General features: G+C 69.3%; 212 protein-coding genes, 1 tRNA gene and 2 pseudogenes (1 of these 215 cut by a window edge). 135 read left to right on the top strand and 80 right to left on the bottom strand.

Translation table 11 applies throughout. From position 1 onward, the window contains the following. Positions 1–40: 40 nt before the first annotated feature. Genes folP through HPO96_RS20540 form a run of 8 tightly spaced genes read left to right on the top strand, consistent with a single transcriptional unit; the run spans position 41 to position 4,824 of the window. The gene (gene folP / locus HPO96_RS20575) at positions 41–838 is read left to right on the top strand and encodes a dihydropteroate synthase (protein WP_171675175.1); all 798 of its coding nucleotides are present in this window, start codon (positions 41–43) and stop codon (positions 836–838) included. Further along, the gene (locus HPO96_RS20570; protein ID WP_171675110.1) at positions 835–1,308 is read left to right on the top strand and encodes a nuclear transport factor 2 family protein; all 474 of its coding nucleotides are present in this window, start codon (positions 835–837) and stop codon (positions 1,306–1,308) included. Before folP ends, HPO96_RS20570 begins: the two co-directional genes overlap by 4 nt. Then, positions 1,305–1,694, top strand: a complete 390-nt coding sequence (folB, locus tag HPO96_RS20565) for a dihydroneopterin aldolase (protein WP_171675109.1) — start codon at positions 1,305–1,307, stop codon at positions 1,692–1,694. The genes HPO96_RS20570 and folB overlap by 4 nt, the downstream gene beginning before the upstream one ends. Next, positions 1,691–2,248: a 2-amino-4-hydroxy-6-hydroxymethyldihydropteridine diphosphokinase gene (gene folK, locus HPO96_RS20560; protein WP_171675108.1), complete on the top strand. Its 558-nt coding sequence runs from the start codon at positions 1,691–1,693 to the stop codon at positions 2,246–2,248. The genes folB and folK overlap by 4 nt, the downstream gene beginning before the upstream one ends. Further along, the gene (locus HPO96_RS20555; RefSeq protein WP_171675107.1) at positions 2,248–2,769 is read left to right on the top strand and encodes a DUF3180 family protein; all 522 of its coding nucleotides are present in this window, start codon (positions 2,248–2,250) and stop codon (positions 2,767–2,769) included. The genes folK and HPO96_RS20555 overlap by 1 nt, the downstream gene beginning before the upstream one ends. An 11-nt stretch (positions 2,770–2,780) precedes the next feature. Further along, positions 2,781–3,221: a hypothetical protein gene (locus tag HPO96_RS20550; RefSeq protein ID WP_171675106.1), complete on the top strand. Its 441-nt coding sequence runs from the start codon at positions 2,781–2,783 to the stop codon at positions 3,219–3,221. A gap of 43 nt (positions 3,222–3,264) precedes the next feature. Further along, complete coding sequence (locus HPO96_RS20545; RefSeq protein WP_171675105.1) at positions 3,265–4,056, top strand: inositol monophosphatase family protein; 792 nt, start codon at positions 3,265–3,267, stop codon at positions 4,054–4,056. 48 nt (positions 4,057–4,104) lie between these two features. Continuing rightward, positions 4,105–4,824, top strand: a complete 720-nt coding sequence (locus tag HPO96_RS20540; RefSeq protein ID WP_171675104.1) for an NADPH-dependent F420 reductase — start codon at positions 4,105–4,107, stop codon at positions 4,822–4,824. A 137-nt stretch (positions 4,825–4,961) separates the two neighbouring features. Here HPO96_RS20540 and HPO96_RS20535 read toward each other — a convergent pair whose 3' ends face one another. Then, on the bottom strand, positions 4,962–6,161 hold the full coding sequence (locus tag HPO96_RS20535) for an NADH-quinone oxidoreductase subunit D (RefSeq protein ID WP_171675103.1): 1,200 nt from the start codon (positions 6,159–6,161) through the stop codon (positions 4,962–4,964). A 130-nt stretch (positions 6,162–6,291) separates the two neighbouring features. Here HPO96_RS20535 and HPO96_RS20530 point away from each other — a divergent pair, with 130 nt between their 5' ends. Together HPO96_RS20530 and HPO96_RS20525 are read left to right on the top strand one after the other, a co-directional pair. Beyond that, the gene (locus tag HPO96_RS20530) at positions 6,292–6,780 is read left to right on the top strand and encodes a PH domain-containing protein (protein ID WP_171675102.1); all 489 of its coding nucleotides are present in this window, start codon (positions 6,292–6,294) and stop codon (positions 6,778–6,780) included. Next, complete coding sequence (locus HPO96_RS20525; RefSeq protein ID WP_171675101.1) at positions 6,777–8,084, top strand: PH domain-containing protein; 1,308 nt, start codon at positions 6,777–6,779, stop codon at positions 8,082–8,084. The genes HPO96_RS20530 and HPO96_RS20525 overlap by 4 nt, the downstream gene beginning before the upstream one ends. Here the strand turns inward: HPO96_RS20525 and HPO96_RS20520 are convergent. Beyond that, a complete protein-coding gene (locus tag HPO96_RS20520; protein WP_238355313.1) occupies positions 8,081–8,977 on the bottom strand; it encodes an SAM-dependent methyltransferase in 897 nt (298 codons plus the stop codon). The genes HPO96_RS20525 and HPO96_RS20520 overlap by 4 nt on opposite strands. A gap of 1 nt (position 8,978) precedes the next feature. Between HPO96_RS20520 and HPO96_RS20515 the strand changes: the two genes are divergently transcribed. From HPO96_RS20515 to HPO96_RS20485, 7 genes are all read left to right on the top strand, one after another. Continuing rightward, positions 8,979–11,771: an AAA family ATPase gene (locus tag HPO96_RS20515; RefSeq protein WP_171675100.1), complete on the top strand. Its 2,793-nt coding sequence runs from the start codon at positions 8,979–8,981 to the stop codon at positions 11,769–11,771. A gap of 97 nt (positions 11,772–11,868) precedes the next feature. Next, positions 11,869–12,726: a Rossmann-like and DUF2520 domain-containing protein gene (locus tag HPO96_RS20510; protein ID WP_171675099.1), complete on the top strand. Its 858-nt coding sequence runs from the start codon at positions 11,869–11,871 to the stop codon at positions 12,724–12,726. After that, positions 12,723–13,550, top strand: coding sequence for a pantoate--beta-alanine ligase (panC, locus tag HPO96_RS20505; protein WP_171675098.1), 828 nt, complete (start codon positions 12,723–12,725; stop codon positions 13,548–13,550). Before HPO96_RS20510 ends, panC begins: the two co-directional genes overlap by 4 nt. 22 nt (positions 13,551–13,572) lie before the next feature. Continuing rightward, positions 13,573–15,237, top strand: a complete 1,665-nt coding sequence (locus HPO96_RS20500) for an L-aspartate oxidase (RefSeq protein WP_171675097.1) — start codon at positions 13,573–13,575, stop codon at positions 15,235–15,237. After that, positions 15,230–16,084 carry a carboxylating nicotinate-nucleotide diphosphorylase gene (gene nadC, locus HPO96_RS20495; protein WP_171675096.1) on the top strand — a complete coding sequence of 285 codons (855 nt, stop codon included), beginning with the start codon at positions 15,230–15,232 and terminating at the stop codon, positions 16,082–16,084. The genes HPO96_RS20500 and nadC overlap by 8 nt, the downstream gene beginning before the upstream one ends. Then, positions 16,084–16,848: a type III pantothenate kinase gene (locus tag HPO96_RS20490; RefSeq protein WP_171675095.1), complete on the top strand. Its 765-nt coding sequence runs from the start codon at positions 16,084–16,086 to the stop codon at positions 16,846–16,848. Before nadC ends, HPO96_RS20490 begins: the two co-directional genes overlap by 1 nt. Before the next feature lie 166 nt (positions 16,849–17,014). Beyond that, on the top strand, positions 17,015–18,235 hold the full coding sequence (locus tag HPO96_RS20485; RefSeq protein WP_171675094.1) for a hypothetical protein: 1,221 nt from the start codon (positions 17,015–17,017) through the stop codon (positions 18,233–18,235). Here HPO96_RS20485 and HPO96_RS20480 read toward each other — a convergent pair. Continuing rightward, positions 18,232–18,864, bottom strand: coding sequence for a DedA family protein (locus HPO96_RS20480; protein ID WP_171675093.1), 633 nt, complete (start codon positions 18,862–18,864; stop codon positions 18,232–18,234). The genes HPO96_RS20485 and HPO96_RS20480 overlap by 4 nt on opposite strands. Before the next feature lie 62 nt (positions 18,865–18,926). Further along, positions 18,927–19,490 (bottom strand): helix-turn-helix domain-containing protein, encoded by a 564-nt coding sequence (locus tag HPO96_RS20475; protein WP_202886178.1) that lies wholly within the window; start codon positions 19,488–19,490, stop codon positions 18,927–18,929. Between the two features lie 58 nt (positions 19,491–19,548). Here HPO96_RS20475 and HPO96_RS20470 point away from each other — a divergent pair, with 58 nt between their 5' ends. The 7 genes from HPO96_RS20470 (at position 19,549) to HPO96_RS20440 (ending at position 31,935) form a co-directional block, all read left to right on the top strand. After that, positions 19,549–20,739: an MFS transporter gene (locus HPO96_RS20470; RefSeq protein ID WP_171675091.1), complete on the top strand. Its 1,191-nt coding sequence runs from the start codon at positions 19,549–19,551 to the stop codon at positions 20,737–20,739. A gap of 10 nt (positions 20,740–20,749) precedes the next feature. Continuing rightward, positions 20,750–22,270 (top strand): lysine--tRNA ligase, encoded by a 1,521-nt coding sequence (gene lysS, locus HPO96_RS20465; RefSeq protein WP_171675090.1) that lies wholly within the window; start codon positions 20,750–20,752, stop codon positions 22,268–22,270. 226 nt (positions 22,271–22,496) lie between these two features. Then, positions 22,497–22,826, top strand: coding sequence for a histone-like nucleoid-structuring protein Lsr2 (locus HPO96_RS20460; RefSeq protein WP_171675089.1), 330 nt, complete (start codon positions 22,497–22,499; stop codon positions 22,824–22,826). A 336-nt stretch (positions 22,827–23,162) separates the two neighbouring features. Beyond that, positions 23,163–25,697: an ATP-dependent Clp protease ATP-binding subunit gene (locus tag HPO96_RS20455; RefSeq protein WP_171675088.1), complete on the top strand. Its 2,535-nt coding sequence runs from the start codon at positions 23,163–23,165 to the stop codon at positions 25,695–25,697. A 157-nt stretch (positions 25,698–25,854) separates the two neighbouring features. Further along, a complete protein-coding gene (locus HPO96_RS20450; RefSeq protein WP_171675087.1) occupies positions 25,855–28,710 on the top strand; it encodes an AfsR/SARP family transcriptional regulator in 2,856 nt (951 codons plus the stop codon). A 303-nt stretch (positions 28,711–29,013) separates the two neighbouring features. Beyond that, complete coding sequence (locus HPO96_RS20445; RefSeq protein ID WP_337796731.1) at positions 29,014–30,918, top strand: kinetoplast-associated-like protein; 1,905 nt, start codon at positions 29,014–29,016, stop codon at positions 30,916–30,918. A gap of 72 nt (positions 30,919–30,990) precedes the next feature. Continuing rightward, positions 30,991–31,935 carry a DivIVA domain-containing protein gene (locus HPO96_RS20440; protein WP_171675085.1) on the top strand — a complete coding sequence of 315 codons (945 nt, stop codon included), beginning with the start codon at positions 30,991–30,993 and terminating at the stop codon, positions 31,933–31,935. A 302-nt stretch (positions 31,936–32,237) separates the two neighbouring features. On the opposite strand, the gene HPO96_RS20435 is transcribed toward HPO96_RS20440, so the two are convergent. Continuing rightward, positions 32,238–33,164 carry an A/G-specific adenine glycosylase gene (locus tag HPO96_RS20435; protein WP_171675084.1) on the bottom strand — a complete coding sequence of 309 codons (927 nt, stop codon included), beginning with the start codon at positions 33,162–33,164 and terminating at the stop codon, positions 32,238–32,240. Between HPO96_RS20435 and HPO96_RS20430 the strand changes: the two genes are divergently transcribed. Next, positions 33,147–33,800: a hypothetical protein gene (locus HPO96_RS20430; protein ID WP_171675083.1), complete on the top strand. Its 654-nt coding sequence runs from the start codon at positions 33,147–33,149 to the stop codon at positions 33,798–33,800. The two genes, HPO96_RS20435 and HPO96_RS20430, sit on opposite strands and share 18 nt — an antisense overlap. Here the strand turns inward: HPO96_RS20430 and HPO96_RS20425 are convergent. The 6 genes from HPO96_RS20425 to HPO96_RS20400 form a co-directional block, all read right to left on the bottom strand. Further along, complete coding sequence (locus HPO96_RS20425; RefSeq protein ID WP_171675082.1) at positions 33,771–35,276, bottom strand: DHA2 family efflux MFS transporter permease subunit; 1,506 nt, start codon at positions 35,274–35,276, stop codon at positions 33,771–33,773. The two genes, HPO96_RS20430 and HPO96_RS20425, sit on opposite strands and share 30 nt — an antisense overlap. Before the next feature lie 81 nt (positions 35,277–35,357). Next, the gene (disA, locus tag HPO96_RS20420; RefSeq protein WP_337796728.1) at positions 35,358–36,449 is read right to left on the bottom strand and encodes a DNA integrity scanning diadenylate cyclase DisA; all 1,092 of its coding nucleotides are present in this window, start codon (positions 36,447–36,449) and stop codon (positions 35,358–35,360) included. A gap of 190 nt (positions 36,450–36,639) precedes the next feature. Then, positions 36,640–37,578, bottom strand: coding sequence for a beta-ketoacyl-ACP synthase III (locus HPO96_RS20415; protein WP_171675081.1), 939 nt, complete (start codon positions 37,576–37,578; stop codon positions 36,640–36,642). Positions 37,579–37,806: 228 nt separating this feature from the next. After that, entirely contained in the window at positions 37,807–39,195 is a 1,389-nt protein-coding gene (radA, locus tag HPO96_RS20410) for a DNA repair protein RadA (RefSeq protein ID WP_420371472.1), read from the bottom strand. Positions 39,196–39,237: 42 nt separating this feature from the next. Further along, entirely contained in the window at positions 39,238–39,933 is a 696-nt protein-coding gene (locus HPO96_RS20405) for a methyltransferase domain-containing protein (RefSeq protein ID WP_171675079.1), read from the bottom strand. Continuing rightward, positions 39,930–41,138 carry an MFS transporter gene (locus tag HPO96_RS20400; protein WP_337796727.1) on the bottom strand — a complete coding sequence of 403 codons (1,209 nt, stop codon included), beginning with the start codon at positions 41,136–41,138 and terminating at the stop codon, positions 39,930–39,932. The genes HPO96_RS20405 and HPO96_RS20400 overlap by 4 nt, the downstream gene beginning before the upstream one ends. Before the next feature lie 90 nt (positions 41,139–41,228). Between HPO96_RS20400 and HPO96_RS20395 the strand changes: the two genes are divergently transcribed. Then, complete coding sequence (locus tag HPO96_RS20395; RefSeq protein ID WP_171675078.1) at positions 41,229–42,653, top strand: beta-N-acetylhexosaminidase; 1,425 nt, start codon at positions 41,229–41,231, stop codon at positions 42,651–42,653. An 86-nt stretch (positions 42,654–42,739) separates the two neighbouring features. Continuing rightward, positions 42,740–44,269: a WS/DGAT/MGAT family O-acyltransferase gene (locus HPO96_RS20390; protein WP_171675077.1), complete on the top strand. Its 1,530-nt coding sequence runs from the start codon at positions 42,740–42,742 to the stop codon at positions 44,267–44,269. Between the two features lie 66 nt (positions 44,270–44,335). Here HPO96_RS20390 and HPO96_RS20385 read toward each other — a convergent pair whose 3' ends face one another. Continuing rightward, entirely contained in the window at positions 44,336–44,968 is a 633-nt protein-coding gene (locus HPO96_RS20385) for a VOC family protein (RefSeq protein WP_171675076.1), read from the bottom strand. A 62-nt stretch (positions 44,969–45,030) separates the two neighbouring features. Beyond that, on the bottom strand, positions 45,031–45,774 hold the full coding sequence (locus tag HPO96_RS20380; RefSeq protein ID WP_171675075.1) for a DUF3109 family protein: 744 nt from the start codon (positions 45,772–45,774) through the stop codon (positions 45,031–45,033). A gap of 87 nt (positions 45,775–45,861) precedes the next feature. Here HPO96_RS20380 and HPO96_RS20375 point away from each other — a divergent pair, with 87 nt between their 5' ends. Genes HPO96_RS20375 through HPO96_RS20350 form a run of 6 tightly spaced genes read left to right on the top strand, consistent with a single transcriptional unit; the run spans position 45,862 to position 50,304 of the window. Beyond that, positions 45,862–46,794 (top strand): Ppx/GppA family phosphatase, encoded by a 933-nt coding sequence (locus HPO96_RS20375; protein WP_171675074.1) that lies wholly within the window; start codon positions 45,862–45,864, stop codon positions 46,792–46,794. Next, complete coding sequence (locus HPO96_RS20370) at positions 46,794–47,645, top strand: sugar phosphate isomerase/epimerase family protein (RefSeq protein WP_171675073.1); 852 nt, start codon at positions 46,794–46,796, stop codon at positions 47,643–47,645. Before HPO96_RS20375 ends, HPO96_RS20370 begins: the two co-directional genes overlap by 1 nt. Beyond that, the gene (locus tag HPO96_RS20365; RefSeq protein ID WP_171675072.1) at positions 47,642–48,256 is read left to right on the top strand and encodes a TetR/AcrR family transcriptional regulator; all 615 of its coding nucleotides are present in this window, start codon (positions 47,642–47,644) and stop codon (positions 48,254–48,256) included. The genes HPO96_RS20370 and HPO96_RS20365 overlap by 4 nt, the downstream gene beginning before the upstream one ends. Then, complete coding sequence (locus tag HPO96_RS20360; protein ID WP_171675071.1) at positions 48,253–48,819, top strand: HDIG domain-containing metalloprotein; 567 nt, start codon at positions 48,253–48,255, stop codon at positions 48,817–48,819. Before HPO96_RS20365 ends, HPO96_RS20360 begins: the two co-directional genes overlap by 4 nt. Positions 48,820–48,859: 40 nt before the next feature. Beyond that, the gene (locus HPO96_RS20355) at positions 48,860–49,582 is read left to right on the top strand and encodes an ABC transporter ATP-binding protein (RefSeq protein WP_171675070.1); all 723 of its coding nucleotides are present in this window, start codon (positions 48,860–48,862) and stop codon (positions 49,580–49,582) included. Further along, positions 49,579–50,304: an ABC transporter permease gene (locus HPO96_RS20350; protein ID WP_171675069.1), complete on the top strand. Its 726-nt coding sequence runs from the start codon at positions 49,579–49,581 to the stop codon at positions 50,302–50,304. Before HPO96_RS20355 ends, HPO96_RS20350 begins: the two co-directional genes overlap by 4 nt. Positions 50,305–50,338: 34 nt before the next feature. Here HPO96_RS20350 and HPO96_RS20345 read toward each other — a convergent pair whose 3' ends face one another. The 3 genes from HPO96_RS20345 to HPO96_RS20335 all read right to left on the bottom strand — a co-directional run bounded on the left by HPO96_RS20345 (position 50,339) and on the right by HPO96_RS20335 (position 52,987). Further along, entirely contained in the window at positions 50,339–51,373 is a 1,035-nt protein-coding gene (locus tag HPO96_RS20345) for a hypothetical protein (RefSeq protein ID WP_171675068.1), read from the bottom strand. A gap of 11 nt (positions 51,374–51,384) precedes the next feature. Then, positions 51,385–51,888 (bottom strand): SigE family RNA polymerase sigma factor, encoded by a 504-nt coding sequence (locus tag HPO96_RS20340; protein WP_171675067.1) that lies wholly within the window; start codon positions 51,886–51,888, stop codon positions 51,385–51,387. Between the two features lie 64 nt (positions 51,889–51,952). Continuing rightward, positions 51,953–52,987: a DUF695 domain-containing protein gene (locus HPO96_RS20335; RefSeq protein WP_171675066.1), complete on the bottom strand. Its 1,035-nt coding sequence runs from the start codon at positions 52,985–52,987 to the stop codon at positions 51,953–51,955. A gap of 167 nt (positions 52,988–53,154) precedes the next feature. Between HPO96_RS20335 and HPO96_RS20330 the strand changes: the two genes are divergently transcribed. Continuing rightward, complete coding sequence (locus HPO96_RS20330; protein WP_171675065.1) at positions 53,155–54,084, top strand: proline dehydrogenase family protein; 930 nt, start codon at positions 53,155–53,157, stop codon at positions 54,082–54,084. Here the strand turns inward: HPO96_RS20330 and HPO96_RS20325 are convergent, their stop codons facing one another. After that, on the bottom strand, positions 54,085–54,570 hold the full coding sequence (locus tag HPO96_RS20325) for a hypothetical protein (protein ID WP_171675064.1): 486 nt from the start codon (positions 54,568–54,570) through the stop codon (positions 54,085–54,087). A 98-nt stretch (positions 54,571–54,668) separates the two neighbouring features. On the opposite strand from HPO96_RS20325, the gene proC reads away from it, so the two are divergent. From proC to HPO96_RS20300, 5 genes are all read left to right on the top strand, one after another. Further along, entirely contained in the window at positions 54,669–55,472 is an 804-nt protein-coding gene (gene proC, locus HPO96_RS20320) for a pyrroline-5-carboxylate reductase (protein WP_171675063.1), read from the top strand. A 99-nt stretch (positions 55,473–55,571) separates the two neighbouring features. Next, positions 55,572–56,150, top strand: coding sequence for a hypothetical protein (locus tag HPO96_RS20315; protein WP_184999592.1), 579 nt, complete (start codon positions 55,572–55,574; stop codon positions 56,148–56,150). A gap of 18 nt (positions 56,151–56,168) precedes the next feature. Continuing rightward, the gene (locus HPO96_RS20310) at positions 56,169–57,071 is read left to right on the top strand and encodes a TIGR03560 family F420-dependent LLM class oxidoreductase (RefSeq protein ID WP_171675062.1); all 903 of its coding nucleotides are present in this window, start codon (positions 56,169–56,171) and stop codon (positions 57,069–57,071) included. Between the two features lie 140 nt (positions 57,072–57,211). Beyond that, complete coding sequence (locus HPO96_RS39670; RefSeq protein ID WP_171675061.1) at positions 57,212–61,864, top strand: LamG-like jellyroll fold domain-containing protein; 4,653 nt, start codon at positions 57,212–57,214, stop codon at positions 61,862–61,864. Positions 61,865–61,883: 19 nt separating this feature from the next. Beyond that, positions 61,884–67,538, top strand: coding sequence for an RHS repeat-associated core domain-containing protein (locus HPO96_RS20300; protein ID WP_171675060.1), 5,655 nt, complete (start codon positions 61,884–61,886; stop codon positions 67,536–67,538). 41 nt (positions 67,539–67,579) lie between these two features. Here HPO96_RS20300 and HPO96_RS20295 read toward each other — a convergent pair whose 3' ends face one another. The 3 genes from HPO96_RS20295 to trpS all read right to left on the bottom strand — a co-directional run bounded on the left by HPO96_RS20295 (position 67,580) and on the right by trpS (position 72,087). Beyond that, the gene (locus tag HPO96_RS20295; protein WP_171675059.1) at positions 67,580–70,300 is read right to left on the bottom strand and encodes an AfsR/SARP family transcriptional regulator; all 2,721 of its coding nucleotides are present in this window, start codon (positions 70,298–70,300) and stop codon (positions 67,580–67,582) included. A gap of 64 nt (positions 70,301–70,364) precedes the next feature. After that, entirely contained in the window at positions 70,365–71,108 is a 744-nt protein-coding gene (locus HPO96_RS20290) for an endonuclease/exonuclease/phosphatase family protein (RefSeq protein WP_171675058.1), read from the bottom strand. Positions 71,109–71,121: 13 nt separating this feature from the next. Continuing rightward, complete coding sequence (trpS, locus tag HPO96_RS20285) at positions 71,122–72,087, bottom strand: tryptophan--tRNA ligase (RefSeq protein ID WP_171675057.1); 966 nt, start codon at positions 72,085–72,087, stop codon at positions 71,122–71,124. Positions 72,088–72,418: 331 nt separating this feature from the next. Here trpS and HPO96_RS20280 point away from each other — a divergent pair, with 331 nt between their 5' ends. Beyond that, positions 72,419–72,916 (top strand): GNAT family N-acetyltransferase, encoded by a 498-nt coding sequence (locus tag HPO96_RS20280; RefSeq protein WP_171675056.1) that lies wholly within the window; start codon positions 72,419–72,421, stop codon positions 72,914–72,916. Between the two features lie 313 nt (positions 72,917–73,229). Here HPO96_RS20280 and HPO96_RS20275 read toward each other — a convergent pair whose 3' ends face one another. Next, positions 73,230–74,357, bottom strand: coding sequence for a GDSL-type esterase/lipase family protein (locus HPO96_RS20275; RefSeq protein ID WP_171675055.1), 1,128 nt, complete (start codon positions 74,355–74,357; stop codon positions 73,230–73,232). 112 nt (positions 74,358–74,469) lie between these two features. Here HPO96_RS20275 and HPO96_RS20270 point away from each other — a divergent pair, with 112 nt between their 5' ends. Both HPO96_RS20270 and HPO96_RS20265 read left to right on the top strand, forming a co-directional pair. Next, positions 74,470–75,645: an acetoin utilization protein AcuC gene (locus tag HPO96_RS20270; RefSeq protein ID WP_171675054.1), complete on the top strand. Its 1,176-nt coding sequence runs from the start codon at positions 74,470–74,472 to the stop codon at positions 75,643–75,645. Between the two features lie 136 nt (positions 75,646–75,781). Further along, complete coding sequence (locus HPO96_RS20265) at positions 75,782–75,997, top strand: helix-turn-helix domain-containing protein (protein WP_171675053.1); 216 nt, start codon at positions 75,782–75,784, stop codon at positions 75,995–75,997. Between the two features lie 45 nt (positions 75,998–76,042). Here the strand turns inward: HPO96_RS20265 and HPO96_RS20260 are convergent, their stop codons facing one another. Beyond that, entirely contained in the window at positions 76,043–76,909 is an 867-nt protein-coding gene (locus tag HPO96_RS20260) for an alpha/beta fold hydrolase (RefSeq protein ID WP_171675052.1), read from the bottom strand. Between the two features lie 55 nt (positions 76,910–76,964). Here HPO96_RS20260 and HPO96_RS20255 point away from each other — a divergent pair, with 55 nt between their 5' ends. Continuing rightward, a complete protein-coding gene (locus tag HPO96_RS20255; protein WP_171675051.1) occupies positions 76,965–78,770 on the top strand; it encodes a BTAD domain-containing putative transcriptional regulator in 1,806 nt (601 codons plus the stop codon). Here HPO96_RS20255 and HPO96_RS20250 read toward each other — a convergent pair. Next, positions 78,767–79,444, bottom strand: a complete 678-nt coding sequence (locus tag HPO96_RS20250) for a class I SAM-dependent methyltransferase (RefSeq protein WP_171675050.1) — start codon at positions 79,442–79,444, stop codon at positions 78,767–78,769. The genes HPO96_RS20255 and HPO96_RS20250 overlap by 4 nt on opposite strands. A gap of 110 nt (positions 79,445–79,554) precedes the next feature. On the opposite strand from HPO96_RS20250, the gene HPO96_RS20245 reads away from it, so the two are divergent. The 4 genes from HPO96_RS20245 to HPO96_RS20230 all read left to right on the top strand — a co-directional run bounded on the left by HPO96_RS20245 (position 79,555) and on the right by HPO96_RS20230 (position 82,909). Further along, positions 79,555–79,656, top strand: a complete 102-nt coding sequence (locus tag HPO96_RS20245; RefSeq protein ID WP_008356322.1) for a 30S ribosomal protein bS22 — start codon at positions 79,555–79,557, stop codon at positions 79,654–79,656. Positions 79,657–79,722: 66 nt separating this feature from the next. Continuing rightward, positions 79,723–80,730: an NAD-dependent epimerase/dehydratase family protein gene (locus HPO96_RS20240; RefSeq protein ID WP_337796726.1), complete on the top strand. Its 1,008-nt coding sequence runs from the start codon at positions 79,723–79,725 to the stop codon at positions 80,728–80,730. Then, positions 80,723–81,889, top strand: a complete 1,167-nt coding sequence (locus HPO96_RS20235; RefSeq protein ID WP_171675049.1) for a 1-acyl-sn-glycerol-3-phosphate acyltransferase — start codon at positions 80,723–80,725, stop codon at positions 81,887–81,889. Before HPO96_RS20240 ends, HPO96_RS20235 begins: the two co-directional genes overlap by 8 nt. Positions 81,890–81,916: 27 nt before the next feature. After that, entirely contained in the window at positions 81,917–82,909 is a 993-nt protein-coding gene (locus tag HPO96_RS20230; RefSeq protein ID WP_171675048.1) for a hypothetical protein, read from the top strand. 53 nt (positions 82,910–82,962) lie between these two features. Here the strand turns inward: HPO96_RS20230 and HPO96_RS39175 are convergent, their stop codons facing one another. Further along, the gene (locus HPO96_RS39175) at positions 82,963–84,006 is read right to left on the bottom strand and encodes a DUF5667 domain-containing protein (RefSeq protein WP_337796725.1); all 1,044 of its coding nucleotides are present in this window, start codon (positions 84,004–84,006) and stop codon (positions 82,963–82,965) included. Between the two features lie 253 nt (positions 84,007–84,259). After that, a complete protein-coding gene (locus HPO96_RS20220; RefSeq protein ID WP_238355311.1) occupies positions 84,260–84,832 on the bottom strand; it encodes a sigma-70 family RNA polymerase sigma factor in 573 nt (190 codons plus the stop codon). Positions 84,833–85,207: 375 nt separating this feature from the next. Here HPO96_RS20220 and HPO96_RS20215 point away from each other — a divergent pair, with 375 nt between their 5' ends. The 11 genes from HPO96_RS20215 (at position 85,208) to HPO96_RS20165 (ending at position 96,367) form a co-directional block, all read left to right on the top strand. Next, positions 85,208–86,653 carry an AMP-binding protein gene (locus HPO96_RS20215; protein WP_171675046.1) on the top strand — a complete coding sequence of 482 codons (1,446 nt, stop codon included), beginning with the start codon at positions 85,208–85,210 and terminating at the stop codon, positions 86,651–86,653. Beyond that, positions 86,650–86,931, top strand: coding sequence for a glutaredoxin family protein (locus HPO96_RS20210; protein WP_171675045.1), 282 nt, complete (start codon positions 86,650–86,652; stop codon positions 86,929–86,931). The genes HPO96_RS20215 and HPO96_RS20210 overlap by 4 nt, the downstream gene beginning before the upstream one ends. A gap of 139 nt (positions 86,932–87,070) precedes the next feature. Then, on the top strand, positions 87,071–87,829 hold the full coding sequence (locus HPO96_RS20205) for a redox-sensing transcriptional repressor Rex (protein ID WP_171675044.1): 759 nt from the start codon (positions 87,071–87,073) through the stop codon (positions 87,827–87,829). Beyond that, positions 87,826–89,109 (top strand): glutamyl-tRNA reductase, encoded by a 1,284-nt coding sequence (locus HPO96_RS20200; protein WP_171675043.1) that lies wholly within the window; start codon positions 87,826–87,828, stop codon positions 89,107–89,109. The genes HPO96_RS20205 and HPO96_RS20200 overlap by 4 nt, the downstream gene beginning before the upstream one ends. Beyond that, positions 89,106–89,987, top strand: a complete 882-nt coding sequence (gene hemC / locus HPO96_RS20195; protein WP_171675042.1) for a hydroxymethylbilane synthase — start codon at positions 89,106–89,108, stop codon at positions 89,985–89,987. Before HPO96_RS20200 ends, hemC begins: the two co-directional genes overlap by 4 nt. A gap of 65 nt (positions 89,988–90,052) precedes the next feature. Further along, positions 90,053–91,708: a bifunctional uroporphyrinogen-III C-methyltransferase/uroporphyrinogen-III synthase gene (locus HPO96_RS20190; protein WP_420371470.1), complete on the top strand. Its 1,656-nt coding sequence runs from the start codon at positions 90,053–90,055 to the stop codon at positions 91,706–91,708. Positions 91,709–91,712: 4 nt separating this feature from the next. Then, positions 91,713–92,696 carry a porphobilinogen synthase gene (hemB, locus tag HPO96_RS20185; RefSeq protein ID WP_171675040.1) on the top strand — a complete coding sequence of 328 codons (984 nt, stop codon included), beginning with the start codon at positions 91,713–91,715 and terminating at the stop codon, positions 92,694–92,696. A 54-nt stretch (positions 92,697–92,750) separates the two neighbouring features. After that, positions 92,751–92,888 carry a hypothetical protein gene (locus HPO96_RS20180; RefSeq protein WP_171675039.1) on the top strand — a complete coding sequence of 46 codons (138 nt, stop codon included), beginning with the start codon at positions 92,751–92,753 and terminating at the stop codon, positions 92,886–92,888. After that, the gene (locus HPO96_RS20175; RefSeq protein ID WP_171675038.1) at positions 92,885–93,667 is read left to right on the top strand and encodes a hypothetical protein; all 783 of its coding nucleotides are present in this window, start codon (positions 92,885–92,887) and stop codon (positions 93,665–93,667) included. Before HPO96_RS20180 ends, HPO96_RS20175 begins: the two co-directional genes overlap by 4 nt. A gap of 21 nt (positions 93,668–93,688) precedes the next feature. Then, positions 93,689–94,759, top strand: coding sequence for a Gfo/Idh/MocA family oxidoreductase (locus HPO96_RS20170; protein WP_171675037.1), 1,071 nt, complete (start codon positions 93,689–93,691; stop codon positions 94,757–94,759). 216 nt (positions 94,760–94,975) lie between these two features. Further along, entirely contained in the window at positions 94,976–96,367 is a 1,392-nt protein-coding gene (locus HPO96_RS20165; RefSeq protein WP_171675036.1) for a hypothetical protein, read from the top strand. A gap of 27 nt (positions 96,368–96,394) precedes the next feature. Here the strand turns inward: HPO96_RS20165 and HPO96_RS37630 are convergent, their stop codons facing one another. Further along, positions 96,395–96,595, bottom strand: coding sequence for a hypothetical protein (locus HPO96_RS37630; protein ID WP_202886177.1), 201 nt, complete (start codon positions 96,593–96,595; stop codon positions 96,395–96,397). Between the two features lie 70 nt (positions 96,596–96,665). On the opposite strand from HPO96_RS37630, the gene HPO96_RS20155 reads away from it, so the two are divergent. Further along, complete coding sequence (locus HPO96_RS20155) at positions 96,666–97,253, top strand: DJ-1/PfpI family protein (protein ID WP_171675035.1); 588 nt, start codon at positions 96,666–96,668, stop codon at positions 97,251–97,253. On the opposite strand, the gene HPO96_RS20150 is transcribed toward HPO96_RS20155, so the two are convergent. Continuing rightward, complete coding sequence (locus HPO96_RS20150; protein WP_171675034.1) at positions 97,250–97,825, bottom strand: TetR/AcrR family transcriptional regulator; 576 nt, start codon at positions 97,823–97,825, stop codon at positions 97,250–97,252. The genes HPO96_RS20155 and HPO96_RS20150 overlap by 4 nt on opposite strands. Positions 97,826–97,921: 96 nt before the next feature. Here HPO96_RS20150 and HPO96_RS20145 point away from each other — a divergent pair, with 96 nt between their 5' ends. Beyond that, positions 97,922–98,704 carry an SDR family NAD(P)-dependent oxidoreductase gene (locus HPO96_RS20145; protein WP_171675033.1) on the top strand — a complete coding sequence of 261 codons (783 nt, stop codon included), beginning with the start codon at positions 97,922–97,924 and terminating at the stop codon, positions 98,702–98,704. A 3-nt stretch (positions 98,705–98,707) separates the two neighbouring features. Here HPO96_RS20145 and HPO96_RS20140 read toward each other — a convergent pair whose 3' ends face one another. After that, a complete protein-coding gene (locus HPO96_RS20140; protein ID WP_238355310.1) occupies positions 98,708–99,988 on the bottom strand; it encodes an aldose epimerase family protein in 1,281 nt (426 codons plus the stop codon). Between the two features lie 153 nt (positions 99,989–100,141). On the opposite strand from HPO96_RS20140, the gene HPO96_RS20135 reads away from it, so the two are divergent. The 4 genes from HPO96_RS20135 to HPO96_RS20120 all read left to right on the top strand — a co-directional run bounded on the left by HPO96_RS20135 (position 100,142) and on the right by HPO96_RS20120 (position 103,756). Next, positions 100,142–100,729 carry a cysteine hydrolase family protein gene (locus tag HPO96_RS20135; RefSeq protein WP_171675032.1) on the top strand — a complete coding sequence of 196 codons (588 nt, stop codon included), beginning with the start codon at positions 100,142–100,144 and terminating at the stop codon, positions 100,727–100,729. A 100-nt stretch (positions 100,730–100,829) separates the two neighbouring features. After that, entirely contained in the window at positions 100,830–101,747 is a 918-nt protein-coding gene (locus tag HPO96_RS20130) for a GlxA family transcriptional regulator (protein ID WP_171675031.1), read from the top strand. Between the two features lie 19 nt (positions 101,748–101,766). Continuing rightward, positions 101,767–102,411 (top strand): hypothetical protein, encoded by a 645-nt coding sequence (locus HPO96_RS20125; RefSeq protein WP_171675030.1) that lies wholly within the window; start codon positions 101,767–101,769, stop codon positions 102,409–102,411. Next, positions 102,401–103,756, top strand: a complete 1,356-nt coding sequence (locus HPO96_RS20120; RefSeq protein WP_171675029.1) for a glycosyltransferase family 4 protein — start codon at positions 102,401–102,403, stop codon at positions 103,754–103,756. The genes HPO96_RS20125 and HPO96_RS20120 overlap by 11 nt, the downstream gene beginning before the upstream one ends. Positions 103,757–103,798: 42 nt before the next feature. On the opposite strand, the gene HPO96_RS20115 is transcribed toward HPO96_RS20120, so the two are convergent. After that, positions 103,799–106,963, bottom strand: a complete 3,165-nt coding sequence (locus HPO96_RS20115) for a glycoside hydrolase family 3 protein (RefSeq protein ID WP_171675028.1) — start codon at positions 106,961–106,963, stop codon at positions 103,799–103,801. Between the two features lie 284 nt (positions 106,964–107,247). On the opposite strand from HPO96_RS20115, the gene HPO96_RS20110 reads away from it, so the two are divergent. Next, on the top strand, positions 107,248–109,998 hold the full coding sequence (locus HPO96_RS20110) for a DUF4082 domain-containing protein (protein WP_171675027.1): 2,751 nt from the start codon (positions 107,248–107,250) through the stop codon (positions 109,996–109,998). Then, on the top strand, positions 109,995–111,143 hold the full coding sequence (locus tag HPO96_RS20105) for an enolase C-terminal domain-like protein (RefSeq protein WP_171675026.1): 1,149 nt from the start codon (positions 109,995–109,997) through the stop codon (positions 111,141–111,143). The genes HPO96_RS20110 and HPO96_RS20105 overlap by 4 nt, the downstream gene beginning before the upstream one ends. Before the next feature lie 3 nt (positions 111,144–111,146). Here HPO96_RS20105 and HPO96_RS39170 read toward each other — a convergent pair whose 3' ends face one another. The 3 genes from HPO96_RS39170 to HPO96_RS20090 are packed head-to-tail and all read right to left on the bottom strand — an operon-like array spanning position 111,147 to position 113,270. Further along, complete coding sequence (locus HPO96_RS39170; protein WP_171675025.1) at positions 111,147–111,869, bottom strand: PIG-L deacetylase family protein; 723 nt, start codon at positions 111,867–111,869, stop codon at positions 111,147–111,149. Between the two features lie 2 nt (positions 111,870–111,871). Continuing rightward, positions 111,872–112,594 (bottom strand): SDR family NAD(P)-dependent oxidoreductase, encoded by a 723-nt coding sequence (locus HPO96_RS20095; protein ID WP_171675024.1) that lies wholly within the window; start codon positions 112,592–112,594, stop codon positions 111,872–111,874. Between the two features lie 16 nt (positions 112,595–112,610). After that, the gene (locus HPO96_RS20090) at positions 112,611–113,270 is read right to left on the bottom strand and encodes a hypothetical protein (protein WP_171675023.1); all 660 of its coding nucleotides are present in this window, start codon (positions 113,268–113,270) and stop codon (positions 112,611–112,613) included. A gap of 171 nt (positions 113,271–113,441) precedes the next feature. On the opposite strand from HPO96_RS20090, the gene HPO96_RS20085 reads away from it, so the two are divergent. Next, complete coding sequence (locus tag HPO96_RS20085; protein ID WP_171675022.1) at positions 113,442–114,404, top strand: LLM class F420-dependent oxidoreductase; 963 nt, start codon at positions 113,442–113,444, stop codon at positions 114,402–114,404. 120 nt (positions 114,405–114,524) lie between these two features. After that, positions 114,525–118,013 carry a S8 family serine peptidase gene (locus tag HPO96_RS20080; RefSeq protein ID WP_171675021.1) on the top strand — a complete coding sequence of 1,163 codons (3,489 nt, stop codon included), beginning with the start codon at positions 114,525–114,527 and terminating at the stop codon, positions 118,011–118,013. Between the two features lie 95 nt (positions 118,014–118,108). Here HPO96_RS20080 and HPO96_RS20075 read toward each other — a convergent pair whose 3' ends face one another. Continuing rightward, positions 118,109–119,479: a lytic transglycosylase domain-containing protein gene (locus HPO96_RS20075; RefSeq protein WP_171675020.1), complete on the bottom strand. Its 1,371-nt coding sequence runs from the start codon at positions 119,477–119,479 to the stop codon at positions 118,109–118,111. A 196-nt stretch (positions 119,480–119,675) separates the two neighbouring features. On the opposite strand from HPO96_RS20075, the gene hemL reads away from it, so the two are divergent. From hemL to HPO96_RS20030, 9 genes are all read left to right on the top strand, one after another. Further along, on the top strand, positions 119,676–120,998 hold the full coding sequence (gene hemL / locus HPO96_RS20070; protein WP_171675019.1) for a glutamate-1-semialdehyde 2,1-aminomutase: 1,323 nt from the start codon (positions 119,676–119,678) through the stop codon (positions 120,996–120,998). Positions 120,999–121,038: 40 nt separating this feature from the next. Next, positions 121,039–121,662 (top strand): histidine phosphatase family protein, encoded by a 624-nt coding sequence (locus tag HPO96_RS20065; protein ID WP_202886234.1) that lies wholly within the window; start codon positions 121,039–121,041, stop codon positions 121,660–121,662. Beyond that, positions 121,659–122,228: a TlpA family protein disulfide reductase gene (locus tag HPO96_RS20060; protein WP_238355309.1), complete on the top strand. Its 570-nt coding sequence runs from the start codon at positions 121,659–121,661 to the stop codon at positions 122,226–122,228. The genes HPO96_RS20065 and HPO96_RS20060 overlap by 4 nt, the downstream gene beginning before the upstream one ends. Positions 122,229–122,231: 3 nt before the next feature. After that, positions 122,232–122,975: a cytochrome c biogenesis CcdA family protein gene (locus tag HPO96_RS20055; protein WP_171675017.1), complete on the top strand. Its 744-nt coding sequence runs from the start codon at positions 122,232–122,234 to the stop codon at positions 122,973–122,975. A gap of 1 nt (position 122,976) precedes the next feature. Then, entirely contained in the window at positions 122,977–124,545 is a 1,569-nt protein-coding gene (gene resB / locus HPO96_RS20050) for a cytochrome c biogenesis protein ResB (protein WP_171675016.1), read from the top strand. Further along, complete coding sequence (gene ccsB / locus HPO96_RS20045; RefSeq protein WP_171675015.1) at positions 124,542–125,537, top strand: c-type cytochrome biogenesis protein CcsB; 996 nt, start codon at positions 124,542–124,544, stop codon at positions 125,535–125,537. The genes resB and ccsB overlap by 4 nt, the downstream gene beginning before the upstream one ends. 1 nt (position 125,538) lies before the next feature. Then, positions 125,539–125,790: a DUF4229 domain-containing protein gene (locus HPO96_RS20040; RefSeq protein ID WP_171675014.1), complete on the top strand. Its 252-nt coding sequence runs from the start codon at positions 125,539–125,541 to the stop codon at positions 125,788–125,790. Positions 125,791–125,955: 165 nt separating this feature from the next. Next, a complete protein-coding gene (locus HPO96_RS20035) occupies positions 125,956–126,561 on the top strand; it encodes a TetR/AcrR family transcriptional regulator (protein WP_171675013.1) in 606 nt (201 codons plus the stop codon). Between the two features lie 52 nt (positions 126,562–126,613). Continuing rightward, entirely contained in the window at positions 126,614–128,164 is a 1,551-nt protein-coding gene (locus tag HPO96_RS20030) for an MFS transporter (RefSeq protein ID WP_171675012.1), read from the top strand. 70 nt (positions 128,165–128,234) lie between these two features. On the opposite strand, the gene HPO96_RS20025 is transcribed toward HPO96_RS20030, so the two are convergent. Continuing rightward, positions 128,235–129,254, bottom strand: a complete 1,020-nt coding sequence (locus HPO96_RS20025; RefSeq protein ID WP_171675011.1) for a M48 family metallopeptidase — start codon at positions 129,252–129,254, stop codon at positions 128,235–128,237. 140 nt (positions 129,255–129,394) lie between these two features. On the opposite strand from HPO96_RS20025, the gene HPO96_RS20020 reads away from it, so the two are divergent. Next, positions 129,395–129,979 carry a M23 family metallopeptidase gene (locus HPO96_RS20020; RefSeq protein WP_171675010.1) on the top strand — a complete coding sequence of 195 codons (585 nt, stop codon included), beginning with the start codon at positions 129,395–129,397 and terminating at the stop codon, positions 129,977–129,979. Positions 129,980–130,043: 64 nt separating this feature from the next. After that, complete coding sequence (gene cds1 / locus HPO96_RS20015) at positions 130,044–131,156, top strand: L-cysteine desulfhydrase Cds1 (protein ID WP_171675009.1); 1,113 nt, start codon at positions 130,044–130,046, stop codon at positions 131,154–131,156. On the opposite strand, the gene HPO96_RS20010 is transcribed toward cds1, so the two are convergent. Beyond that, a complete protein-coding gene (locus tag HPO96_RS20010; protein ID WP_171675008.1) occupies positions 131,153–132,025 on the bottom strand; it encodes a 1,4-dihydroxy-2-naphthoate polyprenyltransferase in 873 nt (290 codons plus the stop codon). The genes cds1 and HPO96_RS20010 overlap by 4 nt on opposite strands. Before the next feature lie 63 nt (positions 132,026–132,088). Between HPO96_RS20010 and menE the strand changes: the two genes are divergently transcribed. Genes menE through menD form a run of 3 tightly spaced genes read left to right on the top strand, consistent with a single transcriptional unit; the run spans position 132,089 to position 135,713 of the window. Further along, a complete protein-coding gene (menE, locus tag HPO96_RS20005; protein ID WP_171675007.1) occupies positions 132,089–133,153 on the top strand; it encodes an o-succinylbenzoate--CoA ligase in 1,065 nt (354 codons plus the stop codon). Further along, complete coding sequence (locus tag HPO96_RS20000) at positions 133,150–134,076, top strand: o-succinylbenzoate synthase (protein WP_171675006.1); 927 nt, start codon at positions 133,150–133,152, stop codon at positions 134,074–134,076. The genes menE and HPO96_RS20000 overlap by 4 nt, the downstream gene beginning before the upstream one ends. Further along, on the top strand, positions 134,073–135,713 hold the full coding sequence (menD, locus tag HPO96_RS19995) for a 2-succinyl-5-enolpyruvyl-6-hydroxy-3-cyclohexene-1-carboxylic-acid synthase (protein ID WP_171675005.1): 1,641 nt from the start codon (positions 134,073–134,075) through the stop codon (positions 135,711–135,713). The genes HPO96_RS20000 and menD overlap by 4 nt, the downstream gene beginning before the upstream one ends. On the opposite strand, the gene mptB is transcribed toward menD, so the two are convergent. The 4 genes and pseudogenes from mptB to HPO96_RS38390 all read right to left on the bottom strand — a co-directional run. Continuing rightward, the gene (gene mptB / locus HPO96_RS19990; protein ID WP_171675004.1) at positions 135,661–137,073 is read right to left on the bottom strand and encodes a polyprenol phosphomannose-dependent alpha 1,6 mannosyltransferase MptB; all 1,413 of its coding nucleotides are present in this window, start codon (positions 137,071–137,073) and stop codon (positions 135,661–135,663) included. The two genes, menD and mptB, sit on opposite strands and share 53 nt — an antisense overlap. Positions 137,074–137,112: 39 nt before the next feature. Beyond that, the gene (locus tag HPO96_RS19985; RefSeq protein WP_171675003.1) at positions 137,113–137,877 is read right to left on the bottom strand and encodes an ABC transporter permease; all 765 of its coding nucleotides are present in this window, start codon (positions 137,875–137,877) and stop codon (positions 137,113–137,115) included. After that, positions 137,874–138,209, bottom strand: coding sequence for a DUF4162 domain-containing protein (locus HPO96_RS38395; protein WP_337796739.1), 336 nt, complete (start codon positions 138,207–138,209; stop codon positions 137,874–137,876). Before HPO96_RS38395 ends, HPO96_RS19985 begins: the two co-directional genes overlap by 4 nt. Positions 138,210–138,610: 401 nt before the next feature. Further along, a pseudogene (locus HPO96_RS38390) lies at positions 138,611–138,835 on the bottom strand (PadR family transcriptional regulator); the annotation flags it as partial. 56 nt (positions 138,836–138,891) lie between these two features. On the opposite strand from HPO96_RS38390, the gene HPO96_RS19970 reads away from it, so the two are divergent. Beyond that, the gene (locus HPO96_RS19970; protein ID WP_171675002.1) at positions 138,892–139,716 is read left to right on the top strand and encodes a GNAT family N-acetyltransferase; all 825 of its coding nucleotides are present in this window, start codon (positions 138,892–138,894) and stop codon (positions 139,714–139,716) included. Then, positions 139,713–140,552, top strand: a complete 840-nt coding sequence (locus HPO96_RS19965; RefSeq protein WP_171675001.1) for a GNAT family N-acetyltransferase — start codon at positions 139,713–139,715, stop codon at positions 140,550–140,552. The genes HPO96_RS19970 and HPO96_RS19965 overlap by 4 nt, the downstream gene beginning before the upstream one ends. Here the strand turns inward: HPO96_RS19965 and HPO96_RS19960 are convergent. Beyond that, a complete protein-coding gene (locus tag HPO96_RS19960; RefSeq protein ID WP_171675000.1) occupies positions 140,545–141,162 on the bottom strand; it encodes an MBL fold metallo-hydrolase in 618 nt (205 codons plus the stop codon). The two genes, HPO96_RS19965 and HPO96_RS19960, sit on opposite strands and share 8 nt — an antisense overlap. A gap of 2 nt (positions 141,163–141,164) precedes the next feature. Further along, complete coding sequence (locus tag HPO96_RS19955) at positions 141,165–142,436, bottom strand: isochorismate synthase (protein WP_171674999.1); 1,272 nt, start codon at positions 142,434–142,436, stop codon at positions 141,165–141,167. Positions 142,437–142,673: 237 nt separating this feature from the next. Here HPO96_RS19955 and HPO96_RS19950 point away from each other — a divergent pair, with 237 nt between their 5' ends. From HPO96_RS19950 to HPO96_RS19870, 17 genes are all read left to right on the top strand, one after another. Continuing rightward, complete coding sequence (locus HPO96_RS19950) at positions 142,674–143,372, top strand: demethylmenaquinone methyltransferase (RefSeq protein WP_171674998.1); 699 nt, start codon at positions 142,674–142,676, stop codon at positions 143,370–143,372. Positions 143,373–143,691: 319 nt separating this feature from the next. Then, complete coding sequence (locus HPO96_RS19945; RefSeq protein ID WP_171674997.1) at positions 143,692–145,005, top strand: geranylgeranyl reductase family protein; 1,314 nt, start codon at positions 143,692–143,694, stop codon at positions 145,003–145,005. 95 nt (positions 145,006–145,100) lie between these two features. After that, entirely contained in the window at positions 145,101–145,460 is a 360-nt protein-coding gene (locus HPO96_RS19940) for an NADH-quinone oxidoreductase subunit A (RefSeq protein ID WP_171674996.1), read from the top strand. A 1-nt stretch (position 145,461) separates the two neighbouring features. Then, positions 145,462–146,016: a NuoB/complex I 20 kDa subunit family protein gene (locus HPO96_RS19935; RefSeq protein ID WP_171674995.1), complete on the top strand. Its 555-nt coding sequence runs from the start codon at positions 145,462–145,464 to the stop codon at positions 146,014–146,016. Further along, positions 146,013–146,720: an NADH-quinone oxidoreductase subunit C gene (locus HPO96_RS19930; protein WP_171674994.1), complete on the top strand. Its 708-nt coding sequence runs from the start codon at positions 146,013–146,015 to the stop codon at positions 146,718–146,720. Before HPO96_RS19935 ends, HPO96_RS19930 begins: the two co-directional genes overlap by 4 nt. Next, a complete protein-coding gene (locus HPO96_RS19925; protein WP_171674993.1) occupies positions 146,720–148,057 on the top strand; it encodes an NADH-quinone oxidoreductase subunit D in 1,338 nt (445 codons plus the stop codon). Before HPO96_RS19930 ends, HPO96_RS19925 begins: the two co-directional genes overlap by 1 nt. After that, positions 148,058–148,885, top strand: a complete 828-nt coding sequence (gene nuoE / locus HPO96_RS19920) for an NADH-quinone oxidoreductase subunit NuoE (protein ID WP_171674992.1) — start codon at positions 148,058–148,060, stop codon at positions 148,883–148,885. A gap of 2 nt (positions 148,886–148,887) precedes the next feature. Then, the gene (gene nuoF / locus HPO96_RS19915) at positions 148,888–150,189 is read left to right on the top strand and encodes an NADH-quinone oxidoreductase subunit NuoF (protein ID WP_171674991.1); all 1,302 of its coding nucleotides are present in this window, start codon (positions 148,888–148,890) and stop codon (positions 150,187–150,189) included. Continuing rightward, positions 150,186–152,615: an NADH-quinone oxidoreductase subunit G gene (locus HPO96_RS19910; protein ID WP_171674990.1), complete on the top strand. Its 2,430-nt coding sequence runs from the start codon at positions 150,186–150,188 to the stop codon at positions 152,613–152,615. Before nuoF ends, HPO96_RS19910 begins: the two co-directional genes overlap by 4 nt. After that, on the top strand, positions 152,612–153,934 hold the full coding sequence (gene nuoH, locus HPO96_RS19905; protein ID WP_171674989.1) for an NADH-quinone oxidoreductase subunit NuoH: 1,323 nt from the start codon (positions 152,612–152,614) through the stop codon (positions 153,932–153,934). The genes HPO96_RS19910 and nuoH overlap by 4 nt, the downstream gene beginning before the upstream one ends. Beyond that, complete coding sequence (nuoI, locus tag HPO96_RS19900) at positions 153,927–154,481, top strand: NADH-quinone oxidoreductase subunit NuoI (RefSeq protein ID WP_171674988.1); 555 nt, start codon at positions 153,927–153,929, stop codon at positions 154,479–154,481. The genes nuoH and nuoI overlap by 8 nt, the downstream gene beginning before the upstream one ends. Then, positions 154,478–155,290 carry an NADH-quinone oxidoreductase subunit J gene (locus HPO96_RS19895; RefSeq protein WP_171674987.1) on the top strand — a complete coding sequence of 271 codons (813 nt, stop codon included), beginning with the start codon at positions 154,478–154,480 and terminating at the stop codon, positions 155,288–155,290. Before nuoI ends, HPO96_RS19895 begins: the two co-directional genes overlap by 4 nt. Next, entirely contained in the window at positions 155,280–155,579 is a 300-nt protein-coding gene (nuoK, locus tag HPO96_RS19890; protein ID WP_171674986.1) for an NADH-quinone oxidoreductase subunit NuoK, read from the top strand. Before HPO96_RS19895 ends, nuoK (HPO96_RS19890) begins: the two co-directional genes overlap by 11 nt. A gap of 12 nt (positions 155,580–155,591) precedes the next feature. Then, on the top strand, positions 155,592–157,460 hold the full coding sequence (gene nuoL / locus HPO96_RS19885) for an NADH-quinone oxidoreductase subunit L (protein WP_171674985.1): 1,869 nt from the start codon (positions 155,592–155,594) through the stop codon (positions 157,458–157,460). Then, a complete protein-coding gene (locus HPO96_RS19880) occupies positions 157,457–158,980 on the top strand; it encodes an NADH-quinone oxidoreductase subunit M (RefSeq protein ID WP_171674984.1) in 1,524 nt (507 codons plus the stop codon). The genes nuoL and HPO96_RS19880 overlap by 4 nt, the downstream gene beginning before the upstream one ends. Before the next feature lie 59 nt (positions 158,981–159,039). Beyond that, complete coding sequence (gene nuoN / locus HPO96_RS19875; RefSeq protein WP_238355348.1) at positions 159,040–160,566, top strand: NADH-quinone oxidoreductase subunit NuoN; 1,527 nt, start codon at positions 159,040–159,042, stop codon at positions 160,564–160,566. An 11-nt stretch (positions 160,567–160,577) separates the two neighbouring features. Further along, complete coding sequence (locus HPO96_RS19870) at positions 160,578–161,585, top strand: polyprenyl synthetase family protein (RefSeq protein WP_420371471.1); 1,008 nt, start codon at positions 160,578–160,580, stop codon at positions 161,583–161,585. A gap of 54 nt (positions 161,586–161,639) precedes the next feature. Here the strand turns inward: HPO96_RS19870 and HPO96_RS19865 are convergent, their stop codons facing one another. From HPO96_RS19865 to rarD, 5 genes are all read right to left on the bottom strand, one after another. Continuing rightward, complete coding sequence (locus tag HPO96_RS19865; RefSeq protein ID WP_171674982.1) at positions 161,640–162,095, bottom strand: cupin domain-containing protein; 456 nt, start codon at positions 162,093–162,095, stop codon at positions 161,640–161,642. 10 nt (positions 162,096–162,105) lie between these two features. Continuing rightward, a complete protein-coding gene (locus HPO96_RS19860) occupies positions 162,106–163,452 on the bottom strand; it encodes an MFS transporter (protein ID WP_202886175.1) in 1,347 nt (448 codons plus the stop codon). A 62-nt stretch (positions 163,453–163,514) separates the two neighbouring features. Continuing rightward, the gene (locus HPO96_RS19855) at positions 163,515–163,997 is read right to left on the bottom strand and encodes an RrF2 family transcriptional regulator (protein ID WP_171674980.1); all 483 of its coding nucleotides are present in this window, start codon (positions 163,995–163,997) and stop codon (positions 163,515–163,517) included. A 76-nt stretch (positions 163,998–164,073) separates the two neighbouring features. Further along, positions 164,074–166,140, bottom strand: coding sequence for an alkaline phosphatase PhoX (locus HPO96_RS19850; protein ID WP_171674979.1), 2,067 nt, complete (start codon positions 166,138–166,140; stop codon positions 164,074–164,076). Positions 166,141–166,181: 41 nt separating this feature from the next. Further along, entirely contained in the window at positions 166,182–167,111 is a 930-nt protein-coding gene (gene rarD / locus HPO96_RS19845; RefSeq protein WP_171674978.1) for an EamA family transporter RarD, read from the bottom strand. Between the two features lie 137 nt (positions 167,112–167,248). On the opposite strand from rarD, the gene HPO96_RS19840 reads away from it, so the two are divergent. Further along, positions 167,249–168,016: a TIM barrel protein gene (locus tag HPO96_RS19840; RefSeq protein ID WP_171674977.1), complete on the top strand. Its 768-nt coding sequence runs from the start codon at positions 167,249–167,251 to the stop codon at positions 168,014–168,016. Here HPO96_RS19840 and HPO96_RS19835 read toward each other — a convergent pair. Beyond that, a complete protein-coding gene (locus HPO96_RS19835) occupies positions 168,001–169,416 on the bottom strand; it encodes a hypothetical protein (RefSeq protein ID WP_171674976.1) in 1,416 nt (471 codons plus the stop codon). The two genes, HPO96_RS19840 and HPO96_RS19835, sit on opposite strands and share 16 nt — an antisense overlap. Next, positions 169,413–169,901, bottom strand: a complete 489-nt coding sequence (locus HPO96_RS19830; protein ID WP_171674975.1) for a SigE family RNA polymerase sigma factor — start codon at positions 169,899–169,901, stop codon at positions 169,413–169,415. Before HPO96_RS19830 ends, HPO96_RS19835 begins: the two co-directional genes overlap by 4 nt. Before the next feature lie 188 nt (positions 169,902–170,089). On the opposite strand from HPO96_RS19830, the gene HPO96_RS19825 reads away from it, so the two are divergent. Beyond that, positions 170,090–170,851, top strand: a complete 762-nt coding sequence (locus HPO96_RS19825; protein ID WP_238355308.1) for a D-Ala-D-Ala carboxypeptidase family metallohydrolase — start codon at positions 170,090–170,092, stop codon at positions 170,849–170,851. Positions 170,852–170,995: 144 nt separating this feature from the next. On the opposite strand, the gene HPO96_RS19820 is transcribed toward HPO96_RS19825, so the two are convergent. Next, positions 170,996–172,234 (bottom strand): DUF445 domain-containing protein, encoded by a 1,239-nt coding sequence (locus HPO96_RS19820; protein WP_238355307.1) that lies wholly within the window; start codon positions 172,232–172,234, stop codon positions 170,996–170,998. Between the two features lie 91 nt (positions 172,235–172,325). Between HPO96_RS19820 and HPO96_RS19815 the strand changes: the two genes are divergently transcribed. Then, positions 172,326–172,718 carry a nuclear transport factor 2 family protein gene (locus HPO96_RS19815; RefSeq protein WP_202886173.1) on the top strand — a complete coding sequence of 131 codons (393 nt, stop codon included), beginning with the start codon at positions 172,326–172,328 and terminating at the stop codon, positions 172,716–172,718. Here HPO96_RS19815 and HPO96_RS19810 read toward each other — a convergent pair. Continuing rightward, a complete protein-coding gene (locus HPO96_RS19810) occupies positions 172,700–173,869 on the bottom strand; it encodes an MFS transporter (RefSeq protein ID WP_337796723.1) in 1,170 nt (389 codons plus the stop codon). The genes HPO96_RS19815 and HPO96_RS19810 overlap by 19 nt on opposite strands. A gap of 140 nt (positions 173,870–174,009) precedes the next feature. Here HPO96_RS19810 and HPO96_RS19805 point away from each other — a divergent pair, with 140 nt between their 5' ends. From HPO96_RS19805 to HPO96_RS19790, 4 genes are read left to right on the top strand one after another with little or no spacing between them, the layout of a single operon-like run. Further along, complete coding sequence (locus tag HPO96_RS19805) at positions 174,010–175,161, top strand: alpha-hydroxy-acid oxidizing protein (RefSeq protein WP_171674972.1); 1,152 nt, start codon at positions 174,010–174,012, stop codon at positions 175,159–175,161. Next, entirely contained in the window at positions 175,158–175,799 is a 642-nt protein-coding gene (locus HPO96_RS19800; protein WP_171674971.1) for an HAD family hydrolase, read from the top strand. Before HPO96_RS19805 ends, HPO96_RS19800 begins: the two co-directional genes overlap by 4 nt. 21 nt (positions 175,800–175,820) lie before the next feature. Continuing rightward, positions 175,821–176,072 carry a type II toxin-antitoxin system Phd/YefM family antitoxin gene (locus HPO96_RS19795; protein ID WP_171674970.1) on the top strand — a complete coding sequence of 84 codons (252 nt, stop codon included), beginning with the start codon at positions 175,821–175,823 and terminating at the stop codon, positions 176,070–176,072. Continuing rightward, on the top strand, positions 176,069–176,449 hold the full coding sequence (locus HPO96_RS19790; protein ID WP_171674969.1) for a PIN domain-containing protein: 381 nt from the start codon (positions 176,069–176,071) through the stop codon (positions 176,447–176,449). Before HPO96_RS19795 ends, HPO96_RS19790 begins: the two co-directional genes overlap by 4 nt. A 29-nt stretch (positions 176,450–176,478) precedes the next feature. Here HPO96_RS19790 and HPO96_RS19785 read toward each other — a convergent pair whose 3' ends face one another. Further along, positions 176,479–177,552, bottom strand: coding sequence for a 2-oxoacid:ferredoxin oxidoreductase subunit beta (locus HPO96_RS19785; RefSeq protein ID WP_171674968.1), 1,074 nt, complete (start codon positions 177,550–177,552; stop codon positions 176,479–176,481). Further along, positions 177,549–179,513, bottom strand: coding sequence for a 2-oxoacid:acceptor oxidoreductase subunit alpha (locus HPO96_RS19780; RefSeq protein WP_202886171.1), 1,965 nt, complete (start codon positions 179,511–179,513; stop codon positions 177,549–177,551). The genes HPO96_RS19785 and HPO96_RS19780 overlap by 4 nt, the downstream gene beginning before the upstream one ends. A 214-nt stretch (positions 179,514–179,727) precedes the next feature. On the opposite strand from HPO96_RS19780, the gene HPO96_RS19775 reads away from it, so the two are divergent. From HPO96_RS19775 to HPO96_RS19765, 3 genes are all read left to right on the top strand, one after another. Beyond that, positions 179,728–180,558, top strand: a complete 831-nt coding sequence (locus tag HPO96_RS19775) for a hypothetical protein (protein WP_171674967.1) — start codon at positions 179,728–179,730, stop codon at positions 180,556–180,558. A 10-nt stretch (positions 180,559–180,568) separates the two neighbouring features. Continuing rightward, positions 180,569–180,925, top strand: a complete 357-nt coding sequence (locus HPO96_RS19770; RefSeq protein ID WP_171674966.1) for an NADH-quinone oxidoreductase subunit A — start codon at positions 180,569–180,571, stop codon at positions 180,923–180,925. 232 nt (positions 180,926–181,157) lie between these two features. After that, complete coding sequence (locus HPO96_RS19765; RefSeq protein ID WP_171674965.1) at positions 181,158–181,358, top strand: hypothetical protein; 201 nt, start codon at positions 181,158–181,160, stop codon at positions 181,356–181,358. A 197-nt stretch (positions 181,359–181,555) separates the two neighbouring features. On the opposite strand, the gene HPO96_RS39165 is transcribed toward HPO96_RS19765, so the two are convergent. The 6 genes from HPO96_RS39165 to HPO96_RS19740 form a co-directional block, all read right to left on the bottom strand. Beyond that, complete coding sequence (locus HPO96_RS39165; RefSeq protein ID WP_171674964.1) at positions 181,556–184,471, bottom strand: helix-turn-helix transcriptional regulator; 2,916 nt, start codon at positions 184,469–184,471, stop codon at positions 181,556–181,558. A gap of 143 nt (positions 184,472–184,614) precedes the next feature. Further along, entirely contained in the window at positions 184,615–184,779 is a 165-nt protein-coding gene (locus tag HPO96_RS19755) for a hypothetical protein (protein WP_171674963.1), read from the bottom strand. A 15-nt stretch (positions 184,780–184,794) separates the two neighbouring features. Beyond that, a complete protein-coding gene (locus HPO96_RS39160; protein ID WP_272954638.1) occupies positions 184,795–184,926 on the bottom strand; it encodes a hypothetical protein in 132 nt (43 codons plus the stop codon). Positions 184,927–185,135: 209 nt separating this feature from the next. Further along, positions 185,136–185,294 (bottom strand): hypothetical protein, encoded by a 159-nt coding sequence (locus tag HPO96_RS19750; protein WP_171674962.1) that lies wholly within the window; start codon positions 185,292–185,294, stop codon positions 185,136–185,138. Between the two features lie 96 nt (positions 185,295–185,390). Beyond that, the gene (locus HPO96_RS19745) at positions 185,391–186,083 is read right to left on the bottom strand and encodes a GntR family transcriptional regulator (RefSeq protein WP_337796722.1); all 693 of its coding nucleotides are present in this window, start codon (positions 186,081–186,083) and stop codon (positions 185,391–185,393) included. Between the two features lie 2 nt (positions 186,084–186,085). After that, complete coding sequence (locus HPO96_RS19740) at positions 186,086–187,525, bottom strand: purine-cytosine permease family protein (protein ID WP_171674961.1); 1,440 nt, start codon at positions 187,523–187,525, stop codon at positions 186,086–186,088. A gap of 67 nt (positions 187,526–187,592) precedes the next feature. Between HPO96_RS19740 and HPO96_RS19735 the strand changes: the two genes are divergently transcribed. The 3 genes from HPO96_RS19735 to HPO96_RS19725 are packed head-to-tail and all read left to right on the top strand — an operon-like array spanning position 187,593 to position 189,791. Continuing rightward, the gene (locus HPO96_RS19735) at positions 187,593–188,477 is read left to right on the top strand and encodes an alpha/beta fold hydrolase (protein WP_171674960.1); all 885 of its coding nucleotides are present in this window, start codon (positions 187,593–187,595) and stop codon (positions 188,475–188,477) included. A gap of 4 nt (positions 188,478–188,481) precedes the next feature. Continuing rightward, positions 188,482–189,057 (top strand): NADH-quinone oxidoreductase subunit B, encoded by a 576-nt coding sequence (locus tag HPO96_RS19730; RefSeq protein WP_238355306.1) that lies wholly within the window; start codon positions 188,482–188,484, stop codon positions 189,055–189,057. Then, positions 189,054–189,791 carry an NADH-quinone oxidoreductase subunit C gene (locus HPO96_RS19725; RefSeq protein ID WP_171674959.1) on the top strand — a complete coding sequence of 246 codons (738 nt, stop codon included), beginning with the start codon at positions 189,054–189,056 and terminating at the stop codon, positions 189,789–189,791. The genes HPO96_RS19730 and HPO96_RS19725 overlap by 4 nt, the downstream gene beginning before the upstream one ends. Position 189,792: 1 nt before the next feature. On the opposite strand, the gene HPO96_RS38375 is transcribed toward HPO96_RS19725, so the two are convergent. Then, positions 189,793–190,683, bottom strand: coding sequence for a nuclear transport factor 2 family protein (locus HPO96_RS38375; protein ID WP_238355305.1), 891 nt, complete (start codon positions 190,681–190,683; stop codon positions 189,793–189,795). 62 nt (positions 190,684–190,745) lie between these two features. On the opposite strand from HPO96_RS38375, the gene HPO96_RS19715 reads away from it, so the two are divergent. The 8 genes and pseudogenes from HPO96_RS19715 to HPO96_RS19680 all read left to right on the top strand — a co-directional run bounded on the left by HPO96_RS19715 (position 190,746) and on the right by HPO96_RS19680 (position 198,121). Then, positions 190,746–191,693 (top strand): complex I subunit 1/NuoH family protein, encoded by a 948-nt coding sequence (locus HPO96_RS19715; RefSeq protein ID WP_202886170.1) that lies wholly within the window; start codon positions 190,746–190,748, stop codon positions 191,691–191,693. Positions 191,694–191,915: 222 nt separating this feature from the next. Continuing rightward, a pseudogene (locus HPO96_RS38370) lies at positions 191,916–192,143 on the top strand (4Fe-4S binding protein); the annotation flags it as partial. 137 nt (positions 192,144–192,280) lie between these two features. Continuing rightward, complete coding sequence (locus HPO96_RS19705) at positions 192,281–192,778, top strand: NADH-quinone oxidoreductase subunit J (RefSeq protein ID WP_171674956.1); 498 nt, start codon at positions 192,281–192,283, stop codon at positions 192,776–192,778. A gap of 1 nt (position 192,779) precedes the next feature. Continuing rightward, entirely contained in the window at positions 192,780–193,112 is a 333-nt protein-coding gene (gene nuoK, locus HPO96_RS19700; protein ID WP_171674955.1) for an NADH-quinone oxidoreductase subunit NuoK, read from the top strand. Further along, positions 193,109–194,872: a proton-conducting transporter transmembrane domain-containing protein gene (locus tag HPO96_RS19695; protein WP_171674954.1), complete on the top strand. Its 1,764-nt coding sequence runs from the start codon at positions 193,109–193,111 to the stop codon at positions 194,870–194,872. Before nuoK (HPO96_RS19700) ends, HPO96_RS19695 begins: the two co-directional genes overlap by 4 nt. After that, positions 194,872–196,431 (top strand): complex I subunit 4 family protein, encoded by a 1,560-nt coding sequence (locus HPO96_RS19690; protein ID WP_171675161.1) that lies wholly within the window; start codon positions 194,872–194,874, stop codon positions 196,429–196,431. The genes HPO96_RS19695 and HPO96_RS19690 overlap by 1 nt, the downstream gene beginning before the upstream one ends. After that, a complete protein-coding gene (locus HPO96_RS19685) occupies positions 196,428–197,879 on the top strand; it encodes an NADH-quinone oxidoreductase subunit N (RefSeq protein ID WP_171674953.1) in 1,452 nt (483 codons plus the stop codon). Before HPO96_RS19690 ends, HPO96_RS19685 begins: the two co-directional genes overlap by 4 nt. Continuing rightward, entirely contained in the window at positions 197,876–198,121 is a 246-nt protein-coding gene (locus HPO96_RS19680) for a hypothetical protein (protein WP_171674952.1), read from the top strand. Before HPO96_RS19685 ends, HPO96_RS19680 begins: the two co-directional genes overlap by 4 nt. Here HPO96_RS19680 and HPO96_RS19675 read toward each other — a convergent pair. Then, entirely contained in the window at positions 198,102–198,950 is an 849-nt protein-coding gene (locus tag HPO96_RS19675) for an arylamine N-acetyltransferase family protein (protein ID WP_171674951.1), read from the bottom strand. The genes HPO96_RS19680 and HPO96_RS19675 overlap by 20 nt on opposite strands. 29 nt (positions 198,951–198,979) lie before the next feature. On the opposite strand from HPO96_RS19675, the gene HPO96_RS19670 reads away from it, so the two are divergent. Beyond that, positions 198,980–199,510: a GNAT family N-acetyltransferase gene (locus HPO96_RS19670; protein WP_171674950.1), complete on the top strand. Its 531-nt coding sequence runs from the start codon at positions 198,980–198,982 to the stop codon at positions 199,508–199,510. Between the two features lie 18 nt (positions 199,511–199,528). Then, complete coding sequence (locus tag HPO96_RS19665; protein ID WP_171674949.1) at positions 199,529–200,551, top strand: lactonase family protein; 1,023 nt, start codon at positions 199,529–199,531, stop codon at positions 200,549–200,551. Between the two features lie 519 nt (positions 200,552–201,070). Here the strand turns inward: HPO96_RS19665 and HPO96_RS19660 are convergent. Genes HPO96_RS19660 through HPO96_RS19650 form a run of 3 tightly spaced genes read right to left on the bottom strand, consistent with a single transcriptional unit; the run spans position 201,071 to position 202,792 of the window. Continuing rightward, complete coding sequence (locus HPO96_RS19660) at positions 201,071–201,613, bottom strand: SecDF P1 head subdomain-containing protein (RefSeq protein ID WP_171674948.1); 543 nt, start codon at positions 201,611–201,613, stop codon at positions 201,071–201,073. Positions 201,614–201,653: 40 nt separating this feature from the next. Continuing rightward, positions 201,654–201,935 carry a hypothetical protein gene (locus HPO96_RS19655; protein WP_171674947.1) on the bottom strand — a complete coding sequence of 94 codons (282 nt, stop codon included), beginning with the start codon at positions 201,933–201,935 and terminating at the stop codon, positions 201,654–201,656. After that, entirely contained in the window at positions 201,932–202,792 is an 861-nt protein-coding gene (locus tag HPO96_RS19650) for a phytanoyl-CoA dioxygenase family protein (RefSeq protein WP_171674946.1), read from the bottom strand. Before HPO96_RS19650 ends, HPO96_RS19655 begins: the two co-directional genes overlap by 4 nt. A gap of 100 nt (positions 202,793–202,892) precedes the next feature. On the opposite strand from HPO96_RS19650, the gene HPO96_RS39155 reads away from it, so the two are divergent. Continuing rightward, a complete protein-coding gene (locus HPO96_RS39155; RefSeq protein ID WP_171674945.1) occupies positions 202,893–203,669 on the top strand; it encodes an AraC family transcriptional regulator in 777 nt (258 codons plus the stop codon). Here the strand turns inward: HPO96_RS39155 and HPO96_RS19640 are convergent. Together HPO96_RS19640 and HPO96_RS19635 are read right to left on the bottom strand one after the other, a co-directional pair. Continuing rightward, entirely contained in the window at positions 203,655–204,590 is a 936-nt protein-coding gene (locus tag HPO96_RS19640; RefSeq protein WP_171674944.1) for a phosphotransferase, read from the bottom strand. The two genes, HPO96_RS39155 and HPO96_RS19640, sit on opposite strands and share 15 nt — an antisense overlap. Before the next feature lie 88 nt (positions 204,591–204,678). Then, positions 204,679–205,170, bottom strand: a complete 492-nt coding sequence (locus HPO96_RS19635) for a YajQ family cyclic di-GMP-binding protein (protein ID WP_171674943.1) — start codon at positions 205,168–205,170, stop codon at positions 204,679–204,681. A gap of 83 nt (positions 205,171–205,253) precedes the next feature. Here HPO96_RS19635 and HPO96_RS19630 point away from each other — a divergent pair. Then, positions 205,254–205,336, top strand: a tRNA-Tyr gene (locus tag HPO96_RS19630). 241 nt (positions 205,337–205,577) lie between these two features. Here the strand turns inward: HPO96_RS19630 and HPO96_RS19625 are convergent. The 4 genes from HPO96_RS19625 to HPO96_RS38360 form a co-directional block, all read right to left on the bottom strand. Then, on the bottom strand, positions 205,578–206,642 hold the full coding sequence (locus HPO96_RS19625; protein ID WP_171674942.1) for a hypothetical protein: 1,065 nt from the start codon (positions 206,640–206,642) through the stop codon (positions 205,578–205,580). 297 nt (positions 206,643–206,939) lie between these two features. Next, positions 206,940–207,326 carry a site-specific integrase gene (locus HPO96_RS19620; RefSeq protein WP_202886169.1) on the bottom strand — a complete coding sequence of 129 codons (387 nt, stop codon included), beginning with the start codon at positions 207,324–207,326 and terminating at the stop codon, positions 206,940–206,942. A 14-nt stretch (positions 207,327–207,340) separates the two neighbouring features. Beyond that, the gene (locus tag HPO96_RS37625) at positions 207,341–208,393 is read right to left on the bottom strand and encodes a hypothetical protein (protein WP_202886168.1); all 1,053 of its coding nucleotides are present in this window, start codon (positions 208,391–208,393) and stop codon (positions 207,341–207,343) included. Beyond that, positions 208,390–208,590, bottom strand: coding sequence for a helix-turn-helix transcriptional regulator (locus HPO96_RS38360; RefSeq protein ID WP_337796721.1), 201 nt, complete (start codon positions 208,588–208,590; stop codon positions 208,390–208,392). Before HPO96_RS38360 ends, HPO96_RS37625 begins: the two co-directional genes overlap by 4 nt. 455 nt (positions 208,591–209,045) lie before the next feature. Here HPO96_RS38360 and HPO96_RS19610 point away from each other — a divergent pair, with 455 nt between their 5' ends. Further along, the gene (locus HPO96_RS19610) at positions 209,046–209,621 is read left to right on the top strand and encodes an NUDIX domain-containing protein (protein WP_171674939.1); all 576 of its coding nucleotides are present in this window, start codon (positions 209,046–209,048) and stop codon (positions 209,619–209,621) included. Continuing rightward, a complete protein-coding gene (locus HPO96_RS19605; RefSeq protein WP_171674938.1) occupies positions 209,614–210,087 on the top strand; it encodes a pyrophosphohydrolase domain-containing protein in 474 nt (157 codons plus the stop codon). The genes HPO96_RS19610 and HPO96_RS19605 overlap by 8 nt, the downstream gene beginning before the upstream one ends. Here the strand turns inward: HPO96_RS19605 and HPO96_RS19600 are convergent. From HPO96_RS19600 to HPO96_RS19590, 3 genes are all read right to left on the bottom strand, one after another. Next, positions 209,998–211,185 (bottom strand): hypothetical protein, encoded by a 1,188-nt coding sequence (locus HPO96_RS19600; RefSeq protein ID WP_171674937.1) that lies wholly within the window; start codon positions 211,183–211,185, stop codon positions 209,998–210,000. The two genes, HPO96_RS19605 and HPO96_RS19600, sit on opposite strands and share 90 nt — an antisense overlap. Positions 211,186–211,619: 434 nt before the next feature. Then, entirely contained in the window at positions 211,620–212,009 is a 390-nt protein-coding gene (locus tag HPO96_RS19595; protein ID WP_171674936.1) for a hypothetical protein, read from the bottom strand. After that, positions 212,006–214,006, bottom strand: coding sequence for a hypothetical protein (locus HPO96_RS19590; protein ID WP_171674935.1), 2,001 nt, complete (start codon positions 214,004–214,006; stop codon positions 212,006–212,008). The genes HPO96_RS19595 and HPO96_RS19590 overlap by 4 nt, the downstream gene beginning before the upstream one ends. 524 nt (positions 214,007–214,530) lie before the next feature. On the opposite strand from HPO96_RS19590, the gene HPO96_RS19585 reads away from it, so the two are divergent. From HPO96_RS19585 to HPO96_RS19570, 4 genes are all read left to right on the top strand, one after another. Further along, a complete protein-coding gene (locus HPO96_RS19585; protein ID WP_171674934.1) occupies positions 214,531–216,750 on the top strand; it encodes a glycoside hydrolase domain-containing protein in 2,220 nt (739 codons plus the stop codon). Next, complete coding sequence (locus tag HPO96_RS19580) at positions 216,747–218,039, top strand: glycosyltransferase family 4 protein (RefSeq protein WP_171674933.1); 1,293 nt, start codon at positions 216,747–216,749, stop codon at positions 218,037–218,039. The genes HPO96_RS19585 and HPO96_RS19580 overlap by 4 nt, the downstream gene beginning before the upstream one ends. A 46-nt stretch (positions 218,040–218,085) precedes the next feature. Then, positions 218,086–218,787 carry a phytanoyl-CoA dioxygenase family protein gene (locus tag HPO96_RS19575; protein WP_171674932.1) on the top strand — a complete coding sequence of 234 codons (702 nt, stop codon included), beginning with the start codon at positions 218,086–218,088 and terminating at the stop codon, positions 218,785–218,787. Positions 218,788–218,849: 62 nt separating this feature from the next. After that, entirely contained in the window at positions 218,850–219,638 is a 789-nt protein-coding gene (locus HPO96_RS19570) for an LLM class flavin-dependent oxidoreductase (protein WP_171674931.1), read from the top strand. Here the strand turns inward: HPO96_RS19570 and HPO96_RS19565 are convergent. Continuing rightward, the gene (locus tag HPO96_RS19565; RefSeq protein WP_171674930.1) at positions 219,625–220,068 is read right to left on the bottom strand and encodes a GNAT family N-acetyltransferase; all 444 of its coding nucleotides are present in this window, start codon (positions 220,066–220,068) and stop codon (positions 219,625–219,627) included. The genes HPO96_RS19570 and HPO96_RS19565 overlap by 14 nt on opposite strands. A gap of 85 nt (positions 220,069–220,153) precedes the next feature. On the opposite strand from HPO96_RS19565, the gene HPO96_RS19560 reads away from it, so the two are divergent. Both HPO96_RS19560 and HPO96_RS19555 read left to right on the top strand, forming a co-directional pair. Continuing rightward, positions 220,154–221,278: a hypothetical protein gene (locus HPO96_RS19560; RefSeq protein WP_171674929.1), complete on the top strand. Its 1,125-nt coding sequence runs from the start codon at positions 220,154–220,156 to the stop codon at positions 221,276–221,278. Beyond that, positions 221,275–221,799: a YciI family protein gene (locus HPO96_RS19555; RefSeq protein ID WP_171674928.1), complete on the top strand. Its 525-nt coding sequence runs from the start codon at positions 221,275–221,277 to the stop codon at positions 221,797–221,799. The genes HPO96_RS19560 and HPO96_RS19555 overlap by 4 nt, the downstream gene beginning before the upstream one ends. Position 221,800: 1 nt before the next feature. On the opposite strand, the gene HPO96_RS19550 is transcribed toward HPO96_RS19555, so the two are convergent. The 4 genes from HPO96_RS19550 to HPO96_RS19535 form a co-directional block, all read right to left on the bottom strand. Continuing rightward, on the bottom strand, positions 221,801–222,577 hold the full coding sequence (locus tag HPO96_RS19550; protein ID WP_337796720.1) for an aldo/keto reductase: 777 nt from the start codon (positions 222,575–222,577) through the stop codon (positions 221,801–221,803). Beyond that, positions 222,574–223,257 carry an RraA family protein gene (locus tag HPO96_RS19545; RefSeq protein ID WP_171674927.1) on the bottom strand — a complete coding sequence of 228 codons (684 nt, stop codon included), beginning with the start codon at positions 223,255–223,257 and terminating at the stop codon, positions 222,574–222,576. The genes HPO96_RS19550 and HPO96_RS19545 overlap by 4 nt, the downstream gene beginning before the upstream one ends. 43 nt (positions 223,258–223,300) lie before the next feature. Next, positions 223,301–223,846 (bottom strand): P-loop nucleotide/nucleoside kinase family protein, encoded by a 546-nt coding sequence (locus HPO96_RS19540; protein ID WP_337796719.1) that lies wholly within the window; start codon positions 223,844–223,846, stop codon positions 223,301–223,303. A gap of 122 nt (positions 223,847–223,968) precedes the next feature. Next, positions 223,969–224,793 (bottom strand): alpha/beta hydrolase family protein, encoded by an 825-nt coding sequence (locus HPO96_RS19535; RefSeq protein WP_171674926.1) that lies wholly within the window; start codon positions 224,791–224,793, stop codon positions 223,969–223,971. 148 nt (positions 224,794–224,941) lie between these two features. Here HPO96_RS19535 and HPO96_RS19530 point away from each other — a divergent pair, with 148 nt between their 5' ends. Beyond that, positions 224,942–225,736, top strand: coding sequence for a class I SAM-dependent methyltransferase (locus HPO96_RS19530; RefSeq protein WP_171674925.1), 795 nt, complete (start codon positions 224,942–224,944; stop codon positions 225,734–225,736). On the opposite strand, the gene HPO96_RS19525 is transcribed toward HPO96_RS19530, so the two are convergent. The 3 genes in view from HPO96_RS19525 to HPO96_RS19515 are tightly spaced (at most 57 nt apart) and all read right to left on the bottom strand, a layout consistent with a single transcriptional unit that may run on beyond the window. After that, entirely contained in the window at positions 225,656–226,099 is a 444-nt protein-coding gene (locus HPO96_RS19525) for a VOC family protein (protein ID WP_171674924.1), read from the bottom strand. The two genes, HPO96_RS19530 and HPO96_RS19525, sit on opposite strands and share 81 nt — an antisense overlap. A gap of 10 nt (positions 226,100–226,109) precedes the next feature. Further along, complete coding sequence (locus HPO96_RS39150) at positions 226,110–226,937, bottom strand: TrmH family RNA methyltransferase (RefSeq protein ID WP_171674923.1); 828 nt, start codon at positions 226,935–226,937, stop codon at positions 226,110–226,112. A gap of 57 nt (positions 226,938–226,994) precedes the next feature. Continuing rightward, positions 226,995–227,693: the 3' portion of a TerC family protein gene (locus tag HPO96_RS19515; protein WP_171674922.1), read on the bottom strand. 504 nt of this gene lie beyond the right edge of the window; only the last 699 of its 1,203 coding nucleotides appear in the window; its start codon lies off the right edge, out of view; the stop codon is at positions 226,995–226,997.

The following is a 227,693-nucleotide window of genomic DNA, read 5'->3' as shown; positions in this document are numbered from 1 at the left end:
TCACGTCGGCGGGTTACCGGTGCTCGACCGGTGCCTCGTCATGGGCGTCGTGAACGTCACGCCGGATTCGTTCTCCGACGGCGGCGAGTGGTTCGAGCCGGCCGCCGCGATCAAACACGGCCGGGAGCTGCTGGCCGCGGGCGCCGATCTGCTGGATGTCGGCGGTGAGTCGACCCGGCCCGGCGCCGCGCGCCCGGCGCCGGCCGAGGAGATCCGCCGGGTGCTGCCGGTGATCGAGACGCTGGCCGCCGAGGGCGCGCTGATCTCGGTCGACACGATGCGCTCCGAGGTCGCGGCGCTCGCGCTGGATGCCGGTGCCGCGGTGATCAACGACGTGTCCGGCGGCCAGGCCGATCCCGACATGCTCGCGCTGGTGGCCGAACGGCGTACTCCCTATGTCTGCATGCATTGGCGCGGCCACTCGATCGACATGCAGAACAAGGCCGAGTACGGCGATGTCGTCGCCGAGGTGATCGAGGAGCTGGCCGACCGGATCGCCGCGATGCGGGCGGCCGGGGTCGACCTGAGCCGGGTCGCGCTGGATCCGGGGCTCGGTTTCGCGAAGAACGCCGACCACAACTGGGAGATCCTGCGCCGGCTGCGCGAATTCGCCGTCCTGGAGCGGCCGTTGCTGATCGGTGCGAGCCGGAAGGCGTTCCTGGGTAGGCTGCTGGCCGACGAGCAGACCGGCGAGCCGAGGCCCGCCGTCCGACGAGACGATGCGAGCGCGGCTGTTTCCGCCCTGGCCGCCGCGGCAGGAGCCTGGTGCGTCCGGGCCCACGCCGTGGCGCCGAGTGTGGACGCGGTCCGGGTGGCGAAGAGATGGGGAACCGTATGACGGAAGGGTCCGCCAACCCGCGGCCGGGTGACGGCGCGCGCGGTGCGACCGTCGAGGACGTCGTGCTGAACGCGAACACCGCGTTCTACAACGCCTTCGAGGCCGGCGACCTGGATCTGATGGCGGCCGTCTGGCTGCCGGAGCCCGACCCGGTCTGCATCCACCCCGGGAACGCGGCCATCTCCGGCTACTCGGAGATGATGCGCGCGTGGGCGATGATCTTCGCGAACACGCCGTACATCCAGTTCTTCCTCACCGATATCTCGGTACGCGTGGATGAAGACGTGGCATACGTCACGTGTACGGAGAATGTCCTGTCGTCGGGTGAAGGCGCTCCGGAGGAAGGATTCGCGGGCGGTAAGGCGCTCGCGACGAACGTCTTCCGCCGAACTTCCTCCGGCTGGCGGTTGTGGATCCACCACGCCTCCCCGGTACTGTCGTCTGGGGGTCAACAGGAGGAGGCGGAATGAGTGGGCCCTTGGCCTCCCCTGACGTGATCGAGATCCGGGGCATCCGCGGGTTCGGGCGCCATGGGGTTTTCGAGCACGAGCGGGCCGATGGGCAGGAGTTCGTCGTGGACGTCCGGCTGGAGCTGGACACCCGGCCCGCGGCCGCCTCCGACGACCTGGCCGACACCGTGAACTACGGCGTGGTCGCCGAGCAGGTGCACCAAGCGATCGAGAACGACCCGGTGGACCTGATCGAGACCCTCGCCCAGCGCATCGCCGACCTGTGTCTCGCCGACCGGCGGGTGACAGCGACCGCGGTGACCATCCACAAACCCTCGGCGCCGATCTCGGTGCCGTTCGACGACGTTGTCCTGACCGTGCAGCGCAGAGCCGGAGAATCCTCGTGACTGAGACCCCAAGTCCTTACGTCATCGACGCGGACACCCTGAGCGGTGGCCTCAAGCCGATCCGCCAGGTGATCCTGTCGCTCGGCAGTAATCTCGGCGACCGTGAGGCGAACCTGCAGGGCGCGATCGACGCGCTGCGGGACACCCCGGACGTCGTCGTCGTCGACGTCTCGCCGGTCTACGAGACGCAGCCGATCGGCGGCCCGGAGGAGTCCGGCCCGTACCTGAACATCGTCCTGCTGGCCGACACCACCCTCTCGGTGGACCTGCTGCTGGACCGTGCGCACGCGGTCGAGCAGGCCTTCGGCCGGGAGCGCAGTGTGAAGGGCGCCCCGCGGACCCTCGACGTCGACCTGATCACCTACGGCAAGAAGACGATCGAGTCCGACGAGCTGACCATCCCGCACCCGCGGGCCCATGAGCGGGCCTTCGTGCTGGCGCCGTGGCTCGACATCGAGCCGGACGCCGAGCTGCCCGGGCACGGCCCGGTCGCGGAGCTGCTGGGCAAGGTCGGCACCGACGGGGTGTCCAAGCTCGACCTCGAGCTCCAGTAGTGGCCACCGGCGGTCCCGAGTCCGGCCGGGCGCCTGGTTCCGGTCAGGAGCCGCCCCGCCCGGGCTCGGTACGGCCGACGTCACGCCGGCTGCTGGTCGCGATCGCCGTCCTGTGCACGGCGATCGGCTTCACGATGGTGAGGGCGATCGAGGCCGGCGGCGGCGTCGCGCCGGCGGTCTCCTGGCTGACGCTGATCGCATGGGCCTTCCTGGCCGCGCTGCTGCTGGCCGCGGCGCGGAACACCCATCAGCGGGTGCAGGTGCGGCGGGAGCGGATCGAGGCCTCGCGCGCGGTGTTCCTGTTGCTGATCGGAAAGGCGAGCGCTTTCGTCGGCGCGTTGTGCACCGGTGTGTACGCAGGGTTCGCGTTAAGCTTCCTGCGAGGCGTGAGCGCCTCCGGACCTCGTAACAGAGTGATCATGGCCGGTCTCGCCGCCGTGATCTCGGTGCTGGTCGTCACGGCCGGATTATTGCTGGAACGTGCGTGTCGTATTCCCGAGGACCCGGACCAGACCGCCTAACATGACGGTCCATGGGGTCAAGGGGTAGCCGCCGTCGAACCAGGACCACCGTTCTCACCGTCGCCAACGCATCGCTGATCGTTGTCTGCCTCTGTGTCAGCGTCGCGCTGTTCACGCAGAACACCTGGATTCTCCGCGGGGCAGCGATCGCTGCCGTCGCGGTGGCTGTCGCCGCCTCGATGCTGTTGCGCCACCAGTTGCTGGTCGAGCGGCTGGCCCACGCCGACGAGCGTGTCCAGGTCGCGCAGGAGTACTCCCGGATCACCAGCGCCCGCGTCGTCGAGAACGCCGAGTTCGTCGACCTGATGCAGCGCCGCCTGGACAAGATCGACGCCCGGCTGGACAAGATCGACGAAGAGGTCGCCACGGTCGTTGCCGCCGGCGACAAACACTCCCAGGCCGACGCGCCCACCGTGGTCGATCTCAAACTGCGTGGTCTCGCCGCCTCCTGAGTACTGCTGGTAAGCGCTTCCCGGCATCCGGTAGGTTCTAGGCGTGGACCTTTCTCAGCTGCTGACCGTCGCCCAGGCCGCCGTCGACGAAGGACGGACGGTGACGGACTCCCGGGGCCCGGGTGAGCTCACCTTCAAGGGCGACCGGGACATGGCCTCCGAGGTCGATTTCGCGGTCGAGCGGAAGATCCGCGAGTTCCTGGAGCGGGAGACGCCGCAGATCGGCATCCAGGGCGAGGAGGAGGGCGGCCCGACCGAGGGCACCCGCTGGGTCCTGGACCCGATCGACGGCACGGTGAACTTCGTCCACGGGACGCCGCTGTGGGCGATCTCGCTCGGCCTGATCGTCGACGACCGCGCGGTGGCCGGCGTGATCGACCACCCGCCGCTCGGCACCCGGTACGCCGCGGCCGAGGGCGCCGGCGCGACCTGTAACGGCAAACCGATCCAGGGCGGCCAGGCGACCACGCTGAACGAGTCGCTGATCGCGATGGGCGACTACGCGATCGGCCCGCACGCCGGCGAGCACAACCCGGCCCGGACCGAGTTGCACAACCTGCTCGTCCCGCGGGTCCAGCGGCTCCGGATGATCGGGACGGCGGCGACCGCGCTGACCTGGACGGCGAACGGCTTCTTCGACGCCACGATCATGTACTCCAACAAGCCGTGGGACACCATGGCCGGCGTAGCGATCTGCCGGGCGGCGGGTCTGCAGGTCCTCGACCTCGACGGCACGCAGCACTCCCCGGCGTCCCGCGGGACCTTCGCGGTGGCCCCGGCGCTGGCCGCCGAGCTGACCGAGCTGATCGCGCAGTCCGGCGTCCGCGGAATCTGATCGGCCGATCGCGAAATACCGGAGGCACCCCGCCGGTTGTCATCCGGTATGACAACACTGGGAATCATCGGCAGTGGCAACATCGGCACCGTCGTGGCGAAGCAGGCGGTCGCGGCCGGATATGACGTCGTACTGGCGAACTCGCGCGGCCCGGAGAGCCTGCGCGAGAAGGCGGCCGAGCTGGGCGTCCGGGCCGGTACGGCGGTCGAGGCGGCCACGGCGGGGGACATCGTCGTGGTGACGATCCCCTTCGGCCGGTACGCCGAACTCCCGGCCGAGCAGTTGGCCGGCAAGGTCGTGATCGACACGCTGAACTACTACCCGAGCCGGGACGGCCGGATCGAGGAGCTCGACGAGGAGCAGGTGACGACGGCGGAGGTCGTCCAGCGGCACCTGAAGGATTCCCGGACGGTCAAGACCTTCAACAACATCACCGCCGCCGTCCACCTGGACTCGCTGCCGCGCCCGTCCGGCGCCGCGGACCGCAGCGCGCTGCCGTTGTCCGGTAACGATGCCGAGGCGCGGGCCACTGTGGTCGAGTTGCTCGACAAGCTCGGCTGGGACGCCGTCGACGTCGGCCCGCTCACCGAGAGTTGGCGGCATGAGCCCGAGACCGCCGTGTACGTCGACCCGTACCTCGGCGCGGGCATCACGTTCGAGGATCTGGTCGGCGGCGCCCAGGACGCCGGCTCCCCGGCCCCGGCCGCCGAGATCGAGAAGCTGATCGCCACCGCGCACCGCCCGCCGGTCCGCGACCGCCAGTTCTAGCCTGCCCCTCGCTCCCCATTTGCTGGGCTGACCCAGCAGGAGGCGGGCTGGCCATGCGTGTGCGGCTGGCCACCCCGCCTTCTCGTGGGCGGACCCACCAAGGGCGGGGGTGGGGGTTGGGTGGGGGTGGGGTGGGGTTACTTGTCGATGTCTCCGACGACGAAGAACATGCTGCCGAGGATGGCGATCATGTCCGGGATCATGGTGCCGGGGAGCAGCGCAGGTAGGGCAGAGATGTTGTTGAAGCTCGCCGAGCGCAGCTTCAGCCGCCACGGGGTCTTGTCGCCACGTGAGACCAGGTAGTAGCCGTTGAGGCCGAGGGGGCTCTCGGTCCAGGCGTAGGTCTGGCCTTCGGGGACCTTGAGGATCTTCGGCAGCCGGGTGCTCACCGGGCCGGCCGGCATTGCGGCCAGCTTGTCCAGACACGCGTCGACCAGGTCGAGGGAGACCTTGACCTGGTCGAGCAGGACGGCGAACCGGGCGTAGCAGTCGCCGTCCGGCCGGGTGACGACGCGCAGTACGTCCTGGAGCTCGCCGTACGCCAGGTAGGGCTCGTCGCGGCGCAGATCGGCGTCCACACCCGAGGCGCGGGCGATCGGGCCGGAGACGCCGTACTGGGCGACCAGCTCGGGGGAGAGCTTGCCGACGCCGACCGTGCGGGCGCGGAAGATCTCGTTGCCGAGGACGAGCTCCTCGATATCGGGCAGCCGCTTGCGGACCGCGGCGGAGGCCTGCGCGGTGCGGCCCAGCCAGCCGGTGGGCAGGTCCTCCTTCAGCCCGCCGACGCGGTTGAACATGTAGTGCATCCGGCCGCCGGACAGCTCCTCCAGCACGGCCTGCACGGTCTCGCGCTCGCGGAACGCATAGAACACCGGTGTGATCGCACCCAGCTCCAGGGGGTAGGAGCCGAGGAACATCAGGTGGTTGAGAATCCGGTTCAGCTCGGCCAGGAGCGTCCGCAGCCAGACCGCGCGGACCGGTACCTCGAGCCCCATCATCCGCTCGACGGCCAGCACCACGCCGAGCTCGTTCGCGAACGCCGACAACCAGTCGTGCCGGTTCGCCAGCACGATGATCTGCCGGTAGTCGCGGACCTCGAACAGCTTCTCCGCGCCCCGGTGCATGTAGCCGACGATCGGCTCGCACCCCGCGATCCGCTCGCCGTCCAGCGTCAGCCGCAACCGCAGTACGCCATGCGTCGCCGGGTGCTGCGGACCGATGTTGAGCACCATGTCCGTGGTCGCCAGTTCCGAGCCGCTCCCGGTCCCACCCCGCTCGTACGCCGGGTCGAACCCCGCCGCCCCCGCGCCGACTCCCACCACTCGTTCAACGCTCATGACCACTAGTGTGCCGTGAGCGCTACAGCTTGGCGCTGCCGACGCCCAGGCAAGCACCGCGATGCACGCACCTGGACGCCACCAGCGCTCAACCTGCAGCACACACGGCACACTGTGACAGGCTGGGGGCGTGGACAACCTCTTCGCACCCTCGGATGTCAGCTGGACGCCGGTCTCGCCGCAGTTGGCGAGTGTCCGCCGCGTGAGTTCTGCGATCACGTACGGCGTTGTCGCGGTTGCGTTGCTGCTGGGGCTCGGGCTGACCGTGGGGTGGGTTTGGGGCGTGCTGGCGCTGGTGGTGGTCGCGGCGGCGTTCGTGTGGTCGTGGGTGCTGATCGGGCGCAACCAGCGTTCCTGGAAGTACGCCGAGCGGGACGACGAGCTGATGGTCAGCCATGGGGTCCTGTTCCGGGAGCTGATCGTGGTGCCGTACGGGCGGATGCAGTTCGTCGACGTCACGGCTGGGCCGCTGGAGCGCGCGTACGGGATCGCCACCGTCGAGTTGCACACTGCGACGCCGGCTACCGACGCGAAGATCCCTGGTCTGCACCCGGACGAGGCGAGTCGCCTGCGTGACCGGTTGTCCGCCCTCGGCCAGGCGCAGGCGTGGGGCCTGTGACCGAGCCGGTCGGTGCGCGGCTGCATCCGCTGACCCCGTTCGTGAAGGGCTGGGGGTACTTCGTCGGCGGCGGCCTCATCCTGGTGAACAACGAGAGCCTGCGCAGCAATCTGGAGATCGCGGGGATCGGTCTGCTCGGCGTGCTGATCGGCGGCATCCTGCTCGGCGCGCTGTCCTGGTGGTTCACCAAGTGGCAGCTGACCGACGACGCGATCCGGGTCGACAGCGGCTTCCTGTTCCGCCGGACGCGGATCATCCGCTTCGACCGGATCCAGGCGATCGACGTCGCACAACCCTTCGTGGCCCGCATCTTCGGCATGGCCGAGCTGCGGATGGACGTCGCCGGTGGCGGCAAGAGCGACGGCAAGCTGAGCTACTTCCGGTATGCCGAAGCAGGTGAGCTCCGCACGCTGCTGCTCGTCCGGGCCAAGGGTGAGCAGGTCGCTGAGCAACAGCTCGCGCAGCCGGAGCCTGAGGCGCTTCTGGTCGTGCCGACCAGTCGTCTGCTCGGTGCGACCCTGCTGTCCTCCACCGTCATCGGTAGCGCGGGCGCTCTGATCTGGCTGATCGTCGCAACGATGGTGCTCGACTTCCATATCGGTCTGTTCGCCGGTCTGCCGCTGCTGCTCGGTGTCGTGCAGCCGATCTGGAAGCAGGTCGTCGGCAACCACGGCTTCACGCTCTCCCAGACGGACCACGGGCTGCGCACCAAGCGCGGTCTGATCGACGTCCAGCGGCAGACCATCCCGCCGGGCCGGGTTCAAGGCCTGCTGATCACCGAGCCGCTCATCTGGCGGCTGCTGGGCTGGTCTCGCGTTGAACTCGATATTGCCGGCGTTGCGGGTAAGGACGAAGGCGACGACGAGCTCCAGGGCGCACAGCTGCTTCCGGTCGGCGAACGCGCCGAGGTGGCCGGAGTCCTCGCCCGGGTCCTCCCCGGGTTCAATCTGGACGCCATCCAGCTGCAGCGCGCTCCTGAGCGGGCCAAATGGCTGCGTCCGATCGGCTGGCGCTACCTGAGCTACGGCGCCGACGACCAGGTCTTCGTCACCACCTCAGGTTGGGTGAGCCGCCGTACGTCGATCGTCCTGCACCACAAGACGCAGTCCGTCCGCCTCGCCCAAGGGCCCTTGCAGCGCAAGCTCAACCTGGCTGACGTGCACATCGACACTCCGCTGGGCCCGACGAATGCGGTCGCGCTGCACCGCGATGCGAACGAGGCGGCGTGGCTCACCGGCGCCCAGGCGAACCAAGCACGCGTGGCTCGGCAAGCGATCGAGACCACGCGCCCGCACGAGTCCTAGTAGCCCGTCACTACCCAGCCGAAGCTGCCGAGGCCGGCCCGGTCGAGCAGCTCGGCCGCTTCGCCAGCGGTGGACAAGGCCCTCAGATAGCCGTGCGGGTCGGTGGTGGCCTGGTCCAGCGGCGGTCGGCGGGCGGAGACCCCGAGCTGAGTCAGCGCGTCGTGCTGGGTGAGCAGTCGACCGTTGACGGCCTCGGTCAGCGAATCGAGCGCCACGTGGGCCGTGAGGTCGCAGGAGCCATCAGGAGTGGGCGGACACTCGCGCCCGGCCCGGAAGCTGGTCAGAGTGCCGTACGGCGGCCGGTCGGCGGCTGTGTGTCCGTAGTCGATGGCTACAGCGACGCCGTCGAGCCTCGCGACCACCTCTGCCCAGGCCTGGTCGCGGGTCCGGCCGATCTCGGCGCGGTCGCCCGGCTCACCAGGCCACCACTTGCGCAACCACTCCAGATCGTTGCCTTCGACAACCTCGCCGAGAGTGAGATCCGCGCTGAGGTAGCGCGGTACGCCGTCCTCGTCCCACTCGGCCAGTTCACACGGGACGTTGTCGAGCCATTCGTTGGCGATCACCAGACCGGTGAGCTGGTCGGGCAGCTCGTCGTCCAGCTCGATCTCGCGTACCTGCAGGCCTTCGGCGCGCAATACGGCGGCCAGCTCGCCGGAGCCGGAGGCGATATCGGTGACCTGATCGGCGCCTACCTGGCGGGCCAGCCGCGCGATGGCTTGCCCGAACAGCGGAGAAGCGTGCACCGACGTACGGAAATGGCCTGCGGGGCGTTCGCGCCGGTAGAAGCCGTCCGGACCGTAGAGGGCGTGCTGCCACGCGGTACGAAAGGTGTTGGTCATCGGCTGCCGTTCGACGAGGTTTTGGACCAGGTCGATCCTAGGATCGACCATTATGTCGCCACTGCCTGCCGAGCTGAACGTTCTTTTCACCGGTGCGCCGGTGTTGCACATCTTCGGTGTCGGCGATCCGTGGCAGTACCCGGAGGGCTGGCTGGAGGAGACGCAGGCCAAGGCGCACGAGCTGATCCGGACGCCGGCTTTCGCCGAGATGGTGACCACCCGCAAGGGGTCGTTCGTCACTCCGCTGCCGATGCTCGCGAGCGCTTTCTACGACCTGATCTGGACGCTGTACCCACCGATGGCCCTGATGGTCGGGCCGGGCCGCGATCTGTTCAGCCACTGCACCAGCCCGTATCTGACGAAGCAGCCGACGCTGGTCAAGCCGTACCGCAGCTGGGGCAGCAACAGCGTCGGCACGTCGATTCCGTCGAAAGAGTTCAGCACTGTCGAAGGCAACGCGCTGCAGCGTGAGCGGCTGGTCGAGTTCTACGTAGCGGCTCTGAAGCTCTTCGAGGGCGTCGCGCCGCTGGAGCCGCGGCGGAAGGTGCTGAGTGACCTGTGGGGTCGCGTCCAGCAGGACGAGCGGCTGTGGCAAGCGCATCGGATGGCCACCCGCGATGACCTGCTCACGCTCTGGAAGTCCGAGCTGTTCGCGGACGACGCGGCGTTCGCGGTGTTCCCCGAGCAGACGACCAGCCCGCTGAACCTGCTGCGGGTCGCGGTTGCACGCCTCGAAGCGGCACACACTGCGATCGCCGGCGTGACGCCGGAGAACGACCGTAGCTTTGCCGAGACGCTGGCTTCGCTGGTCCATCAGGTCAAGCTGACCGAGGTTCCGGCCGGGCTGTCGTACACCGTGCTCGGAAGCGAGGGCGCTGCGGAAGTGCAGCGGCTGTTCGAGCAGCAGGCCGCTGCTGTTGATCGGAACGCGTGGCGCAAACGCCACCAGGGCTGGTTGGCGCGTGCTGTCGAGTCAGGCGCCGCTCGGCTGGGGGAGGAGTGGCTGGCCGCGGTCTACCTGCTCGGTGGCGTGCTGGAAGGCCTGCCGGACCGAGCGGTCGAGCCGACCGAGCTGAACATGGTCTCCGGCTTCATGGACTCCCTGCGTGCCGTGCACGACCTGCGGCCACACGTCAGCACACCCCGCCCGATCCCCACGACCCCAGCCGTCGAGGTACTGGAGCCGGAGGCCGATCCGGAGCACGAGCTGGCCCAGCTCATCGGTCTGGAGGCGGTCAAGGCGCAGGTCGCGGAGTTGGTGGCCGAGGCCAAGGTCGCCGGACTTCGCTCAGCGGCCGGAGTGCGCCCACCGGCGCCCAGTCGGCACCTCGTCTTCACCGGCAACCCGGGGACGGGTAAGACGACCGTCGCGCGGCTGCTCGGCGACATCTACCGCAAGTACGGCGCGCTGACCTCGGGACACGTGGTCGAGGTCGGCCGGGCGGACCTCGTCGGTGAGTACATCGGAAAGACGGCTCCCCTAGTGGAGGCGGCCGTGGAGCGCGCGCTCGGCGGCGTGCTCTTCATCGACGAGGCCTACTCGCTCGGGTCGGCCAGCGGCCGCGACTACGGTCACGAGGCCCTGGCCGCACTGGTCAAGGCGATGGAGGACCACCGGGAGAACCTGGTCGTGCTGATGGCCGGGTACCCCGGCGAGATGGCGACGATGATCGAGCAGAATCCCGGACTGCGCTCCCGGATCGGCCGAACGCTGCATTTCGCGGACTACTCCGATGGCGAGCTGATCGAGATCTTCCGGCTGCTGGCGAGTCGCACCGGCTTCGACGTACCGGCAGAGACGGCTGAGCAGGTCACGTCGACGCTGCGGCGGTTGCCGCGCGCACCTGGGTTCGGAAACGGGCGTGCGGTGCGGTCACTGCTGGAGCAGATGTCAGCGCGCCAGGCGGTCCGTATCGCCGGTCTGACCGACCCGGAGCCCGAGGTGGTCAGAGCGTTGCTGACCGCCGACCTGCCACCGCTGTCCGGTTCTGAGCTGGCGAGTGGCGGCGCCGTCCATGGAGTGGCACCCGAAGCGCAGCTGGAGCGGCTGGTCGGCCTGGCCGAGGTGAAGAAGGTCGCCCGTGAGTTGGCGGCGGAGGCGAAAGCCGAAGTACTCCGAATGCGCGCAGGTATGCCGCCGACCGACCGCACCCGGCATCTGGTCTTTCTGGGCAACCCGGGGACCGGCAAGACCACAGTCGCCCGCATCCTGGCCGGCATCTACCGTGACCTCGGTCTGCTCGGCGCCGGGCAGCTGATCGAGGTCAGCCGGACCGACCTGGTCGCGCAGTACCTCGGTCAGACGGCGCCCCGGGTCCGCAAGGTGGTGCAGCGAGCGCTCGGCGGCGTCCTGTTCATCGACGAGGCCTACACGCTGAACGACCGCCAGGGGTACGGCGCCGAGGCGATCTCGACCCTGGTCCAGGAGATCGAGGAGCATCGTGACGAGCTGGTCGTGGTGATGGCCGGCTACGAGCTCGAGATGCAGGGCCTGCTCGACGCCAACAGCGGACTCCGCTCCCGCTTCCCCATCACGATCACCTTCCCCGACTACAGCCGCGGCGAGCTCGAGACCATCTACAGCGGCCTCGCCGGCACCTCCGGGTACACGCTGGAGCCCGGCATGCTCTCCGCGGTCAGCAGCCTCATCGAGCCCTTCCGGGGCACCCGCGGCTTCGGCAACGGCCGGCTGGCCCGCACCGCCTTCGAGAAGACCATCCTTCGCCAGGCCACGCGCATCACCGCCATTCCCAACCCCACTCCCGACCAGATCCGCGCTCTCACCCGGGCCGACCTGCCCAGAAACCTGCCCGGCCAGACCGACGACGCCTCGCCCTACCTGTGACTGTGAGCAGGATCGCCACCATGGGGTGAGTTCATCGCCTAGGCTGGCCGGGAGATCGTCTGGTACCCCGTGCGGGACTGGAACGAAGAGAGTGGGTATGGAACGGATCGGCGTGGTTGGAGCCGGCCGGGCCGGGACCGCCTTGGGAGCAGCCTTGGCGGGTGTCGGGTATTCCCTGGTCGGGGTGTCGGCACGGTCGAGTGCGTCGAAGGAGCGCGCCGGTCGGTGGTTGCCGCATGTGCCGGTGTTGTCGCCGTCGGAGGTGGCTGCGCGGGCTGAGGTGGTTGTGGTCGCCGTACCGGATGACGTGATCGCGTCCGTCGTCCAGGAGCTGCCGCTGACCGAGGCGCAGTACGTCGTGCATCTGTCGGGTGCGCACGGGCTGGCGCCGTTGCGGGGTGTGCCGGCTGTTCCGGTGGCGCTGCATCCGCCGATGACGTTCACCGGCGACATGCCGGAGCTGCGCGGGCTGGTGTTCACAGCGACCGCTCCGGAGTCCGCCAGGGCTTTGGTCGAGCGGCTGGTGAAGGCGCTTGGCGCAGAGGTGCAGTGGGTGGCTGACGAGGAGCGGGCGCGCTATCACGCGGGTGTTGTGCACGCCGCGAACCACCTGACCACACTGCTCGCGCAGGCGTTCGCAGTACTGCGGGAGGCCGGGGTTGCGAACCCTTCGGCAACACTCCGGCCACTCCTGACGGCAACCCTCGACAACACGCTGCGATCCGGTCATCATGCGCTGACCGGGCCCATCGCCCGGGGCGATGTCGACACGGTGGCAGCACATCTCTCGGTACTGCGTGACCGCACCGCGAGCACGTACGCCGAGCTGGCGCACGCGACCGTGGAGTTGGCGGCGGCGGACGGACGGCTTGATCCGGACACGGCGGCCCGCTTCGGCGGCCTGCTGGACGGGCACCTGGTGGAGCGGTATCGGACAGGGGAGGCACCGCGATGAGACTCACGCAGACGAAGGCCGAGCTGCGAGCGGCCACGGCGGTGCGACCCAGAGCGGTCGTGATGACCATGGGCGCGCTGCACGAGGGCCATGCGGCCCTGCTGGCCGAGGCGCGCGAGCGGGTCGGTCCGGAGGGCAGCGTCGTGCTGACCATCTTCGTGAACCCGCTGCAGTTCGGCCCCACCGAGGACTTCGACCGCTACCCGCGCACGCTGGCCAGCGACCTCGCCATCGCCAAGAACGAGGGGGTCGACCTGGTCTTCAACCCCTCCCGCGACGAGCTCTACCCGAACGAGCCGTCCATCACAGTGCACCCCGGGCCACTGGCCGATGAGCTGGAGGGGATGGTCCGGCCCGGACACTTCACCGGCGTGCTGACCGTGGTGTCGAAGATGCTGCACCTCACGGCGCCCGATCTGGCGTTGTTCGGCGAGAAGGACTACCAGCAGCTGACGCTGATCCGGGAGATGGTCTGCGACCTGGACTGGAACGTCGACATCGTTCCGGTGCCCACAGTGCGTGAGGCCGACGGCCTGGCGCTGTCATCACGTAACCGGTACCTGGACGAGACCGAGCGTGACGAGGCCCTGGTCCTGTACCGGGCGCTGACCGCCGGCGCCAAGGCCGGGATGAACGGCCCGGACGCCGTGATGGCCGCGGCCCAGGCCGAGCTGGAGGCCGTGCCGTCGGTCAAACTCGACTACCTCGCGCTGCGCGCCCCCGACCTCGGCCCGGTCATCGGCCCCGGCGAGGCTCGGATGCTGATCGCCGCCCGCGTCGGCCAGACCCGTCTCATCGACAACATTTCCATCACCTTGCGATGAACCTGGTTGATACGGTCAACAAATGACCGCACCTGCAGTCCCACAACGGTTGTCCGCGCCTGAGCCGGGCTGGACCGACACTGTCGACGTAGTGGTGATCGGCTCCGGTATTGCCGGGCTGACTGCTGCTCTGAAAGCGCGTGAGCTCGGCACTGTGCTGGTGGTGACGAAAGACGTCGTCGCGTCCGGATCGACCCAATGGGCCCAGGGTGGCATCGCCGCGGCCCTCAGCCCGGAGGACTCGCCGGAGGACCATCTGCACGACACTTTGGTCGCCGGGGCCGGGCTTTGTGACCCGGACGCCGTCCGGGCGCTGGTGACCGAGGGGCCGGACGCCGTCCGCGATCTGATCGAGCTGGGTGCGCGGTTCGACACTCTGGCCGACGGAGAGATCTCACTGACCCGTGAGGGCGGCCACCACCGCAACCGGATCGCTCACGCCGGTGGTGACGCGACTGGCGCCGAGATCGAGCGCGCGCTGGTCGCCGCGGTGAAGCGGGCGCCGGACATCCGGTTGATCGAGCATGCGCTGGTCATCGACCTGCTGACCGCAGCTGACGGTGCGATCGCCGGCGTCACGCTGCACGTCATGGGTGAGGGCCAGCTGGACGGTATCGGCGCGATCCGCAGCCGGGTCGTCATCCTCGCCTCCGGCGGGCTCGGTCAGCTGTACGCCGCGACCACCAACCCGAGTGTCTCCACCGGCGACGGGATGGCGCTGGCGTTGCGAGCCGGCGCGAAGGTGCGCGACCTGGAGTTCGTGCAGTTCCACCCGACCGTGTTGTGGCTGGGCAAGAGCGCGAAAGGCCAGCAGCCGTTGGTCTCCGAGGCCGTCCGCGGCGAGGGCGCGTTCCTGGTCGACCACGAGGGCAACCGGTTCATGCAGGGCCAGCACGAGCTGGCCGACCTGGCGCCGCGCGACATCGTGGCCAAGGCGATCATGCGCCAGATGCTTGCCTCTGGCAAGGATCACGTCTACCTGGACGCGCGGCATTTCGGTGACGAGAAATGGCGGGTGCGGTTCCCGACCATTCTGGCGTCCTGCCGGTCGCACGGTATCGATCCGGTCCGGGAGCTGATTCCAGTCGCACCGGCTTGTCACTACTCCTCCGGCGGGGTCTGGACCGACCTGAACGGGCAGACGTCGGTGCCCGGTCTGTACGCCTGTGGCGAGGTCGCCTGCACCGGCGTGCACGGTGCGAACCGCCTCGCGTCGAACTCGCTGCTCGAAGGGCTGGTCTTCGCCCGCCGGATCGCCGCCCAGCTGGCCGAAGGACTGCCGGAGTGGCGGGAGCCGGTTGCCGACACCCGTGTACCCGGCCTGGTCGACCCGGATGTCGTGCCGGAGCTGCAGCGGATCATGACAGTCGGCGCCGGGGTCATTCGTAGTGCCAGCGGGCTCGACGAGGCAGGCGCCGCGCTGGACAAGCTGATCGAGCTTCCGGCCGGCGAGCCGGGGACTCCGGGCTGGGAGGCGACCAACCTGGTGACAGTCGCCTCCGCACTCATTGCTGCCGCTACAGTCCGTCAAGAGAGCCGCGGCTCGCACTGGCGAGAGGACTACCCCGATCGCGACGACGAGCAGTGGTCGGGCAATCTGGACCTGACACTGCCCGCAGACAGCGACCGCGCCCGCCCGGGGACGACGTTCGTACCGCAAGCCGAGGAGAGCCACCGGAATGGATGACACCGTCGACCGCAAACAGGTCGAGGAGCTCGTGCGGGCAACCATCGCGGAGGATCTGGCCGGTGGGGTCGATGTGACCACCACTGCGACCATCCGCGCCGATCAGGTGTCGGTGGCCGAGCTGGTCGCCCGAGCTGACGGAGTGGTCGCCGGGCTCGAGATTGCCGAGCTGGTGGCCCGGCAGGTCGCAGAGCCGGATTCGGTCGACATCGAGCATTTGGTCCGCGACGGCGCCGCCGTACGGCGTGGTGACGTACTGATGACCGTGCGGGGTAAGACGCGGCAGTTGCTGACCGCGGAGCGGACCATGCTGAACCTGCTCTGTCATCTGTCCGGTGTGGCCACGCTGACCCGGCGCTGGGTGGATGCGGTCGACGGCACCGGCGCTGTCATCCGGGATACCCGCAAGACGATGCCGTTGCTGCGCTCGCTGGAGAAGTACGCCGTCCGCGCCGGTGGCGGCCGCAATCACCGCATGGGTCTGTCGGATGCCGCGCTGATCAAGGACAACCATGTGCTGGCGGCCGGCGGCGTCGCACCGGCGTTCCGGCTGGTCCGGGAGGCTTTCCCGAACATCGGGGTCGAAGTCGAGGTGGACTCGGTCGAGGATGCGCTGATCGCGGTCGAGGTCGGCGCCGAGCTGATCCTGCTCGACAACATGGATGTGCCGCTGCTGCGAGAGGCGGTCGCCAAGGTGGCCGGCCGGGCCAAGCTGGAGGCCTCGGGCGGTCTGACGCTGGAGCGGGCTCGTGAGGTCGCCGAGACCGGCGTGGACTATCTGGCGGTCGGTGCGCTCACGCACTCCGCTCCGGTGCTCGACATCGCCCTGGACCTGCGGGACGCCTGATGCTGCTAGCCGTCGCCGTCGAGAACACCAGGACCCTTGCGGGCCTGGTGTTCGAGGGCGCGGTCAAACGGCACTGGTGGGTCAGCACCGACTCCCGCCGGACGGCGGACGAGTGGGCGGTGCTGCTGCAGGGCCTGTTGGCCGGTGAGACCCCGGTGTCCGGCATCGCGGTCTGCTCCGCCGTCCCGCAGGTGCTGCACGAGCTGCGGGACGTCGTCGCCCGGTACTACGGCGACGTGCCCAGCGTGGTCGTCGAACCCGGTGTGAAGACCGGTCTGCCCGTTCTGGTCGACAACCCGCGTGAGGTCGGCACGGACCGGATCGCCAACGCACTGGCCGCCGTCCACCTGCACGGCGCCCCCTGCCTCGTCGTCGACGTCGGGACGGCGATCACGATCGACGTGGTGAACGCGGCCGGCGCCTTCGCCGGGGGAGTCATTGCCCCCGGCATCGAGACCTCCACCGACGCCCTCGGCGACGCCGCCGCCCAGCTCCGCCGCTTCGAGCTGGTCCGCCCACGCGCCGTCGTCGCGAAGAACACCGTCGAAGCCCTTCAGTCCGGCGCAGTCCACGGCTTCGCCGCCATGGTCGACGGCCTGGTCACCCGAATCCTCGCCGACCAGTCCTTCCCCCCGAACACCCCAGTCGTCCTGACCGGTGCTCTCGCCCCCCTACTCCAGCGCGACCTCACGACATCGGTCCAGCACGAGCCCTTACTACCCCTCCGCGGCCTGCACCAGGCCTTCGCCCGCAACCACCCCTAGCCCCCGATCGGCCGTGCCACCTGGCCGGGCGACCCTGACGGTATAGGGTTTTCGGCGTCGGTTGTGAGGCAGCTGAGACGAGGTGGTCCGAGTGCGGCGGATGGTCGCCGTGGCGCTGGCTTTGGTGGGCTGTGCGTCTTTGTTGACTGCTTGTTCCAGTGAGCCGGTGCCGAAGGATGTAGGGGTCGCGTGGGCGCCTGGGCGGACGGCTGTTCGGGTGACTTGGCAGGACGACAACGCGCCTAACCGGCTCACGATCGAGGGTGTGCTGAGCGAAGGTCCGTCGTACGTGCACTATCTGCCGGCCGCGCAGGGGAACAGTTGGGACATTCCGACGTCGGCTTTTCCGCCGGACGGCAATTACCGGGTCGCGGTCGGAATCGGGACGACGGAAACCGGTGTGACCAGCAAACTGGCGCGGTCGCCGGTTTTCGACACCGACGGTCCGGTACGGCCGAGTTCGGCCAATGTGGCCGCGCAGGGGCGCGGGGTGCTGATCCGCTGGGCAGTTCCGCCCGCACCGCAGGACTTCACTCCCAACGACCCGCTGGACCTGGATGGGCCGAAGTCGCAGAAATACGTCCCGATGGTCGGTCGGCCGGGTGAGCTGCTGCAGCAGATCGCTCCGGCGACCACCTCTACCCGGCACGTGATCAACAGCATCAAACCGCCGTTCCTGTTCCAGCTCCGGACGGAGAACGAGTGGGGCAGCAACCTCGGCGGTCAGGTCAGCGGGCTGACCAGCGCGGTGACGGCGTTCGCACCGCCGAACGGGCAGTTCAGCCTGGCCATGCGGTTGCGCGGCCGGGTGATTCAGGAGGAGACGCACTGCGCGGCGGAGGCGGTGTGCGAGCAGCGGCGGCTCACGTCCGCCGGCGTACCGCTGACAGTGCTCACTCAGGTCACACCAAAGGCGCGCTGGACGCCGCTGGCCCGCGGGAAGACCACTGCGGGTGGGCACTACGACATTCCGGTCATTGTTGGTGGCAGCCGCCCGTACAAGGTCGTTGTCGAGCAGTACGCCCGGCCGGGGCTGCTGACCGGTACGTCGGTCAGTCAGCCGGTCTTCACCCGTGGCGTGGTGCGAGTGCTGGCCGCCGGCTACCTCGGCGGGAACAGCAAGAAGAGCGGTGAGACGGTGACTGCGTTCGCGCGCGTCGCACCGGCGTACACCTCGGTCGCGCGGCTACAGATGTGGAACCGGCAGACCCGGCAGTGGGCGCTGGTGAAGTTCGTCGCGCTGAACCGCGGGCAGGCCGTGTTCGCCTTCAAGGCCGGTGCGGTCGGCACCTACCAGTACCGATGGGTCTTCCCGCCGGCCGCGCAGGGCGGCCGGAACATGAGCGGTCTGACGACGCCGGCGATCAACCTGCGCGTGCGCCCCTAGGCCTCCGCCGACTCCAGCTCGCCGGGGCGGTGCCGGCGGCGGATCCGGAAGTAGGCGTACGCCGCAATCGCGCCGAGCGCGACGACGACCAGCGCCCAGATCGACAGCTGGCCGAAGATCTTGTCCGCGTTGTCGCCGATGTGGAAGGCGACGATGCCGATCGTGGTCGACCAGGCGATGCCGCCGGTCGCGTTGGCGATCAGGAACTTCGGGTACGGCATCCGCAGCGTGCCGGCCATCGGGCCCGCGAAGATCCGCAGCAGCGCGACGAAGCGGCCGAAGAACACCGTCCAGACGCCGTACCGGTGGAAGTACTTCTCGGCCCGCTCGATCCGGTCGGCGGAGAAGTGCTTGAAGCGGCGGCCGAGCCGGTCGAACAGACTGCGGCCGGCGCGGCGGCCGATGTAGTAGCCGACCGAGTCGCCGATGATGGCGCCGGCCGCGGCGGCCCCGATCACGAACTCCAGCCGCAGGTCGCCCTGGGACGCCAGCAAGGCGGCTGCGATCAGCGTGGTCTCACCCGGCAGCGGTACGCCCATACTCTCGACGCCGATGACGAGCCCCACCACCAGGTACGCCAGAACTGCCAGACCGCCGGTCGGAATCCCAATCGCGAGCACTTCCCCCATGTACCCATAGTTACATTGCCCGGCAACTGATTAGCTGATCCGGGAGGTACATCGGGGGAAGATCAGGGTGTCGGGGACTCCGCGGCCGGTACGACGGCGATCAGCGTGTAGACCGATCTGGTCGCCTCCGGGTGCGCTGCTGCGGTGCGATCCTGGCGAAAGCGGTCGATCACCGCGGACAGCTCGCGGTCCAGCTCCGCGGTCTCCTCACGGGTCAGCCACAGCCGGCTGCGGTTCATCACACTGAGTGAGTACCAGTCGTCATCGGCGGGCAGCTCCTCGAAGCGCTCGAGCACCTGATCGACATTCGACCGCATCATCGCCTGGCTGGCCAGCCGGCCCGCGGTCGTCGACTGGGAGGCGATCTGCAACCCGCTGCCCAGCGCGCGCCACGGCCGCTCGCGGCCGTCGCCGGAGGCCTCGGCGCGCTCGACGATGCCCCAGCGCTCCAGCGCCCGCAAGTGGTAGCTGGTCGCGGACGGCGTCAGCCCGGCCAGCTCGGCGCATTCGGTCGCGGTCAGCACCCGGCCGCTGTAGAGCTCGTCGATGATCACCTGTCGCGCCGGGTGGGCCAGAGCGCGGATCGCCCGCGGGTCCGTCAGCACGACGCGTTCCTTGCTGGCCACGGCGTCAGCGTACCGAAGCTCTTGACCGGCGGGAATCTGAAGCATTAACTTCATAGTTGTGAAGCAAACACTTCAGGTCTCGCTCTGGTCGCATCGCGACATCCGGCTCGTGCTCCCCGGCCGGGCGCTGTCGTACGCCGGGGACGCGGTCGCGCTGGTCGCGCTGATGCTGCGGGTTGCCGAGTACGGCGGGACGCGGGCGGTCATGTTCCTGCTGCTGGCGTTCGCCGTCCCGACCGTCGTGATGATCCCGGTGGCCGGACGGATCGTGGACAGCTACGACTCGCGGCATGTGTTGATCTGCGCGAGCCTGCTGCAGGCGGCGGCCGGAGTCGGGCTCGCATTCAGCAGTGACCTGGCCAGCACGCTGGCGCTGGTCTGTCTGCTGCAGCTGGGGCAGGCGGTCGCCGGACCGTGCTGGGGTGCGTTGGTCCCACGGATCGTTGGCGACGGGTTGGTTGGTCGCGCCACTGGCACCAGCCAGGCATTGATCGGGATTGCCCTGATGGCCGGCTCGGGTGTCGGCGGAGTTCTGGTTGCCTGGGTCGGCGGGCGCGGGGCGCTGCTGGTGAACGCGGCCACCTTCGGTCTGCTCGCAGTGGTGGCGGCTCTGGTCCGCACCAGGCGACGGCCTGAGGTCGGCGTCGTACGAGAGCGTGGTGGTTTCTCGGCGGGGATGCGTTGTCTGTGGGGCGATCCGTTGCTGCGGCTGTTGCTGATCTGCCTGTGGATCTTCGTGCTGGTCGGTGAGGCGGTGAACGTCGCCGAGGTCTTCCTGATCAAGGAGGAGATCGGGCTGGGTCCTGCGGGCTACGGCTGGGTGCTGGCGGTCCAGGGCGGCGGGGCGATCGCCGGTGCGTGGGGGAGCGGCCGGCTGAAGACGTCCGGTGCCCGGGTGCGCGCCGTACTGGCCGGGATGGCGGCGATCGGTGCGGGGATGACGGTGATGGGCCTGGCGAACGGCGTCGTCCTGCTGGTGCTCGGAGCCGCGCTGATGGGCGCGGGCAGCGGTCTGCTGAACGCAGCTACCAGCACGCTGATCGTCACGCGGGTCGCCGAAGCCGTGCGCGGTCGCGCGGTCGCTGCGCTGTCCGGAACGGTCCGGGCCGGCAGCGTGGTCGCGCTGCCCCTCGGTGCGCTGCTGAACGACGTACTCGGGCCGCGGGGCGCGTTCGTGGCGTGCGGGATCGCCTGTCTGTTGCTGGTCCTAGGAACAAAGGATTCGGCTGTCAAGGTGTTGAGTCACTAGCCTTTGCCTCATGACTGACGCACACGTGAACCCGACGAACCCCGACGACGGGCAGGACGACCTGCCCGAGCAGCTGCGGGTCCGCCGGGAGAAGCGTGACCGCCTGCTGGCGGAGGGAGTGCAGCCCTACCCGATCTCCGTGCCCCGGACGCACCTGCTCAAGGAGCTGCGGGCGACGTACGACGCCCAAGAGCTGGAGCCGGACACCAAGACCGGCCTGCAGGTCTCCGTGGTCGGCCGGGTGATCTTCCTGCGCAACACCGGCAAGCTCTGCTTCGTCCGGCTCCGGGAGGGCGACGGGACCGAGCTGCAGGTGATGCTGTCGCTGGCCGACGTCGGCGAGGAGGAGCTGGCCCGCTTCAAGCAGCTGGTCGACATCGGCGACCTGCTGGCGGTGCAGGGCGAGGTCGTGACGAGCCGGCGCGGCGAGCTGTCCGTGCAGGCGACCGGCTGGCAGATGGCGGCCAAGACGCTGCGCCCGCTGCCGAACGAGCACAAGCCGCTCAACGAGGAGGCGCGCGTCCGGCTGCGGTACGTCGACCTGATCGTCCGGCCCGAGGCCCGGGACATGGTCCGGATCAAGGCCGCCGTGCTGAAGTCGCTGCGCGCCACGTACGACGCCCACGACTTCATCGAGGTCGAGACGCCGGTGCTGCAGCTGACCAACGGCGGCGCCGCGGCCCGGCCGTTCAACACGCACCTGAACGCCTTCGACCAGGAGATGAAGCTGCGGATCGCGCTCGAGCTCGATCTCAAGCGCGCGATGATCGGCGGCGTCGACCGGGTCTTCGAGATCGGCCGGACGTTCCGCAACGAGGGGCTGGACTCCACCCATGCCGCGGAATTCTCGATGATCGAGGCGTACCAGGCGTACGGCGATTACGACACGATGGCCGAGCTGATCCAGGAGCTGATCGGTAACGCGGCCCGCGCGATCGGCCGGACGGTCGTCACCGCACGCGACGGTTCGGAGATCGATCTGACCGCGCCGTTCCGGCACGCGACGCTTTTCGGGTTGCTCTCGGAAGCGGTCGGCGAGGCCGTCGATCAGACCACCGACCTGCCCGCGCTGCTGAAGTTGGCCGAGCAGCACGACGTCGAGCTGCAGCCCGGCCGGAATGCCGGCGAGATCGCCGTCGACTTGTTCGAGAAGCTGTGCGAGCACACGCTCATCCAGCCCACCTTTGTGCGTGACTATCCGGAGTCGGCGCGGCCGCTGGCCAAGCCGCACCGGGAAATCCCCGGCCTGGTCGAGGCCTGGGACCTGTTCGTCAACGGCGTCGAACTCGGCGTCGCGTACTCGGAGCTGAACGACCCGGTGATCCAGCGCGATCGCCTGGTGGAGCAGTCGTTGCTGGCCGCGGCCGGCGATCCCGAGGCGATGGAGCTGGACGAGGACTTCCTGCGCGCGATGGAGTTCGGGATGCCGCCGGCCGGCGGTATGGGAATGGGCCTGGACCGGCTGATCATGCTGTACACCGGCGCCGGTATCCGGGAGACGATTCTCTTCCCGTTGCTGCGCCCGGAGTGATCCCGGCGTGTTTTCTTGAACGGGTCGCGACTGCTGCATAGCACAGTCGCGACCCGCTTCATTTCCCGGGGCCTTTCGAATACGTAAGGTCACGAGTCGTCCGCCACATCTATCGGCTCATTCCCCGAGATGAATGACAAGCAGGGTGTTTGTACGGTACAAATCAGGTGCAAACAATTCAGCAGGGGATTGTGCCCGGTGCCGGGCGCGGAAAGGAACGTCATCCATGGCGCAAAGGGTGCAGGTGGTCCTGGAGGACGATCTCGACGGCGGTAAGGCCGACGAGACCGTGACCTTCGGGCTGGACGGGACGACGTACGAGATCGACCTGTCCAAGAAGAACGCCGCCAAACTGCGCGACGCCCTCGCCGGGTACGTCGGCTCGGCCCGCCGGGTCGCCGGTCGCCGCGGCGCCGCCGGACGCGCTCGCGGCCGCGGCCGCTCCGCGTCGGACTCCGCCGACATCCGGGCCTGGGCCAAGGACAACGGCTACGAGGTCAGCGAGCGGGGCCGGATCTCGGCCGAGGTGCGCGCGGCGTACAACGAGGCCAAGTAATTTCACCAGGCTCTTGCGGTCCCGGTACCCTTGGGGTATCGGGACCGTCCGCATTCCGGTTGTTTCAGGATGCGGACATCACGACCGGGCGGTGCCTGACAAGGCAGCCACCAGGAGAAATTCGCTGGTGGCGAACACGCTGTCCGATCGTGGTCAGGCGGGAACACCCTGGAGATCGGTGAGGTTGTTCCCTTGTGATGCCGCCCGGGTGTCCGATCGAACAGTGATTGTTTGTTCGCCCACAGCGAGCTTGTCGGCGCCGGGGACTAGCATGCATGTACGGGGGTCGGCCCACACGGCACGTCCGACTCCTCTGAGGCAAGGAGCGCTTTGGCGATGTTTGAACGATTTACGGACCGCGCCCGTCGGGTAGTCGTCCTGGCTCAGGAAGAGGCCAGGATGCTCAGCCACAACTACATCGGGACCGAGCACATCCTGCTCGGCCTGATCCACGAGGGTGAAGGTGTCGCCGCCAAGGCTCTCGAGAGCCTGGGAATTTCGCTCGAGGCCGTCCGCTCGCAGGTCGAGGAGATCATCGGCCAGGGGCAGCAGGCACCGAGCGGGCACATCCCGTTCACCCCCCGCGCCAAGAAGGTGCTGGAGCTCTCCCTGCGCGAGGCCCTGCAACTGGGCCACAACTACATCGGCACCGAGCACATCCTGCTCGGCCTCATCCGCGAGGGTGAGGGTGTCGCAGCGCAGGTCCTGGTCAAACTCGGCGCGGATCTGAACAAGGTCCGGCAGCAGGTCATCCAGCTGCTGAGCGGGTACCAGGGCAAGGAGCCGACCACCGCCGGCGGCGCCACCACCGAGGGGGCGCCGAGCAGCTCCCTGGTGCTCGACCAGTTCGGCCGGAACTACACCCAGTCCGCCCGCGAGGCGAAACTCGACCCGGTGATCGGCCGGGAGACCGAGATCGAGCGGGTCATGCAGGTGCTGTCCCGGCGGACCAAGAACAACCCCGTCCTGATCGGCGAGCCGGGGGTCGGCAAGACCGCGATCGTGGAGGGTCTGGCTCAGCAGATCGTCCGCGGTGACGTCCCGGAGACGCTCAAGGACAAGCAGATCTACTCCCTCGACCTCGGCGCCCTGGTGGCCGGTTCCCGCTACCGCGGTGACTTCGAGGAGCGCCTGAAGAAGGTGCTGAAGGAGATCCGCACCCGCGGTGACATCGTGTTGTTCATCGACGAGATCCACACCCTCGTCGGGGCCGGCGCGGCCGAGGGCGCGATCGACGCGGCGAGTATCCTGAAGCCGATGCTGGCCCGCGGCGAGCTGCAGACCATCGGCGCCACCACCCTCGACGAGTACCGCAAGTACGTCGAGAAGGACGCCGCGCTGGAGCGCCGCTTCCAGCCGATCCAGGTGGCCGAGCCCTCGATCGCGCACACGATCGAGATCCTCAAGGGGCTGCGCGACCGCTACGAGGCGCACCACCGGGTGACGATCACCGACGCCGCCCTGGTGAACGCCGCCCAGATGGCCGACCGGTACATCTCCGACCGCTTCCTGCCGGACAAGGCGATCGACCTGATCGACGAGGCCGGCGCCCGGTTGCGGATCCGCCGGATGACCGCCCCGCCGGACCTGCGCGAGTTCGACGAGAAGATCGCGAACGTGCGCCGGGAGAAGGAGTCGGCGATCGACGCGCAGGACTTCGAGCGCGCCGCGGGGCTCCGCGACGACGAGAAGAAACTGATCAACGCGAAGGCCGAGCGCGAGAAGCAGTGGAAGGCCGGCGACATGGATGTCGTCGCCGAGGTCGACGAGGAGCTGATCGCCGAGGTGCTCAGCACCGCGACCGGTATCCCCGTCTTCAAGCTGACCGAGGAGGAGTCCTCGCGGCTGCTCGACATGGAGAAGGTGCTGCACAAGCAGTACATCGGCCAGGAGGACGCGGTGAAGGCGCTGTCGCGCTCGATCCGGCGGACGCGCGCCGGTCTGAAGGACCCGCGCCGCCCGAGCGGCTCGTTCATCTTCGCCGGCCCGTCCGGTGTCGGTAAGACCGAGCTGTCGAAGGTGCTGACCGAGTTCCTGTTCGGCGACCAGAACGCGCTGATCAGCCTCGACATGTCGGAGTACTCGGAGAAGCACACGGCCTCCCGGCTGTTCGGCTCGCCTCCTGGGTACGTCGGCTACGAAGAGGGCGGCCAGCTGACCGAGAAGGTCCGCCGCAAGCCGTTCTCGGTGGTGCTGTTCGACGAGGTCGAGAAGGCGCACCCGGATATCTTCAACTCGCTGCTGCAGATCCTGGACGAAGGTCGCCTGACCGACGCCCAGGGCCGGGTGGTCGACTTCAAGAACACGGTCATCATCATGACCACGAACCTCGGCACCAAGGACATCTCGCGGGGCAGCCTCGGCTTCTCCCAGGGTGGCGACGGCCAGGGCTCGTACGACCGGATGAAGTCGAAGGTGACGGAGGAGCTCAAGCAGCACTTCCGCCCGGAGTTCCTGAACCGCGTCGACGAGATCGTGGTCTTCCGCCAGCACAGCAAGGACGACATCGTGAAGATCGTCGACCTGATGCTGACCCAGGTGGAGGAGCGGCTCAAGGACAAGGACATGGGGATCGAGCTCACGCCGGCGGCGAAGGCACTGGTCGCCGACCGCGGGTTCGACCCGGTGATGGGCGCTCGCCCGCTGCGTCGCGCGCTGCAGCGCGACGTGGAGGACGTGCTGGCCGAGAAGATCCTGTTCGGGGAGCTGCGTCCCGGCCAGATCGTTCTGGTCGACGTCGCCCCCGAGGGCACCGTGAACGAAGACGGTCTGCGCGAGTACTTCACCTTCACCGGAACGCCGAAGGCCGGCGCGTCCGACCTGGAGCTGACGGATCTGGCCGCCGGTGGCACCGGCGTCCAGGACTCGTAAGACCCGGTAAGTAGTAAAAGGCCCCACACTCCGGTGTGGGGCCTTTTGCGTGTCCCGATTCGCGGGTTTTCCCGCACACGATCGGCAAGGTATTCGATCCTGATCGAAAGGTGTCCGGATTCGCGCGGCGCGACTCGGTCGCTCCTACACTGCGAATATGCCGTCGGGGCTCCGGATCGATCTGCTCGGACCGCTTGCGGTCCGCAGCGGTCCGGCTGACGTGTCCGTGGGCCCGTTACGGCAGCAGGCGATGTTCGCGGTGCTCGCGCTGAATGCCGATCGGGTGCTGACCCCGGAGCAGTTGCTCGACCTGGTCTGGGACGACGACCCGCCGCCGAGCGGGATCAAGGTCGTCCCGACCTACGTCTACCGGATCCGCAAGGCGCTACCGGACGACGTCCGCCTGGAACGGACAACAGCCGGGTACATCCTCCGACTCGATCCGGGCGTGCTGGATCTGGAGCGCTTCGAGACCGCCATCGCCGCGGCCGGTCGGGTCGACGAGCCGGAGCAGGCGCTCGCGATACACGACGAGGCGCTCGCGCTGTTCCGCGGGCAGCCCCTGAGCGGGCTGCCCGGGCAGTACCTGGCCGGCCAGCGCCGCCGGATCGCGGAGCGCCGGGAGAAGGCGCTCGGCGCCCGCATCGAGTTGCAGCTCGCTGCTGGGCGGCACGTCGAGGCCATCCCGGAGCTGATCGGTCTGGTCGCCGACCATCCGTTCGACGAGCGCTTCGCTGTTCTGCTGATGAACGCGCTCGCCGGGAGCGGCCGACAGGCCGAGGCACTCGACACCTACCAGCGCGTCCGCCGGACCCTCGTCGAGCAGCTCGGTATCGAGCCCGGCCCGGAGCTGCGCGCCGCCCAAGAGGCTTTGTTGCGCGTTGATCCGGCTCCGCCGCTCGTTCGCAACGAGCTGCCGTACGGCGGTGCCGCGTTCGCCGGGCGGTCGACCGAGCTTGCCCAGGTGGTGACCGCGCTGCGACCCGGTCAAGGTTCCGCGCCGCCGGTCCTGGCGATCGACGGGATGGCTGGGATCGGCAAGACCACGCTCGCGGTCCAGGCCGGGCATCAGCTGGCGACGCACTATCCGGATGGTCAGCTGTTCGTCGATCTGCACGGCCACACACCCGGCCGGGAGCCGCTGGGGAGCGAGGCGGCGATCGACCATTTGTTGCGCGGCATCGGCGTACCGGCGGAGAAGATTCCGCACTGCCTCGAAGATCGGTACGCGTTGTGGCGATCGCGATCCGCGCGGTTGCGGCTGCTCGTCATCCTGGACAACGCGCCGGACGCCGAGACCGTGCGGAAATTGTTGCCGGGGGCACCTGAATGCGCGGTGCTGGTGACCAGCCGGCGGCTGCTCGTCGAGCTGGATGCCAAGCGGCGTTTGGGGCTTGGGCTGCTGCCGATGGAAGACGCGGTCGAGCTGCTCACTGAGCTGGCCGGTCCGGGGCGTGGTGACCAGACTGCCGTCCAGGAGCTGGCTGAGCTGTGTGGCCGGTTGCCGTTGGCGCTGCGGATCGCGGGTGCCCGGTTGCGGCACCGGCCCGCCTGGACAGTCGAGCATCTCAATCAGCGGCTGCAGGGTTCGCGCCGGCTGCGTGAGCTGGACGGCGACGCGAACGGCGTCCGGACGGCGTTCGCCGTGTCGTACGAGCATCTGCTCGCGGAGCAGGCTCAGCTGTTCAGTTGCCTGGGGCTCGTTCCTGGTAAAGATTTCGACGCCGCAGCCGCCGCTGCGCTCGCTGGGCTCGCGCCGGTCGATGCTGAGCAGCTGCTGGACCAGCTCGTCGATGCCTCCCTGCTGCTTGAGCTGCGGCCGGGGCGGTTCGAGTTCCACGACCTGTTGCGTGGGTACGCCGCTGAGGTCGCGGAGCCGGGCGACGGCGTACTGCGGCTCATCGAGCACTACCTGGCCGTCGGCGGCGCCGAGCTGGGTCCGGCCTGGGCTGACCTGGAGCGAGCGAATCTCCTGGCCTGCTTGGATGTTGCGGCCACCCAGGAGTGGGACGACGCCGTCGTCCGGCTGGCGTTGGTGCTTGCGCCGTACCTGCACACGCGTGGCCGGCTGGATGAGATCGACCATGTGCTGACAGCTGGACTGGCGGCGGCCGCGCGTGCGGAGGACGCTGAGCGTGAGGCTCGGCTGCTCTACCTGCAAGGGCACATCTGGCAGTTCCGGTGCGGCGGGGACAAAGGCGTGACAGACCTCCGTCGAGCGGCCGAGCTGGCGCCGGACAGCGCTCCGGAGCTGCAGGCCCGCATCTTCGGGTCGCTCGGCTACACGCTGGGCACGCAGGAGCCGGCGTCCGACCACAGTGAGCTGCTGCGGACGTCGTTGCGCCTCGGTCAGCTCGCCGGGGACATGCGCGTGGTGATCGAGACGCTCGGTCGGCTTGCTGCGCTGGCAGTGCGGCAGCAGGAGTTCACCCGTGCACTCGAGTACTACGAACGTGCGCTCGACCTGGCCCGTGAGCTGGGTGATGAGCGCCTCGAACCCGAACTGTTGAACGGCATCGCTGTGTGCCGGTTGGCCGAAGACGAGCCGCTTCCGGCGCTGGATGCGACTCGGGCTGCGCAGCGGCTCGCAGCGGAGCATTCACTCGACTTCTCACTGAGCTACGCGCTTTGTCACCAGGGCGAGGCCTACCGGCGGATGGGGCGGACCAAGCTCGCTGTCGAGATCCACGAGCAGGCGCTGACGCTGGCGATCGAGAACTGCACGCATCTGGATGAGATCGACGCACGCCTCCACCTGGCCCGCAGTCTGCGTACGGCACGGCAGGCCGAGGCGGCAACGGCGCAGTACGACTTGGCGCTCCGGCTCTCCCAGGACGGGCAGCACACTCCGGGCATGGTCGAAGCGCTGACCGGCCTCGCCGACTGCACGCCGGACCGGGTCCGCGCCGGCCGGCTGCTGCGCCAGGCGCACGCCCAGGCCGCCGGGTCGGGGCACGCGGCGCTGGCCGCTCGGGTCGAGCGACGGCTGACGCCGACCGCGCTGCCGAGCTGAGCGCCACCAGTTGGACGCGGTTTGCCCGTAATGCGGACGCTGTGGTCATTACCGTCCGTGAGCTGATGCGGGGATTCGGCGGTCTTTCCAGGCCGGATGTCACAGCCTGTGCGTACTGGGAAAAGGCAGTTACCTCGCGGCCTGGTATCGCGTTGTAACGCTGTGACCACGTTGATCGGACCCGGACTGTCGGAAAGGGGGCCGGGGATGGAATCATCTCGTCGCATGGACGCGCCGCGTCTGCCGCTGACCCAGGAACCGGTCGCTGACACCGGTTCCTTTGGCGTGCGGCAAGCAGGCGGAGTGCTCGAGCGCGCGCAGCGGATCGCGGACACCCTGCGCGAACAAGCGGAGTACGAGAACGACCTCGCCCGCGACGAAGCAGAGCGCGTCCGCACCGAGAACGAGCAGCTCCGGGCCACGGCCGAGGCGGCCGCGCAGAAGCTGCGCGCCGACGCGACGTCGTCCGCGCAACGCCTGCTGAACGACGCCGAGCGCGCGGCCGAGCAGCTGCGCGCCGAGTCCGAAGCCGAGGCCGAGCGCGTTCGCGCCGCCGCGGAGGAGGCGGCCGAGCAGCTGCAGACCGAGTCCACGGCCGAGGCTGAGCGGGTCCGCCGGGAGGCGGCCGAAGCCGCAGCGAAGCTGCAGGCGGAGTCGACCACCGAGGCCGAGCGGGTACGGCATGAGGCGACCACGACCGCCGAGCGGCTGAAGGCGAGTTCGGAGAGCGCGGCCGAGCAGCTGCGGGCGACCGTGGCCGACGAGATCGCGAAGCGGCGGGCCGAGACCGAGACCGCCGTCGAGCAGTTGCGCACCGAGAGCCAGGCGACCGCCGACCGGCTGCGTGCCGACTCCCAGGCCGCGGCCGACCGCCGGATCGCGGCGGCCGAGGCCGAAGCCGGCCGATTGAAAGAAGAGGCCGACGACCTGCTGGCGGAGGCGCGCCGGGTCCGCGAGGCCGCCGAGCAGATGGTCGATCGGGCCGGCCGCGAAGCGCAGCAGCTGGTCGCGGACGCCGGGGAGCAGGCGGCGCTGGTGTCGCAGGCCGCCGTCCGCAACGAGGCCGAGCTGATCCAGCGCGCCGAGTCCGAAGCGGGTGATCTGCGGGCCGCCGTCGAGCTCGAGGTCGAGGCCGCGCGGGAGAAGTCGCGGGCCCAGATCGCCGAGGCACATGCCGAGATCGAGCGGCTCCGCGGCGAGAACCGGACGGAGCTGGAGCGCCGGACGGCGGAGCTGGAGGAGACCGAGCGGGCCAAGCTGGCCGCGATCTCCCTCGAGGTGGACAAGCTGCGCGCCGAGGCGGTCGCCGAGCTGGCCGAGCGCAAGGCCGAGGCCGAGCTGGCCAACGAGCAGCTGATGGCCGACGCCCGCGCCCAGGCCAAGCTGGTCGTCGACTCGATCGAGGCCGACCGGCGAGCGGCCACCGGCGAGGCGCAGCGGATCGTCGACGACGCGAACAAGGCGGCCGAGACGGCGCTCGCCGAGGCCGAGAAGCAGACGCTGTGGAGCAAGAAGACCGTCGACGACCTGATCGGCGCCGCCGAGTCCGAGGCGCAGTCGATCCGGGAGCGGGCCGCCGCCGAGGCGACCGAGCTGCTCCGGCAGAAGCGCGCGCATCTGCGCCGTGTGGTCGGTCGCTCGACCAGCCGGCTCAAGCAAACCCAGGAAGCGATCGCCAAGGAGAACGCCGAGCTCACCGAGCTCGCCGAGACCACGCTGACGACGGCGTCCGAGCAGGCGGAGGCGATGCTGACCGCCGCGCGGGCCGAGGCGGCCAAGGTGACCGTCCAGGCGCAGACCAAGGTCGATCGGCAGAAGCTCGCGGCGGAGACCGAGGCCAAGGAGATCGTCGAGCGGGCCAAGCGCCGCGAGACCGAGGCGCAGGCCGGCGTCCAGGTGCTGCGCGAGCGCGCGGCCAACGATCTGGCCGACGCGCAACGCCAGTCGCACGAGCTGATTCGCAAGTCCCGCGCCGAGGCGCAGCAGCTGGAGGCCCAGGCCCGCGAACACGCGGACGAGCTGCGCGCCCAAGCCCGTAAACTTCTCGCCGATGCCGAGGCGAGAGTCGCGGCTCTGAACCAGCGTCGCGACGAGATCACCAAGGAGCTCACCCAGCTTTCGGGGGTGATCGAGGCACTCGCTGTACCGGGGTTCCGCCCAGGTGGTGGAATGTCCTCCAGTGAAGGTTCCACGGGGGAATCAGGATGAGGACGTGACAGTCAGATCCTTGTCAGTGACAATGTGTGATCCACCCACCCATCGAAGTGAGTATCGGAAAACATGAGCAGTGAAAGCCCAACCCCGTTCCGTACCGTTCTGCGTGGCTACGAGCCCGCTCAGGTGGACCAGCACATCCGTGAGCTGACCACCTCGCTGACCGCGCTGCAGCAGCAGTCCGAGCAGCTCCAGCGGCACGTCCAGGAGCTGCAGCAGCGCACGGACGCCGCGGAATCGGCCGTCATCTCCGCCCAGGAGGACAACAAGGACCGTGCCCCGACGTTCACCGAGTTCGGTGAGCGGGTGGCGAAGATCCTGTCGCTGGCCGACGACGAGGCCCGTGACCTGGTGACCCGTGCGCGCACGGACGCCGAGGCGATCGTGGCCGACGCCGAGGTGCACTCGAAGAAGGTGCGCAAGGAGGCCGAGCAGTACTCCCTCGACTGGAAGAGCGAGGTCGACGCGGAGGCGGCTCGCATCCTCGAGGAGGCCCGCACGCAGGCCGACGACATGCGCGACGAGGCCGAGCGCGACGCGACCGCGCGCCGTAGCGAGGCCCAGGCCCTCTACGAGCAGGAGCGCGCCAAGTCCGCGCAGGCCGCGGCCGCCTTCGAGACCACCCTGGCCGAGCGCCGCGGCAAGGTCGAGCAGGAGTTCGCCGCGCGGACGGCGCTGGCCGAGCAGCAGCTGGCCGCCGTCACCGACCGCGCCGCCCAGGTGCAGCGCGAGGCCGACCGGGCCCGCTCCGAGGCCGAGCGCCTGGCCCAGCAGCAGCTGGCCGACGCGAACCGTCAGGCCCAGGAGATCGTTGCCGCCGCCAAGGACAAGAGCGAGCGCATCCGCGCCGAGTCCGAGCGTGAGCTCGCGGCCGCGACCCAGCGTCGCGACAGCATCAACGCGCAGCTGACCAACGTCCGCCAGATGCTGGCGACGCTGTCCGGCTCCCCCGCGATGCCGCTCGACCTGCTCGCCGACGACGAAGAAGTGGACGCCGGCAAGAAGAACTGAAGCACTCCGTAAAAGGCCGGCCCGAACCCCTCGGGCCGGCCTTTCGCTTGCCCCCACTCCGCCGTTTGCCTAGCTGACCCAGGGGGTCGCGGGAGGGCCCATCGCCTGCGGCTGGCCCACCCCTCGTTTGCCTGGCCGGCCCAGGCCGGCGGGGAGGCGGATCGCCGGTAGCTGGTCCGCCTCTCGTTTGCCTAGCTGGCCCGGGGCTTGAGGGGAGGGCCCATCGCCTGCGGCTGGCCCACCCCTCGTTTGCCTGGCCGGCCCAGCAAAGGCCTGGGCTGACCCAGCAAATGGGGGAGGGGTCAGGCGGGGAGGCGGTAGTGGTTGTGGGGGAGGGGTTCGACGAGGCCGTCGGCTACCAGGCCGTCGAGGGCTCGTTCGCGTTGCGGGGCGTCGGGCCAGGTGGCGTCGAGCTGGGGTTTGGGGACTGGGGTGGTGGAGGCGCGGAGGACGGCTAGGAGGCGGCCGCGGGCTTGGCGGTCGGTGCCTTCGTAGGTTTGACCGCGGCGGGGCGGGCCGTCGTACGGCGGTGAGCCGGCCAGGACCCAGGCGCACTGGCGGCGGATCGGGCAGTCGGCGCAGCGCGGGGTGCGGGCGGTGCAGATCAGGGCGCCGAGCTCCATGGAGGCGACGGCCCAGCGGGCAGCGGTCGGCTCGTCGGCGGGGAGAGCCGCGACGGCCAGGCGCTGGTCGGCCGCGGTGGGGGAGATGGTGGGCTGGGCGACGCCGGTGAGGGCGCGGGCGAGCACCCGGCGAACGTTGGTGTCGACGACGGCGTGCCGCTGGCCGAAGGCGAACGAGGCGATGGCCGCGGCGGTGTACGTGCCGACGCCGGGCAGCGCGAGCAGGTCGGCGTGATCGGACGGCACCTCGCCGCCGTGCCGCTCCACGATCGCCTGTGCGGCCGCGTGCAGCCGCAGCGCGCGCCGAGGGTAGCCGAGCCGGTCCCAGGCTCGTACGGCCTCTCCTGGCGGCTCTGCGGCCAGGTCAGCCGGCGTCGGCCACCGCTCCAGCCAGCGCTCGTACGCCGGGAGCACGCGCGCGACCGGCGTCTGCTGCAACATGAACTCGCTGACCATGACCGCCCAGGGGCTCGCGGCGGGGTCGCGCCAGGGCAGCACGCGCGCATTGGCGTCGTACCACTGCAGAACGGGGGCATGGAGCGGCGAGCCTGACTGGTGGAGCACAGCCCCGATCTTAAGATGCCAAGCATGAGCAGCCTGCTCCATCCGGTCGGGCACCTGCCCGCCAGCGTGTACTGGTTCCGTCGCGGACTGGTCCTCGCGGTCTTGGCGCTGCTCTTCTTCCTGGTCCTCCGGCTGGTGCCCGGTGGTGACGACCCGAAGAACTCCGCGGCGGCCGGCCCGCAGCCGAGCGAGACGCCGTCGGCCAAGTCGAGTGACAAACCGACGCCGAAGCCGACCGAGAAGACCACGACGAAACCGACGGCGAAGGCGTCCAGCACACCCCCGCCGAAGGACGTCGAGTGCTCCAGCTCGAACGTCCGCGTCGACGTCCAGCCCGCCGTCCGCCGGATCGCCTCGGGCGCCACGCTCAACTTCCTGGTCAAACTCGACGCGGTTTCCGGCGAGTGCAAGGCCGCCGTCGACGCCGACTCGCTCACCGTCACGGTCACCTCGGGGACCGACCAGATCTGGACGTCGGCCCATTGCGGTAAGGCGATCCAGCGCGCCACCCTGGTTGTTGCCAAGGGCAAGCAGGGTGTCAGTACCGTGGCCTGGAACGGGTTCCGGTCCGGCCCCGGCTGCCTTCCTGGTCAGCCGGTGGCCAAACCGGGCACCTACGTCGTCAAGGCCGAGTTCTCCGGCCGCGAGTCAGCCGCGCAGGCCTTCCAGATCTCCTGATTGCGGCTGTGCCGCCCGGCGTACCGGCTTGGTGAACAGCAGTGCCGCGACCAGGCCGATCAACAGGACGCCGGCCGGCAGCAGCAACGACTGCGCCATCGCATCGCTGAACCCCTGCTGCAGCGCCGGCGGTAGCTGACCGCCGATGGCCGCGCCTTCGCTCGCCCCGGCGCCGCCCGGCATCGCGGGCAGGTTGTGCGCCAACCGTGACTCCATCAGTACGGCGATGCCCGCACTGCCCAGCACGGCGCCGACCTGCCGGGTCGTGTTGTAGACGCCCGCGCCCGCACCGGCCTGATGCAACGGAAGGTTCCGCGTCGCGGTGCTCCCGAGTGGCGCCCACATGAACCCGTTCGCGACGCCCATCAATGCCATCGGCAACAACAGCTGCCAGATCGGCAGCTCCGGCGAGATGATCCGGCTCAGCCAGAACAGGGCGCCCACCTCGCACAGCAGACCGAACCCGGCGATGTACCGCGGTGGCGTCGTGTCGACCAGCCGGCCGACGAACGGCGCGAGTACGCCGGAGATGACCGCCATCGGCGCGAGCAGCAACGCGGCCTCGGTCGGGCTCAATCCACGCACCGCCTGTGCGTACAGCATCAACGGGAACGCCAGCGCGGTCACCGCGAACCCGACCGTGGTGATCGAAATGTTCGCGAGCGAGAAGTTCCGGTCCCGGAAAAGGGCCAAGGGCAACAATGGCTCCGTGCGGTTCCGCGCCTGCCAGAACACGAACAGCGCGAGCACCGCGACGCCGGCGATGATCAGCGACCAGACCGAGATCGGCCCGCGGATCGTGCCCCAGTCGTACTTCTGGCCCTCCTGGATGCCGAACACCAGCAGGAACAGGCCGATCGTGCTCAGCGCGACCCCGAGCAGGTCGAACTTGTGCCGCTGGGTCGGCAGATCCGGCACCAGCCGGAGCGCGAGGACGAAACCGATCAGACCGACCGGGATGTTGACGAAGAAGATCCACTGCCAGCCCAGCCCGTCGACCAGCACCCCGCCGAGGATCGGCCCGACCAGGATGGCGACCCCGGCCGTCGCGCCCCACAGGCTCATCGCCTTACCGCGCTGGTCCGGCGGGAAGACCCGGGTGATCACCGCCATCGTCTGCGGTGTCACCATCGACGCGCCGAGCCCCTGGATCACCCGCGCCACGATCAGCATCGCGATCGACGACGTCAGCCCGCACCACAACGACGCCAGCGTGAACACCGTCAGCCCGGTCAGGTACATCTTCTTCGGCCCGACCCGATCCCCCAACCGCCCGGTCACCAGCAACGGCACCGCATACGCGAGCAGATACGCGCTCGTCACCCAGATCACATTGCCGACATCGGTCCCGAAATCGGCCAGGATCGCCGGCGTCGCCACCGACACGATCGTCGAGTCGACCAGGATCATGAAGAACCCCACGACCAGCGCCCACAACGCCGGCCACGGCCTCACTTCTGCTTGCGCGGATGCCATGCCAGGAGCATTGAATACATCGAATACAAATGCAAGTGGCCCCCAGCCTCGGTCGAGGTGGGGGCCGCTTCGGGGTGTGGATCAGACGTAGCGTTCGAGGATGCTGGATTCGGCGAGGCGGGAGAGGCCTTCGCGGACGGTGCGGGCGCGGTTCTCGCCGACGCCTTCGACGGTCTGCAGGTCGTCGATGCTTGCTGCGAGCAACTTCTGGAGGTGGCCGAAGTGCTCGATCAGGCGGTCGATGACGGCGCCGGGGAGGCGCGGGACCTTGGCCAGCAGGCGGTAGCCGCGGGGAGTGACGGCGGCGTCGAGCTGCTCGGCGCCGCCGAGCTGGAGGGCCCGGGCGACCTGGGCGATGTCGAGCAGGTCGGTGGGGCTGACGGCGTCCAGCTCGAAGAGGACGTCGTCGGCGGTCTTGGGTTTGCGGCCGGCCGCGGGCGGCAGGTAGTCGCGGACGACGAGCTCGCGCTCACCGGCGACGCCGGCGACCAGCTCGTTCAGCTGAAGGGTGAGCAGCCGGCCGTCGGTGCCGAGCTCGACGACGTAACCGTCGATCTCGGTGGCGATCCGGCGGACCATCTCCAAGCGCTGGGCGACCGCGGCCACGTCGCGGACGGTGACCAGATCCTCGATCTCGAGTGCGGACAGCGTCCCGGAGACCTCGTCGAGGCGCAGTTTGTAGCGCTCGAGGGTCGCCAGCGCCTGGTTCGCCCGGGACAGGATCGCGCCCGAGTCCTCCAGGACGTAGCGCTGGTCGTCGACGTACAGCGCGATGATGTGCATCGACTGCGAGACCGAGATCACCGGGAATCCGGTTTGCCGGGCGACCCGGTCGGCGGTCCGGTGCCGGGTGCCGGTCTCGTCGGTGTGGATCGACGGATCCGGCATCAGGTGCACGGCCGCCCGCATCAGCCGGGTGGCGTCGCGGTCGAGGACGATCGCGCCGTCCATCTTGCTCAGCTCGCGCAGTCCGGTCGCGGAGAACTCGATGCCGATCTCGAAACCGCCGGTCGAGATCGAGTCGACGGTCTTGTCGTGGCCCAGGACCAGCAGAGCGCCGGTGCGCCCCCGCAGGATCCGTTCCAGGCCTTCGCGCAGTTCGGTGCCGGGCGCCACGGCGGCGAGCGTCGCGCGCATCCGGGCGTCGGTGCTGTTCTTGTCGTTCGGGGCCACGGAAGCTGAGTCTATGCGGTTGTCCGCGACTCGTGGGCGCGAAGTCCGCCCGGTACCCCTCCCCGGTAGCCCGCGGCCGATCGGACCTTGCAGCTGCGCGTGCACGCGCTCGTGCATCCGGACCGTGCAGTTCCGGATTCCCGCGTGAACGGACTCCGGGGACCCCGAAAGAACGCCGTCCGCTGCGGTGTCAGGGGGTGCGGACGACCTGCCCGGCGTACGACAGACCGCCGCCGAAACCGAACAACAGCACCGGCGCGCCGGACGGGATCTCGCGCTTCTCGACCAGTTTCGACCAGGCGATCGGGATACTCGCGGCCGAGGTGTTCCCGGACTCGACGACGTCCTTGGCGATCACCGCGTTCACCGCGCCGAGCCGCTTGGCCAGCGGCTCGATGATCCGCAGGTTGGCCTGGTGCAGGACGACGCCGCCGAGCTCCTCGGGGGTGACGCCGCCCTTCTCGCAGACCTGCCGGGCGATCACCGGGAGCTGGGTGGTGGTCCAGCGGAAGACGCTCTGCCCCTCCTGGGCGAACTTGTTCGCCGGGGACTCGATCCGGACGGCGTCCGACATCTCCGGCACCGAGCCCCAGACGACCGGGCCGATCTGCGGCTCGTCGCTGGCGACCACGATCGCCGCGCCGGCGCCGTCGCCGATCAGGACGCAGGTCGTCCGGTCGGTCCAGTCGGTGAAGTCGCTGAGCTTCTCGACGCCGATCACCAGCGCCTTGGACGCCGCGCCCGCGCGGATCGCGTGGTCGGCGGTGGCCAGCGCGTGCGCGAAACCGGAGCAGGCGGTGTTCACGTCGATCGCGGCCGGGCTGCCCAGGCCGAGCCGGGCCGCGACCCGGGCGGCGATGTTCGGCGACCGGTCCAGCGCGGTGCAGGTGGCGACGATCACGTAGTCGATCTCGGTCTTGTCCAGGCCGGCGTTCGCGATCGCCTTGTCGGCGGCCCGCCAGGCCATCTCGTCGACCTGCTCGTCCGGCGCGGCGATCCGGCGCTCGCGGATGCCGACCCGGCTCTGGATCCACTCGTCGTTGGTCTCGACCATCGTCGCCAGCTCGGCGTTGGTCAGCACCCGCTCGGGCTGGTAGTGGCCGAGCGCGACAACTTTGGATCCGGTCATCTGGTGCTCCTGCGGTCATCCGGCGTACGCCGGGGCGGGGTCACGGGGTTCGGCGCTGAACCCGAAGGGGGCTACCCCAGAGTACGTTCCCGCCGCACCGGCTGGGCATCCCGCGTCCAAGAGGCGGGCGGGGAACCCCGCGCCTACTGCGCTGCACTCGGCACGGCGCGGAGCTCCCCACCCGCCTCTCGCGCCCGGCGTAGGCGTGTGGTCAGGAACACAAACCGCTCAGGCGAGACCGGCGGCCAGTAGCGCGGACGGCAGATCGGGGGCCGCGAACGTACGCAGGCCGTACTTGGCCTGGATGTCCATCGGCTTCAGGTCTTTGCTCCGGTTCGGGATGTCGGCCGGGATGATCGCCTTGGTGAACCCGAGCCGGGCCGCCTCGGCCAGCCGTTTCTCCAGGCCGCCGACCCGGCGCACCTCGCCGGCCAGCCCGACCTCGCCGATCGCGACCAGCCCGGGGTGGATCGGTCGATCCATCACCGAGGAGGCGACCGCGATCGCGACCGACAGGTCGGCGACCGGCTCGGTGATCTTCACCCCGCCCACGGTCGCGACGTAGACCTCCTGGTCGTGCAGTTTCAGCCCGGCGCGGTTGCCGAGGACGGCGAGCACCATCGCCACCCGCTGGGACTCCAGACCGGACGTCGTCCGCCGGGGCTGCGGCGCCGCCGACGGGCCGACCAGCGCCTGGACCTCGGCGAGCAGCGGCCGGCGGCCCTCCATCATCACGGTCACACACGTGCCCGCGACCGGCTCGGCGTGCTCGGAGACGAACAGGCCGGTCGGGTCGGTGACCTCGACGATGCCGGTGTCGACCATGTCGAAACAGCCGACCTCGTCGGACGGGCCGAACCGGTTCTTGGTCGCGCGGACCATCCGGAAGCCGGAGTGCCGGTCGCCGTCGAAGGCGAGGACGACGTCGACCAGGTGCTCGAGCATCCGCGGACCGGCGATCGCGCCCTCCTTGGTCACATGCCCGACCAGGACGACCGCGATATGCCGCTCCTTCGCGAGGCGGACCAGCGCGCCCGTCACCTCGCGCACCTGCGTCACGCCGCCGGGAGCGCCATCCACCTCCGGGTGGGCCATCGTCTGCACGGAGTCGATCACCAGGAAGGCCGGCTCGACCGCGTCGACCTGGCCGACGACCGCGCCCAGATCGGTCTCGGCGGCCAGATAGAGCTCGTCGACCAGAGCATCCGTGCGGCCGGCGCGCAGCCGGACCTGGGCCGCCGACTCCTCACCGGACACGTACAGCGTGCGCTGGCCGCTGCGCGCGGACTGCGCCGCGACCTCCAGCAGCAGCGTCGACTTACCCACGCCGGGCTCACCGGCGAGCAGGATCACCGCGCCCGGGACGACGCCGCCGCCGAGCACCCGGTCGAGCTCGCCGAGCCCGGTCGGGCGCGATTCGGCCTCGATCGCCGACACCTTCGCGATCGGCATCGCCGGCGATGTCACCGGCCCGGCCGTGATCCGGGCGGCCTTGGCCTGCCCGACCTCGGCCACCGTGCCCCAGGCCTGGCACTCGCCGCAGCGCCCGATCCAGCGCGCCGAAGTCCACCCGCACTCCGAGCACGCGTACGCCGGTTTGCCCTTGGCCGTCGCCACCTTCGCCATGCCGATCAACCTATAACCCGGCACGGACAAAACTCAGAAGGTCCTGCTCCAGAGGTTGATCGCGTAGTCGACCTCGATGCCGGTGTGCCCCGCGAGGAACCGATCGGCATCCGCCGGGGTGAACTCGATCCGGACGACGGCCTCCAGATCGGCGCGGGTCTCGAACCGCCAGCCCATGTCGAGTGGCGTCCGCTGCCAGCCGTGCGCCGCCCAGAACCGCTCCACCTCGGGCGCCTTGATCATCGGGTACGCCGCGCTGAACCAGCCGCCGAACGTCGACCGGCTGCCGTCGTTGTCGATCACGAACGCCGTCCCGCCGCGCCGCATCACCCGGTCGAGCTCGGCCAGCCCGGGCTCACAGCCCGGCCCGAAGAAGTAGGCCCACCGGGCATGCATCACATCGACGGACGAGTCGGGCACCGGGAGGCGTTGCGCGGTCCCTTGCCGGACGTCGACGTTCGGCAGGTCCTTCGTCCGGCGGCGCGCGGCCTCGGCGAGCGTCCCGTGCGGCTCGACGCCGACCACCCGGCCCGCCGTTGCGGCGAACATCGGCAGGTGGAAGCCCGTCCCGCAGCCGATGTCGAGCACGTTCGCGCCGGTCCAGTCCCGGATGGCGCGCATGGCCGGGGCGATCACGCCGTTCGGGTCGACCGCGCGGTTCTCGAGCTCGTAGACCTGCGGGTGGTGCCAGATGTTCGGGCTGGGGATCCCGCCGTCCGCAATGCTCACGCAGCAGACCCTACGGACTGCTTGGTCATGGCTGCGAGCAGGGCGACCGGGACGAGCAGCAGGCCGCAGAGGACGGCGAGCCAGTGGAAGCCGAGCGCCGCGAGGATCGGCCCGGCCGCCGTCCCGGAGATCGACGCCAGCGCGCCCATGGTCAGATCGGACAGGCCCTGAACAGAGGTCCGGATGTCGTCCGGAACCGAGTGGGAGAGCAGGGTGGAGCCGGCAACCAGTACTGCGGACCATCCGAGACCCAGCAGGGCCAGGGCGAGCGCAGTGAGGCCGTGCGCGCTGTCTGGTGCGACGGCGGCGACTGTCATCGCCAGCGCGAGTACTGCGAGGCCGATGCCGACAGTGGGGATGCGGCCGAGCTTGTCGGACAGCCAGCCCATCACTGGGGACAGCGCGTACATACCGGCCACATGGCCGCTGATGACGAAGCCGACGATGGTCAGCGAGGCGCCGTGGTGCTGCAGGTGGACGGACGTCATCGACATCACCCCGACCATCACTGCATGCGCGGTAGCGATCGACAGCAGGCCCAGCCGGGCGTGCGGGATGGACATCACCCGTTGGAAGGTCTGCCGCAATGGCTGGCGGTCGACGGTGGTGTGAGTCGGCCGGGGGAGTCGGCGGAGGCCCAGCCAGACAGTGACCAGGCTGAGGAGCAGTGCGACCACGGAGAACACGTAGGGCCCGGCCAGCGGCACGATGCCGAGTGAGTCGCCGACTGTGGCGCCGGCACCGGTCAGGTTCGGCCCGACGACCACTCCGATCGTGGTGCCCCAGACGACGAAGGACAGAGCGCGGGCGACGTGCTCCGGGTCCGCTGCGTCCGTGGCGGCGTACCGGGACTGCAGGTTGGCCGCGGTGCCGCTGCCGAACAGGCAACCGGCCAACAGGAGCAGTGCGAGCGAGCTGACCTGCGCGGCGACGATGGTGAGGACGGCGCCCGCCGTACCGATCACGTAGCCGACAGCCAGGGACACCCGGCGGCCGTGGCTGCGGGCCAGCCGAGCCAGCGGTACGGCGAGGGCGGCAGCGCCGAGTGTGGTTGACGTGGCTACCAGACCGGCCATCGAGGTGGAGCCCGAGATGCGTTCGGCGAGCAGCCCGGCGACGGCGAACCCGCTGGCCATGGCGACACCGCCCAGCACGTTTCCGGCCACCAGGACGCGGACGGTGGTCTGCTGCAGGGAAGCGGTCACCAGGTCACTCTCTCATCTACCTGACAAAGCAGCCGCCGGAATTTTAGAATAGGGTTGCATAAATCCTCCCCTGTCTTCCTTGGAGTCCGGATGCCCGAGATCGCGATCGTCCCTGCACCGCGTGAGCTGACTGTCGGCGACGGCAGCTGGGTGAGCGCCGATCCGCTCGCCGAAGCGATCCGGGACGTGGTGGAGAACCTCGGCGAGACCGAGTACCGGATCGACGTGACGGCCGAGGGTGCTCGCCTGGCCGCCGGGTCCGAAGACGCGTTGCGGCACGCCGAGACGACGTACCGGCAGTTGCTGGACGCCGCTGAGCCGGCCGCGGACGGTCAGGTCGCCGTGCCGGTCGTGCAGATCGCGGATGCGCCGCGGTTCGCCTGGCGCGGGGTGATGCTCGACGTCGCGCGGCACTTCATGCCGAAGGACTTCGTGCTCAAGGTGATCGACGTCCTCGCCCTGCACCGGCTGAACACGCTGCACTTCCACCTGACCGACGACCAGGGCTGGCGGGTCGAGATCGAGGCCTACCCGCGGCTGACCGAGGTCGGCGCGTGGCGGACCGAGACCATGGTCGGCAAGATGTCGCACGGGCAGACCGAGTTCACCTACGACGGCACCCGGCACGGCGGTTTCTACACCAAGGCCGACCTGCGCGAGATCGTCGCGTACGCCGCCGAGCGCGGGATCACCGTCGTCCCGGAGATCGACCTGCCCGGGCACATGCAGGCCGCGATCGCGGCGTACCCGGAGCTGGGCAACTACCCCGACCAGCAGCTGACCGTCCGCCAGTACTGGGGGATCAGCGACGACGTGCTGAACGTGAACGACGAGACCGTGGAGTTCGTCCGGACCGTGCTGCGCGAGGTGCTGGAGATCTTCCCCAGCCAGTACGTGCACCTCGGCGGCGACGAGTGCCCGACCGTGCAGTGGCGGGCCGCGGAGGAGGCGCAGAAGCGCCAGGCCGACCTCGGGCTGGACGACGCCGGCCAGCTGCAGGGCTGGTTCACCGAGCAGGTCGCGACCGTGCTCACCGAGTTCGACCGGCGGCTGGTCGGCTGGGACGAGATGGTCGAGACCGACTGCCCGAAGGACGCCGTCATCATGGCGTGGCGGAGCGCCGAGCGCGGCGAGATCGCGGTCAAGGCGGGCCACCAGACCGTGATGACGCCGTGCGAGTCGGTGTACTTCGACTACTACCAGGGCGACCCGGCGACCGAGCCGCTGGCGATCGGTGGGTTCATCCCGCTGGAGAAGGTCTACGACTTCGAGGTGATCCCGGCCGGGCTGAGCGACGCCGAGGCGGCGCTGATCGTCGGCGCCCAGTGCAACGTCTGGACGGAGTACATGGAAGACCCCGAGCAGGTCGGCTACATGCTGCTCCCGCGGGTCAGCGCCCTGGCCGAGCGCGCCTGGGGCTCGCCGAAGGTCTCGTACGACGAGTTCCTCGGCCGCCTCCGCCCGCACCTGGCGCGCATCGAGGCCCTCGGTGTGAACTACCGTCCGTTGGACTGATCTTTCCTGAGCTTTCAGATGCTGAGGGGATAACAATTCTCCCCTCAGCACTGTTAGCTGGGATAGACGGGGAGCGGAGGCGCGCAATGACCGCAGTGGGTCCACTGGACGCGATGTTCCTGCTCGGCGAGAGCCGGGAGCAACCCATGCACGTCGGCGGGCTGATGCTGTTCGAGCTGCCCGAGGGCGCCGGGCGGGACCACGTCTTCCCCGAAGGCACCCGGGACTTCGTCTCCCGGCTCTACCACGAGGTGCTCGACGCGCCCACGGTGAACCCGGTCTTCGCCCGCCGCGTCCGCAACCGCGCGCTGGACCTGGGCTACTGGTCCTGGGAGCACGACGACGACATCGACCTCGAATACCACGTGCGGTTGTCCGGCCTGGCTCGCCCGGGCCGCTACCGCGAGCTCTTCGAGCTCACCAGCCGCCTGCACGGCACCCTCCTCGACCGGCACCGCCCGCTCTGGGAGATCCACCTCATCGAAGGCGTCCAGGGCCGCCGCTTCGCCGTCTACTCCAAGATCCACCACTCGATGATCGACGGCGTCACCGCGCTCAAGTGGATGCAGGACACGCTGACCACCGACCCCACCCGCGAAAACATGCCCGCCACCTACGCGCTTCCTGCGGGAGCGGGTGGAGCACGAGGTGGCGAGTGGGCGGAGAGTGGCGGCTCCGAGCCTGCCTCCGACGCTGTCGCGGGAGCGCCGTGGCGCCCGGGAGTGGGCGGCATGCCGACGGTGGGGGAGTTGCTGGCGGCCGTTGGCCGGGCCCCGGGGCGGGCGCTCGGGGGTGCTGCCAACACCGTGGGTGGGGTGGCTCGGGTGCTGGGGGATCTTGCCGGGTTGACGCCGGTCGGCGTGCGAGGGCTGGTGCGCACCCTGGGCCATGAGCATTCTTCGGTTGCGTTCCAGGCGCCGCGGACGATCTTCAACGCGCCGATCACCGGGGCGCGGCGGTTCGCGGCGCAGTCGTGGCCGATCGAGCGGCTGGAGAAGGTGCGGGCGATCACCGGCGCGACCTTGAACGACGTGTTGCTGGGGATGTGTTCAGGGGCCTTGCGCAACTATCTGCTGGAGCAGAACGCCTTACCGGACAAGGCGCTGACGGCGATGGTTCCGGTGTCGCTGCGCGGGAAGGACGACGCGCCGGGCCGGGGTAACGCGCTGTCGACGCTGATCGCGGATCTGGCGACGGACGAGCCGGATGCGGAGCAGCGGATCCGGCGGATCATGGCGTCGACGGCGTACAGCAAGGGAGTCTTGTCGGAGCTGAGCCCGGTCCAGAACCTGATGCTCGGCGCGCTCGGGTTCGCGGTGGCCGGCCCGGGAGCGGTGGTCCCGGGGGTTGCGGGGCACACGGCGCCGCCGTACAACCTGGTGATCTCGAACGTGCCCGGCCCGGCCCAGAGCCCGCTGTACTGGAACCGCTCCCGGATGCTCGGCATGTACCCCGCGAGCATCGTGATGAACGGTCAGGCGCTGAACATCAGCGTCACCAGCTACGACCATCAGCTGCATTTCGGGCTGGTCGGCTGCCGCCGTACCGTCCCGCATCTGCAGCGGCTACTCACCCACCTCGAGACGGCCCTGACCGAGCTCGAGAACACGCACTAGGGCGTGTCTCCTGATCCCCCGCCTACTGCGCTGCACTCGGCACGGCGCGGAATCAGGAGACACGCCCTAGATCCGGACGACGCCGTTCGGGGTCTCGAAGTGGGCCGCGACCAGGCCGGGCTGGCCGTTCGGGCCGACCCATTTCACGTCCAGGTCGTCGAGCAGGTGGTCGGCCGGGTGGCCGATCCAGTCGGTGACGCGGACCGGATCGCCGGCGATCTCCAGCGCGGTCAGCCGCAGGTCCTTGCCGCCGACGGACGGGTGTTCGGCGAGGTCGTCCCAGTGGATGAAGAACGGCAGCTGCGGGTCGGCGATCAGACCTTTGACGCCGATCTGCCGCCAGGTCAGGTTCAGCCCGTCGGGCCGGTGCCGGTTGCCCGGGACGGCCTCGCGGCCGAGCCGGCGCTCCATCCGCGGCATGTCCCGGATCGCGACCACCCAGCCCAGCCAGCCGCCGCCGAGCTCCTTGCGAGCGCGGACGGCCTGCCCGAACGGCGCCTTGTCGGACGCCGGGTGGTCGAGGACATCGACCACCTCGATGTACCGGTCGTTCTCCAGCGCGAGAATGTGGTTGATCGTGCCGAACCGCGGGTGCACCCCGCCGTCCACGAACTCTGCCCCCAACAGCGCGGACAGCCGCTCGACCGTCGCCAGGCACCCATCGGGGCCGGCCGCGTACGACAGATGATCCAGACGCATGCCAGCATTCTTGCCCCAAAATCCGCGGGTTGGCGTGGATCCGGGGTGTCGGTGCGTGTCGCTCAGCGGGAAGCCGGGTGCGGCAGCAGCGGGCGCGCCGCCTCCAGCCGCTGGCGGCACAGGTCGGCGAGGATGGCGTAGGCCTTGTGACCCATCAGCGTCTGCAACTCGACCTTGCTCGACTCGAAGACCGCCTCGACCCCGACATGCGCCTCGGTGTTCCCGGTGCAGTACCAGTCCAGATCGTGGCCGCCGGGGCCCCAGCCGCGCCGGTCGTACTCGCCGATCCCGACCTCGGTGTACGTCGTCCCGTCCGGCCGCTCCACCTCGCGGAACGTCCGCCGGATCGGCAGCTGCCAGCAGACATCCGGTTTGGTCTCGACGAAGTGCACGCCCTTGTCCAGCGCGAGGCCGTGCAACGCGCAGCCGCCCATCCCGCCGTTGAAACCCGGCCGGTTCAGGAAGATGCAGGCGCCGTCGAAGACCCGGGTCTTGCGGTCGCCGTCGTCATCGGTCTCGACCCAGCCGTTGCGCCGGCCCTCCTTGCGGAACTGCCAGTCGTCCTTGCCGAGCTCCTTCACGTACGCCTTGACGCGCTGCTCGTCCTCGTCGTCGGAGAAATGCGCGCCGAGCGTGCAACAGCCGTCGTTCGGGCGGCCCTTGTAGATCCCGTTGCAGCCGCCGCCGAAGATGCAGGTCCAGTTGGAGGCCAGCCAGGTCAGGTCGCAGCGGAACACCTGGTCGGGGTCGTCGGGGTCGGTGAACTCGACCCACGCACGCGGAAAATCAAGAGAAACCTCGGGCACCCGGAAAGCCTACGCGCCCGGCGTCGAGAACTGTGAACGACAACTCCGAAACAACTCTTCCACCCGTAGTCGAGTAACTTGTTGGTCATGCGGCTCGGCGTACTCGATGTGGGATCAAATACCGTCCACCTGCTGGTGGTGGACGCGCACCGCGGTGCCGCGCCGTTACCGGCGTACTCGCACAAGACGGAGCTGCGCCTGGCCGAGCACCTGGACAAGGACGGCCGGATCGCCGACTCCGGCGCCGACGAGCTGGTCGCGTTCATCAAGGAAGCGGCCGAGCTGGCCGAGGACAAGGGCTGCGAGTCGGTGCTCGCGTTCGCGACGTCCGCGCTGCGCGAGGCGCCGAACGGCGAGAAGGTGCTGGAGCGGGTCCGCAAGGAGACCGAGGTCGACCTGCGGACGCTGAGCGGTGTCGACGAGTCGCGGCTGACGTTCCTCGCCGTCCGGCGGTGGTTCGGCTGGTCGTCCGGGCGGCTCGCGGTGTTCGACATCGGCGGCGGCTCGCTGGAGATCGCGGCCGGCTCCGACGAGGAGCCGACGGTCGCGGTCTCGGTTCCGCTCGGCGCCGGGCGGCTGACCCGGGAGGGTCTCACCCAGGACCCGCCGGACAAGGACGAGGTCAAAGCGCTGCGTAAGCGGGTCCGGATCGAGATGGCCGCCGTGGCCGGCGACGTCCTGCGCGCGGGTAAGCCGCAGCGGACGGTCGCGACCAGCAAGACCTTCCGGTCGCTGGCCCGGATCTGCGGGGCGGCGCCGTCCGACGAGGGTCAGTACGTCGCGCGCTCGCTGAACCGCGACGACCTGAGCGACTGGGTGCCGAAGCTGATCAAGATGTCGTCGGCCGAGCGTGCCGAGCTGCCCGGAGTGTCCGCCGGCCGCTCCTCGCAGCTGGTCGCGGGCGCGCTCGTCGCGGACGCCGTGATGGACCTGTTCGACCTGCCCGCACTCGAGGTCTGCCCGTGGGCCCTGCGGGAGGGCGTCATTCTCTCCCAACTCGACCGGCTGCAGCCCCGCTGATGGCGGCCCGCGCGACCGCCACGATCGGTCTGTCCACCGCCTCGGTCTACCCCGAGTCCACCGCGAGCGCGTTCGAGCTTGCCTCCCGGCTCGGGTACGACGGCGTCGAGGTGATGGTCGGCATCGACCCGCTGAGCACCCAGATCGACGCCGTCCAGCGGCTCGTCGACTATCACCAGCTGCCGGTGCTCGCGATCCACGCGCCCTGCCTGCTGATCACCCAGCGGGTCTGGGGGACGGACCCGTGGGGCAAGCTCGAGCGCTCCGCCGAGGCCGCCAAGGACCTGGGCGCGGACGTCGTCGTCGTGCACCCGCCGTTCCGCTGGCAGCGCGACTACGCCCGCGGCTTCGTCGAGGGGATCGCCCGCCTCGAAGAAGAGACCGGCGTGATCTTCGCCGTCGAGAACATGTACCCGTGGCGGGCGCCGGGTAAGGGCCTGCAGGCGTATGCCCCGAGCTGGGACCCGACCGAGCAGACCTACGCGCATACCACGCTCGACCTGTCGCACTCGTCGACCGCCGAGCAGGACTGCGTCGAGCTGGCCGCCACCATGGGCAAAACGCTCAAGCACATCCATCTCACCGACGGCACCGGCTCGGCCAAGGACGAGCACCTCGTCCCCGGCCGCGGCACGCAGCGCGCCGCCGACCTGCTGAACACCCTGGCGAACCAGGATTTCCGCGGTCACATCGTGATCGAGATCAACACCCGGCGCTCGACCAGCCGCGCCGAGCGCGAGATCGACCTGGTCGAGTCGCTCGAGTTCACCCGTCAGCACTTCGTCCGCGGTAACCGCCGGTCGTCGTTCGCGGTCACGCCGGAGGGGGAGATCTCGGAGCTCACGTCATGAGCCCGCGTCGTACGCCGGCCGCACCGCGTACGACGAAGGCCGGTCGCCGCCCGGGTGGCCCGGACACCCGGGGCGAGATCCTCGGCGCGGCCCGGAAAACCTTTGCGGACAACGGATTCACCGCCACCTCGATCCGCGCGGTGGCGCGTGCGGCGGGGGTCGACGCGGCCCTGGTGCACCACTATTTCGACAGCAAGGACGAGCTGTTCATCGAGGCGATGGCGCTCCCCGTCGACCCGCGCGCCATCGCGGCCGCCATCCTCGACGGCCCGCCGGACGAGCTCGGCCGGCGGATCGCGACGGTCTTCCTCGGCGTCTGGGAGTCGACCGACGACGGTCGGCAACGGATGAAGGCGATCTTCCGCAGCGTCGTCGGCAACGACGAGGTCGCCCGGATGATGCGCGAAGGCATCACCTCACTCATCATTGAGCCGGTCTCCCGCTCCCTCGGCGTCCCCGACGCCCACCTCCGCACCAGCATGGTCGCCACCCAGCTGATCGGCCTCGCCATCGCCCGCTACCTGGTCGGCCTGGAGCCCGTCGCCTCGGCCGATCTACCGACGATCATCGACCGCCTCGCCCCCGTCCTCCAGCATCACCTGACCGGATGATCCCGACCGACGCCGAGATCCTGTCGATCCACCGCGACGCCGCCCCGACCCGCTCCGCCTTCGAGTCCGTCTACCGGCACTGTCAGCTGGTCTGCGCGATCGCCGAGCAGTTCTTCGCCGGGCTGGACATCGACACCGGCCTCGTCCGCGCGGGCGCGCTGCTGCACGACATCGGGGTCTATCGCGTCGACGGGCAGGCGTACGTCCGGCACGGCGTACTCGGTCACGAAACCCTTGCCGGGCTGGGGTTTCCGGAGCAGCTCTGCCGGTTCGCCTCCTGTCACACGGGTGTCGGGATCACGGCGGACGACGTCCGCCGGCAACAGCTCCCGATCCCGGTCGCGGACTACCTGCCGCGGAGTCGCGAGGAGGAGCTGGTGATGTACGCCGACAAGTTCCACAGCAAGCGGACACCGCCGGTCTTCGTCAGCGGGGACAGCTACGAGGTGATTGTCGGTCGGTTCGGGGCCGGCAAGGTCGAGCGGTTCGCGCAGCTGCGGGCGGCGTACGGCGATCCGGCGCTGGCCGGGCTGGTGGCGGCGACCGGGCAGGCGCTGGTCTGAGCTGTTGCCGGCGGGCTCTTGTGGTGGCTAAATTCATCATATGGTGAAAAATGCGGTGCGGTGCCGGGATGTGGTGGTGGTGCGCGGCGGGCGGGAGGTGCTGCACGGGGTGGGGTTCGAGCTGCGGGCCGGGTCGGTGACCGGGTTGCTCGGGCCGTCGGGGTGTGGGAAGACGACGCTGATCCGGGCGATCGTGGGGTTGCAGGCGAAGGTGACCGGGGAGGTCGCGGTGCTCGGGTCGCCGGCCGGGGCGGCCGAGCTGCGCGGGCGGATCGGGTACGTGACCCAGGAGCCCAGTGTGTACGGCGATCTGAGCGTTTCGGAGAACCTGCGGTTCTTCGCGTCGGTGCTCGGCGTCCGATCGGACGACGTCGCCCGGGTGATCGACGCGGTCGATCTGGGGACGCACGCCGACGTCCGCGTCGACCGGCTGTCAGGCGGCCAGCGATCGCGCGCGTCACTCGCCGCGGCGCTGCTCGGTGAGCCGGAACTGTTGGTGCTGGACGAGCCGACCGTCGGGCTCGACCCGGTCCTGCGGCGCGACCTGTGGGAGCTGTTCCACCGCCTGGCGGACGGCGGCGCGACGCTGCTCGTCTCCAGTCACGTGATGGACGAGGCGGTCCGCTGTGACCGCCTGCTGCTGATGCGCGACGGCGAGCTCCTCGCCGACGACACCCCGCAAGCCCTCCTCGAAGCCGTCGGCACCGACGACATCGAGCAAGCCTTCCTCACCCTCATCGACCGGAAGGCGGCGTCCCGATGACACCCCGCGTCACCCTCGCCATCGCCACCCGCGTCCTGGCCCAGCTCCGCCGCGACCACCGCACCGTCGCGATGCTCGTCGTCCTCCCTGCCCTCCTGGTCACGCTGATGTGGTGGATGTTCCAGGACAGCCCCACCACCTTCGATCGCGTCGGCGGCCCACTCCTCGCCGTCTTCCCCGCGATCATCATGTTCATCGTCACCTCGGTGGCCACCCTCCGCGAACGCTCCACCGGCACCCTCGCCCGCCTCTTCACCCTCCCCATGGGCAAACTCGACTTCCTCCTCGGCTACGCCCTCGCCTTCGCCGCCATCGCCGTCGTCCAAGCCGCATTCGTGGTCTCGATCGCCTTGTACGCCTTGGATCTCGACATCCAGGGCCCCGCCTGGCAACTGGCCGCCGTCGCCGTCCTCGACGGCATCCTCGGCACCGCCCTCGGCCTCTTCGCCAGCGCCTTCGCCGCCACCGAATTCCAGGCCGTCCAGCTGATGCCCGCCGTCATGATCCCGCAACTCCTCCTCTGCGGCCTCCTCGTCCCCCGAGACCACCTCCCCACCCTCCTGCACACCCTCTCCGACGCCCTCCCCCTCTCCTACGCCGTCGACGCCGTCCAAAAAGTAGCCCAAGGCAACAACCCCCTCCCCCAAACCCTCCTCGTCCTCACCTTCACCACCACCGCCCTGACCCTCGGCGCCACCACCCTCGAACGCCGCACACCCTGAGACCCCGGCGCGCTGAGCGCCGGGGTCTCAAGGGTTACTGGGCGGAGATGGTTTTGAGTTTTCGGCCGGACTTGTCGAGTGCCTCGATCTTGAAGTCGAGTTTCTGTGAGCCGGCGACCTGCCAGGTGATGGCCCACCAGCCGTCGGTCACGGGTTTCTCGTAGGTTTTGCCGCTCGAGGAGATCCGGACCTTGGCGGCATCCGCGACGGTGCGGCCCCAGCCCGAGTACTGCTTCTTGCAATCGGTGTCGGTGTTCTTCTTGCAGCCGCCGCCGCTGGAGGAGATGTACAGCTCGGCCCACTTGGAGCCTTTCGGCGGGACGAGGATCGGGGCGTCGTCCTTGACCAGGCTGGCCAGCCGCAGGAACCGGCCCTCACTGTCGCCGAGCGGGTTCGTCCTGGGCGGGAGCTCCAGTTCGCAGGCGACCGCCGACTTGCCGGACGGCGACGTGGCGACCACCGTGACCTTCTTCTGCGCCTTCGAGATCTCGGAGGCGACGACCCGCCAGCCGGTGACGTCGACCCAGGTTTCGACCGCGCAGTTGCGCAGCAGGCCGGCGTCCGAGGCCGGCATCGGGTCGGCCTTGGCTTCGGCGATCAACTTGGCCGACGGCCGATCGCCACCCGGAACCGAGCACGCTCGATGAGGAGACGCCTCTCCGACCTTGGCCTGGAAGCGCAGCCGGGCACCGGTCCGGGCGTCCGTCGGCTTTTCGAGGGGCTTGGTCTGTCCGGGATACCGCAAGGCGCACAGGCGGCTGACTTCGGATTTGGACAGGTTCTGGAAGAGGGCTGCTTCGCCGCGTTCGAGGCCGGGGACGGGGGTGAAGTCGGGAGTCGACGTGCCGGCGGGGCCGGGGTTCTGGTTGGCGGAGCTGATGCCGGGGATGACGGTGGCGGCGAGGGCTACGGCTGCGACGGTGGCCAGGAGGCCGCCGGCGCCGGCGAGTTTGCGGCGGCGGCGGCCGCGGTGGGCTCGGGTGAGGAGGGCGGTGGTGTCGAAGGGGGGGAGGGGTTCGGCGTCGGCCACGCGGTGGAGTTCGGCGCTGACTTCGGGGTCGTTGTACATCGGGTCCTCCTTCATCGCGCCGGGCTCGGTCGCAGGTTCATGGCTTTGCGGAGAGTTTCGAGGCCGCGGGCGGCCTGGCTCTTGACGGTGCCCTGGGAGCAGCCGAGGATCTCGGCGGTCTGCTCGACGGACAGGTCTTCGTAGTAGCGCAGGACGACGCAGGCGCGTTGCCGCGCGCCGAGGGTGCGCAGGGCTTCGAGGACTTCGTCCCGGGCCGCGTGCCCGGCGGCGAAGTCGGCGCTGCCGGGCCGGTCGGGCAGTTCGGCGATCGCCACCTCGCGCCGCCAGGGCCGCCGGCCGCCGTCGTACGCCGCGTTGACGACCATCCGGCGGGCGTAGGCGAACGGGTTCCCGACCCGCTGGATCCGTGGCCAGGACAGGTACAGCTTGTAGAGCGCGTCCTGGACGATGTCGTCGGCCTTGTGCCGGTCGCCGCTGATCAGGTACGCCGTTCTTCGCAGCGACGGGTTGGCCGTCTCCACGAACTCGACGAACGCTTGGTCCCGCTCGCTCATCCGTGCCTCCTTGTTCCTTGTCCGCCTCAAGACGGAAAGGGCGGCCGGCGAGGTTGCATGTGCATCAGCCGGAAAGATGCGCGACGTTCTCCCACGCGGGATCGGGGCTGACGGTGACCGCGACCTTGCCGTGCGTCCAGCCCGGCGTAGCGGCCCGCAGCTGAGCGGCGGCCGGGGTGGCGCCGTCGATGTAGTAGTGCAGCAGGCGGGTGCCGGCGGAGGTCTCGTGGGCGAGCAGGTTGCCGGAGCCGCCGAGCCGGTCGGTGAGGTGGTCCTCGAAGGCGCGCAGCTCGTCGAGCATCTCGGCCTCGGGCAGGCCGTCGTCGCGGACGACGGGGTAGCCGACGGCGATCTCGACGTGGGTGTCCAGGTGTGGACGGCGGATCGAGCGCAGCGGGTACTCCGCGGTCGCGATCAGCCGCTCGCCGCCCCGGGTGCCTTCGAGCATCTTCCAGGCGGGGCTGCCGTCCTCGAGTGTGTGCGCGGCGGCGAACTCGGCGACGGCGGGGAGCAGCGTGCTGATCGGCTCCGCCTCCGGCGGCTCGCTCTCCAGGGTCTCGATCGCGCCGATCCAGGTCTCCACCAGCTCCTCGCCGAGCGCCAGGTCGAGGATCAGGAACGTGACCCGCTGCCGGGCCGCGGGCGGCAGCTCCGGGAAGGCCGGGTGGTAGACGCCGACGTGGATGGACGACGCATCCGGCTCGGCGACCACAACCGACTTCTCGATCGGTACTTCGGGCAGCCCTTCGAAGCGGATCGTCTTGGTCGGGCGCGGTCGGCGCAGGTCGGCGTACTCCCAGACCTGGTCGGACTCCGGCGCCGTCCGCAGCCAGCGCCGGGCGACGGCGCGGCGGGCCGGGTTCCCGGCGGCGGTGACGATCAGCGCGTGCTGGGCGTGCAAACCCGGGCCGAACTCCCAGTCCAGCTCCGGGTGGATCCGGCTGATCCGGTCGCCGAACGTCGCGGTCAGCCCGGCCGGCCAGCCGTCGGTGACGGCGTCGGCGAGCTCGGCGGCGCCGGTCTCGGTCCACCAGGTCCAGAACGCGCCGATCGGGTCGGCCTCCACCGCTGCCGACTTGCGACGCTTGAAGATGGGCATGGGCCCATCCTCTCCGACGAGGGGATCGAGCACTGTCCGTGATCGGACCAGTACGCCTGCTGGTGTGGTTCCGGCCACACGATTAGGGTGCCTCTGGTTCAGCCGCGTAACCTGCTGACACCACTGGCAATCACGGGGCCGGGTGGCATTCGGAGGAGGAAACGTAAGTGCTTCGGCGAGTCCTGCTGGGCATGTCCCGCAGCCCCCAGATCAAGAAGGCCGTCTCGGCCATGCCGGTGTCCAGTGGCATCGTGGCCCGGTTCGTGGCCGGCGAGACCGCTCCGGAGGCCGTGCTGGCCACCGAGAAGCTGGTCAGCCAGGGCCTGAACGTCACCCTCGACCACCTCGGTGAGGATGTCACCGACCTGCCCGCCGCGACGGCCACCGCCGACGCGTACCTGGAGCTGCTGCGCAAGCTCTCCGAGGCCGGGCTGACCAAGAACGCCGAGGTCTCGGTGAAGCTGTCCGCGGTCGGCCAGGCGCTGCCCGGCGACGGCGAGAAGATCGCGCTGGAGAACGCGCGGACGATCTGCCACGCCGCCCGGAACGCCGGCACCACGGTCACCCTCGACATGGAGGACCACACCACCACCGACTCCACGCTGGGCATCCTGCGCGAGCTGCGCCAGGACTTCCCGGAGACGGGCGCCGTCCTGCAGGCCTACCTGCGCCGGACCGAGGGCGACTGCCGCGACCTGGCGCACGCCGGCTCCCGCGTCCGCCTCTGCAAGGGCGCCTACAAGGAGCCCGAGTCGGTCGCCTTCCAGGAGAAGCGCCAGGTCGACAAGGCGTACGTCCGGGCGCTCAAGATCCTGATGAACGGCACCGGCTACCCGATGATCGCCTCGCACGACCCGCGGCTGATCGCGATCGCCGGCTCCCTGGCCGACCGCGCCAACCGCCGGCCGGGCTCCTTCGAGTACCAAATGCTCTACGGCATCCGCCCCGAGGAGCAGCTCCGCCTCTCCGCCCTCGGTCACACCATGCGGATCTACATCCCCTACGGCGAGGACTGGTACGGCTACCTCGTCCGCCGCCTCGCCGAGCGCCCCGCCAACCTCCAGTTCTTCGCCCGCTCCCTGATCAGCAAGAAGTAGTCAGCACGGCGAGCCGTACTCGGTGCCGTACCAGGGGCTCCAGACGGTGTGGTTGCGCATCTCGCCGGCCTTCAGCTCGTACGAGCGGAACCGGACGCACTTGCCTTCCTTGTGGTCGAAGTTGCAGTAGGCCCAGCCCTGCGCCTTCGGCAGCGCCTGGCAGTACCGGTTCTTGTCGTAGTTGGTCTGCACGTGGAAGACCGTCGCCCAGCCGTTCTCCTGCAGGTCTCGTACCCACTGGAGGTCGCCGACCCACTGGAAGCAGGTCTCACCCCAGTAGGTGCCGAACAGTCGGCAGGTCTGGAAGTTGGGCTGCTCGGCCTGAAGCTTGGGGGTGACCGGCGCGGTGGTGGCGATCGTCGGGCTGGTCGGTGTGCCGGTGTCGAGATCGTCGGCGTCCTGGTCGGCGGCGTACGCCGTGCCGAAGCTTCCGGCGAGCAGGAGCAGCGTGGCGGCGGCAGTGGCGAGGGTGCGGCGGATGCGCATGGGCGGTCCTTCGGTGGGCGGCTGGAGGTAGGACATCCTATGTGTTGGTCGGTGGACAACTGCGGCGGGGCCGGAGCAGTCGTCAGTAATCTGTGGGCATGAGTGCACAGGTGGCGATTCTCGGTGCGGGTGTGATGGGCGAGACGTTGTTGTCGGGGCTGATTCGGGCCGGGCGGCGACCGGAGGAGTTGCTGATCACCGAGCGTCGTGAGGAGCGGGCTGCGGAGCTGCGCGAGCGGTACGGCGTGGATGTCGTGTCGAATGTGGACGCGGCGTCGAAGGCGGACACGCTGGTGCTGGTGGTGAAGCCGCAGGACATGCCTGATCTGCTCGGCGAGATCGCGCCGGTGGTGCGGGCGGAGCAGACGGTCGTTTCGCTGGCCGCGGGGATCTCGACGAAGTTCATCGAGTCGCGGCTGCCGGACGGGGTGGCGGTCGTCCGGGTGATGCCGAACACGCCTGCGCTGGTGGACGAGGGGATGGCGGCGATCTCCCGCGGCGCGCACTGCGACGAGCGCCATCTGGAGCTGGCCGAGGGGCTGCTCGCGGCGACCGGCCGGGTGCTCCGGGTGCCGGAGAAGCAGCAGGATGCGGTGACGGCCATCTCCGGCTCGGGCCCGGCGTACCTGTTCTTCGTCGTCGAGGCGATGATCGAGGCCGGCGTCCACATGGGTCTGCCGCGGGGCACGGCGACCGACCTCGTCGTCCAGACCGTCGTCGGCTCGGCGAAGCTGCTCCGCGAGACCGGCGAGCACCCGACCGTACTGCGCGAGCGCGTGACGTCTCCGGGCGGGACGACGGCCGCCGCCGTCCGCGAGCTGGAGGACCACAAGGTCCGGGCCGCGTTCCTGTCCGCGATCGAGGCGGCGCGCAATCGTTCGCGCGATCTGGCCGCCGAATAACACCTCGGCTTCCGGTGGCGTTATCCTGGCGCCGCAGGTACCTGCCAGGGTTCCAGCTGGGGCTGGACATCGCAGCGGTCAAAAGGATGATTCATCTCCATGGGTAATCGTTCGGAGCAGCAGAGCACCGAGCAGCTCGCCGCCGCGCCGCTGCCCGCTACCCAGCTGCCGGAGCTGCCTTGGCGAGTGCCGCTGGATCGGGCGCCGTGGTGGGCCTGGGCGCTGTTCGTGACCCCGTTCGTCGCGGTCCCGCTGCTGAACTCCTGGCTCTGGATGGGCGCCCGCGACATGCTCGCGGTCGCGTTGCTGGTGGTGATCGGCGCTTCCGTCGTCCGGATCGCCGGCGGGGTCGTGCTGTACCGGGTGATGCTGACGCCGTCCGGGCTGAAGGCGCGGACGAGCATGCTGATCCGCAGCCTGCCCTGGCAGGACGTCGACAAGATCGAGGTCGGCGACGACAACGTCGTCCTCACCCGCGGCAAGGACGAGAACGAGATCAACGGCATCCCCAGCGATCGCGTGGCCGAGGTCGCCGCCGTCATGGAGGCGCTCCGTCAGCAGGCCGCCGGCCGCCCGCGCCGCCGTGCCACCCCGCGCCCCGGTATCGGCGCGCTCTTCGTGCTCACCTACCTGGTGCTGTCCATCGGCGCCTTCCTGACGCGCTGGCACATCGTCTGACGACCTAGAGTCGAAGCCATGGACTTTTCTCTGTGGCCGAACGCCGGGCGGACGTGGACCGAAGTAGTCGAAGGCGCCGAGTACGCCGAGCGCACCGGCTGGTACGGCGTCTGGGTCGCCGACCACTTCATGAAGAACGGCGACGACCTGTCGGCGCCGGTGAACGAGTGCCTCGCGCTGATCGCGGCGCTCGCGGCCCGGACCGAGCGGGTCCGGATCGGCTCGATGGTGCTCGGCAACACCTATCGGCACCCGGCCGTGGTGGCGAACCAGGCCGCGACCATCGATCAGATCAGCAACGGCCGGTTCGTGCTCGGGATCGGCGCGGGCTGGCAGGTCAACGAGCACGAGGTCTACGGCATCGAGCTGCCGCCGACCAAGCAGCTGCTGGCCCGCTTCGAGGAGGCCTGCCAGGTGATCACCGGCCTGCTCGGCCAGGAGCGGACGACGTTCGACGGTCAGTACTACCAGCTGGCCGGCGCCCCGCTGGAGCCCAAGCCCGCCAAGCTTCCGGTGCTGATCGGCGCAGCCGGCGAAAAGGTTGCCCTCGGCATCGTTGCCCGGTACGCCGACGAGTGGAACCACTGGGGCCGCCCGGAGCTGGCCGCCCACAAGGGCCAGGTGTTCGCCGCGCACTGTGAGCGGATCGGCCGCGACCCGAAGTCGGTCCGCCGATCCGCGCAGACCTTCCTCGAAGTCGTGGCCCCGGGGGACACCGCGGCGATCGCCCGCAAGCAGGACTTCGAGGCCCGCGGGTTGCACGTGATCATGGGCTCGGCCCAGGAGGTTCTCGACACGGTCGCGCAGTACCCGGCGGCCGGCATCGACGAGGTCCTCGTCCCGGACCACTGGTTCGGCTCCGGCGCCGAGCGCTTCGAGAAGCTGGAGCGCCTCCGCGAAGAGGTCTTCGCCAAGCTCTGACCGCCCGCTGTCCACCCCCTTTCACGGGCCCGTCGCGCGGTGAGGATCGGTCAAGGTACCGGCCGCCATCCTGATCGCACGCGGGCCGGGGGAGTGCTCCCTCGGGTCGCGCATGTTTCCGCGACCTGGGGGTTGACTCCGTGCCATCACGTCTTTCTCGGCGCCTCGCCACTTTGCTGGCGCTAGCTCTGGCCACACCACTGATATCGGCGACCACGACCGCCGAAGCATCCCGGACGGCGCCCGCCGCCGCCGAAACCACGGTCGCGGAGGTGGCCGACCTGGCCGGCGCGACCCGCGCGGCCCGCAAACAGGGCAGCCGCGTCGAGGTCACCGGCCTCCGAACCGCCGACCGAACCGTCTATGCGCAGCCGGACGGCACGTCGATGGCCGAGTTGTCGCCCGGGCCGGTCCGCGTCCGCCGGGGCAACGGCTGGGCCCCGATCGACCCGACGCTCGCCCGTACCGTCGACGGCACGCTGGTGGCCAAGGCGACCGCAGCCGACGTCGTCTTCTCCGGTGGCGGTACCGGGCCGATGATCCGCTACGGCAAGCCCGGCAGCCGGATCACGCTGACCTGGCCCGGCGTGCTGCCGACACCCGAGCTCGATGGTGCGACCGCGACGTACCGCAACGTCCGGCCCGACGTCGACCTGGTGCTGAAGGCCGAGCCCGCGGGCTACACCCAGCACCTGGTCGTGAAGACCCGGGAGGCGGCTCGGCAGCTCGAGTCCGTCCGGCTGGGGATGCAGGCTGAGGGTCTGCGGGTGACCGCGACCAAGACGGGTGCGCTCGAGGCGCGCGACAAGGCCGGCGCGGTCGTCTTCCACGCGCCGCCGTCGGCGATGTGGGACTCCGGTACGCCGATCCGGCGCGCGGTCGCCGCCGTCGCCGTGGACCCGTCGTCGTTGACGATCACGCCGGACGTGAAGCTGATGCGCGATCCGGAGGCCAAGCTGCCGATCATCGTCGACCCGAACTGGGCGACGTACGGCAAGGCGTACTGGACGTCGGTCTCCCAGGGCAAGCCGGGGAGCGGCTGGGACAACTCCAGCCCGGGCGGCTCGAACGTGGCCCAGGTCGGCCGGTGTGACTTCGACGGCTGTAATGGCATCGGCGTGATGCGGTCGTACTTCCAGTTCGACACGCAGTTCCAGAACATCCTGGTCGGCAAGACGATCATGGGCGTCTGGCTGGACGCGCCGGTGTTCTCTACCGGCGACTGCAATCCGCGCAAGCAGATGGTGCTCGGCACCAGCGAGATCGGCCCCGGGCTGAAGTGGTCGAACGCGCCGAGTGGCTGGTGGATTGCCGACGGCATGGTTCCCAGCGCCTGCGACGGCCGCAAGGAGTTCTCGTTCGCGCTGCCGAAGGACCACATCAACCGGACCCGGCCGTCGACTTACATCATCCAGTCCGTCGATGAGGGCGACAAGGCGTACTGGCGGAAGTACGAGGCGCACAACGTCAAACTGCGCGTCCGGTTCAACGCCGCGCCGAACCCGCCGGGCAGCGTCCGGATGGACCCGCCGCTGCCGGCGCCGTGCAAGTGGTGCGCCGGTACGCCGTACTTCAGCGGCAGCACGACTCGGCTGATTGCCGGCCTGTCCGACCCGGACGGCAATGCTGTCCTGCCGCAGTGGGACATCACGACCGATGGCGTGACCGAAAGCCGCTTCGGCTCCTTGCAGGCGAACGGCTCGATGCACGACACCCAGATCGCGGTTGCCGACGGCAAGAAGGTGGGCTGGAACGTCCGGGGCTGGGACGTCGACGAGAACACCGGTGCGCGGTTCGAGGCCGGTCCGCCGACGAACGGGCCCGGACCGTTCGTGGTCGACCGGACGTCGCCGTCCGCGGGGCCGAAGGTGACCGGAACGCTGTACCAGGACAACAACCGCTGGCATGGTGCGGTCGGGGTGCCGGGGGAGTTCCGCTTCGAGCGGGAGCTCAAGAATGGTCAGCCCGACCCGGGGACCGCGGATATCGACCACTACCTGTGGGACACGCAGACGCCGCCGACCAAGAACCGGGTCGATGCGGACGCGCTCGGCGGCAAGGCCACTGCTTGGGTGACGCCGACTCAGGACGGCCCCCAGGAGCTGTTCGTCCGCAGCATCGACCGGGCCGGCAACCCGAGCCCGATCACGACGTACCGGTTCTACGTCCGGGAAGGCCGCGGTCCGCTCGCGCAGTGGTCGTTCGAAGGTGACACCAAGGACATGGCCAGTCTGGGCGACCGGGACGGCACTCTGAACGGTACGGCGAAGTACGCGCCCGGTGCGATCGGCCTGGGGCTGCAGTTGGACGGTGCGCAGCACACGACCAACATGACCGCTCCGAACACACTGCGAACCGATGAGAGCTTCTCGGTCTCGGCGTGGGTCAAACCGCAGCCGACGCGCGACGGCCAGGTGATGGCGATCGCCAGCCAGGACGGTGCGCAGAACAACGGCGGCTTCTACCTGCAGTTCCGCGACAACAAGTGGGCGATGCTGCTCTTGCACAACGGAACGGCAGTCAGCCCGCCGGGAACGCTGGCAAGTGCTAGTGCGCCCGCACAGCTGGATCGCTGGTCGCATGTCACCGGTGTGTACGACAAGCTGGCGAAGAAGATCCGGCTGTACGTGAACGGCGCCCGGGTCGCCGAGCAGGCCCTACCGGCGGACTTCGTCCCGTGGAACGCCTCCGGTCCGTTCGTGGTCGGACGACAGAAGTGCGGCGCGAGTCCGTGCGACCCGTGGTCCGGTGGTATCGACGAGGTGAAGGCCTACGACCGTGCGCTGATCGACGACGAGGTCCGCACGGCGGTTGCGCGGGACGACGTCCAGACCGCGCACTGGACCTTCGAAGAGGCCGAGGGCAACAAGACCGCCAACCAGGTCGACGGCGGCCCCATTGCCGCACTGCAGGGTGGTGCGGTGTTGGGCGATGGCGCTGTCGGGCGCGGCGTGCTTCTGGACGGCGTCGACGACCAGCTGGCGACGGACGGGCCAGTGGTCCGCACCGACCAGAGCTTCTCGGTCGCCGCCTGGGTCAATCTCGACAAGGCCCCACAGACCGGCTGGACCGTACCGGTCCTCGCACAGGACGGAGCCAACGTCAGTGGCTTCTTCCTCTGGTACCGCCAGCTGGCGGACCACGGGGTCTGGGAGCTCTTCACACCATCAGCTGACGCGGTCAACCGCCCAGCGGACGAGATGGTGGTCTCGACCGCGCCCGCGAAGGTCGGCCGGCTCACTCACCTTGCTGCGGTGTACGACGCCGCTGCCAAAACCATCCGGCTGTACGTCGACGGCGCACCGGCCGGTACGGCGCCGCGCGTCGCCGGCTTCGACGCCACCGGCCCGATGCGGATCGGCCGCGGCCGCTGGAACGGCAACCCGACCAACACCTGGGCGGGCATGATCGACGAGGTCCGGGCCTACAACCGGGTCATCTCGCTCGAAGAGGTCCGTGGGCTGAAGGCTGGCGTCGACGCGACCGCGGCGACCTGGAAGCTGGACAGCAACGCCACCGACGCCTCGGCGAACCACCGTGACGGCACAGTCCACGGTCCGGCGACCTGGACCGCCGGCCAGAGCTCGATGCCGAACCCGGCCGACAAGGCCATCCAGCTGAACGGCGACGCGTACGTCGAGGCGCCGCACGCGGTGGACGTACGGCAGAGCTTCTCGGTCAGCGCCTGGCTGAAGCCGGACCGCCTCGGCGGCTGGTGGGTTCCGCTGGCGCAGGACGGCTCTGTGGTCAGCTCGTTCCACCTGCAGCTGACAGACAAGGGCCACTGGACGTTCGCGATGTCCGGCGCCGATGTGAAGGACGCTGGGAACTCCGGCGCCAGAGCGATCGGCCCGCTGGCTCAGCCCGGTGTCTGGCAACACGTGGTCGGCAGCTACGACGCCGAACGCAAACAGCTCGCCATCCACGTCAACGGCGTCCTGGGTGCCACAGCGCCGTACACGCACACCTGGGACTACCCAGCCGGTCTGTTCACGATCGGTGGCAGCAAGTGGAACGGGAACCGGCACGCGTCCTTCCCGGGTGCGATCGACGACGTCCGCGTTCATGACCGAGTGCTCGCCGAGAGCGAGCTGGTGGCGATGGCCGGCCGGGACCTCAACCTGGCGCACAACTGGGCACTCGACGAGACCAGCGGCACCGGTATGGCCGACTCCGTCGGCAGCCGGAGCGGAACGCTCAACGGACCGACCCGCGTGTCCGGTCGGGTCGGGAACGCACTGAGCTTCGACGGGCAGGACGACACGGTCTCCACACCCGGAGTCGACATCGACACCTCGAAGAGCTTCACCGTCTCCAGCTGGGTCAAGCTGCGCAAGGTGTGCAACCCGGGCGCCGAATTCTCCTGCCGCCTCACCGCAGTCAGCCTGGACGGCGGTCAGACCAGCAAGTTCCGGCTCGGGCACTTCACCGACCAGGACAGTCATCCGCTCGGCGCCTGGATCTTCGAGATGCCCGAAGCCAACGGAACGGTGACGAAGGCATCGGTGTCCGCAGTGGAGTCCGACCTGGACGGCTGGGTCCACCTGGCCGGTGTGTACGACGCAACGGCCAAGCAGCTGTGGCTGTACGTCAACACCAACCGTCAGGGCACGGGTGTGCTCAACACACCCTGGACCGGGTCCGGTGGGCTCCAGTTGGGCCGTGGCCTGCGCGCCGGTACGCCGACCGAGTTTTGGCCGGGCGAGATCGACGACGTCCGCCTGTACGCCGGCCAGCTGGACAAGGCCCGTATCAAGAACCTGTACGACTCCTACCCGGCTCTGGCCGGCTGATCGCTGAGGAATCCTCCGAATGCGCAGACATGTCGTAGTAGCCGCCCTCGTGTCGTCGCTGGTACTCGCAGCGGGGCTCGCCGGCCCGGCACCGGGGATGGCGGCCGCCGCTGGCGGACCGTCCTCGCCGGACCTACCAACCACCAACCCCGTGGGCGTGACCGGTCAGTCGGTCACGCCGCGGGACACCGACGCGGCGACCAGCGCTGCCCTGCAAGGCAATCAAGATCCGAACCAGCCCGCGGCTCAGGACGGTTCCAGCAATCTGAGCGCCACTCCGCTCGCGCCGTCCGCCACCTGGGACGTCTCGGCCCACACCGGCGACTTCAACTGGAGCTACCCGCTTCGGGTACCGCCTGCTCCGGGCGGCCTGGAGCCGGACCTGTCCATCTCGTACTCCTCCGGTGAGATCGACGGCCGGACCAGCGCCACCAACAACCAGCCGTCCTGGATCGGCGACGGCTGGAACCTCGGCCTGGGCTTCATCGAACGCACGTACGGCGGCTGCTCCGACGACAAGGAGGGCAGCAACGTGGGTCAGAAGGTCGGCGACCTGTGCTGGCGCAGCGACAACGCCACCGCGTCGTACCCCGGTGGCGGCGGGATGCTGATCGCCGGCGCGAACGGCTGGCGGACCAAGCGGGACGACGGCGCGCGCATCGAGCGGGTGACCACGGCCGGCAACGGCGACGACAACGGCGAGTCCTGGAAGATCACCACCGTCGACGGAACGCAGTACTTCTTCGGCTCCCGGCCGGAGGCGAAGTCGACGTGGACCGTACCGGTGTTCGGCGACGACACCGGTGAGCCCTGTAACAAGGCGACGTTCGACGCGTCATGGTGCAAGCAGGCCTGGCGCTGGAACCTGGACAAGGTCATCGACCCGTTCGGCAACCAGATGCTGTTGCAGTACCAGGTCGAGACCAACTCGTACGGCCGCAACCTGAAAGAGGCCGCGGTCGGCTACGACCGGGCCGGCTGGCTGGAGCGGATCGACTACGGCCTGAACAGCGCTGTGAGCGGCCAGGCGGCTGGACGGGTCTTGTTCAGCACGGCTGAGCGTTGTGTGCCGGGCAGCGTCTGCACACTGGATCGGAAGGAGAACTTCCCGGACGTTCCACTGGATGCGCGCTGCGAAGCGGCCACCTGTAAGGACCAGTTCGCGCCGACGTTCTGGAGCACCAAGCGGCTCGCGTCGGTCACTACGCAGGTACTGCGCGGTTCGGCGTACGCCGACGTCGATCGGTGGGAGCTGAACCAGCAGTTCCCGCAGCCGGGTGACGGTGACAAGGCTGCGCTGTGGCTGAAGTCGATCACGCACACCGGTCTGGCTGGTGGCTCGATTGCACTGCCGCCGGTGGTCTTCGAGGGTGCGGTCTACGCCAACCGGGTGCCGCAGACGGAGCCGCTGTCGCCGATTCTGCGCTACCGGTTGACCGGCATCGTGTCGGAGGCCGGGGGAGTCACCTCGGTGACGTATGCGAAACCGGACTGCACGGTGCGGCCGACGAACCCGGAGACGAACACCAAACGCTGCTATCCGGCCCGCTGGAAGAAGAACAAGGACTACGCCGAGCGCACCGACTACTTCCACAAGTACGTGGTCGAAAGGGTCGTGCAGTCCGACCGGATCAGCGCCAACCCGCAGCAGGAGACCAGCTACGAGTACCTGGACGGCGCGGCCTGGCACTACGACCAGTCCGAGTTCACTCCGCCGGACAAGAAGTCCTGGAACGACTACCGCGGCTACGCCAAGGTGAAGATCCGCACCGGGGTGCCGAACGACCCGGCCGGTCCGGTGACGCTGACCGAGCGCCGCTTCTTCCGGGGCATGAACGGCGACCGCGCTACCCCGACCGGTGGCAGTAAGCCCTCCGCGGTGACCGACTCCGAAGGTGGCAGTCACACCGACCACGACTGGCTGAAGGGCACCGGCCTGGAGACCATCACCTACCTCGGTGAGTCCAGCACGGTGGTGAACAAGTCGATCACCGAGCCGGTCTGGCAAGGACCGACCGCGACGCGCGGCGAGCACAACGCCTACATCGTCGGCACCGGGACCGTGCGCGAGTTGGTCGCGCTCGACGGCGGCCGCGGCTGGCGGACCACGAAGTCCGTCACCTCGTACGACGACCGCGGGCTGCCCACGCAGGTCGACGACCAGGGCGACGTAGCCGACTCCGCAGATGACCGCTGCACGAAGACGACGTACCAGCGGAACACGGCGGACTGGATTCTCGACCTGCCGTCGCGAGTCCACACAGTGGCCGTGAAATGCGGTCTGATGCCGACCTTCCCGCAGCACGCGATCTCCGACGAGCGGACGTCGTACGACGGTCAGGCGGCCGGAAAGCCGCCGGTCCGTGGCGCTGTGACCAAGACCGAGGAGCTGTCTGGGTACTCGGCGTCGGAGCCGGTCTACACGACGACCGGGACCGCGAAGTACGACGTCCATGGGCGGGTGACCGAGAGCCGGGATGCGCTCGACAAACCGACCACTACGACATTCACTCCGGTGACCGGCGGTCCGGTGACCAAGGTGGCCCAGACGAACGCCTTGGGACACGCGAGTAGCACTGTGGTCGACCCGGCGTACGGGAACCCGATCAGCGCGACGGATGCGAACGGCAAACTGACGGAGACGGCGTACGACGCTCTCGGGCGGGTGACCGCTGTTTGGCTGCCGAACCGGCCTCGGGGCGGTAGCGAGCCGAAGACGCCGAACATCAAGCACACCTACCTGGTGCGCAACGACAAACCGAACGCCGTCATCACCGAGCGACTGAACCCGAACGGCAACTACGTCTCGACGAACACCCTCTACGACGGCCTGCTCCGCCCGCGGCAGGTGCAGGCCCCCGCGGGCGGCGGCGGCCGGCTGCTGACCGACACGCGCTACGACTCCCAGGGCCGGGTCTGGAAGTCGACCCAGCCGTTCTTCAACGACGCTGCGATGGACACCGACCTCTGGGTCGCCAACGACAACGAGGCCCCCGGCCTGACCGTAACGCAGTACGACGGCGCCGGCCGCGCGGTCGAGTCGATCTTCAACGGCGGCCCGACCGAGAAGTTCCGAACCAGCACCCGCTACGGCGGCGACCGAGTCCACGTCGACCCACCGGACGGCACCACCGCCACCACAACCCTCACCGACGCCCGCGGCCGCACCACCGAACTCTGGCAATACCGCGGCGCAACCCCATCCGGCCCACACGACACCACGAAGTACCAACACACCCCCGCCAACCAGTTGGCCGCAGTAACAGACGCAGCCGGCAACCGCTGGGAGTACACCTACGACCTGCGCGGCCGAAAGACCACTGCGAAGGACCCGGACCGCGGAGTCAGCACGGCGACGTACGACGACGCCAACCGGGTCATCAGCCGGACCGATGCCCGGGAGCAGACCATCGCGTTCGCGTACGACGACCTCGGTCGTCCGACGGCCGAGACGCTGGCCGGGCGCAAGCTGGCGGAGTGGACGTACGACACCGTGGCCAAGGGGAAGCTCGCGACGGCCACGCGATACGACCGCAAGGGCAATGCGTATGTGAGCGGGGTGAAGACGTACACGGCGCTCTACCTGCCGCACCGCACGACGGTGACCGTGCCGGAGAACGAGGGTGCGCTGAAGGGCACCTACACGTCCACCCGGACCTACAACAGCGACGGCAGCCTGGAGAGTGAGACCTACCCGAAGGCAGGCGACCTGCCGGAAGAGTCGGTCTTCTACAGCTACGACGACCACGGCCGACCGCTCAAGATGCACGGCGCTGCGGAGTATGTGCTGAACACGCAGTACACCAAGTACGGCGAGCAGCAGCGCGTACACCTCGGTGAAACCGGTAAGCGGGCTTGGCTGACGACGTACTACGACGACAGCACTCGCATGGTGAACCGAACGGTCGTTGACGCCGAGGTGCCTCGGCCGCTGCAGTCTGACACCAGGTACACCCGCAACCCGGTCGGTGCCATCACTGCGATCACCGAGAGCGCGCCGGACACGACGGACGACGTCCAGTGCTACCGCTTCGACCACGTACAGCGCCTCACCGAAGCGTGGACGCCGGGTGGCGGGTGTGACGCAAACCCAACCGCAGCAGGGCTTTCGGGGCCTGCGCCGTACTGGCACAGCTACAGCTACGACTTAGCCGGCAACCGCCGGACCGAGGTGCAGCACACGGCTGCTGGTGACAGCACTCGTACCTACGCCTACCCGGCGACGGGGCAGCCGCGGCCGCATGCGGTCACAGCCATCATCAGCAACGCTGGTACTACCAGCTACAGCTATGACGCCAACGGCAACACGGTGCAGCGGGGCGACCAGACCCTCACCTGGACCCATGACAACAAGGTCGAGACGGTCGACGACACCACCTCGGTGTACGCGGCCGACGGCATCCGGTTGATCCGACGCGATGCCAACGGCAGCACGCTGTACCTGGGCGGTCAGGAGCTCCACCTCGACAAAGCGGGCAAGCTGACGGCGACCCGGTACTACGACCATGCCGGTGCCGGCGTGGCAGTCCGCACGGCGGCAGGCCTTTCCTGGCTGGCCAACGACCACCACGGCACCCAGCGGCGCAGCATCAACTCGCAGACCCAGGCGGTCACCCGCCGCCGCGAACTCCCCTTCGGCGCCACCCGGGGCGAAACCCCCGACTTCGCCGGCACCAAGGGTTTCGTCGGCGGCATCCAGGACACCACCACCAACCTCACCCAACTAGGAGCCCGCACCTACGACCAGGACACCGGCCGCTTCCTCTCCGTGGACCCCCTCCTGGTCCTCGGCGACCCCCAGCAACTCGACGGCTACTCCTACGCCGGCAACGCCCCGATCAACACCGCCGACCCGACCGGCCTCGCCCGCTCCGCCGACGACCACATCGGCCACTACCGCGAAGACAAATGGCAAGGCCAGCCGAACGTCACCCCAGACGTCGACAAGAACGGCAAACGCATCAAACAACACCGCCCCTCCTGCGACCAGGACTGCCGAGTCGGCCGGCGCGGTGGCCAAGGCGCCGCCAAACAGTCGTCCTGCAACAAGTTCGGCGACTGCCGCCGCGGCCACCAGGGCCCGGTCGCCAAGTGGGAGCCCCCAAAGGCTCCGCTGATCATGAAGGAGCCGAAGGGCTCGATCTCACTCTGCTTCGGGGCGAGCATCCAGGCCTTTCTCGGTTACGGGGGAGAAGGCTGTCTCGCCATCGACAGCAACGGCTTCGGCTACTCCCGGGGGAACAAGACGTTCGCCGGCCCTGGGGCGGGGATCGGGGCCACGATCGGCCTGAAGTACACGACCACGGATGTCGATGGGCTCGGCGGCGGTGAGACGTCGGTCGGCGGTGGCGAGGTGAAGGTCGGCCCGGCGGCCATCGGCGCCGAAGTCGGCCGCAGCGACCTCGACGAGGATCTCGCGAAACGGGCCGAGGAGGATCCGGCGTGGAGCTACGGCCTCTCGGCCGGGCCGGCCGCCGGGATCGGCGGCCGAATCAAGGGCCTCGACAAGATTCCGGGGCTTGGCAAGTTGCTGGGGGACTCCAGCGCGACCGCCGGTCACGGCACCTCCACCTCCGGCTACTACTTCCAGTGGGGCAGCTACCTGCAACGCGTCGCCGAAGGAAACCGGGAAGCCGCCGCGAACGGGGAACTGATGGACCGCGTGCACGGCTGATGTGGTGAGCGCGGCTCCCGGGGTTTCGGGGGCCGCGCTTCTTATTGGGTGGTGGCGAGGAGGAATTGGACTTCGGGGGTTCGGGGGTCGGCGAAGTCGGTGAGGATGGTGAGGGCGGTTTGGAGGGTGGTGGCGGCGAGGGTGGGGTGGTGGGCGGCCAGGAGGGATTTGGCCAGGTCGATGAGGGCTCCGGCTTCCCAGCGGCGGTTGTCGATGCGGCGGAAGAGGTGGACGGAGCGGCAGGCGGCGCGGATGGCGGGGGTGGGGCGGTGGAGGGCGGCGTAGGCGCGGGAGAGGTTTTGCTGGTTGTAGGCGTCGGCTACCAGGTCGCCGGCGTTGAGGCGGTCGGCTTCGAGGTGGGCTTCGACGGCTTCGAGGTAGCGGCCGGTGGCGGCGAGGGCGACGCCGCGGTTGTCGAGGTTGACGGCGACGCCGCGGGTGTAGCCGTTCTGCTGGCAGAGGCGGATGGCGCGTTCGCTCAGGCCGACGGCGACTTCGGGGCGGCCGAGCTCGGCCAGCACGATGGCCAGGTTGCCGAGGACCATCGCCTCGCCGCGGCTGTGGCCCACGGTTTCGAAGCAGGCCAGCGCCTCGGTCAGGTAGCGCTCGGTGCGCGGCCAGTCGTCCTGGTCGAAGTGGAAGCAGCCGATCGCGTTCAGCGTGAAGCCGCGGGCGGTTTCGTCGGTGCCGGCCGCGGTGACGGCCAGCTCGAAGACGGCGAGCCCGTCGTCCCAGGTGATCCGGTTGTCCAGGAACGTCGCCATCGCGAGCACCGTCCGCCAGGCGTATCCGGTGCGTCCGTGCGCGGCCGACCAGGTGGTGATCGCGCGCAGGCAGTTGTACTCGCGCTCGAACCAAGCGATCGCCGCAGGCACCGTGCCGAACTCCGGCACGACGCTCATCGGCTCGTACGGCTCCGCGAAATCCCTCAATCGCAACGGCTGCAGGCGTTCGTCGGCGCTCAGCGCAGCATGCAGATACCAGTCGACGAGCCGGTCGAGCGCGGCATCGGCGTCCGGCTCGTCGGCGGCCAACCCGGTCGCGTACAGCCGGATCAGATCGTGCATCTCGTACCGGTCGGCCTGTCGTTGATCGACCAGATGGACGGCGACCAAGTGGTCGAGCGCCACCCGAGTCGCCGCTGGCGTGAGTCCGGCCAATGCGGCCGCGGCGGGCAGCCCGATGTCGTCACCCGGATGCAGACCGAGCAATCGGAACATCAAGGCGGACGCCGGTGGCAGCGCCCGGTACGACCACGACAAGGCAGCTGAGAGATCGGACTGCGGATCGCCGGCGTCCAGCTGGGCCAACCGGGCCTGGGCATCGCCGAGCGCGACGACGACCGCGGCCAGACTGTCGGCGCGCTGGGCCCGCTCGGCCACGATCGCCAGCGCCAGCGGCAGCCGATCGCAGAGCTGGATGAGCTCCCGGCTCGCCTCCGGCTCGGCAGCGACCCGCTCCGAGCCGATAGTTGCCGCAAGCAACTCCACCGCCTGCTCGGGCGCCATCGGCTCCAGCGTCAACCGGCGCGCGCCGTCCCGAATCGCCAAGCTCCGCAGCTGATTGCGGCTGGTGACGATCACCAGACTGCCCGACCCCGGGAGCAACGGCCGGATCTGATCGGCGTCCCGCGCGTTGTCCAGGAGCAGCAGCACGCGGCGGCCCGCGAGCGTGCTGCGCAGCAACGCCGACCGCTCCTCGATCTTGGCCGGGATCCGTTCGCCGGCGACGCCGAGCGCGCGCAGCAGCATCGCCGCCGCGTCGGCCGGCCCGATCGGCTCGCCGGGCCCGTAGCCGCGCAGGTTCAGATAGAGCTGCGCATCCTCGAAACCGGCCGCCTTCCGATGCGCCCAGTGGACGGCGAGAGTGGTCTTCCCGGTGCCGGGCGCGCCGTCGATCGTGATGATCCGGGTCGCGTCGTCCGCCTGCTCGCGATCCAGGACGTCGAGCGCTGTCAGCTCAGCGTCGCGGCCGACGAAGCTGCGGATGTCGTGCGGTAGCTGCCGGATCGGCTCCGGACGCCGGACGCCGCTGTCGAGCATCGAGCGATACAGCTCGTCGAGCTCCGCGCTCGGATCGATCCCGAACTCGTCGCGAAGCAGCGTGCGGACCTGGTGGTACCGGTCGAGGGCCTCGGCGCGGCGGCCCGCGCGCCGCAGCGCGTCGATCAGCCGGAACCAGAGGGCCTCCCGCGTCGGGTACTGCCGGGTCAGCTCGGTCAGCTCCGCGATCAGCGCGCCCGGTGGGCCGGCGGCGAACTCGAGGTCGATCCGCCGCTCGGTCGCGGCGAACCACTCCTCGGTCAGCTGGGGTACGACGTCCCGGTCCAGCCAGGTCGAGGTGAGGTCGCCGAACGGGCGGCCGCGCCAGAGCGCGAGCGCTGTGCGCAGCACTTGCAGCTCTGCGGCAGGCGACCCGGCGTCCGCCGCCTGGCCGACCAGATCGCGGAACTTGTACAGGTCGATCCGCGACTCGTCGGCGCGCAGCCGGTACCCGGCCAGATCGGTCTCGATCCGGTCGGCGCCGAGCACCCGGCGCAGGCGGGACACGTAGGTGTGCAGCGTGCCCTGCGGCCGCGCGGGCGGCTGCTCGGGCCAGAGCTGATCGGTGAGGACGTCGAGGCTCACCGGCTGGTTGACGGACAGCAGGAGCGCGGCGAGGACCACCCGGGGCTGACCGGCCGGGATCGACAGCTCGGTCGTGGCGGTCCCGACCTCCCACGCGCCGAGAATGCGCCAGCAAAGCTCCTCGTCAGCCGCCATGTCTCTATCAGACCTCATTCCGGGGTGCTGAGAGACCGATTTCCGGTCAATGACCAGACCGGAATCACAGACTGAGGGTCGCCATCACGGGCCAGTGGTCGCTGGGCAGCCGCCCGTTCGGCCGGAAATGCGAGACGGCGCCCTCGACGACCGTCCAGGCCGGGCCGACCAGAATGTGGTCGATCCGGTCGTCGTCCTCGGCGCCGGTGAAGTCGTGCCAGCTGCCGCCGGCCTCGATCGGGACGGCGTACCGCAGCCCGGCGTCGGTCAGCGCCTTGAGCGGCGGCGAGTCCGGCGTCGCGTTCAGATCGCCCATGACGATCCACGGCAGGTCGCCGGCCACCCATTTCGCGACCAGGCGGGACGACTGCAGCTGGGCGACCTCGCCGGCGTGGTCGTAGTGGGTGTTCAGGACGCCGACCGTCGTCCCGTTGCGGTGCCGCAGCCAGACCAGCGTGGCGACGCGGGTCAGGTCCGCGTCCCAGCCGACCGATCCCGGCGTACCGGGGTCGTCGGACAGCCAGCGGGTCTCGAACCGGTCGATCCGCCAGTCGCCGGTCCGGACCATGATCGACGCGTGCTCGCCGGCGCTCTGGCCGTCGTCCCGGCCGACGCCGACGATCTCGTACTTCGGGAACTGGAGCCGCAGGTAGCCGAGCTGGTCGGGCAGCACCTCCTGCAGCCCGACCACGTCGGCATCCAGCAACTCGATCGCCGCCACCGCCGCCTGTTTCCGGACCGGCCAGGCGTTGTCGCCGTCCGGGGCCGAAGAATTGCGGAGGTTGAAGGTGGCGGCGCGGAGCTTCATGGCATCCAGCCTTTCATGGGGCGCAGCCTGCCAAACCCATGGCTCGGGTCGCCGCCCGGAGTCGGGGAGTGCTCGCCGCCAGCGCCCGATCCCGGCCCTGCGCCAGCAGTTGGTCGATCGCGCCCGGGTCGGTCGCCAGCCGCGCGTATTCCTTCTGCAGCGGCTCGACCACGGCCAGGACGGCGTCCGCGACGTCGAGTTTCAGATCGCCGTACGACGTGTACGCCGTCGCCAGTTCGACCGGATCGCCGTCCGTGCACGCGGCCAGGATCTCCAGCAGGTTGGTCACGCCCGGCTGGTTCTCCTCGTCGTGGCGGATCTCGTTGCCGGAGTCGGTCCGGGCGCGCATGATCTGCCGGCGGATCACGTCCGTCGGGTCGAGCAGCCGGATCGTCCCGACCGCGTCGTCCGCGTCGGACTTGCTCATCTTGGCTGTCGGGTTGGCCAGGTCCTTGATCCGGGTGGCCAGCGCGGCCTTGTGCAACTGGGGGACGACGAACGTCTCGCCGTACTCGCGGTTGAACCGGAGCGCGATGTCGCGGGCCAGCTCGACGTGCTGGTCCTGGTCCCCGCCGACGGGCACGCGCTCGGCGCCGTACAGCAGGATGTCGGCGGCCATCAGGCACGGGTAGGTGAACAGCGAGGCCCGGGTCATCGGGCGCCCGCCCTTCTCCTTGTACTGGATCATCCGGGACAGCTCGCCGACGTACGACGTGCACTCCAGCAGGTACGCGAGCTGGGCGTGCGTCGGGACGTCGGACTGGACGAACACCGTCCCGGGCGGGATACCCGCGGCGAGCATCAGCGTCGCGCACTCCCGGGTGAGCGCCGCGAGCCGCCGCGGATCGTGTTTGGTGGTCATCGCGTGCAGGTTGGCGACGAAGTAGAACCCGTCCGGGTCGGTGAACCGGCGGAGCGCGCCGAGGTGGTTGCCGAGGGTCAGGCGGCCGGACGGGGTGATGCCGGACAGCGAGGTCATGTCAGTGCCTTTCGGTGAGTGGGAGCCCCACCGAGCGCACGAAAAAGGCCGTCTCGGCGGAGACGGCCTCTTGGGTGCGTGTGAACGCCGGGTGACCGCCCTAGACGGCCCACCACAGCTGCAGATTCGTGTTCACACCTTCAGGTTAGCTCACAGAATGCAATCGGTCTGCACCTGTTCTGCAAAATCTGTAACGCTTTGCAGTCCAGGACCGATGAACCGGGCGTTGGACCCGCTGCTGACCCAGCGCTCGGGCGGGCCGGCGCAGCCTGGGAGGGGTGTTGCGCCGCCCGCCGAATCGGGCCCGGATCGGCTTTGTCAGGATGAAGCCATGACGGTACGACGGCTCACCGAGGACGACTGGCAGACCCTGCGCGCGGTCCGGCTCCGGGCCCTGCTGGATGCGCCGGAGTCCTTCTACCAGACCTACGGCGAGTCGGTCGCGCTCACCGAGGCCGACTGGCGGGCCCGGTTACAGGCGGCCGGCAAGGTGACGCTGCTGGCCGAGTCCGCGGGCAATCCGGCCGGGATGGTGCTCGGCGTCCCCGCGGGCCCCGACGAACGCGATCCGGATGCCGCGCTGATGCTGTCCATGTGGGTGGATCCGAACTTCCGGGGCACCGGCGTCGCCGACGAGCTGACCGCCGAACTGCTGGTCTGGTCCCGTGAGCAGGGCTACAAACGGCTGCTGCTCTGGGTGTACGACGCCGCCCCGCGCGCCGCGGCCTTCTACCGCCGGGCCGGTTTCGAGTCCACCGGGCGCGTCGACACCTTCTACGACGCGACGCGCCCGCTGACCCTGATGTCGCAGACGCTGGAGCGTGTCTGATGGCTCCCCGCCTACTGCGGGGCACTCGGCACAGCATCTCGCCGCACTGGTGCACAGGTGACGATGCTCCGCATCGACCCCTCCGCCCCAGCACACCGAGCTACCGCACCGAGCACCTCCTCGCTACGGCGCGGAGCCACCAGACACGCTGGAGCGTGTCTGATGGCTCCCCGCCTACTGCGGGGCACTCGGCACAGCATCTCGCCGCACTGGTGCAAAGGTGACGATGCTCCGCATCGACCCCTCCGCCCCAGCACACCGAGCTACCGCACCGAGCACCTCCTCGCTACGGCGCGGAGCCACCAGACACGCTCTAGGCGGTCGGGACCAGGCTGATGTCGATGGCGTCCAGCTCGGTGTAGCACTCGCCCTTGGCGAACGTGACGGTGTTCTTCCCCGCGACCAGCGGCAGGTCGACCTTCGACGTCCCGAGCAGGTCCCAGCCGTACGACTTGTAGAGCATGGTCTGCTGCGGGCCGCCGTTCGCGCTCACCTTGTGCGTGCAGTCCGTGCCCATCCCGTTCGCGCCCCGGGCCCGGATCCGGTAGTTGCCAGCAGCACCTACTTCGAAGCTGAACTTGACGAAGCTTTCCGGGAGGTCGATGTAGCCGACCTTCGCGCCGCCCGACGCCGAGGTGATCTGCGTCCGCCGGGTCGGCGCGCCGCTGATCACGGCGTTCGCGGTCTGCTCGGCCTCGAAGCGGGTGACCTGCTGGCCGGTCAGCGCGGCGTACCAGCGGACGGCGGCCTTCGAGGCGGCGCCGTAGTGCGGGTGCCACATCTCCAGGAAGTCGTACGGGTGGAAGAGGCCGGAGTTCGCGTCGACGTAGCTGACCTTCTTGCCCGCGGCAACCTTTGCCGCGACCATCCCGGGGATCGTGTAGTTGAAGGCCGCGACCCGGGCGTGGTGGGCCGGGTCCTGCAGGACGGGGATCGAGGTCACGAAGACCCGGGTCTCCGGCAGCGTCGTGGTGATCGTGTCGACCAGCGTCGAAAGCTTGGCCGGCGCCGCGCCCGCCCCGGCGTCGTCGTACATGTCGTTGGTGCCGATCTGGAGCGTGATCACGTCCGGCCGGTAGGTGTTCAGCCAGCCGACGACGTTGTCCTGGATCTGGCCGATCGTCCAGCCGCCGTGTCCCTCGTGGTCGCGGTCGGTGAGGCCGGCCGGGCCGCTGGCCAGTGAGCCGACGAAGTCGACCGGCCGGTTGTCGGCTCGCAGCAGCTGGTAGAGATCCGCCCGGTAGGCCGCGCCGGGCGCGTCGGCGCCGCCGGTGTTCGAGTCGCCGAGCGGCATCAGCTTGGTCGGCGTCGCCCGGTTGATCGGGACGGCGGGCCCGTCGACGGCGGCAACGGATCGGGCGCCGGAGTCGGCCGTCACGGCGGTGCCGATCAGGGCGGCCACGCCGAGCAGCGCGGGCAGGGCGCGAACAAGCGCACGCATCAGATATCTCCTCACGATCGGGCGGGATTCCACCTGATCGTGAGCTCGCCGCCGGGGACCGGCAATCCTTTCGACCGACCCCGAAGGAAGTCGCCGGGTTAAGGTCGGGAGCATGAGCGGTGAGGCGAAACTGGTCTACGACGACGGTCTGACGGCGTACGACTTCGGGGGCGGGCATCCGATGAGCCCGATCCGGGTGCAGCTGACGATCCGGCTGGCGCGTGAGCTCGGCATCCTGGACCAGCTGACGGTCGTACCGGCTCCGATGGCCGATGACGAGCTGCTGCGGACGGTGCACACCGCGGAGTACGTCGACGCGGTCCGGCGGGCCGGTGCGAACCCCGACGTACCGGACGAGCAGCACGGGCTGGGGACCGACGACACCTACTGCTTCCCCGGGATGCACGAGGCGAGCGCGCGGATCGCGGGCGCCAGCGTCGAGGCCGCGCGGTCGGTCTGGCAGGGCGAGGTGCTGCACGCGGCGAACGTCGCGGGCGGTCTGCATCATGCGATGCCGAACCGGGCCTCCGGGTTCTGCGTGTACAACGACCCGGCGATCGCCATCCAGTGGCTGCTCGACAACGGCGCCGAGCGGGTCGCGTACGTCGATGTCGACGTCCACCACGGCGACGGCGTCCAGGAGGTCTTCTACAACGACCCGCGGGTGCTGACCGTGAGCCTGCACGAGTCGCCGACCACGCTCTTCCCGGGGACGGGCAGCGCCGGTGAGACCGGCGGGCCGGGGGCCGAGGGTTCCGCGGTGAACATCCCGCTCCCGCCCGGCACCGGGGACGCCGGCTGGCTGCGCGCCTTCCACGCGATCGTGCCCGACGTACTCCGGGCCTTCCGGCCGTCGATCCTGGTCACCCAGCACGGCTGCGACTCGCACGTCGAGGATCCGCTGGCCCATCTGACCAAGACGGTCGACGGCCAGCGGGCGGCGTACCTGGCCCTGCACGACCTGGCCCACGAGCTGACCGGCGGGAAGTGGGTCGCGACCGGCGGTGGCGGCTACGCGATCATCGACGTCGTCCCGCGCGCCTGGAGCCACCTGCTCGCGATTGTGGCCGGCAAGCCGGTCGACCCGCAGACGCCGGTGCCCGAGGCGTGGCGCGAGGAGGTGCAGATCCGGTTCGGCCGGGTCGCGCCGCTGCGGATGACGGACGGCCGCGATCCGGAGTACGTCGACTGGTCGAGCGGCTACAACCCGGGCGCCTGGCTGGACCGCTCGATCAAGGCCACCCGGGACGTCAGTTTTCCGCTCCTGGGGCTCGACCCAACGTACTGACTCCGTCACAGGATCGAGTCACACGAGTCCCCCTCTTTCCCATTCGCACCAACAGCCACTACCCTCGACCTATGCGCGGACGGAGGTGCCGGAGGGGAAGCCGGCGCACGATCCGTGCTGGAAGTGCGGTGCGCAAATGGCATCAAAGAAGTCCGGTGGTGAGCAGCCGCTCGCTGAGGTGAAGTTTTTGACCGTGGCCGAAGTGGCCACGGCCATGCGCGTGTCCAAGATGACCGTGTACCGGTTGGTGCACTCCGGTGAGCTGCCCGCAGTCCGGGTAGGTCGTTCGTTCCGGGTCGCCGAGGACGCCGTGCACGACTACCTCAAGGGCGCCTTCTTCCAGGCCGGATAACCACGAGAGAGGCGGCCGGATCCCGTTCAGGGGCCGGCCGCCTCGTCATGCCTGCCGGGTCAGGAGCTGCTCGATCGCGGCGGTGATCTCGCCCGGATCCTCCTCGGCCATGAAGTGACCGGCGGTGGTCAGCTGGTGGTGCAGGTCGGGCGCCCAGGCTTTCCAGAGCGCTCGCGCGTCGAAGCCCAGGGCGGCGCCCCAGTCCTGCTGGATGACGGTGACGGGCAGCTGGAGCTGGGCCCCGGCGGCGCGGTCGGCCTCGTCGTGGGTGACGTCGATCGTGGCGGAAGCCCGGTAGTCGGCGACGATCGAGGGGACGGCAGCACGGCAGGCGTCCAGGTACGCCGTCCGGACGTCGTGGGGGATTGCGTCCGGGCTCTTGGTCCAGATGTCCAGGAAGTGGCCGAAGAAGGCGTCGGGGGCGGCGGCGATCAGCTGCTCGGGGAGGCCTGGGGGCTGGGCCATCAGGTAGAGGTGGAAGCCGACAGCGGCTGACGTGCCCTGCAGGACCGACCACATGTCCAGGGTGGGGAGGACGTCCAGAATCAGCAGGTGGGTGACCGCTTGCGGGTGGTCGAGGGCGGCTCGGAACGCGACCAGCGCACCGCGGTCATGACCGGCCAGGGCGAAAGTGGAGTGGCCGAGCGACTGGACCGCTTCGATGATGTCGGCGGCCATAGCGCGTTTGGAATAGCCCTCGGTCGGCTTGGCGCTGCCGCCGTAGCCGCGGAGGTCGGGGCAGATGACGGTGTGGTGGGCAGCCAGGTCAGTTGCGACGTGGCGCCACATTAGGTGCGTCTGGGGGAAGCCGTGCAGCAGGACGATCGGGGTGCCGGAGCCGCCGACTGCGACGTTCAGAGTGACGCCGTCGGTGCCTGGGACCTGGTGGTAGTCGAATCCGTTGATCTTCACCGGACCAGCGTTTCCGAGCCGGATGAGCGCTGGATGAGCACGCTACGGTGACCGGGTGGAGTTCGGGGTGCTCGGGCCGGTGGTGGCCTGGGATGACGCTGGGCAGCCGGTGCAGCTCAAAGGGCCGCGGCATCGGGCGGTGCTGGCTCGGCTGATCGTTGCCGGCGGCAGAGTCGTACCGGCGACGCGGTTGGTGGATGACCTCTGGGAGGACCCGCCCGACGGCGCTCTGAGCGCGCTGCGGACGTTTGTCGCCGCGCTGCGTCGGGCTCTGGAGCCGGACCGCCCTCGGCGCACACCGGCTCGGGTTCTGGTGACTGAGGGGCCTGGATACGCGCTGCGGACAGACTCTGTCGATGCCGTGCGTTTCGAGCAGGCCATCGGCGCGGGGGAGTTCGAGTCCGCGCTCAGCTGCTGGCGCGGTCCGGCGTACGCCGATTTCGCGGATGAGCCATGGGCGCGGGCGGAGCGGGCGCGGCTGACCGAACTGCGCTTGCTGGCTGTGGAGCGGTACGCCGAACAGCGTCTGGCTGCCGGTCGGGCAGCGGAGGTGGCGGCGGAGCTGGATGCCCATGTGATCGAACATCCGTGGCGTGAGGAGGGGTGGCGGCTGCTGGCGCTCAGTCTCTACCGCAGTGGTCGCCAGGCGGACGCCCTCGCCGTACTGCGTCGCGCTCAGGACATGCTGGTTTCGCAACTGGGCATCGACCCTGGTGCGGCTCTACTGCAGCTTGAAACCGACATTCTCAACCAGGCCACGCATCTGGAGCCGAAGTCGGTTTGGTCGGCGTACGAGCGCACGGTCAGCCCGAAGGCGCGCCTGGAGTCGACGGTCGGGTTGTTGCGGAGTATCGCGGTCTCAGGTGGGCTGCATGAGGCTCGCCAGCATCGCCTGGCTGCAATCACGGCAGCTGAGCAGCTGGGCGATTCGGATCTGGTTGCGCGGGTGATCGGCGCGTACGACGTACCGGCGAACTGGACCCGGTCTGACGACGAGGCGGATGCTGCTGCCGTCGTACGGGCTGCGGAGCGGGTGCTGCCCACGCAGGATCATCCGGCGGTCCGGGCGCGGTTGTTGGCCACGATCGCCTTGGAATCAAGGGGTTCCAGGAGTGATCGGTCGTTGGAAGCCGCCGGCGAGGCTGAGCGGCTCGCTCGGGAGCTCGACGACCCGGCCGTCCTTGCGTTCGCGTTGAACGGCGTCTACATGCAGTCGTTTCGCCAAGCTGGGCAGGCGCCCGCGCGTGATGCGATCGGGGCCGAGCTCGTCGACCTCGCGTCGCGGCACGCGCTTCCGGCATACGAGGTGCTCGGTCGGCTGATCCGGCTCCAGTCAGCTTGTGCTGTTGCCGATTACAGCGCCGCGGACATGCATGCCGCGGCGGCCGACGAGCTGGCTGCGCGCCACGACGCGCCGCTCGTCGGCGTCTTCACCGGCTGGTACGCCGCCCTCCGCGCCGACACCCCGGAGGCCTATCAGCAGGCCGCCGTCCGCCGTCCGACCGCCGCGATGCCCGGCCTGCACCACGGCCTCCTCGAACTGGCGCTCGCCGCACACGCCCTCCGGCACGGCGCCCCGATCCCCACCGCCGACTACGGCCCACACATCCCGTGGATCCAGCCCTTAGTCATTGCCCAGAGCAACCAAACTGACGCGGAACGCCTACTCCAGCAGCTCACCGACCCGCCACCGGGCCTCCTGCTCGAAGCCCACTGGGCCCTCGTCGCCCACGCAGCCGCGCAGCTCGGCTTCGAACCCGCCCTCGCCCGAGCGCAAACAGTCCTCCGCCCAGCAGCTCAAGAGCAGGCCGGCGCCCAGACCGGCCTGCTCACCCTCGGCCCAGTCGCCAGCTATCTCTAGCTGTTGGGCTTGCGGGCGCGGACGGCGAGGGCGTGGGGGACGCCGGGGCCTTCGGGTTCGAGGAAGTGCTCGAGGGTCAGGCCGGTGGCGAGGAAGGCGTTCAGGTAGTGGGCGAGCGGGACGTGGCTCATGCCGATGTGGTGCCGGATGCCGTCCTCGCCCCACCAGGGGGCCGGGGGGTGCCAGCCGGGCTGTCGGTAGGTGGTGTGGATGGTGCGGCTGCCGTCTTCGTTGTAGATGACATGCGGGCCGTTGAAACAGGGGTGGACGCCGTAGCCGATCAGGATGCCGCCGGGGCGGAGGACGCGGGCGGCGTCGGTCAGGACGGCGGCGAAATCGTCGACGTCGGTCGAGATCCACATCACCATCGCGGTGTCGAAGGACTCGTCGGCGAACGGGAGGGCGGCCGCGTCGCCGACCATCAGCGGGCCGTCGGTGCGGGTGCGCGCGAGGCGCAGCTGGTCGGCGGAGTAGTCGAGGCCGACGACCTCGCGGCCGCTCGCGCGGATGGTCTCGAAGTTGCGGCCGGTGCCGCAGCCGATGTCCAGACAAGGGCCGGAGCCGGGCCCGAGGAGCTCGGGCAATCCGGGTTGGTGGGGGTCGGATCCGATCACGAAACGGTCGTCGTACCAGTCGGCAAGACCGTCGTACCTGGCCTTCGCGGCAGTGCTCAAAAGTGCCTCCCCAGACGTGATCTCCACCCTACCCAAGCCCTGCTTTAGGTTCACGCGGTGACCTACGGGTAAGCTGCACCGACGTTCTCTTTGAGTTTGGATGGTCCACTGTGGGTTCCGTAATCAAGAAGCGCCGCAAGCGTATGGCGAAGAAGAAGCACCGCAAGCTGCTGAAGAAGACGCGGGTTCAGCGCCGCAAGCTCGGCAAGTAGCAGTTCCCGCCGCCCCCTGGTTCGGTGCGGCGGCACGTGGGGTTGCTGTCTGGCTGGGGGTCTCCTGTGGCACAGGTAGTGATGGTGACCGGCGTCTCGCGAGACGCCGGTGCTCGTTGTGCCCGGAGACTGGCCGACGATCCGTCCATCGGCACGGTGCTCGGCGTCGACGTGGTTCCGCCACGGGCCGAGCTGGGCCGGGTCCGGTTCGTCCGGGCCGATATCCGCAACCCCGTGATCGCGAAGGTGATCGCCGCCGAGGGCGTCGACACCGTCGTGCACACCGGTGTGGTGGCCACCCCGGGCAGTGCCGGCGGCCGGTCGTCGATGAAGGAGATCAACGTCATCGGCACCATGCAGCTGCTGGCCGCCTGTCAGAAGGCGCCCGGTGTGGCGAAGCTGGTGGTGAAGTCGTCGACCACGGTGTACGGCGCGGGCCCGCGGGATCCGGCCATGTTCACCGAGGAGATGGCGCCGCGGGCGATCCATCAGACCGGCCTGAGCAAGGACGCGGTCGAGGTCGAGGGGTACGTGCGCGGGTTCGCCCGGCGCCGGCCCGATGTCTGCGTGACCACGCTGCGGATGGCGAACTGGATCGGCCCGAAGACCGACTCCCCGATCACCCGGTACTTCGGGATGCCCGTCGTCCCGACCGTCTTCGGGTACGACGCGCGGCTGCAGTTCCTGCACGAGGACGACGGGATCGACGCCATCCGGCATGCGACCGCCAACGAGCTGCCCGGCACCTTCAACCTGGCCGGTGACGGCGTCCTGGTGCTCTCCCAGGCGATCCGCCGGCTCGGCCGCCCGGTCGTCCGGCTCCCTTCGTTCACCGCCTCGAGTACCGCGGCCGTCGTCCGCCGGGCCCGCCTCGCGGACTTCTCGCCCGACCAGATCACCTTCCTCACCTACGGCCGCGCCGTCGACACCACCCGGATGCGCACCGTCTTCGGCTTCGAACCCGAATACACCACCGCCGCCGCCTTCGACGACTTCCGCGCCTCGCTCACCCCCGGCCTCACCGGCCGCGCCACCGGCCTGCTCTCCCTGGGCCTGGGAGCCCTCCGTGGCTGACGCCGACATCATCCCCATCGGCTCCGGTGGCCGCCCCGGCCGCGGCAACCGCCGCACCACCCCCTCAGCCGCCGCCCGAGCCCTCGCCGGCCCCGCCGCCAAACCCCCCAAGAAACCCAAGAAGAAGCCGACGGTTGCCGACGAGCCCGTCACTGAGCTGCCGGTGACCGAGCTGCCTGCGGAGAACTTCGCGGAGCCGGCCGCAGGTGAGGTGCGTGGCGAGCAGGAGTCGGACACCAGCGACGCGCGCACCACGGACCGGCCTGCTGATGTGGGTGGGTTTGATTTTGTGGGGCTGGAGCGGGCTGTTCGGGAGTTGTTCGGGGCGGAGGGGGAGCGGCGGGTTGCGGAGTGGCTGGCGTTCTTGCGGCGGCGGTTGAGTGGGGGCTACGAGGTCGACGAGTTCGGGTACGACTCGGATCTGACCGATCAGGTGCTGTTGCCGTTGTTGCGGCCGTTGGCGGAGAAATGGTTCCGGGTCGAGGTGCGCGGGGTGGAGAACATCCCCGACACCGGGAGCGCGCTGATCGTGGCCAACCACTCCGGCACGATGCCGCTGGACGGGCTGATCACCCAGCTGATCGTCGCCGACCACACCGGCCGTCCGCTGCGGACACTCGCCGCCGACCTCGTCTTCCGGACGCCGTTCGTCGGCGAGCTCGCCCGCAAAGGCGGCGCGACGCTGGCCGGTAACGACGACGCCGAGCGGCTGCTCCGCCAGGGCAACCTGGTCGGTGTCTGGCCCGAGGGTTTCAAGGGGCTCGGCAAGCCGTTCGCCGAACGCTACAAACTGCAGCGCTTCGGCCGCGGCGGCTTCGTCTCCGCCGCGATGCGCACCGGCGTCCCGATCGTGCCCTGCTCGATCGTCGGCGCCGAGGAGATCTACCCCCTGGTCGGCAACCTGGCGTCGCTGGCCCGCCTGGTCGGCGTCCCGTACATCCCGGTCACGCCGTTCTTCCCGCTGCTCGGCCCGCTCGGTATGGTCCCGCTGCCCTCGAAGTGGCTGATCGAGTTCGGCGAGCCGATCCGCACCGACGACTTCCCGGACGGCGCCGCCGACGACCCGATGCTGGTCTTCAACGTCACCGATCAGGTCCGCGAAACCATTCAGCAGACCCTCTACACGCTCCTCGTCCAGCGCCGCAGCGTCTTCTTCTGACCAGCAGGCGGCGTTAGCCTGCGAGGCATGTCTGTCCCATACCGCCCCGTGACGGCCGCCGCCCTGGCCGTCGTCCTGCTCCTGTCCGCCGCCCCGGCGGTGACCGCCGCCGAAGCGCCGCGGCGCGACTACGTCAGCGTCTACACGAACAACGTGGAGAACCTGAAGAAGACGACCGACACCTGCCCGGGAGACTGGCAGGACCTCATCTTCGCGATGAAACGCACCGACCCCGCCCCGGACCTCTTCCTCGTCCAGCAGATCAGCAACCGCGACGAGCTGACGCTGCTGATCAACACCATGGAAGCCAAGCTGGGTCGCGACTACGCCGGCCGGATCGCGAACCCGCAGCCGCCGGAACAAGCGGCGCGCTGCGGCGACGACAAGAAGCAGCAGACCACCGCGATCGTCTTCGACACCGCCCGGTTCAACGTGCTCCAGGAGGACACCTGGAAGGCCGACCGGGACGGGACGAACGGCTGTGAGAACACCGGCCAGAGCCGGGCGGAGGCGATCCGGCTGAAGCTCGACGACCTCCTGGCCGACAAGACCCTGACGGTCGCGTCCACGCACTGGCCGACCAACAACAGCGGCGGCCACCCGTGCGCGGCGGAGAACGCGCGCGAGGCCTCCGAGAAGGTCTCCGGATGGGGTGGCGACCTGATGATTTGGGGCGGCGACGCAAATATCACCGCCGGCAACCCGGGCGACTGGAAGTCCTGGTACCGGCAGACGAACGGCGAGCTCGGCGGCGATGCCGGGTTCCGCGACGTGATGTACGACCACTGCGGCAAGGTGACCGCTCCGCGCGGGGAGTGCCTCGGTAACAACTGGACGATCGGCGGCAGTAACCGCATCGACTACCTGTGGGCCAAGAAGCCCAACGGGCTGCCCGCGACCACCGCCGTCCACACCGTCACCTTCGAGGAGGCCGGCGCCGCCGACGCCCACTACACCGGCTCCGACCACGCCGCGAACTACTCCGACCACCGCGCCGTCCGCGCCCGCGTCCACTACTAGGCCCAGACATGGAAGAAGCCCGGCCTTGATCGGCCGGGCTTCTTCGGGAGCTGTTACTTCCAGGGCGGGAGCAGTGTCTGCAGGACGCCCGGGATGTTGATCAGCGGGGGCAGGCTCAGGCTCGGGAACGGCCAGGGCCAGGGGGTGGTCGAGGGCGTGCCGGTCGGCGGGCCCGAAGGGGTCGTGGTGGGTTTGGACGCCGATGGGTTCGGCGGCGTCTTCAGACTGCTCGGCGGCGGCGTCTGCTGCTCGCCGACGATCGTCGTGTTCGGCACCTTCGGCGGCGCCGTCGCGCTGGGCTTGGCACTCGGCGAACCCGTCGTCGGCTTGCTGGAGGGCAGCGCCGACGGTTTCGCGGAGGGCTTCTTCCCCGGCTCGTCGACCACGGTCGGCACGGCCGGCTCGTTCTTCGCCGGTTTCGGCTTGTCGCACTTCGGGCAGGCGGCCGTCGTGTGCCCGGCCAGCTGGTCGATCGTGGCCAGGGCCTCGACCGCCGACTTCAGCGACTCCGGCGGCAGTTTCGGCGCAAGCTCACCGAGCCCCTGGCGGGCGCTGGTGATGAACGTCGAGACCGCCGCGATCGAGCTCGCGTCGCCGTCCTGCTGGTACGACGCGACCAACCGGGACACGCCCTTGCGGGCCTGCGCGGAGAAGTCGTCCAGCGTGCTGTTGATGGTCGCCACGGACGCGCCGGCTTCGGCGAGTGCCTGGACTTCGGACAGCCGGGTCTTGGCGTGTTCGAGATCGCGCCGGCCGCGGGAGTCGTCGCCGATCCCCACGTTGGTCGCCACGTTCTCGATACTGCGCTTCATCCCGTACAAGGTGTCACCGGGCATCGCCTGCTGAGCGGCGGCGGCAGAACCGATGCCACCCCCGAGCAGGACGAGCGCGGCGGTACTGGCCACGAGCCGGATGCGCCGGCCGTAACGATGGCGGATATCTGTCACGGACGCGTCGACGTCCTCGCCACTGGGTGGGTCTTCGGGGCTCTCCGGGATGCTGCGCACCATCGTCGGAGTCGTCGTCGCCGCGCGGGCGGCCGCCTGTTCCAGCAGGCGGTGCCGTAGCTCGGCGCTGAACTCCGGGCGGGGCGCCACTGCGCCGGCGGTCCTCAGCCGTCCGACGAGTTCAACAGCCTCCACTAGCTCCGGGTCATCGCTCAGTCGCGAAGAGTGACGGGGCCCGTGATCAACGGCGTGCGCGAATGTCTCCGCGCGCGCTCGAGCCCTGTGTAGGTCACTCATGATGTTCGTTCTCCTCAATGGCCAGCCGGGATTACCGACGGGTCCTCATGAGACAGAACGAGGAAACTCGCTGACGGGTTACGGAAGACATTCGTTGTCATCCGCCTCACCTCAAGTCCTTGGGGATAACCTTCGCCAAGTGCCGTACGGCCCTCAGTTGCAGTTGCTTGACGGCGCCTTCGGACTTCTCCAGCGCCCTGGCCGTTTCCGCGATCGACAAACCGGCGAAGAACCGCATCGTCAGGCAGTCGCGTTGTTCGTCGGGCAGGTTCGCGACGGCGTCCCGCAGCACCTCGGCGGTGGCGGCGGCCAGCACATCGACCTCCGGCCCCTCGGTCTGCCGGTCGTGCGTCTCGATCTCGTCCGTGACCACCTCGAGCCGGACCCGGCCGGACTTGTAGTGGTCGGTGATCAGGTTCCGGGCGATCGTCACCAGCCAGGCGCCGAAATCCCGGCCCTGCCAGCGGAACGAGTCCAGCGCGCGCAGCGCCCGGACGAACGTCTCACTGGTCAGGTCCTCGGCGAGTGCCGATGAGGACACCCGGGCGTAAATGTAGCGATAGACGGTGAGCGAGTACTCGTCGTAGAGCTCACCGAAGGCACCGACGTCTCCAGCCTGAGCGCGATCGACGAGCTCGGCCCGTCGCATCCCGTCCGGACTTGGCTCCGGCGTCGTCAAGATCTCTCCCCGTTCGAAAGACACGTCGTCTGACACATCCGCGCATGGCCACAGCGGCTGATCGACAACACGAGCACTGAGCGTCATGCCTGCAGCACTCGCTGTCAACAGCTTGAGGCGTGCCGCCTTCCCGTCGGTCGTTCGTCACGAATGCGCCAGCGGACTGCTCCCGTCACCACCTGATGACGCAATGCAGCCTGCTGTGGGGTTGTCGCGCATGGTCTCCCCGCGCGGAACGGGTTTCTGCAGTGTGAGGTTCAGCAGAAGCACGATCCGCGAGATCACTTGTATATCTCCCGTCACGCTCTGCTGCAACCGTTCCGCGCGAGCCGACCGGTTCCCGGACGCCGGAGCCGGGCGTGGCAGACTCAGCGGGTGGATATCAATTTCGCGGACCTGCTTCGTGACACAGCGCGACGTCACGGTGATCGGGTCGCGCTGGTCGACGGTGACCGGCGACTGACCTGGGCCGAGCTCGACGAGGCCGTCGACCGGGCCGCGAAGGGGTTCGCCGCGGCCGGTCTGGTGCCCGGGTACCGGGTCCTGCTGTTACTTGCCAACAGCATCGAGTTCGTCACCTCCTACCTGGGCGTTCTCCGCGCCGGCCTGGTCGCCGTGCCGCTGAACACCGGTTTGACCAAACCCGAGGTGGCGACCGTCGTCGAGCATTCCGGGGCCCGGCTGGCGATTGCCGACGCGGACCTTTTCGAGCTCGTCGAGGGGGTCCGGACGGTGGCCGCCGGCGAGCTCGTCGGTGACGCTCCGTTACAGTCCTCGATCGACCCGGAGACTCTCGCGGTCCTGCTCTACACCTCCGGAACCAGTGGCGACCCGCGCGCCGCGATGCTCACGCACCGCGCACTGATTTCCAACGTGAAGAATCTCTCCGCCCTCGGCGCCGACCGGATGGGCCCCGAGGACGTCGTCCTCGGCGTCCTGCCGATGTTCCACGCCTTCGGCCTGAACGCCGTCCTCGGCTGGACGATCGCGACCGGCGCGGCCCTGGTCATCGACCGGCGTTTCGACGCCGCTCATACGCTCGACCTGGTCCGCGCCCACCAGGTCACCCGGCTGCCGCTCGCGCCGCCGGCGCTGCACGCCCTGCTGGCCCGCGAGGAGCTCGGCCCGGCGCTGGCCGGGGTCAAGGTCGTCCTGACCGGCGCCTCCGCGCTCGATCGCACCCTGGCCGACCGCTTCGAGCAGGTCACCGGCCTGTTCGTGCACCAGGGCTACGGCCTGACCGAGGCTTCCCCCGGCGTCACCACGACGCTCGGCGAGAGTGAGCCGAAACCCGGCTCGGTCGGCCGCCCGCTGCCGAACGTCGAGGTCCGGATCGCCGACGAGCAGGGCGAGGACGTCGAGGGCGACGACCCGGGCGAGATCCTGATCCGCGGCGCCAACCTGTTCTCCGGCTACTGGCCGGACGGCGTCGACGGCCCGGACGCCGAAGGCTGGTACCGCACCGGCGACGTCGGCTTCCTCGACGGCGACGGCGAGCTGTTCCTGGTCGACCGGCTTCGCGAGCTGATCATCGTGTCCGGGTTCAACGTCTTCCCGAGTGAGGTCGAGGACGTGCTGGTCGGTTTCGACGGCGTCCTGGAGGCGGCCGTGATCGGCGTCCCGTCCGAGGAGACCGGTGAGGCGATCAAGGCGTTCGTCGTCGCCGAGGCTGGTGTCACGCTCGACACCGGGGACGTCGCCGCGTATGCCGCCACCCGGCTGGCCCGGTTCAAGTGCCCGGGCGAGATCGAGGTCGTCGGCCAGCTCCCGCACTCGGTCACCGGCAAGGTGGCCAAGGGCCGCCTGCGGGCCGAGGGTTGAGCCGGGTCACGCTCTACACCAAGCCCGGGTGTCATCTCTGTGACGACGCCCGGGCGGTGGTGGTCGCGGTCTGCGCCGAGACCGGCGCCGACTGGTCCGAGGTCGACATCACCCAGGACGGCGAGCTGTACGCCGAGTACGGCGAGCAGATCCCGGTGACGTTCGTCGACGGCAAGCAGCACGATTTCTGGCGGGTGGACGCCGAACGGCTGCGCAAAGCCCTCGGTACGGCCCCGAAGCCCGGCCTGCTCGATCGGCTCCGCCGGCGCGGCGGTTAGGGCACATACCACACCGCGCTCACGTGACTGCTGTCACCTCGGGGTTCGCCGATTTTGTTCTCACGTTCACAAGCTCCTAGAGTAAGAGGAGCCGCAGGGTACTGAACGCGGCGGATGAGATCCACCCCCCAGGAGAATTGTGACGCGTGCCAGCAGCCGTCGCCCCGGCCCGCCGACGAGGACCGAACGCGGCATTCCCGAGGCGACTGTCGCGCGCTTGCCGGTCTATCTGCGGGCGCTGACCGCCTTGTCGGACAGTGGTATCGCGACCGCGTCGAGTGAGGACCTGGCCACCGCGGCCGGCGTCAACTCCGCGAAGCTGCGCAAGGACCTGTCCTACCTGGGCTCCTACGGCACCCGCGGCGTCGGCTACGACGTCGAGTACCTGCGCTACCAGATCGCCCGCGAGATCGGCGTCACCCAGGACTGGGCCGTCGTCATCGTCGGGATCGGAAACCTCGGCCACGCGCTGGCCAACTACTCCGGTTTCGGGACGCGCGGTTTCCGCATCGTCGCCCTGCTGGACGCCGATCCGGCGCTGGTCGGCGAGCGGATCGGCGACATGGAGGTCCGCGACTTCGCCGAGCTGGAGGACATCGTCGAGGCCGACCGGGTCTCGATCGGCGTCATCACCACCCCCGCCGGTCCGGCCCAGGAGGTGTGCGACCGGCTGGTCGCCGCCGGGGTGACCAGCATCCTGAACTTCGCGCCCGTGGTGCTGTCCGTGCCCGACGGCGTCGACATCCGCAAGGTGGACCTCTCGATCGAGTTGCAGATCCTGGCGTACCACGAACAACGCAAGTCCGGAGAGGTGGCGCTCCCCCAGGTGCCCGAGCTACCAGCGACGAACGGTCTCACCCCTGACCTGCCCGCAGTCGGCGGAGGTGTCGGCGCATGAGTTACCTCGTCGTCGGGATCAGTCATCGGTCGGCCGATATCACCGTGCTGGAGCGGGTCGCGCTGGATCCGGACGCCGCGACCAAACTCGCGCTCGCCGTCCAGCACACGCCGGCCGTCAGCGAGTCCGCCGTCCTGGCCACCTGTAACCGCACCGAGGTCTACGCGAACGTCGACCGGTTCCACGCCGGGATGGACGAGGTCACCGCGATCCTGTCCGACATCACCGGCGTCCCGCTGATCGATCTGGCCGAGCACCTGTACGTGCACTTCGAGGAGGGCGCGGTCGCGCACCTGTTCCAGGTCGCCGTCGGGCTGGACTCGATGGTCGTCGGCGAGAGCCAGATCCTCGGCCAGGTGAAGGAGTCGCTGCGCGTCGGCCAGGACCTGGAGACCATCGGCACCGAGCTGAACGCCCTGTTCCAGCACGCGTTGCGGGTCGGTAAGCGGGCCCGCGCCGAGACCGGGATCGACTCGGCCGGCCGCTCGGTGGTCTCCGCCGGGCTGGAGGCCGTCGGCGGGTTCGAGGGCCGCCGCGCGCTGATCGTCGGCGCCGGCTCGATGGCCTCGCTGGCCGCGCAGACGCTGATCAACGGCGGCGCCCGCAGCGTGACCATTGCCAACCGCAACTACGACCGCGCGGTCGCGCTGGCCGAGCGGATCGGCGGGACGGCGATCCAGCTCGCGCAGGTCCCCGACGCGCTCGCCGACGCCGACCTGGTCGTCTCCTGCACCGGCGCCCGCGGCGTCGTCCTGACCGCCGAGATGATCCGGAACGCCAGTGACGGCAGGGCTTTCGGCGTCCTGGACGTCGCTCTGCCGCGCGACGTGGCCCCCGAGGCCGCGCGGATCCCGGGCGTCACACTCGTCACCCTCGCGGACCTGGCCGGCACGGCCGGCGGCAGTGAGGACGACATCGAGGACGTCCGCCGGATCGTCCACGAGGAGACCGGCGCGTTCGAGGCGACCCGGCGCGCGGCGTCCGTCGCGCCGACCGTGGTGGCGCTGCGCGCGATGGCCAGCGAGCTGGTCGACGCCGAGCTGGCCCGGCTCGAGCGCCGGCTGCCCGGCCTGGACGACGCCCAGCGGCACGAGGTCGCCCGGACCATCCGGCGCGTGGTGGACAAGGTGCTGCACAACCCGACGGTCCGCGTGAAGGAGCTCGCCGCGGATCCCGGCGGGCCGACGTACGCGAACGCTCTGCGCGAGCTGTTCGCCCTGGACCAGGCGACCGTCGACGCGGTGACGACGCCGAAGGCGCGTGGAGGTGAGCACACATGATCCGCTTGGGGACCAGGCGATCCGCACTGGCGACGGCACAGGCGACGCTGGTGGCCGACGAGTTGCGCGGCCGCGGCCACGAGGTCGAGCTGGTGCTGATCACCACCACCGGCGACGTGAACAAGGCCCCGCTGGAGCAGATCGGCGGTACCGGCATCTTCGTCAGCGCGCTGCGCGACGCCTTGCTGGCCGACGAGATCGACATCGCGGTGCACTCGCTGAAGGATCTGCCGACCGCGCCGATCGAGGGCCTCACGCTGGGCGCGATCCCGGTCCGCGAGGACCCGCGGGACGTGCTGGTCGCGCGCGACGGCCTGACGCTGGGCGAGCTGCCCCCGGGCGCCGTCATCGGCACGGGCTCGCCGCGCCGCGTCGCGCAGCTCGACGCGCTCGGCCTGGGCGTCGAGTGCACCGGGATCCGCGGCAACGTGGACACCCGGATCAGATTCGTCACCGAAGGCAAATTGGACGCGGTGGTACTCGCCAGGGCAGGGTTGTCGCGGTTGGGACGGCTCGCCGAGGTGACCGAGACCCTGGATCCGATTCAGGTGCTGCCCGCTCCCGGACAAGGTGCCCTGGGCATCGAGTGCCGGGCCGATGACACCGAGGTACTGGCCGCCCTGGCCCCGCTGGAGGACCCGGCCACCCGGGCAGCGGTGACGGCGGAACGGCAAATGCTGGCCACACTCGAGGCAGGGTGCACGGCTCCGGTCGGGGCTCTTGCCGAGGTGGTCGAGGGTGAGGACGGCCCCGAGCTCTGGCTCCGGGGCGCGCTCGGCCAGGACGACGGCGTCCGGCGGCTCTCCGCGAACGGAGCGGTCGACGACCCGGAGTCCCTCGGCAAGGCGTTGGCGAACGAGTTGCTGGAGCGGATATGACACCACCTGCACCAGGTACGACCACAGCCAAGACAAGTAGGACGAGGACGAGGGCGAAGGCAGACGTGAGCACTGCGAAGACAGCGGCCACCGCGGCATCCGCGACACCTCAGCAAGTGAAGGCTGCCGCGGTCAAGCCGGCCAGACCACTCGGTCACGTCACGTTCGTCGGCGTCGGCCCGGGTGACCCCGCGCTGCTGACGCTGGCCGGGCGCGACGTGCTCGCCGGCGCCGACGCGGTCGTCGTCGAAGGCCCCGAGCACGACGCCTTCCTGACGTACTGCAAGGAGGGCGTCGAGGTGATCGACGGCTCCGGCGCCGAGGGCAGCCGGGCGCTGAAGGTCGCCGCCCGGGCCCGCCTGGTGGTGAAGACCGCCAAGGCCCAGGCGAACGTCGTCCGCCTGCTCAGCGGCGACCCGTTCACGTTCTCCAGCGGCGCCGAGGAGGCTGCCGCCTGCCGCAAGGCCGGGATCGGTTTCAACATCATCCCCGGCGTGAGCGAGGTGAGCGCCGTCCCGACGTACGCCGGGATCCCGCTGACCATGAAGAACGACCGCGAGGTCACCGTTCTCGACCTGGCCGAGGCCAAACTCGACCTGAGCCGGCTGCATGCCAAGCAGACGCTCGTCCTGCTGAACGCGACCGACGTCCTCAAGGAGACCGTCGCCGCGCTCGTCGAGGCCGGTTTCGACGCCGGTACGCCGGTCGCCGCCACCGTCGGCGGGACGACGACGGCCCAGACCAGCGTGGTCGGCACGCTGGAGACGATCGTCGCCGACCTGCGGGCCGCGAAGGTCGCCGGCGAGGCCGTGATCGTCGTCGGCGCCGTGGTCGAGCAGCGCGCGGCGCTGTCCTGGTTCGAGACCAAGCCGCTGTTCGGCTGGCGGATCCTGGTGCCCCGCACCAAGGACCAGGCCGGCCCGCTGATGGACCGGCTGCGCCGCTACGGCGCCATGCCGGAAGAGGTGCCCACGATCTCGGTGGAGCCGCCGCGGAACCCGCAGCAGATGGACAAGGCGATCCGTGGGCTCGTCGAGGGCCGCTACGAGTGGGTCGCGTTCACCTCGGTGAACGCGGTCAAGGCGGTCCGGGAGAAGTTCGACGAGTACGGCCTGGACGCGCGGGCCTTCTCCGGGCTGAAGATCGCCGCGGTCGGCGACAAGACCGCGGAGGCGATCGGCGCCTGGGGGATCCGGCCGGATCTGACCCCGACCGGCGAGCAGTCCGCCGCCGGTCTGGTCGAGGACTGGCCGCCGTACGACGAGCTGCTGGACCCGATCAACCGGGTCTTCCTGCCGCGTGCCGACATCGCGACCGAGACGCTGGTCGCGGGGCTGACCGATCTCGGCTGGGAGGTCGACGACGTCACGGCGTACCGGACCGTGCGGGCCGCCCCGCCGCCCGCGCCGACCCGCGAGGCGATCAAGTCGGGCAAGTTCGACGCGGTCGTGTTCACGTCGTCGTCCACCGTGCGGAACCTGGTCGGCATCGCCGGCAAGCCGCACGCGTCGACGGTGATCGCCGTCATCGGCCCGGCCACGCTGAAGACCGCCGAGGAGCACGGCCTGCGGGTCGACGCGATGGCCGACGCGCCGTCCGTCGAGGAGCTGGCCGACGCACTCGCCCGGTTCGGCGCGGAGCGGCGTGACACCATGGTGGAGGCGGGCGAGACCGTCACCCGTCCTTCCGAACGTCGTGCAGGTTCTCGTAGGAAGAGCTAGTGCTGTGAGTGGATTCCCGGAGGTGAGGCCCCGGCGGCTGCGGTCGTCGGCGGCGATGCGCAGGCTGGTCGCGGAGACCACGCTCGAGCCGCGGCAGCTGATCCTGCCGATGTTCGTCCGGGAGGGCGCCCGCGAGCCGATCGCGATCAGCTCGATGCCGGGCGTCTACCAGCACACCCGGGACACCGCGCGGAAGGCGATCGCGGAGGCGGCCCAGGCCGGGCTCGGCGGCGTCATGCTGTTCGGCATCCCGGAGCACAAGGACGAGACCGGCTCGGGTGGGCTCGATCCGGACGGCATCCTGAACGTCGCCATCCGGGACGCCGCGAGCGAGGCCGGGGACGCGCTGCTGGTGATGTCGGATCTGTGCCTGGACGAGTTCACCTCGCACGGGCACTGCGGCGTCCTCGACGCCCAGGGCCGGGTCGACAACGACGCGACGCTGAAGCTCTACGCCGAGATGGGGGTCGCGCAGGCGGCCGCCGGGGCGCACATCGTCGGCCCGTCCGGGATGATGGACGGGCAGGTCGGCGTCGTCCGCAAGGCGCTGGACGCGGCCGGCTACCTGGACACCGTGATTCTCGCGTACGCCGTGAAATACGCGTCGAGTTTCTACGGGCCGTTCCGGGAGGCTGTCGACTCCTCGCTACAGGGCGACCGGAAGACCTACCAGCAGGACGGCGGGAACGCGCGCGAGGCGCTCCGCGAGGCCGACCTGGACATCGCCGAGGGCGCGGACCTGGTGATGGTGAAGCCGGCGCTGGCCTACCTGGACATCATCCGGCAGGTCCGCGACCACGTGAACGTGCCGGTTGCGGCGTACAACATCTCCGGTGAGTACGCGATGGTCGAGGCCGCCGCGGCGAACGGCTGGATCGACCGGGAGCGGGCGATCCTGGAGACGCTGACGTCGATCCGGCGCGCCGGCGCCGACCAGATCCTCACCTACTGGGCGACCGAGGCCGCCGAACTGCTGGCCCGCCGCTGATCTAGGCTCAACCGGAGTAGCTTTTTCCGGTTGTCCTAGAGGAGTGTGGTTCAGGTGTCCACGGAGCCGACCGAGCCGAGCCACGGCCTGGAGGCCGCGCGCGCGGAGTTGCAAGCGGCACGCGCTGAGCTCGACACCGTCGAGGCGACCCTGCGCGAGGCCCTGGCCGCCGACGAGGAGCTCGACAAGTGAGCACCCCGTCGCTCGAGCCGCAGCGCCGCGCCGCCGAGCTCGCGGAGTTCGCCGCGAACGCGCTGCATGACGCCCGGCTGAAGCTGAGTCACGCCGCGGACGCCACCCAGGAGCTGAACACCGTCCTGCGGCGCGCCGAGGACGAGATCTACGAGCTGCCGCTCCAGGCGAGCAAGATGGAGGCCACCGGTCAGGCCCGGCCCTTCCTCCAGAACGCCCAGTACGTCGCCGACCAGATCGACCGCCGGCTGGAGAACGGCGGTCACCTCGTCGGCGAGATCCGCGATCGCCTGGACAGCGCCACCACCGGCCTGCAAGCCGGCCGCCAGGCCCTGGAAGAACTCAGCCGGCTCCCCGTCGAACACGACCGCGAGCTGATGGACCGGCTGTCCCACCGGATCAGCGACCTGAACACCGCCGTCAACTCCGCCCACGACGGCCTGGACCGCGCCAACACCCGCATCGGCCGCGCCCAGGAGTCCCTGGGCGGGCTCATCGAGCACCGCAGCGAGCCCAGCCCCACCTTCGTCCGCGACACGGCCGCGGACGTTGATCGGGACCTCATGCACACCCGCACCGGCGTCCGCGAACTCGCCGAAGACCTCGATGGCCACGACCCCAACGCCGCCGCCACCGCCCAGGACGCCGAACTCGCCCGCGCCTTTCACGCCGGCGCCTACACCACCGCCAAATCCGCCCAGCGTCACCAGCCGGCCGCCGCCGACGAAGCCCACAAACCCGCCGAAACCGAAATCACCTCCCGACTCCGCGGCCTCTAGCCGAAGGCGAGAGTTCGAGCAGTGTCGAAGGCTCGTATTGCCGTGGTCGGAGTGCACGGTCACGGCGCTACTCATGTCCGCAACGCGTTGCGGCGCGGCGAGTTGGTCGCCGTCGCCGACCCGCGGCCGCCGTCCGGGCTGGACGTCACGGCGTATCCGTCGCTCGACGAGTTGCTGGCCGCAACCACAGTCGACGTCGTCGTCATCAGTACGCCGATCCAGACGCACGTCCCGCTGGCAGAGACAGCCCTGCGCGCGGGCGCCGACGTACTGCTCGAGAAGCCGCCGGCCGCGACCCTGGCCGAGCACGAGCACCTCGTGCGGGTGATCGAGGAGACCGGGCGTGCGTGCCAGGTCGGCTTCCAGGCGCAGGCCTCGGCCGCGACGCTGGAGCTGGCCCGGATGATGCGCGCCGGCGAGCTCGGCGAGATCCGCGGGATCAGTGCCGTCGGCAAGTGGTTGCGCAAGCGGAGCTACTTCGACCGCGCGCCCTGGGCCGGTCGCCGCACGCTGGACGGCGTCCCGGTCGTGGACGGCGCCGTCACCAACCCGCTCGCGCACTCGACCGCGGCCGCCCTCCTCCTCGACGGCTCCACCGGAGTCGCCGACGTCGGCGCCATCGAGACCGAGCTGTACCGCGCCAACGACATCGAGTCCGACGACACATCGACCGTCCGCATCACCACCGCCCGCGGCACCCGCGTCCTGATCGCCGTCACCCTTTGCGCAACAGAACATCTGGAGCCCACGGTGACCGTCCACGGCTCGCGAGGCGAAGCAGTTCTGCACTATTCGTCCGACCTTCTCGACGGGACGCCGTACCCCCGAACAGACCTCCTGCAGAACCTGATCGACCATCGCGCCGACCCCGCCGTCCCCCTCTACTGCCCCTTCACCGCGACCGGCGGTTTCACCCGCGTCGTCGAGGCGATCCGCCTGGCCGCGGACCCGCGCCCGATCCCGGAGTCCTTACTCCATTGGGAAGGCGAGGGCCCCGACCGGCACCCGATCGTCGCCGACGTCGAGCACTGGATCGACCGCGCGGCCGGCGAGCTGAGCCTGTTCAGCGAGGTGGGTGCGCCGTGGACATGAGTACTGTGTAGCGTTCGTCCGTACACCGGCTTCGCGAGCGGGAGCGGGTTTTCCTGCGTGTGGGGGCGCGGGAGAGGGGCAGGGTTTGGGATGTTTCCGGGTTCGCCTCCCCGATCGGGGCCGGGAACCGGTAGCCTCGTGCCGCCGTACCACAGCACCGCACCGCCGTCACCGATGGATCTGCCGGAGTGCCCAAACCGGTCAGGAGACCACGTCTTGCAGGAGAACACCAGCACCAGCAGTACTGGCGAACTGGCGAACGTACCGCTCACGGGTGCGGACAAAGTCGCTTACGCCTTCTACGCCACGGCGGCCGCGGCCGCCCTTGTCGGTCAGGTGTGGGCCGGTGTGACCCACATCCCGTGGCCGGAAACCGGCTTCTCGACGTTCCTCAAGATCGTCCTCGTCACACCGGCGGTGGCGGTCCTCGAGCTCGGTGGCGTGGCCACCGCCGCGCTCGCCGACCTGCGCCGGCGCAAGGGTGAGACGGCCTACGCCTACCGGGCGATGTCGTTGTTCGCGGCCGTGATCGCGGTCGTCTTCAACGTCGTCGGCCACTGGCGGCCCGAGGAGCGCTTCCTCGCCTTCGGCTTCGGCGGTCTGTCCGCGTTCGCCTATGTGCTGTGGCTGATCCACAGCTCGGCCCGCCGCCGGGACGCGCTGCGCCGGGCCGGGCAGATGGCGACCACCGCGCCGGTGTACGGCGTCGTCCAGTGGGCCCGCGAGCCGAAGGTGACCTGGCAGGCGCGCTCGCTGGCGATCGAGCACGGCTACGGCCTCTACGAGAGCCTGCACGCCGCGCGGCACCAGATCCGCAACAAGACCCGGCGCGAGGCGATCGCGAGCACGGTCGCGGAGTACATCCGCTCCGAGCACCAGGACGAGCGGCTGGCGAAGATCGCCGAGACGACCTACGACCCGGACCGGTTGGCCGGCATGCTCGAGGACCGGATCAACTACGAGGTCATCACCAACAAGCTGACCAAGGCGATCTCCCCGCCGCCGGAGCCGGAGGCCGCGCCGGAGGGCGAGGTCCGGGCCGCGGTCTGGGTGGTCGAGGGCGAGACGCGAGCGCGGCAGTTGCGCGGCGCCGGCACCGGCGTGAACCTGCGCGACGAGGACGCCTGGGGCGAGGCGATGACCGGCGAGCTGATGGCCGTCGACTACCTGCCCTACGACCGCAACAGTGACGAGCCGGTCGCCGAGGCGGTCGTCGTCGAGGACGAGAGCGAGCACGTCGTCCGCGCGAACGGCAAGCTCAAGCCGACCGCGCCGAAGGCCAAGGTCGAGCCCGTCGTCCAGAAGCCGCAGGGCCCGTCGCCGTTCGCCGAGCCGAGCACCGACACCCAGCCCCCGGCGCTGATCACCACGCCGGAGCCGAAGGCCGCCGAGAAGAAGGTGGACGAGGCGAAGGCCGACGAGCCCGAGCCGACCGAGCTGGAGAAGAAGCGCGCCCGCGCTTGGGCCCTGCTCGCCGACTGGCCGGCCGGCCGCGAGCGGAACGCCAAGGAGCTGGCCGGCGCGATCAACTCCAGCGAGCCGATGGCCAACCGCTTCATCCAGCAGTACGACGAGGAGCACGGCCTCGTCATCGCCTCGCAGAACTGACAGCTTCACCTCAACAGCCCGCACCGGTCACCGGTGTGGGCTGTTGCCTTTGAAGGTCCGCCGGTAGGCAGTCGGCGTGGTCGCGAAGGCCTTGGCGAAGTGCTGCCGGAGCAGGACGGCCGTGCCGAAGCCGGTCTCGGGATCGGCAGCGGTGGCGAACACCTGGCAGGCGCCCGCCAGCTCCAGCCCGACGGCGCCCTCCGGCGACAGCACGGCCACGGTGTGCATGGCGTGAATCTAGCTGATCATGTCTTTCCAGCCACTCACCTGGCCGCGGCCCGAGCGGCAGGCTGAGTGGATGCGAATCGACGTACTGATGTTCGAAGGGGTGGCCGAGGTGGACGCGATGGCGACGTACGCCGTTTTCGCGCACGCGAAAAGCCGCGGGCTCGCGGTGGACCCCCGGCTGGTCACCGCCGACGGCGCGACCTCGGTCCAGGGCTGCTACGGGACGACGATCGGCGAGCTGGAGCCGTGGTCGCCGGCGACGGCCCAGGTGCTCGCCGTCTCCGGCGGCTGGATCGAGGAGGAGATCGAACGCGGCGTCATCCCGCGGCAGCTGGCCGAGGCCAAGCGGGCCGGCGGCGCCGGGCTGATCCTGGCCGGTATCGACTCCGGCGCGATCCTGCTCGGCGCGGCCGGTCTGATCGCCGGTCGACCGGCCACGACCCATCGCCCCGGCTACCACCTGCTGGAGAAGTACGCCGAAGTCGTCGATGCCCGAGTCGTCGACGACGGCGACCTGGTGACCTGCGGCACCGGCTGGTTCGCCGGCGTCGATCTCGCGTGCTGGCTCCTCGAGCGCGAACTCGGCGCAGCGGCCGAGATCGTCGCCCTGGAACAGTGGATCGGCCGCGATCGCCAGGGCACGGTCTGGCGACGCTAGAGGGTGCTGCCAGGGGTGCCGACGCCGTGCAGCAGGGCGTCGACGAGCTGGGTGGCCAGGGCGTCGGGGTCGGCGTCGGCCGGGGTCTGACAGGCCTCGTGCATCAAGGCGTAGTAGACGCGGCGGGCCCAGATCGGATCGATCTCCGGGCGGAGGACCCCGGTGTCGTGCAAGCGGCGGAACAGCGCGTCGGAGCGTTCGACGACCCCGGCCTGGATCCGGTCGGCTTCGTTGCCGGGGGCAAGGGTCGCGTTCATCGCGAACCGCCAGGAGAGTTTGACCGCGAGGACGTTCGCGGTGGCCTGGTAGAGCGCGACCAGGGGCGGCGCGGCGTCCGGGCGGGCGGCGTCGACGGCGTCCGAGAGCTGCTGGGCGGCCCAGGCGGCCAGGTCGGCGATCAGCGCCTCGCGGGTCGCGAAGCGCCGGTGCACGGTCGTGCGGGCGACGCCGGCCGCGGCGGCGATCTCCTCCATCGTCGCGGTCGGCTTCGCGCTCAGCGTCTGCTCGGCCGCCGCCAGGATCGCGCGCACGGTTCGCGCGGTGTCCGCGCGCACCCGGGGGGCTTCGTTCATATCTCCAGCGTAGCGGGTGCACTGCTACTTGCATCATCAGTGATGCAAGTTGTATCTTCAAAAGGTCAGCGAAGATGCGACTGGAGGAAATGAGTCATGGATCTGCAGTTGAAGGACAAGACCGCGCTTGTCACCGGCGCCAGCCGGGGGATCGGGCTCGCGGTGGTCGAGCAGCTCAGCGCCGAGGGCGTCCGCGTCGTGGCCGTCGCGCGGACCAGTACGCCGGAGCTGCGCGCGACCGGCGCGATCGTCGTACCGGCCGACCTCGGCCTGGCCGGCGGGCCGGAGCAGGCCGTCGCGGCCGCGCTCGCGGCGGCCGGCGAGCTCGATCTGCTGGTCAACAACGTCGGCGGTGGCGAGGGTGACCTCGGCGCGGGCTTCCTCGAGTACGACGACGCCGCCTGGGAGTCGATCTTCGGGCTGAACTACTTCGCCACCGTCCGGGTGACCCGGGCCGCGCTGCCGAGTCTGATCAAACAGCAGGGCGCGATCGTCAACCTGTCGTCGATCGGCGCGCGAATCCCGTCCAGCGGTCCGGTGCCGTATACGACTGCGAAGGCGGCGCTGACCGCGCTCGGGAAGGCGCTGGCCGAGGAGTTCGGCCCGCAGGGCGTCCGCGTCAACACGGTCTCACCCGCGGCCGTCCGGACGGCGTTGTGGACGTCGCCCGAGGGGTACGGCGGTCAGCTCGCGCAGCGGCTCGGCGTACCGCAGGAGCATCTGCTGGCGGCGTTGCCGCAGGAGACCGGGATGATCACCGGCCGCCTGATCGAGCCGGCCGAGGTGGCCGCGCTCGTCGTACAGCTGTGCTCGCCGCTGACGGCGAGCATTACCGGCGCCGATTACCTGATCGACGCCGGTAGCTCGAAATCCGCCTGAGGGTTACTTCGTGCCGAAGTTGTAGACGGTGGTCGACCGGTAGGTCTGGCCGGGGCGCAGGACCGTCGACGGGAAGTTCGGCTGGTTGGGCGAGTCCGGGAAGTGCTGGGTCTCGAAGGCGAAGGCGTCGCCCTGGCGGTAGGCGCGGTCGCCGATCCCCCGGAAGGTGCCGTCCAGGAAGTTCCCGCTGTAGAACTGCGCCCCCGGCTCGGAGGTGTGCACCGTGATCGTGCGGCCGTCCTCGGGCTCCCAGAAGCGGGCGGCGAAGCGCAGGCCGTCGGCGCCGGTCTTACCGCCGAGGACGAAGTTGTGGTCGTATCCGCGGCCGACGACGAGCTGCGGGTGGTCGCCGCGCAGCCGGGCGCCGATCGCGGTCGGCTTGGTGAAGTCGAACGGCGTCCCGGCGACCGGCGCGATCTCGCCGGTCGGGATCAGCGTCGCGTCGACCGGCGTGTACTTCGGCGCGTTCAGCTGCAGGACGTGGCCGTCGATCGGGCCGCTGCCCTCGCCGCCCAGGTTGAAGTACACGTGATTGGTGAGGTTGACGATCGTCGGCTTGCCCTTGACCGTCGCGTGGTACTCGATCCGCAGGTTGTCGTCGCGGTCGAGGGTGTAGGTGACGGTGCTGGTGAGCTCACCGGGAAAGCCCATCTCGCCGTCCGGGCTGACATACGTGAACGCGACGCCGACCGCCTTCGCGGACTGCACGATCTTGGCCGACCAGACCTTCTTGTCGAAGCCGAGGGTGCCGCCGTGCAGAGCGTTCTCGCCGTTGTTCAGCGGGATCTGGTAGGAGTTCCCGTCGATCGAGAACTTGCCCTTGGCGATCCGGTTGCCGTAGCGGCCGATCGTGGAGCCGAAGTACGGGCTGAGGGCGGCGTAGTCCGGCAGGTTGTCGAAGCCGAGGCTGATGTTCTTGACCCGGCCGCGCCGGTCCGGCGTCTCGACCCGCTGGATGGTCGCGCCCCAGGTGAGCATCGAGATCGTCATCCGGCCGTTGGAGAACGTGTAGACGTCCACCTTCTTGCCGTCCGGGGTGGTGCCGAACGGAGCCTTGCCGATTTCGAGCTTGCCGTGGTGTGCACCCATGGTGGCCAACCTATCCGGAGTGCCGGCGGCCTCCGCTGGTCCGGTCAGGGCGCCGGCGGCGGCTGCCCCCAGGCCCAGGGCTCCGGCCGTCCGCAGAACCTGACGGCGGGGCAGGTGTTCGGGCATCGCGTTCCCCTCACTGATCGACGAGCTGCGGCGGGAGCGTTTCCACACCGACCCGCGCACTGTAAGCATTCCGGTCCAGTGTTTGGAATAGTTCGGAACGGTGTGAATTCGTCCGACCTCTCCAACGTTGGTAAGGACGTGTCGAGGCCGTGACCGGATCGGTCCGGTGCGGGCCGGGATCGGGCCTTCTGCGAGCCGGCGACGGTGCGTGACGATGGGGGTATGAGCCGAACCGCGGTACTTGTCGTCGACGTCCAGGAATCGTTCCGGGTCCGCCCGAGCTGGCAGGTGGTGAACCGGCCGGATATCGCCGACCGGGTCAACCGCCTGGTGGCCCACGCGCGGGCGGCCGGCGACCTGGTCGTCTGGGTCCTGCACACCGAGCCCGGGACCGGGACGACGTTCGATCCGGCGAGCGGTCACGTCCGGCTGATCGAAGGTCTGGATCCGATCGCGGGTGAGCCGGTCCTCACGAAAACCGCGCACAACGCCTTCACCACCACGAGTCTGCAGCAGCTTCTCACCCAGCACGGCGTCAACCGAGTCGTCGTCTCCGGTATCCGCACCGAGCAGTGCTGCGAGACCACCGCCCGCATCGCCTCCGACCTCGGCTACGAGGTCGACTTCGTCACCGACGCCACCGCCACGATGCCGCTGGCGCACTGGGACCTACCGGCCGACGCGACCAACGAGGAGGTCCTCGCCGACCCGCGCACCCTGTCCGCCGAGGCCGTCACGGAACGTACGGAGTACGCGCTCGCAGGCCGCTTCGCCACCATCCGGACGATCGACGAACTAGGGGGTGTCTGACGACCCCACGCCTACTGCGGGGCACTCGGCACGGCACCTCCTCGCTACGGCGCGGAGTCGCCAGACACCCCCACCGGCGTCCTCGTGTCATCCTGACCGGATGCGGACCATTCGGGTCGTCTTCCTGCTGGTGCCCAAGCTGCACCTGCTCGACCTGGCCGGGCCTGCCCAGGTGTTCACCACCGCGAACGACTTCGGCTACGGCTACGAGACGTCGTACGTCGCCGAGGCCGAAGAGATCGAGACCGCACAAGGAGTCCCGATCCGGGCCCGGCTGGACTGGCCGGAGCTCGGCCCGGGCGACCTGATCGTCGTACCGGGCTGGCGGTCGCCGCGGCTGCAGCCGGTGCCGCCGATCGGGCCCGCGGTCCGGCAGCGGCTGCGCGACCATCACGCCGCCGGGGGATCGGTGGCGAGTGTCTGCTCGGGCGCCGACGCGCTCGGCGCGGCCGGGCTGCTCGACGGACGCCGGTACACCACCCACCACGACCTGACCGACGAGCTCGCCGCGCGCTATCCGGGCGGCAGCATGATCCGCGACGTCCTGTACGTCGAGGACGACCGCGTGATCACCTCCGCCGGGATCGCCAGCGGTATCGACCTCGCGCTGCATCTGGTCGCCGTCGAGCGCGGCGCCGAGGCCGCGGCCCGGGTCGCGCGCGAGATGGTCGTCTACGCCCGGCGGAACGGGGACGAGCTCCAGGACAGCGTGATGCTGCGGCATCGCGGCCACCTCAGCGATCTCGCCCACCGCGTCCAGGACGTCATCGACGCCCAGTACGCCGACCGCCTGCTGCTCGCCGACCTGGCCGCCCGGATCGGCGTCAGCGAACGCACCCTGACCCGCCTCTTCACCACCGCCACCGGCCTCACCCCACTGCGCTACCAGCAACTGCTGCGCGTCGAACGCGCCGAACACCTGATCGGCCACGGCACCACGATCGAGGCCGCCGCCCGCGCCGTCGGCTTCGAAGACGCCCGCATGCTCCGCCGCCTCCGCTCCCGAGCGGTGGCCTGACACCCTCTAAAATCCCGTAATGGACATGCCCAGCTCGGCTGCCGACCCGCACGAGTTCCCCACCGACGAGCCCGGTTGGTACGAGTACAACCGCTGGCTGGCCCAACACGGTCAGAAGATCGTTGCGCTGAAGGCGTCCGGGATCACCGGCGCCGAGCTGGCCGCGGCCGAGCGCGAGTGGGATGCGATCAGCGGTCTGACCGAGGTGGCCGACCGGGAGTACCGCCGGTTCCGCCGCGCGCTGGAAGAGGCGGAATTCGAGCGGTACACGAGCCGGCGCGCGCAGGAGCTGCGCGACTTGGCTGCCCCGGTGTCCGGTCGTCCGCCGCGTGACCCGCGCCGGCATCTGCTCACCGCGCTGGACTACAACGGTGAGCCCGGCAGTGGAGTCGACGAGGGGATGGCGGCCGGCCGTGCCGTCGAGCTCGACGCCCGCGCCAAGTACCTGCATGAGGCTGCCCGCGGGATCGGCGATCCCGACGAGCCACTCGTCGCCTACGTGCCGCGCAGCATCGTGCTGGAGCTGACGTCGGTGCTCGGCGAGTTCGCGGCGCGGCTGATGCGTGACCAACTCGAAGGCCGGCTGGTCGGCGGCGACCGCTACATCCAGGGCATCGTCGACCTGCGGTCCGATCTGGAGAGCAGGAAGTTCCATGACGAGTGAGCCGTGGGGCAACCGCCCGCTCCGCATTCTGAACGTCGGCCTCGGCTGGGCGTCGACCACCGGCGGCCATACGGTCACCCGGGAGCTGGCGATCGGTCAGGCTCAGGCGGGTCATCAGGCCTACGTCTGGCTGCCGGAGGCCTTCGAGGACCCCGGCATCCCGAACCTGCGCCTCCTGCATCCGACCAACCCGGCCCAATGGCCGGATCCGACGCAGACCGCGAAACAGCGGGCGGCCACCCAGCAGGCGATGCTGCTCAGCCGTGACGGCCTGCCGGCGGAGGTCGACCTGATCGTCGGCCACGCCCGCTTCACCGGCGACCTCGCGCTCGAGCTGCGCGATCGGTACTACCCGAACGCCATGACGGCGTACGTCATGCACATGTCACCCGAGGAGGGCAGCCGCGCCCGCCACGGCGACGGTACGCACGCCGATCGCAAGGCCCGCGAGGACGTCGGCCGGATGCGTCGTGCCGATCTCACCGTCGGCGTCGGGCCGCTGATCGCCGAGGAGTCTGCGAAACTGCTCCAGCGCGATCGGCTGGACAAACCGGTGCACGAGCTGATCCCGGGCGTCGTCCCGCTGGATCCGCCGCAGTACCGCTCGTTCCAGCGCCGGTACGAGCTGTTGCTCACCGGCCGGATGGACGACCTGCTCAAGGGCGGGCCGGAGGCGGTTGCGGTGATCAACGAGCTGCGTGGCCGGGGCGTCCCGGCCCAGTTGTCGATGCGCGGCGTTCCGCCGGAGAACCTGGCCAAGGCGCAGCTGGAGGTCAACATCCAGAGCGGCAACTCGGTCCGGTTGCGGGAGTTCACGAACGACACGACCGAGCTGCAGCGTGACTACAACGGCGCGGATCTGTTCGTGATGCCGTCACACCACGAGGGTTTCGGGCTGGTCGCGACGGAGGCCGCCGGGGCCGGCGTGCCGATCCTGGTCGACGAGATGAACACCGGCGTCGGGATGTTCCTCGCCGACGAGCAGCGCGTGCCGCGCGAGCTGGGCGCCGGATCGGTCGTCCGGGCGTCCAGCCACGACACCACGGCCTGGGCCGATCGGGTGCAGGAGATCCTGGCGACGCTTCCGGCGGAGCGGGAGCGGGCGATGCGGCTCCGGGCGCATCTGATCACCAACTACAGCTGGCAGCAGGCGGCCGAAGGGCTGGTCAACAGCTCGCGGCTCGTGCATGACGGCCCGGCCCGCAGCGCGCTGGACCCCGAGCTGCAGAACGCGATCCGCCTCGGGTTGCAGATGCCGGTCCAGAAGAGCGCGTACGAGAAGCCGGCGGGCGAGCGCCCGAACCGGCCGAACAACCCCGGCCCGAGCACCGGCCTGAGCAGATGACCTGCTGGGGCGGCCGGGGAGTTCCCGGCCGCCCCGCAAGGGCTACTTAGTCTTGTACGCCGTCGTCAGCTTCGCGACCGCGGCGCCCAGCTGACCGGTGAGGGCCAGGTGCTCGGCGTCCGCCGTCAGCTTCGAGACGGGCTCGGTCAGGTTTTGACCGATCTTGTTCTGGGCGATCCACCGGGCTGCGGCGACGACTGCGTCACCTTCGGCGTATCCGTCCGCCTTGCTCCGGTCCAGGAACCGGGCAGACTGCTCCAGCGCGGCCAGGGCGACCGGCACCTTCGACCCCGACCAGTCCTTGGTCTGCAGCGCGACCTCGGCCGCAACCGCGGCCGCGAGCGCGTACGGGTCGTGCTTGCGCAGCAGGGTGTTCCGCGCCTCGGTCAGCTTCTGCCGAGCCGCGGCCTGGGTGGTCAGACCCCAGCCGTACGGGTACTGCGGGTCGTACGACGCGTCGCCGACGTTCAGCGGCTGCTGCGCCTCGGTGCGCGGCCAGCTCACCGGCAGACGGCCGCTGAACGGCTTCTTGCCGAACAGCACATCGGCCACGCCGGCGCCCTCGGTACCCGGCAACCACGACGCGACCAGCGCGTTGATCTTGCCGAGCTGGTCGGTGACCACCTGCGGACGGCCGGAGACGATCAGCACGACGCACTTCATCGCGCCGCAGACCTTGTCCACCGCGGCCTTGTCGGCGTCCGCGAGCAACAGGTCGTGTCCGTTGCCGACGTCACCGACGCCCTCGGCGTACGGGCGTTCGCCGACGACCACGACACCGACGTCGTGGCCGGTCAGCGGCGCCGACGCGTCTGCGCTGAACGTCGCCGACGGCGCGACCTGCTTGATCCCGGCGAGCACCGTCGTACCGGTGGTGGTCGCGCCGGAGCGGCCCTGCCAGGTGATGCTCCAGCCGCCGAGCTGGTTGCCCAGGTCATCGGCGTTGCTGCCGGCCACGTAAACCTTCGAGCTCGGTGCCAGCGGCAACAAGTTGCCCTCGTTCTTCAACAGCACCTGGGACTTCGCCGCGGCCTCGCGACCGACGGCCCGGTGCTTGGCCGAGCCGACCGTGCTCAGCTGCGCCGGGTCGGAGTACGGCTGCTCGAACAGGCCGAGCTTGAACTTCTCGCCGAGGATCCGGCGGACGGCGTCGTCGACGCGGCTCAGCGGCACCCGGCCGGCGGTGACCTCGGCGGTCAGCCCGGCCGTGAACTCCTGGTACCGCGCCGGGACCATGATCATGTCGAGTCCGGCGTTGATCGACGTCCGGATGTCGCTGACGTAGTCGCCGGGCAGCTGGTCGATCGCCGCCCAGTCGCTGATCACGAACCCCTTGAAGCCCATCCGGTCCTTCAGGACGCCGTTGATCAGCTCGTCGTGGCCGTGCATCTTCAGCGGGGTGCCGCCGTCGATCGAGACGCTGGAGAACGACGGCATCACGGTGCCGACGCCGAGTGCGAGCGCGGTCTTGAACGGCGCCAGGTGCAACCGCTCCAACTCCTCGCGAGTGACCTGCGTGACGCCCTGGTCGATCTTGTAGCCGCCGGTCGTCGCCGTGCCGTACGTCGTACCGCCGTCGCCTGCATAGTGCTTCGCCGACGCCAGCACGCGGTCCTTGTTCTTCAGCTGGCTGCCGTCCGCCTTGCCCTGCATACCGGTGACGACGGTCGCCAGCGAGGTTACCAGCGCCGGGTCCTCGCCGAAGCCTTCGTACGCACGGCCCCAGCGGTCGTCGCGGACGACGCACAGGCAGGGCGCGAAGTCCCACGGGATACCGGTCGCGCGGACCTCGGTCGCGGTGACCTCGCCGGTCCGGCGGGACAGCTCCGGGTCCCGGCTGGCGCCGATACCGATGTTGTGCGGCAGGATCGTCGCACCGACCACGTTGTTGTGCCCGTGGACGGCGTCGACGCCGTAGATCAGCGGGATCTGCAGCCGGGTCGCCTGGGCGCTGCGCTGGAAGTTGTCGACCATCGCGGCCCACGCGGCCGGGGTGTTCGGCGTCGGCACCGAGCCGCCGCCGGACAGCAGCGAGCCGAGGGCGTACGACGCGATGTCGCTGCGGGACTTGAGGGCGTTCCGCTCGGCCTGGGTCATCTGGCCGACCTTCTCGGCCAGCGTCATCCGGGCGAGCAGGTCGTCGACGCGCTTCTTGATCGGCAGTTTCGCGTTCAGGTACGGCAGGTCGTGCGCGTCGATCACCGCGAGCGGCTCGGTCTGCGGCGGTTTCGCGCCGGTGACCGTGAGTTTCAGCGGGATGGTCTCCGCGACCTCGGCCGTCTTGTCCTTCTTCGTCGGCACGGTGACGAGCTGGCTGCTGCCGGACGCCGTACCGGCCGGGAAGGTGAGCGTCCCGGTGGTCGGGGTGAAGTCGTCGGCGCTCGCCGTTCCGCCGCCGGCGGTGTAGGCGACCGTGACCGGGCCCTCGAGCGGCGTACTGGCCGTCGTCGAGACCGCGATCCGCACCTGGGCGCTGCCGCCCTCCTTGACCGGGTAGACCTCGGCGTCGGTGCTGACGCTGGAGTTGAGCGCCGGCTCGGCCTTGCCGTAGGTCTCGATCTGGTCGATCTCGAACTTGCCGGGAGAGCCGGCCGGCATCGTGAAGGCGTACCCCCACATCTTGTTCAGGTTCAGGATCTGGTCGATCCCGCCGACCGGCTGGTAGTCGCCGCGGTAGACGAAATCGCTGAACGGGATCTCGATCTGCGTCCAGCCCTGGAAGTCGTCGGTGAAACTGGTGTTCCACAGCTCGGACGCCTCGGCGTTCGCGCCGCCGTCCTTGATCTCGAAGAAGATCCGCTTCCCGGTGCCGGGCTCGGTCTGGACGGTGTTCTGGCCGTACCACCAGAACCGGATGCCCTTGAACTTCGACCAGTCGCCAGGGTTCTGGTCGAAGGTGATGTCGTGGGTGAAACCGCCCCAGCCGCTGATGTCGTAGGTCCCCGACAGCACCGAGTTGCCGGCCGGCGCGTCGGACCGGGTCTGCAGCTGCATCGTGGGCGGGTCGTCGGCGTCACTGCCCCAGCCGAAGATCCCGGGGTTCGGCGGTGACGCGAACGGCTCGGCGCCTTCGAAGGCGGCGAGCGTGAGGGGCGCGGGGTCGTCGGCCGCGGCGGGCAAGGTGACCAGCGAGCCGGCCAGCAGGGCGGCGGCGGCGATCACCGCCGTTCGCCGTCGGGAACTGCGGACAACAGGCCACCTGGGCATGGGCGACTCCTGAGCTCAGCGCGGGCGCGCGCCCGCGTCGCGCCCGACTCTCAGCCACCGACCCCCTCCAGATCAAGACCCCGCCGGTTCCGGAACTAGAGCGCTCTCACGGGCCACCCTTTCGACCACCGTCGTACAGCCCGGCGTTTCCTTGCGCCCGGATTGCCGACCATGCTCATATATGGAGAGTTGTCTTCGATATTTCGAAGCTTCAACGATCTTGCCGCCCAGGGTGCGATCCGGATTTCCGGATCGGACCGGTATGTCCCAAGGAAGAGTGACGGATGACCAGCAGAAGGAACTTCCTCGCCCTGACCGGTGGTGTGGCGCTTGCCACGGGGGTGACCGCGGGGAGCTCGACCGCGCAGGCGGGGGTGCGACAGGTGCTCGACGTGCCGAAGCAGACGATCCCCGCGCTGCAGGAGTGGACGGCCCGAACCGGACCGGCGTACGAGCTGCCGGCGCCCGGGCAGCCGATCCGGATCATCGTGCGGAGTGCCGACGCGGCGCAGCTGATCCGGCCGAAGGTCGTCCTGCAGGAGGATCTCGGCACGCTGCTGAAGCGGACGGTCCAGGTCGAGACGCAGGAGACGCCGGCGCCCGCGGCCGGTGACCTCGTGCTCAGCCTGGGCGCCCCGCCGAACCAGAACCTCGAGGGATACGAGATCGAGGTCGGCGCGGCGCTGCGGCTGCGCGGTACGCCGGCCGGGGTGATGCACGGCGTCCAGACGATCCTGCAGTGGTTGCGGCAGGCGGCGACGGTGCCGGCCGGGCTGGTCCGGGACTGGCCGAAGTACCCCGAGCGCGGGTTCCTGGTCGCGAACTCGGCGCGGCACTACACCATGCAGTGGTGGCAGGGGCAGATCAACGAGCTGGCCTATCTGAAGCTGAACATGCTCTGGGTGTACGTCGGGTACGAGTCGACGACGTCGCTGGCGCAGCTGAAGGAGATCGCGGCGTACGCCAGGAAGTACAACATCGCGCTCGTCCCGCAGGTCAACATGCCGGGGCACATGGAGCGGCTGCTGACCCCGGGGATGGGCCTGCCGGGGCGGGGTGATCTCGACCTGAGCAAGGACGAGGCGTACCCGTTCGCGCGGGGGTTGTTCGAGAAGTACCTGGACGAGTTCGACACGCCGTACTGGCATCTCGGCGCCGACGAATACCTGACCCGGCTGGACGGCGATCCGAACTTCACCGTCGAGTACGCGCGTTATCCGCAGCTCGGGCAGAGCGCCAAGCAGCGGTACGGCGCCGACGCGAACCCGGTCGACATCTTCACCGGGTTCCTGAACCAGATGAACGAGACCGTCCGCGCGCACGGCAAGCAGTTGCGGGTCTGGAGCGACGGACTGCTGACCAGCATCAAGCGGGCGCCGCTGAACCAGAACATCATCCTGGAGCACTGGGTGACCTGGCCGGGCCGCAAGACGCCGGCCGAGCTCCTTGACGCCGGATATCTGCTGCACAACTCCAACGGCGACTTCCTCTACTACGACCCGCCCAACCCGCCGAATCTGCCGAACGGCCGCTTCCCGGACCCGGAGGCGATCTACAACCGGTTCCACCCGGGCGCCTTTCCCGGCCAGGAGGTCGACAAGAACCATCGCGGACTGCGCGGCGCCAAGCTGCACCTGTGGACGTTGCCGGCCACGGAGGCCGAGGAGATCCAGTCCAACAACCTGCGGCAGCCGTTCCGCTCGCTGGCGCAGATCCTCTGGGGCTCGCCGTTCCCCTTCCCGCGGTACGCCGACGGCTTCCCCACGCTGATCAACCAGGTCGGGCGGCCACCGCAGTACCCGGTCGGCCGGCGCCGGGTCTCGCCGGTGCACGGCGCCACGACGGTCTGGCCGCAGCGTAAGCCGCAGGTCGTGTTCTACGACGACGTCGATCCGGCGTCCGTCTCGCTGCGTGAGGGCGGGATCGAGGCGGGGACCCCGGGGCAGACGACGTTCGACCCGGCGACCCGGACGGCGACGTTCACGCCGGCCGCGCCGTGGCGGTACGGGCAGAGCTGCGGGATGAGCTTCCAGGCCCGGGACACCGACGGGAAATGGATCACCGGGGAGTGGCGGTTCACGGTCGCGCAGCGGCCGAGTCTCGCGTATCCGCGGTCCTTGTGGAACGAGGAGGACGGGCCCGCCGTCGAGTACTACTCGGACGCGCGGGAGACCGAGCTGGGGGTGCGATTCCGGGTCGACCGGCCGGGGCTGGTGCTGGGCGCCAAGTTCTACAAGGCGCCGGGTGACAACGTGCCGCACACGGGCAGTCTGTGGTCGCCGTCCGGAGACAAGCTGGCGACGGCCAGTTTCGGGAACGAGAGCGCCGCGGGGTGGCAGGAGGCGCGGTTCGCGGAGCCGGTCCGGATCGATGCCGGTGGCAACTACACGATCTCGTACCACTCGCCGAACGGGACGTTCGGGTACAACCACCACTACTTCGACGGCCGGACGCAGGACAACGGCGTACTGCACACGCCGACCGGCGCCGGGTTCTTCGCGTACGGGCCGACGTCGTACCCGAACCAGATTCACCTGAACACGAACTACTGGGCCGATGTGATCTTCCAGCCGGAGACCTACACCGTCTTCAACGTCGGTGAGGCGCCGGTGTTCGGGGCGACCGAGGCGACGTCGCTGGAGATGGGGCTGAAGTTCAGCAGTTCGAAGGACGGCGCGGTGCAGGGGGTGCGGTTCTTCAAGGGGACGCACAACACCGGGACGCATACGGGGACGTTGTGGAGTGCTTCGGGTCAGAAGCTGGCTACTGCGACGTTTGTCGGTGAGTCCGGATCCGGGTGGCAGGAGGTGCGCTTCGGGCAGGCGGTGTCGATCACGGCCGGGACGTCGTACGTCGTGTCGTACAGCTCTGGTGGCGGGTACAGCGCGACCGAGAACGGGCTGGCGGCTGCGCGGGAGAACGGCGCGTTGATCACGAGTGGGCCTGGGTTGTACGCGTTGCGGGCGGGGGACTTCCCGACGTTGTCTTACCAGAACCGCAACTATTTCGCCGATGTGGTGTTCGCTGAGGCGTGAACACATCGACTGACGCGCGGATCACCGATGTCGAGGTGATCGTGCTGGACAACGGTATCGAGTACGGGACCCGGCTCGGGGATGACGAGCGGGCCGGGCCCCGGCATACGTGTTTGATTCGCGTGGCGACGGATGCGGGCGTCGAGGGGTACGGCGATGTCGACTCGCATCCGTGGGTGGTGAAGGCGATTGTCGAGGCGGTGTCGCATATTCCGGCGTTCTGCGCCGGGCTGCGCGACGCTGCGGTCGGGCAGCGGGTGTGGGACCGGACTGCGCTGTGGGAGCGGCTGTATCAGCACTCCTGGTACCACGGACGGCGTGGCCCGGCTCTGCATGCGATCAGCGGGATCGATGTTGCGGTGTGGGACATCTGTGGCCGCTTGTCCGGTTTGCCGGTTGCCGACCTGCTCGGTGGGCGGCGCCGGGACCGGGTGCTCGCGTACGCCAGCACGCTCTTCCGTGCGACGCCCGACGAGATGCGCGCCGCCACTCGTTCGTACCTGGACCGCGGGTTCCGCGCGATCAAGTTCGGCTGGGGGCCGTGGGGTTCCGACCTCACCCGCGACCGGGCGCTCCTTGCGGCCGCGCGCGCGGAAGCCGGCCCCGACGTCCACCTCATGGTCGACGGTTATCTGGACGGCGACTACAACGCCGTCCGCCGGTTCGTCAGCTCGTTGGAAGATCTGAACCCGTACTGGATCGAGGAGCCCTTCCCGGCTGATCGATGGCGTGACATCGCCCGCCTGGGCCGGGACACCGGCCTCCCCGTCGCCACCGGTGAACAGCTGGCCGCCGACGAGTTCACCGACCTGCTCTCCGAACCCGGTATCGCCATCCTCCAACCCGATCTCTCCCGTTGCGGCGGCTTCACCACCCTCCACTCCCTCGCCCCCCGAGCCACCGCCGCCGGCCGCCGCCTCGTCCCACACGCCTGGACCACCCCCCTCCTCACCGCCGCCACCGCCCAAGCCGCCGCCTGGCTCCCCACCCCCACCCTCCTCGAATACAACGTCTCCACAGCCCCCATCACCCGAGACCTAGCCACCCCCCTCCCCTTCCACGACGGCCACATCCACCTCCCCACCACCCCCGGCCTAGGCGTAACCCCCAACCCCGAAGTCATCGCCACATACCGCATCGCTTGAGGGTTACAGCTGGGGTGGGAGGTCTGAGGGCCAGGGGATCCGGCGGTCGGTGAGGGAGGGGCGGAAGGATTCGGCGTGGGGGACTTGGAGGCGGCGGCCGGTGGTGCGGTCGTGGTCGGCTTGGTGGTCGGCGTAGTCCTCGCCGCCGGAGAGGGTGCGCATGACGTCCATTTGGGAGCGGTGGAGGCGGATGAGGGCGGCTTTGCGGGTGGCTTGGGTGGGGGTGAAGGCGACGAAGTGGGTGGGTTCGAAGGCGTGGCCGGGGCCGGGGTCGACGTGCCAGATGCGGGGGGTGTGGGGGAGCGGGTTGGGGGTGGGGGCGAAGGAGGAGAGGGGCGCCAGGAGGGCGGCGTCGGTGGTGAGTTTGGCGGTGAGGGTGTGGTCGGGGTTGTAGTCGGTGGTCCAGTGGGTGAAGAGGACTTCGGCGTTCAGGTGGCGGAGGGTCCGGATCAGGTCGGCGCGCAGGTCGGCGTCCTCGATGACGAAACCGTCCTCGCGGCCCAGGGAGATGTACTCGGCGTCGAAGTGGGCCGCGACCTCCTGCATCTCAGCCGTGCGGATCTCGGCGGCGCGGGCCTGGTCCTCGGGCGGGTGGAAGGGGAGCCCTTTGTCGCCGGTGGTGATGGTGACGAAGGCGAGTTCGTGGCCGGCTGCGTGGAGGCGGAGCAGCGTGCCCAGGCAGCGCATCTCGTCGTCAGGGTGGGCGAAAACGCAGACGTACTTCATGATCAGACCCCCCGGAGCCGAGCGAGTGAGGTGGACAGCGCGCCGTCCACAGTGAGGGAGGAGCCGGAGATGTAACCCGCCGCCTCCGACGCGAGGAAGGCGACGGCGGCCGCGATCTCCTCCGGCCGGCCGTGCCGCCCGAACGGCAGCAGCTTCCCGGCCGCGGCCAACTGGCCGGCGCCGTGGAAAACCTCCTCACCAGGCGTCGCGATCCACCCCGGTACGACGGCGTTCACGCGAATCCCCCGATCGGCCCACTCGTGCGCCAGCGTGCGAACGACCTGCCCGAGCGCGCCGTGCGCGGCGTTGTACCCCAGACAGTTCGCGAACGGTTGCGTCTCGTGCAGCGACCCGATCGCGACGTACGACGCCCCCGCGGCCGGCGTCAGCGCGCGGAAGAACTCGAACGCGCCCACCGGCCCAACCGTCAGGCTCCGCAGCAGCGACTCCCGGCTCAGCTCCACCGCCGGCGTGTGCTCCTCGTACGCGACGGCGTACACCGCACACCCCACCGGCCCCAGCTCCCGGGCCGCCGCGCCGACCACGCTCCCGAAGTCGGCCGTACCCGCGTCCGCCGCCAGCGCTACCCCGCCGACTTCGGACGCCGTCCGCGTCGCGGCGTCCAGATCCCGATCGACGCACAGCACCGGCCCGTGCCGCTCCGCGAGCACCCGCGCGCAGGCGCCGCCGATCCCGCCCCCACCCCCGACCACCACCGCGGTCATCCGGGACCACCTTTCGCTATTGCGAAGAAATCTCCGAGATCGGAGCATAACGGCCGACCGGCTCCGGTCGCATGGCCGGCCGGACGCCGTCCACCAGCCGGAACCGGACCAGCTCGGGCGCCGCGATCGACAGCTCCCCGACGTCCCGCGTCCGCCGATCGCCGACCCACTTGACCAACCCGCGCGGATCGATGATGTCGCCGGTGAAGTGCAGCAGGTTCAGGTACCAGATGTCGCGCCGCCCGTGCGGCCGCTCGAACCAGTCGTCCGGCCCGAGCGCGAGCGCGAGCCGATCCATGAACTCGTCCGCGGCCGGGCCGATCGGGAAGGCGCTCGCCATCACCGACCCCGGGGTCAGGGTCAGGCCGGTGACCGCGAACCGGAACGGCGTACTCGCCGCGAGCGCCTGGCCGGCCCGGCGGACGGCGGCTTCGTAGCGAGCGACGGCCGGATCGTCGTCCGGCACCTCGGCCCGGAAACCTTCGAGCGCGCGAACGGTCAGATGCGCCGATCCGAGCTGCCCGGTCTGCCAGTGGTGGCGCCCAGCCAGCAGCGACGCTTGGATCGTGAGGGCATCCAGCAGATCGGCCACCTGGCCCGTCGGCCGGAACACCACCGACAACGGCCATCGGCCGCCCGCAACCGGCGGCTCGTCCCGCGCGTGGGTACCGGCCATGATCTGTGGCGCGGCCAGGTCGAAGAGCTCGTCGAACGTGATGGCTGCCTCCCGTGGTCTCTACCGGTACGACGCCGCGAAGGATTCAGAAGTTCTGGTGCTCTGATTGAGTGCAAATTCAGCGACCGGAGTGATGGACCCTGACCCGAGCCCGGGGAAAGGATGGTGGCCATGAGCACACGTTTCGGCATTTTCGTACCGCAGGGCTGGAAGATGGATCTCGCGCAGATCGCGGATCCGGTGGAGCAGTGGGAAGCGATGACGGCGGTCGCGAAGCGCGCCGACGAGCAGTCCTGGGACTCGATCTGGTTGTTCGACCACTTCCACACCGTGCCCGAGCCGAGCGACAACACCACGTTCGAGTGCTGGTCGGCGACGGCCGCGCTGGCCCGCGACACCAAGCGGGTCAACATCGGCCAGATGGTCGGCTGCAACGGCTACCGCAACCCGGCGCTCTACGCGAAGATCGCCTCCACCGTCGACGTCGCCAGCCACGGCCGCCTGTACGCCGGGATCGGCGCGGGCTGGTACGAGCACGAGTGGAAGGCGTACGGCTACGAGTGGCAGGACGTGAAGCCGCGGATGGCCGCGTTCCGCGAGGCCACCGAGATCATCCACAAGATGTGGACCGAGGACCGCCCGGTCTACCAGGGCAAGCACCACTCGATCGACGGCCCGATCAACCTGCCCAAGGGCGCCGGGAACACCAAACCCAAGTTCTGGATCGGCGGCGGTGGCCCGCAGGTCACGCTGAAACTGGTCGCCCAGTACGCCGACGCGGCGAACATCGGCGGCGGCAACCCCGAGGTGATCCGGGAGAAGGCCGCCATCCTCAAGGGCCACTGCGACAAACTCGGCCGCGACTACGACGAGATCATCAAGTCGACCGGGATCAACGTCTTCCCGATCGACAAGGGCGACGACCCGCAGGCGGCCACCGAGCGTGCCCGCGGCCCGATCGGCTGGGACCGGTTCGCCAAGGACAACAACATCACCACCGAGGACGAGATCGCGCTCAAGGTGGAGGCCGCGCTCGAGGCCGGCGCCGACTACGTGATCTTCTACATCCCCGGCGTCGCCTACGACCTGGACCTGGTCGACCGCGTCGAGCAGGTGGCCAAGCGGTTCGCCTGAGCTGACTACTTTCGGTCATGGCGGCGGTAGGACAGCAGATCCCGTGGCCGTTGGCCCTGACCGGCTGTCAAGCTCTTCCCGACGGCCTCGCGAGGGTCGGGGCGTCGGGAGGATCCCCCCGTGCTTTCCCGAAATTCCCGCCTCGCGCTAGGCCTCGTCGCTGTAGTGGTCGCCGGTTCCCTGACGTCGGCGGCCACTGCAGCGGCTCTTCCGCAGAGCCCGCGGTCGATTACGCACCGCATCACCTTGATCACCGGGGATGTCGCCGAGCTCACCACCAGCCCAGGCGGTAAGCCCTCGGCCCGGCTGATCGGCGACGAGCCGTACTACTTCGGGTCGTTCGACGGCGACCTGAGCCTGGTGCCGGCGTCGGCGTACCCGCTGCTCACCGCGGGCCGGCTCGACCGGCGGCTGTTCAACCTGACCGAGCTCGTTGCGCAGGGCTACGACGACGCCGCGACACAGCAACTACCGCTGATCGTCACCGGCCCGGCCCCGAAGACCGCCGCCGTCCGCCGCACGCTCAGCAGCGTCGGCAGCAGTGCGATCAGCGTCGCCAAGTCCGACGCGAAGTCCTTCTGGCAGAGCGCCGCCGACCAGGGCAAGATCTGGCTGGACGGACGCACCCGCGCGACCCTCGACCGCTCGACGAAACAGATCGGTGCACCGACCGCCTGGCGTTCCGGGTACGACGGCCGCGGTGTGAAGGTCGCCGTCCTCGACACCGGGTACGACGTCGCCCACCCGGATCTCGCGCCGCAGGTCGTCGGCTCCCAGAGCTTCATCCCGAACGAGACCGTCCAGGACAAACACGGCCACGGCACCCACACCGCCTCGGTGGTGGCCGGCCTCGGCACGGCGTCCGCCGGAAAACGCAAAGGCGTCGCACCGGGTGCGGACCTGCTGATCGGCAAGGTGCTCGACGACGCCGGCAACGGCTCGGACTCCGAGGCGATCGCCGGGATGGAGTGGGCGGTCGCCCAGGGCGCCAAGGTGGTCAACATGAGCCTCGGCGGCTGGCCGACCGACGGCACGGACCCGATGAGCCAGGCGGTCGATCGGCTGGCGAAATCCAGCGGCGCGCTCTTCGTGGTCGCCGCCGGTAACGCCGGGGCCGAGGAGACCGTCGGTACGCCGGGGGCCGCGACCGAGGCCCTGACCGTCGGCGCCGTCGACCGCGACGACAGCCTCGCCAAGTACTCCAGCCGCGGTCCGCGCCTCGGCGACGGCGCGATCAAACCCGAGGTCACCGCGCCCGGCACCGAGATCGCCGCGGCCCGCGCCGCCGGGACGACGGGCGGCCACGTCCTGGATCGCTTCTACACAACGATGTCCGGTACGTCGATGGCCACGCCGCACGTCGCCGGCGCCGCCGCCATCCTGGCGCAGCGGCACCCGGAGTGGACCGGCGCCCAGCTCAAGGCCGCGCTGACGACGACCGCCGTCCCGACGAAGAAGGCTCGCCCCGACGAGCAAGGGCTCGGCCGGATCGACATCCCGAAGGCGCTCGACCCGACGATCCTGCCCAGCACGGGCAACCTCTTCCTCGGCGCGGCGAGTAAGCAACAGATTGCCTACCGCAACAACTCGAACCGGCCGGTGACGCTGCAGTTGTCGGTCGACGCGCGGTCCGCGTCGGGGATCGCGGCGGCCGTCGCCGTCAGCCCGGCGAAACTGATCGTTCCCGCGCGCGGTACGGCGTCCGCCACCGTGACCCTCGATCGCGCGAAGACCAGCCCGGCCAAGTACGCCGGTGTCCTCACCGCTCGCAGCGGCGCGACGTCGTACCGGACCGGCCTCGGCTTCGCGGCCGACGGCCGGCTGAACAAGGTGACCGTCAAGGCGATCGGCCGCAACGGCAAACCGGCCAACTCCGGCGCGAGTGGCGTCCAGCTCTGGAACCAGGCCACCGGCGACGTCACCGCGATCGCCTTCGACGCGACCGGCAGCAAGACCGTCGAGGTCCCCACCGGCCGGTACGCCGTGATGGCGTACGCGATGGGCGTCGACGAGGCCGACTGGACCAACTCGGTCACCCTGCTCGGCGATCCGGACGAGTGGATCGACGGCGATCGCGCGTACACGTTCGACGCCCGCCGGGCGCACAAGGTGACCGTGAAGACCCCGCGCCGGGCCGAGGCGCAGAGTGTCGGGATCGCCTGGAACCGGCAGGTCGGCGCGCGTAACGCCGTCTCCGGCTGGGTGTTCAACAACCGGGTCGCCGACAACGTCTTCGTGCAGGACTTCGCGAAAGTTGCCAACGGCACCTTCCAGGTAGTGCAACGCTGGGATCTCGCGCAACCCGAGCTCACCGTCGACGTCCCCGGCCTCGGCCGGTTGCCCTCGCCGGACAAAGGCTCGTTCCGGACGCCGTACGTCGGGGTCGAGAAGCTCCCGCTGACGGACAAGCTTGCCGGCAGCAAGGGCAAGGCGGTGCTGCTCCGGTTCGAGGGCCACGAGCAGGTGGCCGAACAGCTCCGGGCCGCGAAGGCGGCCGGCGCCAAGCTCGTCTTCATGTACAACGAGGCGCCCGGCTTCTGGTCGACCGGCGCCGACGAGGACATCCCGTTCTACTTGCTGCGCGCCGAGCAGGGCCGGCAGTTGCTCGCGCTGCTGAAGAAGGGCGCAACCTCCTTGCAATTAACGGGTTTGCGCGATGCGACCTACCGCTACGACCTCGCGGTCGGACCGTCGTCCGTACGCGGCCCGCTGACCTACGACATCGCGAGGATGCGGCCGGCGACCGTGACCACGGCGTACCAGCGCAACGACGCGTGGTTCCTGCACAGCGATCAGCGCGTCGCGCACCTGCCGGGGATCGCGACCGGGCTGACATCGAGCCGTGAGGTCAGCGGCCCGGTCACGCGGACCGACTACCTGGCGACCGATCTGCGCGGCGTCACCTGGGACGAGAAGACCGCCGCGGGGGAGTGGAACGAGTCCGGGATCGAGTCGACGCTACCGCGGGCGTACCGGCCCGGCGAGCAGGTGAACCGGAGTTGGTGGGAGCCGCTGATGCGGCCCGCCGTCCCGGCTGCCGCGGGTGAGGAGGCCGACGGATGGCCGCCGGCGCGGTTCGAGAACGCGCTGCGGATCGCGATGCCGCAGTACGTGAACGGTGATCGGACCGTCTACGGCTGGGGTGACCGTGGTGATGTGACGGCGATGAAGCTGCGCAGCAACGGGGTCGAGCTCGGCAGCGCCGACTGGTCGGTCGGGCAGTTCGACGTCCCGGCGAAGGCCGCCTGGTACGACCTGACCCTCGACCAGCGGCGCGGACCGAACAGCTGGGCCAAGACGTCAACCGCGACGCAGACCCACTGGCGATTCCAGTCGGCCCGCGGCCGTGGGGTACTACCGCTGATCCAGATCGACTACCGCCGCTCGGGTGAGCTGTTGCAGCTGAAGGCGGCGTACCAGCCGGGCTATCGCGGGGCGAGCGTGTTCCGCACCACCGCCGAGATCTCCACGGACGGTAAGACCTGGCGCCGGCTCGCACTCGATGCGGCGGGCCGGGCGCGGGTGCCCGCCGCCGGGGTGAGCCTGCGCGTCAGCAGCGCGGATCTGCGCGGCAACAGCATCAAGCAGACGATCGAGAACGCCTGGTAAAAGGGCGACGCCACGAAGCCGGGGGGAGTTGCTCCGTGGCGTCGCCGGGGGCGCGCCAGGAGGGGTGGGGGCAGGCGCGCCGGCTTTGCGGGTGATCAGCTCCCGAGGATTCCTCCGCCGAGAACGCCGAGCAGCCCGAGCAGCGAGAGCAGGTTGCGGATCACCTGGTCGACGGCCTTCGCGCCGCCCGTCTGGTAGGCCGTCACGCACTTCTGCAACTGGGCCTGCGTCGGGTTGGTGATCGTCACCTTCTTCATCTCGCCCTGGCAGTACTGCGTCGCCTTCGTCAGCTCCTGAACGGTGCTGCCGACCGTGCCGACGATCAGCCCGACGGCGGTCTGCAGCGTGGCCACGCCCGGGGGCGGCGGCTTCGGCGTACTCGTCGGGGGCTTGCTGGTCGGCGGGGTGCTGGGCTTGGTCGTCGGCGGCTTGCTCGTGGACGGCTTACCGGTCGGGGGCTTCGACGTCGCCGGCGGGGTCTTGGTCGGGTTGGCGCCGGGCTTACCCGGCTGCTGCACCGGACCGGTGGTCGGCTTGATCGTCGGGTAGGTGTTCTGGTCGGTCGCCTGCGGCAGGTTCTGATCGGCCGGGGCGTCGATATCCGGGTCGCCGATCTGGTCGCCGGCCCGGTCGATGCCCTGGCCGTCGCCTTCGGTGCCGTTGCCGACGGCGATCCAGCTGCCGGTCGCGTACGCCTTGGCGATCTTGGTGACCAGGTTCGCGTAGTCCTGCGAGTGGTTGTAGCGCAGGAGGGCCTTGTTCAGATCACCCGAGCGGGCCATGTCGGTGTTGCCCGAGCACAGGTAGACGCCGGTCGACATCGCCGCGTCGTCGATGTCCTGCGGGTTGCGGACGCCGTCGCCGTCGCCGTCGACGCCCATTGCGCGCCAGGTGCTCGGGATGAACTGCATCGGCCCGACCGCGCGGTCGAACGCGGTGTCGCCGTCGAAGGCGCCCGCGTCGGTGTCGCTGATCTTCGCCGTGGTGAGGCCGTCGAGCCGCGGCCCGAAGATCCCCGGGACGGCGACGCCCTTGCTGTTCAGCATGCTGCCGCCGAAGCGGCCGTGGTTCGACTCCACCCGCCCGATCGCGGCCACCAGCGTCCACGGCAGATGACAGCCCGGGTCGGCCTGGCCGATCAGCTGCTGCGTCCGCGAGTACGCCTTCAGGGCGCCTTTCGGGATTCCGTTGCGGGACAACCCGGAGACCACCTGGTTCTCCGGCTCGCCCGGGTCGACGCCGTGGCCGACCTTGCCCGGGACCGGCACGTTGGCCGGTTCGGCGATCGGCGTGTTCGGCACGACGACCGAGTCCTTACCTGACATTCCCTGTTCCAGCGAGGCTGTCGCCACCGCCGGATCGTCCGTAGCGCTCACCGTGAACGCGCTCGCGAACAGCGCCAGCGGGATCAGCGGCGCCACCGACCGCCACCCGCTCCCCGTGGCGCGGCGCTTGCCCTTCGCCATGAATCCCCTCCGTGTGTTGCGGTGAGGCGCCGCGCCCCACGCAACCGATATTTGGTCAACTGTCCAGAAGTCCGCTGAGTTACGAACCGGACACAGACTGACGAGTACCCATACTCGCGCGTAACAACTCCGCTGTGAACCCCTCGGAGGCGACGAAAGCCGCCCCACCAGTCGACGCAGTGGTATGTCGGGGACAATGGCAGTCGTGCCCGATCACACCGAGCAGTCCGCCGCACTCTTCGCCAGGGCCGCCGCCGTCACGCCGGGCGGGGTCAATTCCCCCGTCCGGGCGTTCCGCGCGGTCGGCGGCGTCCCGCGTTTCATGACCCAGGGTGACGGAAGTCACATCACCGACGTCGACGGGAACCGCTACCTCGACCTGGTCTGCTCCTGGGGCCCGATGCTGCTCGGGCACGCGCATCCCGAGGTGATCGCCGCCGTCCAGGCCGCCGTCGCCCGCGGGACGTCGTTCGGGACGCCGAGCGAGGCCGAGGTCTTGCTCGGCGAGGAGATCGTCGCGCGGACGCCGGTCGACAAGGTCCGGCTGGTCTCCTCGGGGACCGAGGCGACCATGTCGGCGCTGCGGCTGGCCCGCGGGTTCACCGGGCGCGCGAAGATCGTCAAGTTCGCCGGCTGCTACCACGGTCACGTCGACGCGCTGCTGGCCCAGGCCGGCTCCGGCGTCCTGACCCTCGGCATCCCCGGGACGCCCGGCGTCACCGAGGCGACCACGGCCGACACGATCGTGCTGCCCTACAACGACCAGGCCGCCGTCACGGCCGCCTTCGCCGAGTACGGCGACCAGATCGCGGCCGTGATCACCGAGGCCTCACCGGGCAACATGGGCGTCGTCCCGCCGGTCGACAACTTCAACGGCTTCCTCGCCGAGACCTGCCGGTCCCACGGCGCGCTGTTCATCTCCGACGAGGTGATGACCGGCTTCCGGATCACCCGCTCCGGCTGGTACGGCGTCGACGGCGTCCGGCCCGACCTGATGACGTTCGGCAAGGTGATGGGCGGCGGCTTCCCGGCCGCGGCCTTCGGCGGCCGGGCCGACGTGATGGCCCATCTGGCCCCGGAGGGCTCGGTCTACCAGGCCGGGACGCTCTCGGGGAACCCGATCGCCACCACCGCCGGTCTGACCACGCTCCGGCTGGCCACCGACGAGGTGTACGCCAAACTCGACGAGACGTCGCTGACCGTCCAGCGGCTGGTCTCGACCGCGCTGGACAAGGAGGGTGTGCCGCATGTCATCAACGCGGCCGGGAACCTCTTCAGCGTCTTCTTCGTGGAGTCCTCGGAGGACCAGGCTCCGATCCGCGACTTCACCGGGGCGAACGCCCAGGTGCTGCCGCGGTTCACGGCCTTCTTCCATGCCATGCTGAACGCCGGCGTCTACCTGCCGCCGAGCGCGTTCGAGGCCTGGTTCGTGAGTAGCGCGATCGACGGCGACGCGCTCGGCGAGCTCGAGTCCGCCCTGGTCCCGGCCGCCCGCGCGGCGGCCGCCGTACAGAACTGATGAGAGGGCAGCGGTGACCGAAACGACGGTCGTGCACCTGATGCGTCACGGCGAGGTGCACAACCCGACCGGCGTGCTCTACGGCCGGATCCCAGACTTCCACCTGTCCGAGCTCGGCCGCGCGATGGCCGAGCGGGTCGCCGACCACGTCAAGAACCGGGACGTCGTCCACCTGGTCAGCTCGCCGCTGGAGCGGGCCCAGGAGACGATGGAGCCGATCGCCAAGACGTTCGGCCTGACGCCGGATCTCGACGAGCGGGTGATCGAGGCGGCGAACCTGTTCGAGGGCAAGAAGTTCGGCGTCGGCGACGGCGCGCTGAAGAACCCGAGCGCCTGGTGGCTGCTGCGTAATCCGGTGAAACCCTCGTGGGGTGAGCCGTACCAGCAGATCGTCCGCCGGATGCGGGACGCGATCGAGACCGCGCGCCAGAAGGCCGCCGGTCACGAGGCGCTGATCGTCTCGCACCAGCTGCCGATCTGGATCGTGCGGTCCGCGATCGAGGGCCGCCGGTTGTGGCACGACCCGCGGAAACGTCAGTGCAGCCTCGCGTCCGTCACGTCGTTCACCTTCCACGGTGAGTCGATCGTTTCGGTCGGCTACTCCGAGCCCGCGAAGGATCTGTTACCAGTCAAGAATCCGAAGAAATTCGTCGGCGGCGCATGATGTTCCGGCAGGCGGCAGTGGTCCTCGCGAGCGCGTTGCTGGTCGCGGGGTGCAGCTCGGGGCAGCAGGCGGCGCAGGACCGGCAGGGCCAGACCGGCTTCGTCAGCGGCAGTGGCCGGGTGTCGACGTTCGCCCCCGCCGAACGGAAGGCGGCGCCGGCGTTCGGCGGTACCACGCTGGACGGCAAGCAGTGGAAGCTGGCCGACGCGGCCGGCAAGGTCGTCGTGATGAACGTCTGGGGTTCGTGGTGCGGCCCGTGCCGCGAAGAGGCGCCGGACTTCACCGCCGCCGCCAAGGAGCTCGGCTCGGGCGTGCAGTTCATCGGGCTGAACACCCGGGACATGCAGACCGCCGCGCCGAAGAAGTTCGTCGAGGTGTTCGGCGTCGATTACCCCAGCATCTACGACCCGTACGGCAAGGAGCTGCTCAAGTTCCGCGGCCAGAAGCTCTCGCCGAGCGCCGTTCCGGCGACGCTGGTGATCGACAAACAGGGCAAGGTCGCCGCCCGGGTGCTCGGACCGGTGAACAAGGAGACCCTGGTCGCCATGGTCAAGGACGCCGGCTGAGCCATGGGGCAATGGTTCGCCGACGCGATGACCGGGTCGATGCTGATCGCGCTGCCGATCGCGGTGCTGGCCGGTGCGATCTCGTTCTTCTCACCCTGTGTCGTGCCGCTGCTGCCGGGTTATCTGTCCTACGTGACCGGGCTGTCCGCGGCCGAGCTCGGCTCGAAGCAGCGCGGCCGGATGCTCGCCGGGACGGCGCTGTTCGTGGCCGGGTTCTCGTCGGTGTTCATCCTGACCGGTGTGGTCTTCGGGACGGCGGGCGACCTGCTGATCGACCACCAGCGGACGATCACGATGGTGCTCGGCGCGGCGACCGTCGTCCTGGGTCTGGTTTTTCTGGGCGGGTTCGGGTTCCTGCAGAAGGATCTGCGGGTGCATCGGGTGCCCGCGGTCGGGATCGCGGCCGCGCCGCTGCTCGGCGTCCTGTTCGGGTTCGGCTGGACGCCGTGTATCGGGCCGACGCTCGGAACGGTGATGACGCTGGCCGCGACCGAGGGCAGCGGCGGCCGCGGCGCGGTGCTGGCGCTGGTCTTCAGCCTCGGGCTGGGGATTCCGTTCATCGTGGCGGCGCTCGCGTTCCGGCGGATGCTGGGCGCGGTCGCGTGGGTGCGTAAACATCAGCTGCTGGTGATCCGGATCGGCGGCGTACTGATGATCACGGTCGGGCTGCTGTTGCTGACGGGAGTGTGGGATGCGATGACCGCGGACCTGCGGCAGTGGGTTTCCAACTTCGGGTCGGCGGTGTGAGATGACCGAGATCAAGGAACGCGTCGCGACGCCGGAGCCGCCGCCCGAGCTGCCCGCGCTCGGCCTGGTCGGCTGGCTGCGCTGGACGTGGCGACAGCTCACCTCGATGAAGACCGCGCTGGTGCTGCTCTTCCTGCTTGCACTCGGCGCGGTGCCGGGATCGCTGATTCCGCAGACCGGCGTGGACCCGATCGGGGTCGCCGACTTCCTCGAGGCAAATCCGAAACTCGGGCCGTTCTACGACAAACTCGGGCTCTTCGACGTCTACAAGTCGGCGTGGTTCTCGGCGATCTACCTGCTGCTGTTCATCTCGCTGATCGGCTGCGTCGTACCGCGCCTCGGCGTGTACCTGAAGGCGGTGCGGGCGCGCCCGCCGCAGCCGCCGCGCAACCTGCACAAGCTGGCGGCGTACGAGACGTACGACGCCGACTCCGCGGACGGCGTCCTCGAGGCGGCGACGCGGGAGCTGAAGCGGCGCCGGTACCGCGTCGAGCAGTACGACGGCGCGGTCGCGGCCGAGCGCGGGTATCTGCGCGAGGCCGGGAACCTGCTCTTCCACTTCTCGCTGATCCTGGCGCTGCTCGGCGTCGCCTGGGGTTCGCTGTTCGGCTACCGCGGCACCGTGCTTGTTGTCGAGGGCAACGGTTTCTCGAACTCGGTGGCGCAGTACGACGATTTCACCTCGGGGCAGGCCTTCACCGGGGACGACGATCTGCCGCCGTTCTCGCTGACGGTCCAGAACTTCGCGGTCAAGTTCCAGGAGAGCGGGCCGCAGCGCGGCGCGGCGCGGGAGTTCAACGCGGCGCTGACCTACCAGGAGTCGCCGGACGGGCCGGAGAAGTCGTACGACCTGCGGGTGAACCACCCGCTGAAACTCGACGGCTCCAGTGTCTACCTGCTCGGCCACGGCTACGCGCCGAAGGTGACGGTCAAGGACGGCGACGGCAAGGTCGCGTTCTCCGGCCCGGCGCCGTTCCTCCCGCAGGACGGCAACTTCTCCTCGTTCGGCGTGATCAAGGCCCCGGACGCGCGGCCGCTGGCACTCGGATTCGAGGGGTTCTTCCTGCCGACCGCGGTGATCGACGAGCGCGGCCCGCGCTCGGTCTTCCCCGACGACCTGGACCCGGCGCTGGCGATGACGGCGTACTACGGGCGCCCGCAGAAGGAGACCGGGAAGCCCGAGTCGGTCTACCAGCTGGACAAGACCAAGCTGACCCAGTTCGAGAACGGCGATGACAAGCTGCGTTTCCAGCTCCAGCCCGGTGACAGCTTCACGCTGCCCGACAAGGCCGGCTCGATCACCTTCGACGGCTACAGCGCCTGGGTGAAGATCCAGATCAGCCACACCCCCGGCACCGATGTCGCGCTCGGCGGCATCATGCTCGCGATCCTCGGTCTGATGGGATCGCTGTTCGTGCACCCGCGCCGGACCTGGGTGCGGGTCCGCACGCAGGACGGGCGTACCGTGGTCGAGATCGCGGGTCTCGACCGCGGCGCGGACCGCGGCGTCGCCGGCGAACTCCGCACCCTCGCCAAAACCCTCACCTCGACCACGCAGGAGAAACCATGAGCCCGGAGACCTACGCGCAAGTCTCCAACCTGCTGATCCCCACGGCCACCGTCATCTACGCCATCGCCATGGTCTCCCACGCCATGGAATGGGCCCTGGGCCGCACCGCGGTCGCGGTGAAGTCCGAAGTACAGGATCAGGTGCTGGTCGCCTCGGACGGGACGCCGGCCGCCGGTGGAACAACTGACGGTGTCGAGAGCCCCGCCGTGGAGAATGCCGGGCGGACGGCGCGGATGGATGCGGCCAGCCGGATCGGGTTGTTGCTGACCTGGCTTGGGTTTGTGCTGCATTTGGGTGGGGTGGTTACGCGGGGGCTGGCGGCGGAGCGGGTGCCGTGGGGGAACATGTACGAGTTCTCCATCACGGCTTCGCTGGCAGTGGCGATCGTGTACCTGGTGTTCGTGCAGCGGTACAAACTGCAGTGGCTCGGGCTGGGTGTGACGCTCGTGGTGGCCGCGGTGCTCGGGCTGGCGTCGCTGGCGCTGTACACGCCGGCCGGTCCGCTGGTGCCCGCGCTGCACTCGTACTGGCTGGTGATCCACGTGGCCGCGGCCGCGATCTCGGGTGGCGCGTTCACGGTCGGCGGGCTGGTGTCGGTGCTGTACCTGGTGAAGGCGCGCGCCGAGCGCAAGGTGCTCGCGGGCGGCGCGATGTCGGCGTCGCTGCGCCGGCTGCCGAGTGCCGAGGCGATGGACGGTACGGCGTACAAGGTGCTCGCGTTCGCCTTCCCGCTGTGGACGTTCGGCGTGCTGGTGGCCGGTCCGATCTGGGCGGAGTACGCCTGGGGCCGGTACTGGGGCTGGGACCCGAAGGAGGTCTGGTCGCTGGTCACCTGGGTCGTCTACGCCGCCTACCTGCACGCCCGCGCGACGGCCGGCTGGCGCGGCCGCCGGGCCGCGATCATCGCGATCGTCGGCTGGTTCGTCTTCATCTTCAACTTCGTCGGAGTGAACCTGCTGGTCTCCGGCCTGCACTCCTACGCCGGGGTCTGAGATGAAGGAGTTCGCGATCTACACCGGCCTGCGGGCCGCGCTGTTCGGCGCGGCCTTCGCCGTCCTCTACTTCCCGCTGCGCAACCAGCTCAGCGTCTTCCCGCTGCTGCTGGTCGCGCTGCTGATCTCCTCGATCCTGTCGATCTTCGTCCTCCGCGCCGCCCGCGACCGGCTGGCCGGCCGGATCTCGACCCGCGCCGGGCGGATCTCCGAGCGGATCGAGAAGGCCCGCGCCGCCGAGGACGACAACTAGCCCCGAGCTCCACCGCACCCTCCGGACCACTGCACCCAGTGGTACGGAGGGTGATCTATGCCACGCGATAAATCCTTTGTGCATCCGTTCACATGAGGCGTAACTTGGTGGATGGAACGAAACCGTTTCGTTCTATCCGCAATCAGACGTTTACTCAGGGTGATCATGATCGATGCAGTCGGAGCTCGTCCGCGACCTCGGGTCGAAGGCGGCCGCGAGGAGGAGATCCTCGAGGCGGCCGTTTCGGTACTCGCCGAGCTGGGCTACGACCGCCTGACCATGGACGCCGTCGCCACCGCGGCGAAGGCGAGCAAGGCGACGCTGTACCGGCGCTGGTCGACCAAGGCCGACCTGGTCGCCGACGCGATCAGCCGGAGCAAAGGCTGCCCGCTGCCGGAGGATGTCGACACCGGCAGTCTTCGCGGCGATCTGATCGCGCAGTCCTGCGGCGTCGGCGGGTTCACCGACGAGATGCCGATGTCGGTGATCGCCGGCCTGATCACCGCCCTGCACCGCGACGCCGATCTGCAGAAGGCGTTCCAGGAGCGCTTCCTGGCGCCGCGGATCGCGATCTCGGCGGGGGTGTACGCCCGGGCGGCCGCCCGCGGCGAAATCGCGCCGGACGCCGACGTCGAACTGCTCGCGATGACGCTGCCCGCGATCGTCGTCCACAACGCCTACGTCCTCGGGATCGCCCCGACCGAGGACCTGATCCTCCGAGTGATCGACAACGTCATTCTGCCTGCGGCGCGGGGGTCGCAGGCGAGCTGACCGGCGAGGGGCCGGTCCGCACATCCGCACGTATGCGCAAGAGGGGAAACACATGTCCGAAGACGTCGTGAAGGGCGACCGCCCGGTCGACGCGGTGGCCGCCGGGGGCGGTCACGGCCACAAGAACCTGGGGATCGCGCTCGCGCTGATCAGCATGGCGCAGTTGATGGTCGTGCTGGACGGCACGATCGTGAACATCGCGCTCCCGCACATCCAGACCGATCTCGGTTTCACCGACGCCACCCTGCCGTGGGTGGTCAACGCCTACGCGCTCGCCTTCGGCGGCCTGCTGCTGCTCGGCGGCCGGATGGGTGACATCCTCGGCCGCCGCAAGGTGTTCATCTTCGGCGTCGTGCTGTTCGGCCTGGCGTCGTTCATCGGCGGGATCGCGCAGAACGAGACCGTGCTGCTGGCCAGCCGCATCCTGCAGGGCGTCGCCGCCGCGGCTGCCTCACCGAACGCGCTGGCGCTGATCACCACCACCTTCCCAGCCGGCAAGGAGCGCAACCGCGCGATGGCCGTCTACGCCGCGATGTCCGGGGCCGGCGCCGCGGTCGGCCTGATCCTGGGCGGCGCGCTGACCGAGGCGTCCTGGCGCTGGACCTTCTTCATCAACACCCCGATCGGCCTGATCGTCGCCGTCCTCGCGTTCCGCTTCCTGGGTGAGTCGGCCCGGCAGACCGGCAAGTTCGACCTGCCCGGCGCGATCACCGGCACCCTCGGTCTGACCGGTCTGGTCTACGGTCTGACGCACGCGGCGACCGACGGCTGGAGCGACTTCTGGACGTTGTTCTTCATCATCGGCGGGCTGGCGCTGATCGCGATCTTCCTGCTGATCGAGGCCCGGTCGCGGCACGCGCTGATGCCGTTCCGGATCCTCGCCGACCGCACCCGCGGCGTCAGCTTCTTCGTGATGCTGGTGGTCGGCGCGGCGATGTTCTCGATGTTCTACTTCCTCGGCATCTACGTGCAGAACATCATGGGCTTCAGCGCGATCAAGACCGGTTTCGCGTTCCTGCCGTTCAGCGTCGGCATCGTGGTCGCGGCGCAGGTCGCCTCGGCCCTGATCGCCCGGATGGACCCCCGCTGGATCGCCGGCGCCGGTGGGCTGTTCGTCGCGGCCGGCATGTTCGGCTTCAGCCGCCTCGAGGTGGACTCGGCGTACCTGACGCACCTGCTGCCGTTCGTGCTGCTGCTCTCGTTCGGGATGGGCCTGATCTTCGTCCCGCTCACGCTGACCGCGGTCAGCGGTGTCGCCGACGAGGACTCCGGCGTCGGCTCCGCCGTCCTGAACACGGTGCAGCAGATCGGCGGCGCGGTCGGTCTGGCGCTGCTGGGCACGATCTCCACCAGCGCGATCAAGGACCGCTTCGCCGAGCTGGCCCCGGGGCTGCAGAAGGCCGCCGAGGCCGGGCAATCGCCGCAGCAGCTCGAAGTGTTGCAGAAGCAGTTCACGGCGGTCGCCACGACGTACGGATTCACCCGCGCGTTCCTGTGGTCGACATTCCTGGCCCTCGGGTCGGCGATCATCACCCTGGTGGCCCTGTCGGTGAAGCACAAGGACCTCGCCGGCGACGGCAAGCCCGCGGTGCACATCGGCTGACGGCCCGCACGAACTGAAGGACCCGCTCTCCGGGAGGAGGGGAGCGGGTCCTTCTTCGTGTTCAGCAGGCTCAGCGCGGCGGGCGGAGCTTGTCCGAGACCCAGTCCCGGACGCCGCCGAGACCGTCGCCCAGATCGCGCAGCAGCTTGGCCAGCGGGTCCTGCGAGCGGGCGAACGCGTCGCTGTAGGACTTGGCCGCGTTCTTGGCCTCCTGGGACATCGAGGCGGTGGCGTCGTCCTGGCGCTTGGGGTAGTCGCCGGAGACGATCGTCGTGTACTCGCCCTCGTCGACCCAGCGGCGTAGCTCGTGGGCGCGGATGACGGCCAGCGGGTGCGACTGCGCCTCCAGGAGCAGCAGCTTGAGCACGCTGTCGCGCAGGTCGCCCGACGTCTCGTACTCCGTGCCCTGCGCCAGGAAGGCCGTGGTGTCGAGCTCCCCGAGCTGGCCGCCGCTGGCCAGCTTCATCTGCACGCGCAGCGCGACGGCCGGGTCCTGGACGGCGAGCAACCCGGCCCGGTCACCGGACAGCTCCGCCTTACGGGACCACTCGTGCAGTGCGGCGATGATGGCTCGGATACCCAGTGCGCCGATCGGCATCCAGTTCATCGCGCCGGTCAGCCGCATCAGCCAGAACAGCAGCGACTGGTAGAGCGCATGCCCACTCTGGGCGTGGCCGAGCTCGTGGCCGAGGACGAACCGCAGCTCCTCCTCGTCGAGCCCCTGAACCAGGCTGCTGTTGACGACGATGATCGGCCGGTCCATACCGATCGTGAACGCGTTCCACAGCGGGCTGTTGGTCACGTACAGCTCCGGCAGTTGCCGGACGTCGAGGGTCGAGCCCGCCTCGGTGTACAGCCGGTGCACCCGGGGGAACTGCCGCTCGTCGACCCGGATCGCCGAGCCGAGGAACTGCAGCCGTACGGCCCGCTCGTCGATCAGGCCGGACAGCTTGCGCAGGACGAAGTCGAACCCTTTCAGCTGCCGCAGCGCCACCAGAGCGCCCCGGTCCGCCGGGTGCTCCCACGCCCGCGAGCTGATGTCGGTGAGCGTCACCCGCGGCCGCGTCGGCCGCTCGCCGTTCTCGGTCATGTTTCCCCCACAGGTCGGTGTGCGTCCCAAGGTAGCTCGACCGCGGGGTCTGACCGACTCTGACCGACTTCCTTGCCGCTTGCTGCAACAGCTGCGCAGGCTGAGTCGTCAGAACTCTCCAACCGCCCCTGGAGGACTTCATGATCCGCCCTGCCCTCGCTGCGGCCGCCGTACTGGTCGCACTGGCCCCGGCGCTCCCGGCCAACGCCGAACCGGCTCCTCAGAGCTACATGGCCGAACGCGCCGCCATCCAACCCAAGTCGGCCGACGCCGTCCTGGCCCGCCCTCTGCTCCGGGTGCCGTTCAGCTGCGGCGAGAACTGGTCCGGCGCCAGCCGCTCCGGCCACAGCCCCTCCTACTACTCCCTCGACTTCAACTGGGGCTCCGGTCGCGACGACCTCGGCAAACCGGTGAAGAGCAGTGCGGCCGGCACCGTCGTCCGCTCGGCCTACGACGCCGGCGGCTACGGCAACTACATCGAGATCGCCCACGGCGACGGCTGGCGCACCCTCTACGCCCACCTCCAGAACCGCGCTGTCGCCGTCAACGACCGCGTCACCAACAGCACCCAGATCGGCCGCGTCGGCGACACCGGCAATGTGACCGGACCGCACCTGCACTACGAACAGATCCACAACGGCGCCGTCGTCGCCGCCAAGTTCGGCACCAGCACCTGGGCCACCTATCCCGGCCCCGACACCTACGCCCGCATCCGCGACTGCTGAGGTTCGGCCCTCCCAGGCGCGCCCGGAATTCTCATTTCTTGACAGAACACCTAACCTGCTGCGCATGAATGACAGCGGGGTGTGTCGTGAGGTGGATCGTCGGGACGAGAAGGCGCGCGCCTGGGTGGCGGAGGCGGTGCGGATCGTCGAGGCGGATGCCAACCGGAGCGCGGACACTCATTTGCATGTGTTCCCGATGCCGGATGTGCTCGGGGTCGATCTGTACCTGAAGGACGAGTCGGTGCACCCGACCGGGTCGCTGAAGCACCGGCTGGCGCGGTCGCTGTTCCTGTACGCGTTGTGCAACGGGTGGATTCGCGAGGGGACGCCGGTGATCGAGGCGTCGAGCGGGTCGACGGCGGTCAGCGAGGCGTACTTCGCGCGGTTGCTCGGGCTGCCGTTCGTCGCGGTGATGCCGGCGTCCACCAGCCCGGAGAAGATCGAGATGATCGAGTTCTACGGCGGGCGCTGCCACTTCGTCGAGCGGTCCGGGCAGATCTACGGCGAGGCGAAGCGGCTGGCCGAGGAGTCCGGCGGCCACTACATGGACCAGTTCACCTACGCCGAACGCGCCACCGACTGGCGGGGGAACAACAACATCGCCGAGTCGATCTTCGGCCAGCTGGAGCTCGAGCGGCACCCGATCCCGACCTGGGTCGTGGTCGGCGCGGGCACCGGCGGGACGTCGGCGACGATCGGCCGCTACGTCCGGTACCAGCGGCACGAGACGTCGGTCGCGGTCGTCGACCCGGAGAACTCGGCATTCTTCGGCGCGTTCGAGTCCGGTGACGACGACTTCGCGACCGGCCGCCCGTCCCGGATCGAGGGGATCGGCCGGCCGCGGGTGGAGCCGTCGTTCGTCCTGGGCGTCGTGGACCGGATGATCTCGGTTCCGGACGCCGCTTCGATCGCCGCGATGCGATTCTGCTCGCGTGTCACCGGCCGCCTGGTCGGCGGTTCGACCGGTACGAACCTCTGGGGTTCGCTCCGGCTGGCCGCGGAGATGCAGCGGACCGGCGTCCGCGGCTCGATCGTCACGCTGCTCTGCGACAGCGGCGAGCGCTACGGCAACACCTACTACGACGACGCCTGGCTGCGCACGAGCGGGATCGACATCACGCCGTACCTGGCCACGCTGGAGAACTTCGCGACCACCGGCCAGTGGCGTGAGCCCTAGGCCGCGAGGAACAGACCGGCGGTGAGACCGACGGCGTACACCAGCTCGGTGATGCCGGTCGCCTGCAGTACCGGGATCAGTGCTGGGCCGACGGCGTCGCTCAGCACGATGCGGGTCGCCTTGATGGCCAGTGGGACGGCGATGAAGGCCAGCAGCGCCCAGGGGGTCGACAACGCCGAGGCGATTGCAAGGACGAAGGCCAGCGCGATCAGCGCGGCGTAGAGCTTCCGTGAGTTCGCCGCGCCCAGTACGACGGCCAGCGTGCGCTTGCCGGTCACAGTGTCGGTCGGGATGTCACGGAGGTTGTTGGCGACCAGCAGCGCGCAGGCGATCGCACCGACCGACACTGCGCCCGCTACGGCCACCCAGCTGAGCTTCTCGGCCTGGACGTACGTCGTACCGAGTACGGCGACCAGCCCGAAGAAGAGGAAGACGCTGACCTCGCCGAGCGCCCGGTAGCCGTACGGGCGCTTGCCGCCGGTGTAGAACCACGCACCGACCAGTGAGGCGGCACCGACGGCCAACAGCCACCAACTGGTGGTCGCGCTGAGCACGATGCCGAGCGCAGCGCCGACACCGAAGCAGGTAAATGCTGCGGTCTTCACCTGTCCCGGTGTGGCGACCTTGGAGCCCACCAGCCGCAACGGGCCGACCCGGACCTCATCCGTACCGCGGATGCCGTCGCTGTAGTCGTTGGCGTAGTTCACGCCGATCTGCAGCATCAGCGCGACGCCGAGCGCTAGCAGCGCCTTCCACCAGACGAAGCCGCCGAGGTACGCGGCGGCGCCGGTGCCGACGAGGACGGGAGCAACGGCTGCGGGCAGCGTGCGCGGCCGCGCGCCTTCGATCCACTGGGCAGGGGTGGCCATGGGCAATGATTCTGTCAGCCGGGTACCAGTGGTCGGAGCGCCGGGTCGTACGCTCGGACTGACATGTCTACCCTGCGCCTGGTCCCCGGTACGCCGGATGCCGTGCTGTCCGCGCTCCGCGGCGTACTGGACGGCGGTGCCCCGTTCGCGCCGGTACCGGACGATCCGGCCGCTGCAGACCGCGTACGGCGTGCAGTGGTCCCAGAGCAGCCAGTGGCGGACGACTGTGCCGTCGTCCTGACCACCTCGGGGTCTTCGGGGGAGCCGAAGGGCGTGGCGCTCTCTCGGGAGGCCCTGGTCGCCTCGGCGCACGCTACGCACGAGCGGCTGGGCGGGCCCGGGCAGTGGCTTCTGCCGATGAAGCCGTACTTCATCGGCGGTCTCCAGATCCTGACGCGTTCACTGCTCGCTGGTGAGTCGCCGGTCCTGCTGGGCGACAGCTTCAGCGCCGCTGCCGGCCGACTGACAGGTGCTCGCCGCTACACCGCGATGGTGCCCACTCAGCTCGCCCGCTACCTGGAGACCGATCTGGTGGCGCTGCGGTCGTTCGACGCGATTGTGATCGGTGGTGCGCCTACTCCGGAGCCGCTGAAGGCTCGTGCGGCCGAGGCTGGAGTGACTGCGATCCCGGCGTACGGGATGACCGAGACCGGCAGTGGCTGTGTGTACGCCGGGCTGCCGCTGACCGGCACGTCGATCGACCTCGACGACGGCCGTATTCTGATCAAGGGCAACACGTTGTTCTCCGGCTACCGGTTGCAGCCCGAGGTGCTGCAGGACGGCTGGTTCCGGACTCAGGACCGCGGTGAGCTCGTCGACGGGCGGCTGCGGGTGATCGGCCGGGTTGACGATGTTGTGATCTCCGGTGGGGTCAACGTCACGCTGCCGACCGTTCAGGCCCGGTTGCTCGAACATCCGCAGGTAAAGGACGCCGTGGTGCTCGGCGTCCCCGATGCGGAGTGGGGGACGCGAGTGGTCGCGTACGTCGTCGGCGACCCGAGTCTGGCCGAGTTGCGGGCCTTTGTGGCCGAGGTGCTGCCCAGGACGTGGGCTCCGCGGGAGGTGCGGCGGCTGGACGCCGTACCGATGCTTGCCTCCGGCAAAGTGGATCGGCAGGCGCTGCGGTGATCACGTACTCGATCGGTCTGAAGAACAAGTTCCGCGGCATCACTGTCCGCGAGGGCATGCTGTTCGAGGGTCCGGCCGGTTGGGCGGAGTGGAGCCCGTTTCTGGACTACGACGACGCCACCGCGGTCTCGTGGTGGCGGGCTGCGCGGGAGGCGGCGTACGACGGCTGGCCTGCGCCGGTGCGTGACGTCGTCCCGGTGAACTGCACTGTGCCCGCAGTAGGGCCGGAGCGGGCGGCTGAGCTCGTGCGAGCTTCTGGCTGCCGGACGGCCAAGGTGAAGGTGGCCGAGCCGGGCCAGACGCTCGCCGATGATCTTGCCCGGGTTGCGGCCGTGCGGGATGCGATCGGGTCTGGCCAGGTGCGCATCGATGCGAACGGGCTGTGGTCGGTCGATGAAGCCGTGCGGGCGTTGCGTGAGCTGTCGCGGTTCGAACTCGAGTACGTCGAGCAGCCGTGCGCCGCGGTCGAGGATTTGGCGACCGTACGGCGGCGTACCGATGTCCTCGTCGCTGCAGACGAATCGATCCGCCGGGCCGAGGACCCGTTGCTGGTCAAGAAACTCGACGCGGCCGATATCGCGGTCCTCAAGGTGCAGCCGATCGGCGGCGTCCGCGCTTGTCTCGAGATCGCGGAACAGATCGGTCTACCGGTCGTGGTCTCTTCTGCGCTGGAGACGTCGGTCGGGATCGCGGCCGGCGTCGCTCTGGCGGCCGCGCTGCCTGAACTGCCCTACGCCTGCGGGCTGGCGACAGTCTCGATGTTCACCAGCGAGGTTGTCAGCGAACCGCTGCTCCCCGTCGACGGCTTTCTGCCGGTACGACGGGTCACACCGGACCAGCTGGCTGCCAACCGGGCCGCTGCGGACCGGAATGCGGTGTGGGAAGAGCGCCTGAGTCGAGTGCAACAGAGGAGTGCGGAATGAACCCGTCTACGGCGTTTGCCACCGTAGTGGTCGACGAACTGATCCGCTGCGGCGTCCGGGAGGCTGTGGTCTGCCCCGGGTCGCGGAGCGCGCCGCTCGCTCTCGCACTGGCTGAGGCGGACCGGGCTGGGCGACTGCGGTTGCACGTCCGGATCGACGAGCGTACGGCGGGGTTCCTGGCCATTGGCCTGATTCGGGGGACTGGGCTGCCGGTGCCGGTAGTCACGACGTCCGGCACCGCAGTGGCCAACCTGCACCCTGCGGTCCTGGAGGCATCGCACAGTGGGCTGCCCTTGGTGGTGCTGAGCGCTGACCGGCCGCCTGCGTTGCGGGGGACCGGTGCGAACCAGACAACTGACCAGCTGAAGGTGTTCGGCTCTGCAGTCCGGTTGTTTCATGAGTTCGGGACGCCGGTGCAGGAGATCGGTCAGGTCGCGTACTGGCGCTCACAGGTCGCGCGGGCAGTGGCCAACGCAACCGGCGCTCGTTCCGCCGACCCGGGGCCGGTGCAGCTGAACTGCCCGCTGACCGAGCCGCTGGTGCCGACTGATGGCCCGGAGTGGCCGGAGCCGTTGAGCGGACGCAGCACCGGCCCGTGGACCGCCGTGCACGCCGCGGTCGGCCAGCTGTCGACTGTTTCGCCGGGGCCGAAGACGGTGGTGGTGGCCGGCGACGGCGCGTCGCAGGCAGCCCGGTTGGCGGCTGAGGCGGGGAACTGGCCGTTGTTCGCCGAGCCGTCGAGTCGCGCCCGGACCGGGCCGGCCGTCGTCTCGGCGTACCGATTGTTGCTGCAGGCAAGTGATTTGGCGGCGGAGATCGAACGGGTGCTGGTGTTCGGGCACCCGACGCTCTCGCGGCCGGTCGCGAAACTGCTGGCCCAGCCGGAGGTCGAGGTGATCGTGGTCGCCCCGACCGGCCCGTGGGCCGATCCGGCCCGGCGCGCCGCCGCGGTCGTCACCGGGGTGGAGGTGTCCGGCCCTGATCCAACCAACTGGTTGGAAAGATGGCAGCACGCCGATCAGCTGGCCCGCCCGGCCATCGACAAGGTACTCGCCGACAGTCTCACCGGCCCGGCCATCGCGGCGATCGTCGGCGCGGCCGCCGGCGCCGACGGGATGCTCGTCGTCGCCTCCTCGAACCCGATCCGGGATCTCGACCTCGCGCCGGTGGTGCCGATCCGCACGGTCGCGAACCGCGGCCTGGCCGGGATCGACGGCACCATCTCCACCGCCGTCGGCGCCGCCCTGGCGAACGCCGGGCCGACGTACGCGCTGATCGGCGACCTGGCCTTCCTGCACGACGCCAGCGGCCTGATCATCGGGCCCGACGAGGCCCGGCCGGATCTCCGGATCGTCGTGGTCAACGACAACGGCGGCGGGATCTTCTCCACCCTCGAGCAGGGCGATCCGAATCACGCGACGCACTTCGAGCGTGTCTTCGGCACCCCGCACAACACGGACCTGTCCGCACTCTGCGCGGCCAGTGGTACGCCGTACCAACTGGTCGAGACGCCGGACGCGCTGCGCGCTGCGCTGGCGCCGACTGTTGCCGGAATCGATGTCGTGGAGGCCCGCGTGCCGCGGACTACACACCGACAGTTGGCCGCGGAGCTGCTAGCAGCGTCCGTGCCCGATTGAGCAGTGGCGCAACGATCACCAGGACCAGTGCGGTCGTGGTGAGGATCGGAATCGTCGCACCGCGCAGTGATGAGTTCAGTGGTGCGGCGATGGTGAAGATGAGGCTGATCGCGGTGATGGCAGTCGTCACGCGCCGGCCGGGGCGCGCAACGGCCAGGAACGGCAGGCACCAGAGGAAGTACCAGTCGTGGGCGGTTGGGCCGAGCAGCACGATCGTCAGCAGCGCAATGCCCACCGCCCGGGCTGCATAGTGGATTGACGACCGGAGGCTCAGTACGGCGATCACTGTGACGGCCAGCAGCATTCCGGCCAGTCTGATGATCTGGAGGGACTGCTCGGCCGCAGTGTCCTCGCCGAGCCAGCCAAGGATGCCGGACGTCGCGCCACCGACCAGGTTCGCGATCGAGAACGGTGATCGGACCAGGCCGGGGACGTCGAGTGCACCGAGCCAACCCGAGCCGACACCGGTCAGCGCGCCGACTGTCACCAACGACAGCACTGACAGCGCACCGGCAATGGCGAGACTGGCGACGCGCTGCATCCGTCCCGCGAGTGGACTCATCACCGCTGCGATCGCAATGGCCACCAGACCGCCCGGAAGTTTCACTGCGGCCGCTACGCCGGCCAGAACGGCCGCCGTACCCCAGTGGCCGGTCAGTGCGAGTGCGAAAGCGCTGCAGGCCAGGCCCAGCATCAGCATGTCGTTGTGGGCGGCGCCGATGCCGTGCGTGAGCAGCATCGGGTTCGCCACGACCAGCCAGGTCGCAAACACTGGGTCGACGCGACAGGCGGTCGCTAGCCGGGGGACAGCCCACGCGATCAGGATGACGCCGACCACTGCGAGCAGTCGGTGCGCCAGCATCAGCACGTACGGGTCCATGGTCAGTTTGGCCATCAGGCCGCCGTACGCGAGCGGGAGCGGGCCGTACGGCGCTGGGGTCTGCATCCACATCGGGTCGACGGCTTCGATGATGTGACCGGAGAGGGCGCCGGGGCCAACGGCGTACGGGTCGAATCCCTCGGCCACCAGCGCGCCCTGGGCTGCGTAGCTCCAGGCGTCGCGGCTGAACAGTGGCGGGATGAGGAGGAGCGGGAGACTCCAGTACGTCGCCATTCGGAGCAGTGGGGGGCGTTGACCGGCCAGCACCTGACGGCCGGTCGACAGCCAGGCCCAGGCCAGCAGGCCGAGCCCGGCGACCATGAACGACAGGCCGACCATCCGGCCGGGCAGGGTGGCGCGCAGGTCGCTGGTGATCGGGAAGGACGCCACCCACGACGAGGGCGGCACCACCGAGGTCACCAGACTGGCGAAGGCGACCACGACGGAACCCACCAGGCCACGGACCAGAGGCGAACGCACGGCCGGACGTTACTCCGGCCGTGCGACGCGCTCATGAACTCAAGCGGACTCTTTCCGGAACGTCCGGGCACCGACAGTCAGGCCGACCACCGTCAGCAGCACGACCCAGAACAGGCCCCACAGCGCCGGACTGCTGACGATGTCGCCCTGGAACATCGCCCGGACGCCGTTCACCACATGCTTGAGCGGACTGATGTCGGACAGCCGCTGCAGCCACGTCGGGCCGATCTGCATCGGCAGCAGGATGCCGGACAGCAACAGCAGCGGCATCGCGATGCCGTTCAGCAGCGGGGCCAGTGCGTCCTCGCTCTTGGTGATCAGGGCGACGGCGTACGACAGCGACGCGAACGTCGCGCCGAGCAGCGCCACGATCACCAGCGACAACAGCACGCCCGCCCACGGCGCCCGCAACCCGAGCGGCAGCGCCGCCAGCAGCAACAGCACCGACTGCGCCACCAGCACGACCACATCCCGCAACACCCGCCCGGCCATCAACGCGACCCGCGACGCCGGCGTCACCCGGTCGGCCTCGATCACCCCGGCCCGGTACTCCGCGATCAACCCGAACCCGACGAACATCGCCCCGAACATCCCGAGCTGCACGATCAGCCCCGGAATGAACACCTGATAAGCATTCGTCGCCGCCCCCTGGCTGATCTCCGCCGTCAACGGCTTCAGCAACGGCCCGAACAAGAGCAAATACATCAACGGCTGACTCAACATCAGCACCGACCACATCGGATGCCGCACCGACAACCGCAAAGCCCGCCGAAAAACCACCCAAGTATCCCGCCACACGTTCACGCGGCGACCTCCTTGGCTGGGGGGTTCTCGTCGCGGAGGGAGCGGCCGGTCATGGTGAGGAAGACGTCGTCGAGGGTGGGGCGGTGGACTTCCACACCGGACAGTTCGATGCCTTGGGCGTCGATCGAACGGAGCAAGCCCGGGAGGATGGCGCCGCCGCGGGGGATGCGGAAGGTGACGGTGGTGGCGTCGGTCTCGACGGCGGTTGCGCCTTCGAGGCCTTGGATGATCTTGGTGGTGGCGGGGGCGTCGGCGGGGGTGGTGAGGGCGAGGCGGACGGCGTCGCCGGAGACTTGTTGTTTGAGGTCGTCGGGGGTGCCGGCGGCGACGATGCGGCCGTGGTCGATGACGAGGATGCGGTCGCAGAGGGCGTCGGCCTCGTCGAGGTAGTGGGTGGTGAGGAAGATGGTGGCGCCGCGAACGCGTAGGCCCCGGTCGCGATCCGCTCCCGGAATTCACGCGTCCAGCCGAGCTCGCCCTGGTCGCGCGCGGCCGCGATCCGGAGCATCTCGACCACCTGGTTCGGCGTACTCGGATCGGCCTGGATCTGCCGCTCGTCGAACGGCGCCGTCTTCAGCCGGCTCTCCAGCTGCCCGATCCGGCCGTCCAGCGCGACGAGCACCTCGTCGCGCGGCAGCGTCCAGAGAAAGTTCAGCGCCGCCTGCATCCGGTCCGGATGGAATCCGTCGACCGTCCAGAGATGCTGCCGAAGCAGCGAGAAGAACTCCTGATCGCCCTCCGGGGTGAGCTGGTACGACGTCCGCCCGGGCTCGCCGTCGTCGAGTTCGGCCAGGTAGCCGTGCTTGGCCAGCGTCCGCAACCCCGTGTAGATCGAGCCCGGATTGATGTTGGCCCACTCCTGCACGTTCCACGTCAGCAGCTCCCGGCGCAGCTGGTATCCGTAGGCCGGCTGGAAGATCCGGACGATCCCCAGCAGCAGCAACCGCGTCGTGGACATACGCGCAGTCTAAATCGGGCGCTGTTGGACACCTGGCAGGCGTAGTCTCCCGGTCCATGGACGTCCGTGTCACCTCCGATCCCGCCGCCTTCGCGGAGACCGTCTTCCCTTTGCTGCAACAGGATCCCGTGTTGCACACGGTGATCATGACCAACGTCCACGAGCGCGCCACCGGCGTCCGTCCCGAGGACGACGAACCGGCGTACTACGTCTCGGTCCACGACGGCGACGTCGTCGGGGCCGCGATGCGCACACCCGGGCGCGGCGTCTACCTGGGCGCCCTCCAGGAGGACCTCGCCGAGCTGGTAGCGGACACCTTCGCGGAGGTGCTCACCGAGGTGCCGGGTGTCGCGGGGAGCCACCCGTCGGCGACGCGGTTCGCCGCCCGCTGGCAGCAGTTGCGCGGCGGCGGCGCCGACCAGCACATGGCGACCCGGCTGCACAAACTGATCGACCTGACTCCACTCGCCGCGGATGCCGGCGCCCCGCGGCCGATGCAGGCGAGCGAGATCGAGCTGGTCGCGGCGTGGGGCCGCGACGGCTTCCCCGAACTCGGCGACGACCCGCGGGACTGGGCCGAGCACAAGTTCACCGAGGGCACGATGTGGATCTGGGCGGTCGACGGCGTCGCGGTGAGTATGGTCGGCTTCCATCGGCCGGTCTTCGGCGTCTGCCGGGTCGGCCCGGTCTACACTCCGCCCGAACACCGCCGGCACGGGTACGCCGGCGCCCTGACCAGCCATGTCACCGCCCAAATACTTGCCGACGGCAACCAGGCCTGTCTCTACACCGACCTGGCCAACCCGACCTCGAACAAGATCTACCACCAGGCCGGGTATCGCCCGGTCGGCGACTTCACCGTCCTGGAGTTCACCGAATGACCGTCCGCGTCACCCGCGACCCAGCTGCCTTCGCCGAGCTGGTTTTCCCTTTCCTGCAACGTGATCCGGTGCTCAACACCACCATCTTGAGCAATGTCTCCGACCGGGTCCGCGGCCTGGTCGACGACCCCGAGCCGCCGGTCTTCGTCTCGGTCCACAACCCGGCCGGCGAGGTGCTCGGCGCGGTCATCTGGACGGCGCTCCGCGGGATCAACCTCTCCGGCCTCCCGACCGGCCTCGTCCCGCACGTGGTCGACGTCCTCGCGAACGCCGTCCCGCGCGCCCGGAGCGTGATCGGCTCGGCCGACGCGGCCCGCCTGTTCGCCGAGCAGTACGCCGTCCGGACCGGCCGCGCCTTCGTCCCCTCCGAACGCGTCCGCCTGCACAAACTCGGCACGTTCGTCCCGCAGCGCGCCGTCGGTACGCCGAGGCTCGCCGAACCGGCCGACCTCGACGTCCTCACCCCCTTCTTCGGCGCCTACCGCCAAGAAGTCGGCCACGCCGCCGAAGGCGCCGAAGCCGACCGCCGCTGGCTCGAACAGCGCACCGAGCACCACCGCCTCTGGATCTGGGACTGCAACGGCCACCTGGTCGCCCTCGTCGGCCACCAGGCCCCCGCCTTCGGCGCCGTCCGCATCGGCCCCGTCTACACCCCGCCCCCCTACCGGGGCCACGGCTACGCCAGCGCCCTCACCGCCCACGTCACCCAGACCCTGAGCGCTGCCGGCAACCAGGTCTGCCTGATGACCGACCTGGCCAACCCGACGTCCAACAAGATCTACGCCGCCATCGGCTACGAGCCCCTGCAGGATCTGGTGGCCTACAAGTTCAGCTGATCTCGGTCGAGTCCCCAGGGGAGAGCCGGACGTACGGGCGTTCGTCGGTGTTGAAGAAGCGGGGGAACATGCCGAGGCCGATCTCGGAGAGCAGGCCGTCGTGGATGCCGACGAGCTGGGTCGCCTGAACGGTGCGGGCGTACTCGACGGCCGGCGGGAGGGCGAACCATGGACCGGAGATGGGGACCAGGTTGGTGTGGACGGCGCGGTCGGGCTGGGTGAAGGAGTCGCCGGGGTGGTAGACGGCGTCGTCGATCAGGAAGCCGATGTTGGCGCAGGGGACGCCCCACTCGGGGAGGATGACGGCGTGGTCCTGGCCGTAGGCGGTGACGGCGAAGCCGGCGGCGTCGAAGGACTGGCCGCCTGCGACGACGTGGACGCGGTCGCCGAGTTCGGTGAGCTGGGCCGCGACGCCGGCGTTGGTGTAGACGGGGACGTCGAGGGCGGCGATCCGCGCGATGTCGAGGTGGTCCGGGTGCTCGTGGGTGACCAGGACGGCGTCCGCGGCGGCGAAGACGGCGTCCTCGCTGAACGAGCCCGGGTCGACCAGCAGGGTCTTGCCGTCCTTCTCCAGGCGGACACAGGCATGCGCGAACTTCGTGAGCTTCACAGTCACTCTCCTAGTGCGTCTCGCATCGGAACCAGTTTCGCGTTCGTCTCGGCCAGTTCGGCGTCCGGATCGGAGCCGGCCACGATCCCGGCGCCCGCGAACAGGCGCATCTTGCGCGCGTCGTCCGGGTCGGCCTGACCGCAGCGCAGTGCGATACACCACTCGCCGTCGCCGGCGGCGTCCATCCAGCCGACCGGCCCGCTGAAGCGACCGCGGCTCATCCCCTCGATCTCGCCGATCAGGTCGCGGGCGACCGGCGTCGGCGTCCCGCAGACCGCGGCCGACGGGTGCAGCGAGGCGGCCAGCCCGAGCGCGGAGGCGCCGTTGTTCGCCACGCCGGCCACGTCGGTCGCGAGATGCATCACGTTCGGCAGGTGCAGGACGAACGGCGTCTCGGGCACGTTCATCGACTTGCAGTGCGGTTTCAGCGCGTCGGCGACCGAGCGGACGGCGAACTCGTGCTCCTCGAGGTCCTTCGACGACCGGGCCAGCGACGCGGCCAGCGCGAGGTCGTGCGCGTCGTCGCCGGTGCGGCGAATCGTCCCCGCGAGGACCCGGGAGGTGATCAGCCCTTTCTCCCGGCGGACCAGCAGCTCCGGCGTGGCGCCGATCAGCCCGTCGACCGAGAAGGTCCAGCAGTTCGGGTACGCCGCGGCCAGCCGGCGCAGCGGCCAGCGCAGGTCGATCGGCTGATCGGCGATCGCGATCAGATCGCGGGCGAGGACCACCTTGTCCAGCGTGCCGGCGGTGATCCGGCGGACGGCGTCCGCCACGATGCCCGACCAGTCGGCGCCGGAGCGCGCGCCGTCCGCGAACGTCACCTCGTGCACCGGCGAGGGCTCGTGGGTGACGAGCTCGGGCGGCGCGGCCAGCGAGCTGGCGGGGGAGACCGTGGTCACCCAGGTGGTGCCGCCGCGGCGGCCGACGATCACCTCGGGCACCACCAGCTCACCGGGGTCGGAGTCGGTGAACCCGAACGAGCCGAAGCAGACCAGTCCGGAGCCTGGTACGCCGATCTCGTCGCGCACCACGGCCGCGCCGACCAGCTGCTGCCACCAGCGCACCGCCTCCTGGAAGCGGTTGCCACCGGCAACATCGAGTCGCGCGGCGACGCCCCAGCCGACGTGCCCGTCCCCGCGGCGGACCCAGCTCAGCCCGCCTTCGGCCGGCAGATGGTCGATCAGCCGCTCCGCGACGCCGTCCACCGCGACGCTGCGGACGACGAGCTGCGGCGCGGTCACGACGGCCGGTTGGCTCCCTGGAGATGCGCTCACGAGATGCAAGCGTACGACCGCTTCATGTCCAGTGAATTTCAGCGCCTGTCGCACCCGTGATCAACCTCGCGTCCTCCACCGCCCTCAGCACACCATCTCCGGCGCCCAGGCGGGCACCTCGCCGCGTTGGATGAGCGCCCACGATGAACACCGCATCGAGGGCGCCCCTCCGCCTTGCGATGTACCCACCTGGACACCGGAGCTGGCGCACTGAGAGCGGTGCAGGACACTAGACACGTGACGCGCGCAGATCTGAGCAAGGACCCGGCCGCCGTGGCCGCCATGTTCGACAACGTGGCGGAGGGCTACGACCGCACCAACGCGGTGGCCACGATGGGTATGGAGAAGCTGGTCTGGCGGCCCGCGACGCTGGCCGCGATCGCGCCGCGGAAGGGGCTGAAGATCCTCGATCTGGCGGCCGGGACGGGCGCGTCGAGTATCAAGCTGCGCGAGGCCGGCGCCGAGGTGGTGTCCTGTGATTTCTCGGTCGGGATGCTCCGGGTCGGCAAGCGCAACCACCCCGAGCTGGATCTGATCGCCGGCGACGCGCTGCGGCTGCCGTTCGCCGACGAGAGCTTCGACGTGGTCACCATCTCCTGGGCGCTGCGAAACGTGAACGACGTCACGCTCGCGCTGCGCGAGATGCTCCGGGTGACCCGGCCCGGCGGCCGGCTCGTCATCCTCGAGCAGTCGCACCCGACCTGGAAGCCGTTCCGGGTCGCGTACCTGGAGTACATGATGCGCGCGGTCCCGGTGGTGGCCCGGGTGGTCTCGACCAACCCCGAGGCCTACGAGTACCTGGCCGAGTCGACGCGCGCATGGCTGCCCCAGGAGCCGCTGGCCCGCACGATCGAGGCGGCCGGCTGGAGCCGGGTGCAGTGGGCCAACCTGACCGGTGGTCTGGTCGCCATCCACCGTGGCGTGAAGCCCGCCTAGTGGGGGTCTGAGGACCCCACGCCTACTGCGGGGCACTCGGCACAGCATCTCGCCGCACTGGTGCACAGGTGACGATGCTCCGCATCGACCCCTCCGCCCCAGCACACCGAGCTACCGCACCGAGCACCTCCTCGCTACGACGTGGGGTCCTCAGACCCCCACTTAATTACGCAACGAAAACGGCGCGTAATTTGCTTGTCTGCAAGGGGGTTGGGGCGAGTTTCGTGTCCGCGTCAGGCAGTCCTAGACTGTCGGATGACCAGGCTTAGTGAATCCCTTCACGAGCCGTGACAGCCCCCAACTTCCAGGTCGGGATGAGATGAGCGAGAGCGTGCCGAGCGGGCAGCAGTCGGAGTCAGCCGATGTCATCGTCGTCGGCGCCGGACCCGCTGGATCTTCCGCCGCCTACCACCTGGCCAACGCGGGCCTCGACGTCCTGCTGCTGGAGAAGACCGCGTTCCCGCGCGAGAAGGTGTGCGGCGACGGCCTCACTCCGCGCGGTACCAAGCAGCTGATCAACATGGGGATCGACATCTCCGAAGAGGCCGGCTGGATCCGCAACTACGGGCTCCGGATCCAGGGCGCCGGGCACCAGCTCCAGCTCGACTGGCCGGATCTGTCCAGCCACCCGAACTACGGCCTGACCCGGAACCGGATGGACTTCGACGACCTGCTCGCCCGGCAGGCGGTCAAGGCCGGCGCGCGGCTGCGCGAGCGGACGAACGTGACCGGCCCGATCCTCGACGACAAGGGTTTCATCGTCGGCGTCACGGCCAAGCCGGTCGACGACAACGGCCGCCGGGCCGGCGGCGACGTCGAGTTCCGCGCGCCGCTGGTGATGGCCGCCGACGGCAACTCGTCGCGGCTGAGTATCGGCATGGGGCTGCACAAGCGCGACGACCGGCCGATGGGCGTCGCCGTCCGGACGTACTTCACCAGCCCGCGGCACGACGACGACTATCTCGAGTCCTGGCTGGAGCTGTGGGCCGACGACCCGAAGCAGCCGAACGGCAAGGTCCTGCTGCCGGGCTACGGCTGGATCTTCGGCATGGGCGACGGCACCGTCAACGTCGGTCTCGGCATCCTGAACACCTCCGACGCCTTCGGCAAGGTCGACTACTCGGACCTGCTGAAGGCCTGGCTGAAGAACACGCCGGAGCAGTGGCAGTTCCGCGACGAGTTCCAGACCATCCCGATCCGCGGGGCGGCGCTGCCGATGGGCTTCAACCGGCAGCCGCACTACACCCGCGGCCTGATGCTGCTCGGCGACGCCGGCGGCATGGTCAACCCGTTCAACGGCGAGGGCATCCCGTACGCGATGGAGTCCGGGATGTTCGCCGCCGAGGTCGCCGCCCAGGCGCTGCACCGGCAGCCGAACCAGCGCGAGCGCGCGCTGTCGGCCTACCCGAAGGCGCTCAAGCAGGAGTGGGGCGGCTACTACTCGCTCGGCCGGGTCTTCGTGAAGCTGATCGGAAATCCGGAGGTGATGCGGCTGTGCACGAAGTACGGTCTGCCGCGCACCACCTTGATGAAGTTCACGCTGAAGTTGCTGGCCAACCTCACCGACCCGCGCGACGGCGACGTGATGGACAAGATCATCAACGGGCTCACGAAGGTCGCTCCCGCCGCCTGATCGGCGGGGCGAGTGAGCTGAGTCACTCCGGTACTGATAACACAGTGTCGGCTGAAACCACACAGACCACCGGCTGAAGGAGGGAGCACCAAGCGATGCAACCCTACGTACCGATCCTCGCTCTTGGTGTGCTCGCGGCGCTCTTCGTCTTGGGCAGCATTCTGACCAGCGCCCTGGTCGGCCCGAAGCGTTACAACCGGGCCAAGCTCGACTCGTACGAGTGCGGGATCGAGCCGACGCCGCAGCCGGTCGGCGGTGGCCGCTTCCCGGTGAAGTACTACATCACCGCGATGCTCTTCATCGTCTTCGACATCGAGATCATCTTCCTCTACCCGTGGGCGGTCGCCTTCGACCAGATGGCGCTCTTCGGGTTGATCGAGATGGTCATCTTCATCGTCACCGTCTTCGTCGCGTACGCCTACGTCTGGCGCCGCGGCGGACTGGAGTGGGACTGATATGGGTCTAGAGGAACAGCTTCCGGCCGGCGTACTGCTCGGCACCGTCGAGGGTCTGCTCGGCTACATGCGGAAGGCGTCGTTGTGGCCGGCAACCTTCGGGCTGGCCTGCTGCGCGATCGAGATGATGACCACCGGCGCGCCGCGGTACGACGCCGCCCGGTTCGGCATGGAGGTCTTCCGGGCCTCGCCGCGCCAGGCCGACCTGATGATCGTGGCCGGCCGGGTGAGCCAGAAGATGGCGCCGGTGCTGCGCCAGATCTACGACCAGATGGCGAACCCGAAGTGGGTGCTCGCGATGGGCGTCTGCGCGTCGTCCGGCGGCATGTTCAACAACTACGCCGTCGTCCAGGGGGTCGACCACGTCGTCCCCGTCGACATGTACCTGCCCGGCTGCCCGCCGCGGCCGGAGATGCTGCTGGACGCGTTCCTGAAGATCCACGACCAGATCCAGCACAGCAAGCTCGGCGCGCACAAGCTGGCCCTGCAGAACGAGCAGGAGGCGGCCGCGCTGACGGCCGCCCCGACCATTGAGATGAAGGGTCTGCTTCGATGAGCGACTCGCAGCCGGAGAACCTTCCGGCGACGTCCGCCGCTGGTGACGCGCAGACGCCCGGCGCCGAGGTGATCGACCAGCGCGAGGGCATGTTCGGCGTCCGCGGCACCGGTGACACCTCCGGGTTCGGCGGCCTGAAGCGTCAGGTCGCGCTGCCCGGCGGGACGCCGAAGCCGTACGGCTCCTGGTTCGACGGCGCCGTCGACAAACTCGAGGGCCTGGCCGGTGAGGGCGCGATCGAGAAGGTCGTCGTCGACCGCACCGAGCTCACTCTGCACGTCGCGCGCGAGCACCTCGTGAGCGTCGCGCAGCACCTGCGGGACGACGAGACCCTGCGCTTCGAGCTGTTCTCCGGCGTCAGCGGGGTGCACTACCCGCAGGAGACCGGCCGCGAGCTGCACGCGGTCTACCACCTGGCCTCGATCACCCACAACCGGCGGATCCGCCTCGAGGTGTCGGCGCCGGACGGCGACGCGCACATCCCGTCGGTCTGCTCGGTCTACCCGGCCGCCGACTGGCACGAGCGCGAGACCTGGGACTTCTTCGGGATCGTCTTCGACGGCCACCCGGCGCTGACCCGGATCCAGATGCCCGACGACTGGCCCGGGCACCCGCAGCGCAAGGACTACCCGCTCGGCGGAATCGACGTCGAGTACAAGGGCGCCGTCATCCCGCCGCCCGACACGCGGAGGTCGTACAACTGATGACCACTACAGATCCGTACGCGGACGCTCGGTCCACCACCGAGGGCAAGGTCTTCACCGTCACCGGTCAGGACTGGGACTCGGTCGTGGCCGGCCTCGGCGAGGAGCCCGAAGAGCGCGTCGTCGTCAACATGGGCCCGCAGCACCCGTCGACCCACGGCGTGCTCCGGCTGATTCTCGAGCTCGAGGGTGAGACGGTCACCGAGGCCCGCTGTGGCATCGGCTACCTGCACACGGGGATCGAGAAGAACATGGAGTTCCGCTCCTGGACGCAGGGCGTCACCTTCGTCACCCGGATGGACTACCTGTCGCCGTTCTACAACGAGACGGCGTACTGCCTGTCCGTCGAGCGGCTGCTCGGGATCGAGGACCAGATCCCGGAGAAGGCGAACGTGCTCCGGGTGCTGCTGATGGAGCTGAACCGGATCTCCAGCCACCTGGTCTGTATCGCGACCGGCGGGATGGAGATCGGCGCGCTGACCGTGATGACGATCGGGTTCCGCGAGCGGGAGATGACGCTGGACCTGTTCGAGCTGATCACCGGCCTGCGGATGAACCACGCGTTCGTCCGCCCCGGCGGCGTCGCACAGGACCTGCCGGCCGGCGCGCTGGACAAGATCCGCGAGTACATCACCTGGATGAACAAGCACCTCCCCGAGTACGCCGAGCTCTGCAACGCGAACCCGATCTTCAAGGCCCGGCTGAACGACGTCGGCTACCTGGATCTGGCCGGTTGTATGGCGCTGGGGATCACCGGCCCGACGGTGCGCTCGACCGGCTACGCGCTGGACCTGCGCAAGTCGCAGCCGTACTGCGGTTACGAGACCTACGACTTCGACGTCCCGACCTGGGACACCTCGGATTCCTACGGCCGCTTCCGCGTCCGCCTGCAGGAGATGTGGGAGTCGCTGAAGATCGTCGAGCAGTGCGCGGACCGGCTGGAGAAGATGGACGGCGAGCCGGTGATGGTCGCCGACAAGAAGATCGGCTGGCCGGCCCAGCTGGCCGTCGGCGCCGACGGCATGGGCAACTCGCTCGACCACATCAAGCACATCATGGGCGAGTCGATGGAAGCGCTGATCCATCACTTCAAACTCGTCACCGAGGGGTTCCGGGTACCGGCCGGTCAGGCCTACGTGCCGATCGAGTCGCCGCGCGGCGAGATGGGCGCGCATGTCGTCTCCGACGGCGGCACCAAGCCGTACCGGGTGCACTTCCGGGACCCGTCGTTCGCAAACCTGCAGGCGATGCCGATCATGTGTGAGGGCTCCCAGGTGGCCGACGTGATCGTCGCCGTCGCCAGCCTGGACCCGGTTATGGGCGGAGTGGACCGATAGATGGCCGAGAACCACGCAACAGCTACCGACAAGCCGGTGCCCTACTCGACCGGTGACTCGAACATCACCGAGACGACGATCGCGGAGATGCGCGAGCTGGCCGCCCGCTACCCGGTCGGCCGCTCGGCGCTGCTGCCGATGCTGCACCTGGTGCAGTCGGTCGAGGGCCGGGTCACCCCGGAGGGGATCGAGGCCTGTGCCGAGGTGCTCGGGCTGACCGGCGCCGAGGTCTCCGCGGTGGCGACGTTCTACACGATGTACAAGCGCCGTCCGGTCGGCGACTACCACGTCGGGGTCTGCACCAACACGCTCTGCGCGGTGATGGGCGGCGACCTGATCTTCGAGCGGCTCAAGGAGCACCTCGAGGTCGGGAACGACGAGACCACCGAGGACGGCAAGATCACCCTCGAGCACCTCGAGTGCAACGCCGCCTGCGACTACGCGCCGGTGATGATGGTGAACTGGGAGTTCTTCGACGACATGACGCCGCAGTCGGCGACCCAGCTGGTCGACGACCTGCGCGCGGGCGCCGAGGTGAAGTCGCCGCGCGGCGCCACCATCTGCACCTGGCGCGAGGCCGAGCGGGTGCTGGCCGGCTTCCCGGACGGGCGCGCCGACGAGGGCCCGACCGGCGGCAAGGCCTCGCTGGCCGGCCTCCGCCTGGCCCGCGAGCGCAACTGGACGGCCCCGAACGGCTCCGGCGGCGGCAACGGCCGCGTGGCCGAGACGACGGTCTCCCCGGAGGCCGCGGCCGGTCCGCGCCCCTCCGACCAGCCTGGTAAGGAATCCCAGGCGGTCAACGGCGACGACTCCCGGAAGGAGGACTGACCATGCTGACCCCGGTACTGTCCGACAACTGGGACCAGATCAACGCCTGGCAGCTCTCGGCGTACCAGCGCACCGGCGGGTACGACGCCCTCCGCAAGGCGCTGACCATGCAGCCGGCCGACGTGGTGGCGGCCGTCAAGGACTCCGGTCTGCGCGGCCGCGGCGGCGCGGGCTTCCCGACCGGGATGAAGTGGTCGTTCATCCCGCAGGACAACCCGAAGCCGAAGTACCTCGTGGTGAACGCCGACGAGTCCGAGCCGGGCACCTGCAAGGACATCCCGCTGATGATGGCCTCGCCGCACACGCTGGTCGAGGGCGTCATCATCGCGTCCTACGCGATCCGCGCGAGCGCCGCGTTCATCTACGTCCGCGGTGAGGTCCTGCACGTGATCCGCCGCCTGCAGCAGGCCGTCCAGGAGGCCAAGGACGCCGGCTACATCGGCACGAACATCCTCGGCACCGGCTACGACCTGGACGTCGTCGTCCACGCGGGCGCCGGCGCGTACATCTGCGGCGAGGAGACGGCGCTGCTCGACTCGCTCGAGGGTCGTCGCGGTCAACCCCGGCTGCGTCCTCCGTTCCCGGCGGTCGCCGGTCTGTACGGGTGTCCCACGGTGATCAACAACGTCGAGTCGATCGCGTCTGTTCCCGTCATCCTGAAGAACGGCGCGGACTGGTTCTCCTCGATGGGGACCGAGAAGTCCAAGGGCATGACGCTGTACTCGCTGTCCGGTCACGTCACCCGCCCGGGGCAGTACGAGGCGCCGCTCGGGATCACGCTGCGCCAGCTGCTCGAGCTGGCCGGCGGCGTCCGCGCGGGCCACGAGCTGAAGTTCTGGACGCCGGGCGGTTCGTCCACCCCGCTGCTGACCGCCGAGCACCTCGACGTCCCGCTGGACTACGAGGGCGTCGGCGGCGCCGGCTCGATGCTGGGCACCAAGGCGCTGCAGATCTTCGACGAGACCACCTGTGTGGTCCGCTCGGTGCTGCGCTGGACCGAGTTCTACAAGCACGAGTCCTGCGGCAAGTGCACGCCCTGCCGCGAGGGGACCTGGTGGCTGGTGCAGATCCTCGAACGGCTCGAGAAGGGCCAGGGCACCGAAGAGGACCTGGTCAAGATGCTCGACCTGTCCGAGAACATCATGGGCCGGTCCTTCTGCGCTCTCGGTGACGGCGCCACGGCCCCGATCACCAGCTCGATCCAGCACTTCAAGGACGAGTACCTGGCGCACTTCACCCACGGCGGCTGCCCGTTCGACCCGATGGCGAGCACCGTCTTCGCGACCGCTGGAGCTAGCGCATGACCATCCAAGCGAACCCGCCGGCCGGTGCCGAGGTGGAGCGCACCGACCTGGTGACCGTGACCATCGACGACATCGAGGTCAAGGTCCCGAAGAACAGCCTGGCGATCCGGGCCGCGGAGCAGATCGGGATCCAGATCCCGCGGTTCTGCGACCACCCGCTGCTGGACCCGGTCGGCGCCTGCCGCCAGTGCCTGGTCGAGGTCCCGGACGCCGGGAACGGCCGCGGGATGCCGAAACCGCAGGCCTCCTGCACGCTGACCGTCGCCGACGGCATGGTCATCCGCACGCAGGTGAGCTCGCCGGTGGCCGACAAGGCGCAGCACGGGAACATGGAGTTCCTGCTGATCAACCACCCGCTGGACTGCCCGGTCTGCGACAAGGGCGGCGAGTGCCCGCTGCAGAACCAGGCGATGACGAACGGCCAGGGCGAGTCCCGGTTCACCGAGGTGAAGCGGACCTACCCCAAGCCGATCAACATCTCCGCCGAGGTGCTGCTGGACCGCGAGCGCTGCATCCTCTGCGCGCGCTGCACCCGCTTCTCCGAGCAGATCGCCGGTGACCCGTTCATCGCGCTGATCGAGCGCGGCGCGCTGCAGCAGGTCGGTATCTACGAGAAGGAGCCCTTCGAGAGCTACTTCTCCGGCAACACCATCCAGATCTGCCCGGTGGGCGCGCTGACCAGCGCGGCGTACCGGTTCCGCTCCCGCCCGTTCGACCTGGTCTCGGTGCCGTCGGTGGCCGAGCACGACTCGTCCGGCGCCGCGATCCGCGTCGACTACCGGCGCGGCAAGGTGATGCGCCGGCTGGCCGGCGACGACCCGGAGGTCAACGAGGAGTGGATCTCGGACAAGGACCGGTTCGCGTTCAACTACGCGAGCACCGGTGACCGGCTGACCCACCCGATGATCCGCGAGGACGGCGTGCTGCGGCCCGCCTCCTGGCCGGAGGCGCTGACCTACACGGCCGAGAAGCTGACGGCGGCCCGCGGTAACGCGGCCGTGCTGACCGGCGGCCGGCTGACCCTCGAGGACGCCTACGCGTACTCGAAGTTCGCCCGGGTCGCCCTCGGCACCAACGACATCGACTTCCGCGCCCGGCCGTACTCCGCCGAGGAGGCCGACTTCCTGGCCGCCGCGGTGGCCGGCACCGGGCTCGGGACGACGTTCGCCGACCTCGAGAACGCCGCCTCGGTACTGCTCGCCGGGTTCGAGCCCGAAGAGGAAGCGGCTTCGGTGTTCCTGCGGCTGCGCAAGGGCGTCAAGGCCAACGGCACCAAGGTCTTCACGCTCGCGCCGTTCGCGTCACGTGGCGTCGAGAAGCTGGACGGCGTCGTCGTCCCGGCCGCGCCGGGGACGGAGTCCGTCGTCCTGGCCGACCTGGGCAGCGCCGGCGAGACCGGCGCCGCGGCCCGGGCCGCGCTCGGCGCCCAGTCGATCATCATCGTCGGCGAGCGGCTGGCGAGTGTGCCGGGTGGTTACTCGGCCGCGCTCCGGCTGGCCCTCGACACCGGCGCCCAGCTGGTCTGGATCCCGCGTCGCGCGGGTGACCGCGGTGCGCTCGAGGCCGGTTGCCTGCCGGGGCTGCTGCCCGGTGGCCGGCTGGTCTCCGACGCCCAGGCCCGGGTCGACCTGCAGGCCGCCTGGGGTGTCGACGGCCTGCCGACCGGCGCGGGTAAGGACACCGGCGAGATTCTCGCGGCGGCCGGCTCGCTCGGCGCGCTGCTCGTCGCGGGTGTCGAGATCGACGACCTGCCGGATCCGGCCGCCGCGCTGGCCGCGCTGGCCGCTGCGCCGTTCGTGGTCAGCTTCGAGGTCCGCAACTCGCAGGTGACCGAGTACGCCGACGTCGTCTTCCCGGTCGTTCCGCCGGCCGAGAAGGACGGCACCTTCGTGAACTGGGAGGGTCGCGAGCGGCCGTTCCCGGTCGTGCTGCAGGTCCCGGCCGCGATGCCCGACGTCCGCGCCCTGGCCGCCCTGGCCCAGGAGATGGACGCCTCGCTCGGCTTCACCACGCCGGCCGGCGCCAAGCGCGAGTACGACGAGCTCGGCCGCTGGGACGGCGACCGTGCGCAGGAGCCGACGTACCAGGCCGGTCCGGCCCTCGGCGCGTTCGACTCCACCCGGCTCGCGACCTGGCGGATGCTGATCGACGACAGCCGCGCGAACGACGGTGAGCCGCACCTGACGGCCACCGCGCGGAAGCCGGTCGCCCGGATCTCGCCGACCACGGCGCACCGGGCCGGCGTCGCCGACGGCGACGAGCTCGTGGTCAGCACCGACGCCGGATCGGTCCGGCTGCCGGTCCTGATCACCCCGATGACCGACAACGTGGTCTGGCTGCCGACGAACTCGGCCGACTCGCACGTCCGTCGTTCTCTGCACGCCGATCACGGCTCGATCGTGACGATCGCCGGAGGGACCGCATGAATCCGCTGACCATTCCGATGGCGCCGCCGCCGGATGCGGGCGTCGGCAACGACCCGTGGTGGGTGATCGGCCTCAAGGTGCTGATCATCTTCGTGCTGCTGGTCGTGCTGACGCTGTTCAACATCTGGTGGGAGCGCCGCGTCGTCGCGCGGATGCAGCACCGGGTCGGCCCGAACGTGCACGGCCCCGCGGGTCTGCTGCAGTCGCTGGCCGACGGCGTGAAGCTGATGCTCAAGGAAGACCTGATGCCGAAGGGCGTGGACCGGTTCGTCTACGTCCTGGCGCCGGTGATCGTCGCCGTGCCGGCCTTCCTGACCTTCGCCGTGATCCCGTTCGGGCCGACGGTGAAGATCCCGTTCACCGACACCTACACCCGGCTGCAGCTCACCGACCTGCCGGTCTCGGTGCTCTACGTGATGGCGATCGCCTCGATCGGCATCTACGGCATCGTGCTCGGCGGCTGGTCGTCGAACTCGACGTACTCGCTGCTCGGCGGTCTGCGCTCGAGCGCGCAGATGATCTCCTACGAGGTCGCGATGGGTCTCGCGCTCGTCACGGTCTTCCTGTTCGCGGGCTCGATGTCCACCTCGGAGATCGTCGCCGCGCAGGCCTCGGCGCAGAGCGTCAACATCCTGGGCGCCGATATCCCGATCCCGGGGTGGTACGCGTTCCTGCTGTTCCCGTCGTTCGTGATCTACGTGGTCTCGATGGTCGGCGAGACCAACCGGGCGCCGTTCGACCTCCCGGAGGCCGAGGGCGAGCTGGTCGCGGGCTTCTTGACCGAGTACTCCTCGATCAAGTACGCGATGTTCTTCCTGGCCGAGTACATCAACATGGCGACCGTCTCGGCGCTGGCCACCACGCTGTTCCTCGGCGGCTGGCAGGCGCCCTGGCCGATCTCGCAGTTCGACTGGGCCAACACCGGCTACTGGCCGGTGCTGTGGTTCTTCGGCAAGCTGATGGCGTTCATCTTCTTCTACATCTGGCTGCGCGGAACGCTGCCGCGACTGCGTTACGACCAGTTCATGAAGCTGGGCTGGAAGATCCTGATCCCGGTCTCCCTGGGCTGGATCCTGCTCGTCGCCACGGTCCGCGCGGTCGGCCGGGAGACCACCTTCAGCCGGACGACGCTGCTGGTCGCGGCCGCGATCGCCGTCGTCCTCGCGGTGATCTCGCTGGCCTTCCCGGGGAAGCCGAAGTCCGACAAGACGACCGACGATGCCGATGGCAAGGAGTTCGACGCCTTCGCCGGCGGCTTCCCGGTGCCACCACCGCTCGTCAACACTCCGAGCCGAAGCGAGGAAGCACGTCGTGGCTAGTGTCAAAGAGTCCCTCTGGGATCCGGTAGCCGGGTTCGGGGTGACCTTCCGGACGATGTTCCGCAAGGTCTTCACCGAGCAGTACCCGTTCGAGAAGAAGCCGACCGCGCCCCGCTTCCACGGCCGCCACCAGCTGAACCGCTGGCCGGACGGTCTGGAGAAGTGCGTCGGCTGCGAGCTGTGCGCCTGGGCCTGCCCGGCGGACGCGATCTACGTCGAAGGCGCGGACAACGTCGACGGCGACGATTCGGCCCGCTACTCGCCCGGCGAGCGGTACGGCCGCGTCTACCAGATCAACTACCTGCGCTGCATCCTCTGCGGCCTGTGCATCGAGGCCTGCCCGACCCGGGCGCTCACGATGACCAACGAGTACGAGCTGGCCGACACCAGCCGCGCCTCGCTGATCTACGAGAAGAAGGACCTGCTGGCCCCGATGCTCCCGGGCATGCAGGAGCCGCCGCACGCGATGCAGCTGGGCGCCACCGAGAAGGACTACTACCGCGGCCTGACCGGCGCGGCGGCAGCGCCTGGGGGTGACGAGAAGTGATCAGCCTGGTGACCGGACCGCAGGTCGCGTTCTGGATGCTGGCGCCGGTGATGGTGCTGGCCGGGATCGCGATGATCCTGGTCCGCAAGGCCGTCCACTCGGCGCTGCTGCTGGCCACCGTGATGGTCTGCCTGGCCGTCCAGTACGCCGCGCTCGACGCGCCGTTCCTGTTCGCGGTCCAGATCATCGTCTACACCGGCGCGATCCTGATGCTGTTCCTGTTCGTGCTGATGCTGGTCGGCGTCGACGCCTCGGACTCGCTGGTGGAGACGATCCGCGGTCAGCGGCTGCTGGCCGGCCTGGCCTTCCTGGGCTTCGGCGTCCTGCTGGTCGCCGCGGTCGGGAACGCGATCTACGGCAACCCGGTCGGCCTGGCCGACGCGCAGCCCGACGGCAACCCGAAGGGCATCGCGCAGCTGCTGTTCGGCAAGTACGTGTTCGTCTTCGAGGTGACCTCGGCGCTGCTGATCACCGCGGCGCTCGGCGCGATGATGCTGGCGCACCGCGAGCGGCTGACCAAGAAGCGCACCCAGCGCGACCACGCCGAGGACCGGATGCGCAAGTACGCCGAGCAGGGGGTCCACCCCGGCCCGCTGCCGACACCCGGCGTCCTGGCCCGGCACAACGCCGTCGACACCCCGGCCCTGCTGCCGGACGGCTCGATCGCGCCGACCTCGGTGTCTCGCGTCCTGCAGGCTCGTGGCACCGTGTTCCCCGAAGCCGAGGAGCGCGAAGACGTCGAAACCGTCCGCGAGATCAGCGACGGCGAGGACCACGTGTTGAAGGAGGAGAAGAACAGTGACGACTGAGCCGTACATCGTGCTCGCGGCGATCCTGTTCAGTATCGGCGCGCTGGGCGTGCTGGTCCGGCGGAACGCCATCGTCGTGTTCATGTGCGTCGAGCTGATGCTGAACGCGACCAACCTCGCGTTCGTGACGTTCGCCCGCCAGCACGGCAACCTCGACGGCCAGATCGCCGCCTTCTTCGTGATGGTGGTGGCCGCGGCCGAGGTCGTGATCGGCCTGGCGATCATCATGGCCATCTTCCGCACCCGTCGCTCGGCCTCGGTCGACGACGCCAACCTGCTCAAGTACTGAGGTCTGAAACCGATGAGTCATGAGCTGACGTGGCTGCTGGTCGCGATCCCGGCGGTGTCTGCGGCGATCCTGCTGCTCGGTGGCAAGGCCACCAACGCGTGGGGTCACCTGCTCGGCACTGCCGCCTCGCTGGCCGCATTCGTCTGCGGCGTCCTGCTGTTCGTCCAGATGCAGGGCCACCACGGCGAGGAGCGGTCCGAGACGGTCCGCCTGTTCGAGTGGTTCCAGGTCGGCAGCGTGAAGGTCGACTTCACCCTGCTGATCGACCCGCTGTCGATCCTGTTCGTGCTGCTGATCACCGGTGTGGGTTCGCTGATCCACATCTACTCGATCGGCTACATGGAGCACGACCCGCGGCGGCGCCGCTTCTTCGCGTACCTGAACCTGTTCGTCGCGGCGATGCTGCTGCTGGTGCTGTCCGCCGACTACCTGCTGGTCTTCGTCGGCTGGGAGGGCGTCGGTCTGGCGTCGTACCTGCTGATCGGCTTCTGGCAGCACAAGGACTCCGCGGCGGTCGCCGCCAAGAAGGCCTTCGTGGTGAACCGGGTCGGCGACATCGGCCTCTCGCTCGCCGTGATGAGCATGTGGGCCCTGTTCGGCTCCTCGGCGTTCGTCAGTGTGAACGCCGGCGCCGAGTCGATGAGCCACACCTGGGCGACGCTGGTCGGCCTGATGCTGCTGCTGGCCGCCTGCGGTAAGTCCGCGCAGGTGCCGCTGCAGTCCTGGCTGCTGGACGCGATGGAGGGCCCGACCCCGGTGTCGGCGCTGATCCACGCGGCGACGATGGTCACCGCGGGCGTCTACCTGGTGGTCCGCTCGCACGCGATCTTCGAGCAGAGCGAGGCGGCCTCCACGGCGGTCGTCATCGTCGGTACCGTCACCGCGCTCGCCGGCGCGATCATCGGTACCGCCAAGGACGACATCAAGAAGGCGCTGGCCGGCTCCACGATGAGTCAGATCGGCTACATGATGCTGGCCGCCGGTCTCGGCCCGGCCGGGTACGTGTTCGCGATCTTCCACCTGATCACGCACGGTTTCTTCAAGGCCAACATGTTCCTCGGCGCCGGTTCCGTCATGCACGGGATGAACGACGACGTGAACATGCGCCACTACGGCGCCCTGCGGACGCCGATGAAGATCACCTTCGTCACCTTCGCCTTCGGCTACCTGGCGATCCTCGGCATCCCGCCGTTCTCGGGCTTCTTCAGCAAGGACAAGATCATCGAGGCCGCGTTCGCGGACAACCTGGTGATCGGTCTGTGCACGCTGCTCGGCGCCGGGATCACCGCGTTCTACATGACGCGGGTGATGCTGATGACGTTCCTCGGCGAGAAGCGCTGGGAGAAGGACGTGCACCCGCACGAGTCGCCGAAGGTGATGACGGTGCCGCTGGTCATCCTGGCGCTGCTCTCGCTGGTCGGCGGCGTCCTGGCCCTCGGCGGCTGGCTGGAGCACTGGCTGGAGCCGGTCGTCGGCGCGCACGAGGAGCACCACCCGCCGCTGCCGATCATCGTGATGACGCTGATCACGCTCGCGGTGGTTGCCGTCGGCATCGTGATCGCGGTGGCCAAGTACCGGCGGGACATCCCGCGGGAGGCTCCGGCCGGCTCGCCGCTCACGGTCCTGGCGCGTCGTGACCTGTACGGCGACGCGCTCAACGAGGCGGTCCTGATGCGCCCGGGCCAGTACCTCACCCGGACGCTGGTCTGGCTCGACAACCGCGGTGTGGACGGCCTGGTGAACGGGCTGGCCGCACTGTTCGGTGGGCTGTCCGGCCGGCTGCGCCGGTTCCAGACGGGCTTCGTCCGTTCCTACGCACTCAGCATGGTCTTCGGCGCCGCATTCGTGGTCGTCGCCCTCCTCGCGGTGAGGTTGTCGTGAAAATCGGTTGGCTGACCCTCTTACTGCTGCTGCCCTTCGTGGGCGCACTGGCGACGATGCTGGTGCCGAAGGCGAAGGCCCTGGTGGCCAAGCAGGTCGCGCTCGCGTTCTCGCTGGTGACCCTGGTGCTGACGGCGATCGTCGCCGTCGGCTACCACCAGGACGGCGCTGAGAAGTACGCCGAGTCGCACACCTGGATCAAGGCCTTCGGCGCGAACTACGCCCTCGGGCTGGACGGCGTCGGCGTCGTCCTGGTGGTGCTGACCGCGCTGCTGACGCCGATCGTGATCATCGCCTCCTGGAACGACGCGGACAACGGCCGCTGGTCGTCGAAGTCGTTCTTCGCCTGGATCCTGGCGCTGGAGGCGCTGTCGATCGGTGTCTTCGCCGCGACCGACGTGTTCCTCTTCTACGTGCTGTTCGAGGCCACGCTGATCCCGATGTACTTCCTGATCGGCGGCTTCGGCGGGGCGCAGCGTTCGTACGCCGCGGTGAAGTTCCTGCTCTACTCGCTGCTCGGCGGCCTGCTGATGCTGGCCTCGGTGGTCGGGCTGTACGTGCTCTCGGCGCGTGCGGGCGACCCGTCGTACCTGCTGACCGACCTGGTCAAGCTGGACATGAGCGAGAACACCGAGCGCTGGCTGTTCCTCGGCTTCTTCTTCGCCTTCGCGGTGAAGGCGCCGATGGTGCCGTTCCACACCTGGCTGCCGGACGCCGCCGGTGAGGCGACGCCGGGCACCTCGGTGCTGCTGGTCGGCATCCTGGACAAGATCGGCACCTTCGGGATGATCCGGTTCTGCCTGGGCCTGTTCCCGAACGCGTCCGAGTGGGCCACCCCGGTGGTCCTGGTGCTGGCGCTGATCTCGGTCCTGTACGGCGCGCTGCTCGCGATCGGCCAGACCGACATCAAGCGGCTGATCGCGTACACCTCGATCTCGCACTTCGGCTTCATCGTGATGGGTATCTTCGCGCTGACGTCGCAGGGCCTGGTCGGGTCGACGCTGTACATGTTCAACCACGGGCTCTCCACGGCGGCGCTGTTCCTGGTCGCCGGGTACCTGATCTCGCGGCGCGGCTCGGCCCGGATCGCGGACTACGGCGGCGTCGAGAAGGTGGCCCCGGTGCTGGCCGGCACCTTCCTGTTCGCCGGTCTGTCCAGTCTCGCGCTGCCCGGGTTGTCGCCGTTCATCTCCGAGTTCATGGTGCTGGCCGGCGTCTTCAGCAAGCACAAGGTGATCGCGGTGATCGCGGTCGTCGGTATCGTGCTGGCCGCGCTCTACATCCTGCTGATGTACCAGCGCACGATGACCGGCCCGGTCCGCGAAGGCATCGAGAAGCTCACGGACCTGAACAAGCGGGAGATCTTCGCGATCGTCCCGCTGGTGGTCCTGATCATCGGGCTCGGGATCTTCCCGAAGCCGGTGGTCGACATCATCAAACCCGCGGTCGAGTCGACCATGCAGCGTGTCGGTGTCACTGACAAGGCTCCGCAGATCCCCGTGACGGAGGGACAGAAGTGATCGGCCTGATCCTGCCTTCGGCGGACTTCGTGGCGCCGAAGATCGAGTACAACGAGCTGATGCCGTTGCTCGTCGTGTTCGGCGCGGCCTGTGTCGGCGTCATCGCCGAGGCGTTCCTGCCGCGGGCCTGGCGGCACCTGGTCCAGCTCGCGATCACACTGGTGGCGATCATCGTCGCCGGCGTGCTGACCGGTTTCCTGATCGCCGACGAGAAAGAGCTGGTCGCGGCGCTGGGCGCGATCTCGGTCGACGGCCCGGCGCTGTTCACCTGGCTGATCCTGCTGGCGCTGACGCTGGTCAGCGTGCTGCTGTTCGCCGAGCGGTCGCTCGACGGCGGGCTGTCCGCGTTCGCCGGCCAGGCGGCCGCCGTACCGGGGTCCGAGGCCGAGCGCGAAGGCACGGCGGCCCGGCTGGAGCACACCGAGATCTTCCCGCTGACGCTGTTCGCGGTCGGCGGCATGATGCTGTTCGCCTCGGCCAACGACCTGCTGGTGCTGTTCGTCGCGCTCGAGGTCTTCTCGCTGCCGCTGTACCTGCTCTGCGGGCTGGCGCGCCGTCGCCGGCTGATCTCGCAGGAAGCCGCGATGAAGTACTTCCTGCTCGGCGCCTTCGCCTCCGCGTTCCTGCTGTTCGGGATCGCGCTGCTCTACGGCTACGCCGGCACGATGTCGCTCGGCGGGATCGCCGACGCGCTGCAGACCCAGACCGGCGGCGACGCGATCCTGTTGGCCGGGACGGGCCTGATCGCGGTCGGCCTGCTGTTCAAGGTCGGCGCGGTGCCGTTCCACTCCTGGACGCCGGACGTCTACCAGGGCGCCCCGACGCCGGTCACCGGTTTCATGGCGGCCTGCACCAAGATCGCCGCGTTCATCGGGCTGATGCGCGTCTTCTACGTCGCCCTCGGCGGCACCCGCTGGGACTGGGCGCCGATGATGTGGGTCGTCGCGATCCTCACCATGGTGGTCGGCTCGATCGTCGCGATCACCCAGACCGACGTGAAGCGGATGCTGGCCTACTCCTCGATCGCGCACGCAGGCTTCCTGCTGACCGCGTTCGTCGGGCTGGCGCAGGCCGGGAGCGGCGTCACCAACGGCGTCACCTCGACCCAGGCGGTGCTCTTCTACCTGGTCACCTACGGCTTCTCGACCATCGGCGCCTTCGCGGTCGTCACCCTGGTCCGGGACGCCGGCGGCGAGGCCACCCACCTGTCCCGCTGGGCCGGGCTGGGCAAGAAGTCGCCGCTGCTGGCCGGGATCTTCGCGTTCTTCCTGCTGTCCTTCGCCGGGATTCCGCTGACCGCGGGCTTCACCGGCAAGTGGGCCGTGTTCAGCGCGGCGTGGACGGGTGGCGCGTGGCCGCTGGTCGTCGTCGCGGTGCTGTCCAGCCTGATCGCCGCGTTCTTCTACGTCCGCGTGATCGTGCTGATGTTCTTCTCGGACCTGCCCACCGACGCGCCCGACGTGGTGCTGCCGGGCTGGCAGACCACGACCGCGGTTGCCCTCGGTCTCGCCGCCACCGTGATTCTCGGCCTGGTCCCCGGACCGGTGCTCGAGCTGGCGGCCCGCGCGGGTGAGTTCATCCGTTGAGTCCGACTCCGCTGCCGGCCGAGAGCCTCGGCTTCGCGTTCGCCGATGCGGCGCTCGAAGCCCGGGTTCGCGCTGGGCTCGAGGTGGTCGAGCAGGCGCTGCGCGACTCCACCGAGTCCGAGGCGCCGTTCGTCACCGCCGCCGCCCAGCACGTCATGGTGGCCGGCGGCAAGCGGTTCCGGCCGCTGCTGGTGCTGATCTCGTCGGAGTTCGGCGACCGTCCGGCGTCCGACGAGGTGGTGAAGTCCGCGGTGGTGGTCGAGCTGACCCACGTCGCGACGCTGCACCACGACGACGTGATGGACGAGGCCGCGCTGCGCCGCGGCTCGGCCACCGCGAACGCCCGCTACGACAACTCGGTCGCCATCCTGTCCGGTGACTGGTTGTTCGCCCGCGCGTCCGACCTGGTCGCCGACCTCGGCCCGGAGGCGGTCCGCATCCAGGCCCGCACCTTCGGCCGGCTGGTCGAGGGCCAGATCCGCGAGACCCTCGGCGTCGGCGAGGGTCAGGACCCGCTCAAGCACTACCTCTCGGTGGTCGCCGACAAGACCGGCTCGCTGATCGCGACGTCCGCCCTCTTCGGTGCCCGCTTCGCCGGCGCCTCCGCCGAGATCCAGGAGTCGCTGCGCGCCTTCGGCGAGGAGATCGGCGTCGCCTTCCAGCTCGCCGACGACATCCTCGACATCGCCGGCGACTCCGGCCAGTCCGGCAAGACCCCCGGCACCGACCTCCGCGAAGGCGTCCCGACCCTCCCGGTCCTGATCTTCCGCGCCCAGGCCGACCCCACCAACCCCGACGACGCCCGGCTCCTGGAGCTCCTCGACTCGGACCTCTCCGACGACACCCGCCTAGCCGAAACCCTCGACCTCCTCCGCGCCCACCCCGCCTTCACCCAAGCCGAGGACGACGTCCGCCGCCGCGCCGCCGACGCCCGCCGCCTCCTCGCCCCCCTCCCCGACACCCCCGCCCGCCAAGCCCTCGACTCCCTCTGCGACCTCGTAGTAGCCCGCTCGGTCTAGTCGCACCACACGTCGAAACGCCCGGCCAGGTAAGACCTGCCGGGCGTTTGTTGTTCAGCGGTTGAGCCAGACGGGGCTTTCGACGTAGTGGTTGTCGTAGTGGGTGCTGGTGGCGGCTACGTCGGACCAGGTGGATCGGCCTTGGTAGGCGGATTCGAGGAGGCGGTAGTAGCCGAAGCGGGGTTTGGCTTGGGTGAGGACGAAGAGGACTTCGGCGGGGGTGGGGCCGAGGGCTTCGAAGGCGTGCGGGGTGTTGGGCGGGACGAAGAGGAAGTCGTTGATTTGCAGGGTGGTGAGGGTTTCGCCGGTGAGGACTCTGAGGGTGCCGGAGAGGACGTAGAAGAGTTCGCCGGCGTGCTGGTGGAGGTGCGGGGGAGCGCCTTCGGTGCCGGGGGTGAAGGTCGAGCGGTGGCTGGTGAGGTGGCCATTGGTGTCGGCGACGTCGGCCAGGAGGGTGATGCCGGCGGTGGGGAGGTGCTCGGCGCTGGCGGTGGAGATGTGGATGGTCATGTGGGGCTCCTCAGACGGTGACTGGGGTTGGGGTGCGGCGGGCGGCGGTCAGGGCTAGCAGGGCGGTGAGGATGACGCCGGCCGCGGTGAGGAAGACGGCTAGGCGGATGCCGGTGGTGGGGTTGGCGGGTTGGTTGGCGATGGCTACCAGGACGGCCAGGCCGACGGCGTTGCCGACTTGCTGGCCGGTGGAGGCGAGGCCGGAGCCGATGCCTTGGTGTTCGGCGGGGACGCCGGTGGAGGCGGCGGCGTACATGGTGGTGAAGGCGCTGCCTTGGCCGAGGCCGAGGACGAGCAGGCCAGGGACGAGGGCGGCGTACGACGAATCGGCGGACAGGGCGAGGCCGAGGAGGGTGACGCCGGCGGCGGCGAGGGCAAGGCTGGCGCCGAGGGTGCGGTGCAGCCCGGCCCGGGTGGCGATCCGGCCGCCGAGGTTGGCGCCGAGGAAAATGGCGACGGTCGGAACCAGGTAGGCGAGGCCGGTCTGCAGGGCGGTGTAGCCGTGGATGTCCTGGAAGTAGACGGTCTCGAAATAGAGCAGCGGGCCGAGTGTCGCGGCGAACAAGGTGATGACGACGACGCCGGTGCGAAGGCTGCGCTGGGCCGGCAAACCCAACGGCAGCAGGGGATCCGCGGACTGCTGCTCGATCCGGACGAACGCCGCGAGCAGTACGACGCCGCCCACAGCCGCGACCAGACTCGTCGGACTCCACCCGGTCGCAGGGCCCTGGACGAGTGCGAACACGATCGCCGTGATCCCCGACGTACCGGTCACCGCACCCGGTACGTCGAACCGGCGCCGACGCCGCGCACCCTCCACCCGCGGAAGCAGAATCACCGCCGCCGCGACACCGATCGCCGCGAGCGGCACGTTGACGGTGAACACCGCGGCCCAGCCGAAGGACTCCGTCAGGACGCCGCCGAGCAGCGAGCCGAGCGCCATCCCGGAGCCCCCGGCCGCACCCCAGACGGAGAACGCGCGGTTCCGTTCCTTGCCCTCGGCAAACAACGTGCCGATCAGGGACAGCACCGCCGGAGCGAGGATCGCGCCGCCGAACCCTTGGACGGCGCGGGCCGCGATCAGCAACCAGGGCTCGGTGGCGAGCCCACCCGCGAGCGACGAGACGCCGTACAGCAACAGCCCGGCGATGAACATCCGCCGCCGGCCGAGTAGATCGGACATCCGCCCGCCGAGCAGCAGCAGCCCGCCGAACGGGACGGCGTACGCGCTCACCACCCACTGCAGGGTGTGCGGCGCGAAGCCGAGCTCCCGCCCGATCTCGGGGACGGCGACGAACACGATCGTGTAGTCGATCGCGATGATCAGCTGCGCGAACGCCAGCAGCGCGAGGATCAACGCCTTATTATGGACATTAAACATCCAGAATCACTTCCTGAGAAAAGACGCGATGGGGTGGATCAGGATTTGAGGTTGTCGAACCGGCGCCGCACGTTCTCCGGGGCGGCCGGGTTGGCGCCGACGACGCGGTCGGCGATCTCGGCGATCGTCCGCCCGGCCAGCTCGCGGCGATAGGTGAGCTCGGCGCCGCGCATCGCCTGGGAGATCTGGCAGATCTGGACGTAGTCGGCCTTCGGGTCCGCGCCCGGGCCGTCCTTGAGGATCTCGCGGCAGCGGAAGGCGTCCTCGGCGCCGTCGATCGCGACGACGATGTCGAGCAGGCTGATCCGCTCCGGATCCCGGGCCAGCTGGAAGCCGCCCTTCGGCCCTGACGTCGAGGTCAGGATGCCGGCCCGGGCCAGCGCCTGCAGCTGCTTGTTCAGGTACGCCGTCGGCAGGTCGTAGAAGGCGGCGAGGTGCTTGGCGGTGACCGCCCGGCCGGGGATCCAGCTGAGGTTCACACAGCTGTGCATCGCCCATTCGACGCCCTCGTTCATCTTCATAATCTGGATACTAAATGTCCTGAATAGGGCTGGTCAAGTGGCCCGGCAGTGTTCTGCCGGGCCACTCGAAGCGGTGTCAGCTGCCGACGCGGGCGCCGTCGTGGCGCCAGACGCAGGCGATCGCGGGGCGGGGGAACCGGTCGGTGTGGGGCCAGGTGGAGGTGGGCTTCTCGAAGGTGGCGTCGTCGGTTTCGCCCGGGTGCTGGACGGCGACGAAGGCGGTCTTGTCGTCTTCGGAGACCAGCGGGCCGCAGGCCTCGGCGCCGAACGGCACGGAGAGGAACTGCTTGACCTGGCCGCGGTTCGGGCCGGCGACCGGGACGGTGAAGATACCGTCGTTCGAGCCGAGGACGTTGCCGTCGGTGGAGATCCACAGATTGCCGGCGCCGTCGAAGGCGACGTTGTCCGGGCAGGAGATCGGGCTCACCTTGGACTTGTCGAAGCCGCCGAAGTAGGTCTCCTGGGCGGCCGGGTCGCCGCAGACCAGGAACAGGGTCCAGAAGAAGCCGGTCTTGGCCGCGTCGTCGCCCTCCTCGGTGATCTCCAGGATGTAGCCGTTGCGGTTACCGGCCTTCTCGATCAGCGGGCCGCCGAGCTTCTCGCGGACGTGCGAGGTGCCGATCGGGTTGGCCTCGTCGAGCGCGTGGGCGCCGCCGCGCTTGTCGTTGTTGGTCAGCGCGGCGTAGACCCGGCCGTTGACCGGGTTGCGCTCGACGTCCTCCGGGCGGTCCATCCGGGTCGGCGAGACCTTGTCGGCCGCGATCCGGGTGTCGATCAGGACATCGGCGACCGACATCCCGTCGACGAAGGACTTCTTGTCACTGGTCAGCGGGATCCACTGGCCGACGCCGTCGTACAGGCCGTCGGCGTCGCCGTCGCCGGTGAACTTCGCGACGTAGAGCGTGCCCTCGTCGAGCAGGCCGAAGTTGCGCTTGCGGTTGTCCGGGTCGTACTTGCCGGTCGAGACGAACTTGTAGATGTACTCGCCCTTCTCGTCGTCACCGGTGTAGACCGCGATCCGCCCGTCGGCGGTGATCGTCGTGGTGGCGCCCTCGTGCTTGAGGCGGCCGAGCATGGACCGCTTCTTCGGCGCGGCGTGCGGGTCGTACGGGTCGACCTCGACCACCCAGCCGGAGCGGAACACCTCGGTCGGCGTCTTGGTCAGGTCGAAACGCGGGTCGACGACGCTCCACTGCCGGGCCGACTTGGTGACGGTGGTCGGGACGCCGTACCGCTTGTACGACGCCTCGTACTCCTTCGGCGTCGTGCCGCTGACGTCGTAGTACCCGTTGAAGTTCTCCTCGCCGGACAGCACGGTGCCCCACGGGGTGACGCCGCCGGAGCAGTTCCCAAAGGTGCCGTAGGCAACCTTTCCGACGCGGCTGTCGGCAGCGGCCGGGCCGGTCACCTCGAACTTGGTGGCCGCGGTGATCCGGCGGTTGTAGCGGGACAGCTGCTTGTCGCGGCGCCACTGCCCGCTGCGGCCGACGCGCTCGAGCTGGACGACGGACATCCCGTGCGCGGCGATGCCGATCTTGGCCTGGGTGGCCAGGTCGTACTTGCCGGTCGGGAACATCAGGTACTCGTCGGTGTACTCGTGGTTGCAGACCAGCAGCGCCTTCCGCTCGTCGCGCAGCGGCACGATCATCGTGTAGTCGTTGTTGTAGCCGAACTGCTTGGCCTGCGCGGCCGCGGACTGGCGGTGCGCGTCGAACCGCGGCGCGCCGTACTCGACCGGGTCGCCCCAGGCGATGATGACGGCCTGCTGGTAGCCGCGCGGGACGACGATGTCGTCCTTGCGGTTCGGCGGGACGACGCCGTGCGTCAGCTTGCCGTGGCCGCCGGCGAAGCCGGGGAAGTCCCCGTTCCCGCGCGGGTAGCCGCCGTAGGTCTGCTGGTCTGCGGTGGCCGGCAGGTTGGTGGCCAGGGTCGCGACCCCGGCCGCCGCGGCGCCGGCGGCGCCCACCTTCAGCACGTTGCGGCGGGTGAAGGCCGAGCGCATGACGGACTGGATGTGCTCGTTACCGGACGTGTTCGGCTGAGCGTGGTCGCACTGGTTGGCGCACTTCATCTCACAGGTGCGGAACGAGCGGGAACCATGGCGGGTACCGAGCTGGCTGAGCAGCGGCAGAAACTTGGTCACGCCGGGGACCTTAGGGAGGGCAAGCAGGCCCTGGGTGAAGGTCAGGTGAACGTCGGACGGCTTAGGTTGCCCTTAGTAGCCAATCGGAGCTGGCTCGTCACGCGGCGTTGCCGAAGGCTGTCGCCGGTGAAGATCACCAGCGCCACCCAGACCAGCCCGAAACCGGCCCAGCGCATCGGTGACATGTGCTCGTGGAAGATCGTCACCCCGCAGATGAACTGCAGGATCGGGGCGACGTAGTTCAGCAGGCCGAGGGTCGTCAGCGGGATACGCGTCGCGGCCGCGCCGAAGAACAGCAGCGGGACGGCGGTCAGCGGCCCGGTCAGCAGCACCAGGACGAAGTACCCGATCCCGAAATCCGTCACCGTCGAGTCGCCCCGGACGCCGAGGAACACGATCGCGGCCAGCGCGAGCGGGACGACGGCCCCCGACTCGATCGCCATCCCCTCGACGGCGCCGGCGTTCGCCCGCTTCTTGATCAGCCCGTAGAACCCCCATGAGAAGGTCAGCACGATCGCGATCCACGGCGGCCGGCCGTGCTCGATCGCCAGGCCGACGACCGCGAGGAACGCGATCGCGAGCGCCGTCCACTGGGCCGGTCGCAGCCGCTCCTTGAGCACCACCACGCCGAGGAACACCGCGAACAGCGGGGTGATGAAGTAGCCGAGGGACGTCTCGACCACGTGGCCGCTGACGACGCCGTAGATGTACGTGCCCCAGTTGATCGAGATCAGGAACGCCGCGCCGACCAGGGCCCAGCGCCGCCGCGGCTCGCGGAGCAGCGCGCGGACGTTGCCGAACTTCCGCAGGACGGCGACCAGTACCACGATCGTGGTCAGCGACCAGAGCACCCGGTGTGCGAGCAGCTCGATCGGGCCCGAGTGGTCGAGCAGCCGCCAGTACAGCGGGAACAGGCCCCACAGCAGGTACGCGGTCAATCCGTAGGCGAACCCTCTGCGTTGTTCCGGCACATTCCGCAGCCTAAGTCCGCTCGTCAGTGGCATCCAAGAGGTTTGCTCATGACGTGAGATGGCGTGGTGAGGATCTCATCGCGTGGACAGGCCGGTCTGATGCGGTTGGATAGAGGGGTGAACCTGAGGAGGCACGCGTGGGTGTGAGGACCGGTCTGGTCTCGGTGACATTTCGGCAGTTGCCGGCCGACGAGGTGGTGGAGGTCGCGGCGAAGGCCGGCCTGAAGGCAATCGAGTGGGGCGGTGACATCCATGTGCCGCTCGGCGACCTGGTCACCGCCAAGCGGGTGCGGAACCTGACGTCCGTGCACGGCCTGGAGATCGCCGCCTACGGCTCCTACCTGCGGGCCGGTGCGGCCGACCGCGAGGAGATGCGCGCGACCGTCGCCACCGCCGAGGCGCTCGGCGCGCCCCGGATCCGCGTCTGGGCCGGCAGCGTCGGTACGGCGGAGGCCGGCGTCGGCGACCGGATGGCGGTCACCCGCGGCCTGGCCGAGCTGGCGGAGGTCGCCGCCGGGTCGGGGATCGAGATCGCGCTCGAGTTCCACCGCAACACGTTGACCGACGAGATCGACTCCACCATCACCTTGCTGATGGATGTCGGCGCCCCGAACCTGACGACGTACTGGCAGCCGCCGGTCGGCCTCGGCGACGAGGAGTGCCTCGATCAGCTGGAGGCGCTGCTGCCCTGGCTGGTCAGCGTGCACGTCTTCTCCTGGGAGCCCGACGGCGCCCGCCGCCCGCTGGCCACCCGGGAGTCGTTGTGGCGGCAGGTCCTGCACCGCCTGCAGAACGACCCCCGCGAGATCAACGCGCTGCTCGAGTTCGTCGAGGACAACAAACCCGAGCAGCTCCTCACCGACGCCGCCGACCTGAACTCCTGGCTCGGTCAGACCGGTAAATAGATCGCGATCGCGAGCGTCCCGCCGGTCGGCTCGCCCTGGGTGACCACCACGGCGGCCGTCCGCGCCGGGCCGGCCGGGATGACGTCCTTGCCGACGCCGAGGTCGTTGCCGTCCTCGACCTCGATACCGTTGGCGATCTCGGTACCGGCCCGAGCCTGGACCTGCACCGGCGCGGTGCTGCCGAGGTTCTTACCGCCGTACGCGAGGACGAACTCCTGGTTCACCGGCGCATCGATCGTGACCTTCTTCTGCGGGCCCGGCGCGCTCCGGAACGAGTCGAACCGGTAGGTGCGCCCGCCGATCTCGATCCGTTCGTCGAACTGCACGCCGCCGACGGTGCGCTGCGGGCCCTGGGCGTACACGCCGAGCGCGAGCAAGGCGTTGTCGGGAACGGTCGAGGTGCCCTTGCGGCCGTCGCGCAGTTTGATGACCGCCTCGACCTCGCGACCGGCCGGAACTGCCGCGGCGAAGGTGGCGCTGCCGACTGCGCCCGCATCGGTCGAGTCCGCGCCGCAGGACATGCTGAGCTCTGGCTGCCCGTCGATCGACATCGCAACGCTGTAGGGGTACGCCGTCGGCAGCGGGCCCTCGTCGGCGGTGCAGAACGGCTGCAGCTTCAGCGGAGCGCCCGTCCCGGTGAAGCGGAAGCGGACCTCCTTGGCGCCGGGTTCGGAGACGGCCGCGCCGAGCAGCGTGTCGCCGCCGACCTGGCGGCGGTAGACGACGCCCTTGTCCTGGAAGTCCCGCGGGCCGGGTTGCGGCACGGCTCGGAAGTCGGAGCTGCCGGTGGTGCTGTAGATGCCGACGGCAACCCGCGCGGTCTTGTCGCCGGGCTCGCGGGTGTCGGAGTCGATGACGTCCGCGGTGACCGTGGTGTTCCGGCCGACCGGGGTGGTCAGCCAGAGCGGTGAGTCGGGCCGCGTTTCCTCGCCGTACGTATCGGTGATCGTCGCGCCGACATTGCACTGTGCGGTAGCCACGACGCGCTGCCCGATCCGGATCTCCACCGACTTCGAGCGCTGACTCTCCGTCGTACAGGTCGCCCGGACGGCGATGTGGTTGGTGGTCGGCGTCCAGCTGAAGGAGAACCTGTCCTGGTTCTGGTTGCCGATCCAGCCGCCGAGCAGCTTGTCGGCGCCGATCCGGCCGGGGATGGAGATCCCGTCCCGCTCGTAGTCCGACGGCGCCGTGCTCGACGGGTCGGGCTGGGTGTTGGTGACGACGCCTGGGACGACGGCGATCGCGACGGCGGCCACGGCGGCGACCGAGGCGACGGCGGTGGCCGCGCGGCGCTGCTTGGTCCGGTGGATCTTCTGCCGGACGCCGGGCAGCAGGTCGGGGTGGTCGCCGGTCTCGCCGGCGCGCGTGCTGAGCTCGGTGCGGAGGTCCTGGAGGTTCATCGGGAGGTCTCCTCGGAGAGCAGTGCGGGGTCGAGGCGGAGTTTGGCGAGCGCCTTACTGGCTTGGCTCTTCACGGTCCCGACCGAGACGCCGAGCAGCTGAGCGGTCTCGGTCTCGGTCAGGTCCTCGTAGTAGCGCAGGACCAGGACGGCGCGCTGGCGGCGGGGGAGCCGGCCGAGCGCCGCCCACAGGTCCTGGCCGTCCTCGGCGCTCGTGCTCGCGCCGGTGTCGGGGAGCTCCGCGCTGGGGATCTCGTTGTTCCAGCGGCGCCGCCACCACGACGTGTAGGTGTTCATCAGGATCCGCCGGACGTACGGCTCGGGGTTCTCGCCCTCGATCCGGGACCAGGCGAACCAGGCCTTGGCGAGGGCCGTCTGGCAGAGGTCCTCGGCCAGGGCGTGGTCGCGGGTGAGGAGGTACGCCGTCCGGAGCAGCGCGCTCGAACGACTGTCGACGAAGGCGTCGAAACCCTCGGATGTCGTCACCGGCGGCCCCGTTTCCCCGGCACGCAGAGTCAGCGCGCTGTTCTGGATGGTCACATCTTGCCTGACCGGGTGGACTCCGGATTTGGTTGCCTGTTCGGCAGAAAGTTTCTTGTTGGCCCTGGTCAACCGGTGGATGCTGCCGTAATGCTGGCCGGTGACAGAGTTCCTTCACCGCCCCGGAGGTTGTCATGTCCCAGCTTCTCGGTCGCCCGCTGCCGCGGGTGGTCGCCATTCTGCTGTTGTTCGCGGCGATGCTCGCCGCCACCGTCACCACCCAGATCGTCACGGCGACCGAGGCCCGCGCCGACGGTTGTTACACCTGGGGCCGCACGCTCAGCCAAGGAATGACCGGCGAGGACGTGCGGCAGTTGCAGATCCGCGTCGCCGGCTACCCCGGCTACGGCGGCCACCTGGCCACCGACGGGAACTTCGGACCGGCCACCAAGGCCGCCGTCCAGCGGTTCCAGTCGGCGTACGGGCTCGGCGCGGACGGGATCGCCGGGTCCGCGACGTACACGAAGATCTACGCGCTGCAGGACGACGACTGCACGCCGATCCACTTCACCTACGCCGAGCTGGACGACGGCTGCGGCGGCTCCGGCTACGACGGCGGCCCGCTGTCGGAGGCGGCGACCAAGGCGAACGCGCTGCAGACCATGTGGCAGCTCGAGGCCCTACGGCATGCGCTCGGCGACGCGCCGCTCAACGTGACCAGCGGGTTCCGCAGCATCCCGTGCAACAACTCGGTCGGCGGCGCCTCCAACAGCCAGCACCTGTACGGCCGCTCCGCCGACCTGGTCGGCAGCCACTCGCTCTGCACGCTGGCCAAGCAGGCCCGCAACCACGGCTTCGGCGGCATCTTCGGCCCGGGCTACCCGGGACACAACGACCACACGCACATCGACATCCGCACCTCGAACGTCTGGGACGCCCCCAACTGCGGGATCTAGCGCCCTTCGGGCGCGTTGTGGAGGGGGTGCATCTGCGCCTCGAACGTCTGGGACGCCCCGAACTGCGGGATCTAGCGCCCTTCGGGCGCGTTGTGGAGGGTGTATCCGCGCCTCGAACGTCTGGGATGCCCCGAACTGCGGGATCTAGAGAAACGTGCTCAAGGTGTGAATCGCTAGACCGACAAGGGCTCCGACGACGGTTCCGTTGATGCGGATGAACTGGAGGTCGCGCCCGACGTGCAGCTCGATGCGGGCGGCGGCTTCGCGGCCGTCCCAGCGGGCGATGGTGTCGGAGATGACGGAGACGATCTCGCTGCCGTAGGTCCGGATCACGTATCCGACGGCCTCGGCGGCGCGATCGTCGACCTTCGCCCGCAGTCCGTCGTCGGTCTGCAACCGCCCGCCGAGATCCTGGATCGCCTTCACCGCGCGCACCTGCAGGGTGCTCGAAGGGTCGGAGATCGCATCGATAAGGGCCGTGCGCAACGAATCCCAGACCGCGGTCAGGCTGGAGCCCATATCCGGATGGGTCAGCATCCGCGACTTGAACGCCTCGAACCGCGCCATCGTCTCGGGGTCGTTCTGCAGATCGACGGCGAGTTTGCGCAGCAGCCGGTCGATCGCCTGCCGGGCCGCGTGGTCCTGGTTGTCGCGGACGTCGGCCAGCCAGGCGACCGCCTCGCGATGGATCCGGTCCACGACGAGCCGGTCCACCCACATCGGCGACCAGCGCGGCGCCCGCGGGCCGACGACGTCCGCCAGCAGCTCGCGGTTGTCGCGCAGCCAGTCGTGCGCCTCGACCATGAGCAGGTCGAGCAGCGCGTGGTGGGCGCCGTCGTCCACGACCGACTCCAGGAAGTGGCCGGCGATCGGGCTCAGCGGCTCCTGCACGAACCGCGGGAGCAACGATCCGCGGACGAACGCCGTCACGTCGTCGTCCCCGAGTTTCGGCAGCGCGGCCCCGATCGTCCGCGCGCCCTCGGCGACGATCCGCTCGGCGTGGGTGCCCGCGGCCAGCCACTCACCGGCCCGCCGGCTCACCTCGGCCGAGCGCATCTTCTCCGCGACGACCTCCTCGGAGAGGAAGTTCTCGGTGACGAACTGCTCCAGGCTCTCGGCCAGGCTGTCCTTGCGCGTCGGCACGATCGCGGTGTGCGGGATCGGCAGCCCGAGCGGCCGCCGGAACAGCGCCGTCACGGCGAACCAGTCCGCCAGCGCGCCCACCATCGCGGCCTCGGCCGCCGCGTTCACATAACCCCACGCGCCGTCCCGGTGCAGCGTGACCACGTAGATCACCGCGGCCAGCACCAGCAACGACAACGCGACCAACCGCATCTGCCGCAGCCCACGCTGCCGGACCAGGTCGGCCGCACCCAACGTCATGGTCGCCATACTTAGATCCAACCAGGTGATACCCAGTAATCCGGTCAGGTGAGGTCCTGGTTCGCCCCTGAGGTGCCTACGATCGGGTGTCGTGACCCCGCATGAGCTGACCACCAGCCTGCTCCAGCACGTCGGCGCCGGCGAGACCGACGCCGCGGCAGCGCTCTTCGCCGACGACGTCGACTTCTTCATCCCGCGTGCCGCCGAGCTGCCCTGGGTGCCCGACGTCGACTCGGCCGCTGGGATGGCGACGTACTTCGGTCTGCTGCGGACCCACCTCGACGGCAAACGGTTCGACGTCGAGCGGATCGTCGCCGATGCCACGGACGCCGTCGTGATCGGCCAGCTCGTCTCGACGGTGCGGGCGACCGGGCGGGATATCGAGTCCCGGTTCGCGATCCACGTGGGCACCCGGGACGGACGGATCACCCGGTACCACTTCTACGAGGACAGCCTCGCGGTCGCTCAGGCGCTCGTGCCCTGACGCCGGTCCATCCGGCCGGAGACGAGCGCGAAGATCAGGCCGGCGACGGCCAGGGCGGCGCCGACCCGGCTGGGCCACTCGTAGCCGTAGCCGGCCGCGAGGACGACGCTGCCGAGCCAGGCGCCGAGCGCGTTGGCGACGTTCAGCGTCGAGTGGTTGAGGGAGGCTGCGAGCGACTGACCCTCATGGGCGACGTCCATCAGCCGCGTCTGCAGGGCGGGGATCAGGATGCTCGACGAGAAGCCGAGCAGGAAGACCGCGAGCAGAGCGGTCGGCTTGGTGTGCGCGAGCCAGCCGAAGACGGTGAGGACGACGGTGACCGCGATCAGACCGCCGTACAGGCTCGGCATCAGCGCGCGGTCCGCGAGCCGGCCGCCGACCAGCGTGCCGCAGGTCATGCCGACGCCGTACGTCGCGAGCACGATCGTCACCGCGGCGGGGGAGAAGCCGGCCAGCTCGGTCATCGTGGGCGTGATGTAGGAGTAGGTCGCGAACATGCCGCCGAAGCCGACCATGCCGACCAGCAGGGCCATCCACACCTGTGGTTTCGCCAGCGCGCTGAGCTCGCTGCGGACGTTGACGTCGTTGCCCACCGGCTGCGGCGTCACCCAGAACCAAACCGCGACCAGCGTCAGCAACCCGAGCCCGCCGACCGCCAGGAACGGCGCCTGCCACCCCAGCTGCTGACCCATCAGCGTCGTCAGCGGAACCCCGACGATATTGGCCACGGGCAGCCCGACCATGATCATCGAGACCGCCCAGGCCCGCCGGTTCGCCGGCACCATCGAGGCCCCGACCACCGCGCCGATCCCGAAGAACGCGCCGTGCGGCACCCCGGTCAGGAACCGCGCCGCCATCAGCAGCTCATAACTCGACGCCACCGCCGACAACACGTTCCCGACCACGAACATCGCCATCAGCCCGAGCAGCAGCCGCTTCCGCCCGGTCCGCGCCCCGAGCGCCGCGATCACCGGCGCCCCGACGACCACGCCCACGGCGTACGCCGAAACCACATGCCCCGCGGTCGGAATCGAGATCCGGACGCCGTCCGCGATCTCCGGCAGCAGCCCCATCGTCACGAACTCGGTGGTCCCGATCGCGAACCCGCCGATCGCCAGCGCGAACAACGCCAGCCCCACCTGCTTGGGCACCACTCGACTGTCAGGCGTCACGGCAGTAGTCACACCTGAGTCTCGCAAACTCTCCGCCGCTGCTCCCACAAAGCTGCCAACAGATTGTCAGAATTTGGTGGCGGTTCCCGGGGTCCTGCGGAGTGTGGGAGCATCCGCGCATGGCCAACTTTGGTGACTTTCAGTTGCAGATCTACCTGCAGGGGATGTTGCAGGGGACCAAGCCGGAGATCACGACCGATCTGGCGCGGCTGGAGTCGCAGGCGGCCGGGAAATTGTCCGCGGAGGCGATGGGGTACATCGTGCCGAGCGCGGGGAGCGGAGCGACGGCGCGGGCCAATCTGGTGGCGTTCGACCGGTGGCGGCTGGTGCCGCGAATGTTGCGGGGGAGCACCGAGCGCGATCTGAGTTGCACGATTCTCGGGACGCCGATGCCCGCACCGGTGCTGGTCGCGCCGGTCGGCGTCCAGACGCTGGCGCATCCGGACGGCGAGCTGGCGACCGCCCGGGCGGCGGACACGCTCGGGATCACGTACACGCACTCGACGCAGGCGAGTCATGCGATCGAGCAGATCGAGGCCAAGAGCAAGTGGTACCAGCTGTATTACCCGACCGATCGCGACGTCTGCCTGAGCTTGTTGCAGCGGGCGAAGGCGAGCGGGTACGGCGTCCTGGTCGTCACGCTCGACACCGGGACGATCGGTTGGCGCCCCGCGGATCTGGACCGCGGCTTCCTGCCGTTCCTGACCGGTGAAGGGCTCGCCAACTACTTCAGCGACCCGGCGTTCACCGCGAAGCTGGCCAAGCCGATCTCGGACGACCCGGGTGCGGCGGTGATGCAGTGGGCGCAGATGTTTCCGAATGTCGGCCTCGGCTGGGACGACCTCGGCTTCCTGCGCGACAACTGGGACGGCCCGATCGTCCTCAAAGGCATCACCGCCGTCGAGGACGCCAAACTGGCCGCCGAGCACGGGGCGGACGGCATCGTCGTCTCCAACCACGGCGGTCGCCAGGTCGACGGTGCGGTTGCCGCGCTCGACGCCCTGCCCGCCATCGCGGACGCCGTCGGCGAGCAGCTCACCGTGCTGTTCGACTCCGGCGTCCGGACCGGTGCGGACGCCGCGAAGGCGCTCGCCCTTGGCGCCAAGGCTGTCCTGCTCGGCCGCCCGCTGATGTACGGCCTCGCCCTGGCCGGCCAGGCCGGCGTCGAACACGTCCTGCGCTGCTTCCTCGCCGAGCTCGACCTCACCCTCGCCCTGGCCGGCTACGCCAACCACCGCGAGCTCAACCGCGACTCGGTGACCCGCGCATGAAGGCCGTCATCTTCGACCTCGACAACACCCTCTTCGACCACACCGGCTCCGCCGCTGCCGCCGTCCGCACCTGGCTCCCCGAACTAGGCGCCGACCCCACCGACGAACTCGTCGCCGCCTGGTTCGCCATCGAAGAGCGCGCCTACGCCCGCTGGCTCTCCGGCGAACTGACCCACCAAGGCCAGCGCCGCGCCCGCCTGCACGAGTTCCTCCCCCTCCTCAACCACCCCGTCCCACCCACCGACCAGGCCCAGGACGACTTCTTCGAGGGCTACCTGACCCACTACCGCGCCAACTGGTCCGCCTACCCCGACGCCGAACCCGCCCTAAAACTCGCCCAAAGCAACAACTGGCGGATCGGCATCCTCACCAACGGCACCACCGCCCAGCAGACCGCCAAACTGGAAACCATCGGCCTGGCCCCCTACCTCGACGCCATCTGCACCACCGAATCCCTCGGCCTCAGCAAACCCCACCCCGACGCCTACCTGCGAACCTGCGCCGCCCTCACCACCGCCCCCACCGAAACCCTCATGATCGGCGACAACCTGGCCCTCGACGTCCAAGCCCCCCAAGCCGCCGGCCTAACCGCCCGTCACCTCAACCGCCCCACCAACACTCTCCTCGACCTGTTGTAGCACAAGTGCTATTCTCGACTCATGGATGCTCTGGGACTGCGCGAGCTGCGGCAGCAGGCGAGTGATCTGGTCCGCCGGGCCGAAGCCGGTGAACACCTGCTGATCACCGTCTCCGGCCGCCCGGCCGCCGTGCTCGGCCCGCCGGAGCGGGACCACTGGCGGCGGTACGACGAAATCGCCGATGTCCTGCGCCCACGCACGGACGACGAGTGGGCGTCCGACCGCGAGCTCATCGACCACGACCTGGTCGACCCCTGGGAGCCCCGCGGATGAGGGTGGTGCTCGACACCAGCGTCCTCATCGAAGGTTTGGCCGACCCGGTCGACGCGGAGTTCGCGATCAGTACGATCAGCCTGGCCGAGTTGCACTTCGGCGTCCTGATGGCGAAGACACCCGAGCTTCGGGTCGGCCGGCTCCGCCGCCTGGCCAGTATCGAGCGGGCCTTCGAGGCCCTGCCGGTGACCGACGCGATCGCTCGCACCTACGGTGGTATCGCCGCGACGGTCGCGGCGGCCGGCCGGCAGCCCCGCGCCCGCTCGTTCGACCTCGTCATCGCGGCCACCGCGGCGACGCACGACGCCGCCCTCTACACCCGCAACCCGAAGGACTTCGCGCACCTTCAGGACTTCGTGGACGTCGTCGCCGTCTGACCGCGTGCTCGGACGGCGACCTGCCGGGGTCAGCTCTCGACGGTCCAGGTGTCGGTGCCGGTGATGAGGGACTGGAGGTTGCCGGGGCCTTGGGCTTCGCGGGCGGTGGTGATTTGCTGGCGGACCAGGTCGTCGTAGGCGGGGCGTTCTACTTGGCGGAAGATGCCGATCGGGGCCTGGTGGAGGACGCCGGCGTCGGTGAGGCGGGAGAGGGCGAAGGCGTAGGCAGGGTCGTCGGTGTGGGCGTCGTGGACGACGAGGTCGGACTCGCCGCCGGGGAGGTCGGCCACCTCGCGGACGGCGAGGGAGGCGAAACCGTCGCGGACGACGCCGAGGCGGCCGTCGGCGCCGAAGCGGATCGGCTCGCCGTGCCGGAGCGGGATGATCGCGTCGTCCCGGGTCTCGGGGTTCTTGAAGGCGTCGAAGGCGTTGTCGTTGAAGATCGGGCAGTTCTGGTAGATCTCGACGAACGAGGTGCCGCGGTGTTCGGCGGCTGCCTTCAGCACCGAGGTGAGGTGTTTACGGTCCGAGTCGACCGTGCGGGCGACGAACGTCGCCTCGGCGCCGAGGGCCAGCGAGACCGGGTTGAACGGCGTGTCCACCGAGCCCATCGGGGTCGACTTGGTCACCTTGCCCGGCTCCGACGTCGGCGAGTACTGGCCCTTGGTCAGCCCGTAGATCCGGTTGTTGAAGAGCAGGATCTTCAGGTTCACGTTCCGCCGCAGCGTGTGGATCAGGTGGTTGCCGCCGATCGACAGCGCGTCGCCGTCCCCGGTCACCACCCAGACGCTCAGGTCGGGCCGCGCCACCGCGAGCCCGGTCGCGATCGCCGGCGCGCGCCCGTGGATCGAGTGCATCCCGTACGTCGACAGGTAGTACGGGAACCGGGACGAGCACCCGATCCCGGACACCATCGCGACGTTCTCGCGCTTGATCCCCAGCTCCGGCAGGAACCCCTGAAAAGCGGCCAGGACGGCGTAGTCCCCGCAGCCCGGGCACCAGCGGACCTCCTGGTCCGACACGTACTCCTTGCGGTTCTGCGGCGCCTCCGCGACCGGAACCCCCCGCAGCCCGGCCGGCAGCCCCAGATCAACGGTGCTCATCGTGCTCCCTCCGTCTGCTCCTGGTGATCCCAGTGCGTCAGCTGTGCCGCCGCCGCCCCGAGCTGGCGGGCGTCGTCGTCGATCCCCTCGGTCTCCTCGACCAGGTTGCCGATCACCTCGGCCAGCTCGGCCGCGCCGAGCGGCATCCCCCGGACCTGCGCGTACGACACGACGTCGATCAGGTACTTCGACCGCAGCAGCATCGCCAGCTGCCCCAGGTTCATCTCCGGGACCAGCACCTTGTCGTAACTGCGCAACACATCGCCGAGATTCGCCGGGAACGGGTTCAGGTGCCGCAGGTGCGCCTGGGCGACCTTCCCGCCGACCGCCCGGACGCGCCGGACGCCGGCCCCGATCGGCCCGTACGTCGAACCCCAGCCGAGCACCAGCACCTTGGCCGCGCCGCCCGGGTCGTCGACATGCAACGGCTCGATCGAGCGGGCGATCCCGTCGACCTTGGCCTGCCTGGTCCGGATCATCAGGTCGTGGTTGGCCGGGTCGTAGGAGATGTTGCCGGTCTTGTCCTCCTTCTCCAGCCCGCCGATCCGGTGGTCCAGCCCCGGCGTCCCCGGGATCGCCCACGCGCGCGCCAGCGTCTCCGGATCCCGCAGGTAGGGCAGGTAGAGCGGTTTGCCGTCGGCGCCGGTCGCGTTCGGCTCGACGGTGAAGTTCGGCTCGATCACCGGCAGGGTCTCGACGTCCGGGATCTGCCACGGCTCGGACCCGTTGGCCAGGTAGCCGTCGGACAGCACCATCACCGGCGTCCGGTAGGTGACGGCGATCCGGGTCGCCTCGACGGCGATGGCGAAACAGTCCGCGGGGGACTGGGCCGCGAGCACCGGCAGCGGCGCCTCGCCGTTGCGCCCGAACATCACCTGCAGCAGGTCGGCCTGCTCGGTCTTGGTCGGCATCCCGGTCGAGGGGCCGGCGCGCTGGATGTCGCAGACCACCAGCGGCAGCTCGAGCATCACGCCCAGCCCGATCGTCTCCGACTTCAGGCTGATCCCCGGCCCGGACGACGTCGTCACCCCGAGCGCGCCCGCGAACGACGCGCCGAGGGCCGCGCCGACCCCGGCGATCTCGTCCTCGGCCTGGATCGTGGTCACGTCGAACCGCTTGAGTTTGGACAGCTCGTGCAGGACGTCGGACGCCGGGGTGATCGGGTACGCGCCGAGCACCATCGGCAACCCGGCCCGCTGGGCGCCCGCCACCAGGCCGTACGCCAGCGCGAGGTTGCCGGAGATGTTCCGGTAGGTGCCGGACGCCATCTTGGCCGGCTTCACCTCGTAGCGGACCGAGAACTCCTCGGCCGTCTCACCGAAGTTGAACCCGGCCCGGAAGGCGGCGATATTCGCGTCCCGGATCTCCGGTTTCCCGGCGAACTTCGTCTCCAGGAACGTGATCGTCGACTCGACCGGCCGCTGGAACAACCACGACACCAGGCCGAGCGCGTACATGTTCTTGGCCCGGGAGGCGTCCTTGCGGGACAGCCCGAACTCCTTGACCGACTCCACCGTCATCCCGGTCAGGTTCAGCGCGACGACGTGGTAGGCCTCGAGCTCGCCGGTCTCCAGCGGGTTCTCGTCGTACCCGATCCGCTTCAGGTTCCGGGCGGTGAAATCCGCCGTGTCGACGATCACGGTGGCGCCGCGCGGGACATCCTTGAGGTTGGCCTTGAGCGCGGCCGGGTTCATCGCGATCAGGACGTCGGGCGCGTCGCCCGGCGTGAGGATGTCGTGATCGGCGAAGTGCAGCTGGAACGAGGAGACTCCCGGCAGCGTCCCGGCCGGCGCCCGGATCTCCGCGGGGAAGTTGGGCAGTGTCGACAGGTCATTGCCGAACGATGCCGTTTCCGCTGTGAACCTGTCCCCCGTGAGCTGCATCCCGTCGCCGGAGTCGCCGGCGAAGCGGATCACCACGCGGTCGAGCTGCTTGACCTCGATGGTCACTGTTCTCGTCATCTCCAAGTCGGCGCTTGGGCCGGCGCGAACCGGTCCCCCCAGGGCAGGGCGGTAACCCCAATATTAGTTCGCCGTCCGCGCGGAAACACGGACGAGCCGTGCCGTCCACAGCCTGGGACGGGGTGCCGAAGGGCCGGTATCTGTGCACCCATGCCGTCACCCAGAGCAGCCGCTCGCTTGCGGAGCCGGAGCACCACGGGGCAGGGTGTCCTCCATGGTTCGCCGTCTCGTGGTCGCGCTCACCGGCCTCTCGCTCGTCCTGACCGCCTGCGCGGCCCCGATCGCCCCCGCGGACGCCGCGATCGGCACCGACCGCTCGGCCGGTACGACGTCCGTCGTCCAGCCGGCCTCGGCGGTCGCGACCCGGAGCGCGAAGATCACCGGCATCAAGACCAGTAACGCAACCACCGGCGTGATCACCGTCAACGGCTCGATCGTCCCGGCGCCCGCCGAAGGCACCCGGATCCGGCTGCACCAGCTGAACCCGGCGACCAAGAAGTGGCAGGAGATCGGCTACGGCCTCTCGAAGGGGACGACGGTCGTCGTCACCGTCAAGCAGCCGGCCTCGGTCCGCGACTACCGGCTCGCCGTCTACGCCCAGGCGCCGTACCCGGCGGCGACGTCCTCGGTCGTCACGTTCCACCACTACGTCTGGCGCGGGCTGTTCAAGCGCGGTGTGCTCGCCTCCGGCGGCAAGGGCAACCCGCAGCTCACCGTCATCCCGCCGAACGAGGGGCCCCGGCGCTCCGAGGCCGACTTCCTCGCCGACAAGGGCGGCTTCGTCTGGGGCGAGATCGACTCGACCGGCTGCAGCCACTTCAAGTCCTGGCTGGGCAACCTGACCGACGGCGACGCCCGCGCCTCCCTGCACAACGGGCCGCGCGCCAAGGCGATCGCCTCGGTCCGGATGAAGATGGAGACCGAGAAACCGGACTTCACCGCCAAGATCCTCGGCATCACGAAGCTGCGGATGCAGGTCACCGACGTCGCCTCCGGGTACGGCCCCTACATCTCGGTCGACTCCTACCTGCTCTGCACCAACTAGGCTGACCTCCGTGTCGGACAGCTATGGCGTCATCGCGGCGGTGGTGGCGCTCGGCCTCGTCGGCCTGATCGGCGCCTTCGCGCTCAACAAGGCCCTGACCGTCACCTACCCGACCGCGGGCAAGCTGACGACGTACGAGTCCGGCGTCGACCCGGTCGGCGAGGGGTGGGCGCAGGTCCACATCCGGTACTACCTGTTCGCGTACCTCTACGTCATCTTCGCCGTGGACGCCGTCTACCTCTTCCCCTGGGCGACCGTCTTCGCCGCCCTCGGCGTCGCCACCCTGATCGAGATGTTCATCTTCCTGGCCTTCGTCGCGGTCGGCCTGCTCTACGCCTACCGCAAGGGCGTTCTGCGCTGGACCTGAACCGATTTCGGTTGCGCTGCGTATTGGTGATCGGAAGGGTCTCGTAAGGCGAGAGGTGACGGATCGTCAGCTTCCGGCAACGATCTGGTGGTTGCCCGATCACCGTATGTGATTGCGCCAGGCAACAATTGCGCATCCCGTTAACGGACTGCGTCCGCACTGTCGCCAACGGGTCGATTCGCGGTTATCGTGATTACGCGGCGGTACGGGACACGTACAGGGCGGTGAGGCCATGAACTGGCAACTCTGGGTAGTAATCGGAGTCCTCACGGCTGCCTTCCTGGTCTACCTGCTGACCCGGATGCGGCACGCACAGCACGTCTTCGACGACATCACGCGGATCGATCGTCCGCCGGCTCCGGCCGACGAGCTGGCCACCCGGCGGGCCGGCCGCCTCCAGCCCGAGCCCGGACGGCGCCGAAAGCACGGCTAGCAGCCCTGGCTGCGCGCCAGGACGTGGAATGCCCGGTCCCCACCCGGGCTCCGCCCAGCACCGCTCACGATCGGTGGCCCGCACAGCGCCGTTCGTGAGCGGTGCACTTTCTGTGCTGGGTCAGTCGTTCGATGCAGCAACCGAGGGTGCTGGATCAGTCGCTTGTGTACGGCAACTGCGTGTGCTGGGTCAGCCGTTTAGGCGAGGAGGCCGTCCCGCCTGGCCACCGCGGCGGCCTCCGTCCGGGAGCGGACGCCGAGCTTGCCGAGGATGTTCGACACGTGCACGCTGACCGTCTTCTCGCTGATGTACAACTCGCGGGCCAGCTGCCGGTTCGTGCGGCCCTCGGCGAGCAGCTTGAGCACCTCGGTCTCCCGCGCGGTCAGCGCGGTGCCGCCGGCTCCCGGGCCATCGCCGCCGAGCGCTTCGAGCAGGGACTTCGCCCCCAGCCGGCGCGCGGTCTCGGCGGCCAGTGTCGCCTGCTCGTTGGCCTCGGCAACGCGACCGGCCGCGCGGAACGCGTCGGACAACCGAGCTCGCGACCACGCCTCCTCGTACACATAGCCGTAGCCGAACGCCTCCGCCGTACGCCGCCACACCGCGACATGCTCCTCCGGTGACGGCGGATCGATCCCGGTCAGCCAGCGCAGCCGCTCCCATTCGGCCTCGAGCCGCGACAACCAGGCCAGCCCTTCGACGCCGAGCAGGCGGCCCGGCGGCAGCCCTTTCTCCGCGGTCTCCTGCCCGATCGCGACCAGCTCGGCGCCGCGCTCGACCAGCTCCTTCGCGGCCGACGGCTCCCCGACCGCGCGGTGGCAGAGCACCTGCAGCGCCAGCGTCGAGAACCGGACCCGGCCGGTGAACAGATCGGTTTGGAAGATATCCGCGCACAGGGCGGTGACATCCTTGATCAGCTTCTCCGCGTCCGGGATCCGATCGAGCTCCAGGTACGCCTCGACGGCCGGCTGCAAACCGATGACCGGGACCAGCACGTCCAGATCCCACCACTTGCGCAGCATCACCAGCTCTTCGGCGACCGCGGTGTCCCCGCGGGCTCCGCGAACGTTGGCCTCGACGGCGCGCAATGCGGCCGCCGACGCCCCCGGCGTACCGGAATCGGTCCGGGTCGTCGTGGCGACGCCGTCCCAATCGCCCAGGGTGAACTGGGTGAGCGCGAGCATTCGCCGCGCGTCGAACCCGTACGCCGCCCACTGGCGGCCCAGCTCACCGGCGCGCTGGCAGGTGACGGCGAAGGTGGTCTTCGCGGACTCCAGATCGCCTTCCTCGTACTGGATCGAGCCGAGCAGGAACCGGCTGCGCACCTCGGCCGCGGCATCCCCGGCCAGTTGGGCGCGGACGGCGGCCTCCTCCATCTGTTTGGTGGCCGTCGCCGGGTCGCCGGCGCGCCGGCGCAGCTGGGCGAGCGTGATCCCGGCGTCCTCGGCGGCAGACTCCTCACCGGCCTCGCGGGCGATCTCGAGCGCCTTGTGCGCCCAGCGCTCGGCCTCCATCGACCGGCCGAGGCCGGCCGAGACCCGCGCGTACAGCGAGGCGATCTGGGCCTTGAACGGGGTCGACGGCTCGTCGGCGACCTGCTTGAGCGCTTGTGTCGCGGCTTCGTTGGCCTCTTGGTCCTGGTCGATGATCAGCGCGATATCCGCGAGCGGGAGCAGCAGTTGGGCGCGCTGCAGCTTCGGCGCATCCGGAGGGAGATCGGCGAGTGCCTTGCGGAGCAGTTTGACGCCGCGCAGATGCTGTGAGGACAGCGTGGCCGCGAGCGCGGTCTCGGCGATCAGCCAGGTCTTGTCGATGGTGTTGTCGGGGGCGGCGTTCGGGAACAGCTCCAGCGCCATCTCGTAGTGCTTGAGCCCCTCCTGCGGCGCGGCGACGGTCAGCGCCTCCTGACCGGCCCGGACGCGCGCCTCGAACGCCGTCGCCAGGTCGTGGGAGCGCGTCGCGTGGCCCGCGAGCTCGGCCGCCGTCCCCGCGACGGTCTGGTCCTTCAAGGCTTGGACGTACGCCGCGTGCTGCCGAACGCGCTCACCGGGCAGCAGATCGTCGTACACGGCCTCGGCCAGCAGCGCGTGGCGGAAGTAGTAGCTGGCGTTACCTGGGACGTCGATGATGTGCGCGTCGATCAGCTCGCGCAGCGCCTGGTCGAGCTGGCGGTCGGGCAGGCCGGCGACCGTGGTCAGCAGGGTGTGCGGGACGCGGCGTCCGGCGACGGCGATCACGCGCGCGACCTGACGGGCGTCGTCCGACAGCGGGTCGAGGCGGACGAGCAGCAGGTCGGCCAGATCCGGCGGGACGGCGTCGCCGTCGCCCATCGAGGCAGCGGCGACCAGCTCCTCGGTGAAGAACGCGTTGCCGCCCGCGCGTTCGAGGATTCGGCGGACTTCGGTCTCCGACAGCGGTTCGGTGACGAGTGAATCGAGCAGTGAACGCGATTCGGCGGCGTCCAGCGGGAGGACGTTGACCCGGCGTACGCGCGGATTGCGGGACCACTCGGCGATCGGACGGCGCAGCGGATGCCGGCGGTGCAGGTCGTCGCTGCGGTAGGAGACGATCAGCGCCAGCCGCTGCGAGGTCAGTCGGGTGATCAGGAAGCCGATCAGATCCCGGGTGGAGTCGTCGGCCCAGTGGGCGTCCTCGACGATCACGACCAGCGGCTCGCTGGCGGACAGCGCGGTGAACGCGCCGAGCACGGCGTCGAACAGGGCGGCCCGGTCGAGCTGACCCTCCTGGGCGACGGGCTGCGCGCCGATCAACCGGTGCGTCGGCAGGAGCCGGCCGATCGCGGGGAAGTTCTTCAGAACGCTCTCGACCAGGTCGGGCCGCTCCCCGGCCAGGCGGCCGAAGATCTCCGAGAAGGCGAGGAAGGGCAGCCCGGCGTCCCCGAAATCGGTGCAGTGCCCGACCAGGACGCCGAAGCCGCGCTCATGGGCCCCCGTCGCCACCTCGTCGAGCAGCCGGGTCTTGCCGACCCCGGCGTCCCCGGACAGCAGGACGGCGCCGGCCCGACGCGTTTTGGCGTCGTCGACGGCGCTGATCAGGGTGGCCATCTCGGTCGAGCGGCCGACGAGAGGTGTCGAGGTCCAAGGCACGTTGTCCATCTTCGCCCCTGGAGCCGACACAAATCGACGGCAGCCCGTCCGATGATCGCCAACGGCAACCAAAACGCCGTCCGCGACCGAGTGTTCCCGGTCGGGGACGGCGCTTGCGGTGACCGCGTCCTGACGGGCGGTCGCTGTGGTGATCACGCGACCGTGGTGGGTCGCAGGGCCCGGCGCGCGTGCCGCGGAGCGGGCTTGGCGGCCTGCTCGGCCGGCTGCACCCGGCGCGCGGTCTTCCGGAACAGACGCGTGGTCCGCTCACGGCGCCAGGCGGTCTCGGCCTGAATGGTCTGCTGAGTCATGAACATGGTGGTTTCCTCCCCTCAGGCTTTCCGGGTGAACAGGTGGGCGAAAGTGCGCCGGCCGCTCGTCGTACGGTGCGTCCGGAAGTCCCGGGCGAGGCGCTCCTTGCGGTAGGCGATCTCGGCCTGGACCGATGCGGTGTTGCTGAACATGTGTTCCTCCGTCTTCGCGGTGCCGGCTCCCTGCCGACAGGTGTAAATCTGCTCGCCTGAGGTGACCCCGCACATCCGAACTCCTCCCTATCCCCGGTCCTCAGGCCTCCTTAGGACCCTCCTAAGGAGCCAACCAACGACCGCGCGGCCGGCTCCTGTGCTGGAGCCGGCCGCGCCGGTACTTCAAGGGACTCTTGGGATTTGCGAACTCACATCGCGGGACGAGCCCGGAGCTCCGGGGCGCACGGCTCCACCCGCCGCGCCTTCGCCTTACGCCACAACCGGCCGGGCCGCTGGTACTCCCGCCGCAACTTCTCCTGCCGATACCGAGCCTCAGCCATCACCGCGTCACTGCTGTACGGAAACATCGTCTCCTCCGGAGAGCTGGTCGATGCCCCCACCGTGCGCGCCTGAGCCCCCGAGCCACATCAGCACAACTCCCTAGACGACCCGTTCGGGCGTACTTAGGCGGTGCCGTAGTCGAGGGTGAGTTCGTAGTGAGCCGGGTCGAGGAGACATTCGGCGTGTTCGGCGAAACGGTCGTCGGCGGTCCAGCTGGTGCGTTCGGTGTGCAGGAAGGGGACGCCGGGGGAGCGGGCCAGTGTGGCGGCTTCGGCGGGGGTGAGGGGGCGGGTGCGGAGGCGCTGGCTGCAGTGGTCGGGGTGCAGGCCGGCGCGGGTGAGGGTGACGGCGATCGAGTCGTTGACGAGGCCTTTGCGGGGGAGATCGCGGAGCGGCTCGAGCGCGGGCACCCAGCTGCGCTCCCAGGCGATCGGGGTGTCGCCGACGAGCTGGAGCCGTTCGATGACGATCAGTTTCTCGGTGCTGAGCGAGCGGTGCGACGTCCGCTCGTGCGCGATCCGGATCGTCCGGGACTCGACGTCCAGCACCGGGTCGGCGGGCGCGTGCGTCCAGCCGAGGCGACCGTCGAGCGGCCGCCCGTCGAAGGCCGCGAACGAACCCTTCCCGCTGCGCGTGCTGATCAGCCCCTCCCGCGCCAGAATCGCCAGCGCGGCGCGCACCGTGTTCCGGCTGACGCCGAACCGGCGCGCCAGCTCGACCTCCCCCGGCAACCGTGCGCCCCGCCGCACCAGACCGGCCCGCACCTCCCGATCCAGTACGGCGGCTACGCGCTCGTGTTTGAGCCCTTCCGGCACTGTCAGACAGCTTCCTGGCGGCGGACGGAGGACGCACCGGCGACGAGCTGGACGGCGAACCCGAGCACCAGGGCGAACAGGACGCCGAGGTTCGCATAGGCCCACGGCCCATCCTTCCCGCCGAGCGGCCCGAGCAGATACCCCTGCCAGGTCAGCCAGGACGCCGCCGAACTCGTTACCAGCCCCCAACCGATGCCAGTGGCAACGATCATCGTCCCGACCGGCAGCCAGCGGACGTCGCCGTACCGGCCGCGCCGGTCGAACAGATCGGCCTCGGCGTAGTCGCGGCGCCGGCTCGCGATATCGGCCAGCATGATCCCGCACCAGGCCGCGATCGGGACGCCGAGCGTGATCAGGAAGCCCTGGAACTGGCCGAGGAACTCGTCCCCGAAGAACACGACGTAGATCGTGCCCGCGATCATCACCAGCCCGTCGATGAGCGCGGCGACGTACCGCGGCGCGGGCAGACCGATCGACAGCAGCGCCAGACCCGACGAGTAGATGTCGAGGACGGCGCCGCCCACCAGCCCGAGGACCGCGACGAGCACGAACGGCACCAGGAACCACGTCGGCAGCGCGGCCGCGAGCGCGCCGATCGGATCGCCCGCGATCGCCTTGCTGAGGTCGGCGGACGAGCCGGCCAGCAGCAGGCCGAACAGCAGCAGCACGATCGGCGCGACCGATCCGCCGAACGTCGTCCAGCCGACGACGCCGCGGCTGGAGGACTGGCGCGGCAGGTAGCGGGAGTAGTCGGCGGCCGCGTTCACCCAGCCGAGGCCGAAGCCGGTCATCAGGAAGACGAGCGCGCCGAGCACCTGCTGGCTCGATCCGCTCGGCAGCGTCGACACCATGTTCCAGTGGATCTTCTCCGCGACCAGCGCGATGTAGACGATCGTCAGGACGCCGGTGACCACGGTGATGATCGTCTGCGCGCGCATGATCAGGTCGAAGCCGAGCACCCCGCACGCGACGATCAGGACGCCGACCACCAGCAACGCGACCACCTTCGTGATCGCCCCGCCGCCCCAGCCGAGCCGTTCGAACACCGTCGCGGTGGCGAGCGTCGCGAGGATCGTCAGCACGGTCTCCCACCCGACCGTCAGCAGCCACGCCACGAGCGAGGGCAGCTTGTTCCCCCGGACGCCGAACGCCGCCCGGCTGAGCACCAGCGTCGGCGCCGAACCCCGTTTACCCGCGAGCGAGATCAACCCGCAGAGCAGGAACGAGAACACGATCCCGACCAGCCCGGCCCCGACCGCCTGCCAGAACGAGATCCCGAAATCGAGCGCGAACGCCCCGTAGCTCAACCCGAGCACCGAAACGTTCGCCCCGAACCACGGCCAGAACAGCTGACTCGGCCGCCCCTTCCGATCGGCGTCCGCGATCACGTTCAGCCCGTTGCTCTCCACCGCGAACCCGCGCGACTCCACCTGCTCACTCATCGCGTCTCCCCAACCCGAAATGAACCTGTTCAGTCCTGTTCAATCACCGTAGATCACAATGCCCTGTATGCGAAGCGCCCCCGTAGACGGATTCGAACTCCAGTACGACCGCACCGGCGGCGACGGCCCCCCAGTAGTCCTCCTCCACGGCTGGCCCGGCGACCGAACCGACCACCGCCTTCTGGCCCCCCTCCTGGCCGCCCACGGCCACGACGTCCTAACCCCAGACCTCCGAGGCTTCGGCGCCTCCTACACCCCACCCTTGACCCCGGTGGGCGGCTCGGCGTCTGCTTCCTCCTTTGATCCGCAGCAGTTCGGCGCTGCAGGCCAGGCACGAAGTGTTGTCGGGCTGATTGAAGAGCTCGGTCTCGACCGGCCTGTGCTGGCTGGGTACGACGTCGGGAGCCGGGTGGCGCAGCACATCGCGCGTACCCGCCCGGAGCTGATCGACGGTCTGGTGGTGGCCCCACCGCTGCCCGGGATCGGTAAGCGAGTGTTCTCGGAGCAGGCGCAACGTGAGTTCTGGTACCAGTCGTTCCACCGGCTGCCGCTGATCGAGGAGCTGATCGACGGCAAGCCCGACGCCGTCCGCACCTACCTGAACCATTTCTGGCAGCACTGGTCCGGCCCGGACTTCGTCCCTGACCTCGACCACCTGGTCGACGTCTACTCGCGCCCCGGCGCGTTCACCGCCTCCCTGAACTGGTACCGCGGTGGTGCGGGCGCAGTCGCCGTCTCCGCGGCCGAGACCGCCCCGGCGTCGTACGACCGGATCCACGTGCCCACCGTCGTCCTCTGGCCCGAGTTCGACCCGCTCTTCCCCCGCGCCTGGTCGGACCGCCTCGACGACTTCTTCAGCGACGTCCGGCTCCGCCTCGTCGACGGCGTCGGCCACTTCGCCCCGCTGGAGTACCCAGAGATCTTCGCCGAGGAGATCGCAGGACTAGGCTGACCTCATGACCGACCTGCCGATGCCCGCCGTGCGCCCAGCGGTCGGTCCGCTGGCCAAGCTGGCGCCGCAGCCGGTCCGCTACCTGTTGAACTGGGGCCGCAAGTACTCGCTCTGGGTGTTCAACTTCGGCCTGGCCTGCTGCGCGATCGAGTTCATCGCGGCCTCGATGGGCCGGCACGACTTCATCCGCCTCGGCGTGATCCCGTTCGCGCCCGGCCCCCGCCAGGCCGACCTGATGGTCGTCTCCGGCACGGTCACCGACAAGATGGCGCCCGCGATCAAACGGCTCTACGACCAGATGCCCGAGCCCAAGTACGTGATCTCCTTCGGCTCCTGCTCCAACTCCGGCGGCCCGTACTGGGATTCGTACTGCGTCACCAAAGGCGTCGACCAGATCATCCCCGTCGACGTCTACGTGCCCGGCTGCCCGCCGCGCCCCGAAGCGCTCCTCCAGGGCATCCTCAAACTCCAGGAGAAGATTGCCGGCGAGAAACTCGCCGACCGCTACGACGAGCCGAGCCCGGCCGCCCTCACCCGTGACCTCGTCCCCCCGCCGACCGGCCAGGGAGCTGGCGCATGAGCGACGCGCTCGAGGCGTTGGTCAGCGCGGGGATCGAAGCGACGGCGGCCGACAGCTTCGGCCCGGCCGCGGTCGACGTGCCGCCGGGTGATTGGGTCGCCGCCCACGAAGTGCTCCGGGACGCCGTCGGCCTCACCTTCTTCGACTTCCTCTCCGCGTCCGACGAGCTCACCGACGGCTTCCGCGTCGTCTCGCACCTGGCCGACTTCTGGGGCGGCGCACACGTCGAGCACCTGCTCGTCCGCACGCTGATCCCGCGCGACCAGCCAACCCTCGCCACCCTCTCCGACCTGTACGCCGGCGCGAACTGGCACGAGCGCGAGACCTTCGAGATGTTCGGCATCACCTTCGAAGGCCACCCTAACCTCGTCCCGCTCCTGCTCCCCGACGGCTTCGAGGGCCACCCCCTGCGCAAGGAGTTCATCCTCGCCTCCCGCGTCGCCAAACCCTGGCCCGGCGCCAAAGAACCCGGCGAGTCCGACCACGCCCCCGCCGGCGGCGCTCCCAGCCGCCGCCGCACCCTCCCACCCGGCGTCCCCGACCCCGAAACCTGGGGCCCCCGCCCACCCGGCACCCCCGACCCGGACCCCCTGGCCCCCGCCCACGCCGCCGCCACCCCCGCCCGCCCCCGCCGAGCCGGCGGCCCCCCAGGCGAACGCCGAGCCCGCCGCCAATCCACCCCCACCGACCCCCCACCCCCAACCGACACCCCACCCCCGGTCGCCGCCGAGTGACTCAGCCAGGTGGCGGGGAGTGGTAGAAGACCTGCTCGTGGGTGATTCGGCCCTGGCTGACGGTGTACAGCGACAGCTTGGTCGTAGTCGAGCGCGCACCGGTGACGAGGTGCCGTTCATCGAAGGTGAAGCGAACGGCGAACTGATCGTTACGGACGAACGGGCCGAGTAGCTCGACGCCGACGTACTCGAGATGTGCATTCAGCCGGCGCGCATTGTCGAGGATGGCCTCACGCCCGACGAGTTCGGTGCCCTCCAGCGGCGCCACCCGGACCAGATCGGGTGCGGTCAACGCAAGGGCCGCGTCGAAACGGCCCGCGCGGAACGCCGCGACGTACCGGTCCGCAAGCTCCTGAGTGCTGGGGACGCGGAACAGGTCGGCGTGTTCGGCGGACCAGTCGGCGAAGGTGAGTGCTGGGCGGCCGGTCAGGGTGGTGACTGTGGTGGTGACTGGTTCGGGTGTGTCGACCAGGGAGGCCCAGTAGGTGGCGGAGGCCGCTCGTCCAGCAGCGCGAGTACGGCGACCGCCGCGATGTCCCGCTCGTGGATCAACGACCGCGCCGCCTTCGGATACGGCAGCCGGACGACGTCGCTCGCCCGGAGCTCCGCTGCCCACCCCTGCGCGTTGACGGCGAACCCACTGGGCCGCCTTCGCCGCACCGTCCGCCGAGAACGACGGCCAGAGCAGAAACGCCGCATCTGCCCCAACTGAGGCCTGGCGGACGGCGGACGGGTCGTAGAGATCGCCGACGACGAGTTCGACGTCCGCGGGCAGGTTGGCTCGGTCCGGCGTACGGACGAGGGCGCGGACGGCGACGCCCGCTGCGAGGAGTCCGGTGACGACGTGGCGCCCGACGCGCCCAGTGGCTCCGGTGATCAGAACTGTGCTCATGCCGTCGAGCCTGCGACCTCAACGGCGGTTCAGGTCAAGCTGGAGTCGATAGAGTGACGGGCATGCTGGAGTTCGTGGTGCGGGTGGTCGGCGTACTGGTCGCCTTCCTGGTGGCGCCGCTGGTGGTCGGCCAGGCCGAGCACAAGGTGATGGCGCACATGCAGTCGCGGCTCGGCCCGATGTACGCCGGGGGTTTCCACGGCTGGGCGCAGCTCGTCGCCGACGGGGTGAAGTTCGTCCAGAAGGAGAGCGTGACGCCGGCCGCGGCCGACAAACGCGTCTTCGAGTGGGCGCCGTACGTCGCCATCCTCCCGTACCTCGCCGCCCTGGCCGCGATCCCGATCGCCCCCGGCATCGTCGGCGCCGACCTCGACTCCGGCCTGTTCTTCGTACTCGCCGTGATGAGCATCGGCGTCCTCGGCTCGCTGATGGCCGGCTGGGGCAGCGGCAACAAGTACAGCCTCGTCGGCGGACTGCGGGTCGCGGCCCAGCTGATGAGCTACGAGCTCCCGTTCGTCCTGTCCGCCGCGAGCGTCGCCGTCGCCGCCGGCTCGCTCAGCCTCACCGGTATCGCCGAAGCCTGGAACCCCTGGTGGCTGCTCTGGCAGCTCCCCGGCCTGGTCGTCTTCTTCATCGCCGGCCTGGCCGAGCTCCAGCGCCCGCCCTTCGACATGCCCGTCGCCGACTCCGAAGTCATCTTCGGCCCCTACACCGAATACACCGGCCTCCGCTTCGCCCTCTTCCTCCTCGCCGAGTACACCGGCATCGTCGTCCTCTCGGCCCTCACCGCCGTCCTCTTCCTCGGCGGCTGGTCCGGCCCCGGCCCCGACTCCCTCGGCTGGCTCTGGACCCTCCTCAAAACCGCCCTCGTCGCCCTCCTCGTCATCTGGGTCCGCGTCTCCTTCCCCCGCCTCCGCGCCGACCAACTCCAAAAACTCGCCTGGCAACTCCTCGTCCCGGTCGCCCTGGCTCAGCTGGCGCTGACCGGTGTCGGAGTTGTGCTCTTCTAACCCACTGTCGGCAGGTGGGTGCGTAGGGTTGGGCGCGTCGTGAGGGGGAGAACGGTTAGTGTCCTCGGTGTACGGGACTGTTGACGGGGAGGTGGAGCGGTGGGTGTGCCGGGTAAGGGGTTGTTCGAGGGGCTGAAGGTCACTGCGAAGACCTTGGGCCGTCGGGCGGTGACGGAGCAGTATCCGGAGGTGCAGCCGGAGCTGCCGCCGCGGTCCCGCGGGGTGATCGCGCTGCTGGAGGAGAACTGCACGTCGTGCATGTTGTGCGCGCGGGAGTGCCCCAGCTGGTGCATCTACATCGATTCGCACACGGAGACGGCGCCCTCGGTCGGGGAGCAGGCGCGGGAGCGCAGCCGGAACGTGCTGGATCGGTTCGCGATCGACTTCAGTCTTTGTATGTACTGCGGGATCTGCATCGAGGCGTGCCCGTTCGACGCGTTGTTCTGGTCGCCCGAGTTCGAGTACGCCGAGACCGAGCTGCGCAACCTGACCCATGAGAAGGAGCGCCTGCGCGACTGGATGTGGACGGTGCCCGCGCCGCAGCCGATCGACCCGGGGCCGTCCGTCACAGCGTCGGAGGACGGCGCGTGACAACTGCTCTGTTCGCCGTCGCGGCCGTCGTGGCGGTGGTTTCGGCCGTGCTGGTGGTGACGTCGCGCCGGATCGTCCATGCGGCGTTGTGGCTGGTGGTCACGCTCGGCGCGGTCGCCGGGTGCTTCGGCGCCCTGCATGCCGAGTTCGTCGCGCTCGTCCAGATCCTGGTGTACGTCGGCGCGATCGTCGTCCTCGTCCTGTTCGCGCTGATGCTGACCAAGGCGCCCACCAATCCGCTGCCCACGCTGACGACGGCGCGCAGCCCGTTCGCGGCCGCGGTCGCCGGCGTCCTCGCGCTCCTCCTCGGCACCGGTGTAGTAATTGCCTTCGGCAAGGAAAAGATCAAACCGGTCCCGGCCGGCGACGCGGAGACCGTCGGGACGGCGATCTTCAAGACCTGGGTGCTCCCGTTCGAGGTGCTCTCGGTGCTGCTGCTGGCCGCGCTGATCGGCGCGATCGCCCTGTCCCAGCGCAAGTCCGGGGAGAGCTGAGATGCCGCTCGTCCTGCCGCTGCTGCTCGCGGTCGTCCTGTTCTGCCTCGGCGTGTACGGCGTCCTGGCCCGCCGTAACGCGGTCACCATCCTGATGTCGCTCGAGCTGATGCTGAACGCCGTCAACCTGAACCTGATCGCCTTCGACGCCTGGCGTCTCGACGGCCTGGCCACCGGGCAGACGCTCGCGGTCTTCGTGATCACGCTGGCCGCGGCCGAGATCGGCCTCGGGCTGGCGATCGTGCTGCTGTTGTTCCGCGGCCACGGGCATGTCGACGCGGACGCCGCCCGCGACCTGGCCGAAGCGGATGAGCGCGAGGAGTCCCCGACGTGATCGCGACCGTCTGGCGCGTCGCCGGAGTCGGCTTCTCGCTCCTCTTGGTGTTGATCGCCGCCCTCCTGTACGGCGACTCCGCCAGCCAGCACGCCTTCCTGAACTCGCAGATCGGCGAGGTCACGATCGGGTTCGCCGTCCGCACCGACGACCTGACCGTGCTGTTGCTCGCGGTCGTCGGCGTCGTCGCGACGTGCGTCCAGATCTACTCCCTCGGCTACCTGCACGAGCGCGCGGCGTCGTACCACGCGCTCGTCACGCTCTTCACCGCCGCGATGGCTGCCGTCGTGGTCGCGGACAGCCTGTTCCTGCTGCTGATCGGCTGGGAGGTGATGGGCGCCTGCTCGTACCTGTTGATCAGCCACTACTGGGAGCGCCGCGAGGCCCGCTCCGGCGCGGTCAAGGCGTTCCTGATGACTCGGCTTGCGGACGTCGGTTTCCTGTTCGGCATCTTCGTCCTCGGCGTCGGCGCGGGCACCTTCCGGATCTCCGCGCTCGACCCGGCCCAGATCGATCCCGGCGTCCTCACCACCGGCACGCTGCTGCTCCTGGTCGGCGTCGTCGGCAAATCCGCCCAGGTCCCCCTGCAGACCTGGCTTCCCGATGCGATGCCCGGCCCGAGCCCGGTCAGCGCGCTGATCCACGCCGCGACCATGGTCGCCGCCGGTGTCTTCCTGATCGCCCGCCTGTACGACGTGTTCGCCGCCTCGGCCACCACGATGACGGTCCTGGCGATCGTCGCCTGCGTGACGATGCTGTACGCCGCGCTCTGCGCCGCGGCCGCCGTCGAGGTGAAGCGAGTGCTCGCCTGGTCGACGGTCAGCCAGCTCGCGATCATGTTCGCGGCGCTCTCCCTCGGCACGCATGAGGGTCGGCACGCAGCTTTGTTCCACCTCGTCACCCACGCCGCGTTCAAGGGCTTGCTGTTCCTCTGCGCCGGCGTCCTGCTGCACCAGGTCGGCAGCGCCGCCTTCGTCGTACTCCGGCGCTACACGCGCCGTGGCCGGCTCCGGAAGGCGCTGCCGGTCACGTTCGTCACGATGACGATCGGTCTCGCCGCCCTGGCCGGCGTACCGGGGTTCGCGGGGTTCTTCTCCAAGGACAGCGTGCTCGAAGCGGCCTGGGAGCACGCGCACGGCGGCTCGGTCGTCGGCTGGTTCGTCCTGGTCTCGGTCGGGCTGACCGCGGGGCTGACGGCGTTCTACTGCATGCGGCTCTGGCTGTGGGTCTTCTTCCGGACGCCGGCCCTCGCCGGAGCCGTCGGCGCGTTCGAGGCCGACGACCCGATGGCCGACCTCGAGGATCCGGACACCTCCAAACTCAAGGACGCCTCCTGGCTGATGCTCGCGCCGCTCGTCCTGCTCGCGCTGGGCGCCATCGCCCTCGGGTACGTCGACGGGCTGCATCTGAACTGGGTCGTCGCGCTCGCGTCGACGGTCGTGGTGATCTTCGGGGTGCTCCCGGCGTACTCGCTGTGGTCGCGCGGCGCGGACCCGCGGCCCGTGCTGCTGGAGCGCGAGTTCGGCGTCGACCGGGCGTACCACGCGCTGTTCGTCGTACCGGTTCGGTGGTTGAGCAAGCTGAGTGTGCTGGGGGATCGCGACGTGGTCGGAGCGTACGTCCGGGCCGTGGGGCGCAGCGGTGCGTTGGCATCGCAGGGTTTCCGGCTCCTGCAGACCGGTAACGTTCAGACCTATCTGACCGCGGCCGTCGTCGGCGTCGTCGCGCTTGCCGTGCTGGCGGGGGTGATCGCCTCGTGATGATCACGGTGGCGAACGACGACTTCGCGGCCGGCGTCCTGCTCGCCATCCTCGCGCTGCCGGTTCTGGCCGCGCTCGCGCTCTGGGCACTGCCGGTCCAGCTCGGCGAGCGGTTGGCGGCCCTGTACGGCGCTGTCGTGTCCGGCCTGGTGCTCGTCGGCTCGCTCCTGCTCTGGACGCCGGCGAACGGCTGGATCGCCTACGTCTCCGGCGGCGAGACCCTCGCGCCCGGCGAGCAGGTCAAGCCGCTGCACGGCGTCACCGACGTCCCATGGATTCCGTCGCTCGGCGTCCGGTTCCATGTCGGGGTCGACTCGATCTCGGTCCCGCTGATCGTGCTGACCGCGCTGCTGACGTTCCTGTGCTGTGTCTACTCGCTGAAGATCACGCCGCGGATCGGCCGGATGCGTTCGCTGGTCGCGTTGCTGCTGGTCATCGAAGCCGGGGTGATCGGCGCGTTCAGCGCGATGGATCTGGTGCTGTTCTTCGTCTGCTTCGAGATCGTGCTGATCCCGATGTGGCTGATCATCGACATCTGGGGTGACGACCACGACGCCCCGGGGCGCAAGCGCGCGGCGACGACGTTCGTGCTGATGACGGTGTTCGGGTCCGCGCTGATGCTGCTCGGCTTCCTGCTGGTCTTCCGGCAGGCGGGCACGTTCGACCTGGTCCAGCTGACGAACTCGCCGGTCCTCGACGGCCACGGCGTACCGCTGGCCGCGGCGCTGCTGATCGCGGTCGGGCTCGCGGTGAAGGTGCCGCTCTGGCCGTTGCACATCTGGCTGCCGGATGCGCACGCCAAGGCGCCGACGGTCGGCTCGGTGATTCTGGCCGGGGTGCTGCTGAAGCTGGGGACGTACGGCCTGATCCGGATCCTGGTCCCGGTGCTGCCGGATGCGACCGTCACGATCGCGCCGTACCTGGGCGGGTTCTCGACGGTCGCGATCATCGCCGGCTCGCTCGCCTGCCTGGGGCAGACCGACGTGAAACGCCTGATCGCGTACTCCAGCGTCGGCCACATGGGTTTCATCGGCCTCGGGATCGCGACGCTGTCACCCGCCGGGATGAAGGGCGCCCTGTTCGCCAACATCGCGCACGGCATCATCACCGGCCTGCTGTTCTTCCTGGCCGGCGCGATCAAGGACCGCCACGACACCAGCGATCTCGCGACCATCGGCCGGGCCCTGTACGCGCGGCTCCCGCGGATCGCGGCCCTGTTGACGTTCGCCTGTCTCGCGTCCCTCGGGCTGCCCGGCCTGGCCGGTTTCTGGGGTGAGATGCTCGTCCTGCTCGGCGCCTACGACCCGGCCGACTCGTTGCCGCGAGCAACCTACCTGGTCTTCATGGTGCTCGCCGGGCTCGGGACGGTGCTGACCGCGGCGTACTTCCTGCGGCTGGTCCGCAAGCTCTGCCAGGGTGATCCGGCCGAACATCCGGCCGGTGCGTTCGCTGTCGATCTGAGCCGGATCGAGCTGATCACCTGGACGCCGTTGATCACGCTGACCGTGCTGCTCGGCGTCTGGCCCGGCCTGCTTCTGCACCAGTGGGGGAGCCTGTGACGCTCACATGGACCGACTGGCAGGCCATCGCCGTACCGCTGGTGCTGGCGATCGGCGCGGTCGCCGTACTGCTCATCGACGCGTTCTGGCGCAGCTCACCGGCGCAGCTTCGGCATACCGTCGTGACGCTGCTGACCGGGGCGGTCATCCTGTTCGGCCTGGTCTTCGTCTGGGCCCAGCGCGACGACTTCAAACCGGCCTTCTGCCGCCCCGCGGTGGAGGGGCCGGCCGAGTGCAGTCTGGTCTTCGAGCCGCTGACCGCTGGGCTCTGGGGTGTGCTCCTGCTCGGCGGGCTCGGGGTCGTCGGGCTCTCGGCGTACCGGCTGTTGGCCGCCGACATCCCCGTCGGTGAGTACCACTTCCTGCTGCTGAGTGCGCTGGTCGGCGCGACCACGCTGGCCGGTGCGCGCGACCTCGCGACCGTCGTGATCGCCCTCGAGGTCGTCTCGCTGCCGAGCTTCGCCCTCGTCGCCCTCCGGCGGGACCGGCGCGGCTCCGAGGCCGCGATGAAGGCCTTCCTGGTCTCGGTGCTCTCGACCGCGGTGATGCTGTTCGGCATCTCCTACCTGTACGGCGTGACCGGCTCGCTCTACCTGACCACGATCGCGAACCGGCTGACCGGGCTCGACCCGAGTATGCAGCGGGTCGCGTTCGCCGCCGGGCTGTTCGTGATCGTCGGGTTCGCCTTCAAGATCGCCGCGGTGCCGTTCCACGGCTGGCTCCCGGACACGTACGCCGGCGCTCCGGTTGAGGTGACGGCGTTCCTGGCCGTCGTCTCCAAGTCGGCCGGTGTCGCCGGTCTGCTCGTGCTCGTGATCACCGGCCTCGCCCCCGACGGCTCCGATCTGCGCCTCGTCGTCGCGATCCTGGCCGCCGTCACGATGACCGTCGGCAACCTGGCCGCCCTGCGCCAGCGCGAGGCCGTGCGCCTGCTCGCCTGGTCCTCCATCGGCCAGGTCGGCTTCCTGCTCGCCCCGCTCGCCGTCGGCGACGCCCAAGCCGTCGTCGGCTATCTGGCCGCGTACGTCGTCGTCACCCTCGGCGCCTTCGGCGCAGTCGCTGTCGTGCAGCGGCACCGCCCCTCGGGCCTGCTGGCCGACTACCGCGGCATGGTCCGCTCCGAGCCCGGCCTCGCCGTCGCGCTGATCTTCTTCCTGGTCGTCCTCGCCGGCCTGCCGCCCGGCCTGGCCGGCCTCTTCACCAAGTTCGCCGCCTTCCAGGCCGTCATCGACGCCCACCTCGGCTGGCTCGCCATCGTGATGGCCCTCAACGTCATGATCGGCCTGGCCGTCTACCTGCGCTGGATCGCCGAACTCTTCCGCCTCCCCGCCGACGACCCCTTCGCCGTCGACATCGAAACCCCCGCCGTCGCGATGATCTCGCTCTTCGCCGCGGCCGCCGTCGTCGTCTCCATCCTCCCCAGCACCCTCTTCGCCCTGGCGACATGACCGGCCCGCTACGCCTGACCGTCGTCCAGCTCCGGGGTGACGACCGCTGGAACAGTGTCGCCGTCATCGACGGCCGCGACTACCCGGACCGGGAGTCCTACGACCGCGTCGTCCACGCGGCCTTCGAACTCCTCGACGACCTCGACATCCCGGCGCAGCTGGAGACCGAGCTGATCCGGGCGGACGAGCCGCCGTCTCGCCTGCCCAGCTGGGCCGACTACGTCACCCAGCAGCGTTGGTGAGGTAGGCCTCGTACTGGGCCCAGACGCGACGCCACAGCTGGTCGCGCTGGGCGGCGCCGTACTGGGGGAGGGAGAGGTGGAACTCGTCGGCGAGCAGGGCGAAGTAGTCGGCCGGGGTTTCGATGATGCTGTTGTCGACGCGATCCTTGGAGATCTCGGTGCGGCCGACGGAGCGGAGTACGACGACCGAGTGCGCCTTGCGGCGGAACGCGGACGCCGTCCGCCGGAACGGGGACTGCGGGTCGCCGGACAGCTCGGCGTGCTTGGCCGCGAACGTATCCAGGGTGACGGTCGCGTCCTCGAAGTCCATCCCGATGAGGCTCGCGCGGGCGTCGTGGTCCAGCCGCCAGCCGATCACTCGCTCCGACCTGCGGAGGGCCAGCTCGAACGGCTCCTGACGCGCGCGGCCGGTCTCCAGCGGGATCGGCCGAATCAGCCCGTCGCCGAGCCCCGCGTCCACCAGCCAGAACCGCTCCGGATCCTCGGCCAGCCCCTGAACGGTCAGCACGAGATGACTGGCGTCGACCTCGCCGGGACGGTTCAGCGTCTCGACGCCGCCGCGGTGCAGGCGGACGCGGTACCCGAGCTCGGTGAGCAGGACGCCGAGGACGCCGTTCAACTGGAAGCAGTACCCGCCGGCCTCGCGCTTGATGATCCGCCGCGCGCTCTCCTCGAGATCGAGCGGCGTACCGGGCGCCAGTTGGTACTGGATGGACTCGTACGGCACCTGATCGACAAACGCCTCATGGACCCGCTCAAGCTCCTCGAGCCGCGGCGGACCGCCAACATCGCCGACCCCGATCCGGCGCAGCAGAGCCTTGGTGTCCATACGCGCGAGGTTATGTCACGATCGTCCGCATGATCGCTGTGCTGGATCAGATTGCCGCTCTTGGCATCGCCGCCGAACTGGGCGAGGTGTTCGCGGCCGCGTTCGCCGCCGACGACCCGTCCGCGGACGCCGTCCGGTTCGCGACCGAGCAGCTGCCGACGCACGCGGCGCGCGACGACTTCAAGCTGGTCACCTACGAGACGCCGGTCGCCGGCTTCGCGTACGGATTCACCGGCTACCCCGGCCAGTGGTGGTCGGATCGGATCGCCGGCGCAGTCTCGCCGGAGCTGGCGGCCGACTGGATCGGCGGGCACTTCGAGGTGGTCGAGCTCGCCGTCCGTCCGTCAGCTCGATGCCAGGGGATCGGCGCCGAGCTGATGACCGCGCTGGTGGATGGTTTACCGCAGCGCCGCGCGCTGCTGACGACGTACGCCGACGACCGGCCCGCGCCCCGGTTGTACCGGCGGCTTGGCTGGCAGCTACTCGTCGAGGACCTTGGATGGGGTTCGGCGCTCTACGGTCTGGAGCTTTTGGACAGGGGCGTGCCCGGGGTGCGGTGAAATGGCAGGGTATGCGTCATGACCTCTGAGCGGATCTATGTCGGGAGCTACACCAGTCAGCCGGGTGGCGGCGAGGGGATCGGGTTCGGTCCGCTCGAGGAGATCGCGGTGGCGGCGACCGCCGTCGACCCGTCGTTCCTGGTCCGGTCGGCCGACGGGCGCTTCCTCTACGTGACGAACGAAACCGTCACCGATCCGCCGGAGCCCGGCCGGGTCAGCGCGTACGCGATCCAGCCGGACGGCGGTCTGGAGTTCCTGAACGACCAGCCGACCGAGGGCCTGCACCCGTGCCACCTGGGGATCGACCCGACCGGGGCCTATCTGCTGTCGGCCAACTACAGCTCCGGCTCGGTCGCGATCCACCCGATCGCCGCTGACGGCTCGCTCGGTACGGCGTCCCAGATCGTCCAGCGCGAGGGCACCGGCCCGAACGCCGACCGTCAGGAGGGCCCGCACGCACACCAGGTCGCCTTCTTCGGCGGCCACGTCTTCGACGTCGACCTCGGCTCCGACACCGTCTACACCTCCACCCTGACCCCGGAGGGCACTCTCGAAGAGGTCGACCGCCTGCGCATCCATCCCGGCGCCGGCCCGCGTCACCTGGTCTTCCACCCGACCGGCGCCGCGGCGTACGTCGTCAACGAGCTCGACTCCACGCTCACCGTCTGCTCCCACACCGACGGCAAGCTCCAGGTCGTGCAGACCCTCTCGACCCGCCCCGCCGACACCCCCGGCGAGAACTACCCGGCCGAGCTGCTCATCTCCGCCGACGGCCGCTTCCTCTACGCCTCGAACCGCGGCGACGACACCATCGCCGTCTTCACCGTCGCCCCCGACACCCTCTCCGCCACCCTCACCCAAACCATCGACTCCGGCGGCAACTGGCCCCGCCACCTAGCCTTCAGCGCCGACGCCACCACCCTCTACGCGGCCAACGAACGCTCCGACACCATCGCCACCTTCACCATCACCAACGGCGCCCTGACCCAATCCGCCGACCCCACCACCTTCCCCAAGCCCGTCTGCATCCTCCCCGCCTGACACCACCTCCCGTTTGCTGGGCCCACCCACCGGTTTGCTGGGCCCACCCACCGGTTTGCTGGGCTCGCCCACCGGTTTGCTGGGCCCACCCACCGGGCGGTGGGTGGGCGAGCCGCCTGCGGTGGGCCCTCCCATCGTTTCGTGGGCTGACCCGTTTCCGTGCTGGGCTGACCCGCCGGTTTGCTGGGCTCACCCAGCCGGGGGTGGGTGGGCGAGCTGCCTGCGGTGGGCCCTCCCATTGTTTCGTGGGCTGACCCGTTTCCGTGCTGGGCTGACCCGCCGGTTTGCTGGGCTCACCCAGCCGGGGGTGGGTGGGCGAGCTGCCTGCGGTGGGCCCTCCCATTGTTTCGTGGGCTGACCCGTTTCCGTGCTGGGCTGACCCGCCGGTTTGCTGGGCTCACCCAGCCGGGGGTGGGTGGGCGAGCTGCCTGCGGTGGGCCCTCCCATCGTTTCGTGGGCTGACCCGTTTCTGTGCTGGGCTGACCCGGCGAACGGTGGGGGAGGAGGGCCTGGGTCGGCTCAGCCGGTGATGTCGGCGGCGAGTTTCTCGGCCTGCGCGCGGGTGAAGTTGCCGGCGATCTGCACCTGGCCCGCGGTGATCGCCCCGCTGACAGTGGGCGCGGAGACGACCTGGTCCTTGACCACGATCGCGAGCTGGTTCTTCGGCGGCCGGTTCTTGACCAGCTCCGTCGTCAGCGCGCTGAACAGCTTGGTGCCCTCGGCATCCAATGTGAGCGTGACGACCCACCCGGTGGCTCCCTGCGCGGGCCCGGCCTCGGTACGCATCACCTGCGAGCCGTCCACCTCAACCGCGCCAAGCGTGTACTGCGCCCCGTCCACCCCGCACAGCACGCTCGGCCCCGCCGTACACCCATCCGGCTTGACCGCGACCACCCGCCGGAACTGCAGCGTCTCCGCCGCCGCCCGCTTCGGCTCTGTGGGCGCCGGCGTCCCGTCGAACCGCCGTACGACCACGACAGTCACCAGAACGACCAGCGTGACCAGCAGCAACGCCAGAACGACCAGGAGGCCGCGCTGACGCGCTGAAACCGACTGAGCCATGGCATCGCACCTTAGCGCGATGCCATGGCCCCTGTGGTTGTCAGACGAGCTTCTCGAAGAAGAACTCGTGTTTGAGGAACGAGACGTCGTACTCGTGCCCCGGCTGCGGCGGCAGCAGCTGTGCTGCTTGGAACAGCCGCCAGCCGTCCTTCAGTGCATCCAGCCCGGTGGCGTACGGCGGTACGTCGCTGTCCCCGGTAGTCGGCGACGTCGCGCCAGTGCCGTCGTACGTCGACCAACCGACCACCCGGGCGTCGAGCGCGGAGGAGGCCAGGTACAGCACCAGAACCTGCTGGCGAAGTGTCTGCTGCTGAACGGTCATGCGATCACCTTCTTGGCGTGGGGGTTGACGCTGCGCTGGGAGACCACGCGCTGCGGGCGGTTGGACACCCGCGTCACCCAGTAGTCCGGGTCGTAGGTGTCGTCACCGGTGATCGCCTGCCACAGCTTCACCCGGTTGTAGATCTCCAGCCGGCCGGTCGCGTTCTCGTACCACGGGAACGTCTGACCGAGCTCGCGGGCGACCTCCTCGTCGTACAGGTCCTCGAGGTTCCACAGCCCCACCTGACGCACGGTGGGGTTGAAACGGATCTTGAACATGTACCGATCGATGGAGCTGTCGTTCTTGCGGCCGCCGTGCCAGATGCCGTGGTGCAGGAACTGGACCGTGCCGGCGGGGCAGACCAGGCGGGTCTGGCCGAGCAGGTTCTGGTAGCGGCCGGTGTCGGACTCGTTCGTCCGCCGCAGGTGGCTGCCGGGGACGCTGAGCGTGCCGCCCATCTCCAGCGTCACATCCTGCGGGTAGTACATGAGCTGGACGTCGAACGCGTCCTCCCGGACGTCGATGATCGCGTCACCGTGCAGGTTCTGCGCCTCACCCTCGTTCGCCTTGCGGATGTGGACGGCGTGGTGATCGACCGTCGGCTCCGGACCGACCAGGCTGTGGATCGCACCGGCGACCTCAGGCAGCTGGACGAGCCGCTGCACGAACTCGCTGTCCGCGAACGCCTCCGACAGCGGAGTGCCGTACGGGACGCCGGGGATGCCGTTGTCGAGGACCTCGATCGCCTGCCGGTTCATCTCCTCCGGTACGACGGCGTCCATCCGGAGCGACCCCGTCGCCACGAAATGCGCCATCTGAACCGAGGTGAGCAGGTTCTTGCGATGCGGATGGGGCATGGTTCTCCCTCTCGGGGTGGTGGTTACTACTCCACAACGCTAGGTCGCTACCCCGTTGGATTGCGTGGGTTGGGATCACCACTGGTGGTAATTTCTCACCATGATCGCGCTGCCCTTAGCCGCGCCCCCGGAAGTCGTCAACGTCGGCTCGGGCACCCACGGCATCCGCTCGCTCCGCGACGTCTTCCAGCTCCCCGACCTCTGGCAGCTGCACCTCTACGCCTACTCGGCCGACCTGACCATCGCCGGTACGACGTACGCCGTAGCCCCCGGTTACGTCTCTCTGACGCCAGCCGGCGTACAGGTCCAGTTCGACTACCGCGGTCGCTCAGAACACCTCTACGCCCACTTCCGCCCCGCTGCAGTCGGAGAGCCCTCCTACCTCCCCGCCGTCCAGGACGCCGGCCCCGCAGCCCCCGCCCTCTCCGCCCTACTCCGCTCCGCCACCGAAGCCTCCCCCTCCGGCACCGCCCGCGTAGCCGCCGAAGTCTGGACCTTCCTCTGGCGCCTCGCCGACCTGGCCGCCACCCGCCCCGAAGCCGCCCCCCGCCACCCCGCCGTAACCACCGCCGTAGCCCACATAGAAGCCCACCTGACCCACCCCCTCACCATCCCAGCCCTGGCCCGCGCAGCCGGTGTATCCCACAACCACCTGACCCGCCTCTTCCAATCCGAGCTAGGCACCACGGTCATCGCCTACATCCGCGAACGCCGCCTGACTCGAGCCCGCCACCTCCTCACCTCCTCCACCCTCTCCATCCCCGCCATAGCCGCCTCCGTAGGCATCCCCGACCTCCAAGCCTTCAACAAGGCCTGCCACCGAGAACTAGGCGCCTCCCCCCGAACCGTCCGAGAAACCGCCCTAACTAACAGCTAGCGCGACCAGGCCTTCGGCGAGGACGCCGCGGGTGATGCGGACGCAGTCGGCGCGGTCGGGGCCGGTGAGGGCTTGGTGGGACCAGAGGACGACGTCCTCGCGGGCGCGGACGTGGCGGTAGTAGCGGACGGCGTCGTGGTCGAGGGGGTGCGGGCCGTAGCCGGCGAGGAACGCGTCCACCTGCTCGGGCGTGCTGGTACTGACGTCACCCATACCGCCCAGCATGAACATGAGGTCCTGTTCGCGCGGAGCGAGCACCACGTCGTCCCAGTCGATGAGGTGGAGACGGCCGTCGGCGACCAGGACGTTCCCGAGGTGGGGGTCGCCGTGACACACCACCCGCGGCCCTGTGGGCGCAGGAGGGGTGCTGATGAGCAGTACGTCGATGGTGTCGGCGTACTCGGCCCACAGCGCTGCCAGCTCCGCCTCAACCGCATCTGACGGCGCTTCAAGCCGTTCCCGCACTTCTGCCGCCACTGCCGGCACCCGCGCGTCGACCGGGCTATGCGTCGGCAGCGCGTCCCGGAGCCGGGCCGGCGGCTCCGCATCATGCACGCGCCGCAGCAGTACGCCGTACGCCGCCCACTGCTCGACCGTCAGCCCACTCTCCGCCGCCCGCACCCCATCGACCCACGGCGTCACCGTCAACCGCTTCTTAGGCCCGTGAAACGTCCACAGCCCGTCGTCGACCGTCCGCACCACCTCCGGCACCCCAGCCAGCCCGGAGTCCCCCAAGTACGCCGCCACCTGGTGGCCCGTGTTCGTCCCGGCGCCACTCCACTTCACGGCGTACGCATTGGTCGCCGTCGTGGCCCGCCAGACCTGCGCGGCCAGATCCGCCCCGTAGCCGACAGGTGAGAGTTCCACCACATCCAGCCCGAAGTCGTCGTACAACCACCGCCGCAGCAACGTGTCACCCACGCCGCCCAGCATGCCCGCCCCCACCGACCACGGCGACCCGATTACGCCGTACGGCGGGAGCCCGCAGGCTCACCGCCGTACCGACGGCTCAGCGGTAGTTGACGAACTGGACGGCGAAGTCCAGCTCCTGGCCCTTGATCAGCGCTTGGACCGCCTGCAGGTCGTCCCGGCTCTTGCTCGAGACCCGCAGCTCCTCACCCTGGATCTGCGCCTTCACGCCCTTCGGCCCCTCGTCGCGAATCAGCTTCGACAGCTTCTTCGCGTTCTCCTGCGTGATCCCGGCGTCGATCGTCGCGGTGATCTTGTAGATCTTCCCCGACAGCTTCGCCTCGTCCGCATCCAGCCCCTTGAGCGAGATCTGCCGCTTCACCAACTTGTCCTTGAACACATCCAGAACGGCGTTCACCCGCTCCTCCGTGTTCGCCTGCATCGCCACCGACTCCCCGGACCACTCGATCCCCGCGTCCACGTTCTTGAAGTCGAACCGCTGGCTGATCTCCTTCGCCGCCTGGTTCACGGCGTTGTCCACCTCCTGCCGGTCCACCTTGTTCACGATGTCGAACGAAGACTCCGAAGCCACAGCCACTTCCCTTTCCGATTTGCCGACACACCCACCTACTGTTGTATCGTCTCCCACGCCGGTTCACGAACCGGCAGCACCCTGGCGGGTTGCCCGAGCGGCCAAAGGGAGCAGACTGTAAATCTGTCGGCTTATGCCTACGCAGGTTCGAACCCTGCACCCGCCACAGGCGCTAAAACAGCCCCTGACCTGCGAGAACGCAGGTCAGGGGCTGTCTTCGTCTGTCCGACTGTGTCCGGCCAGTACCGGCGATCTACGGCCGTCCGTCCCAAATACGTCCCAAAGCCGAAGCCTTGCCGTCGTCGAGGGTTGCCAGCGATCCAGTCCCAGCCTCGGCGCTAGTCGCCCTGGCCACGCGCCGCGCAGAAGGGCGAAGTAGCCCGCGGGCCGGCTCTTCGAGGGTGACGCTAACCGAGCAGCCGTTCGATCTCCGGTAGAGCGTCCGCGAGACGCAGGAAGACGGCGGCTCCTGGCGGCACTCTCGGGTCTGCGCGGAGAAGGTAGTTCCCAAACTTCTTCTCTGCGACGACCACCTCCGCGTATCCAGCGGAGCACGAAAGGTACAGCATGTCGATTAGGTCGTTTGACTCCCACTTGTCATCAGCGTTGATGATTCGTAGATGGAAGATCTCGCGGAGCCGTGCGAGGTGCGGAAGTAGTGCAAGGTCTTTTTCTGCAGAGTCCTTCAGCCAAGCGCCGAATTCAGACGTCGATAGGCCGCTACCCTTGGCCGCATTAGCAAGGTCGATCTGCATGTCCGACAAGAACCGTGTGCGAGTCAGATCGCGGCGATACCTGCGGGCATGTGGGTTCGAGCGCATGTGTATCGCAAGTTCATGGATCGATTGACCCCACTTCGACGCCATGGCGTGACCATCTGTCGGGAAGGTCGGCTCTTGCGCCAATAGCATCTCGAATAGGCTACTGATCCAGGTCATCCGATCAGAGATATCCTGAAGCGTGGGAGGCAGACCCGAGTCGTTCTTGGGTGTAGGGGCGCTCCTTCCCCAGATGGCGTCAGGATCCAGACGGAATAGAGCCTCGCGTCGATCCCGCGCGTACGTCTCGGTCAAGCGGCCGGACAACAAGTCTGTCAGCTCGGCGGCGCGTGTCCGGAGAGGGCTTAACATCTGCCACCCGCGGGACAGCTCTAGTTGGCACCGGGCGAGATCCACGCGCCTGCGACCGCCGGTCTTGGCGGTTTCGACGACGTGTCCGGCCGACAGTGGCAGAATGAGTCGGCCGTCGCGGGCGTGTTTGATTAGCTGTTCAGCCGCGGTGATTTCGGGACTTCTGGGTACCTCGCGGCTGTATAGGGCTCTCGCTAGCGAAACCCAATGAACTTGGTCTAGGTATACGACTGGTCTATTGAGAAGGCGTTTCTTGTGGCCAACTTCGGCATGGAGAGCGAAGTTTTCCTCGAAAGCGAACTCGATCAGATCTGCCTCTACGTGGTAGGTGCTTCGTTCCACTGACGTTGGTCCTCTTAGGGGCCCAATGTTCCCCTCCGCGATGCGGCCATCCGCGACGAAGATTTCGACTCCGCCGGTAGACGGCGAATAAGTGATATGCGATATGCCGCGCAGGAAATCAATGTTCGTGTCCGGCGTTTGTGACATGCGCTTCCAATCCGTCAGTGCTCTCTCGCAGGCGTCGGCCCCAGACGGACGCTGGCGGTTCCATTCCTACGAAGGTTTGTCCTAAGTCGGCTCAGGTGCAAGTCCTTATGGTTCGCGGAGGAGATGTGGCGGCGCACCCAGTTTGAAGGGCTAGCCCCGCGGCCCGGCGGCGCCAACCGAACGCGGCTTGGCAAGTGCGGATTCGATCCGTCGCAGGGCGGCTGCCTCCTGGCCGTCGATGCACCCGGCGTAGACATCGAGCAGGACCTTGACGCTGTGCCCCGCCCACTGCGCGACCAACGTCGCGGGAACCCCGGCGTTGAGTTGGAGGCTGACGCCGGCGTGGCGGAGGTCGTATGGTCGCCGGGCTAGCAGCGAGAGGAACTGCTGTTCTGGCAGCGCCCTCTTGCGAGCCTTCTGCCACGTCCGAGACAGCGTGTTGGGATGTACCGGGTCGCAGTACGCCTTCGGAGGGATCCGGCCGAACCGGCCGACCCGCGTCACGAACAGCCGGCCGCCTGGTCCGGTCCCGTGCACCGCTAGGTGATGCCTCAGGATCGCGACGAGTTCCGGGCAGATCGGTACGCGCCGCGTGCTGTTGTCGGCCCGATGCTTGAGCGACCGCTCCTCGCGGACCTCCCCGGTGTCACTCCACGCCTTCCCGGTCTGCTGCGTTGAGCCGTCCAGCAGCATCTCCCCCAACCTTCCTCAGGCAGGCTCAAGAGATGTGACTCTGCAAGGTGGCGCACCTCAGCAGGACGCATAGCGGCGTAGTACATGCAGCCGTAGTAAGCCTCCAGCGACGGGTAGATCTCACGAACTGCCGCCAGCAACGACCGGATCTGCTCTGGGTTCGCGAGAACTCGGGGATCAACCTTCTCGTCATGCTGTGGCGCCTTCCAGCTCACCGTGTCGAACGGATGTCTTTGGAGGAGCTTCAACTCAACGGCGTATCGCATTGCGCCATGCAAGGTCGCTCGGCGCCGCGTGATCGTGCTCGGTGCCGCGGCCTTCCCATCCTGACGGAGCGCCAACGTGTCGAGAACTCGCCGGACCACCTCGGCGTCCTCGAACTCAGACAGTTGGACCGTGCCGGCGGTAAGCCATTCGATGGTGCTGGCGATCTCCGCGGGCGGTTCGGCACGATCGAACGGCAGGCCGTTGCGAGCCGACTTGCTGAAGGCCCAGCCGTGAAGTGCTTTGCGAATCTGAGCGTCGGAGGGTCGCCCTCGCTGCTCGGTCAAGAGAGCGAGTGTGGCTTGAGCCAGAGTCTCCGAGATGCCCCGCCGATGGCCAGGAGAGATATGTGGCCACTTGACGTCCACGTACTGGCAGGCGTGCTGGAACCATTTGCGGCTGTACAACTTCCGCGCCATCGGCGCCGGCAACCCGCTCTTTTTGTCGAACGGCACCCCTTCGCGTGCGGCGGTTATCGGCGAAGCTTCGAACGAAGTGGCGAGCTTGACGTGGGTGAAGCTCTCGCCGAATCGCTCGCCGGCGACGACCCAGCGGGGACGGTAGGTGGTCTTCTTCTTGCCCTTGTAGATCTCCATCTTGTGGAAGCGGACGTCATAGGAGAGGTCCATCTTGTGGCCGTCGGTCACGCTGCCACCTGCAAAGAGTCGAGCCAGTTCTCAAGGTCGGTCCGGCGAATGCGCAGCTCACCGTTGGGGAGCTTGATGCAGCGGGGCGCCTTCTTGGCGGCCCGCCAGTCGTAGAAGGTCGAGCGGGCGACACCCAGCTCGGCGCACAGTTCGGCGATGGTCAGGTGTGCCCTGTGGGTCGGGTTTGCCGTGCTCACGCTGATGTCTCCTTCAGAGAGTCGAGAGACGGTGACAAAAGTGACAGAACTCCGCGCGGGGATAGTTTTGGCACTTTTGTCACTGCCTCGCGAGGACTGCGGGGTGGACTTCGTAGGTGGACGAGGGCCGGCCTTTGGCGGGCTTGTCGGTGACGGGTGCGCGGATGTAGCCGTGGTCTTCAAGGAGGTTGAAGGCGGGTTCGAGGTGTGCGGCGGTGGCGAACCTTGCGCGTCCATGGAGGGAGCGGAGGGCATCTCGTCGGCTGAAGGTGTTGCGGCCGGTCTTGTGGCAGTGCTTGGTGATCCAGTCGAGTCGCGCTGACCGACAACGTTGACTCGAACCGCGCACGTCGCCACCTTGAACGCTTAGCCGCACAACTCAAGCCGCACAAGACCACGCAGGTTGTTGGGGACTTCCTCGATCAAAGCGGGCTCAACCCAGAAGGTGCAGGTAAATGACCCACCCCTACCGCGAAGCCGACGTAGCAGCCGATGGCGAGCCGGAGAAGGAGTTCAACGCCGGCATCGCCGCCCGACTGCCGAAGAAGACCACGGCGGCCGGCGCCCTCGTCCGCAACAGCGAAGGTCTGATCCTCTTCCTGGAGGCGGTCTACAAGCCGACACTGGAGATCCCCGGCGGCGTGACCGAGTTCGATGAGTCACCCCTAGACGCCGTCCGTCGTGAAGCTCGCGAGGAGATCGGGATCGACATCGAGATCGGTGCGCCACTCGTAGTGGACTGGATCCCGGCGTCCGGCCCGTGGTTCGACGGAATCATGTTCATCTTCGATGGCGGTGTTCTGACGGACGAGCAGATCGACCAGATCACGTTGGACGACACCGAGGCCCGCCGCTTCCAGTTCATGACGCTCGATCAGGCGAGCGACCGCATGCGCCCATCCATGGTTCGGCGACTTGCCCGCGCCCAGGAAGCGCTCGCGCAGGGCTCACCGCTCTACACCGAGTACGGCCGCCATCCGGAATCGAAGGCGGTCGAGACCGTCCCGGCGGAGCGGTCCACCAGTGAGTGAGTCACCCTGGCGGAAGGTCCGCGAGTTCCACGAGGTCTTCGGCCTGTCACACCCCGATCGCCCGACGCCGCTAACAGCAGAGCTGGCCGAAGCCCGGCAGCGCATCCTGGACGAGGAAGTCCGCGAGGTCGCAGAAGCAACCCGAGGCGGCAACCTTGGCGAAATTGCCCACGAGCTGGCCGACGTCGTCTACGCCGCCTATGGAACGGCCATCAGCTACGGCATCGATTTAGACGCGATCATCACCGAGATCCACCGCGCGAACATGACCAAGTTGGACCGAAGGGGGCGGCCGATCGAGCGCGACGGCAAAGTTCAGAAGAGCGATTTGTACAAGCCTCCTGACGTTGCCGCCGTTCTCCAACGTCAGGCGGTGCTACTTGGTGAGCAGAACAGTCAGCCCTGCGCCCGCCAAAGCAGCAACAGCTCCAGCGAAAGTAGCAAGCACGACGAGTCGCGACTCTAGATGGGTTGCGGTTCGCTCGATCGTCGAGCGCACAATCGAAAGATCGAGATCCTTGACCCCACGATCTATTTCGAGCGAATCCGCCAACAGCTCCAAACCGTTATCGGCGATTGTCTCCGCGAGAAACTCATCGGCCTCAGCCCAATTGCGTCGATGTGAGTCCACCAGGGCCAATGCGAGCCAGAGACCTGCCAGCAGCTTTCTCGTCCGAAAGCGAGAACCTCGAAGTCTCCACAGGTCGAGCAGTACGGCCGGATTCGGCCATCGCCGACGAGCGGCACGCTCATACGAAAGATAGAGCACCTCCGCCGCGTCGTCTCGCGCCCGCTGCTCAAGGAAATGAATTGCATCCTCGCGATTCCTGCCGCGCGCATAGTAATTCAGAGAGTAGGAGACCATCCTCTCAATGCGCTGGAGGTTCTCTAAATCTGTACCCTGCATCGAGAACGGTAGGATGCAGACCGGTCCAATCGTGGTTCGTCCGATTGTCCTTAGCTGATCAGGCGGACTATCTGCAACTGTTACGAGTTCTGCATGCACGAATTCATGGAGACAACTTGCTGTACATGCAATATTCTCAGCAGTATAACCAGCTTCGGCAGCAACATCCTTCAAGACATCGAATACAACATGCCCCCCAGAGCCCGTTGGTGACAACTTATCCTGGCGCCATTGGACCGCAAGGGAAATACCATCCCACGCGACAAGATATTCATCTGTTGGCACATCCGAGATATTTCGATAAAGCGGCTGATTCTTGATTGGCACCCGGACGCGGAAGTACAGTATCCCATCAAGCCGGAGTACTTGGTACCCACCCGTAGCTTCGGCCAGGTCGCTTTGCTCCTGATCCGTAGATGTGAAGTAGTATGTAGCCGCATTAGCAATGCCGTTATCACCAGGCGGTTCGACCTCGATGACGCGCGCATCTGCATCCAGCGCCTTGCGCAAACGCGCATCTGCTTCACTTGCGAGCTTTGACATTTCCGGCGAGCCGTAAGAATGCTCAACTGCTTCCGGTAGTCGAAGCGTTAGAACCGCCATCCGACAGACGTACACCGAAGGATCTTTCGGCTTTGCCAGCAGCTCAGCACTCACAGTCTGCTCGCCTGACTCACTCACAGGATCACTAGTCACAATGCCTCCCCCTCCCAAGGTGCAGATGACAATAGAACAATTCGGACGTGTCGGGGAGATGCAGAGAGACCGTCGCCTGATTCGTGGTGCCCGTGAGGCGCAACCGTTACCATCCGCACGTGAACGCGTCGCCTCGACGCCAGTCTCTAGACCTCTAGGGTGGCTGCCACCCTGGAACCTCAGCCCATGGGGCGTGCCCGATCCGAGGGCTAGCCCCGGCCACGAGTGGTCAACAGCGGCCAGTCGCAGCCGGACTGCCACCTAGGAGTGGGTACCCTCAGGCGTCCGGAGGGTGACAAGTCAGTTCCCAAGCTGACAGTGCGATCCGATCTTGTCACTCGCTGGTTGGCGGAGGAGGCGGAGCCGGAGCTCCGCCTCCCGCGTGGAGGAGGGACTTACGCGGTGCGCCTGCCACCAGGAACTCGTTGGCACCAACGGGGTACGCCGAGGGCCCTGGCAATCTCTCCTTCGAGCCGGCGGACGTCGCCTACCGCGAGGTCGCGCCGGAGCGGAAGCGCAACCTGGCAGGTGAACCGTTCCTTCTTTTGCAGGTCTCTGAGGTGTTCGCGCGTGCGGGCGCCGGCGTCTGAGCTGGGCCTTACCGCGCTGCCGACGTAGTCGATGATGAGCTTGTTCGTGACAGGATCGCGGTGACCGAGCAGGTAGACGGCGACGGTCCAACCAAAGTCCGATCCCGCCTTGCGGATTTCGGGGCTCGGGTGGTCGAGAGCATCTCCGGCGATGGCACAGAGGTCGCGGTATCGGCCCGCAGTCAGCCGGGTCACTCGTCGGCCTCCTCGTCTTCGTCGTCCTCCTCCAGGTCCTCGTCCAGGTCGTCGTCCTCGACCTCTTCGGCCTCAGGCAGTTCGTCTTCGTCGAAGCTCGCCAGGAGGTCGTCCTCCTTGCCGTAGCGCGCATAGAGCTTGGACAGCCGATCCGGGAGGGTGCTGTAGACCTCGGCGGTGGTCATGCCGAGCTTGGCGATCAACTTGTCGCCGTCAGCGTCCTTGGCCGCCATCATGTCCAGCAAGTTCGTGTGCGACTCGACGAGCAGGGAGAGCAACCGCTGTTCGGTGAGCCTGTACCGGTCTTCGGGCGTCAGCTCCACCTCGGGCTCGTCGTCGGTCGACTTCTTGTCCGACGACGGGATGGTCCCGCCGGTGAAGGCCAGCGCGCGGATTCCCATGTTGCCGTTGTCCCACGCCGTGGAGAAGTGGATCGGGTCGTTGTTCTTGTCGAGCAGCTGGTTTCCTTCGACGTCGAACTTGCGGGGGCGCTCCAGGCGTTCGTTGTCGGCCCAGGCCACCGCGTCGGCGAGGACGTTGACACCGCCTGCGGTCTTGGCGAGTTGCTCGACCACCTTCTCTACACTGCCCCGCAAGGCGGAGATGCCCTTCACCGTGGAGCCCTGGTCGCCCAGCAGCAGACCGGTGGCGCACAGGGCAGGGCCGCCGCGGGCCATGAGCTCGGCCAGGGCGGGGGAGTTGAAGTTGCCCGCCAGAACGTCGGCGATGCAGGTCTTGCGGAGCTTCTCGCTGTCGTCCCCGCTGATACTCCAGGGCGAGAGGAGACGGTCGGGGGTGAAGGCGCGCATCAATGCGCGTTCCGCCGAGTCGGCAGCGTCGTTGAACTGCCGAACGATCAGGGGGCCGACCAGCTTTGCGCGCCTGATCTTGGTGAGCCGCGCTCCCTCCTCGGTGATGAGGAAGTCCCGCAACAGCGAATCGTTCCCGGCGTTGCAGACGGTGTGGACGAGGTTGGCGGCTCGAACCGACGGCTTGCCGGTGATGTCGGGGTCCCGGCCGAGGATGGCTTCGGCGTCCTTGGTGGACATCTTGCCGTCCTTGACCAGTGTGAGAACGAAGCGCTCACCGATAACGTTGCTCTGGGCGACCTCGCTGAACGGCCGCGGCTGGACGTGGACGCTCTCGACGTAGTCATTGATGATCACCGGGTAGTTGTCGGTGATCGGAGTGATCATGTCGCCCTCGACGGCCGCCACGACGATCAACGCCGGCATCGTGGCAGCCCGCGCGGCGCCGAGCGCCTTGACGGAGGTCGGCGTGGTCTCGAACCGCTCGACGAACCGCTTATGAGTGTCGCGCAGGTACTCCAGAGGGTCGTCGCTGTGTTCGAGCGGGGCCGCGGGGTCGACGTCGGTGAGCTCGTGGCAGGCCTCGACGCGAGTGCTGCCTTCCACGGTGTGCAGGAACCAGTGTTCCTTCACCGAGCCGTCGTCGGACTTGACGTAGGTCCGCGCCAGGACCACGACGGGCGGGTTCCAGATGCCACGTGGGTTCCGGGAGATCTGAGTGATGAGGTCCTGGGACCGGATCTCCTTGGCGCTCAGGCGAACGGCCGCGGTCATGTCCGCCAGAGACGCGGGGTGGTAGTCGATGATCGCGGGCTTGTGGTGGCGACCGATCGGCCACGGCCGCGGACGGGTGCCCTTCGTGGATGCGGTCTGGATCGCGTAGCGGCTACGTCCGTTCCCGCCGTCGCCGGATACCAGGGAAGTCCATACGCGGGTCGGCTGGGCGAGCAGGAAGATGCCGTCAGGGGTCTGGATGGCCTGCAGGTGATCGAACGGGTCCGTCGGGTCGAGCTGCGAGCGCACGTCGGCAGGATCGACCATGGCCGCCGACATGGCGAACGCCGCAGCCGGCGGAAGCGTGAAGGCGGTCTCGAACCGCTTGGCGGCGTTCTTGATCGCGGAGCCGTTGGCGACGTCGGGGAAGTCGATCGTCTGCCCGGCGATCGTGAAGGGGGTCGTGTTCGACATTGACGAGTTCCTCTCAAGCGGATGACATGGCGCCAAATCCGGGCGCAGTCCGCGAGACTCGTCCCAGGGGCCCTTCCATCAAGTGGCGTGGGTCCGATCCGGCGACCGAGCTAGTTCGGAGTCACTCCGGAGTTGTACGGGCTGGCGACCGAGTTCCACCGAGATAGCCGAACAGGCTCCTCGCTGACACTCGACCCAGGGCCCACTTCGAAATAGTCCGAGAAGGTCGATCAGTGCAGAGCATAGCAGCCCTTGCCTCCCCAAGTACGCCCGAAAGTTTGGTCGTCCGCTACTCACCGTGCAGCTCACAGCGTTGGAGATACTGCCCTGTAAATCTGTCGGCTTATGCCTACGCAGGTTCGAACCCTGCACCCGCCACAGGCGTGTAACAGCCCCTGACCCGGAATCGGGTTGGGGGCTGTTTGTTGGGGTGGGTGTAATGCGGGTGTTGCTTGGGGTCATGTGGCGGAAACATCGGGTTCTTAGGTTGGGGGTCCGAGTCGGCCGCGTGGGGCGGTGAGCCTGTGTACGAGTTTGTTGACCCGTTCGTGGGGACGGGGGGTACTGAGCTGGCGGCGCCGAAGGGGCTGGCGGCGGGGTGGTGGTGGCCGAAGCCGCAGGTGGGGAATACGCATCCGGGGGCTACGCATCCGTTCGGGATGGTGTCGGCTTGTGCTTACTCGGGGGCTTACCCGACGGGGTACGGGGTGTACGAGTTCAACACCGAGGGTGTGCCGGGGCGGTTGTACGAGGGGCCGGTGGCTTCGGGGTTCACGCACTTTCAGCAGTCGGGGACCGGGGCGATCCGGAAGTACTACAACTACTTCCGGGTGACGCCGATGGTGGGGCCGCTGGACGAGCTGGGTACTACTTGGGAGCTGGCGGACGAGGTGGCGGAGCCGGGGTACTACGCGGCGACGCTGGGGTCCGGGGTGCGGTGTGAGCTGACGGTGGGGCCGAAGTCGGCGGTGCATCGGTACACGTTCCCGGCGCATGAGGCGGCGCGGATCGTGGTGGATGCCTCGATCGGCGGGCTGGCGATACCGCATGGGCGGACGGTGCCGTTGAAGGCGCATCTGGCGATGCTGGAGCCGGGGGCGGCGCAGGGGGAGATCCACGTCGAGGGGGTGCCGCTGGCGGTCCATCTGGAGGTAGATGCGCCTGGCTGGCGCCAGCTGCTTTGGTACGACCGGCGGCTGATGCCGGGCGGCACCAGGCTCGACTTCGACTACATCCGGCCGACGACGTTGCGGCCGTTCGGGCTGATGTTCATGGGGCCCTCGCGGGCTGAGCAGACCGTTGAGGTACGGCTGGGGTTCTCGCTGCGCGGGTGCGAGACGGCGCGCGAGAACCTCTGGGCGGACGTCGGCCGCGGCCAAGCCACCTTCCCCGGACGACGTGCCCGAACAGCGACGACCTGGCGTGAGCACCTCGGCAAGGTCGAGATCGACGCGTCGAACGACGACCAGGCGACCATCTTCGGGACGGCTCTCTACCACTCGCTCATCAAGCCGTGTTTCGCCCCGGACGAGAGCCCGTCCTGGACGACGGCCGGCCCGTACGCCTTCGACATCTGCACCATGTGGGACATCTACCGCACCCAGTTGCCGCTGATGACCACTCTGTTCCCGGAGCAGTCGGTTGCGCTTGCCGGCGCGCTGCTGTCGATCTGTGAGCAGGAGGGCAACCTGCCGATCGGCTACCGGATGGCGAAGGGCGCGGACCGCTTCTCCCGGCAGGGCAGCGCGCTCGCGCACACCTTCTTCGCCGACCTCTGCCAGCTGGACCTGCCCGGCATCGACTGGGATTGGGCCATGGTGCACCTCGAGATGGACCTACGCCGGACGTACGGCGAGGACTACCTGGTGCACGGCGTCGCCCACCCGATCAGCCACACCCTCGACCTGGCGTACGCCTACCACTGCACCGCAGCCATCGCCCACAAGGTGCGTGACCGTCCCCTGGCTCAGCAGATGCGCGAGCTGGCTCAGGGCTGGCGGGCAGCGTACGACCCGGCCACGGGCCTACTGCGCGACTCGACGTTCTACGAAGGCGGCCGCTGGAACTACTCCTTCCGGCTGCTGCACGACATGCGCGCCCGGATCGCGCTCGCCGGCGGCGACGAGGCGTTCGTCCGCCTCCTCGACCGGTTCTTCGGGTACGACGCCGCCCCGGTCACCCAGCCGGGTACGGCGCCCAGCGTGGCTGAGATGGACGCCGGCTACGCGCTCTGCCGGTTCGAAGGGCTGAACAACGAGCCGGACTACGAGGCGCCGTGGGCGTATCACTACGCCGGTCGGCCGGACCGGACTGCTGAGGTGGTCCACGCCGCGATCGCCAACCAGTTCGGCACCGGCCGCGGCGGACTGCCCGGCAACGATGATTCCGGCGGTCTGTCGGCCTGGTACGTCTGGGCGACGCTCGGCCTCTTCCCAGTCGCCGGCCAGAACCTGTTCCTGGTCAGCTCACCAGCCGTCGCGGAGTCCAAGCTCCAACTGCCGGACGGCGATCTGTCGATCACCACGGCCGAGTTCGAACCAGTCGAGGCCGGTGGGTCGGTCTCCTATGTCCAGTCCATCGCAGTGGACGGCAAGACCCTCGAACGCCCCTGGCTCTCCGGCCGCGAGCTGCGGCACATCCGCAACCTGCACATCCAGCTCGGCCCAGAACCGTCCGGCTGGGGCACTCGCGTCAGACCACCGTCCACATCCGACCCGCGACCCGCCACTGGAGGTGAGGCATGAACACCCCATCCACACCCAACCGCCGTCTGGTTATCGTCGTCCGCGCAGATCCGGTCATCTGCGGGCACTCCGGTGAGGCGCGATGTCTCGCGGAGGTAGCGCTCACCCGCGGGTTCGACGACGTACGCATCGTCACCTGGCCGCTGGACGCGCTCGAGGCGGCCGGTCTGCCGCTGAAGCCGCTCGACGGCGTGCTGCCGTACAGTCCGGGCATCACCGTGGAGCGGCCGGGCCCAGTGGGTGACTACCGGGTTCCGGACGGGCGCTACCTGGCTGGGCTCATCGGCCGACTGGTCGAGCTGTTCAGCGACGGCGTACCGACAGTGGCAATGTCGCTGTACCTGAGCCCACATGCGATCGCCGTCCAAGAGGCTGCTCAGGTAGCGCGCCGCATCGGCCCGGCGCAGGTCTTCACCGTGGCCGAGGCAGTCGGGTCCGACATCACCAACGTGGTGCGCGAATGCGTGGCCAGCGACCGGTTCGGCGCCGCAGCGCACATCCTGTCGGTCTACCTGGCAGCCGACATCTGCGTAGCGGTGTCGGAGTACACCCGGGAGCTGATCATCGCCTCGGCAGCCAGCCTGGACGCCAAGCACGGTACGACGTTCGCCCAGCAGTGCCGAGAGCGGATCGCGATCTCCTACCCGGCCGTCGACTCCTGGTCCTATCTGTCGCTCACTGACGCCAGAATCGCTGAAACCCTCGCAGCCCGCGGCCTCACCCGAAACGGGTACGTGCTGTTCCTGTCCCGGATCGCCTCGGCCAAGGGCGTCGACGACCTGATCGATGCGTACGCCGGTTCCCGGTCGTCCGAGCGCGTGCAGCTCGTGCTGGCCGGCCGTGGCCCGCAGGAGGCAGAGGTGCTCGCGCGCGTGGCCGCATCCGGCCTGAGCGACCGGGTGCACGTGCTGACGGATGTCGACGACGCGGAGAAGCCCGCACTCATGGCAGGCAGCGCGGCGTTCGTACTGCCGACCCGCGAGCAGCCGGAGTTCGTCGAGACGTTCGGGATCGCACTGGTCGAGAAGGCGCTTGCTGGCGGCGGTCCGGTCATCACCTGCGCCACCGGCGGCGTACCGGAGGCAGTCGGCGACACCGCCCTGCTGGTGCCGCCACGAGATCCCCGCACCCTGCGGGCCGTGCTCGACGACGTCGTCTGCGACTGGACCGACCAGCAGCGGTCAGCCGCCGAGGAGCACGCCCGCGCGTACGCACTGCAGTTCGACCGCGCCGCCGTCTTCGACCGCCTCTTCGCACTCGCCCAGCCCGCAGCCGTCTCCGTCGCCTGAACCTAATTCGGATGCGCCGCCGAGATCAGCGGAGCAGCATGAAGGGATGTTGAGCGCCGAGAAGCTGGAGGAGTTCGAGCGAGACGGCATCGTGCGGCTGCCGGCAGCCTTCACCCAGGCCGACGCGGCGCAGATGCGAGCCGTGTTGTGGGCTGAGCTGGAGGCGCTGTACGGGATGGTGCCCGGCGACCGCACGACCTGGACGACGCCGCGGCCAGTACGGCTGAAGGTCACCAAGAAGGACCCCGGTGCCGCAGTGATCCTGGCACCGCCGGTCCGGGAGGCGCTCACCCAGCTCCTCGGTGCGTGGGTGGAACCTACGCACCAGGGCCAGGTGCTGGTCACGATGCCCGAAGAGCAGCCGTGGGTCGTTCCACACCGGATGTGGCATGCGGACGTCGGGTTCGAGATACCGCGCGACCGGCTGGCGGCGGTGAAGATCTGGGCGCTGCTCGAAGATCTCCAGCCCGGCGGCGGAGGCACGCCGCAGATCGCCGGCTCACATCGCGTCATCGAGCGACTGCTGGACAGCAACCCCGACCTCGGCCGCGACGACGTACTGACCTCGCACGAGTGGTTCCAGCAGCTCTGCCGCGAAGATCGCCGCACGGAGTGGACTCCGGCGGGCGACGTCGACGGCATCCCGGTCCGCGTTCTGGAGCTGACCGGCCAGGCCGGAGACGTCTACATCACCCACCCCTGGCTCTTGCACTCGATCGCGACCAACGCCCGCGAAACCCCACGCTGATGCGCAGCCGCGTCATGTGGCGGACGACGGAAACTGTCGGAGCCGTCGGATAGAACGGGACGATGAGATACGGATTCATCCTGCCGGGCGGGAACGCGACCGAACAGCTGGAGCAGGCGGTGCTGGCGGAGGAGGCCGGCTGGGACGGCGTTTTCGTGTGGGAGGCGGCGTACGGCGTCGAGCCCTGGGGCCTGCTCTGCGCGATCGCGGCGCGGACGGAGCGGATCCGGCTGGGGACGATGCTGACCCCGCTGCCGTGGCGCCGGCCGTGGAAGGTGGCCAGCCAGGTGGTGACGCTGGACCAGATTTCCGGTGGGCGGGCGACGATCGCGGTCGGGGTGGGCGCGGTCGAAACCGATCTGCCGAACACGGGTGAGGAGCTGGATCTGCGGGTTCGGGCCGAGCAGCTCGACGAAGGGATCGACCTGATGCGCGAGCTGTGGAGCGGCGGCCTCAGCTATCAGGGGAAGCACTATCGCTACGAGACCGAGCGCGACGACCTGATGGGCAGGCCGGTCCAGGAGCGCATCCCGATCTGGGTGGTCGGGGTGTGGCCGCGGCCGAAGTCGATGCGGCGGGTTCTGCGCTGCGACGGCATCCTCCCGCAGTACGGCGGTCCGGGGTCGCCGGCGGAGCTGAGCGAGCTGAAGCAGTGGCTGGCTGAGCGCGGCGCGGGGGAGCACGAGGTGATCGCCGAGGGCGAGACGTCGCCCGGTGGAGAGGTCAAGGAGTGGGCGGACGCCGGGGCGACGTGGTGGATGGAGACGCGCTGGGAGATGCCGCACCACTCGCCGGAGCGGATGCAGGAGGTGCGGGAGCGGATCGCGGCCGGTCCGCCTAGGGGCGCTTGATGAGGTAGACGTCGACGGCGTCCTCGGAGTCGAGGGTGAAGCCGTGGCGCTCGTACAGGCGGCGGGCCGGGCTGCCCTGGAGCACGTTCAGGCGGATGGGGCCGGGTGTCGTGGCCAGCGCATGGGTCAGGACGCCGGTGCCGACGCCGCGGCCCTGGAGGGTCGGATCGAGGTAGAAGTGCTCCAGCCAGACCGTGTCGTCAGCCGGGCGGAGGGCGATGCAGCCGGCCAGGCGACCGGCGACTTCGATGATCCGGGTATGTGTGGGGTCGAAACCGTCGCGGAGGCGCTGGCGGACGCGGACGGCGTCGTACCGGCCGAGTCGGGTCAGGTCGGGGCGGAGGACGACGGCGCGCAGCTCGGCGATCGGCTCGACATCGGCCGGGGTCGCGGGGCGGAGCCGCCACGCGGGCGGGGTGAGGTCCGTCATGGGGTGGACTCTAGGGTTGGGGAATAGGGGGCTGCCGGGGCAGGGTTGGTTTCTCGGGAGACGTGAAATTGCTGAGAGGGATGGGATGAAGCCGACCGAGTTCGTGAAGGTGAACACGCAGTTCTGGGGCGAGCACCTGAAGGGGATCAGCGAGCACCTGCCGGTGAGCCACCGCCGGGAGCTGGCGGGCCCGTTGCTGTACCCGCGGATGCTGGTGCTGACCGAGGCTCCGGACTGGAACATCGTGGAGCTGGTCGGCATCAGCCGGGAGTACCGCAGTCTCGAGGTGCGGCGGCAGAAGGTCGCGAGTGTCGAGGAGTACTTCGGGGTCAGCGGCGGCCCGGCCGTCGTGACGCTCCCGGGGGAGAACCTGTTCAAGGACGCCACCGTCGCCACCCAGACCGGCCGCCAGGAGCTGGGCGCCCGGTTCCCGGGAGCGAAGGGGATGCTCGGGCAGGAGTTCGTCGGCCCGCAGGAGGACCTGCTCAAATTCGCCCCGGGGAACTTCTCCACCTTCGACCGCACCCTGCTCGTGCACTCGGCCGGCTCGGCCCTGCGCGCGCACTGGGTGTTCTTCGCGCTGGCGATCCACCGCTCCGAGCCCGCGGAGAAGTACCTCGACTTCCTCCGCAACTTCGCCGCCGCGGCCCCGCACACCGACCCGATCGGCACGCTCAGCGTCCCGCGGGCCGACAACGGCGCCGACCTGCAGGGCCCGGCCTTCGCCAGCACCTACCTCGCGCACGCCGTCCCGAACTCGACCGTCGAGGCCTTCCTCAGCCAGAACGAGGACTTCCTGCTCTCGGCCTTCGACGCGACCAAGCTGATCCGCCAGCCGCACCTGGAGTGGCAGAGCGGCGGCGAGCCCCTCACCCCCGACTTCATCCTCGAGCGCGCCGACGGAACGCATGTCGTCGGCGACCTGCGGCTGCCGCTCGTCGACACGGCGAAGGGCAAGCGGCACAAGCGGACGTCGTCCGTCACGGACGGCGCCGCCCGGCTCGCCCGCGTCACGGAGTACTTCGAGAACGCCGACAACCGGGCGTTCGCGAGTACGAAGTACGGCGTCGAGATCACCGCGCCGCGCAAGCTCGTCGTCCTCGGCTCGCAGGACCTCGTCGGCGCCGCGGAGCTGAAGGCGGCCGAGGGCGTCGAAGTGCTCGACTTCGACACCATCCTCCGGCTCCACCTCGCTGCCACGACCGAATGACGCAGTACTTCGTCTACGGCCGGGACGCCGCGGGGTCGGGTGAGCTCAAGGGCCGCCTGACCCCGGAGCACTGGGCCTTCATGGACCGGTACGCCGAGGCGCTGATCGCCCGCGGCCCGACGCTGACCGATGACGGTGAAGCGACCACCGGCAGCCTGCACATCGTGGATCTCCCCGATGTGCAGGCCGCCCGGTCGTTCGCGTACGACGAGACCTACTACCAGGCCGGTGTCTTCGAATCCGTCCAGCTGACCCGGATCCGCAATCACACCCCCGGCACCATGTGGGACTTCGCGAACGCGGTCGACTCGTACCACCGCTACCTGGTGCTGACCACGGACGCCCCGCAGGCCATCACGTCACCGCATGTCATCCTCGCCGGCGACCTGCTAGCCCTGGACGCCGACGAGCATCTCGGCCGGGCCCTCCTCGTGGAGGCTCCCACGGCCGAAGCCGCCGCCGACCTTGCCCAGGCCGCACTCGCCGATGTCCACCCCTGGACGTTCGGCGGCCGGCGCTGAGTCACTCCAGCGACTTCACCTCCGCCGGGGTGAGCTGCACGGCCCCGGCGGCGACGTTCTGCTCGAGATGCGCCACCTTGCTCGTGCCGGGGATCGCGAGGATGTTTGGCGAGCGATGCAACGTCCAGGCGAGCCGGAGCTGTTGGGCGCTGATGCCGTGGGCCGCCGCCACCGCCTGAGCAGCCTCCGTCGCCACCCCGTCGGCGATCGACGCGAACGGGACATACGCGATCCCATAGGACGCACACAGATCGATCAGCGAGTCGTCGTCGCGACGGTCGACGGAGTACCAGTTCTGCACGCAGACCACCGGCGCGATCGCACGCGCCTCCTCCAGCTGCTCGGTCGTCACGTTCGAGACGCCCAGCTGCCGGATCAGCCCCGCCTTCTGCAGCTCGGCCAGCACGCCGAACCGCTCCGCGAGCGAGTCAGCATTGCCGACGCGCAGATTGACCACGTCGAGCACGTCGACGCCGAGCCCGCGCAGATTCTCCTCGACCTGCGTGCGTAGCTCGGCCGCGGTCATCGCCTGATAGAAGCCACGCTCCGGATGGACGCCCGGCCCGACCTTGGTCGCGATCACCAACTCCGGCGCGTACGGCGCCAGCGCTGCCCGGAGCAGCTCGTTCGCCGGCCCGTAGAAGGCCGCCGTGTCGAAGTGGTCGACGCCGAGCTCGACCGCCCGGCGCAGCACCTCGACCCCGGTCTCCGGTTTGAGCCGCATGGTGCCGAACCCCAGGCGGTTGACGGTGCGATCACCCAGCTGCCAGCCGCTCACTCCTCCACCGCCCCCTTGACGGCCCGCAGATGTTGGCGAAAGGTCAGCGCCGGGTCGGCCGCCCGCGCGGTGAGGAACTCGTCGAACTTAACCTGCGAGCGCAGCGAACGCCCGGCCCGGATCTCGGCCGCCTGCGCCCGCTCGGTGTCGCGGATCCCTTCGGCGAGGTCGAACAACTCCTCGACCCGATCGGCCGGCACGAAGAGCACGCCGTCCTCGTCACCCAGGACGACGTCGGCGCTGGTCACCGTCCACTCGCCGATAGTTGCCGAGGACAACGCATCGGCCGGTTGCGGGTCGAGCCGGAGCGGACCGGTCGGCAGCGCGCCCAGGCTGAAGACCGGCAGGCCGATCTCCTGGATGTCGGCGGTATCGCGGTGCAGCCCCCAGATCACGATGCCGCTGACGCCGGCCTGCTGCGCCTCGAGCGCGACCATGTCGCCGACACACGCCTCGTCTCGCCGGCCGCCGTTGTCGACGACCAGCACGTCGCCCGCCGCGGCCGACTCGAACGCCTCCAGGTAGATGTCGACGCTCCCCACATGCCGCGTCGGCAGGACCCGGCCCGCCACCCGCCCGCCACCCACCGCAGTGAGCGACACCGTCCGCACCGGGAGGCCCGCTCGCAGGCATGCATCCGCCACATGGGCGGTGGTCAGTTTGTCGAATCGATCCAGCATCCCCAGCCCCTCTCCGACGTCATGTTTCGACCCTAGCTCGCCCCTAGGACAAGAACGCGACGATCTCGGAAATCCCCGGATCGTAGGACTCCCTACTGGTGTCGACGGTCAGGCTCGGGACCGGCAGATCGACGGCCTGGAAGGCGTTGTGGGTCCGCAACCGGGCCTCGGCGGTGATCGCGGCGTCCTCGTGCGCGGCCCGCCGCGGGTCGCTCGCGGTGCGCGCGGTGATCCGGCTCAGCGCGACCTCGGCCGGCACCACGCAGTGCACGACGCGGAGGTCGGCGCGACCGAGGAACGGCGTCAGGCCCGGCGTCCAGATCTGGTCCTGGAAGGCGGCCTCGGCGACGATCGTCGTGCCACGGCCGACGAGCAGCCCGATCACGTCGAAGAACGTCGACAGCGTGCGCATCGTGAGCGGATCACTGGGGCCGGGGACGAACCCGGGGGTCGCGTGGGCCATCCCCTCCTTGATCTCGTCCCGGCAGATCGCCGGGCATCCGATCGCGGCCGCGACGCGGTGCGCCAGCGTCGTCTTCCCGGTCCCCGGCGGTCCGCTCACGACGACAATCATCGGCTTCGAATGCACCGCCGTACCTTAGCCGCCCGCGGTTTCGGTCGCTACCGAAAAGCGGTCCCCGGAAAATGTCGGTGGGCACTCTTAACGTTCTGGGTATGGGGAGACAGGCGTGGGACTGGGGGCTGATGCGGTCAGGTGCGGGCGCGGAGCCGGCCGGGTAGCGTGGGGAGCGCGAGGTGTTCGGCGAGAAAGCGCGCGCGGTCGGTGTACGCTGCGACGTCGTTGATGACATGCCCGGTGTCGTACCAGCGGAACTCCTTCGGCGAGCTGGCCGCCGCGAAGAACTTCTCGGCGTTCTCCCGGCTCACGTTCGGATCGAACCAGGCCGACTGGAAGAGCAGCGCCGCGGGTGCCGCCATCCCGACGAAGTGCCCGCAGTCGTAGGGCTCCAGCAACGCCAGCAGCGGCTCGTACTCCGCCGGAGTCATCGATTCGCGCAGCTTCCGGATCTCCGGGTACGGCGTCTCCCGGTAGTGCACGCTCAGCCCCGACAGGCCCGAGTCGAAGACGAAACAGCGGAACCGGTCGTCGATCCCGCTGACCGTGCCGGCCGTCATCGCGCCGAACGAGTGCCCGACGCAGCCGAGCCGATCCGCGCCGTACGCCGTCAGCAGGTCGGCGCCGCGGCGGATCGCGAAGATCGACTCGCGCAGGTTGCGGACGGCGTCCCCGGTATCGGCGATCGGCAGCGAGAGCGCGATCCCGCCCGCCTCCGCGACCTGGATCGCCTCGGACAGGAAGCCCTCGCGGCCCCCGGTGGAGTGTTGGTAGACGACGCCGGCCAGGTCGTCGCCGGCCGCCAGCAGCGCGCCGGAGGGGAAGACCAGGTATCCGGTGGCGCGGTCGCCCTCGGCGTTGTCGAACCCGCAGTCCGCGATCACGACGCCGTCGCGCTCGGCCAGCGTCTCGGTCCGGGCGTTCAGGGGCAGGCCGGGGTCGTAGTCGAGCTCTGGCATCGGGGCTCCCTTGCGCGGCGTCGGATCTCCAGAGATAGAAGCAATTGCTCTCGGCAACTAGTCGGTCTCGCTTGATGAGACGATATATCTCATTGGGTAAGATCTTGGGTTACCGTGAGGCGAGTCGGTGAGGGCAAAGGAGCCTGGGATGAATAACGTGTACACGCACGGCCATCACGAATCGGTCCTGCGGTCGCACAGTTGGCGGACCGCGGAGAACTCGGCCGGCTACCTCCTCCCGCACCTTCGCGCCGGCCTGTCCGTTCTGGACGTCGGCGCCGGCCCGGGCACCATCACCGCCGATCTGGCCCGCCTCGTCGCGCCCGCGCGGACGACGGCGCTGGAGGCGAGCGAGTCGGTGCTGGCGATCACCCGGCAAGCCTTCGAGGAGTCCGACCTGCCGGTCGATTTCGTGGTCGGCGACGTACACGCGCTCGACCTGCCGGATGACACGTTCGACGTCGTCCATGCGCATCAAGTCCTGCAGCATGTGGCTGATCCGGTGCAGGCGTTGCGCGAGATGCGGCGGGTCTGTAGGCCGGGCGGCGTCGTCGCCGCGCGCGACTCGGACTATCACGCGTTTACCTGGTTCCCCGCGCTGCCCGAGCTCGACGAGTGGATGGCGCTCTACCAGCGCCTCGCCCGCGCGAACGGCGGCGAGCCGGATGCCGGCCGTCGCCTGCTCTCCTGGGCCCACGCGGCCGGCTTCGAACAGGTCGACGCCACCGCGAGCAACTGGACGTTCGCCAACCCTGCTGATCGCGCGTTCTGGGGCGGGATGTGGGCGGACCGAATCCTCCAGTCCGCAATGGCCGACCAGGCCCGCGCGGACGGCGTCCCGGAGCAGACCCTGCAGTCCATCTCAGCCGCGTGGCGCGAGTGGGCCGACCGCCCGGACGGCTGGATCGCCATCCTGCACGGCGAAATCCTCTGCACCGCTTGACGCGAGCACGACCAGGTAGCCGTCGAGATCGCGCAACCAGAGCTCGTCGTGCCCGGCGTTCGGATTGTGATGGACGTCGGTCTGAACGGTCGCGCCGACCGTGATCGCCCGCGCGGCAGCGGCCGGCAGATCGTCGGCCTCGAACCAGATCGCGACGCCGTTGCCGATGGGCTGCTCGGGGTCGGCGAAGGGGCCGTGGTGATGCTCGACGTCCAGGCGATGCAGCTGCAACACCAGTACGCCGTTCACGACCACGCGCTCGTACTCCGGGCCGCCGTGCGCGCTCTCGGCGTCGAGAACCGCGCAGTACCAGGCGCTGCTCGCCTCGACGTCGTGGACGGCGATCAAAGGTTGTGCTCGCATACGAGCGACGTTAGGCGGGCGGCGTCGTACCGGTCTTGAACGAATGGGAGCGCTGGCGCGAGACCTCGTACAGGACGGCGGTCGCCGCGTTGGCCGCATTCAGCGAACTGGCCGCCCCGGTGATCGGGATACGAACCAGGTGATCGGCCGCCTCCCGCCAAGCCGCGCTCAAGCCGTTGGTCTCGTTGCCGACCAGGATCAGGCTCGGCCGGGTGAAGTCGAAGTCGAAGATGTCGACGTCGCCTGTCTCATCGGTCCCCGCGACCACGATCGGCACCCCCGCGCCCCGAACCCACTCGAGCACCTCACGATGCGATGGCACCCGGACGGCGGGCAGCGCGAACAGCGACCCGGTTGTCGCCCGGACCGCCTTCGGGTCGTACACATCAGCCGCATGCCCGGTCACGATCAGCCCCGACGCGCCGAACGCGTCCGCGGACCGGATGATCGAGCCGATGTTCCCCGGCCCGGTCGGCCGGTCGAACACCACGCCGAGAAAGTCCGGCCCGACCGGGATCCGGCCCAGCTCGTCGGCCGGCATCTCGACCACCGCGATCAGCTCCGGCTCGTCCTTCTCGCCCAGCTCCGCCAGCAGCTCCGGCTCCATCGCCACCCGTTCCACCCCAGGCAGCCGCCCCAGCAACTCCCGGGCCCAGCTCGACAACGGCCGCGCCGCATCGTGAATCACCACCCGCACCGGCCACCCGTGATCCACCGCCAGCGAGATCGGCCGCACCCCGTGCACCAAGAACTCCCCGGCCCGCTGCCGCTTGTTCCGATTCCCCAAATACGCCTGCCACACCTGAAACCGGGCATTCCGCGAAGAGATCCGCTGCATCTACCCACCCTAGAACGACACCCGCGGACCCCGGAAAAAGCTGGTGAGTGGGAGTGATCAGGGTTGGGTGTAGTTGGGGGTGTGGGTGGTGTGGAGGGTGGCGTGGGTTTGGGCTACCTGGTGGCAGAGGGCTAGGAGTTCGGGTTCGTTTTTTACTTGCTGGCGGGCTTTGGGGCCCAGGTCGATGATGTGGTCGCGGGCGCGGAGGAGGCGGAGGAAGATGCGTTCGCGTTCGTTGGGGTCGTCGGTGTAGTCGTCGTCGAGGTAGGCGATGGCGTCGCGGCGGATGTGGGCCATCGCGGTCTGGGTGCGGCCACGGGTGCTGAAGAGCGAGGCCAGGATGGTGACGACGAGGACGGCCAGGATGACGATCAGGGACAGGCCGGTGCTGATCTCGGCGACCTCGATGTGCTCGCCGCCGTTGATGAACGGCAGGTTGTTCTCGTGCAGGGCGTGCAGGATGAGTTTGGCGCCGATGAAGGCGAGGATCACCGCGAGGCCGAAGGACAGGTAGATCAGCCGGTCGAGCAGGCCGTCGAGGAGGAAGTAGAGCTGGCGGAGGCCGAGCAGGCTGAAGGCGGTGGCGGTGAACACGATGAAGACGTTCTGGGTGAGGCCGAAGATGGCCGGGATCGAGTCCAGCGCGAACATCAGGTCGGTGCCGCCGATCGCGACCATCACCAGCAGCATCGGGGTCATCACCCGCTTGCCGTCGATCCGGGTGAAGAGTTTGTCGCCCTCGAAGTCCGGGCTGGT

Origin of the sequence: Kribbella sandramycini (genome assembly GCF_013131805.1) — a bacterium.
In the GTDB taxonomy this organism is placed as follows: Bacteria; Actinomycetota; Actinomycetes; order Propionibacteriales; family Kribbellaceae; genus Kribbella; species Kribbella sandramycini.
The sequence above is the reverse complement of the archived record's forward strand: the minus strand, read 5'-3'. Positions and strand labels throughout refer to the sequence as shown.

Coding starts and splice junctions, on each gene's coding strand:
- folP (WP_171675175.1), top strand. CDS start 41: ATGGGCGTCGTGAACGTCACGCCGGATTCGTTCTCCGACGGCGGCGAG.
- HPO96_RS20570 (WP_171675110.1), top strand. CDS start 835: ATGACGGAAGGGTCCGCCAACCCGCGGCCGGGTGACGGCGCGCGCGGT.
- folB (WP_171675109.1), top strand. CDS start 1,305: ATGAGTGGGCCCTTGGCCTCCCCTGACGTGATCGAGATCCGGGGCATC.
- HPO96_RS20550 (WP_171675106.1), top strand. CDS start 2,781: ATGGGGTCAAGGGGTAGCCGCCGTCGAACCAGGACCACCGTTCTCACC.
- HPO96_RS20540 (WP_171675104.1), top strand. CDS start 4,105: ATGACAACACTGGGAATCATCGGCAGTGGCAACATCGGCACCGTCGTG.
- HPO96_RS20535 (WP_171675103.1), bottom strand. CDS start 6,161: ATGAGCGTTGAACGAGTGGTGGGAGTCGGCGCGGGGGCGGCGGGGTTC.
- HPO96_RS20520 (WP_238355313.1), bottom strand. CDS start 8,977: ATGGTCGATCCTAGGATCGACCTGGTCCAAAACCTCGTCGAACGGCAG.
- HPO96_RS20515 (WP_171675100.1), top strand. CDS start 8,979: ATGTCGCCACTGCCTGCCGAGCTGAACGTTCTTTTCACCGGTGCGCCG.
- HPO96_RS20510 (WP_171675099.1), top strand. CDS start 11,869: ATGGAACGGATCGGCGTGGTTGGAGCCGGCCGGGCCGGGACCGCCTTG.
- panC (WP_171675098.1), top strand. CDS start 12,723: ATGAGACTCACGCAGACGAAGGCCGAGCTGCGAGCGGCCACGGCGGTG.
- HPO96_RS20500 (WP_171675097.1), top strand. CDS start 13,573: ATGACCGCACCTGCAGTCCCACAACGGTTGTCCGCGCCTGAGCCGGGC.
- nadC (WP_171675096.1), top strand. CDS start 15,230: ATGGATGACACCGTCGACCGCAAACAGGTCGAGGAGCTCGTGCGGGCA.
- HPO96_RS20490 (WP_171675095.1), top strand. CDS start 16,084: ATGCTGCTAGCCGTCGCCGTCGAGAACACCAGGACCCTTGCGGGCCTG.
- HPO96_RS20480 (WP_171675093.1), bottom strand. CDS start 18,864: ATGGGGGAAGTGCTCGCGATTGGGATTCCGACCGGCGGTCTGGCAGTT.
- lysS (WP_171675090.1), top strand. CDS start 20,750: ATGACTGACGCACACGTGAACCCGACGAACCCCGACGACGGGCAGGAC.
- HPO96_RS20460 (WP_171675089.1), top strand. CDS start 22,497: ATGGCGCAAAGGGTGCAGGTGGTCCTGGAGGACGATCTCGACGGCGGT.
- HPO96_RS20455 (WP_171675088.1), top strand. CDS start 23,163: ATGTTTGAACGATTTACGGACCGCGCCCGTCGGGTAGTCGTCCTGGCT.
- HPO96_RS20450 (WP_171675087.1), top strand. CDS start 25,855: ATGCCGTCGGGGCTCCGGATCGATCTGCTCGGACCGCTTGCGGTCCGC.
- HPO96_RS20440 (WP_171675085.1), top strand. CDS start 30,991: ATGAGCAGTGAAAGCCCAACCCCGTTCCGTACCGTTCTGCGTGGCTAC.
- HPO96_RS20430 (WP_171675083.1), top strand. CDS start 33,147: ATGAGCAGCCTGCTCCATCCGGTCGGGCACCTGCCCGCCAGCGTGTAC.
- HPO96_RS20435 (WP_171675084.1), bottom strand. CDS start 33,164: ATGGAGCAGGCTGCTCATGCTTGGCATCTTAAGATCGGGGCTGTGCTC.
- HPO96_RS20425 (WP_171675082.1), bottom strand. CDS start 35,276: ATGGCATCCGCGCAAGCAGAAGTGAGGCCGTGGCCGGCGTTGTGGGCG.
- HPO96_RS20415 (WP_171675081.1), bottom strand. CDS start 37,578: ATGACCGGATCCAAAGTTGTCGCGCTCGGCCACTACCAGCCCGAGCGG.
- HPO96_RS20395 (WP_171675078.1), top strand. CDS start 41,229: ATGCCCGAGATCGCGATCGTCCCTGCACCGCGTGAGCTGACTGTCGGC.
- HPO96_RS20390 (WP_171675077.1), top strand. CDS start 42,740: ATGACCGCAGTGGGTCCACTGGACGCGATGTTCCTGCTCGGCGAGAGC.
- HPO96_RS20385 (WP_171675076.1), bottom strand. CDS start 44,968: ATGCGTCTGGATCATCTGTCGTACGCGGCCGGCCCCGATGGGTGCCTG.
- HPO96_RS20375 (WP_171675074.1), top strand. CDS start 45,862: ATGCGGCTCGGCGTACTCGATGTGGGATCAAATACCGTCCACCTGCTG.
- HPO96_RS20370 (WP_171675073.1), top strand. CDS start 46,794: ATGGCGGCCCGCGCGACCGCCACGATCGGTCTGTCCACCGCCTCGGTC.
- HPO96_RS20365 (WP_171675072.1), top strand. CDS start 47,642: ATGAGCCCGCGTCGTACGCCGGCCGCACCGCGTACGACGAAGGCCGGT.
- HPO96_RS20360 (WP_171675071.1), top strand. CDS start 48,253: ATGATCCCGACCGACGCCGAGATCCTGTCGATCCACCGCGACGCCGCC.
- HPO96_RS20355 (WP_171675070.1), top strand. CDS start 48,860: ATGGTGAAAAATGCGGTGCGGTGCCGGGATGTGGTGGTGGTGCGCGGC.
- HPO96_RS20350 (WP_171675069.1), top strand. CDS start 49,579: ATGACACCCCGCGTCACCCTCGCCATCGCCACCCGCGTCCTGGCCCAG.
- HPO96_RS20345 (WP_171675068.1), bottom strand. CDS start 51,373: ATGTACAACGACCCCGAAGTCAGCGCCGAACTCCACCGCGTGGCCGAC.
- HPO96_RS20340 (WP_171675067.1), bottom strand. CDS start 51,888: ATGAGCGAGCGGGACCAAGCGTTCGTCGAGTTCGTGGAGACGGCCAAC.
- HPO96_RS20335 (WP_171675066.1), bottom strand. CDS start 52,987: ATGCCCATCTTCAAGCGTCGCAAGTCGGCAGCGGTGGAGGCCGACCCG.
- HPO96_RS20325 (WP_171675064.1), bottom strand. CDS start 54,570: ATGCGCATCCGCCGCACCCTCGCCACTGCCGCCGCCACGCTGCTCCTG.
- proC (WP_171675063.1), top strand. CDS start 54,669: ATGAGTGCACAGGTGGCGATTCTCGGTGCGGGTGTGATGGGCGAGACG.
- HPO96_RS20315 (WP_184999592.1), top strand. CDS start 55,572: ATGGGTAATCGTTCGGAGCAGCAGAGCACCGAGCAGCTCGCCGCCGCG.
- HPO96_RS20310 (WP_171675062.1), top strand. CDS start 56,169: ATGGACTTTTCTCTGTGGCCGAACGCCGGGCGGACGTGGACCGAAGTA.
- HPO96_RS20300 (WP_171675060.1), top strand. CDS start 61,884: ATGCGCAGACATGTCGTAGTAGCCGCCCTCGTGTCGTCGCTGGTACTC.
- HPO96_RS20295 (WP_171675059.1), bottom strand. CDS start 70,300: ATGGCGGCTGACGAGGAGCTTTGCTGGCGCATTCTCGGCGCGTGGGAG.
- HPO96_RS20290 (WP_171675058.1), bottom strand. CDS start 71,108: ATGAAGCTCCGCGCCGCCACCTTCAACCTCCGCAATTCTTCGGCCCCG.
- trpS (WP_171675057.1), bottom strand. CDS start 72,087: ATGACCTCGCTGTCCGGCATCACCCCGTCCGGCCGCCTGACCCTCGGC.
- HPO96_RS20280 (WP_171675056.1), top strand. CDS start 72,419: ATGACGGTACGACGGCTCACCGAGGACGACTGGCAGACCCTGCGCGCG.
- HPO96_RS20275 (WP_171675055.1), bottom strand. CDS start 74,357: ATGCGTGCGCTTGTTCGCGCCCTGCCCGCGCTGCTCGGCGTGGCCGCC.
- HPO96_RS20270 (WP_171675054.1), top strand. CDS start 74,470: ATGAGCGGTGAGGCGAAACTGGTCTACGACGACGGTCTGACGGCGTAC.
- HPO96_RS20265 (WP_171675053.1), top strand. CDS start 75,782: ATGGCATCAAAGAAGTCCGGTGGTGAGCAGCCGCTCGCTGAGGTGAAG.
- HPO96_RS20230 (WP_171675048.1), top strand. CDS start 81,917: ATGTCTGTCCCATACCGCCCCGTGACGGCCGCCGCCCTGGCCGTCGTC.
- HPO96_RS20200 (WP_171675043.1), top strand. CDS start 87,826: ATGAGTTACCTCGTCGTCGGGATCAGTCATCGGTCGGCCGATATCACC.
- hemC (WP_171675042.1), top strand. CDS start 89,106: ATGATCCGCTTGGGGACCAGGCGATCCGCACTGGCGACGGCACAGGCG.
- HPO96_RS37630 (WP_202886177.1), bottom strand. CDS start 96,595: ATGCACACCGTGGCCGTGCTGTCGCCGGAGGGCGCCGTCGGGCTGGAG.
- HPO96_RS20155 (WP_171675035.1), top strand. CDS start 96,666: ATGCGAATCGACGTACTGATGTTCGAAGGGGTGGCCGAGGTGGACGCG.
- HPO96_RS20150 (WP_171675034.1), bottom strand. CDS start 97,825: ATGAACGAAGCCCCCCGGGTGCGCGCGGACACCGCGCGAACCGTGCGC.
- HPO96_RS20145 (WP_171675033.1), top strand. CDS start 97,922: ATGGATCTGCAGTTGAAGGACAAGACCGCGCTTGTCACCGGCGCCAGC.
- HPO96_RS20140 (WP_238355310.1), bottom strand. CDS start 99,988: ATGCTTACAGTGCGCGGGTCGGTGTGGAAACGCTCCCGCCGCAGCTCG.
- HPO96_RS20135 (WP_171675032.1), top strand. CDS start 100,142: ATGAGCCGAACCGCGGTACTTGTCGTCGACGTCCAGGAATCGTTCCGG.
- HPO96_RS20130 (WP_171675031.1), top strand. CDS start 100,830: ATGCGGACCATTCGGGTCGTCTTCCTGCTGGTGCCCAAGCTGCACCTG.
- HPO96_RS20125 (WP_171675030.1), top strand. CDS start 101,767: ATGGACATGCCCAGCTCGGCTGCCGACCCGCACGAGTTCCCCACCGAC.
- HPO96_RS20120 (WP_171675029.1), top strand. CDS start 102,401: ATGACGAGTGAGCCGTGGGGCAACCGCCCGCTCCGCATTCTGAACGTC.
- HPO96_RS20115 (WP_171675028.1), bottom strand. CDS start 106,963: ATGCCCAGGTGGCCTGTTGTCCGCAGTTCCCGACGGCGAACGGCGGTG.
- HPO96_RS20110 (WP_171675027.1), top strand. CDS start 107,248: ATGACCAGCAGAAGGAACTTCCTCGCCCTGACCGGTGGTGTGGCGCTT.
- HPO96_RS39170 (WP_171675025.1), bottom strand. CDS start 111,869: ATGAAGTACGTCTGCGTTTTCGCCCACCCTGACGACGAGATGCGCTGC.
- HPO96_RS20095 (WP_171675024.1), bottom strand. CDS start 112,594: ATGACCGCGGTGGTGGTCGGGGGTGGGGGCGGGATCGGCGGCGCCTGC.
- HPO96_RS20090 (WP_171675023.1), bottom strand. CDS start 113,270: ATGGCCGGTACCCACGCGCGGGACGAGCCGCCGGTTGCGGGCGGCCGA.
- HPO96_RS20085 (WP_171675022.1), top strand. CDS start 113,442: ATGAGCACACGTTTCGGCATTTTCGTACCGCAGGGCTGGAAGATGGAT.
- HPO96_RS20075 (WP_171675020.1), bottom strand. CDS start 119,479: ATGGCGAAGGGCAAGCGCCGCGCCACGGGGAGCGGGTGGCGGTCGGTG.
- hemL (WP_171675019.1), top strand. CDS start 119,676: ATGGCAGTCGTGCCCGATCACACCGAGCAGTCCGCCGCACTCTTCGCC.
- HPO96_RS20065 (WP_202886234.1), top strand. CDS start 121,039: ATGCGTCACGGCGAGGTGCACAACCCGACCGGCGTGCTCTACGGCCGG.
- HPO96_RS20060 (WP_238355309.1), top strand. CDS start 121,659: ATGATGTTCCGGCAGGCGGCAGTGGTCCTCGCGAGCGCGTTGCTGGTC.
- HPO96_RS20055 (WP_171675017.1), top strand. CDS start 122,232: ATGGGGCAATGGTTCGCCGACGCGATGACCGGGTCGATGCTGATCGCG.
- resB (WP_171675016.1), top strand. CDS start 122,977: ATGACCGAGATCAAGGAACGCGTCGCGACGCCGGAGCCGCCGCCCGAG.
- ccsB (WP_171675015.1), top strand. CDS start 124,542: ATGAGCCCGGAGACCTACGCGCAAGTCTCCAACCTGCTGATCCCCACG.
- HPO96_RS20040 (WP_171675014.1), top strand. CDS start 125,539: ATGAAGGAGTTCGCGATCTACACCGGCCTGCGGGCCGCGCTGTTCGGC.
- HPO96_RS20035 (WP_171675013.1), top strand. CDS start 125,956: ATGATCGATGCAGTCGGAGCTCGTCCGCGACCTCGGGTCGAAGGCGGC.
- HPO96_RS20030 (WP_171675012.1), top strand. CDS start 126,614: ATGTCCGAAGACGTCGTGAAGGGCGACCGCCCGGTCGACGCGGTGGCC.
- HPO96_RS20025 (WP_171675011.1), bottom strand. CDS start 129,254: ATGACCGAGAACGGCGAGCGGCCGACGCGGCCGCGGGTGACGCTCACC.
- HPO96_RS20020 (WP_171675010.1), top strand. CDS start 129,395: ATGATCCGCCCTGCCCTCGCTGCGGCCGCCGTACTGGTCGCACTGGCC.
- cds1 (WP_171675009.1), top strand. CDS start 130,044: ATGAATGACAGCGGGGTGTGTCGTGAGGTGGATCGTCGGGACGAGAAG.
- HPO96_RS20010 (WP_171675008.1), bottom strand. CDS start 132,025: ATGGCCACCCCTGCCCAGTGGATCGAAGGCGCGCGGCCGCGCACGCTG.
- menE (WP_171675007.1), top strand. CDS start 132,089: ATGTCTACCCTGCGCCTGGTCCCCGGTACGCCGGATGCCGTGCTGTCC.
- menD (WP_171675005.1), top strand. CDS start 134,073: ATGAACCCGTCTACGGCGTTTGCCACCGTAGTGGTCGACGAACTGATC.
- HPO96_RS19970 (WP_171675002.1), top strand. CDS start 138,892: ATGGACGTCCGTGTCACCTCCGATCCCGCCGCCTTCGCGGAGACCGTC.
- HPO96_RS19965 (WP_171675001.1), top strand. CDS start 139,713: ATGACCGTCCGCGTCACCCGCGACCCAGCTGCCTTCGCCGAGCTGGTT.
- HPO96_RS19945 (WP_171674997.1), top strand. CDS start 143,692: ATGAGCGAGAGCGTGCCGAGCGGGCAGCAGTCGGAGTCAGCCGATGTC.
- HPO96_RS19940 (WP_171674996.1), top strand. CDS start 145,101: ATGCAACCCTACGTACCGATCCTCGCTCTTGGTGTGCTCGCGGCGCTC.
- HPO96_RS19935 (WP_171674995.1), top strand. CDS start 145,462: ATGGGTCTAGAGGAACAGCTTCCGGCCGGCGTACTGCTCGGCACCGTC.
- HPO96_RS19930 (WP_171674994.1), top strand. CDS start 146,013: ATGAGCGACTCGCAGCCGGAGAACCTTCCGGCGACGTCCGCCGCTGGT.
- HPO96_RS19925 (WP_171674993.1), top strand. CDS start 146,720: ATGACCACTACAGATCCGTACGCGGACGCTCGGTCCACCACCGAGGGC.
- nuoE (WP_171674992.1), top strand. CDS start 148,058: ATGGCCGAGAACCACGCAACAGCTACCGACAAGCCGGTGCCCTACTCG.
- nuoF (WP_171674991.1), top strand. CDS start 148,888: ATGCTGACCCCGGTACTGTCCGACAACTGGGACCAGATCAACGCCTGG.
- HPO96_RS19910 (WP_171674990.1), top strand. CDS start 150,186: ATGACCATCCAAGCGAACCCGCCGGCCGGTGCCGAGGTGGAGCGCACC.
- nuoH (WP_171674989.1), top strand. CDS start 152,612: ATGAATCCGCTGACCATTCCGATGGCGCCGCCGCCGGATGCGGGCGTC.
- nuoL (WP_171674985.1), top strand. CDS start 155,592: ATGAGTCATGAGCTGACGTGGCTGCTGGTCGCGATCCCGGCGGTGTCT.
- nuoN (WP_238355348.1), top strand. CDS start 159,040: ATGCCGTTGCTCGTCGTGTTCGGCGCGGCCTGTGTCGGCGTCATCGCC.
- HPO96_RS19865 (WP_171674982.1), bottom strand. CDS start 162,095: ATGACCATCCACATCTCCACCGCCAGCGCCGAGCACCTCCCCACCGCC.
- HPO96_RS19855 (WP_171674980.1), bottom strand. CDS start 163,997: ATGAAGATGAACGAGGGCGTCGAATGGGCGATGCACAGCTGTGTGAAC.
- HPO96_RS19835 (WP_171674976.1), bottom strand. CDS start 169,416: ATGAACCTCCAGGACCTCCGCACCGAGCTCAGCACGCGCGCCGGCGAG.
- HPO96_RS19825 (WP_238355308.1), top strand. CDS start 170,090: ATGTCCCAGCTTCTCGGTCGCCCGCTGCCGCGGGTGGTCGCCATTCTG.
- HPO96_RS19820 (WP_238355307.1), bottom strand. CDS start 172,234: ATGACGTTGGGTGCGGCCGACCTGGTCCGGCAGCGTGGGCTGCGGCAG.
- HPO96_RS19805 (WP_171674972.1), top strand. CDS start 174,010: ATGGCCAACTTTGGTGACTTTCAGTTGCAGATCTACCTGCAGGGGATG.
- HPO96_RS19800 (WP_171674971.1), top strand. CDS start 175,158: ATGAAGGCCGTCATCTTCGACCTCGACAACACCCTCTTCGACCACACC.
- HPO96_RS19795 (WP_171674970.1), top strand. CDS start 175,821: ATGGATGCTCTGGGACTGCGCGAGCTGCGGCAGCAGGCGAGTGATCTG.
- HPO96_RS19790 (WP_171674969.1), top strand. CDS start 176,069: ATGAGGGTGGTGCTCGACACCAGCGTCCTCATCGAAGGTTTGGCCGAC.
- HPO96_RS19785 (WP_171674968.1), bottom strand. CDS start 177,552: ATGAGCACCGTTGATCTGGGGCTGCCGGCCGGGCTGCGGGGGGTTCCG.
- HPO96_RS19780 (WP_202886171.1), bottom strand. CDS start 179,513: ATGACGAGAACAGTGACCATCGAGGTCAAGCAGCTCGACCGCGTGGTG.
- HPO96_RS19775 (WP_171674967.1), top strand. CDS start 179,728: ATGGTTCGCCGTCTCGTGGTCGCGCTCACCGGCCTCTCGCTCGTCCTG.
- HPO96_RS19765 (WP_171674965.1), top strand. CDS start 181,158: ATGAACTGGCAACTCTGGGTAGTAATCGGAGTCCTCACGGCTGCCTTC.
- HPO96_RS39165 (WP_171674964.1), bottom strand. CDS start 184,471: ATGGACAACGTGCCTTGGACCTCGACACCTCTCGTCGGCCGCTCGACC.
- HPO96_RS19755 (WP_171674963.1), bottom strand. CDS start 184,779: ATGTTCATGACTCAGCAGACCATTCAGGCCGAGACCGCCTGGCGCCGT.
- HPO96_RS39160 (WP_272954638.1), bottom strand. CDS start 184,926: ATGTTCAGCAACACCGCATCGGTCCAGGCCGAGATCGCCTACCGCAAG.
- HPO96_RS19750 (WP_171674962.1), bottom strand. CDS start 185,294: ATGTTTCCGTACAGCAGTGACGCGGTGATGGCTGAGGCTCGGTATCGG.
- HPO96_RS19740 (WP_171674961.1), bottom strand. CDS start 187,525: ATGAGTGAGCAGGTGGAGTCGCGCGGGTTCGCGGTGGAGAGCAACGGG.
- HPO96_RS19735 (WP_171674960.1), top strand. CDS start 187,593: ATGCGAAGCGCCCCCGTAGACGGATTCGAACTCCAGTACGACCGCACC.
- HPO96_RS19730 (WP_238355306.1), top strand. CDS start 188,482: ATGACCGACCTGCCGATGCCCGCCGTGCGCCCAGCGGTCGGTCCGCTG.
- HPO96_RS19725 (WP_171674959.1), top strand. CDS start 189,054: ATGAGCGACGCGCTCGAGGCGTTGGTCAGCGCGGGGATCGAAGCGACG.
- HPO96_RS38375 (WP_238355305.1), bottom strand. CDS start 190,683: ATGAGCACAGTTCTGATCACCGGAGCCACTGGGCGCGTCGGGCGCCAC.
- HPO96_RS19715 (WP_202886170.1), top strand. CDS start 190,746: ATGCTGGAGTTCGTGGTGCGGGTGGTCGGCGTACTGGTCGCCTTCCTG.
- nuoK (WP_171674955.1), top strand. CDS start 192,780: ATGCCGCTCGTCCTGCCGCTGCTGCTCGCGGTCGTCCTGTTCTGCCTC.
- HPO96_RS19690 (WP_171675161.1), top strand. CDS start 194,872: ATGATCACGGTGGCGAACGACGACTTCGCGGCCGGCGTCCTGCTCGCC.
- HPO96_RS19680 (WP_171674952.1), top strand. CDS start 197,876: ATGACCGGCCCGCTACGCCTGACCGTCGTCCAGCTCCGGGGTGACGAC.
- HPO96_RS19675 (WP_171674951.1), bottom strand. CDS start 198,950: ATGGACACCAAGGCTCTGCTGCGCCGGATCGGGGTCGGCGATGTTGGC.
- HPO96_RS19670 (WP_171674950.1), top strand. CDS start 198,980: ATGATCGCTGTGCTGGATCAGATTGCCGCTCTTGGCATCGCCGCCGAA.
- HPO96_RS19665 (WP_171674949.1), top strand. CDS start 199,529: ATGACCTCTGAGCGGATCTATGTCGGGAGCTACACCAGTCAGCCGGGT.
- HPO96_RS19660 (WP_171674948.1), bottom strand. CDS start 201,613: ATGGCTCAGTCGGTTTCAGCGCGTCAGCGCGGCCTCCTGGTCGTTCTG.
- HPO96_RS19655 (WP_171674947.1), bottom strand. CDS start 201,935: ATGACCGTTCAGCAGCAGACACTTCGCCAGCAGGTTCTGGTGCTGTAC.
- HPO96_RS19650 (WP_171674946.1), bottom strand. CDS start 202,792: ATGCCCCATCCGCATCGCAAGAACCTGCTCACCTCGGTTCAGATGGCG.
- HPO96_RS39155 (WP_171674945.1), top strand. CDS start 202,893: ATGATCGCGCTGCCCTTAGCCGCGCCCCCGGAAGTCGTCAACGTCGGC.
- HPO96_RS19610 (WP_171674939.1), top strand. CDS start 209,046: ATGACCCACCCCTACCGCGAAGCCGACGTAGCAGCCGATGGCGAGCCG.
- HPO96_RS19590 (WP_171674935.1), bottom strand. CDS start 214,006: ATGTCGAACACGACCCCCTTCACGATCGCCGGGCAGACGATCGACTTC.
- HPO96_RS19580 (WP_171674933.1), top strand. CDS start 216,747: ATGAACACCCCATCCACACCCAACCGCCGTCTGGTTATCGTCGTCCGC.
- HPO96_RS19575 (WP_171674932.1), top strand. CDS start 218,086: ATGTTGAGCGCCGAGAAGCTGGAGGAGTTCGAGCGAGACGGCATCGTG.
- HPO96_RS19570 (WP_171674931.1), top strand. CDS start 218,850: ATGAGATACGGATTCATCCTGCCGGGCGGGAACGCGACCGAACAGCTG.
- HPO96_RS19565 (WP_171674930.1), bottom strand. CDS start 220,068: ATGACGGACCTCACCCCGCCCGCGTGGCGGCTCCGCCCCGCGACCCCG.
- HPO96_RS19560 (WP_171674929.1), top strand. CDS start 220,154: ATGAAGCCGACCGAGTTCGTGAAGGTGAACACGCAGTTCTGGGGCGAG.
- HPO96_RS19555 (WP_171674928.1), top strand. CDS start 221,275: ATGACGCAGTACTTCGTCTACGGCCGGGACGCCGCGGGGTCGGGTGAG.
- HPO96_RS19545 (WP_171674927.1), bottom strand. CDS start 223,257: ATGCTGGATCGATTCGACAAACTGACCACCGCCCATGTGGCGGATGCA.
- HPO96_RS19535 (WP_171674926.1), bottom strand. CDS start 224,793: ATGCCAGAGCTCGACTACGACCCCGGCCTGCCCCTGAACGCCCGGACC.
- HPO96_RS19530 (WP_171674925.1), top strand. CDS start 224,942: ATGAATAACGTGTACACGCACGGCCATCACGAATCGGTCCTGCGGTCG.
- HPO96_RS19525 (WP_171674924.1), bottom strand. CDS start 226,099: ATGCGAGCACAACCTTTGATCGCCGTCCACGACGTCGAGGCGAGCAGC.
- HPO96_RS39150 (WP_171674923.1), bottom strand. CDS start 226,937: ATGCAGCGGATCTCTTCGCGGAATGCCCGGTTTCAGGTGTGGCAGGCG.